Raw genomic sequence first — 226,081 nt, forward strand, 5'->3', positions numbered from 1 at the left:
TCGCCCCGCACGGCGGCATCCCGCTGGACGTGATCCAGAAGTACATCAACTTCCACTACTCGGTCAGCCTGGACCTGTTCGGCTCCGAGCAGTCGACGAACGCGGCGAACTACTTCACCGCCGGACTCAAGGGCCGCTGGCAGGAGGAGCGGCGTCGCGACGACCACGTGCTGACCGAGGACGGCTTCGGCATGGAGCAGGTCCGCGACGGCGGCGTCGTCACCGACGAGGTCCCGGCCCTGCTGGCACTGAACCTGGACCTGCGCAACGAGTACGTGAAGGACTGCCAGTCCGGGCTGAAGCGCTGGAACCGCATCCTGGAGAAGAACGGGTTCGACGACCGCGTGTACCTCCCGCACGTCGGGTTCAACCGGCAGGTCGGGCTGTTCTCCTCCCACGAGCTCACCCCGAAGGGCGACCTGATCTCCGCCGACGTGTGGGCGTCCCGCCAGGACGACTGGCTGCCGTCGGAGGCGGACCGGACGTTCGTGCAGAACCTGATGCGCCCGGTCTACGAGCCCGGGAAGATCGCGGGCTGGATCGCGCCGCCGTCGAACGGGATCAACGGCAAGCCCTTCGAGTACGAGTACGTCCACCTCGCCTGATCGTCCACACCGGACCGTTCACCGAGAGTGGTCACCGTTCGCCGACCGGGTGGCCGTTCGCCGCCCGTCGCGCTCGCGTGACCCCGGATCGGGCCCGTTGACTGACCCCGTGGTGACAGGACGGGGTGCGGCGGGCACACAACGCGACGACGACACCGGCGACACCGCCGACCGGGTCGACGACCGGGTCGGCGGCGCGGGTGTGGCCGCCCGCTTCGGCCGCGGCGCCGACGACGACGCGTCGCCCCCGGTGTTCGGCACCGCCCCGTGGGGCTACCGGCGGGCCGAGGTCGACGCCTGGGCGAGCTGGGTCGCCCGGCTCGTGGAGCAGGGCCGCCGGGAGACCGTCCGGGCGGACAGCGCGGAGGCCACCCTGCAGGCGACCCTGCAGCGCCTCGACGCGCTGGAACGACGGCACGACCCGGCCCCGGCCACGCTGGACACGGGTTCGCCGGACACGGGGTCGCCGGACCCGGGGTCGACCGCTCCGGCCACGTCGGGCACCGGCGCCCCGGCCGCGCTGCCCCGTCGTCGTCCCGGTGCGGCGGGCGCGCCCGTGCCGCCCGGCAGCGAGGAGGGGCAGCGCCTGCGGGTCGTCGAGACGACCCTCGGCGAGGTCATGGCGCTGCTGCAGCGTCTGGCGCCCTGACCCGTCCGCCCCGCCCGACCGGCCCGGACTCCCGGACGCGTCGTCAGCCGAAGTTCTCGACGTGCACGCGCCGCTCCGGCACCCCGGCGTCGAGCACGGTGCGCCGGACCATCGCGGTCCACCGGCCGGGTCCGCACACGTACACCTCGCGCACCGCGATGTCCGGGATCCGGGCCCGCAGCGCGGCGAGGTCGTCGGCCCGGCCCGCGTCGGCGCCCCACCACGACCCCGCCCCCCGGCGACGCCCGGGCGAGGCCACCACGTGCAGGTTCCGCTCCCGGGCGAGGCGGGTGAACTCCCGCGCGAACAGCGGCTCGCGGGTGAAGCGGTGCACCACCACGACGTCGGCGGACTCGTTGAGGAACTTCTCCGCCAGCGCCCGCAACGGGGTCATCCCGACGCCCGCCCCGATCAGCGCGACCCGCGGGCTGGTCCGGGTGCGCGGGGTCAGCCTGCCGTAGGGGCCCTCGATGTAGACCCGGGTGCCCTGCCGCAGGTTCGGGACGGCGGCGCTGCCGTCGCCGAGCTGCTTGACGGTGATCCGCAGCGAGCGGGCCGTCGGCGGCGCCGACAACGAGTACGGGTTGCCCGCGGGCCAGCCGCGCCCGGACCGGAACCGCCAGACGAAGAACTGCCCGGCCGAGGCGCCGAGCTCGCGCAGCCGCTCGCCGGTCATGTGCACCGACACGCTGCCGTCGCCCTCGGGCAGCACCGCGGCGACGGTGATCCGGTGCCGGCGCGACCGGAGCACCGGGACCGCGACCCGCCAGACCACGACGGCGAGCACCGCGACGATCCACAGCCCCCACCAGAACACCGTCCGCGACGGCGAGGTGGTGAACTCCCGCCCCGCCCACAGCTGGTGCGGCAGCGCGAGGAACACCCCGGCATAGCCCCACAGGTGCAGCAGGTGCCACCACTCGTAGCGCAGCCGGGTGCGGATCCACCGCGCGCTGGTCACGACGACGAGCACCACCAGGACGGTGCCGAGCGAGGCCACGACCATCCCGGGCCAGGTCCACGTCAGCTGCCAGAACCCGGCGGGGACGCGACCCGCACCGGCGGGGCCGTGCGCCCAGCTCGCGCAGCCGACGTGCGCCAGCATCCCGGCGAACGAGGCGATGCCGGTACCGCGGTGCAGCGCGATGAGGTGCCGCTGGCCGAACGCGTGCTCCAGCAGCGGGATCCGGGCGGCGAGCAGCACCTGCCCGAGCAGCAGCAGCGACGCCAGCAGCCCGCAGAGCCGTCCGGTCTCGGCGACCGCGCGGGTGCCGCCCTCCAGCAGCCCGGCGGGGCCGCCGCCGTCGACCCACCAGGCGAGGACGAGCAGCACCGCCAGGGCGGCGAGCACCCCCGTCGCACGGCGGACCCGGCGGTCGGCGCGGGCGACGTCGCGCGCGGGGACCGGTGGGTCCGGCTTGAAGCGGCCACCGGGCACCCGGACGGTGGGGGCGGAGAGGGACGACACAGTGCCGCCATCCTCCCCGACCACCGGGCGGCGCCGTCGACGGACCCGGTCCGGCGCACCGGGGCGACCGCCGACCGCCACGACCGGGTGGCCGCCCGTTCCGTCCGGGGCCGGTCCGCGGGGCGGGGAGAAGGATCGTCGTCGATGTCCGACTCGTACCTCACCCTGCTCGTGACCGTCCTCGCGGTCGTGCTGCCCGTCGTGCTCGCGGTCGTCGTCACCGTGTTCACCGTGCGGCGGATCCGGCGCGACCCCCGACGGCTGGGCAACGCCTACTGGCTGCTGGCCACCACGCTGCTCCTCGGGTGGGTGCTCGGTGTCGCCGGGTCCGGCGGGAACCCGGTGTTCGGCGCGCTCGGGCTCCTCATCGTGCTGTCGCCGCTGATCACGGTGGTGTTCGCGGTGTTCTGCGTCCTCAACGGCGCGGTGATGCTGCGCCGGGAGCGGTTCTCGCTCGGCAACTCGCTGTCGCTGCTCACCGGCCTGGCGATCATCGGCCTGCTCGTCGCGGTCTGGCCGGTGCTGGCGCTGCACTCGCTCGTGCTGCGCGCGCTGTGGCTGGCCTGCCTGCTCGCGGCGGCGTTCCTGGCGTTCCAGTTCGCCGCGTTCCTCGGCTACGCGCGGCTCTACCGGTGGCTGGTGCGCGACCGGCCCGCGGACTGGGTGGTCGTGCTCGGCTCCGGGCTGCACGGCAGCGAGGTGCCGCCGCTGCTAGCGTCGCGGATCGCGACCGGGATGGACGAGCTGACCCGGCGTGGGGCCGGACGGCTGGTGCTGTCCGGCGGGAAGGGCGACGACGAGCGGCTCGCCGAGGGCGAGGCGATGGCCCGCTGGGCCGCGGCGCACGGCGCCGACCCGGCGGTGCTGACCGCGGAGACCGCCTCGCGGACCACCGAGGAGAACCTGCGGTTCAGCTCGGCGCTGGTCGGCGACGGCCCCGGCGTCATCGTGACCAGCAACTACCACGCGTTCCGGGCCGCGCTGCTGGCCCGGCGGCTCGGCGTCGACGCCCAGGCCGTGGGGGCGCCGACCGCCGGCTACTACTGGCCCAGCGCGGTGCTGCGCGAGTTCGTCGCGGTGCTGCGCGAGTACCGGGTGGCGAACGCGGTGCTGCTGGCCCTCGTCGCCGTCCCGGTACCGCTGGTGCTCGTGCTCGTCGCCGGCTGAGGCCGGCTCAGCCGCCCACGGCCGCCGGGGACGGCGGCGGCAGCGGCGGGCACTGCTTGTCCGACCGGTCGCCGCCGGTCCGCTTCGGCAACGCGCCGGTGAGCAGGTAGTCGGCGACCGTGTCGTCGGTGCACGCGATCCCCGACAGCGACGACGAGTGGGTGTGACCGCCGACGCCTTCGACCAGCGACGAGCCGGGGAAGGTCCGCCGGGCCTGGAGTGCGCCCTCGTAGGGGGTGGCGCCGTCGTAGGTCTCGGAGATCAGCAGCGGACCGGTCTTCAGCTTCCCGGCGACCTTCGGCGCGGGCCCGGGCTTCACCGGCCAGTCCCGGCACGGCGCGTTGTACCAGGCGTTGCCCCAGGTCTCGAACGGCGCCTTCCGGTCGGTGGCGGTGTTGTCGCGCTTCCAGGTGGCCCAGTCGTGCGGGAACGGGGCGTCGGTGCACTGGGTGGCGAGGTAGACGGCGTAGTTGTTGTCGTCGGTCGGCGAGCCGGCCTGGTCGTAGGCGGCCTTGAGCTTCGCCGCGTCCTTCTTCGTGCCGGCGACGAACGCGTCGGCGACGGAGGTGTACTCCCCCACGTTGTAGCCGGCGCGCAGGAAGATGTCGGTCCACTCGGAGGACCCGATCTTCCCGCCCAGCGGGGCCTTCCGGAACTCCGCGGCGAGGTCGTAGAAGCGCTTCTCGACGGCGTCGCCGGTGTTGCCGAGGTGGTAGGTGGCGTCGTTCTTGGCGACCCAGTCGAAGAAGGTCTCGATGTTGCGCTGGAACGCGACGTCCTGGTTCAGGTTGGCCCGGTACCACCAGTCACGGGGGTCGACGACGCCGTCGAGGACCATCCGGCGGACCTTGTCCGGGAACATCGTGGCGTAGACCTGGCCGAGCATCGTGCCGTAGGAGAAGCCGTAGTAGTTGATCTGCTTCGCGCCCAGGGCCTGGCGGATCAGGTCCATGTCGCGGACGGTGTCCTCGGTGCGCAGGTGCGCGAGCAGGTCGCCGCCGGCCTTGCCGCAGGCCTGGGCATACGCCTCGACCTTCGGCAACCACGCCTTCTCGGCGCCGTTCTCCGGCCGGTAGTCGGGGCGGGCGTAGCCGCCGTAGTCGGCGTCGCAGGTCAGGGCGGGACGGCTGGTGCCCACCCCGCGCGGGTCGAAGCCGATCCAGTCGTAGGCGGCGCCGGCGTTCTTCGGGACGGCGCCGCCGAGCCGGGACAGGCCCAGCCCGGGGCCGCCCGGGCCACCGGGGTTGACCAGCACGACGCCCTGGTACCGGGCCTCGGGCACGGTGTGCCGGATCCGCGACACCGCGATCTCGATCTTCTTGCCGGCGGGCTGCGCGTGGTCCAGCGGGACCTTCAGGAAGCCGCACTCGGCCTTGGCCTGCTGCAGCGACGGGCTCGTGCACGGACCCCACGTGATGCCCTGCCCCGGCGGCGGCGCGGGCGGGGCGGGCGCGGCGAGGGCCGGACCGGCCGTCCCGAGCGTCACCCCGACGGCGACGAGCAGCGTGATGATCGTCCTGCGCACCGGCTCCACCTCTCCGGGCGCACGCGCCCGCCCCCCGACCGAGAGGCAGACGTTGCCATTAGCAACGCTGTGTCCACAATCGCCACGCCCGACGGTGCCCCGAACGGACCAGCGGGGGTCGGGACGGGCTCAGCGGCGTCCCCCGCAGCCACCGACGAGTGCGCAGGCCGCGCACAGCGCGGAGGGCGCCAGACCCTCGACGACGTCCGCGGCGGCCGCGGCCCCGCCGGCCGCCCGGGCGGTCGCCTTCTCCTCGGCGCAGCGGCGCGCGACGGTCTCCGACGACGACACCCGCAGCACCGCCTCCCGCAGCGTCTCCGGGGTCACGTCACCGGCGGGCAGGTGCTCCCCCACCCCGAGCGCGGCGATCCGGTCGGCGTTGCCGAACTGGTCCACCGCCTGCGGGACGGCCACCATCGGCACCCCGTGCCAGAGCCCCTCGGTGCAGCCGCCCATCCCGGCGTGGGTGACGAACGCCGACGCGTGCGCCAGCACGGCCAGCTGCGGCACCCACTCGCGGACGGTGACATCGTCGGGGACCGCGTCGAGGTCGTCCGCGGATACGTGCGGGCCGGTGGCGAGCACGGTCTGCCAGCCGGTGCCGGTCATCGCCTCGATGCAGGCCCGCCAGAACTCCGGCCGGTCGGTGTAGGCCGAGCCGAGCGACACCAGCAGCAGCGGGGCCTTCGGCTTCGGCCACAGCCCCTGGTGCGAGCGGTCGCCGATGACCGGGCCGACGAAGGTGTAGCGGTCGCGGTCGACCCGGTCGAGCTCGGGCTGCATCGCCTCGGGGATCAGCGCCACCGAGCGGTCGGGGTGGCCCAGGAACTCCCGGTTCCCGACGCCGGCGCCGACCTCGTCGAGCCAGGCGTCCAGCTCGGCGCGCCAGGCGAGCCCCTCGGGGGTCTCCAGGAACGCGAAGGCCTCGGCCATGTCGGTCTCGAAGCCGTCCCAGGCCACCATGTGCGGGGACAGCTCCACCCGCGGGATGCCCCGGACCCGGGAGAACGCGTGCCCGGCCCAGCCGCTGCCGTCGTAGCAGACGACGTCGGGGTGCTCGTACTGCAGCGCGTCGGCGATCTGGTCGTAGGCGGAGCGGGCCTCGGCCGAGAACAGCCGCATGGCCTCGATCCCGCCGTCGGGCCACTGCTCGCCCTTCGCCGGGTCGGGCAGGTCGGTGCGGATCCGCAGCGGCGTCGCCCCGGTCGCGGCGACGGCCTCGGCGAACCGCTCCGGGACCGGGTAGGTGACGCGGTGGCCGCGGGCGACCAGCTCGGCCATCACCGGCAGGTTCGGGTGGACGTGGCCGTGCGCGGCGGTGGTCGACATGAGGACGTGCACGACCAGAGTGTGCCTTGACCGGCCGGTCGCGCGCCGACGAGGATCACCGGAATGGCCCGGCTGCGCTGCGACGTCGTCGCCGACTCCCTCGGACTGGCCACCTCGGTCACGGTGCTGCTGCCCCAGCCGTCGCGGACCCGGATCGGCGCCGGGGTGCGCGACCTCGACGCCCCGCCGCCGGTGCTCTACCTGCTGCACGGCCTGTCCGACGACGACACCGCCTGGACCCGCTACACCGCCGTCGAGCGGTACGCCGACGAACTGGGTCTCGCCGTCGTCATGCCGCAGGTGCACCGCAGCTTCTACACCGACCAGGCCTACGGCGGCCGCTACCGCACCTGGGTGACCGAGGAGCTCCCGGCGCTGGTGGCGCGGTTCTTCCGGGTGTCGGCCGACCCGGCGGAGACGTTCGTGGCGGGCCTGTCGATGGGCGGCTACGGCGCGCTGTCCTGGGCGCTGGCCGAGCCCGGCCGGTTCGCGGCCGCGGCGTCGCTGTCCGGGGCGCTCGACCTCGCCGCGCTGGCCGCGGGCCCCCCGCGCGAGGAGGACCCCCGGATCTGGGAGCGGATCCTCGACGGCGCCCCGGTGGCCGGCACCGACGCGGACCTGTCCACCCTGCTCGCCCGGCTCGACCCGGCCACCGCGCCCGCGCTGTACGCGTGCGCCGGCACCGAGGACCCGCTGCACCCGCAGTCGGTGCGCTTCGTCGAGCTGGCCCGGGCCGCCGGGGTGTCCGTGACCACCGCGTTCGGCCCCGGCGAGCACGAGTGGGGCTACTGGGACGCCCGGATCCGCGACGTCCTGGACTGGCTGCCGCTGCCCCGCTGAGCCCTCGCGTGCCCGTTCACCAGGGCAGCGGGCCGTGCCGGTCGGAGTAGGAGCCCGACGCCGCCGCCGCGTCCCCGGTCGCGGCGGCGACGATCGCGTCGGTGCCCTCCTCCACGGTCTGGGTGCCGGAGTTCCCGTTGAGGTCGGTCCGGGTGTAGCCGGGGTCGACCACGGCGACGTGGACGTCGGGCAGCTCGGCGGCGTACCGCGCGGCGACCATGTTCAGCGCCGCCTTCGACGACTGGTAGGCGAACCCCGGCACCCGGGACTCGATCCGCTCCGGGTCGGCGGTCAGCCCGTGCGACCCCAGGCCGCTGGACACCATGACGATCCGCGGGGCCCGGGCCGCCGCGAGCAGACCGAGCATCGCGTGGGTGACCCGGACCGGGCCGAACACGTTGGTCTCGTAGGTCGTGCGGACCAGGTCGGCGGTGGTGTCCGCCGCGGCCGAGCGGCCGCCGACCACGCCGGCGTTGTTGACCAGGACGTCCAGGTGGCCGTACTCCGCCCGGATGCGGTCGGCCGCCGCGGTGACCGACGCGTCGTCGGTGACGTCGAGGTCGACGGCGACGGCGTCGATCCCCTCGGCGGCCAGCTTCCCGGCGGCCTCGGTCCCGCGGCCGTGGTCGCGGGAGCCCAGCAGGACCGTGTGGCCCAGCGCGCCGAGGCGCCGGGCGGTGGTGAGGCCGAGGCCCTTGTTGGCGCCGGTGACGAGGACGATCGTGGAGTCGGTCATGGCACGAGCCTGCGCCCGGCCGGTGGGTCCGGCCAGGCACGGCGTAGCCGGGGACCGGTCGTACCAGGCTGGGGACGGCCGGCGCGGGCATCCTGGAGCCGTGGACCGTACGGAGCTGGGACGGGTGCTGCGGACGTGGCGGGAGCGGCTGCGCCCGGCCGACGTCGGGCTGCCCGCGGGCTCCCGTCGCCGGACGCCGGGCCTGCGCCGGGAGGAGGTCGCCGCGCTCGCCGGGGTGGGCGTCGACCACCTGACGCGGATCGAGCAGGGCCGGGGCGCGCATCCGTCGGAGTCGGTGCTCGGCGCGCTGTCCCGGGCGCTGCGCCTGGACCGGGCCGAGGCCGAGCACCTGTACCGGCTGGCCGGGGCCGCCCCGCCGGGGCCGGGCCGGATCGGCCGCTCGGTGCGCCCCGCGGTGCTGCGGCTGCTGGACCGGTTCTCCGACCTGCCCGCGGTGCTGCTGAACGCCCGGATGGACGTCCTGGCCTGGAGCCCGCCCGCGACGGCGCTGCTGGGCGATCTGTCCGCGCTGCCGGAGGAGCGGCGCAACCTGTGGGTGCAGCACTTCCTCGACAGGGCCGACCGGGTCGTCGTCGCCGACGACGACGAGCGGGACCGCCGCGACCTCGCCCTGGTGTCCGACGCCCGCGCGGCGCTGGCCCGCCATCCCGGCGACCCGGAGCTGGCCGCGCTGGTGGACCGGCTGCGCCGCGGCAGCCCCCGGTTCGCGTCGCTGTGGGAGGAGCGCACGGTCGTCGAGCACCTCGACGACCGCAAGACCTTCGCCCACCCCGCGCTCGGCGCGCTCACCCTGGACTGCGTGCTGCTGCGCATCGACGACGACGACCAGCGCCTGCTCGTCTACTCCGCCACCCCCGGCTCACCCGACGCCGACGCGCTGGCCCTGCTGCGGGTGCTGGGCACCCAGGAGGTGGCCGCGCCGGTCGCCCCGCCCCGGCCCTGACCGGCCCGGTCCCGACCGCGCCGGGCCCCGGTCAGCGCACCAGCCGGACGGGGGCGCCCGCGGTTCCGTGCAGGAGCAGGTCCGGCCCGTCGGCCTCGGCGTGGACGGCCTCGGAGACCCAGCGGGCGACCGGCACGTTCTCGCAGGCGATCTCGGTGCTCGGGCCCGCCGTCGCGCGCAGCCCGCCGTCACCGTCGAGGGTCCAGTCGCCCCCCTGCCCGTTGCAGCCGTCCGAGCCGGTCCAGGTGCCGTCCGGGGCGAACTCGGCGAACGCCCGGCCCTGCGCGGCGCCGTCGGCGGGCAGCCAGCGCACGCCGGTGAGGTCGGCGGCGACGGCGGCCCGCGGCCCGGGGGCGCCGGCCCCGCCGGCCCCGGCCTGCGCACCGCAGCCGGCCAGGACCAGCGCCGCGAGCAGCGCGGGGGCCAGGAACCTACTGCTCGTCGTCACGGTGGGCGGCACCGATCTCGAAGGCGGGCAGGCAGACGGCCACGTACTCCGCGCCGTCGGGGCCGGGCGAGCTGTAGCGCACCCACTCCCCCGGCGCGGTGTGCACGGCCTGCCCGGCGGCGACGTCGAGCTCCCCGCCGTCGAACTCGACCCGCAGCGCGCCGCGCAGGACCAGGGTGTACTCGTCGAACTCCGGGGTCTGGCCGGGCTCGGCCCAGCCCGACGGGCTGCGCATGTGGGCGACCGAGACCCGGCCGTCGCCGGAGTTCACCCGCCCGACGTACTCGTCGATGGTCTTCGGCGGGGTCCCGGCGGCGGTGACCCGGCTGGCGTTCTCGATCAGCTTCGGCACGGCACCATCCTGCCGCCTCAGCGCTCGGCGGGCGGCCGGGGTGCGGGCAGCGCCGGTGCGGGGCGCCCGTCCACCGGCTCGGCGGGGAACGGTCCGCCGTGCGCGGACAGGTCGATGCACACCGACCAGGCGTGCGGCAGGACGAGCACCGTCTGGTCGGCACCGGGCCGCATCGGGTGCCGGTAGTGCGCGGCGACCCAGCTGCGGTTGCGCCAGTGCCCCTCGACCCGGACCACGCCGACCACCTCCCGTGGTGTCCCCGCGGGACGACCACGACGGTACCCCGCGCGGCCCGTCGACCGGGAATACCCTGGGGGGGTATATGCGCTGCAGCGGGCGTCCACGACGTCGGGAGGTAGACGATGCACGACGGGCCACGGGCGGCCTCCGCCCCGCAGGAGCACGGGACGCACCTCGGCGGCGCCCCCGGGACCCACGGCGGCCACGCCGGGCACGGCGGCCACACGGGACACGGGCATGCGGGCCACGCGGCGGTGTTCCGGGACCGGTTCGTCGTCGCGCTGGTGCTCGCCGTCCCCGTCGTCGGGTTCAGCGCGATGACCGGGATGCTGCTCGGGTACTCGCCCCCGGCGTGGTCGGCGTGGATCCCCCCGGTGCTCGGCACCGTGATCCTCTTCTGGCCGGGGTGGCCGTTCCTGTCCGGCGCCGTCGCCGAGATCCGGGCGCGCCGGCCCGGGATGATGCTGCTCATCGGCATGGCCGTGGGCGTGGCGTGGGTGGCGAGCATGCTGAGCTCGCTCGGCGTCGGCGGGCTGGACTTCTGGTGGGAGCTGGCGCTGCTGGTCGTGATCATGCTGCTCGGGCACTGGCTCGAGATGCGTGCGCTCGGGCAGGCGTCCGGGGCCCTCGACGCGCTGGCCGCGCTGCTGCCCGACACCGCCGAGCGGGTCGGCGCCGACGGCACGGTCGGCACGGTCGCACCGGCCGACCTGACCGTCGGCGACGTCGTGCTGGTCCGGTCGGGCGCCCGGGTGCCCGCCGACGGCACGGTCGTCGACGGTGCCACCGAGGTGGACGAGTCGATGATCACCGGCGAGTCCCGGCCGGTCCCGCGCGGTACCGGCGACCGGGTGGTGGCGGGCACCGTCGCCACCGACTCGGCGCTGCGGGTCCGGGTCGACGCCGTCGGCGAGGACACGGCGCTGTCGGGCATCCGCCGCCTGGTGAAGAGCGCGCAGGGTTCTCGCTCCCGGGCCCAGGCACTCGCCGACCGCGCGGCGGCGCTGCTGTTCTGGTTCGCCGCGGGTGCCGGGGTGGCGACCTTCGCCGCGTGGACGCTGCTCGGCGACACCGCGCAGGCGGTCACCCGCACCGTCACCGTGCTCGTCATCGCCTGCCCGCACGCGCTCGGGCTGGCGATCCCGCTGGTCATCGCGATCTCGACGGCCCGCGCGGCACGCTCCGGGGTGCTGGTCACCGACCGGCTCGCGCTGGAGCGCACCCGCACCGTCGACACCGTGCTGTTCGACAAGACCGGCACGCTCACCACCGGCAGCCCGCGGGTCGTCGGGACCGCGGGCGCTACGGACACCCTGGCCCTGGCCGCCGCCGTCGAGGCCGACAGCGAGCACCCGCTGGCCCGCGCCGTCGTCGCCGCGGCGGACGGGCGGGCCGTCCCGGCCGCACACGGGTTCCGCTCGCACACCGGACGCGGGGTGTCCGCCACCGTCGACGGGCGGCCGGTCTCCGTCGGGGGTCCGGCGCTGCTGCGCGAGCGTGATCTCGACGTGCCCGCCGAGCTGACCGGCGACGTGCGCCGGTGGAGCGACGACGGCGCCACCGTGCTGTACGTGGTGGCCGGTGCGGATCCCGGCGAGGTGGTGGGCGCGCTCGCCCTCGCCGACGCGGTCCGCCCGGAGTCCCGGGCCGCGGTGGACGCCCTGCACGCCCGCGGTGTACGGGTCGTGATGCTCACCGGTGACGCGCGCCCGGTGGCCGAGGCGGTCGCCCGCGACCTGGGCGTCGACGAGGTGGTCGCCGAGGTGCTGCCCGAGGGCAAGGACGAGGCGGTGGCCCGGCTCCAGGGCCGCGGCGCGGTCGTCGCGATGGTCGGCGACGGCGTGAACGACGCCCCGGCGCTGGCCCGGGCCGACGTCGGGATCGCGATCGGGGCCGGCACCGACGTCGCCGTCGCCTCGGCCGGGGTCGTCCTCGCCTCCTCCGACCCGCGCGGGGTGCTGTCGGTGATCGCGCTGTCCCGCGCCGGGTACCGGAAGATGCTGCAGAACCTGTGGTGGGCGGCCGGCTACAACCTGGTCTCGGTGCCGCTCGCGGCCGGGGTGCTCGCCCCGGTCGGGTTCGTGCTCCCGCCCGCGGTCGGCGCGCTGCTGATGAGCCTGTCCACGGTCGTCGTCGCGCTCAACGCGCAGCTGCTGCGCCGGGTGGAGCTGCGCCCGGACCGGCTGGTCAGCTGACCCGGGGTGGCGCCGTCGTCGCCCGGACCACCAGCCGGGTCGGGACCTCGACGTCGCCGGGGACGTCCCCGCCCAGTGCGGCGAGCAGTGCCCGGGCGGCGAGCTCGCCCTGGCGGCGGACCGGCTGGGCGACCGTGGTGAGCTCGGCGACGGCGGCCGAGTCGTGGTCGTCGAACCCGACCACCGACACCTGGCCCGGCACCGTCACGCCGGCGCGGCGCAGGGTGCGCAGCACGCCGACGGCGAGCTCGTCGGACATCGCGAACACCGCGGTCGGCATCACCGGGAGGGAGAGCAGCTCGGCGGCCGCGGCGTCGCCGTCGGTCACCCCGGCCCCCGTGGCGACGACGGGGCCGCGGGGCCGCCCGGCCTCGGCGTGCGCGTCGGCCCAGCCGTCGCGCCGGTCGGTCGTCGTGGCGCGGCCGTTGGCCTCGTCGGGGTCGAACGACACCAGCGCGACGCCGCGGTGGCCGAGCCCGAGCAGGTGCCGGACGGCGGTCCGGGCACCGGCGCGGTCGTCGATGCCGATCCGCGGCCGTCCCGGCATGTCCCCGCCGAGCACGACGACCGGGATCCCCAGCGCGTCCAGCGCCGCGGCCTCGGTGGTGTCGATCGCCGAGGCGACGACGATCAGCCCGTCGGCGCGCCCGCGCACCGGCAGCGTCGCGAAGAAGTGCGCCCGCGCGTCCGGGTCGCCGAGGTTGTGGAGCTGGGTGACGTGCCCGGCCGCGGACAGCACGCCCTCCACCCCGGCGACGGCCTCGGCGAAGAACCAGCGGGTCGGGAAGCGGGCGAGCACGGCGACGGTCAGCGGCCGGACGGGGACGGAGTAGCCGAGGGAGGCCGCCGCCCGGCGTACGCGTTCGCGGGTGTCGTGCGAGACGGGGGTGCCCTCGCGCAGGGCGCGCGACACCGTCGCCGGGGAGACCCCGGCGAGTTCGGCGACCCGCCGGACACCCACCCGGCGTACGACCTCGCGCACCGGCTCGTCCGTCACGGGGGTCATCGTGCCCGCGCCTCGACAGCGGTTGCAACCGGATGAAACACTCTGCAACACCGCCCCGCCCCACGATCCGTACCCGGGAGCATCATGTCCGTGCACGAGCAGGACTGGTGGCGCAACGCCGTCGTCTACCAGGTCTACATCCGCAGCTTCGCCGACGGGAACGGCGACGGGACCGGTGACCTCGCCGGTCTGCGCAGCAGGCTCGACCATCTCGCCCGCCTGGGCGTCGACGCGATCTGGATCAACCCCTGGTACCCGTCGCCGCTGGCCGACGGCGGCTACGACGTGGCCGACTACCGCGCGATCAACCCGATGTTCGGCGACACCGCGCAGGCCGAGGCCCTGATCGCCGAGGCGCACGCGCGCGACATCCGGGTGCTGCTCGACATCGTCCCGAACCACCACTCCGACGAGCACGTGTGGTTCCGGCAGGCGCTGGCCGCGGGCCCCGGCTCGCCCGAGCGCGAGCGCTACCTCTTCCGTGACGGCCGCGGCGAGAGCGGTGAGCTCCCGCCGAACAACTGGGAGTCGATGTTCGGCGGGCCCGCGTGGGAACGGGTCGTCTCCCCCGACGGGACGCCGGAGCAGTGGTACCTGCACCTGTTCGACATCCGGCAGCCGGACGTGAACTGGGAGCACCCGGAGGTCCGCGCCGACTTCGAGGAGACCCTGCGCTTCTGGTTCGACCGGGGCGTGGACGGGTTCCGCGTCGACGTCGCGAACTCGATGGTGAAGGAGCCCGGGCTGCCCGACATCGTGAAGGGCGTCAACGACGCCCAGGACGGCGGCCACCCCTACCTCGACCGCGACGGCGTGCACGACATCTTCCGGTCGTGGCGCCGGATCGGCGACACCTACGACCCGCCGCGGGTGTTCGTCGCCGAGGCCTGGGTGCCGGACCCGCAGCGCCTGGCCCGCTACCTGCGCCCGGACGAGCTGCAGACCGCGTTCAGCTTCAACTTCCTCACCGCGGCCTGGCTGGCCGACGACCTGCGCGCCAACATCGACGACGCGATCGCCGAGAACACCCGGGTCGGCGCGCCGGCGACCTGGGTGCTGTCCAACCACGACGTCTGCCGGCACCCGAGCCGGCTGGCCCGCAAGCCCGAGGCCGGGCGCGGCTGGAACCTCGACGACGTGCTCGCCCTGCCCGCCGACCCCGAGCTCGGCCTGCGCCGGGCTCGCGCGGCGACGCTGCTGATGCTCGCGCTGCCCGGCACCGCGTACCTGTACCAGGGCGAGGAGCTCGGGCTGCCCGAGGTCGAGGACATCCCGACCGACCGTCTCGACGACCCGACCTGGGAGCTGTCCGGGCACACGCTGCGCGGCCGCGACGGCTGCCGCGTCCCGCTGCCCTGGGCCGCGGGCGAGCCCGGCTTCGGGTTCGGCCCGTCCGGGACGCCGTGGCTGCCGCAGCCCGACGTGTTCGCCCGGCACGCGGCCGACGTGCAGGAGGCCGACCCGGACTCGGTGCTGCACCTCTACCGGGACGCCCTGGCGATCCGCCGCGCGCACCCCGCGCTCGGCGGCGGCGCGCTGACCTGGCAGGAGTCGCCGGAGGGCACGCTGGCGCTGGCCCGCACCTCGGACTCCGGCGACGGCGGCTTCACCTGCCTGGTGAACGTCTCCTCGGCGCCGGTGTCGCTGCCCGAGGACGCCGAGGTGATGCTGTCCAGCGGCCCGCTCACCGCCCGCGGCGAGGTCCCCGCCGACACCGCGGTGTGGCTGCGTCACTGACCGGCGCCACCGGCCGGTCCGCGGCGGCCGGGCCGGGCGGACGCCCGGTCCGGCCGCCGGCGGCTCAGGCCACGATCGGCAGCCCGGCGAACCAGACCTCGCGCAGCGTGCGCTCGGTCCAGCGCCAGACCCGCCGTGCCGCGACCGGGTCGAGCGCGTGCGTGGCGACCCCGCCCGCCACGCCCGGCCCGGCCGGTCCCGCCTCCGCGAGCCCGGCGAAGTAGCGCCCGCTGATCCCCCCGACCAGCGGCGACGCCGCGGCCAGCACGACCGTGGCGGCCCCCTGCTCGGGGTCGGTCCCCACCGGGCCGGGGTCGGCGGCGTTCACCGCGATCCCGTCGCCCGACCAGCGGCGCGCGGCCTCGACCGCGTGCAGCAGCGCCGCACTGCGGGACCGGGCGTGGGCGAGGTGGGCGTCGTAGCGCTCGTCGGAGAAGTGCGGGTCCTCCGGGTCGAACGCCGCGTCCCGGTGGGCGGCGGAGGTCACGGTGACCACCCGCGCGCCGTCGACCGCGGTGAGCGCCCAGTGCAGCCCCGAGGTGAGCGACGCCGGCCCGAGGTGGTTGACGGCCAGGTGCAGCTCCCATTCGTCGACGGTGCGGGTCAGCGGGGCACCGGTGACGGCCGCGGCGTGCACGAGCATGTGCAGCGGGCCGTCCCACAGGCGCACGAAGCGGGCGATGGAGCGCTGGTCGGACAGGTCGAGCTCGCCGACGGCGACGCGCTCGTTGCCGGTGTCGGCGACGATGCCGTCGCGGGCGGCGGCACCGGCCTCGGCGTCGCGCACGGCGAGGGTGACCTCGGCCCCGGCGGCGGCCAGTGCGCGGGCGGCCGCGAGGCCGACCCCGGTGGTCGCACCGGTGACGACGGCGCGCCGGCCGGTGAGGTCGACGCCGGCGAGCACGTCGGAGGCGGTGGTCCCGGCCGGTGCGGCCGGCAGGACGGCACGGGAGGTGCCGGTGGTGGACAGCGGACGGGATCGGTCGGTCGTGGAGCGGAACAGCATGGCGTGATCCCTTCTGAGCACCGGGTACGCGGTCGGTGACGTCGTCGTTGCGTCGCCGTGTCCCCGGGGACAAGTAAACGGAGGATCCTCCGTATGACTCGGGACTCTATCCGGAGCATCCTCCGGATCGCAAGACGTATCGTGGGATCGTCAGTCCCACCCGAGGAGGCACCGTCATGGGCACCAGCACACGTTCCGGCCTGCGTGCGGACGCCGCACGCAACCGTGAGCTGCTGCTGGCCGCGGCCGTGCGCGCGTTCACCGCGGAGAGCCGTGGCGGCCCCGCCACGACCCTCGACGGCATCGCGAAGGACGCCGGCGTCGGCATCGGCACGCTCTACCGGCACTTCCCGAACCGGGACTCCCTGGTCGAGGCCGTGTACCGCAACGAGCTCGACCGCCTCTGCGCCGCGGCCGAGGAGCTGCGCACCGAGCTGCCCGCGGACCGGGCGCTGCGGGCCTGGATGGACCGCTTCGTCGACTACGTGATCACCAAGAAGCACCTCGCGGACTCGCTGCACGCACTCGTCGCCTGCGGGCACAACCCGTTCGCGCAGAGCCGCGAGCGGATGGTCGAGGCGGTCCGCCTGCTCCAGAAGGCGGGCATCGCCGACGGCACCCTGCGTGACGACGTCGACGCCGCGGACGTGCTCGTCGGCACCAGCGGGATCTGCATGGCCGTCGCCGACCCGCAGGGCCGCGAGCAGGCCGGACGCCTGCTGGACCTGCTCGTCGACGGCCTGCGCCCGCGCTGAGCCCCGGCCCGGCCACCCCGGGTGATCGTCCGGACACGTAGGATCTCCCGCGGACGAGGGCCCCGGCCCGGACGAGCACGGAGGCATGATGGGTGAGCTGTTGCGGCGCGGAACAGGCGTCGCACCCGCTCCCCCGGCCGACCTCGTCGCCGCCCCCGGCTACGGCGCGCGCCGGATGTACCAGGCCTACCTCGCCGCCTGGAGCCGCCACGTCGACCCGGTGCTGACCGGCCCGCAGTTCGCCGTGCTCTCGGCGATCCGTGCCTACCCGGAGTCCGACCAGAGCTCGCTGGCCGGCGCCGTCGCCCTGGACACCTCGACGATGGCCGACGTCTGCCGCCGGATGGAGCGCCGCGGACTGATCGAGCGCACCGAGTCCCCCCGCGACGCCCGGCGCAAGATCCTCTCCCTCACCGACGACGGCGCGGCCGCCCTCGCCGAGGTCACCCGCCGGACCCGGCGCCTGGACGCGGAGCTGCTGGCCGCGGTGCCCGAGGACCGGCGCTCGGAGATCGCCGGTCTGCTGAACACCCTCGGCGCCCACTGGGAGGCGGTCGCGGAGCGGACGTCGTTGCCCGACAACGACTGAGTCCCGGCCGCCCGGGTTACGTCCCGGTTTCCCTTCCGGGTCGTTCGCACGAAAACCTTGCGTATCCGGATAGTACGTGCTCGGATTACTTCTCGTGCGGGCCACGTCACAGGCCCGGCGGACGCGAGGAGGTAGTCGTGGCACCCAGCCAGTCCCTGGAGATCACGGTCACGGGCGGCGGTCTCGGCGGGCTGACCGCCGCACTGGCCCTGCGCCGTCAGGGCTTCCGGGCCACCGTGCTGGAGGCCGCGCCGCAGCTCGGCGAGGTCGGTGCCGGCATCCAGACCGCCCCCAACGCCAGCCGGATCCTGTTCGGCCTGGGGCTGCGCCGGTCGCTGGAGCGGATCCACACCGCCCCGCAGGACCAGGTGCGCCGCCGCTGGGCCGACGGCTCGATCATCGCCCAGCTCCCGCTCGGGCAGCAGGTCGTCGACACCTACGGCGCCCCGTACTGGCACTACCACCGCGCCGACCTGCACCGGATCCTGCTCGAGGCCTGCCTCGACGCGGACGGCCCCGGCCCCGCGGTCACCGTGCACACCGACGCGAAGGTCGTCGAGCTCGACCGCACCGACCCGGAGCGCCCGGTCGCGGTCACCGCGCGCGGGCTGCGCGTCGCGGGCGACGTGCTGGTCGGCGCGGACGGAATCCGGTCCGGTGTCCGCGACCTCGCCGGGTTCGACGACACCCTCGTCTTCTCCGGCGAGATGGCCTACCGCGCCCTGATCCCCGGCGAGCTGATCGCCGCGGACCCGGCGACCCGGTTCCTGCTCGACCGCTACCACTCCACGATCTGGTACGGCCCCGGCAAGCACCTGGTGCACTACATGATCCGCCGCGGCGAGTACCTCAACGTCGTCGCGATCGTCCCCTGCACCGAGCAGGTCGAGCGCGACTGGAGCGCCCCGGCGACCGCCGAGGACCTCGTCGCCGACTTCGCCGACTGGGACGACCGCGTTCCGGCGATGCTGTCCAAGGCCAAGGACGACGTCTCGGTGTGGGCGCTCTACCGCCGCCGCCGCGACCCGGTCTGGATCGACGGCCGGGTCGCCCTGCTCGGCGACGCCTGCCACGCGATGCTCCCCTACCAGGCCCAGGGCGCCTCCCAGGCGATGGAGGACGCCGCCGTGCTGGCCGAGGAGCTCGGCGCGGTCGGCCGCGGCGGGATCGACACCGCGCTCGCCCGCTACGTGCAGCGCCGCGCCAAGCACGCGGGCGTCGTGCAGGACGCCTCGCTGCAGAACATGGACTTCTACCACCTGCCCGACGGCCCCGAGCAGCGCGAACGCGACGAGAAGCTGCGCCGCTTCCAGGGCGAGTCCGACGTGTCGTACGACTGGCTGTGGCGGGGCTCCCCGCTGAACGACCCGGACGACGAGTCCGTCACCTACCCCTTCGCCCGATAGAGGAGCACCGACATGCGTACCGGAGACCAGGTCGTCCAGGACCTGCCCTGGCGCTGGGGCGTCCAGGGGAAGATCTTCCTCATCGGCGGCCTCGGCTACATGTTCGACGCCTGGGACGTCGCCCTCAACGGCTTCCTCACCCCGCTGCTCGGCGTCGAGTTCGACCTCTCGACCGGCCAGCGCGGCCTCGTCGCGACGGCCAACCTCATCGGCATGGCCGTCGGCGCCGTCGCGTTCGGCACGATCGCCGACCGGATGGGCCGCAAGCGGGTCTTCAGCATCACCCTGCTGATCTTCGCCCTGTTCTCGGTGCTCGGCGCCTTCTCCCCCAGCTGGGAGATCTTCCTGGCGCTGCGCTTCCTGGCCGGCATCGGGCTCGGCGGCTGCATCCCGGTCGACTACGCGATCGTCAGCGAGTTCTCACCCCGGAAGTACCGGGGCAAGGTGCTCGCCGCGATGGACGGCTGGTGGCCGATCGGCACCACCCTCGCCGGGCTCTCGGCGACGCTGCTCGTGCCGGTCGAGGGCAACTGGCGCTGGATGCTCGCGCTGATGGTGCTGCCCGCGCTGCTGCTGTTCTGGATCCGCCGCGGTGTCCCGGAGTCCCCGATCTACCTGGCCCGCACCGGCCGCGAGGCCGAGGCCCGCACCGTCATCGACGACATGGTCCGCCGCACCGGCGCCCCGGTGGAGCAGTACGCGATCACCGCCGCCGCACCGGAGCCGACCACCTCGCGCCGCCGTGGTCTCGGCGCACTGGGCGAGCAGCTGAAGATGGTGTGGGCGTTCAACCCGCGCATCACCGGCGTCGCCTGGTCGCTGTTCATCACCGTCATGGTCGTCTACTACGCCGCGCTGTCCTGGATGCCGTCGATCCTGCGCGCCCAGGGCATGGGCGAGGTCGCCGCGTTCGCGTCCACCACCGTCATGAACGCGGTCGGCATCCTCGGTGTCATCACCTCGGTGCTGCTGGTCGAGGTCGTCGGCCGCAAGTGGGTCATCGGCGTCGCCGGTCCGTGCGCCGCGCTGTCGCTGGTCGTGTTCTCGCTGGTCATGGGCTCGCCGACGGCGGCGGTCGCGATGATCGCGGTGTTCGGGTTCTTCGCCCTGGTCGTCATCCCGGTCATGTACGCCTACGTCTCCGAGCTCTACCCGACCGAGCTGCGGGCCTCGGGCTTCGGCTGGGCGTCGTCGTCGAGCCGGGCGGTCACCGGGTTCGTCCCGCTGATCTTCGGCAGCCTGCTGTGGCCGGTGCTCGGCCTGCCGCTGACCTTCACGCTGATGGCGCTGCTGGTCTTCGCCGCCGTGACCTTCATGGCCCTCGGCGCCCCCGAGACGCGGGGCCGCGAGCTGGACCGCATCACCGGCGACGAACAGACGCTCGACGCGCCGGCCGTGGAGCGGGTGGAGAAGGCGTGAAGCCCGCCGCGTTCACCTACCACCGGGCGTCGTCGGTGCGCGGGGCGGTCGACCTGCTGACCGAGCTGGCCGACGACGAGCCCAAGCTGCTCGCCGGCGGGCAGAGCCTGGTCGCGATGATGAACTACCGGATGGCCCGGCCCGGGCACCTGATCGACCTCACCCACGTGCCGGGCCTGGCCGGCATCCACCACGCCGACGGGGCGCTCCGGATCGGCGCGCTCACCACCCACCGGGCCGTCGAGCGGGCCGACCTCGGGCCGGACTTCGCGGTCCTGTCGGCCGCGATGCGCTGGGTCGGGCACCTGCCGATCCGCACCCGCGGCACCGTCGGCGGGTCGATCGCGCACGGCGACGCCACCGCCGAGTGGTGCCTGCTGGCGGTGCTGCTCGACGCCGTGGTCGTCGCCGAGGGGCCGGGCGGGCGCCGTGAGGTCCGGGCCCGGGAGTTCTTCCTCGGCCCGTTCACCACCGCCCTGGACCCCGACGAGGTGATCGTGGAGATCGTCTTCCCCCGTCCCGCGCCGCGCGCGGCGCTCACCGAGTACGCCGACCGCCGTGGCGACTTCGCCGTCGTCGCGGCGGGGGCGGACCTGGACACCGGTGAGGTCGTGCTCGGCGGGGTCGGCGCCGTCCCGGTGCTGGTGCCCGACGCCGGCACGCCGGACGAGGTCGCCGACGGTCTGGAGCTGCGCGACGAGGCCGGGATCCCCGCGGGATACCGCCGCGGGCTGGTCCGCACCCTCGTCGCCCGGGCCCGGGAGGAGGCCGCCCGTGGCTGAGCCCGGATTCCGCCGCGACGGCAGCTGGGTCGGCGCGTCCGTCCCGCGCCGGGAGGACCCGCGGCTGCTCACCGGACGCGGCCGCTTCGTCGACGACATCACCCTGCCTCGGATGCTGCACGCGGCGTTCGTGCGCAGCACCGAGGCGCACGCCCGGGTGGTCGACGTCGACCTGTCCGAGGTCCGGCAGGTGCCCGGCGTCGTCGCCGCGTTCGACGCCGCCGACCTCGCCCTCGGCGACATCACCGCGCTCCTCGACCGGCCCGTCGAGGAATTCGTCCCCACCTCGATGCCCGTGCTGGCCGGCGACAAGGTCCGCTACGTCGGCGAGCCGCTCGCGATCGTGATCGCCACCGACCCCTACGCCGCCGAGGACGGAGTGGAGGCCGCCGTCGTCGAGCTCGACCCGCTCGACCCGGTGGTGACCGAGGCCGCCGCGCTGGCCGCGGCCGGTCCCCCGGTGCACGACGAGGCCCCCGGCAACGTGCTCGTCGACGTGTCGCTGTTCGCCACCGAGGGCATCGACGGCATCTTCGACGAGGCGCACACGGTGGTCACCGTGGAGGCCCGCACCGGGCGGCAGAACGCGCTGCCGCTGGAGACCCGCGGCGTCGTCGCCGACTGGGACGACCGCGACGAGCAGCTCGTGGTGCGCACCTGCACCCAGGTCCCGCACCAGGTCCGCACGGTCCTGGCCCGCTGCGCCGGGCTCGACGAGAAGCAGGTCCGGGTCGTCGTGCCGGACATGGGCGGCGGGTTCGGGCAGAAGTGCGTCGTCGGCCGGGAGGAGATCGCCGCCGCGGCCGCCGCGCGGCGCCTCCGCCGTCCGGTGAAGTGGATCGAGGACCGGCGCGAGGCGCTGACCGCGAGCTTCCTGGCCCGCGAGCAGCACTACACCGCCCGCGCCGCGTTCACCGCCGACGGGGAGATCCTCGCCCTGGAGTCCGACGTCGTCTGCGACATGGGCGCCTACTCCTGCTACCCGTTCACGGCCGGGATCGAGCCGCTGATGGCCTCGGCGGAGATGCCCGGCGTCTACCGGGTCCCCGCCTACCGGGTGCGCGGGCGCGCGGTCACCACGAACAAGGCGCCGACCGCGCCGTACCGCGGGGTGTCCCGGCCGCAGTACGTGATGGTGATGGAGCGGCTGATGGAGCGCGCCGCCCGCGAGCTCGGGCTCGACGCGCTGGAGGTCCGCCGGCGCAACCTGATCACCGAGTTCCCCTACCGCGGGGTCAACGCCATCACCTACGACCCGGGCTCCTACCGGGAGTCGCTGGACCTGTGCGAGCAGGTGCTGCGCGACGAGGGCTGGCCCGGGCGCACCCTGCCCGACGGCCGGGTGCTGGGCATCGGCTACTCCTGCTTCTCCGAGCGCACCGGCTACGGCTCCGGCGCGTTCGCGGCACGGAAGATGCAGGTCGTCCCCGGGTTCGACCTGTCCCAGATCACGATGGACCTCGACGGCACGGTCACCGTCACCACCGGCACGCTGTCGCACGGCCAGAGCCACGAGACGACCTTCGCCCAGATCGTCGCCGACCGGCTCGGCCTGCCCTACGACAAGGTCAAGATCGTCCAGGGCGACACCGACCGGATCACCTACGGCTGGGGCTCGTTCGCGTCCCGCTCGGTGACGATCGGCGGGTCCGCGGCGGCCGCGGCGGCGGTGAAGCTGGGCGACCAGCTGCGTGCGCTGGCCGCCCACCTGGCCGACGCCGACGTGGACTCGGCCGAGCTCGACGGCCGCGGCGGGGTGCGCGCCGGGGACCGCACGTTCTCCTACGCCGAGCTGGCCGACGTCGCCTACCTGCGCGCGCACCTGCTGCCCAAGGAGGTCGGGCCGGGCCTGACCGCGACGGCGAGCTTCGACGTCGGCGGCGACGGCACGTTCTCCAACGCCACCCACGGCTGCGTCGTCGCGCTCGACCCGGGCACCGGCGGCGTGGAGATCCTGCGCTACGTCTGCGTCGAGGACTGCGGCGTCGCCATCCACCCGCGCGTCGTCGAGGGGCAGGCCCGCGGCGGCATCGCCCAGGGCATCGCCGGGGCGCTGTTCGAGCAGGTCGTCTACGACGAGCTCGGCCAGCCCCTCGCGCCGAGCTTCATGGAGTACAAGGTCCCGACCGCCGCGGAGATCCCGGACGTGCGCATCGAGCACCTCGAGACGCCGTGCGCGTTCACCGCCGACGGCGCGAAGGGTGCGGGCGAGGGCGGCACCATCGGCGCGCCCGCGGCCGTGCTCAACGCCGTCAACGACGCGCTGCGCCCCACCGGCGTCGAGCTGGACTCCACCCCACTGTCGCGCGCGGACCTGTTCGCCGCGCTGAACCGGGAGGCACCGTGACCGACATCCAGCTGGTCGAGCTGACCGTCAACGGGGAGCGTCACGAGCTGGCGATCCCGCCGCGCCGCACGCTGGCCGACGTGCTCCGCCACGACCTGGGGCTGACCGGCACCCACGTCGGCTGTGAGCACGGCATCTGCGGGGCGTGCACCGTGCTCGTCGACGACGCGCCCGCCCGCGCCTGCCTGCTGTTCGCCGTGCAGGTGGAGAACTCCGCGATCCGCACGGTCGAGTCGCTGTCCGGTCCCGACGGCGAGCTGTCGGACCTGCAGCAGTGCTTCGGTGAGCACCACGGGCTGCAGTGCGGGTTCTGCACGCCCGGGTTCCTGATGCTGGCCGAGGGCTACCTCGCCGAGGAGCCCGACGCGAGCCGCGAGGAGATCCGCGAGGTCGTGGCGTCGAACCTGTGCCGGTGCACCGGCTACCAGACCATCGTCGACGCCGTGGAGGACTGCGCGGGCCGCCGCCGCGCCGCGCTGCAGTCCGCACTGGACTCCGCTCCCCTGTCCGCAGCGCAGCCCGCAGCGCAGTCCGCCCCGCAGTCCGCCCCGCAGTCCGCACTGGACGGAGCATCCGCATGAGCCCGCACCCCACCGGTCTGCACGGGGCCGGTACCGACGCGACCTACGCGACCGCCGGGTTCGGCGCCGCCGCCCGGCGCGGGACCCGGCCCGCGGTCGTCGTCGTGGACCTGACGGTCGGGTTCACCGACCCCGCGCTGCCCACCGGCAGCGAGCTGTCCGAGGTCGTCGCGGCGACCTCGACGCTGGTCGAGGCGGCCCGCACCCTCGGCGCGCCGGTGGTGTGGACGACGATCGCCTACACCCCCGCCGAGCTCGACACCCTGCCCTGGCTGGTGAAGGCGCCCGGCATGCGCTCGCTCGTCGAGGGCTCGGCCGCCGTCGGCTTCGACCCCCGGCTCGACGTCCGCGGCACCGACCACACCCTCACCAAGAAGGGCGCGTCGGCGTTCTTCGACACCGGGCTCGCGACCCTGCTGCGGTCGTCCGGTGTGGACACCGTTCTCGTGTGCGGGGCCACCACCTCGGGCTGCGTCCGCGCGACCGCCGTCGACGCCGTCCAGTCCGGGTTCGGCGTGCTGGTGCCGCGCGACTGCGTCGGCGACCGCGCGGCCGGGCCGCACGAGGCGAACCTGTTCGACATCCACGCGAAGTACGGCGACGTGGTCGGTCTCGACGACGCGCTCGCCTACCTGAAGGGACTCCTGTGACCGTCACGTCCACCCTGGTCCGGCAGGTCCGCCAGGACGCGCTCGCCGACCTCGCCGACGTCCCCGCCGTGTCCCGCTGGGTCCGGCACGGCGACCTGGCGCTGCACTCCCTCGACTACGGCGGCGACGGCGCCCCCGTCCTGGTCCTGCCCGGCATCACCAGCCCCGCGGTGACGATGGACTTCGTCGCCCGCGAGCTCGTCGACCTGTGCCGCCCGGTGGTGCTCGACGTCCGCGGCCGCGGGCTGTCCGACACCGGGGACTCGTGGACCCTCGACGACTACGCCGGCGACGCACTGGCCGTTCTCGACGCGCTGGACCTCGGCCCCGACACCATCCTGTTCGGGCACTCGATGGGCGCCCGGATCGCCGCCGTCGCCGCGACGCGACGGCCGGTCGGCGGCGCCGTGCTCGTCGACCCGCCGCTGTCCGGCCCCGGCCGCGCGCCGTATCCGACGACGCTGGAGGCGTTCCTGGGTCAGCTGCACGAGGCGCAGCGCGGCACCGACGCCGACGGGGTGGCCCGGTCCTGGCCGCGCTGGCCACGCCGCGAGCAGGAGCTGCGCGCGCGCTGGCTCTCCTCCTGCGACGAGGCCGCGATCGCCGCGACGCACGCCGGGTTCGAGTCCGAGGACTTCTTCGACGCGTGGCCGCACGTCCCGGCGCCGGTGACCCTGCTGTACGGCGCGGACTCCCCCGTCGTGCCCGCGTCCGGAGTCGCCGAGATCGCCGCCGCCCGGCCCGACGCGCGGCTCGTCGCCGTCCCGGACGCCGGGCACATGGTGTTCTGGGACAACCCGGCCGAGGCGCTGGAGCTGCTGCGCGGGGCGCTGGGCGGCCCGGCCCGGGGCTGACCCGCTCCGGGCCCGGCCGCTGCCCCGGGCTGCGATTCGGGGCACACCGGTGCCGAACCGCCGGTACCGAACCGCCGGCGGCGAACCGCCGGTGCCAGGCCACTGGTGCCGGGCCGCTGGTGCCGAACCGCCGGTGCCGGGCCGCTGGTGCCGGGCCGCTGGTGCCGAACCGCCGGTGCCGAACCGCCGGTGCCGAACCGCTGGTGCCCGTCCGGCTGCCACGGGGTCGGCCGGCGCCGTTCGACGACCCGGGCCGCCGGGCCGGAGCGGCGGGGCGGAGCGGCGGGGCGGAGCGGCGGGGCGGATCGGACGGGCCTACCGTCGCGGTGTGCAACCGTGTCCGCGCCCGACCACCTCCCTGCTGCGGGCGGCCACCCTGCTGGTGGCCGCCCTGCTCCTCGCCGGCTGCTCCGCCGACCGCCCCGCCGCCTCGTCGGCGAAGGACACCCAGCCCTGGCCGGGACAGACCGCCTCGGAGCGCGTCGGCGCCCCGGGGCTGGAGGCGCTGCGGACCAAGTTCCGCTTCTACGCCCAGGACCCCTGCTGGTCGAGCGACCCGGCGAAGGTCTTCCCGCGCTGCGGCCGGTTCACCACCGAGATCCGCAACGCCCTGCCCCAGGTCCGCCAGGACGCACCCGCCGCGGCCGCGCAGGCCGACCTCGTCGGGAAGGCGCTGGACGACTTCGCCGCGAAGGGCTGCCAGGCCGACCCGGGCACCCTCGCCGAGAGCGACGCCGCGGTCTGCGGCCCGGCCTTCCGCGCGGTCCAGGAGACCGCCCAGGGCATGGCGACGGCCGCCGGCGCCGGGACCTGAGGGCCCCTGCCCGTCCATGATCACCGGTTGTGGAGCCAGGAGTGCGCTCGACGACCTCTGCGCTCCACAACCGGTGATCATGGACCGGGTGGAGCCGCGCCGGCAGTGAACGGCGAGTGGGCCGCCGCACGCCACGGACCAGGCACCCCATCGACCCGGCACCTCGACCCGCGACCCCGTCCATGATCGCCAGGAGTGGAGCCGGGAGTGCAGTCCGCAGCCCTGTGCACTCCACACACCGCGATGATCGAGCGACGACCCCACACCCGCCCGCCCGGCCCGACGTGCCCGCGCCGGCACCCCACCCGCCCGGGAAGCATCAGACCATGATCGCCGAGTGTGGAGTTCGGAGCGCAGTCCACCGGCCGCCGCGCTCCACTTCTGCCGATCATGGAGCGACGACCCCGCGCCGACCGGCGGCCCGCACCGTGCCGACGGACGCGCCCTGCCGACGGAGCTCCCTGCCGACGAGGCGCGCCCTGTCCGACGGAGCGCAGCCAGCCCGACGGAGCGCAGCCAGCCCGACGGAGCGCAGCCAGCCCGACGGAGCGCAGCCAGCCCGACGGAGCGCAGCTCGCCCGACGGAGCGCAGCTCGCCCGTCGGAGCGCACCGTCACCCCGCGGCGGCCCCGGCGAGGAAGGCGTCGAGCTCCGCCCGGGTCGGCGCGGTGGCCGGCCCGTACCGGGTGACCGCGAGCGCCGCGGCCGCACCGGCCCGCGCGACCGCCTCGGACCACCCGGTGCCGCGCAGCAGCTCCGCGGCCAGGACCCCGCAGTGGGCGTCCCCGGCCCCGTTGGTGTCGACAGCGTCCACCACCGGCGCCGGGACGGTCTCCACCACCCCGTCGCGGACGACCACGCAGCCCGCGGCACCGTCGCGGACGACCACCGCCGCGTCGTCTTGCAGCCGCCGGGCCAGCGCCCCGGCGGCACGCGCCGCGGTCGGCTCCCCGGTGAGCAGCCGCGCCTCCCGCGCGTTGGTGCTCAGCACCCCGGTCGCGGCGAGCATCCGCTCCCACAGCGCCTCCGGCACGTCCGTGACCAGGGGCCCCGGATCGAGCAGGACCGTCGCCGAGGACTCCGCGGCCGCGGCGACCAGCGCCGCGGCCTTGTCCGGGACGAGCAGGCTGTAGCCGGAGACGTAGAGCACGTCGTCGGCGGTGGTCGCCGGGAGTCCGGCGGGCGCCGCGGTCTCGACCCCGCTGCCGGTGACGAAGGTCCGTTCCCCGGACGGGTCGACCAGGGTCACGCAGATACCGGTGTCGCCGCCGGGGTCGGGCGGCGCGGTCGCCGTGACACCCTCCGCGGCCAGCGCGGCCCGCACGAGGTCACCGTGCGGACCGGTGCCGTGCCCGCCGGCGTAGAGGACCTCGGCCCCGGCCCGGGCGGCCGCGGCGACGACGTTGAACCCGCCGCCGGGCAGCATCGTGGTGCCGGTGGCGAGCACGTCGCCGCCGGGCGGGGGCAGCGCGGGCACCCGCATGACCAGGTCGACCAGGACCTGTCCGGAGTGGACGAGCCGGCCGGTCACCGCTGCTCCCGGGCCCCGCCCAGCGCGGCGTACACCCCGGCGGCGACGACGAAGGTGATCACCCAGGCCAGCCCGTTCTCGCCGAACCAGGTGCCGGCCAGCGGCCCGGTGAACCACGGCTCGGCCGACGGCCCGACGGTGGCGAACAGGTAGCCAACGACGATCGCCAGCGCCCAGGCCGCCGTCGCCCGCGGCTCGATCCCGCCGCGGTACCAGTAGCCGCTGCTGCGCGAGGTGTCCATCAGGGCCACCGGGTCGTAGTGGCGGCGACGCAGCATGTCGACGGCGAACACCCCGACCCAGGCGGTGATCGGGACCGCGAGGGCGCTGATGAAGGCGATGAACGGCGGGTAGAACCCGTCGGCGATCAGCATGAAGTAGATCGCGCCGGCGAAGGTCACCAGCACGTCGACGACGACGGCGTACACCCGCGGCAGCCGCACGCCCAGGGTCAGGGTGGTCAGCCCGGCCGAGTAGACCGACAGGTGGTTGGACAGCAGCAGCCCGCCGAACGCGGCGACCAGGTACGGGATCGCCATCCACGCCGGCAGCAGGTCGCGGATCGCGGCGACCGGGTCGTCGGCGGTGGCCAGGGTCGGGTCCCCGGCGGCGAGCAGGCTGCCCAGCGAGATGAGCAGGACCAGCGGGATGCCCGCACCGGCCGCGGCCGAGGCGACCAGGGAACCGGCCCGCACCGACGGGGACTGGTAGCGGGACATGTCGGCCGAGGCGTTGGCCCAGCCGATCCCGGTGCCGGCCGCGATCACCCCGACCGCGGCGACGACCGCACCCGACGGCGCGGGGGCGGCCGCGGCGACCGCGGCCCAGTCGACGGTCGCGACCAGGAACCCGCCGACGACGATGTTCAGCGCACCGAACACCCAGGTCGCCCAGCGCTGCACCGCCACGAGCACCGCGTGCCCCAGCCCGGCGACGAGCACCGTGCACAGCACGAACACCGCGATGCAGACGATCGTGATCACCGGGTGGTCCTTCGCCGACGGGCTGGTGCCCGCGACGATCGTGACCAGCGACAGCAGCGCGAACGCGGCCGTGGTGGTGTTCACCGTCTCCCAGCCCAGCCGCGACAGCAGCGACACCAGGGTCGGGCCGATGTTGCCGCGGGCGCCGAACACCGCGCGCGACAGGGTCAGGCCGGGCGCCCCGCCGCGCCGACCGGCGATCGACACCGCGCCGACGATCGCGAACGACCCGACGCTGCCGAGCACCGCGGCGAGCACGGCCTGGGTGATGTTGAGCCCGGACGCGACCAGCGTCGCGCCGAGCGGGAGGCCGAGGATGGAGATGTTGGCGGCGAACCAGACCCAGAAGAGCTGGCCCGGGCGGCCGTGCCGCTCGGCGACCGGGACGGGCTCGATGCCCCGGGTCTCGAGCGTCCCGTTCCCGGCGGTGCCGGTGTCGGTCGTGCTGGTGGCCATGGCGGCCTCCTGTCAGGAGGGAAGGCGGAGGCGGAGCAGCCCCTCGACCACGTCGTCGAGGGGGTCGAGCAGGGGCGCGTTGACCCGGCGGACGGTGCCGACGAGGTCGGCGGGCAGTGCGGCGGCGCCGTGCACCGCCCCGAGGACCGCCCCGCAGATCGCGGCGACGGTGTCGGTGTCGCCGCCGAGGGACGCGGCGGTGACCAGCGCGGCCCGCGGGTCGTCGCCGAGGGCGGCGGCGAGCCCGAGGGCGGCGACGACGGACTCGGTCGCGGTGACCGAGGTGCCGACGACGTCGGTGAGGGTGTCGGCGAGCGCGGCCCGGTCGAGCCCGGGCAGGATCCGGAACGCGACGTCGAGGCGGGCGGCGACGTCGGCGCCCGCCGCCCAGCCGCCGCGTCGCGCACCGGCCCGGGCGGCGTCGAGCGCGGCGTCCAGCGCGGCAGGGAGCCCCGCGCCGGACACCCCGGCCGACACCGCGGCGGCCACCGCGGCGGCGGCCGCGATCCCGGGTGCGGTGTGGTGGGTGACGACCGCCGACTCGACGACGGCGTCGAGGAGCCGCGGGCCGGTGTGCGCGACGCCGACCGGCGCGACGCGCATCGCGGCGCCGTTGGTGACGCCGTCGCGGCCGGCGAGCTCGGGGGGCTCGCCGTCCGCGAGCCGGGTCAGGGCCCGGCGGGTGGAGGGGCCGAGCAGGTCCAGCGACCCGCGCCGGATCATGTCCTGCTCCCACGCCTCCAGGGCACCGGCGAACACCCGGGCCGGGACGTGACCGTCGTGGTCGAGCAGGATCCGGGCGAGCAGCAGCGCCTGCTCGGTGTCGTCGGTGACGGTGCCCGCCGGGAGCTTCGGGGCGATCGGCTGGTCGTCGGCGCCGTCGAGGAGCCGGTCGACGACGCCGTAGCGCTCCGCGATCGCGGCCCGGGACAGCGACTGGGTGGGCATCCCGAGCGCGTCGCCGACGGCGAGACCGAGCAGCGCGCCCAGCGCGCGGTCGTGCGGGTCGCTCACCGGTTCTCCCCGAACGCGAGGTGGAACCGGAAGCGCTGCGGGTCCAGCAGGCTGACGACGTGCTCGACGAGCCCGCCGCGGGCGTCGCGGGTGACCCGGACGGCGTGCAGGAACAGCTCGCCGGGCTCGCGTTCGAGGGTGACGGCGTCGGCCGTGTCGAGCGGGGCGACCGCGATCCACTGCTCCCCCGCGACGCCGAGCAGGCCCGCCGCGGCGAGGGTGGCGGTGATCGAGCCGTCGACGAGACCGGTCTCCGGGAGCCGCGCGAGGTCACCGGTGGCGGGCAGCGAGGCGGTCTCCAGCGAGACCGGGACGGCCCCGGCGCGCCGCAGCCGGCGCACGGTGACCAGCGGCCCCTCGTATCCGGTGGGACCGGGGTCGCCGCCCGCGGTGATGCCGAGCAGCTCGGTGCCGACGGCCGCGCCGGACGCGGCGAACGCCTGGGCCCAGCCGAGCCGCTGGTCCAGGGGCGACCCGTCGAAGGTGACGAACGAGCCGACGCCGGTCTCGGTGGTGATGAGGTCGCGCCGGGCGAGCTCGGCCAGCGCGCTACGGACCGTGCCGCGGGAGACGGCGTAGGTGCGGGCGAGCTGGTTCTCCCCCGGGAGCTGCTCGCCGTTCGGCAACCGGCCGGAGCGGATCCGCCCGGCGAGGTCCTCGACGAGGCGCGCCCTCTTGGAACGCCCACCCTGTTCAGACATGTACAAACATGTACAGCACCGAATCAGGCGCGTCCACCCCCTGCGCCGGACGGCCGGCATCCCGTGATCCTTCTCCGTGGAGCCACGAGCGCCCGCCGGGGACGCCGGCACTCCTCAGGGAAGGATCATGGCCCGCGGACACGACGAGGACCCGCGTGCCGGCGCGGCACGCGGGTCCCGGTCGTACGGCCTCAGCCGGCGAGCAGCGCCCCCGCCCCGGGCACCCGCGGCTCCAGCCCGAGCCCGGTGAGGATGCGGTGCGTGGTCGCGGTGGCGGCGGACAGCACCGGGATGCCGGCCGCGTCCTGCACCGCCTCGATCGACGGCAGCGACGGCATCTGCACGCACGCGCTGAGCACCAGCGCGTCGGCGCCGGCCAGGTCCAGCCTGCGCCAGTGCTCGCGCAGGTCGGCCGGGTCGAGCCGGGCGACGGCGAGGTTGTCGGGCACCTGCAGCGACAGCGAGTCGACGACCTCGACCCCCGCGTCGGTGAGGTAGTCCACGACCGCCTTCGTCAGCGGCTCCATGTACGGGGTGATGATCGCGACCCGCTTCGCGCCGAGCGCGGCGATCCCCGACAGCAGCGCCCCGGCGCTGGAGACGACGGGGGCGTCGGAGCCCTCGGCCCGCAGCGCGGCGGTGATGTCGTCCTCGGCGGTGCAGTGGTAGCCGGGGCCCTGCGCCATGATCGCGACCAGGCAGGCCGTCGCGACGACGTCCGGCCGGGCGTCGGCCAGCTCGGCCGCGGCCCGCTGGGCCTGGGCGTTCATCGCGCGCAGCTGCTCGGGGGTCACGTGCTGCATCCGGGCCCGCGCCGCGTGGAAGACGAACCGGTCGTCGGGCAGCACGTCCTCACGGGCGCGCAGCATCCGCGGCAGCTCGGTCTCCATCGTCAGGTTCGAGCTCGGCACGATCATGCCGATGTGGTGGTCGCGGGGGCTCACCGCCGGTTCACCGGCTTCATCTCGCGCACGGTCAGCTCGCCGGCGTCGACGATCAGCTCGTCGTCGAGGAACAGGGAGTTGCCGCGCATCGGGATGTCGAAGTGGCAGGCGGTGTCGTTCGGGCCGCCGAGCTCGTTGTTCGGGCCGATGGAGAACATGACGTTGCCGTAGAAGCTGCGCAGCTCCATGCCCATGCCGCCGCCGAACTGGGTCAGGCCGTGCCAGTGGGCGCGCTCGTCGAGGCCCCAGCCGACATGGCTCATGCCGTAGCCGCGCGGGTCGTCGAAGGACTCGATGTAGGAGCGGAGCAGGTTCGCGTCGAGACCGGAGGAGCCGGCGCCGCCGCGGATGTCGCGGATGAAGCCCTGCTCGATGGTGATCTCGACCGGGGTCTGCACGTAGGTGTTGAACGGCAGCAGCACGTCCCCGGGGGCGAGGACGATCTTCCCGTCGACGCCGTCGTCGGAGCCGCCGGTGAACACGAACGCCGCGGGCCAGTGGTCCCAGCGACCGGGGGTGTCGGTGTAGCCGTACTCGCTCAGCGTCGGGTACATGCCGAGCTGGTAGGTCACGTCGGTGCCGTGCGGGCTGGTGATCCGCATGGTCGAGGCCTTGGCCAGCAGCTCCGCGCCGGTCTCGACGCGTTCGCGCAGCTCGGTGGTCGGCATCAGCCGGGCCAGCAGCTCGGGCGGCTCGACCGCGGTGAGGATGCGGGTGCCCGCGTCCTGGATGGCGAACTGCTCCTTGCTGAACAGCAGGAAAGTGCAGTCCACGACCATGTCCGCGGCCTTGAGGGCGTCCACGGCCAGGGGGATGTTCCCCAGGCCGGAGTCGCCGACCGCCCAGGCGCCGCCCGCGCTCGCCGGCGACGGCAGCCGCATGTGGTAGCCGGTCGCGCCCAGCTTCTGGATCGCCCAGAGGAACGCGTCGGCGTACTCGGTCCGTTCCGCGCCCCGGGTGAGCACGACGACCGTCTCCCCCTCGTGCACGCCCGACAGCGTCAGCTGCTGCAGGCAGATGTCGTTGAACAGGTTCTGGTCCATCGCGCACCTCCGTGTCTCGTCCCATTAATCCGAGCACGTACTATCCGGATACGCAAGACCTTCCGACGAGCGGAAACGGCACCGTCACACGGGGCGGATCAGCCGGGGGCGCCGTCGCAGACGGACTTCAGCGACCGCCCGAGGGCGTTGCGGTGGACCTCGTCGAGCCCCTGCGCCTGCTCGACCGCGGCCTGGGCCAGGGTCGACGGGCACTCCTCGTTCGCCCGGGCCGGTCCGGCCAGCTTCAGGGCGGCCACGAGCTCGTCGCCGATCCGGTCGAGCTGCGGCCGCACCTGGGCCAGCTCGGGACGCTGCGCCGGACGCGTGTCGGGCCGGTCGGTCCACTGCCGGATCAGGTCGTTCTGCACCTGGGTGCTCGCCGCGATCTGGTCGGCGACGATCCGGGCCGTCCAGTCGGGGTCGACGCCGTCGCGGGTCGCGTCCGCCCGCGCCTCGGCGACGACGGCCGCCTCCCGCGCCGGGTCGGTGACGGCCGCCCCGGTGCCGAACTTCGCCGCCGCGACCTGGTCGGAGACCTGGGCGCGCTGCGCGGACAGCTGCACGACCCGGATGAGCCCGTCGGCCGGGGACGCGCCGGGCGGCCCCTCGGTCAGCGGGAGGGGCTGGTCGCCGCACCCGGCCAGCAGGCCCAGGACCAGGAGCGACCCGGCCAGTGCGGTACCGCGTGTGCCGATCACGGTGACGAGCCTACGACCGCAGCGGTCGCGCCCCACCGCCGCCTGCGGCGATGCTGGCGGGCGTGGACACCGCGGTCATCCTGGAAGTGGCGCTGAACGGCACGACGACGCGGGAGCGCAACCCGCACGTGCCCCGCACCCCGGCGGAGGTGGCCGAGCAGGCCGTCGACGTCCTCGACGCGGGCGCGGCGATCGTGCACCACCACAACGACGAGCCGATGTTCACCGTCGACGGGGTGCACGCCGTCGAGCCGTACCTGGCGGCCTGGGACCCGGTCCTGGCCGCGCACCCCGACGCGCTGCTCTACCCGACGATGGCGGCCGGGGCCCGCGACATCCCGGTGACCCGGCGGTGGGCGCACGTCGAGGAGCTGGGCCGGCGCGGGCACATGACACTGGTCGACCCCGGCTCGGTCAACGTCGGCCTGCTCGACGACGGCACGTGCCCGGACGCGGCGGCGCCGGAGCCGTACCAGAACTCCTTCGCCGACACCGAGTACATGTTCGCCCGCACCGCCGAGCTGGGCGCCGCCCCGAGCATCTCGATCTTCGAGCCGGGGTTCCTGCGCACCACGCTGACCCTGCACCGGCACGGGCGGGTCCCGCCGGGCGCGATCGTGAAGCTGTACTTCGCCGACCGGCTGCAGTTCGGGCTGCCGCCGACGCCCGCCGCGCTGGAGGCCTACCTGGAGCTGCTGGAGCCCTCGGGCCTGCCGTGGTCGGTGGCCGTGCTGGGCGGTGACGTCGTCGCCTCCGGGCTGGCCGAGCTGGCGGTGCGCCGCGGCGGGCACCTGCGGGTTGGCCTGGAGGACTTCGACGACGGCCGGGGCACGGCGCCGTCGAACCGGGAGCTGCTCGACGGCGCACTGCGCGTGCTGGACCGGGTGGGCACGACACCGGCCTCCCCCGCGGCCGCCCGCGACATTCTCGGAATCCGGCCGCGCGGGTGATCCTTTCGCCGTGACACACCACGGGGGTGCGTTTCCGGTCCACCCGGACACGCACCCCCGCGGAGAATTCGACGACGCCGGCCGTCACCCGGTCCGCGGATTCCCGCGGCCGGGTCCGGCCGGCCCGGTCAGAACCAGGCCTTCCGCCCGCCCACCGGCCGTCCGATCGCTCCCAGGATCAACAGGACCACACCGACGATGACCAGCAGGCCACCGAGGTAGTAGAGAATGGAGATGCTGGTGAAATACCCCACCAGCAGCAGGATCAGACCGAGAATGATCATTTCGTGTCCCCTCCCAGGAATGTGAGGGGAAAGTACTCACGTCCGGGGGATTCCGCAGCGCGGGAATCGATTCCGATGCCCGAGTCGTGACCTGCCGTGCGCCGGACGGTGCGCGGGGACCGTCACACACCGCAACGGTTCGACCTGGCTCCACAGGGGGAACACGGCCCTCGCACCCGAGCGCGAGGAGGACGACATGGGCCGCACCGTGGCCGACCAGATGATCGAGCTGCTGCACCAGGCCGGCGTCGAACGGATCTACGGCCTGGTGGGTGACAGCCTCAACCCGATCGCGGACGCGATCCGCCGCGACGGCCGCATCCGGTGGGTGCACGTGCACAACGAGGAGGCCGCCGCGCTCGCGGCCGCCGCGGAGGCCCAGCTCACCGGGCGGCTCGCGGTCTGCGCCGGCAGCTGCGGCCCCGGCAACACCCACCTGATCCAGGGCCTGATGGACGCCCACCGCACCGGTGCGCCGGTGCTGGCGATCGCCTCGCACATCCCCTCGGTCCAGATCGGCACCGGCTACTTCCAGGAGACCCACCCGGAGCGGCTGTTCACCGAGTGCTCGGCGTACTGCGAGCTGATCTCGCGGCCCGAGCAGATGCCCCGGATGCAGCGGATCGCGATGCAGACCGCGCTCGCCGAGTCCGACGTGGCGGTGCTGGTCCTGCCCGGCGACGTCAGCGCGCTCGACGCCCCGAACGACACCGGCACCTCGCACCTGTCCCCGCCCACCGGCGTCGTGGCGCCGTCGGAGGAGCAGGTGGCCGAGCTGGCCCGGCTCGTCGACGCCGCGGACACCGTGACGCTGTTCGTCGGCGCCGGGATCGAGCACGCCCGCGAGCAGGTGCTCGCCCTCGCCGACCGGGTGAAGGCGCCGATCGGCCACTCGCTGCGCGGCAAGGAGTGGATCCAGTACGACAACGCCCACGACGTCGGCATGTCCGGGCTGCTCGGCTACGGCGCCTGCTACGAGGCGACGCACGAGGCCGACCTGCTCGTCCTGATCGGCACCGACTTCCCCTACGACTCGTTCCTGCCGCAGGCGCGGACCGTGCAGATCGACACCGACCCCGCGCGCCTGGGCCGTCGCACGCTGCTGGAGCTGGGCGTGCACGGCGACGCCGCGTCCACCCTGGACGCGCTGCTGCCGCGGATCGCGGAGAAGACCGACCGCTCCTTCCTGGACCGGATGCTGCGCAGGCACGCCGAGGCGCTGGAGAAGGTGGTCGGCGCCTACACCCGCAAGGTCTCCGACCTGCGTCCCGTCCACCCCGAGCACGTCGCGGCGGTCCTCGACGAGGAGATGGCCGACGACGCGATCGCCACCGTCGACACCGGCATGTGCAACGTGTGGGCGGCGCGCTACCTGTCCCCCAACGGCCGGCGCCGGATCATCGGCTCCTATCGGCACGGGACGATGGCCAACGCCCTGCCGCACGCGATCGGCGCCCAGTTCGCGTACCCGGACCGGCAGGTGGTGTCGCTGTCCGGCGACGGCGGGCTGACGATGCTGCTCGGCGAGCTGCTGACCGCGGCCGAGCACGACCTGCCGCTCACCGTCGTCGCGTTCAACAACGGCTCGCTGGGCATGATCCGGCTGGAGATGATGGTGGCGGGCTACCCGTCGTTCCAGACCGACCACGGCCCGGCCGACCTGGCCGGGATCGCCCGCGCCGCCGGGCTGTACGCCGAGGCCGTCGACGACCCGTCCGACGTGCGCGCCGCGCTGCGCCGGGCGCTGGACCACCGCGGCCCGGCCCTGGTCGACGTGCGCACCGACCCGAACGCGCTGTCCATCCCGCCGCACATCACCGCCGCGCAGGTCCGCGGGTTCGCCCTCGCCGCGACCCGCACGGTGCTCGACGGCGGCGTCGGGAAGATGGTCGAGCTGGCGCGCAGCAACCTGCGGTCGATCCCCCGGCCCTGAGCGGGACGGGTCAGCCGGCGCGGGCGGCGAGCCCGGGGGCCGAGACCGCGTGGTCCAGCGCGATCGCGGCGGCACCCCGGAGCACGCCGTCCTCGCCGTGCGCGTCGTCGTGCACCGGCGGCGCGACGGCGCGGCGGAAGGCCATCAGCCCGGCGTCGTAGGCGACGGCGAACGCCTCCGGCGCCGCGGCCCGCAGCGCGGGCCCGAGCCCGGCCAGCACGACGACCTCCGGGTCGTGCGCGTTGACCAGCCCGGCGATCCCGCGGGCCAGCGACGCCGACGCCGAGGTCACCGCCGCCGACGGGCCGGGCTCCCCGGCGGCGGCGCGGTCGAGGACCGCGCGGGTGTAGGTGTAGGGCGCGTCCGGCTGCGGTTCGCCGAGCATCACGGCGAGCGCCCGGCCGTCGACGCCGGTCGTCCAGCAGCCGCGGGCGCCGCAGACGCAGTCCGCACCGGGGTCGCCGAACGGCAGGTGCCCCAGCTCCCCCGCGGCGCCCCGGGCGCCGGTCTGGGCGCGCCCGTCGAGCAGCAGCGCACCGCCGATGCCGACCTCGACGGTCACGAACAGCGCGGTGCGCGCACCGGCGGCGGCGCCGTCGCGGACCTCGGCGACACCGGCGAGGTTCGCGTCGTTGCCGACCAGCACCGGCAGGCCGAGCCCGGCGCCGATCCGGCGCACGTCCAGTGGGCTCCAGCCCTGGCCGCCCCCGACCTCGGCGATGTGCTCGTCGACGACGGTCGCGGCGATCCCGATCCCCACCGCCACCACCGGGCCGGCCGCGGCGGCCACCAGCTCGGCCACCACCCCGTCCAGCTCCGCGGCGACGGCGTCGGGGTCGCGACGGCGGTGCCGCCCCGAGCGCACCGCGACCGGGGTCCCGTCGAGCCCGGCGAACCCGGCCCGCCAGCCCTCGAACCGCACGTCGACGGCGACGACGCCCGGCCCGTCCGGGTTGGGCGTCAGGGTCGTGGTCGGCCGCCCGCGCCCGCCGCAGGGGGCGCGCTCCTCGGTGACCCAGCCGAGGTCGCGCAGCCGGGCCGCGATCTCGGTGGCCGAGCCGCTGGCCAGGCGCAGCCGCCGCGCGAGCTCGACGCGGGTGAGGCCGGGTTCGCGGCGGACCTCGTCCAGGACCTCGGCGGTGGCGCGCCAGCGGTCGGTCTCGGCGCGCCCGGGCGCATCCGTGCCGGAACGTGAACCGGCCGACATCGACGTCATCCGGTTTGACACCTCCGGCCTCCCGAGATTTATCCTCGTGTCGCGATGAAAAAGGCTCTCACCTCGTCCCAGTCTCCCACCACCGGGCCCGCGCTCGCCGCGATGGCCCTCGGCGGTCTGGCCATCGGCACCACCGAGTTCGCCTCGATGGGTCTGCTGCCGGCCTTCGCCGCCGACCTCGGCGCCACCGTGCCGCAGGCCGGCACGGCCATCAGCGCCTACGCGCTCGGCGTCGTCGTCGGCGCGCCGGTGCTCGCCGTGCTCGGCGCGCGGTGGCCCCGCAAGCACCTCGTCCTGGCCCTGGCGGGCGCGCTGGCGGTGACCAACGTGGCGTCGGCGTTCGCCCCGACCTTCGGCACCTTCGTCGCCACCCGGTTCCTGGCCGGCCTGCCGCACGGCGCCTACTTCGGCACCGCCTCGGTGCTCGCCGCCTCCCTGGTCCCCCGCGAGCGGCGGCCACGGGCGATCGCGACGGTGATGAGCGGGCTGATGATCGCCAACATCGTCGGCGTGCCGGGCGCGACCTGGCTCGGGCAGAACGCGGGCTGGCCCGCGGCCTACCTGACCGTCGGCGCCGTCGCGGCGCTCACGATGCTGGCCGTCTGGCGCCTGGTCCCCGACGTCCGCGACGAGCGCCGCGGCTCGGTACTGGGCGAGCTGTCGGCGCTGCGCCGCGGCCAGGTCTGGATCACGATGGCGGTCATCGCGACCGGGTTCGGCGGCTCGTTCGCCGTGTACAGCTACATCACCCCGGTGCTCACCGAGGTGTCCGGCCTGGCCGTCTCCGCGGTGCCGCTCGCACTGGCGGTGTTCGGGGTCGGCATGACCCTGGGCAACCAGGTCGGCGGCCGGCTGGCCGAGGCCGCCCCGGTGCGCACGATCGCGGCCGGGCTCGCCTCGGCCGCGGTCGCGATGGCCGTGTTCGCGGTGACGGCGTCGTCGCCGGTGCTGGCCCTGCTGGCGCTGTTCGCACTGGCGTTCACCACCACCGCGACCACCCCGGCGCTGGCGACCCGGCTGATGGACGCCGGTCGCGAGGGCCCGACCCTGGGCGCGGCGCTGCACCACGCCGCGTTCAACGTGTCCAACGCCCTCGGGGCCGCACTGGGCGCCCTGGTGCTGGCCGCCGGATGGGGCTGGACCGCGCCCGCCGCGGTCGCGACCGTCCTGCCGCTGCTGGGACTGGCCGCACTGGGGGTGGCGGTCCGGATGGAACGCGCCGAGCGGCGCGAGGAGCTCGCCCTGGCCGCCTGAGGACCGCCCTGACAGGTCACACAAGCGAGAGGTGTCGATCAGATCACCTCCGGGAAGCCTGCCCTCGAGTTGATCGTTGCGTAAGACAACGATCCCGTCGAGAGGAGCCCGGACATGTCCGCCGGTCTGGACCGCGCCACCGCGCCGCGCAACGACACCGCCACGCAGAGCGGGACCGCCCTGCACAGCGACGTCGAGGAGCTCCTCGACGCCCTCGCCGCCGACCGCGGCCGCGAGGCCCTGGTGCACCGCGACCGCAGGATCACCGCGGGCGAGCTCGTGGACTCCGTGCACCGGCTCGCCCACGCCCTCGACGACCGGGTCGAGCCGGGCCGGGTCGTGGCGCTGCTGGCCGGGAACACGCCCGAGGCGATCGTCGCGCGGCTCGCGGTGACGCTGCTCGGGGCCGGCATCGCCCAGCCGCACGAGGGCCTGTCCGCCGCCGCGCAGGCCCGCATCGTCGACGACGTCGAGGCGCCGCTCATCCTCGTCGACGCCGACGCCGCGGCGGCCGCCGAGCCCGTCCTCGCGCTGGTCCCCGGCGTCGACGTGCTCTGGCTCGGCCCGCACGGCACCGACACCGACGTGACGGCCGAGGCCGCGACGGCGTCCACCGCACCGGTCCTGGGCCGCGCCCGGCCGGACGCCGTCGAGCAGATCCGGCACACCGGCGGCACCACCGGCCACCCGAAGGGCATCACCTACACCTTCGACCACCACCGTCGCGGTGCCGCGATGCGCCGCGGGGCAGGCGGGTTCGGCAGCGGCGACACCGGCGCGCGCCTGCTCGTCGCCACGCCGGTCGCCCACGTCGGCGGGGCGCTCGCCGACCGCACCCTGGCCGACGGCGGCACCGTCGTCCTGCAGGACGACTTCGAGCCCGGCGCCTACCTCGCTGCCGTCGAGCGGGAGCGCATCACCCACGGCTTCCTGCTGCCGCCGCTGATCTACCGCCTGCTCGACCACCCCGACCTGGACCGGACCGACCTGTCGTCGCTGCGGTCGCTGGTCTACGGCGGCGCCCCCGCCAACCCGCGGCGCATCGCCGAGGCGCTGCGCCGGATCGGCCCGGTGTTCACCCAGTTCTACGGCCAGACCGAGGCCGGCGGGATCAGCGTGCTCACCGCCGAGGAGCACCGGAACCCCGACCTGCTCGGCACCGTCGGGCGGCCGATCCCCACCACCACGATCGCGATCACCGACGCCGACGGCCGCCCCGTCGCCCCGGGCGGGCGCGGTGAGCTGTGGGTGCACACCGGCATGGAGATGGACGGCTACTGGAAGCAGCCGGAGCTGACCGCCGCCACCGTCGTCGACGGGTGGGTACGGACCGGCGACGTCGCCCGCCAGGACGCCGACGGCTACCTGCACCTGCTCGACCGGGTCAAGGACATGATCGTCGTCGTGGGCGGGCACGTGTACACCTCCGAGCTGGAGGACCTGCTCATGGAGCACCCGGCCGTCCGGCACGCCGCGGTCTTCGGGGTACCCGACGACGACGGCACCGAGACCGTGCACGCCGCCGTCGTCACCGACTCCCCGGCGCCGAGCCCGGACGAGCTGACCGGCCTGGTCGCCGACCGCGCCGGCGCGATGTACGTGCCGGACACCGTGGAGTTCGTCGAGCGGATCCCGCTGACCGGGATCGGCAAGACCGACAAGAAGCGGCTGCGCGCCGAGCTCGCCGGTCAGCCGCGCTGACGGACCGCCTCGTAGAGCACCACGGCCGCGGCGATCGAGGCGTTGAGCGAGTTGACCCGCCCGCGCATCGGGATGACCACCGTGGCGTCGGCCCGGTCGAGCCACGCGTCGGTCACCCCGGTGGCCTCGGTCCCGATGACCAGCGCGGTCGGCCCGGTCAGGTCGGTGCCGGCGAGCCCGGTCGTCCCGGCCGGGGTGGTGACGAGGGTGGCGATGCCGCGCCGGTCGAGCCAGTCGAGGACCTCGGTGGTGGGCGCGGACGCGACCGGCACCGCGAACACCGTCCCCTTCGACGCCCGCACCACGTTGGGGTTGGCGAAGTCGGTGCCGCCGCGCTCCGGGGTCGCGATGACTACCGCGTCCACCCCGCACGCCTCGGCGGTGCGCAGCATCGCCCCGACGTTGCCGGGCTTCTCGACGCCCTCGGCGACGAGCACGAGCGGGTCCGGGCCGAGGTCCAGCTCGTCGAGCGGGCGGCCGGGGGCCGGGGCGACGGCGAGCCAGCCGTCCGGGGACTCGCGGTAGGCGATCCGGGCGAACACCTCGCGGGTCACCGAGAACACCCGCGCCGACGGCATCCGGGCCAGCAGCGCGTCCGACCGCACGAGGTCCGGCGCCCAGTACACCTCGGCCGGCTCCACGCCGGCGTCGAGCGCGAGCGCCAGCTCGTCGTGCCCCTCGATCACGGTGACGCCCGCGGCGTCGCGGTGGCGGCGGGTGCGCAGCCGGACCAGGTTCTTGACACGCGGGTTGGCGGTGCTGGTCAGGTCGGGCACCCGACGAGCCTAGGACGGCGGGGCGTCCGGGGACCGGCCGGGACCGCGTGCCCGGTCCGGGTCCCCGGAGCGGACCGCGAGCCACCCGGCGGTGACCGCGGCCGCGACGGCGAGCACCGCCAGCGGGGCGGCGAGCGCCGTCGTCGCGACGAACGCGGTGGCCAGCCACGGCGCGGCGAACCCGGTGTAGGCGGCGGTGTAGAACAGCCCGTTCACTGCGCCCCGCCCGGACGCCGGCGCCAGCCGGCCGACGCGGGTGAGCCCGGCGTTGAGGCAGAGCCCGCCACCCGCGCCGAACAGCACCCCGGCCACCGCGACGCCCGCGACGGCGGCCGGTCCGGGTGGCGCGAGCAGCGCGGTGAGCGTCGCGGCGGCGGCCCCGAGGGCGCCCAGCCCGGCCCCGGCGGGCCCGGTGCGGCGGCCGAGGCGGTGCGCGAACGGCTGCACCAGCGTCCCGGTGCCCAGGGTCAGCGCGGCGAGCAGCCCGGTGAACGCGACCGCACCGGAGATCCCGGGCAGCAGCAGCGGCAGCACGGTCACCGCGACCGACGGGAACGCGTACACGCACACCGCGGTCGGCACGACCACCCGCACGAACACCCGCCGCGCGGCCGGGGTCAGGCCCGGCCGGGGCAGCAGGCCGCGGGACGGCGGCCCGGCCGGGCGGGTCCCCGTCCCGACGGTGGCGAGCACCGCGGCGACCGCCACCACCAGCAGGGCCACGTGCACGAGGTAGGGCAGGGCCAGCGGCAGCGGCCCGGAGGTCGCGAGCAGCCCGGAGGTCAGCGGCCCGAGGCAGAAGCCGGCGGTCTGGGCGACCGACGCCGCCCGCGCGGCCCGCGGCGCGCCGTCCGGCCCGGCGAGGTCCTGCAGCCAGGCGCTGCCCACCGAGAACACCGCACCGGACGCCAGCCCCTGCAGGAACCGGGCCGCGAACAGCAGCCACAGTGCCGACGCCCCGCCGAGGAACAGCAGCGACGCCCCCGCGACCCCGGCGGCGACGGGCAGCAGCACCCGCACCCGACCGAACCGGTCCGACGCCGGCCCGCCCAGCAGCAGCGACGGTGCGAGCCCGAGCGCGTACACCCCGAAGATCGCGGCGAGCGTGCTCGCCGACAGGTCGAGCTCGGCCCGGTAGACCAGCAGCAGCGGGGTCGGGACGTTCGTGCCGAACGCCGTCGCGAACAGCAGCCCGCAGGCCGCGAGCCACGTCCGGTCCCCCCGGCCTCCCTGCCGCACCGCCGCATCCTGCCAGCCGGGGGTTACCTACCGGTAGCCTCCGCAGCGAGGACCGGCGACGAGGACGGAGTGACGCGACATGGGTGAACCGACGGGGATCGCGGTCGAGGTGGCGGACGGGGTCGCGCGACTGCGCCTGGACCGCCCGAAGGCGGCGAACGCGCTGCACGAGCCGATGTGGTTCGGGCTGCGCGACGCGGTGCGCGAGCTGGACGCCGACCCCGCCGTGCGGGTCGTGGTGATCAGCGGCAACGGGCGGCACTTCTGCTCGGGCATCGACGTGTCGATGCTGGGCGGGCTGCGCGAGACCGCGTCGGACGACTCGATGGGGCACGGCGCCGACGCGCTGCGCCGCACCATTCTCGACCTGCAGGACTGCCTCACCGCGATCGAGCGCTGCCGGAAGCCGGTCGTCGCCGCGATCCAGGGCGTCTGCATCGGGGCCGGCCTGGACCTGGCCGTCGCCTGCGACCTGCGCTACGCGACCGCCGACGCGTCGTTCGTGCTGAAGGAGGTCGACATGGGCCTGGCCGCCGACGTCGGCGTGCTGCAGCGGCTGCCGCGGATCGTCGGCGAGGGTGTGGCCCGCGAGATGGCCTACACCTGCCGGCCGGTGTCGGGCACCGAGGCGAAGGAGCTGCGCCTGGTCAACGGCGTGTACCCCGACGCCGACGCCCTCGAGGCGGGCGTCGCCGAGCTGGCCGCGTCGCTGGCCGCGAAGTCGCCGCTGGCGCTGCGCGGCACCAAGCACGCGATCACCTACGCCCGCGACCACTCGGTCGCCGACGGGCTCGACCAGATCGCCACCTGGAACGGCGGCCAGCTGGTCTCGGCCGACCTGACCGAGGCCGTCAGCGCGTTCATGGAGAAGCGCCAGGGCGTCTACCGGGACTGACCCGGCCTACCGTCGCGGGACGACCTCCCCGACGACCGCGTACATCCCGGCGGGCGGCTGCCCGTCCTCGGCCCGCCAGTCGCTGACGTCGACCAGGCCCGGTTCCAGCAGCTCCAGCCGGTGCCCGGGCCGGTCGACGAGCAGCCTGCGCAGCAGGGCGCGGTCCCGGGACCGCGCCGGCTGCGCGGTGTCCCGGGTGAACCGCTCGATGGTGCGCATCCGCTCGGCGGTGTGCGGGTCGTCGACGTCGGTGCTGCCGTGGGACACGACGAGCATGCTGCCGGGCCCGAACGCCGTCACGTATCGGTCGAACAGGGCGCCGAGCAGGTCGTCGTCGCGGACGAAGTGCAGCACCGACACCGCGAGCACGGCGACCGGCTCGGCCGGGTCGAGCAGGCCCGCCACACCCGGCGCGGCGAGCACGGCCTCGGCGTCGGTGAGGTCGGCGGCGGTGATCGAGACACCGTCCACACCGGTCAGGATCTGGCGGCTCATCGCGACCGAGACCGGCTCGACGTCGACATAGGCGACGCGCGCCGCCGGGTCGGCGCGGTGGGCGATCTCGTGCACCGGCTCGGCGGTGGGGATGCCGGAGCCGAGGTCGAGGAACTGGCGCAGCCCGCGGTCGAGGCAGGCCCGCACGGCCCGGCCGAGGAAGGCCCGGTTGGCGAGCGCGAGCTCCCGCGTGTCCGGGAGCACGGCGAGCACACGCTCGGCGAACTCGCGGTCGGTGGCGAAGTTGTGGGCGCCGCCGAGCATGTAGTCGTAGACGCGGGCCGGGTTGGGGAGCGACAGGTCGATCTCGTCCACCGGGTCGGGCACGGGCTCCGGGGTGGTCATGGGCGTCACCCTCTCGCCGGTGTCTCCCGGGTCGCAAGTCCCGATAGGACATCGTGCAGCTCCGCCGCCGTGCCGGGGGCCACGCCGGGGTGCCCCGCCAGCGCGAGCAGCCGCGCGACCGCGGGTGCCCAGGCCGGACCGAGCCGGGCGTCGGCGAGCAGCGCGGCATCGCCGAGGATCTCCGCGGCCGGGCCGCGCCGGACCCGCCCGCGCGCGACGACGGCGACGTCGTCGGCCCAGCGGTGGGCGAGGTCGACGTCGTGTGTGGACAGCACGACCGCGGTCCCGGCGCGCTGCAGGTCCGCCAGCACGACGACGAGCTCCTCCACCCCGGCCGGGTCCAGGCCCGCGGTCGGCTCGTCGAGCACCAGCACCCGGGGCCGGACGGCGAGGGCCCCGGCGATAGCGACCCGCTTGCGCTGCCCGAACGACAGCCGGTGCGTCGGCCGGTCGGCGAGGTCGGCGACGCCGACGGCGGACAGCGCCTCGTGCACCCGGGCGTCGACCTCGGCCTCGTCGAGACCGAGGTTCAGCGGGCCGAACGACACGTCCTGCGCGACGTCGGCGGAGAACAGCTGGTCGTCGGGGTCCTGCAGGACGAGCTGGGCGGACTCGCGCAGCCGCACCAGCCCGCGGCGGGTGCGGCGGACCGGCTCGCCGTCGAGCAGGACCTGCCCGGCCGACGGGGCGAGCAGCCCGAGCAGCAGCCGGAACAGGGTGGTCTTGCCGCCGCCGTTGGGGCCGAGCACCGCGAGCCTGCGCCCCGGGTCGACGACGAGGTCCGCCCCGTCGAGCACAACCGGCCCGTCCGGGTAGGCGAAGACCAGCCCGCGGGCCTCCAGGACCGCGGTCACGGGACGACCACCAGGGCCAGGACCGGCACGGCGACGAGCAGCACCGCGCTCGCCGCGACGAAGGCGGGCGAGACGGTGCGGGCGGGTACCCGGACGCGCAGCGAGCCGTCGTAGCCGCGGGAGGCGAGGCCGGCCTCGAGGCGGCGGGCACGATCGAAGGCGCGGACGAACACGGCCCCACCCTGCCCGGCCAGCGACCGGAAGGTGGTCCGCCGCGTCCGGAACCCCATCCGGAGGGACTGGGCCTCCCGGACCGCGGTCAGCGAGTCCAGCAGCAGGAACAGCATCCGGTACACGAGCAGGGTGATCTCCAGGACGGCCGGCGGCACCCACCGCAGCCGGGGCAGGGTGTCGGCGAGCGGCGTCGTCGCGGCGAAGAGGATCAGGCAGGACACCGCCGCCAGCGAGCGTCCGACGAGCGCGGCCGCCCGGGCCGGCCCGCCCGACGCGAGCGCGAGCCAGGGGTCCCCGCCCACGGTCACCAGCAGGGGCAGCGCCCCCACGATCACGAACCCGAGGGGCAGCGCGAGCAGCCGCAGCGCGGTCCGCCACGGCACCCGGGCCCCGGCCAGCAGCAGCGCCAGCGCCGCGGCACCGGTCAGCACGGCCCCCGGCCACGGCGGGAGCGCGACGGCGAGCAGCAGCAGCCCCAGGGCGAGGAACGCCTTCTCCCCCGGGTGCCGGGACCGCCAGCGGTTGGCGTGGGCGGTCTCGTCGATCAGCAGCATCAGGTCTGCCGGGCGGCCTTCTCCCGGCTGCGGGTGCGGGCGACGCCGATGCAGTAGCCGAGCACGCCCGCGCCGGCCGCGGCCTGCATCGCGAAGATGCCGGACTCGATCTCGCCCGACGGCGGCTCCCACACCGGGCTGAACCACGGCTCGTAGCCGGTGGCCTCGATGGCCTCGCCCGCCTGGCCGTCGGACCCGGCGTACTCGCCGGGCACGAACAGCACCGGCACCGCGAACAACGCGACGACGGCGACGACCAGCAGGATGTTCACGACGGTCGAGCGGCTCACGCCGACGCCTCCTTCTCGGTGGTGGCGGTGGGACCGGTCGCGGCGGTGGTCGCCGGGCGCAGCACGCCGAGGCGGCGCAGCTCGTCCGGGGTGATGCGCACGAGCAGCCGCACGACGAGCACCGTCAGCAGCCCCTCGGCCACGGCCAGCGGGATCTGCGTGATCGAGAAGATCGAGGCGAAGGTGACGAACGCTCCGCCGAACCCGGAGGTGGGGTCGGGGAACGCGAGCGCGAGCTGCGCGCTGGTGATCGTGTAGGTGCCGAGGTCACCGAGGAAGGCCGCGGCGAACACCGCGGGTCCCAGCGAGCCCCCGAGCCTGCGGACCACGACGTAGGCGCCGTAGGCGATCCACGGCCCGGCGATCGCCATCGAGAAGGCGTTGGCGCCGAGCGTGGTGAGCCCGCCGTGGGCGAGCAGGACGGCCTGGAAGAACAGCACCACCGTCCCGAGCAGGGCCATCACCGGTGGTCGGAACAGCACCGCGCCCAGCCCGGTCCCGGTCGGGTGCGACGACGACCCGGTCACCGACGGGATCTTCAGCGCCGAGAGGACGAAGGTGAACGCGCCCGCCGCGGCGAGCAGCAGCTTGGTGTCCGGGTCCTCCCGCACGCGGCGCACCACGGCGCGGGCGCCGTGCACGACGAACGGCGCGGCGACGACGGTCCAGGCCGCCGCGTGCAGCGGCGGCAGATAGCCCTCGGCGATGTGCACGGGCGAACGCTACGGCCACGTCATTCGATCGTGCAAGCCTGAACATCCGGTCAGGTGTGCAGGCCCTGACACACGGCGACGCCCGGACCCGGCCGGGCCCGGGCGTCACCGGTGGCTGCGGTGTGCCGTCAGAGGCGCAGGCCGTTGGTGTGGTGCACCTCGGCGGGGCGCTCGGCGGTGGCCTTGTGCTCGGCCGCGGCGGCGAGCCGGCCCGCCTCCTGCTCGGCCTCGCGACGACGGTTCTCCCGCTCGGCGGGCGTGGTCTCGGGCGTACCGACCCCGCTGCCCGGCCGGCCGGCGACGACCTGCTCCTTCGCCAGCCTGCGGGCCTTCTTCTCCGCCTTCGCGGCGGCGTCGCGCTTGGCGACCTTCTCAAGCCGCGCTGCCTTGGCCTTCTTGGCGGCCTTCTTCTCCGCGGCCGCGGCCTTCTCCTGCTCCGCACGCTCGGCCTTCGCCTGCTTGCGGGCCTTCTTCTCGGCCTTCTCGGCGGCGCGGACGGCCTTCTCCGCGTCCTTCTCCTCCGCGCGGCGGGCCTTCTTCGTGTCGGCCTTCGCGGCCTCGACGGCCTTCCGGCCGCCCTTCTTGTCCTTCTTGCCCTTCTTCGCGTCGGCCTTCTTCCCGGCCCTCGCGTCCTTCGCCGACGGGCCCGACGTCCCGGCCTCCTGGGCCGAGCCGGCGGCACCGGCCGCGATCAGCGCGGCCTGCTGCGCCTTCGCGGCGGCCCGCTCCGCCTTGGCGGCCGCCACCTCGGCGCGCCCGGCGGCCGCGGCCGACGACCGCTCCGCCTCCTTGCGGTCACGCTTGGTGGCGAACATCTTCTCCTGCACGGCCATACCCGGGTCCTCTCCTGTCGTCGCGACCGACGGCACGCCGCGGTACCGGTCGGTGGGAGCACCGACCGGCCGCGCACGTGCGGGTGACGGGTCGCGGGACGACGGTCTCGCTGAATGTCTCGGTGTGCGCGACACCGTGGCCCGGTGGACGGACGACGGCGTGCGCGGAACACGACAGGGTGCCCCGGGAGGCCGGTGGGGAAACGCGCAGGTGACGGCGAGGTGATCAGGACCGGCCCGGTTGCCCCGGTCGGACCACCACGGCCACCCGGTCGTCGTAGCGGGCGGGCGTCAGCCGGCCTCGGGGACCCCGTCGTGGTGGGTCTGCTCGTCGGCGAGGTGGCCGCGCAGGGTCACCAGGGTCCGGGCGAGCAGCCGCGACACGTGCATCTGCGACAGCCCGACCTGGGCGGCGATCTGGGTCTGGGTCTGGTTGCCGAAGAACCGCAGCATGAGGATGGTCCGCTCCCGCTCGGGGAGCTTGCGCAGGGCGGGTCGCAGCGACTCGCGGGCCTCGACCGCGTCCATCCCGGCGTCGATGCCCCCGACGATCTCGCCGAGCGGGTTGTCGGTGTCGCCGACGAGCTGGTCGAGCGAGTCCGACCGGTAGGAGTCCTGGGCCTGCAGGCCCTCGATGACCTCCTCGCGGCTGATGCCGAGGTGCTCGGCGAGCTCGGAGACCTTGGGGGCGCGGCCGTGCCGCGAGGCCAGCTCCTCCTGGGCGCGGGTCATGCGGCTCTGAATGTCCTTGAGCCGCCGCGGCACGCGCATCGACCAGGTGCGGTCGCGGAAGTACCGGCGGATCTCCCCGGTGATCGTGGGGACGGCGTAGGCCAGGAACGGGGTGCCCTGGCCCGGGTCGAACCGGTCCAGCGCGTTGATCAGCCCGATCGTGCCGACCTGCTCCAGGTCCTCGACGGGCTCGCCGCGGTGCCGGTAGCGCCCGGCGATGTGCCGGACCACCGGGTGGAAGCCCCTCGCCAGCTCGGAGCGCAGCCGCTCCCGCTCCGGGTCGTCGGGGTCGGCGGCGGCGAAGGCGTGCAGGGGCGCGAGGAGGTGGGCGTACTCGTCGGGGCGGGTGTCCGCGGCCTCGTGGGCGGGCCCGGTCGTGCCGTCGGCGGTGTCGCCGCTCGTGCCGTCCACCGGGTCCCCCACCGTGTCGTCGGCGCGCGACGCCTCGGCGTCCGTGCTCGGCTCAGCCATGCCGTCTCCGCGGCCGGCGATGATCGACTGTCATCACCGACCGACGGTAGGCCGGGTGTCGCCGGCCCGCATGTCGAACTTCGCGTGACCTGGTCGAGTTTCGATCGACGGTCACTCCGATGAGTTGCACGGCGACCTGGTGGGTACTGCTCTTCCATGTCCCCGACTCTGCGTGTCGAGCTGCCCGTCGAACCCGGGTCGGCAGGTCGCTCCCGCCGGGAGACCGGGAGGTGGCTCGCGTCGCTGTGCGGGACCGACGAACAGTGCCCGACCGTGCAGGATCTCGTCCTCGCGGTGAACGAGGCCGTCTCCAACAGCATCGAGCACGCCTACGGGGCCGCGGGCTCGGACGGGGCCGCGACGGTCCTGCTGCGCGGTGAGGCCGAGGGGTACCGGGTGCGGATGGAGGTCAGCGACCGCGGGCGCTGGCGCGACCCGCCCACCGACCCCGGCCACCGCGGACGGGGCATCGGGATGATCGAGGCGGTCGCGGAGGACGTACGGGTGGAGCCGGGTCCCGACGGGACCACCGTCTCGTTCCAGGGCCGGATCGGCCGCTGTCCGGGGCTCTGCATCCCCGCGTCCTGACCGGTCCGGGGACCCCCGCGACGACAGGGTCGCCGCACCCCACGCCCGAGGGCGGGTGACGGCGACCGGTTCTCATCGGGCCCGATCCGGCTGCGGACCAGGCGTGGTGGTGCGAGTGGTCAGTCCCGCATGGAGGTGGACGGGTCGTCGGACCGGTGTCCGCGGTGCCCGGCACGGGCGACCGGGGTGTAGCGCCCGTCGTGGCGGGCCTGCTCGCTCTCGGGGTGGGGCCAGGTCGTGTTCGCGTGCTGCGTGCTGCTCTCACTCATGGACACAGAGTGCCCACCGGACGTTCCGGGCAAGCGGAGCGCAGGAGTCGGCTCGGTAACACCTGCGCCCCGCCCGGGTGAAGTCGCCCGCCGGTCAGCCCGACTTCGCGAGGCTCTTGATCGAGGACAGGATGTCCTGCACGCGCTCCTTGGCGTCGCCGAACAGCATCTGGGTGTTGTCCCGGAAGAACAGCGGGTTCTGCACGCCCGCGTAGCCGGTGGCCATCGACCGCTTGAACACGATCACGTCCTTGGCGTCCCACACCCGCAGCACCGGCATCCCGGCGATCGGCGAGCCCGGGTCCTCCGACGCGGCCGGGTTGACCGTGTCGTTGGCGCCGATGACCAGCACGACGTCGGTCTCGGCGAGGTCGTCGTTGATCTCGTCCATCTCGAGGACGATGTCGTAGGGCACCTGGGCCTCGGCGAGCAGCACGTTCATGTGCCCGGGGAGCCGCCCCGCGACCGGGTGGACACCGAAGCGCACGTTCACGCCGGCGTCGCGCAGTGAGCGGGTCAGCTCCGCCACCGGGTACTGGGCCTGGGCGACCGCCATGCCGTAGCCGGGGGTGATGACGACGCTCTCGGCGTTCGCGAGCAGCTCGGCGACGCCGTCGGCGTCGACCTCGCGGTGCTCGCCCTCCACCGCGGCGGCCGCCGAGGAGGTGGCCCCGAAGCCACCGGCGATGACCGAGACGAACGACCGGTTCATCGCCTTGCACATGATGTAGGACAGGTAGGCACCGGAGGACCCGACGAGCGCGCCGGTGATGATCAGCAGGTCGTTGCCGAGCAGGAAGCCCGCCGCCGCGGCGGCCCAGCCGGAGTACGAGTTCAGCATCGACACCACGACCGGCATGTCACCGCCGCCGATCGAGGCGACCAGGTGCAGGCCGAGCAGCAGCGCCAGCACCGTGAGCACGGCCAGGATCCACACCTGCGGCGAGACGACGAAGAACACCGTCAGCACCGCGAACGCCACGAGCGCGCCGAGGTTGAGGACGTTCTTGCCGGGCAGCATCAGCGGCGCCGACTTGATCTTCGCCGACAGCTTCAGGTAGGCGATCACCGAGCCGGTGAAGGTCACCGCACCGATGAAGACGCCGACGGCGACCTCGGCGTGGTGGATGCCCAGCAGCGAGCCCTCGAGCTGCAGGTGACCGGACTCGACCTCCAGGAAGCCGTTCCAGCCCACCAGCACCGCGGCGAGGCCGACGAAGCTGTGCATGAGCGCGATGAGCTCGGGCATCCCCGTCATCTCGACGACGCGGGCCCGCCAGAGCCCGATCGCCCCGCCGACGACGACGGCGACCAGCAGCAGGGCGACGCCCAGCCCGGACGCCTGGCCGAGCGCGACGACGGCCGTGGCGACCAGCGCGATCGTCATGCCGGCGATGCCGAACAGCACCCCGGAGCGCGAGGTCTCGTGCCTCGACAGCCCGGCGAGGCTGATCACGAACAGGATCGCGGCGATCAGGTACGCCGCAGTGGTCCACGTCTGCACGGCTCAGCTCCTCGTGAACATCTGCAGCATGCGGCGGGTCACCGCGAAGCCACCGACGATGTTGATGGCGGCGAGCAGCACCGCGACCGCGGCGAGCCCGATGACCAGGGCGTCGCCGCCGGTGCCGATCTGCAGGATCGCGCCGACAACGATGATCCCGGAGATCGCGTTCGTGACCGACATCAGCGGCGTGTGCAGCGCGTGGTGCACGTTGCCGATGACGTAGAAGCCGATGACGATCGCCAGCACGAACACCGTGAGGTGCCCGGCGAGCTCGGCCGGGGCCAGCGCCGTGACCGCGAACAGCGCCAGCGCGCCGACGATCCCGGCGGCGAGCCCCGCGTACGGGGACCGCGGCTTCTCCGGCTCCTTCTCCTTCGGCTCCTCGGCCGGCTGGGTCGCGGGCGCCGCGCTCACCTTCACCTCGGGCGGCGGCCAGAGCGTCTCCCCCGCGTGCGCGGTGGTGATGCCGCGGACGACGGTGTCGTCGAGGTCGAGCGCGAGCCGCCCGTCCTTCTCCGGGGTCATGAGCTTGAGCAGGTTGAGCACGTTCGTGCCGTAGAGCTGCGACGCCTGCGCGGGCAGCCGGGCGGCCAGGTCGGTGTAGCCGACGACCGTCACACCGTGGTCGGTGACGACGACCTCGCCGGCCACCGAGCCCTCGACGTTGCCGCCCTGCGAGGCCGCCATGTCGACGACCACGCTGCCCGGGCGCATCGACGCGACGTCCGCGGCGGTGATCAGCTTCGGCGCGGGGCGCCCCGGGATCAGCGCGGTGGTGATGATGATGTCGCAGTCCGCGGCCTGCTCGGAGTAGATCTCGGCCGCGCGCTTGTCGTAGTCCGCCGAGGTGGCCTTGGCGTAGCCGTCGGTGGAGGCCTCCTGCTCCACCTCGACCGCCAGGTACTCGCCGCCGAGCGACCGCACCTGGTCGGCGACCTCGGAGCGCGGGTCGGTGGCCCGCACGACCGCGCCCAGGCTGTTCGCCGCGGCGATGGCGGCGAGCCCGGCGACGCCCGCCCCGGCCACGAGCACCTTCGCCGGCGGGACCTTGCCCGCCGCGGTGACCTGACCGGTGAAGAACCGGCCGAACACGTGGGCCGCCTCGATCACCGCCCGGTAGCCCGCGATGTTGGCCATCGACGACAGCACGTCCATCGACTGGGCCCGCGAGATCCGCGGCACCGCGTCCATCGACAGGGCGGTGACGCCCTGGGCGGTGAGCGCCTCGGTCCGCTCGGCCTCGAAGCGCGGCGCGAGCATGGCGATCAGTACCGAGCCCTCGCGCAGCTTGCCGATCTCCTCGGGCGCCGGCGGGTTGATCATCACGATGATGTCGCTGTCCCACACGGGACCGTCGACGACGTCGGCACCGGCCTCGGCGTAGGCCTCGTCGGTGAAGCCGGCGTGGGCACCGGCCCCGGACTCGACGGTGGCGGCGTAGCCGAGACCGACGACCTTCGCGACGGTCTCGGGGCTCATCGCCACGCGGGTCTCGGGCTCCGCCTCCGCGGCCACGCCGATCCGCATCGCCGGTCCCGACGGCTCAGGGCTGTCGCTCATGCACTCTCCTCGATCTCGCGCGCGCGTCGTCGCTCGCGCCGGTCGCGGGCCTTTCGGAAGGTAATGCCGGAACCGGGCGCGTGCAGTCACGACTGCGTCACAGGCCAGGATCCCACCCCTTCGTACGGGCAGGCGGTGCCGGGCGGGAGCGTATCGCGAAGATCGTGCGTGCGGACCCGTCGTCGGGAGGGGCCGACCGTCCCGGGCCGGGACCGGTCATCCCCCGGGATGCACGATCCGGTCGACGACGATGGTCAGGAGCAGCCGCGTCCCGGCCCCACCGCCGAAGCCCGGGTACGGCCGGCCCAGGTACTTCTGCGACAGCTGGTCGATGTGCTCGGCCGCACCGTCGGTGGTGGCCGCGACGCACCGCCCCCGCACGCTGATGTAGCGCATGGGCTGGTCCGGATCGGCGACGGCGACCGAGACCCGGGGGTCGCGGGCGAGGTTGCGGGCCTTCTGGTGGGTCTCCACGGTGTTGATCAGGATGTGCTCGCCGTCGGTGTCGCACCAGGTCTGGGCCAGCTGGGGCGAACCGTCGGGCATGGTCGTGGCGACCCAGCACGGGGACGCCCTCCGGAGGAGGTCGACCAGGTCGTCGGGCAACGGCGGGGGTGCGCTCATGGGGCAGCCTCCCGGGGATCCGGTGGACGTCGGCGGGGCCGTCGGCGCGGACGTCACGGTAGTGGCCCCGGGCGGCCGCCGCCCGGATCCGGTTCTCCCCGCCGTCGACGTGGAGGTCGGCGCCGAGCCCGACGCGGGCCGCACGGGTACTCAACGTGCCGACCCGTGCCCGGCGGACTGCTCCAGCTCGGCGCGGACCCGCTCGACAGGCGCTGCCTCCAGGACCTGCTCCGACGTCGGCTCCCGTGCCGAGCGGAGCTCGTCGATGAGGGGGCAGATCATGCCCGGACCGCAGTGCGGGCCCGGAACCGACGGCAACGAGCGCCGGTTCGGTACCGGGCGCGGCCGGGGTGCCGTGGGCATCGGTGGAGCCGGCGTGGGCGCCGGCCCCGGACCCGACGGTGGCGGCGAAGCCGGGACCGACGACCTTCGGGACAGCGGGCCCCGGTCAGGGTCTCCCCCGACGAGCCCAGGTGCGGCAGCGGCCACCGTTCCCGGCAGCTCGACCGACCAGTCCGGGCAGCACGACCGGCCGACGGTCGTCGAGCAGGATCACAGCTCTGCCGGGCTGGTCCGTCGGCCGGTGAGGACGGCGAGCGCCGCGCCCGCGGCGGCCATCACGGCGCCGACCGCCAGCCAGCCGAACGCGCCGGTCGCGAGTACGAGTGGCAGCACGAGCGCCGGTCCGACGATCCGGGCGAGCGAGGCCGCCATCCCGAACACGGCCTGGTACTGGCCCTGGGCGCCGTCCGGGACGGAGCCGAACGCGGCGAACCACGTCGCCGCCCCCGCCCCGATCTCGCCCGCGGTCAGCACCGTCACCCCCATGAGCACCAGCACCGCGGGCAGCACCACTCCGCCCGCACTGCCCGCGAATCCGATCAGGACACATGAGACGAGGAGCGCTGTCCCTGCGACCACGGCCGAGCGCCGGGCGGCCGCGGCGGTGACGATCCGCGCCGCCCAGGCGGTCTGGACGAGCAGGACGAGGACCGTGTTCAGCCCGAGCGCGACGGCAGCGATCCATTCCGGGGCGCCGGTCCGTGTGGCCACCCAGAGCGGCAGGATCACGCTGAGCACCGGCATCGTGAGCTGCAGCAGTGCGGACAGGCCGGTCACCGTGACGAACCGGCCGTCGCGCAGGGCGGTGAACCCGGGCCGTCGGCCCGCTGCGACCCCGCCCGCGGTCCCGGCCGAGGCGGGCAGCCCGGCGAACAGCACCGCGCAGGCGAGTGCCGCGACCGCCCCGCCCACGAACGTCGCCCGGTAGAGCACCGCCGAGTCGACGGCCAGCACCACTGCGCCCCACACCGTGCCGAGACCCATCCCGGCGTTGAGCAGTGTGTGCAGTACTGCCCGGGCGCGTACCCGGTCCTGCGGCGGCACCATCGCGGCGACGACGGCCTGGCGGACCGCGCCGATCCCGGCCTGCGCGACGACGAAGCAGATCGCTCCGGCGGCGTAGGAGACGAGCCCGCCGGCCAGCGCGTAGACCACGAGCGCGACGACCACCAGCCCGCTCAGCCCGACGCCCGCCCGTCGCAGACCGATGGCATCCGCGAGCACCCCGATCGGCACCGACAGTGCCAGCGCACAGGCTGCGGCCGCGGCCAGCACGATCCCGACCGTCTCCGCGGCCAGGCCGACCCGTGTGCTGAAGTACAGCACCGCCGTGGCCAGTACTGCGCCGTCCACTGTGGACCCGACGAGCTGGGTGATCCGGACCCGGCGGACGGTCCGCGTGACCTCGCTCACCGGGGAATCATCGGGCCGCGCCCGGGATCGGGGCAAGCAGGATCGCCTCGGCGCCCACGTCCGGCCCCGCCCGCAGATCACCGAGAACCGGTGGTTCGCTGCCCGTCGGGCCTCGAGCGAGGACGATCACGCAACGGCCACCGTCTACCGGATCCCCGGTGGATCGGTGTCGTCCCCGTCGGCGACGGCACCGGCGTACCGTCCCGCCAGTTTGCGCAGCTCGGCGGCCAGTTCCGGGGAGTCGTGCACGGAGAAGTCCAGGTCGAGCATGGACAGGTATCGCAGCAGCGTCGCCGGATCGTCCGCGCCGGTGTCGAGCCAGCACGATCGGGCGTCGATCGTGGTGAGTGTGCCGGCCGTGCGCGGTAGTCGCTGCGCCACGGCCTCCATCGGTGCGTGCAGCCGGATCCGCGCGAAGAACTCCCACGTCGCGCGAGCAGCGCCGTGAGCGACCAGTTCGTCCATGCCCTGCGGCGGTGGAGGGCGGGGGACGAATCGCGGCCCGTTCGGTACGCACGGGGTCAGACGGTCGACGCGGAGGACCCGCCAGTCGGCCGATCCGCGGTCGTAGGCGGCGAGGTACCAGCGGCCGAGCAGGTGCGCGATCTGGTAGGGCTCCACCACCAGCCGGGTCGTCGCGCCACTGTTGTCCACCAGGTCGACGCGTAGGCATTCGTGGTCCCGGCGGGCCGCCACCAGCGCCGTCAGCACGGCCGGGTCGACGGTCGCGCCACCGGGCAGGCCGGTCAGCGAGCCCGGCACGGTGACCGTGTGCGCGAGCAACGTGCCGATCCGGTGCCGCAGCCGGGACGGCAGCACCGTCTCCAGCTTGGCCAGCGCCCGCACCGCGGTCTCCTCGATGCCGGCCACGGTTCCGCCGGCGGCGGTCCGGAGGGCGACGGCGACCGCGACGGCCTCGTCGTCGTCGAGCAGCAGCGGAGGAAGGGACCCACCCGCACCCAGCCGGTAGCCTCCGCCGACCCCCGGTACGGCCTCCACCGGATAGCCGAGTTCACGCAGCTTCTCCACGTCGTTGCGCACGGTGCGGGCGGAGACGCCCAGTTCCCCGGCGAGGTCCGCGCCCGTCGACGGGTGGGCCTGCAGGAGCGAGAGGAGGCGGAGCAGACGCGCCGAGGTCGACATCATCGACGACGAACCTAGCCGCTCGCGGAACGAAATCTGCCGCATTGGCTCCTACCGTTCCGGACATGACGAACAACGGCATCCACCCGTTCCGGATCGACGTCGCGCAGACCGAACTCGACGACATGCGGGCGCGTATAGCGAACACCCGCTGGGCCCGCGAGCTGCCCGGGCTGGGCTGGGGCCGGGGCGTGCCGACCAGCTACCTGCGCCGGATCGCCGAGTACTGGCAACACACGTTCGACTGGCGCGTGGCCGAGACCCGGCTCAACGCGCTGCCGCAGTTCGTCACGGAGATCGACGGGCAGCCGATCCACTTCGCGCACGTGCGCTCCCCCGAGCCCGAGGCGCGACCGATGCTGATGCTGCACGGGTGGCCCAGCTCGTTCGCCGAGTTCCTCGACGTCGTCGGCCCGCTCACCGACCCGGTGACGCACGGCGGCCGTGCGGAGGATGCGGTGCACCTGGTGCTGCCCTCGTTGCCCGGATTCGGGTTCTCCGCGGTCACCGAGGCGGGCTGGGGAGACCTGTTCCGGGTCGCCGGGGCGTTCGCCGAGCTCATGACGAGGCTGGGCTACGACCGATTCCTCGCCCAGGGGACCGACGTCGGCTCGGGCGTGGTCGCGATGCTGCCGATGGCCGCGGCCGGACGGGTGATCGCCACCCACGTCAACGGTCCCACCCCGTTCCCGCTCGGCCCGGAGGTGTCCCTCGACGGGCTGGCGGGCGGCGACCTCGACCGCGCGCAGCGGTTCAACACGTTCCGCGACGACGGCACAGGCTACCTGCACATCCAGGCCACCCGGCCACAGACGATCGCCTACGGGCTCACGGACTCCCCCGTCGCGCAGCTCGCGTGGATCGTGGAGAAGTTCGCGGAGTGGACCGATCCGTCGCACGAGCTGCCCGAGGACGCCGTCGACCTCGACCTGCTCCTCACCACCGTGAGCCTGTACTGGTTCAACGAGCTGGGCTGGTCGACCGCGCACACGCTCTACGAGGGGATGCAGGCGTACAAGGCCTTCGCTCAACCGGCCGGGGACAAGGAGGTGGGCTGGGGCGACTCGGGTGGGTGGAGCGACGCGGGCGGATGGACGCCGCCGCCCGCCCCGCCGTCCGCGGTGTCCGTCTTCGCGGCGGATCTGTCGGTCCGTCGCGAGGTGGACCCGGCTGGTGCGCACGCAGCGTGGACGGAGCACGACCGCGGTGGGCACTTCCCGGCGATGGAGGTGCCGGAGCTGCTGGTGACCGACATCCAGGAGTTCTTCCGCGGACGCGATTGACGTGGATCGGGCCGCACGGGCCACCGGGCATCCGGTCCTGACCGGCCTCCCGCCCCGGGATCGGATCCTCGTCACGGCGTGGCGGACCGCCGGTGCACGATGCGGAAAGAGCTCACCACGGCCACAACGTCAGAACCCCGACCTCTGAAAGAGATCGGGGTTCTGATGATTCGTCTCGGGTGGAGCTGAGGGGATTCGAACCCCTGACCCCTTGACTGCCAGTCAAGTGCGCTACCAGCTGCGCCACAGCCCCTTGCGACATGAAGAACACTACACGGGCCGGTTTCCGGCTCGGAAAGGGGGGTGCCCCGGGCGGCACCGGCACCTACCGTCGGCCCCGTGCAGCCCTCTGACATCGGACGACTGGTCACGCTCGGCGCCCCCGCGGTGTCCCCGGACGGCACGGTCGTCGCCGTCGCGGTCCGCCGCGTCGACCTCGGCGCCAACCGGTACCGCACTGCGATCTGGCTCACCCCGACCGACGGGAGCGGTCCGCCGCGCCGGCTGACCGGCTCCGAGCACGGCGACTCCTCCCCCGCCTGGTCGCCGGACGGGACGCGGCTGGCCGTCGTCACCGGGCGGGAGGGCGGCGGCGCGCAGCTGCGGGTGCTGCCGATCGGGGTCCCGGGCGAGCCGGTGGTGGTCTGCGAGCGTCCGGAGCCGGTGTCCGAGCCGGTGTGGTCGCCGGACGGCACACGGATCGCGTTCGTGTCCCGGGAGCGGGCGGCCCGCTGGGCCACCGGCGACGACGACCGGGCCCGCGAGCCGCGCCGGATCGACCGGCTGTTCAGCCGGCTGGACGGTGAGGGGTGGATCATCGACCGGCCGTCGACGGTGTTCGTCGTCGACGCCGGGGGTGGCGACCCGGTGGCCGTCGCGGGCGGGCCGTACGAGCACTCGTCGCCCGCCTGGTCGCCGGACGGGCGGACGCTGGCCGTCGTCGCGGACCGCGAGCCGGACTGGGACCTGGACGAGACCGCGCGGATCTACTGGTCGACGCCACGGGCGGCGGGGACGGGCCGCGGCGGCTCACCCGCACCGGACGCCATCACACGCACCCGTCCTGGTCGCCGGACGGCACCCGGCTGGCCACCCCGGCCTCCGACGACCACCTGGCGACCCCGGCGCACGCGTCGCCGGCGGTGGTCGACGTCGCGACCGGGCGGGAGGACGTCCTCGCGACCGGCATCAACCGCACCTGGCGGCCCTTCCCCGGCGCGCGCCCCCCGATCTGGGACGACGGTCACCTGCTCGTGTCCTGCGAGGACCGTGGCGGGGTCCACCTGTACCGGGTCGCGGCCGACGGCGCGGGGGCGGGCACCGCGCAGGCGCTGCTGACCGGCGAGCGGGCGGTGACCGCCTACGACCGCGCGGGCGGGACCACCGTCGTCCTGGTCACCGACCACGACCATCTCGGCGAGCTGCACGTCACCGACGACGGGTCGCTGCGCCGGCTCACCTCGCTCACCGAGCCCTTCCACGACGCCGTGCCGCGCGGGCGCACCCCGGTGCGGCTGGCCGTGCCGTCCCCGGCCGGGGACGGCGACGTCGACACCTGGGTGCTGCTGCCCGACGAGCCCGCCACCGGCGACGGCGGGCGGATCCCGGTGCTGCTGTCGATCCACGGCGGCCCGATGACCCAGTACGCCGACGCCTGGTTCGACGAGTTCCGGCTGTGGGCGGGCGCCGGCTACGCGGTCGTCTGGTGCAACCCGCACGGCTCGACCGGCTACACCCAGGACCGGGTCCGGGCGATCCGCAGCCCGCTGGCGGAGACCGCACCCGGGACCGGGTGGGGCGGGATCGACGCCGACGACGTGCTCGCCGCGCTCGACGGCGCCCTCGCGGCCGTCGACCGGCTCGACCGGGACCGGGTGGGCGTCCTCGGCGGGTCCTACGGCGGCTACCTCACCTCGTGGCTGGCCGCCCACCACTCCGCCCGGTTCGCCGCCGCGTGCAGCGAGCGGGCGGTGAACAACCTGGAGTCGCTGGACTGGAGCTCCGACGCCGCCGGGTGGTTCGGCCACGAGCTGGGCCGCTCGCTGCTGGACGCGCCGGAGGAGTACCGGCGGATGTCTCCGCTGCACCACGTCCGCGGCATCGATGTGCCGATGCTGATCCTGCACTCCGAGGACGACCTGCGGTGCCCGGTCGAGCAGGCCGACGCGCTGTTCGTCGCGCTGCGGCTGCTCGGGCGGGCGGTGGAGTACTGGCGGTTCCCGGAGGAGAGCCACGGGATGTCACGCGACGGGTCGCCGCGCCACCGCGTCCAGCGGGCGCAGATCATCCTCGACTTCTTCGGCCGGCACCTGGGTGGGCGCAGGCCGGAGCAGGTGCCCGCGGGCTGAGCCCCGGGGCCGCTCAGCCGGCCCGGCTCCGGTCGTCGTCGTCCTCGTCGGTCCCGTCGGCGCCGTCGAGGTCGCCGACGGTGTCGGTCTCCGGGCCGACGGAGCGGGGCGCGCCGTCGGTGGCCCGGACCGGCTCGCCGACGGGCTCGCGGAGCCGTCGCAGGGCGGGGTCGTCGACCCAGAACTCGTCGAACCCGTGCTCGGCGAACCGGTCGGCGACGCGGTGGATCGCGATGTCGTGGCGCACGTAGAGGTGCGCGAGCAGCACCGCGGCCGGGTCGTCGGTGTAGAGGCCCCAGGTGCGGTCGGCGGTGAGCCCCCCGATCACGGCCTGGTCCCGGTCCGCGACGACGATGAGCATCCGCCGACCGAGGTTGTCCTCGACCGCCGAGGGCTCGGAGTAGCGGTGCTCGGTGTGCCAGCCGACCGGGTCGTCGTCGGGGCCGAAGACGACCGTGGCCACGTCGACGCCGTGCTCCTCGGCCCGGCGGATCGTGGGCTTGAGGGCCTCGACGTCCTCCGGCCAGCCGAGCACGTACAGCTCGGAGCGGGCCGCGGCGGCGACGTCCTCGGCCCGCTCGAGCAGCATGCGCCGCTCGGTCAGCGAGTGCACCAGCCGCACCTGCGGTGGCGCGGTCAGCCGCGGGATCTCGTTCTGCAGGATGCCCAGCGTGCGGTCGAAGTCGCGGCGCATCCGCTCCAGCAGCGTCGCGGGCGGCAGCGGGACGTAGCCGGTGCCGTCGGCGGCCCGCACCTCGAACGCCGCGCCGCGGCCGACGAGCTTGCCCAGCGTCTCGTAGACGGTGCTGCGCGGCACCCCCGACCGCTTCGCCACCTCGTAGCCGTTCACCGCCTCGCCGGCACTGACCAGGGCGACGTAGGCCTTCGCCTCGTACCCCGACATGCCCAGACGTTGCAGTTCTTCCGTCACCCGCCGTACGGACATTGCGAGATCATCTCACTCATTCGGCACCGTCCCGCGACGTGGTGCCGCGGCCCCGTCGCACACGACGGTCTCCCCTATGATCGATTGCGGACGACGGATTGATACGTCCGAATCCGCACCATCATCACAATCGGGGACCCGGAGCGCGCGCCACACCGGCCCGCATCGCCGCGTCCGCCTCACGCAGGATCTCGCGCATCGCCGCTCCGGCACCCGCCGGGTCACCGGACCGGACGGCGTCGGCGACGTCGCGGTGCAGCCGGATCGCGTCCGGCTCCGGCCGGCTGGGCATCAGGTGGTGCCGGGTGCGCCCGGCCAGCACCTCGGCGACGACGTCGCCCAGCGCGGCCACCATCTCGTTGCCCGAGGCCGCGAGCAGCGTGCGGTGGAACACGACGTCGGCCTCCAGGTAGGCCAGCAGGTCCCCGGACCGCCCGTGCACGGTCATGTCCATCACCGCGCCGACGAGCACACCGCACTGCTCGGGGGTGGCCCGGTCGGCGGCCAGCTCGGCGGCCAGCGGCTCCACCCCGCAGCGCAGCTCGGACAGCGACCGCAGCTGCTCGTCGCGGCCGGGACCGTCGAGCCGCCAGCGGATCACCCGCGGGTCGTGCACGTTCCACTGCTCCCGCGGGGCGACCGTCGTGCCGACCCGGCGCCTGCTGCGCACCAGGCCCATCGACTCCAGCACGCGCACGGCCTCCCGGACGACGGTGCGCGACACGCCGTAGCGCGCGACCAGCTCCTCGGCCCGCAGGACCTCGCCCGCCCCGATGGTCCCCGCGGCGATCGCGGTACCGAGCCGGTCCAGGACGTCCCCGTGCAGACCCTCCGTTGCGCCACCCACGAGCCGAATCGTGCCACTATATCGTCGCAGCGAGGCGATTCGACATACCTGAACCGATTCGGTATTGAAAAAGTACTACTTATGACCGACGCTGGTCCCGCAACGGGCGGGGTACCCCCGGTCCGTGTGCCGATGCCGCCACACCCGTGAGGAGCCGATGCAGTGACGCAGCAGCCACCCCGCCCCCTCGTCGTCGTGATGGGGGTGTCCGGCTCCGGGAAGTCCACCGTCGGCGCCGCCCTCGCCGACGCACTCGGTGTCCCCTTCACCGACTCCGACGGCCTGCACCCGGCCGCGAACGTCGCGAAGATGACCCAGGGGATCCCGCTCACCGACGCCGACCGCGAGCCCTGGCTCGACGCCGTCGGCGCCCGGCTGGCCGAGCACACCGGCACCGGGCTCGTCGTCGCCTGCTCGGCGCTGCGCCGCGCCTACCGCGACCGGCTGCGCTCGCACGCGCCGTCGACGGTGTTCGTGTACCTGTCCGGCGACGCCGCCGTGCTCGCCGAGCGCATGGGCGGGCGCTCCGGGCACTTCATGCCGACCGCGCTGCTCGACTCCCAGCTGGCCACCCTGGAGCCGCTGGCCGCCGACGAGGCCGGGACGACGCTGGACATCCGCCGGCCGGTCGACGAGATCGTCGCGGGCGCCGTCGCCGTGACCGGGCCGGAGGTGGCCCCGCGATGACGCTGCACCCCGCACTCGTCCTGGCCGCGGAGCAGGCCCAGCCGGTCGCCTCCGCCGGTCGCCTGGTGACCGCCGCACTGGTGGGCATCGTCGCACTGGTCCTGCTGATCACGCGGTTCTCCCTGCACCCGTTCCTCGCACTGACCATCGGCTCGCTGCTCGTCGCGGGCGTGGCGGGCATGTCGATGGGCGACGCCGTGGAGGCCTTCTCCGACGGCTTCGGCTCCACCGCCGCGAGCGTCGGCACGCTGATCGCGCTGGGCGCGATGTTCGGCAAGCTGCTCGCCGACTCCGGCGGTGCCGACCGGCTGGTCGACACGATCGTCTCCCGCTCCGGCCCGCGGACGCTGCCGTGGTCGATGGCCGCCGTCGGCGCGCTGATCGGCCTGCCGATGTTCTTCGAGATCGGCCTGGTCATCCTGATGCCGGTCATCTTCCTGGTCGCGCGCCGCGCCCAGGTCTCGCTGATCGCCGTCGGCATCCCGGCCCTGGCCGGGCTCTCCGCCATGCACGGCCTGGTCCCGCCGCACCCCGGCCCGCTCGCCGCGATCGGCATCCTCGACGCCGACCTGGGCATCACCCTGGTCCTCGGCGTGCTCGTGTCGATCCCGGTCGTCGTCCTGGCCGGGCCGCTGTTCGCCAAGGTCGCGGCCCGCTGGGTCGACGTGTCCCCGCCCGCGCTCTTCGAGTCCCGGGTCGCGGCCGGGAGCAGCACCGCGTCCGGCGGGTCGGCCGGCGCCACCACCGGCACCGACCCGGACACCGGCTCCGGCAGCGGCTCCGGCGACGACGCCGCCGTCGACCGCGACGCCCCGGACGGCGGGCCCACCCGGCGCCCCGGGTTCGCCGCCACGCTGCTCACCGTGCTGCTGCCGGTCGTGCTGATGATGGGCAAGGCCGTCGGCGACATCGCCGCGCCCGAGGGCAACCCGGTGCGCGCCGCGCTGGACTTCGTCGGCACCCCGCTGGTCGCGCTGCTGCTGTCGGTGCTGGTCGCGATGGTCACCCTCGGCACCGGATCCGGCATGAACCGCGCCGGGATCATGGGCTCGCTGGAGAGGTCGCTGCCCGCCATCGCCGGCATCGTGCTGATCGTCGCCGCGGGCGGCGGGTTCAAGCAGACCCTGGTCGACACCGGGATCGGCGCGATGATCGCCGGCTGGGCCACCGGCGCCGGCATCTCCGCGCTGCTGCTGGGCTGGCTGGTCGCGGTGGCGATCCGGCTCGCGACCGGGTCGGCGACCGTCGCGACGGTGACCGCCGCGGGCATCCTCGTCCCGCTGCTGCCGACGCTGGACCCGACCCAGACCTCGCTGCTGGTACTGGCGATCGGCGCGGGCTCGCTGTTCTTCTCCCACGTCAACGACGCCGGGTTCTGGCTGGTCAAGGAGTACTTCGGGCTCACCGTCGGCCAGAACATAAAGACCTGGTCGATCATGGAGACCGTCATCTCGGTCTCCGGCCTGGTCCTGGTGCTGCTGATCGACCTGGTGATCTGACCCCGCTCAGACGACGACGCCGGCCCGGGTCGCCGGGTCGGCGCCGGTCGTCCGGCCCGGCCCGGCGACGTCGCGGGCGGTGCGGGCCAGGCGCCGTACCGCCTCGGCCGTCACAGGCCCGGGGTGGGTGAAGGGCACCCGCAACCGGTCGGTGAACGCGTGCCCGGCCCCGAACCGCGGCCCGGGCGCCAGCACCAGACCGTGTCGCGGGGCGGCCGCGGTCAGCGCCGTCGAGACGTGCGCACCGAGGTCGCACCACAGCGCGAGCCCGCCGTCGGGGACGGTGAAGTGCCAGTCCGGCAGGGCCGCGGCGAGCTCGGCGACCAGCACGTCGCGCCGGGTGCGCAGCACCCCGACCCGTTCGGCCCGCAGCACGTCGAGCCGCTCCAGCACCTCGACGGCGACGAGCTGCTCCAGCACCGGCAGCGCCAGCTGGGCGCGGGCCAGCCGTCGTCGCATCCGGGCGGCGCGCTCGCGGCCGGCCCGGATCCAGCCGATCCGCAGCCCGCCCCAGGCGATCTTGCTCAGCCCGCCGACGGTGACGACGTCGTCGGGCCCGGCGGCGTGCGCGGCACACGGCAGCGGCCCCGTGGCGCCCTCGCGCAGGTCCAGCTCGGCGAAGGTCTCGTCGACCAGGGCGACGGTGCCCTGGCGGGCGAGGCGCTGCACGAGCCGGGCGCGGGCGTCGTCGTCGAGGAGGCGGCCGGTGGGGTTCTGGAAGTCCGCCATCAGGTACGCGACCCGCGCCGCGGTCTGCCGGGCGGCCCGCGGCAGCACGGTCTGCGGGGTCGCGTCGGCACCGTCCGCCGACACCGGGACGGCGACCGCCCCCGCGTCGGCGACGACGTCGAGCGCCGACGGGTAGGTGGGGTGCTCGACGAGCACCCGGTCGCCGGGCCCGGCCAGCTCGGCGACGACGATCCCGATCGCCTGCAGCGCCCCGCCCGTCACGACGACCTGCTCCGGCCCGGTCGGGAGCCCCCGGGCGGTGAACCGGTCGGCGATCGCGGCCCGCAGCGCGGGCAGGCCGTCCGGGCCGTAGCCGTGTCCGGCCAGCTCCGCGGCACCCCGTTCGACGGCGCGGGCGACCAGGTCGGGCAGCACCGCGGGCGCGGCGGGCGCGGCGTGGGCGAGGTCGATCGTGCCGCGGTCGACCGGCCCCGGCGCCCAGACCCCGTCGACGCCCCCGGTGCGGTCCGGGAGCCGTACCCAGGTGCCCGACCCGTGCCGGGCGTCGGCCCAGCCGTCGTCGCGCAGGTCGCGGTAGGCGCGGGCGACGGTGACCCGGCTGACGCCCAGCGCCTCGGCCAGCGCCCGCTCCGCCGGCAGCCGGGTGCCCGACGGCAGCCTGCCGTCGCCGGTCAGCACCCGCACCGCGTCGGCCAGCACCCGGTACGCCGGGCCGCGCCCGCCGTGGACGTCGCCGCACAGCGCGGCGAGGCGCTCCGCCCCGATCCCCTGCGTCATTCCCGATCCACTTTCGTTCGAGTGGCACGGTGACGACAGGCCACCGACAGAGGCAGCATGCCATCTCGTGACGATCGGCAGCTCCCGCTGGTCGCTGCGGATGCCGCGGCGCACCCGGCGGCTCACCCAGCTCGTGGCCGGCCTGGTCGCCTACGCGGTCTCGATGACGCTGATGATGCGCGCGGCCCTCGGCTCGATGCCGTGGGACGTGTTCCACCAGGGCGTCGCCGGCCGTACGGCCCTGTCGGTGGGCGCGGTGACCGTGGTCGTCGCGGTCGGGGTGCTGCTGCTGTGGATCCCGCTGCGGGAACGGCCAGGACTGGGGACGGTGGCGAACGTCGTCGTCATCGGGGCCACGGTGGACACCGCGCTCGCGGTGCTGCCCGCCCCGGAGGCGCTGTGGCTGCGGGTGGCGTACGCCGTCGCCGGGATCGTGCTGAACGCGGCGGCGACGGCGGCCTACATCGGGGTCGGGCTGGGGCCGGGCCCGCGGGACGGGCTGATGACCGGGCTCGCGGCCCGCACCGGCCTGTCGGTGCGGCTGGTGCGGACCGCGATCGAGGTGACGGTCGTGCTCGTCGGGTGGGTGCTCGGCGGTGTCTTCGGCCCGGTGACGGTCGTCTACGCGCTCGCCGTCGGGCCGCTGGTGCAGTGGTTCCTGCCGCGCTTCACCGTGGGTGCGGTCAGCCCGTCACCTTCGACAGCCAGTCCCCGTTGCTCAGATCCATCTTGACCCCGTTCACCATCACCGTCGGGGTCCCGAAGCGGCCGCCGGGCGCCACCGCCGGGTCGGCGACGGCCGCCTTGGTCGCGTCGGCGATCGCCTGGCTGTTCGCCTGGCGGGTGACGCAACCCGCGAAGTCGCCCTTGGCCCCCAGCTCGGTGCCGAGCGCGGTCAGCTCCTGCACCGTCTTCCCGGCACTGCCCTCGGTGGGCTGTTCGGTGTAGAGGCGGGAGTGGTACGCGGGGAAGATCCCGGCGTCGGCGGCGCACAGTGCGGCGTTGCCGGCGCGGGTCGAGTAGCCGGGCGGGGTCGAGCGCTCGTCGAGGATCACGATGTGGTGATAGTTGATCTTCGCCTTGCCCTCGTTCACCGCGGTGGTGAGCTGGTTCCCGACACCGCTCTCCAGCTGCTGGCAGGCGGGGCAGAGGTAGTCCTCGTAGAGGTCGACGGTCACCGGTGCCGCCTGGTTCCCGGCCTTCACGACGACGCCGTCGCGGGTCACCGGGTAGGTCGCGACGGTCGCCCTCTGGTAGTTCTGGTACAGCACGTAGACGCCCGTGGCCAGGGCGATGACCAGCACGAGCGCGCCGATCCCGAGGTTGCGACCGAGCCCGCTCGAGGTGCGTGCGGAGCTGATCCCCGCCGCCTGCAGCCGGGCCTGCGCGGCCTGTCGGCGCTCGCGCTCACTCTGTCCCATCAGTGCTCCTCCGTCGCGTCCGCCGGCGCCCGCCGGTCGTGGTCGTGTGCCGCGGCCCGGTCCCCGCGCCCGTCGAGGGAGAACAGCGTCCGCGGGCGCGCCACCAGGTACACCGCGGCCGCCGTGAAGGCGAGGTCGCGCAGCAGGGACAGGCCGTAGCCGGTGTCGTCGGGGTCGACCGGCCCGCCACCGCCGAAGCAGCCGCAGTCGATCGCCAGCCCGCGCGCCCACGCCTGCACCAGCCCCGCGACGAACGCGAGCAGCAGCACGGTGCCCACCACCGCGGCGAGCCGGGTGGCGAGGCCCGCGAGCAGCAGCAGGCCGAGTGCGATCTCCAGCGGCGGCAGCAGGGTCGCGACCGGCACGACGAGCGCGTTCGGCAGCACCCGGTAGGCGGCGACGGCGACGGCCGTGGTGAACGGCTCGGACAGCTTCACCGCCCCCGACACCAGCCAGACCGCGGCCAGCCCCAGCCGCAGCACGGTGCCCAGCACGTCGAGCGGGCGGGCTGCGGTCACGACCGGGAAGCCTAGCGAGCCCGCCGGTTCAGAACTCCTCGCGGGCGGACTCCTGCTCCAGCAGCGCGTCGAGATCGGTCAGCCGCTTCATCGTGGCGACGGCGCGGGCGGTGCGGTTGTTGCCCGCCATCATCTCCTCGTGGCGGTGCACGAACTGCCAGTAGCCCGCGGTGAACGGACAGGCCTTCTCCCCCACCCTCACCTTCGGGTCGAACGCGCAGCCCGAGCACAGGTCGGTCATCCGGTCGATGTAGGCGCCACCGGAGGCGTAGGGCTTGGTGGCCATCCGGCCGCCGTCGGCGTGCTGGCTCATCCCGATCACGTTGGCGGGCATCACCCAGGCGAACCCGTCGACGAACGCGGTCGCGAACCAGTCGTTGAGCTCCGCAGGCCGGTAGCCACGCTGCATGGCGTGGTTGCCGAGGATCATCAGGCGCGGGATGTGGTGGGTCCAGCCGCGGTCGCGGACCCCGCCCAGGGCGTGCGACAGGCAGTTCGCGGTGACGGCGTCGGCGTCCAGGTCGGTCCACCAGTCCGGCAGCGGGGTGCGGGCCCGCAGGTGGTTGCGACGCGTGTAGCCGCGCCCGAAGCGCCAGTACAGCTGCCAGACGTACTCCCGCCAGCCGAGGATCTGCCGGACGAACCCCTCGACGCTGGACAGCCGGGCGTCCCCGTCGTGGTAGGCCTGCTCGGCGGCGTGCACCGCCTCCAGCGGGTGCAGGGCGCCCAGGTTCATCGGCACCGACAGCAGCGAGTGCGCCATGGCCCAGTCCTGCTCCAGCACCGCGTCCTCGTACGGGCCGAAGGTGTCGAGGCGGTGCCGGACGAAGTGCCGCAGCGCCCGGGTGGCCTCCTCGTGGGTGACGGCGAAGCGGCGCGGCCCGTCGTTGCCGACCGTGGGGTACCCGGCCGCGTCGAGGTCGGCGCGGACCTGCTCGTCGATCCCGTCCTCGCGGGGCTTCCAGGGCGCCTTCACGTCCAGGCGCTCGGCGCCCTTCGGCGGGGACTCGCGGTTGTCGTGGTCGTAGTTCCACTTCCCGCCGACGGGCTTCTCCCCGTCCATGAGCACGGAGAACCGCTCGCGCTGGGCGCGGTAGAACTCCTCCATCCGGAAGGTCTCGCGGTCGCCGGCCCAGTCGTCGAACTCGTCCTTGCCCAGCGCGAAGGTCGGGGTGGGCCGGACCTCGGTCACGAGGCCCTCCTTCACGAAACGGCGCACCATGTCCGACGCCGGGAACGACGTCGGCTGGTGCACCACCACCGGGCGGCCGACCTGCTCCAGCGCCTCGCGGTAGGTGTCGGTGCGCAGGTAGGTGGCCCGGTCGCCGAGCTGCTCGGCGAGGTGACGCATCCCGGACAGCACCAGGTGCAGCTTCTGGCGGTGGTGGCGCCGGCGGCCCAGCGCCCGGGTGGACTCGACGATCACGACCTCGCGGTCGGCGAACTCCTCGGTGTCCCACACGTGCGGGCCGAGCTGGTCGGCGAACAGCCAGAGGGGGGCCGTGTCATCGGACGACATCGGCTCAGTGTCGGTGTGGTCGCACACCTCCGCGCGGCGAGCGCGGTCGTCCTATCGTTGCAGGCGTGAACGATCCGGAGCTGGAGGCGGAGCTCGCCGACCACAGCCACGACCACTCCCATCGGGACGTCTCGGGCGGCTGGCTGCGCGCCGCCACGTTCGGCGCGATGGACGGCCTGGTCACCACGATCGCGCTGGTCGCGGGCGTCGGCGGGGGCGGGGCGGACCGCGACCTGATCGTGCTGACCGGGCTGGCGGGCGTCGTCGCGGGGGCGTTCTCGATGGCGCTGGGCGAGTTCGCCTCGGTCGGCACCCAGAACGACGCGCTCGACGCCGAGGCCGCCGTCGAGCGCCACGAGCTCGCCCTGCACCCGCGCGCCGAGGAGCACGAGCTGGCCTCCCGGTTCCGCGAGATGGGGCTGACCGGGCAGACGGCGGACGCGGTAGCCCGCGAGGTGCACCGGGACCCGGAGCTGGCGCTGCGGATGCACGTCAGCCAGGAGCTGGGCGTCAGCCTGGACGACAAGCCCTCGCCCTGGGTGGCGGCGACGTCGTCGTTCGCCGCGTTCGCGGTCGGCGGGCTGATCCCGCTGACGACGTTCCTGCTCGGCTACGGCTCGCTCGCGCTGGGCCTCGCCGTCGGCGGCGTCGGCCTGCTCGTCGCGGGGGCGCTGACCTCGCGGTTCACCTCCCGCTCGTGGTGGTCGGCGGCGCTGCGCCAGCTGGCGTTCGGCGCCATCGCCGCCGGCGCCACGTACCTGGTCGGCATGCTGATCGGCGTCAGCGCCGCCTGAGGGTCAGTCCTCCACGCTGATCACCCGGGCCGGGCACACGTGCTCGGCCTCCTTCACCGCGTCCCGGTCCCCCTCGGCGGGCGAGTCGGTCAGCAGCTCGACGATCCCGTCGTCGTCCTGGTCGAAGACGTCCGGCGCGGTCACGACACACTGACCGGCCCCGATGCACAGTTCCTTGTCCACGATCACGCGCATGGCCATCAGAATGCCACCGGCAACGCGTGCACGCCGTAGATCGCCATGTCGTCGCGGAACGGGATCTCCGAGTCCGGCACGGTGACCCGCAGTCCCGGGAAGCGCCGCAGCAGCGCCGGGTAGGCGATCTGCAGCTCCAGGCGGGCCAGCGGCTGTCCCAGGCACTGGTGCACCCCGAACCCGAACGCGACGTGCCGGTTCGTCCCGCGGGACACGTCGATCTCGTCGGGGTGCGGCCACTGCCGGGGGTCGCGGTTGGCGGCCTCGGCGGCGAGCACCACGCCCTCCCCCGCCCGCACCGTGACCCCGCCGATCTCCAGGTCCTCGGTCGCGACCCGGCGGCGGCCGATGTGGGTCACGGTCAGGACCCGCAGCAGCTCCTCGACCGCGGCGCGGACCTGCGCGGCGTCGCCGTCGCGGACGACGGCGAGCTGGTCGGGGTGGTGCAGCAGGGTCAGCGTGCCGAGCGCGATCATGTTCGCCGTCGTCTCGTGCCCGGCGACGAGCAGCAGCAGCGCCGAGGCGCTCGCCTCGTCGACGGTGAGGTCCCCGGCCGCAACCCGGGCGGCCATCCCGCCGAGCACGTCGTCGCGCGGCTCGTCCAGCCGCGCCCGGACGAGGCCGGCGAGGTAGTCCTGCAGCGCGTCCGACGCCGCGGCCGACGCCTCCGCGCCCGAGGTCAGGTCGACCATGATCCGGCTCTGCGACTCGAAGAACGCATGGTCGGCGTAGGGGACCCCGAGCAGGTGGCAGATCACCAGCGACGGCAGCGGCAGCGCGAACGCCTGCACCAGGTCGGTCGGGTTCTCCCCCGCCTCCATGGCGTCCAGCAGCTCGGTGACGGTCTGCTCGACCAGCGGCCGGAGACGCTCGATGCGGCGCACGGTGAACTCACCGATGAGCATCCGCCGGTGCCGGGCGTGCTCGGGGCCGTCCATCATGATGAAGCTGCGCCGGCGCCCCCGGGAGCGCACGCGGCGCGACCGCGACGCGGCCGGGTAGCCGTCGCGGTCGGCGTCGGCGGACAGCCGCTCGTCGGCGAGCGCGGCGCGGACGTCGTCGTAGCGGGTGACGAGCCACGGCGTGCTGCCGTCCCAGATACGGACGCGGGCGATCCCCGGCCCGGCGGGGCACTCGTCGTCCCGGATGCGGGCGAGCTCGGCGGGCGGGTCGAAGGGGCACCCGCGCGTCATCGGGTAGGTGGGCACGGGATCGGTCACGGCGGTCATCGGCATCACTCCCACCAAGGATGTTAGCAATGCACAGTTTCATCGCGCAACGATCTTCTCCGGAAACAGGAACGGCCCCGTCCCGGGGTCGGGACGGGGCCGCTGGGCGGTGGAGGTGCCGGGAATCGAACCCGGGTCCTCCGTCGGTTCACGAGGGCTTCTCCGTGCGCAGTCCGCTAGGTCTCTACTCGGATCCACCGGTCACGCGAACAAGCCGGTGTGACGATCCCAGCCGCTGTTGGATGTCCCCTGCGGTTCCGCGGCCGGACCGCAGGGTGAGTCCCCTGAATGATGTCGGGACCCGGAGCGGGGACGCCTCCGGCCCGACAGCCCCTACCTGAAGATCAGGCAGCGAGCGCGTAAGCGCTCTGGGCAGTGCGACTGTTGTCGGCACTTATTTTTTTGCGACGCATGGTTAACGAGATCATCGTCGCCTTCCTCGGCACGCTTCACCTCGATCAACGATCGGAGTCGAAACCGTTCACCCCCTGGTCGGGTCCCGGAGGACCCGCAGTCCACCTGCACTCCGCCCGGACGTACCCGGGCGGACGCACAGCATAACGCCCCGCGCCCGCCCGATCATCCCGGTTACCGGTGGCGTGTCACCCCGCCGCGACCTCGTAGGTGTGCTCCGCGGCCCGCAGCCGGTCGACCAGCACGTCACCCAGCGCGGTGGCCGGGGTGAGACAGCCCGCGCGGTCGGGCAGCGCGGACCCGCCCAGGGCCAGCGCGAGGCCCGCCTCGCCGAACATCACCGCGGTGGCCCCGTAGCCGGGGTCGCCGGGACCGGAGACCCGCACCCGGTAGCGACGCCCGGACTCGGTCTCGGCACGCACGTCCATCCGGAACCAGCCGCGCTCGCGGGTCCGCTCCGACGGCCCGGTCCCGGGCGCGGGCAGCACCCGGTCGAGCAGCGGGCGGATCGGCGGCACCATGAACGCGCCGACCAGCGCGCCGAGCCCGCCGGTGACCACACCCGCGGTGATCGCCCCGGACACCCCGCGACCGCAGCCCTGGAGCTCGCCGTAGCGCAGGCCGCGGCCGTAGGCGTGGTCGAGCAGCGCGTTGGAGCGGCGCACGATCCGGGTGTTGTAGGACGCCATCACGAACGGCGCGGTCCAGGTGCCGTCCGGGAGCCGGGCGGGCGGTCCCGCGTCACCCGGCTGCGACGGCGTCGGCTCGGCCGAGGGGTCGGGGCTCAGCGAGTGCGGGCGGGCGGCCAGGCGCCGGGCGTCGCGGTCGGTGCGGACGGTGTCGAGCTGCCCGCGCAGCGAGTCCACCGTGCCGCCCGAGACCCCGCCGCGCATCGTCGCGACCGTGCGGACCTCGGTGAGCCCACCCGCACCGTCGGCCTGTGCGGCCCGGTGCGCGAGGAACACCCCCAGGTCGGAGGGGACGGAGTCGTAGCCGCAGGAGTGCACGATCCGCGCGCCGCTGGCGCGGGCGGTGTCGTGGAAGCGGTCGATCGCCTCGCGGACGAACAGCACCTCACCGGTGAGGTCGGCGTAGTGGGTGCCGGCCCGCGCGCACGACCCGACCAGCCCCAGGCCGTACTTCGCGTACGGGCCGACCGTGCTCAGCACGACGCGGGCGCCCGCGGCGAGCCGGTCGGTCGCGGCCGGGTCGGCGGCGTCGGCGACGATCAGCGGCCAGTCCCGCGCCGACGCGGGCAGCGCCGCCCGGGTCGCGGCGAGCCTCGCCTCGGAGCGGCCGGCCAGCGCGATGCGCACCCCGGGCGGGGCGTGCTCGGCGAGGTGACGGGCGATGAGGCCGCCGACGAAGCCGGTCGCACCGTAGAGGGCGATGTCGACCGGGGCGGCCGCGCCGTTCCCGTCGTTCTGCGGGCTGACCATGTCTAGGAGCTCCTCGGGGTCTCGGCCGCGGGGCCGGGGGTGGCGTGTCGGACGGGGTCGACGCCCAGCAGCGCGGCCGGGGCGTCGTACAGGACCGAGCGCAGGAACGCCGCGCCGAGGCGGGGCTCGGCGGCGGCCCAGCCGGCGATCGCGGCGAGCTGCTCGGCGTAGGCGTAGGGGATGTTGGGGAAGTCGGTGCCGAGCACGATCCGCCCCGGGTGCTCGGCCAGGCGTGCCGGCCAGTCCGGCGGCAGCGGCGCGATCCGCTGGGAGAACGCGGTCCCGACCATCGTCGTGTCGAGCACCAGGTTCGGGAACCGGTCCAGCAGCTCCAGCGCGCCCCGGAAGTCCGGCATGCCCGCGTGGGCCAGCACGATCCGCAGATCGGGGTGCGCCGCCAGTACCTCGGCGAAGATCCCGAGGCCGGTGTGCTCGCCGGGGATCGGGCCGTCGCCGCAGTGGACGACGGCGGGCACACCCGCGTCGGCCAGCAGGCCCCAGGCGTCGCGCAGCAGGGGGTCGCGCGGGTCGAACCCGCCGACCTGGACGTGCACCTTGACCATCCGCGCCCCGTCGGACACGGCACGGCCGAGGTAGTCCACGACGGACGGTTCCGGGTAGAGCGTCACGGTGCGCACCGCGCGCGGGTGGGCGTCGGCGAACCCGCCGGCCCAGCCGGTGAGCCACTCCCCCATGCCCGGCTTGTGCGGGTAGGTCAGGGGCGCGAACGCGAGCACCCCGAGGCGTTCGAGGATCGCGTACCGCTCCTGTTCGGGCAGCCGGTACTGCACCGGCCACGGGGTGCCGTAGTGGGTCTCAGCGGCGTCGAAGTAGGCCCAGACCTTGTCGAGCATGCGCTGGGGCAGGAAGTGCACGTGCACGTCGACCAGGCCGGGCAGGTCCAGCTCGGCGGTCCAGCGGGGCACGTCGGCGTCGTCGGAGGGTGGCACGGGGAGATCCACGGCCCCACCCTAGGCGGGCCGTGGCTCAGCCGCGCAGGTCCCGGGCCCGCCCCTTGGCCGCACGGCCGACGGCGCGCGCGATCTCCTTCTGGGCGTCCTTCTTGGCCAGGTCGCGGCGCTTGTCGTAGTCCTTCTTGCCCTTGGCGAGCGCGATCTCGCACTTGACCTTGCCGTCGTTGAAGTACAGCGACAGCGGCACCAGGGTGAGCCCGCCCTCGCGGGTCTTGCCCATCAGCCGGTCGATCTCCCCACGGTGCAGCAGCAGCTTGCGGGTGCGGCGCGGCTCGTGGTTGGTCCAGCTGCCGCGCACGTACTCCGGGATGTGCAGGTTGCGCAGGAAGATCTCGCCGTCGTCGATGGTGGCGAAGGCGTCGACCAGCGACGCCCGGCCCAGACGGAGGCTCTTCACCTCGGTCCCCTTGAGCGCGACCCCGGCCTCGAACTCCTCCAGGATCGCGTAGTCGTGCCGGGCCCGACGGTTCTGCGCGATCACCTTCCGGCCCTGTTCCTTCACACGACCAGCCTACCCGCGCACCGCCACCGGTATCCGACCGCGGCATCGCCGGAGCAGTGCTCTTGCACTTCGGCGGCGCCGAGTGCAGACTCAGTTGTGAGAGCAGTGCTCTCGTATCAGATCGGCGATCACAGGAGACGGGCATGACGACGACGGTGCTGGTGACCGGGGCGACCGGCGGGATCGGCGGGCACCTGCTGACCGCGCTGGCCGGTCGTGACGTGACGGTGCGGGCGCTGGTCCGCGACCCCGACCGCCTCGGCGACGCCGCCGGCGTCGAGGTCGTGCGGGGCGACCTGCGCGACCCGGACGCCGTCGCCACGGCGCTGCACGGGGTCGACGCGGCGTTCCTCAACTCGCCCTCGGCCCCCGACGCCGCGACCACCCAGATCGCGGTGGCCGACGCCGCCGCGACCGCCGGGGTGTCCCGGCTGGTGCTGCTGTCGCAGTTCGCGGCACGGGCGGACTCCCCGGTGCGGTTCCTGCGCTGGCACGCCGCGGTGGAGCAGCACGTCCACGACCTGGGGATCGGCCACGTGGTGCTGCGGCCGAACCTGTTCATGCAGGGCCTGCTGGCCTTCGCCCCCCTGATCGCCGCGACCGGCCGGTTCGGCGCCCCGATCGGCGACGCCGCGGTGAGCGCGGTCGACGTGCGCGACATCGCCGACGCCGCCACGGCCGTGCTCACCGGCGCCGGACCGGACGGTGCGGTGCACGACCTCACCGGGCCGCGCGCCGTCACCCACGCCGGGATCGCCGCGGCCCTGACCCGGGCCACCGGGCACCCGGTCGCGTTCGACGACCTCACCCCGGAGGCGTTCGCCGCCGTCCTGGACGGGGTGCTGCCGCCCTGGCAGGCCGCGGGACTGGTCGAGGACTACGCCCACTACGGGCGGGGCGAGGCGGCGCGGGTGGACGACGCCGTGGCCGTCCTCACCGGCCACCCGGCCCGCACCCTGGAGGAGTTCGCCCGCGACCACGCCGCGGCGTTCGCCCCCGCGGGGTGAGCGCTCAGACCTTCACATAGGCGCGCAGGGTCACGTAGCCGGTGACCCCCGCGACGAGGGCCCCGGTGGGCACGAGCAGCGCCGAGACCACCAGCACGTCGGTGATCCGGACCGGCGGGATCACGCCGGCCTGACCCATCGCGGTGAACAGGTCGTCGACGACGGCGTACTTGGCCGCGACCAGGCCGATCCCGGCGAGCGCCCCGCCGACGGCCCCGGCGATGGCGGCCTCGACCAGGAACGGCAGCTGGGTGGTCCAGCGCGTCGCCCCGACCAGGCGCATCACGCCGACCTCGGTGCGCCGCATGAACGCCGAGACCTGCACCGTGTTGGAGATCAGCAGGATCGCCGCGAGCGCCTGTACGACGGCGAGCGCGAACGCCACGTTGCGCACCCCGTTCAGGAAGTCGAACAGGGTCCCGACGACGTCGCGCTGGTCGATCACCCCGCGCACCCCCGGCCGACCCTCGACGGCGGCCCGGGCGGCCGCGGCGCCCGCCTGCTGGTCGGTCAGGGTGACCCGCAGCGTGGCGGGCAGCGACTGCGGCCGGGCGACGTCGGCGACCGACTGCCCGGCGAACAGCTCACGGAACCGGGTCCAGGCCTGCTGCTGGGACTCGAACGAGACCGAGCCGACGCCCGGGGCGGCCTCCAGCGCGCTCCGCACCGACGCGCACGTCGGCCCGCTGCAGTCCGGGTCGGTCTCCGAGACGTCCGGGGTGAGCGCCACCTGGATCTCGAGCCGGTTCGTGTAGAGCGCGGAGATGTCGTCGATGGTGCGCAGCACGAGCAGGCCCGCACCGACCGACATCAGGGTGACCGCGGTGGTCAGCACCATCGCGACGGTCATCGTGACGTTGCGGCGCAGACCGGAGGAGACCTCGCGGGTGAGCAGGGCGGGGCGCATCTACCGGCCCGCCCCGTACACCGCGCGGGCCTCGTCACGCAGCACGCCGCCGTCGGCCAACTCGATCACCCGGCGGCGCATCGCGTCCACGATGGACGAGTCGTGGGTGGCCATCAGCACCGTGGTGCCCGCGCGGTTGATGCGCTCCAGGACCTGCATGATCTCCCGCCCGGTCTCGGGGTCGAGGTTGCCGGTGGGCTCGTCGGCCAGCAGCAGCGGGGGCCGGTTGACCGACGCCCTGGCGATCGCGACGCGCTGCTGCTCACCGCCGGACAGCTCGTGCGGCAGCCGCTCGGCCTTGCCCTGCAGCCCCACCATCTCCAGCAGCTCCGGGACGGCGATCCGGATCTCCGACGGCCTGCGCCCCAGCACCTCGAGCGCGAACGCGACGTTGCCGGCGACGGTGCGCTTGGGCAGCAGCCGGAAGTCCTGGAACACGCAGCCGATCCGCTGGCGCAGCTTCGGCACCTTGCGCCGGGGCAGCCCGGCGACGTCGAGGCCGTCGATGAGGATGGATCCCGAGGTGGGGACGTCCTCGCGCAGCAGCAGCCGCAGCAGCGTCGACTTGCCCGACCCGGACGGTCCGATCAGGAACACGAACTCGCCCGCACCGACCGTCGCGGAGACCCGGTCCAGCGCCGGACGCCCGGACGCCGGGTAGCGCTTGGTGACGTCCCGCAGCTCGATCACGGAGCGGGACGGTACCGCCGCCCGGAGTACACGGGCCGTGACGACACGCCCGTCAGACCGGTCCGGCGGCGACCGGGTCCCGCGACGGGTCGAGCGCACCGGCGAGCCGGTCCAGGACGGGGGCCGCCGCACGCAGCGCGACGGCATCGGTGCCGTCCAGGTCGCCGAGCGCACGCCGGATCTGCCGTGTCCAGGCCGCGTCGAGGAGCTCGCGGTGCCGGGCGGCCCGTGCGGTGGGGTGGAGCAGGGCGCGACGGCCGTCGGCCGGGTCGGTCCGGCGCTCCACGAGGTCCCGCTCGACCAGCGACCGGACGGTGGTGCTGACGTTGCTGGCCTGCAGGCCGAGCCCGCGGGCCACCGCCGAGACGGGGTGCCCGGGGCGCGCGGAGACCCACCGCAGGACCTCGTGCTCGGACCCGGTGATCGCGTCCAGCCCGACCGCGCGCTCCCCCGCCGCCCGCAGGACGCGCGACAGGTCGTGCACCGCCTCGACCAGCGCCGCCCAGTCGTCGTCGTGCTCCTCGACCTTCGTCACAGTCGCAATACTACTCGATAATTCATATATAGTTTCATAGCTGATTGCCGTGCGAGAGGACCGTCATGACCGTGGGGACCGAGCAGGCCGCGCCGAGGACGACGCGGGGGCGCGCCGTGCCGGACGGCGTGTGGATCAGCGTTCTCGCGCTGCTGACGGCGGTGGCGCCGCTGGCCACCGACATGTACCTGCCGGTGCTGCCGACGGTGGCGACCGAGCTGGTGGCGTCGGCGTCGGCGGCGCAGCTGACCCTGACCGCGTTCCTGGTGGGGCTGGCGGCCGGGCAGCTGGTGATCGGCCCGCTCTCGGACAGCTGGGGGCGGCGACGACTGGTCCTCGCCGGCACGGTCCTGCTGTTCGTCGCGTGCCTGGCGAGCGCGGTCGCGCCGTCGGTCGCGGTGCTCGTCGTCGCCCGGTTCCTGCAGGGGTTCGGCGGGGCGGCCGGCCTGGTGCTGAGCCGCGCGATGATCTCCGACCGCACCACCGGCGCGCGGACCGCGCAGCTGTTCTCCCTGATGATGGCGATCAACGGGATCGCACCGGTGGTCGCACCGGTGATCGGCAGCTCGCTCGGCGGGGTCGTCGGCTGGCGGGGCATCTTCGTGGCGCTCGCCGGGCTGGCGCTGCTCATGCTGGTGTCGTCGCTGCTCGCGGTGCACGAGACGCTGCCGGCCCCGGCCCGTACCTCCGGCGGTGTGCGACGGACCTTCTCCGACGTCGGGGCGCTCCTGCGCCGCCGTCGCTACGTCGGCTACGTGCTGGCCTTCGCCACGTCGTTCTCGATGATGTTCGCCTACATCTCCGGGTCGCCGTTCGTGCTGCAGCAGACCCTCGGCCTCTCCACGACGCAGTACGCCCTCGCCTTCGGGGCGAACGCGGCCGGGCTGGTGCTGGGCAACATCGTCAGCAGCCGGCTCGCCGCACGGGTCGCCCCGCGCCGCCAGCTCGTCGTCGCCGTCGGGGGGCTGGTCGTGCTGTGCGCGGCGCTGCTCGTCGTGGTGCTGCTCGGCGCCGCCCGTTGGCCGGTGCTCGTGCTGCTGTTCGCGACCCTGGCCACGCTCGGGTTCGTGATGGGCAACAGCGCGGCGCTGGCGACCGGCGAGGTCCGCGACCGCGCCGGGACGGGCTCGGCCCTGCTGGGGGCCACCCAGTTCGGCCTCGGCGCCCTGGTCTCACCGCTGGTCGGGTCGAGCGCGACGGCCATGGCCGTGACCATGCTGACCGCGGCCACGCTCTCCGCCGTGTCGCTCGCCGCCCTGACCCGCGGGGCGACCACGCCCCGCTGAGCCCGCCCCGCGCACTCGTCGGCCCGGCCGCCGCGACGCCGAGATGCAGCTCAGCGGGAACTGTCGATCTCCACGGCCCGCTGAGCTGCATCTCGGTGCACCGCGCCGACCCGGGGCGAGGCGCGCGGGCGACGGGACGCGGGGCCCGTCGTCAGGGGGCGGTGATCTCCACCGGCAGCCCGGGCTCGCTGAAGGAGACGGTCACCGCGCCCGGGACCGCGGCGCCGGCGTCCTGCGTCCCGGTGGCCGGGGCCTGCGGCTCCAGGCGCAGCCGGAGCAGCCGTCCGCGGTCGGCGGGGGCGGCGTCGGGGGCACCGAGCCAGGCGGTGAACCGCGGGGTCGGCGAGACCAGCCCGGCGAGCTCGTCGAGCCGGGTCCCGACCGCGGGGTCCGGGGCGCCGGCCCGTGCGGCGGCGAGGTCCACCGACCCGGTGTACGTCGTCGCGGCGACGCCGTCGACGTCCGTGGTCCCCGGCGCGGCGACGACGTCGCGCAGCCCGGGCGCGGCGTGCAGCATCCCGCCGACCGCGCCGACCGGGAGGAGCCCCGTGGACAGCGGCTGCCAGCGGTCGCTGCCGCCGAACCGGACCCAGGCGCGGTCGTCGAGCACCCTGACCTGGGCACCACGGGTGCCGAGGGCGACGGTGAGGTCCGCGGCGAACGGGGTGAAGCGGGCGGGGCCGGAGGCGCGCACCGGGCCGGTGACCGAGTCCAGCTCGACGTCGACCCGCGCCGACCCGGCGTCGGCGAGCGCGGTGCCCGCGGCGGCCACGGTGTCCTGCGCCGACGGCGCGGCGGACGCGGGCGGCGCCCCGTCGGCGGACGGCTCCGGGGACCCCGTCGTGCATCCGGCCAGGGCGAGGACGAGGAGGGCGCCGCAGACGGCGGACGCCCGGCGACCCCGGCTCACGAGGCCGATTCGGTCTGCTTGCGCCAGCGGATGCCGGCCTCGATGAACTCGTCGATCTGGCCGTCGAGCACCTGCGAGGGGTTGCCCTCCTCGTGCTCGGTGCGCAGGTCCTTCACCAGCTGGTACGGGTGCAGCACGTAGTTGCGCATCTGGTTGCCCCAGGAGGACCCGGCCTCCTTGAACGAGTCGCGCAGCTCGCGCTCCTCCTGCCGGCGCCGCTCCAGCAGCTTCGCCTGCAGCACGGCCATCGCCGACGCCTTGTTCTGCAGCTGGGAGCGCTCGTTCTGGCAGGCGACGACGATCCCGGACGGGATGTGGGTCAGCCGGACCGCCGAGTCGGTGGTGTTGACGCCCTGGCCGCCGGGCCCGGACGCGCGGAACACGTCGACCCGCAGGTCCTTCTCGTCGATCTCGATGTGGTCGGAGGTCTCGACGACCGGGGCCACCTCGACACCGGCGAACGACGTCTGGCGCCGCCCCTGGTTGTCGAACGGCGAGATCCGCACCAGGCGGTGGGTGCCGGCCTCGACCGACAGCGTCCCGAACGCGTACGGCGCGTGGACGGCGAAGGTGGCCGACTTGATGCCGGCCTCCTCGGCGTAGGACGTCTCGTAGACGTCGGTGCCGTAGCCGTGGCGTTCGGCCCAGCGCAGGTACATGCGCAACAGCATCTCGGCGAAGTCGGCGGCGTCGATGCCCCCGGCCTCGGACCGGATGGTCACCAGGGCCTCGCGCTCGTCGTACTCGCCCGAGAGCAGGGTGCGGACCTCCAGTGAGGAGATCTCGCTGCGGAGCTTCGCGCGCTCGGCGTCGGCGTCCGCGACGGCGGACTCGTCGCCCTCGTCCTCGGCGAGCTCGTAGAGCACCGGCACGTCGTCGAGGCGGCGGCGCAGGTCGTCGAGCCGGCGCAGGTCGCCCTGGGCGTAGGCCAGCCGGCTGGTGATCTGCTGGGCGGCGTCGACGTCGTCCCAGAGGTCCGGCCGGCCCGCCTGCTCGGACAGTTCCTCGATCTCCTGGCGCAGCCGGGGCACGTCGGCGACGGCCTCGATGCTGGACAGGGTGGTGTCGAGGTCCTTCAGGTCGGCCTGGACGTCGGAGTTCACAACCGTCGAGGGTACGCGGGGTGGGCCCCGGTTCAGTCCTGGGGGATCGCGTCGATCAGCTTGATCATCGCCCGGGTGTGGGCGACGGCGAAGTCCGCGACCGGACGGCCGTAGGGGTCGTCGGTCGCACGGGCGGCGGCGCGGGCCACCGCGAGCCGCTCGGCGTAGGCCTCACGGGCGGCCGCGACGAGCTCGGTGCGCTGCTTGACCGTCAGCGTCCCCGCGTGCAGCAGCCGCAGCACCAGCGGGCTGCGGACGGCGTCGGCGTCGCCGCCGGTGGCGAGCCAGTGCTTGAACGACCGCTTGCCGGCCGCGGTGATCACGTACTGCTGGCTGGCCCGCGGGCCCTGCTTGCCCAGGCGCAGCAGCGCCTCCTCGGTCAGCGCGGGCAGCTCGCGGTAGACCTGGCTGCGGGTGACGGAGAAGAACAGGCCGAACCGCTCACCGGCCGCCGCCACCAGCTGCCCGCCGGTCATCGGCCCGCCGTGGAGCAGACCGAGGAGGGCGGCGGCGGTGGCGTTGACCGGTGTGACGGGTGCCATCGTCCGACGGTCCCACGTCCGCGCCGGGCGCGCGAGTCCACAGCGCACATCCGCCCTGAGCAGACGGGGTGCACTGTGGCCTCACGCGGCCCACGGACGGGTCAGGCCCCGATGGTCAGGGAGGCGATCCGCTCGCGGGAGACGGCGACGTCGCCGTACTGGCCGGCGAGCCGCTTGGCGCGCTTGTAGAAGAAGTGCGCCTCGTGCTCCCAGGTGTAGCCGATGCCGCCGTGGAACTGGATCATCGCCGCGGTCGCCTGGAGCGCCACGTCGCTGCTCTTGGCCTTGGCGACGGCGACGGCGAGCTCGGCACCGTCGAGCCCGGTGTCCACCGCGTGCGCGGCGTAGAGCGCCGCGTGCTCGGCCATCGTGACCCCGACGTGCAGGTCGGCCAGCGCGTGCTTGAGCGCCTGGAACGACCCGACGGGCACCCCGAACTGGGTGCGCTCGCGGTCGTAGGCGACGGTGCGGGTCAGCGCCTCGCGGGCGATGCCGACCAGGTCCGCGGCGACCAGCACGGTCGCCCGGTCGGTCAGCTGCCTCTGCAGCTCGACGGTGGTGCCGGGCAGCGCCTCGGCGGTCCCGCCGCCCAGCGACGCGAGCCGGGTGGTGCCGTCGTAGCTGCCGACCGGCGACGCCGTGGCGCCGGTGACCAGCGCCAGCCCGGGCAGGCCGTCCTCGGCCGGGGCGACGACGACGTCGGCGACGGCGCCGTACTCCACCACCGGCAGGCCGGTCGCGGCGCTGCCCCGGGTGGTGAACGCGCCGACCGCCTCGCCCGCGGCGAGCTTCGGCAGCCAGGCCGCCTTCTGCTCGTCGGAGCCGGCGAGCCGGATCGCGTCGGCGGCGAGCACGGTGCCGCGCCACGGGCCGGGGGCGACGCCCGCCCCGAGCGCGCGGGCGATCACCTGGGCCTCGACCAGGCCGAGGCCGAGGCCGTCGTGGTCCTCGTCGACGGTGACCGCGGTCCACCCCTGCTCGCCGGCGGCGCGCCACAGCGACGCCGGGTTGCCGTCGTCGGACGGGTTCTCGACGACCGTCCGCACGGCGGCGAGGTCGAAGCGCTCGGCCAGGTAGTCGCGCACCGCGGTGCCGAACTCCTGCTGGTCCTGGGTGAGTGCGAAGAACATGTGTCCGCTCCCCTTACCGCGGCAGGCCGAGCACGCGCTCGGCGGTGACGTTGCGCTGCACCTGCGACGAGCCGCCCCAGATGGTGACCGAGCGCGACCACATGGCCTGGGCGTGCAGCGGGCGCAGGTCGGTGCCGTCGGGCAGTGCGTCGAGCGTGGCGTCCTCGCCGAGGATCCGGTCGTAGACCTCCCACAGGTCCTGGAACGCCTCGGACCACTGCAGCTTGGTCATCGACGCCTCGAAGCCGAGGTCGCGGCCCTGCTCGACCTGGGTGAGCACGTGCATCGAGTGCAGCCTCAGGCACTCCAGCTCGACCAGGACGCGGGCCAGGTCGTCGCGGATCACCGGGTCGGTGTCGCGGCCGAGCCTCCGGGCGACGGCGGCGATCTCGTCGTACTGACGACGGAACTCGGTGTACTGGGAGATGCCGGACGCGCCGCGCTCGAACGAGAGCAGCAGCATCGCGGTGCGCCAGCCGTCACCGATCTCGCCGAGGCAGTCGACGGCCGGGACGCGGGCGTCGTCGAAGAAGACCTCGCCGAACTCGCTGGCCCCGCTCATCTGGCGCAGCGGGCGCGCGGTGACGCCGGGCTGGTCCATGTCGATGAGCAGCATCGAGATGCCGCGGTGCTTCTCCGACCCGGCCTCGGTGCGGACCAGGGTGAAGATCTTGTCGCCGTGCACGGCGTTGGTGGTCCAGACCTTCTGGCCGTTGACGACGAAGTCGTCACCGTCGCGGACGCCCTTGGTGGACAGCGCCGCGAGGTCGGAGCCGGCGCCGGGCTCGGAGAAGCCCTGGCACCACACGACCTCGTTGCGCAGCAGCGGGCCGATGATCTCCTTCTTCTGCGCGTCGGTGCCGATCGCCATGACCGTCGGCGCGAGGAAGGTCAGCCCGAGCGGGTTGACCGTGCGCGGCGCCTGGGCGCGGACGGTCTCCTCGTCGTAGATGGCCTTCATGCCGGGCGTACCGCCGCGGCCGCCGTACTCGACGGGCCACTGAATGCCGGCGAACCCGGCGTCGGCCTTGTCCCGCTCCCAATCGCGCCGCAGCCGGAAGCTCTCGGAGTCCTCCAGGGACTCCCAGAACCCGGGGCGGGTCCACTCCTGCGGGATGTGGGCGCCGAGCCAGGAGCGCAGTTCCGTGCGGAACTCCTCCTCGGCCGGGGTGAAGGTGAGGTCCATGGATGAGCACCCGTTCTTCGTGTGAGGTCGGCACTGTCCCGCCCCGGAGCCTTCCATACCCGCCGGTAACCTGCTGTCCGCGGCGTGTCCGTGGCCCGGGCGGTATGCAGGGAGTAGCCTTTCGGTATGCGCAGCGAGCGGGTGACGGTCACGCTGCCGGCGGAGCTGGTGGCCGAGGCGAGGGACGCGGTGTCCCGCGGATCGGCGGCGAGCCTGTCCGCCTACGTGGCGGAGGCCGTGCAGGCACGGCAGGACCGGGACCGTTCCCTGGCCACCCTGGCCGACCTCTACGGCGGTCCCCCGCCGGCCGACGAGCTGGATGCCGCGCGCCGTTCGCTGCGCCCGGTCCCGCCCGTGGCCGTCGGCTGAGCCCGCGATGATCGGCGGACGCGTACTCGACTCCTCGGCTCTGGCGGCCTTCGCGACCGGTCGCCCCGTCTACATGCGTGCCCTGGTCTGGGCCGCGGTGGAGGAGAACATCGTGCTCGCGGTGCCCAGCGCCGCCCTCGGCCGCGCCTGGTCGATGGTCGACGCCGAGCACCACGCCGCACTGCAGGTCCTGCTGGGCCTGCCGAACACCGTGATCCACGAGCTGTCCCCGGAGAGCGCCCAGGAGGCCGGGCTGCTGCTGGCCTCCCAGGGGCTCGACGACATCGTGACCGGCCAGGTCGTCACCGCCGCCCGGCGACGGGGCTGGCCCGCGGTCACCGGGGACCCGGGGTCGCTGCGCAAGCTCGACCCGATGGTGCCGATCGAGGAGCTGCCCTGAGCGTGCTCAGGCGCTCCCGTCGCGCAGCCGGGTCCGGAGGCGCGCCAGCTCGTCATCGGTGAGGCCGTTCTTGCGCAGCCAGCCGACCGGGCCGCCGTGGCGCTCGTCGAGCAGCCGCAGGAACTCGGCCATGACCTCGGCCCGCGGGCGGTGCCGGTCGATCTCCTCGGCTGGCGGCATCGGCTCACCGGAGGCGGTCGTCCACTTCCGGAACAGGGCGTCGATCCGGGTCGCGGACAGCGCGTAGTCGGCGGTGATCTCCTCCCGCGGCACCCCGACCGCGGCGCACACCAGCGCGACGAGCACCCCGGTGCGGTCCTTGCCCGCGGCGCAGTGCACGACGGTCGTGCCGGAGTCCAGGGCCGCGATCCGGCGGACCCCGTCGACGACGTACTCGCCGCGGCCCTCCAGGTAGGCGAGGTAGTGGCCGAGCATCGGATCGACCGCCGCGTGGGTGTCCTCGATCTCGGGCAGCGCGATCCCGGTCTCGGGGATGAAGCTGAGCCGGTGCACCGGCACCCCGGCGTCGGCGAGCGCACCGAGGCCGTAGGTCGTGCGTTCGTGGTCGGTGCGCAGGTCCAGCACCTGCGCGACGCCCAGCTCGTCGGTGAGGTACGCGACGGCGGCCGGGACCAGCCCCTCCAGGGACTCGGTGCGCAGCAGGACGCCGGTGCGGACGCGGCCCCCGCCGTCGAGCGGGAGGCCGCCGACGTCACGGGCGTTGGCGAGGCCGTCGACGGTCAACCAGCGGTCCGGTACGAGATCGGTCACGACCCCAGGTTAGGCAGCCCGGGGCGCCACGGCAGCGGTCGCGACGCAGGGTTCACCGGCCGTGCACCGGCGGGCGGCGCAGCGCGGCGGGCAGCACCCGGGCACCGTCGCCGTACGCGGCGGCGGCGTCGCCGGGGTTGACCAGCCGGCAGGTCGTCATCGACAGGCAGCCGCAGCCGATGCAGCCGTCGAGACCGTCGCGCAGGGCGGTCAGCGCGTCGATCTGCTCGTCGAGCCTGCCGCGCCAGGACCGCGACAGCCGCGCCCAGTCCGACCGGGTGGGCGTGCGGTCCGCGGGCAGCGCGTCGAGGGCGGCGCGGACCTCCTCCAGCCCGATCCCGATGGACCGGGCCGCCCGGACGAAGGCGAGCCTGCGCAGCACGCTGCGCCGGTAGCGGCGCTGGTTGCCCGAGGTCCGGGTCGCGGAGATCAGCCCCTCGCGCTCGTAGAAGCGCAACGCCGAGTGCGGGAACCCGCTGCGCTCGACGATCTCCCCGATGGTCAGCAGGTCGCCCGTGTCCATCCCCGTCCCCCGTCCCGTTACCCCGCCGAGGCCGCCCCCACACGCCGTTCCGCGCATCGGGACGGCCCGTACAAACCTCGAGCCGACTCCAGTATTGCGCCGTTCGTCGTGAGCCCGCCACCTGCGGGGACCGCCGTCCGTCGGCCGAGGCGCACCGTCCACCGGGTTGCGTCCCACACGCCCTCAAGATCACGAAACCGGTGAACGGTGTCTGTCGCGCGGCGACCGACGACCCCGGGGCTGGACCCCCGCGGCGGGGCCCTCTACGGTCATCCCCAGTCATCACGGCCCGATCACGAGCGGGCTGGAGCCGGACTCCCCGACCGGCTCACCCGGGACCCCCGACCCGGCCGTTCGTGCGCGGCGCCGTCCGTGATCTGAAAGGCGTTTCCTTGCCCGGACACCGCTCCCCCGGTGGCCACCACGGGTTCCCCCGACCCGTGGCGACCACACCCGCAGCGACGGCCGCTGCACCGTCCCTCCGTTCCCCGCGGCACGGCGGCCCCGCGCACGCCGCGCGTCGTGCGGGCACCCGCACGGCCGCCACCGGCGCCGCGTTCGGCGTGCTCGCCTCCGGCGCGTTCGCCGCGATCGTCCCGACCACTCTGGACGGGACCTCGACGCAGGCCGACGCCGAGGAGGGCGGCACCACCGCCGCCACGACGCTGGCCGCGTACTCCGCGAACATCCCCTCGGCCACGAAGGCCACGGACGGCTCGACCTCCGGCTTCTTCAGCCCGGTCTCCTTCGCCCAGCCGTCCGCCGCGTCGGGCGCGCTGCAGGCCGCCGCCCCCGCCCAGGACGCCGACCTCGCGTCCATGGGCAAGGCGCACGAGATCGCGACGAAGATCGCCGCCGAGCACGCCAAGGCCGCCGCGGCCGAGCAGGCGCGCCAGGCCGAGAAGGCCCGGATCGACGCGATCGTCGCCCAGGGCGGGCTGGACGGCTGGATCGCCGAGGCCCTGGACCACATGGGGCTGTCCCAGTCCTACGCGACCGGGCTCAAGCGGATCATCCTCAAGGAGTCCAACGGGAACCCGCACGCCATCAACAACTGGGACTCCAACGCCGCGGCCGGCAACCCGTCCGAGGGCCTCATGCAGGTCATCCCCTCGACGTTCGCGGCCTACGTGCACCCGGACTTCGCGGACCGGGCGATCACCGACCCGATCGCGAACATCACCGCGGGCGTCCGCTACATGATCGACCGCTACGGCATCGACACCCTCGACGCGGGTGGCCGGGTCGGCAGCCACGGCGGATACATCGGATACTGAGCGAGACCCTGACCCCACGAGCGGCGGTCACCGGGGGAACCCGGTGGCCGCCGTCGTCGTTGTAGGGGTCGAATCGTAAACTTCCCTTTACCCAACCGTGCCCGAACGAGGAGCTGCCACTCGTGACGTCCCCCGGTGGAGCACCCGCCACCCGCACCGGAACGACGGTCGGGGGCGCCACGCGTTCCCGGTTCCGCCCGGAGCTGCAGGGCCTGCGCGCCCTGGCGGTGCTGCTGGTGGTCGTCTACCACGTCTGGGTCGGCCGGGTCTCCGGCGGCGTCGACGTGTTCTTCCTGATCACCGGCTTCCTCATCACCGGTGGCCTGTACCGGGCGGCGGCGCGGGGCGGGGTCGACGTGCTCGCCACCTGGCGGCGCCAGTTCTCCCGGCTGCTGCCGGCGATCACGGTCGTCCTCACGGCCGGGGTGGTGGCCGGGTTCTGGCTGCTGCCGGAGAACCGGTGGATGCCGACCGTCCGGGAGACGGTCGCGTCGCTGCTGTTCCTGCAGAACTGGGAGCTGGCACACAACTCGGTCGACTACGCGGCCCGTGACAACGCGGCGAGTATCGTCCAGCACTTCTGGTCGCTGTCCATCCAGGGCCAGTTCTACCTGCTCGCGCCGCTGGTCGTGGCCGGTGTCGCGATCGCGACCCGGCGGGACGGGGCCGACCTGCACCGACGGCTCACCGGCACGCTGCTCGCCGTCGGCGGGGCCTCGTTCGCGTACTCGGTGTACCTGACGCTGGTGAACCAGCCGCTCGCCTACTTCCACTCCGCGACGCGGGTCTGGGAGTTCGCGCTCGGCGGGCTGCTGGCGCTGTGGATCTCCCGGATCGAGGACCGGCCGGAGCTGACCCCCGGCACCCGCGCGGTGCTCGGCTGGGGCGGCGTGGCCGCGCTGGTCTCCTGCGGGATCCTGCTCCAGGTCGACCGCGCGTTCCCCGGCTGGGCGGCGCTCTGGCCGACGCTGGCAGCGGCGATGGTGCTGGTCGCCGGGCGGTCCGGGCACCGGTTCGGCGTCGACCGCCTGCTGTCGGGACGGGTGCTGCGCACGATCGGCGACATCTCGTTCCCGCTGTACCTGTGGCACTGGCCGATCCTGACGCTCACGCTGGTGCGCACCGGGCAGGACCGGCTGGACCTCGAGCAGGGTGCCGCCGTGATCGCGGTGTCGTTCGTGCTGGCCTGGCTGACCCACCGGTTCGTCGAGCAGCGGGTCGCCGCACTCGACGTGCGCCGCGCGCTGCGCACCGGCGGGGTGCTCGCGCTGACCGTGCTCGTCGCGGCGGGCTCCTGGTACGGGCTGGCCGCCGCGCGGGCGTCGACGCCGGTGCTGGCGGGCTCGCCGTCGCACCCGGGCGCGGTGGCGCTGTCCCCGCAGTTCGACCTCGCCTCGCTCGACCCGGCCGACGCCGAGCTGACCCCGTCGCTGGTGCAAGCGCCCGACGACTGGAGCTACCACGGCACCAGCTGGGACTGCGGGCCCTCCGAGCACGGCGCGGAGCTCGAGGTCTGCACCGTACCCGCGCCGGACCCGGAGACCTCGGAGCGGACGGTCGCCGTGGTCGGCGACTCGCACGCCCAGCAGTACGCCGCCTCGCTCGCGGTGATCGCCGAGCAGCGCAACTGGTCGATGGTGGGCATGTTCCGCGGGGCCTGCCCGATGTCGGTGCGCTCGGAGACCGTCGCCGACGACCAGGGCTGCACCGACTGGAACGCCGCGGTGCACGACCAGCTGGTCGAGATGCACCCCGACGCGGTCCTGACCCTGGCCAGCCGCGACGTGCGGCCCGGGCTGCACGAGCAGACCCCCGAGGGGTTCGTGCAGGCCTGGCAGCGGCTCGACGCGGCCGGGATCCCGGTCGTCGCGGTCCGCGACAACCCGCGGTTCGACTTCAACGTGGTCGACTGCGTCGCCACGCAGGGCCGGGGCGCACCGGACTGCGAGGTCGACCGGCACACGCTGTACCAGCCGTACCCGCCGTGGTCGGCGGTCCCGGGCGTCCCGCCGAACGTGGTGTTCGCCGACGTGGCCGACGGCATCTGCGACCCGGCGGTCTGCCGCAGCGAGGTGGGCAACGTGCTCGTCTACATGGACGACAACCACCTGACCGCGACCTACGCCGAGACCCTCGCCCCGACGCTCGCGACGGCGTTCGACCACCTCGGCTGGTGAGCCTCAGGCCGGGCGGACGCTCCGCCCGGCCACGGAGACGACGTCGCCGCGCCGGATCTGGGCGCCCCGGCGGTGCTCCGGTGCCCCGTTGACCGTGACCTCGCCCGCCTCCAGGATCTCGCGGGCGTGCACGCCGTCCTCGGCGAGCCCGGCGAGCTTCAGGAACTGGCCGATCCGGATCGGCTCCTCACGGATGGGCACGTCCTGCGGGGGCTGTGGCGTCCTCATGTCCCCAGTGTCCCCGCCGTAGCATCACCCGGCGTGGGTGACCACTACTTCAGCGCCACGCCGTCCGTCGCGAGCCACCGCGGGTCGGTCCGCCTGCACACGTCCGACGTGGACCTGTCGCTGGTGACCGACACCGGGGTCTTCTCGCACAGCCGTCTCGACCGCGGGACGAAGGTGCTGCTCGACACCGCACCGATGCCGCCGGTCCGCGGCCCGCTGCTCGACGTCGGCTGCGGCTACGGCCCGATCGCGCTCACCCTGGCCAGCCGGCGCCGCCGGCTGCCGGTGTGGGCGGTGGACCTCAACGAGCGCGCGCTCGGCCTCACCCGGGAGAACGCCGACGCGGCCGGGCTGGGCAACGTGACCGCCTGCCGGCCCGAGGAGGTCCCCGACGACGTCACCTTCGCCGGGATCTACTCCAACCCGCCGATCCGCTCCGGCAAGGCCGCGCTGCACGAGCTGCTGCTGCGCTGGCTCCCGCGGCTCCTCCCGAACGGGCGGGCGTACCTGGTGGTGGCCAAGAACCTGGGCTCGGACTCGCTGCAACGGTGGCTGAGCGACGAGCAGGGCTTCCCGACGACCCGCCTGGCCTCCGAGCGCGGCTACCGGGTGCTGGAGGTCGCACCGGCGCCCTGAGCGGGCGGGAGCAGCCCGTCGACGAGTGCGTCGACGACGGTGTCGGTCGGGGTGTCCGGGTCGATGGACAGGGTCAGCCGGTCCAGGAGCAGGCCGTCGACCGCGTAGTGGAACAGCGCGATCTCCGCGGGCCCGCCGGGCAGCCCCGCGGCCCGGTTGTAGGCGACGTCGGCGGCGAACCCGGTGCGCAGCCACTCCCCCATGACCTCGGCGACCTCCGGGCGCCGGGCGGCCTCCAGGCGGAGCTCGAACAGCGCCAGCGTCACGTCCCGCTCGGCACCGAGCCGGCGCACGATGTCGCGGATGTGGTCGGCGAACATCGCGGGCCCCGCCTCCCCCGCACGCAGCCCGGCGACGGTGTCCGGGTCCGGCGCCAGCCGCTGCCCGATCCGGTCGGCCAGCGCGCGGACGAGCTCGGCGCGGGTCCGGAAGTAGTTCGACGCCGTGCCGGTCGGGACGCCGGCCTCCCGGTCCAGCGCGCGGTGGGTCAGTCCCCGGGCGCCCTCGCGGGCCAGGACGGCCAGCCCCGCGTCGGCCAGCCGCTGCCTGCGGTCGTCGTTGCGTGCCATGCGGGCACCCTAGACGAACCACGACGTCTGTTGTACTTTCGATGACCACGACACCCGTCGTGGTTCTTTCGACCCGGAGGTCCGCGCATGCGCGAGCTCGTCTACTACGTCGCGGTCTCGCTCGACGGCCGCATCGCGGCCCCCGACGACACCTTCGACGCCTTCCCGCAGACCGGCGACCACATCGACATGATCCTGCGGGAGTGGACCGACACGGTCCCCGCCGTCGGACTGGAGATGCTCGGGCTGACCGCGGACAACAGCCGGTTCGACACCGTGCTGATGGGCTGGAACACCTACGCCGCGGGCCTGGCGGTCACCGCCGACCCGTACCCGCACCTGGAGCAGTACGTCTTCTCCCGCAGCCGTCCCGCCGACGCGGTACCCGCCGGGATCACCCTGACCGGGCGCGACCCGGTGGAGCTCGCCCGCGAGCTGAAGCAGCGCGACGGCGCCGGCATCTGGCTCTGCGGGGGCGGGCGCCTCGCCGCCGCGCTGGCCGGTGAGATCGACCGGCTGGTGCTCAAGGTGAACCCGGTCGTGCTCGGGTCGGGCAAACCCCTGTTCGACGACGGCGGCGGGTACCACCCGCGGTCGTGGGAGCCGGTGCGGTCGACCCCGTACCGCTCCGGCGTGGTCGTCGCCGAGTACGCGCGGACCCCCTGACAGGACGAAGGCCCCCGGGGTGTCCCCGGGGGCCTTCGTGAGTGGTAGCGGGGGCAGGATTCGAACCTGCGACCTCTGGGTTATGAGCCCAGCGAGCTACCGAGCTGCTCCACCCCGCGCCGTCCGGGACCGCGTGCGATCCCGTCTGTGTTGTGTCACCACCGTACACCGGACGTTCACCGACCCTCCCAGGGGGGTCGCTCCCGGCGACCGGGCCGGAACCGGCGAAAGACGAAGGCCCCCAGGAGATCCTGGGGGCCTTCGTGGATGGTAGCGGGGGCAGGATTCGAACCTGCGACCTCTGGGTTATGAGCCCAGCGAGCTACCGAGCTGCTCCACCCCGCGCCGAACGGAACCGCGTGCATTCCGTCTGTGTTGTAGGCACAACCTTACACACCGGGCCGGACCCCACCCGCAGGGGGGTCCGGCCCGACGATGATCAGCCGCCGGCGCCCTGGAACGCCGCGACCGCGCGGTCCAGCGCGGCCAGCGCCTCGCCCTGCTTGGCGAAGTCACCGGACTGCTGGGCCGCCTTGAGCTCGTTCAGCGCCGCACGGATCTGCTGCGCCGCGGTCGCCTGCGCCGCGTTGGGCGCCGCCGGGGTCTGGGCGCCCTGGCCGTTCGGCGTGGTCGGCGTCGTGGGCGTCGTCGGCTGGGCGGGCTGCCCGGTGGTCGGGGCGGCACCGCCCGCGGCGGCACCGGCTCCGGCGCCGAACACCTCGTCGAGGGCCCGGGACAGGCTCGCGTCGTAGCCGAGCCGGTCGCCGTAGAACACCAGGACGCGGGCCAGCTGCGGGTAGGTCGAGTTGTCCTGACCGCCCGCCCGCTCGATGTAGACCGGCTCGACGTAGAGCAGACCACCGGCCACCGGCAGCGTCAGCAGGTTGCCGTAGTCGATCGTGGTCTGGTTCTGCCGCAGCAGGTTCAGCTCGGAGGACACCTCGGGCGAGCCGAGGAACCGGGCCTGGACCTGCTGCGGGCCGAGCGTCTGGGTCTCGTTCGGCAGCTGCAGCACGGTCAGCTTCCCGTAGGTGTCCGGGTCCGAGCTGGCCGAGACGTACGAGGCGAGGAACTGCCGCCGCAGGCTCACCAGCGCGCTGGTGAGCTGGAACGACGCGCCCTCCTGCCCCGGCAGACCCGCGTAGATGTAGTACGGCGGCTGCGCGTCCTGGCTGCCGCCGTTGCCGCCCTGCACGGTCGGGTCGGACGGGACGTCCCAGAACGACACGGTGGAGAAGAACTCGTTCGGGTCGTCGACGTGGTAGCGGGTCAGCAGCTCACGCTGGACCTTGAACTGGTCCTCCGGGTAGCGCAGGTGGGCCTGCAGGTCCGGGGTGATCGCCGAGCGCGGCTCGACCGTGCCCGGGAACGCCTTCTCCCAGGTCTGGAGCACCGGGTCGGACTCGTCGAAGGCGAAGAGCTTCACGGTGCCGTCGTAGGCGTCGACCGTGGCCTTCACCGAGTTGCGCAGGTAGCTGATCGTGTCGTTCGGCAGCTGCTGACCGTTGGGCCCGAGCCGGGAGTCCGACGTGGCGTCACCCAGCTGCACGCGCTCGGCGTAGGGGAAGTTCTGCAGCGTGGTGTAGCCGTCGACGATCCACTGCACACGCCCGTCGACGACGGCCGGGTACGGGTCGTTGTCCAGCGTCAGCCACGGGGCCACCGCCTGCACGCGGTCCCGCGGGTTCCGGACGTACATGATCTTCGAGTCGGGGTTGATCGAGTTGTTGAACAGGATGTTCCGCTCGCCGTAGGCCAGCGCGAACACCGAGCGGTTGAACAGCCCGCCGATCGGGACGCCGCCGGCACCGGTATAGGTGTACTGCGCCTCGTCGGAGTCGTACTCCCGCGGCGCGGTACCCGGCTCGGCACCGACGATCGAGTACTGGTTGTCGAGCAGCTCGCCGTAGTAGATGCGGGGCTGCTGGACGGGCACGAAGCCCTGCTGCTGGGTGTCGGAGACCTGGAAGTTCGGCAGGCCGCCGGAGCCGCCCGCGTCCTCCAGCGCCTCGTTCACCTGGTTCGCCGGCGCGGCCACGATCCCGTTGCCGTGGGTGTAGACCAGGTGCCGGTTGATCCAGTCCTGCTGGTTGTTGACCAGGCCGTTGGCGTTCATCTCGCGCGCCGCGACGACGTAGTCGCGGGTCTGCCCGTCGACGGTGTAGCGGTCGATGTCCAGGTTGGGCGAGAACCCGTAGAAGTTCCGTCGCTGCTGGAGCTGGGTGAACGTGCGGTTGAGCTTGCCCGGGTCGAGCAGCCGGATGTTGGGGATGGTGTCGGTGTCGGCGCGGACCTGGGCCGGCGTCGCCTCGGACGTGCCCGCGTAGGGCTTGATGTCGACCTTGTCCGGCCCGATGCCGAAGGCGTCCCGGGTCGCCGCGATGTTGCGTTCGATCGACGGGGCCTCGTTGACGTTCGCGTTGGGCGCGACGACGAACTGCTGCAGCACCAGCGGGAACGCCGTGCCGACCAGGATCGAGGAGACCACCAGCATGACCACGGCGACGGCCGGGATCTGCAGGTTCTGGCGGAACGCGGCGACGAAGAACGCCAGCGCGCAGATCACCGCGATGACCAGCAGGATCAGCTTGGCCGGCAGGACCGCGTTGAGGTCGGTGTAGGTGGCGCCGTAGAACGTCTGCGCGTTGCGGTTGGACCACAGCAGGTCGTACCGGTCGAACCAGTAGGCGACGGCCTTGAGCAGCACGAACACCCCGGCGAGCACGGCGAGCTGGGCGCGCGCGGCGGTGGAGACGAAGCCGGAGCGGCCGGACAGCCGGATGCCGCCGAAGATGTAGTGGGTCACCAGCGCGAGCACGAAGCAGATCGCGACGGCGACGAACAGCCAGTTCAGGCTCATCCGCAGGAACGGCAGGGTGAAGGCGTAGAACCCGATGTCGTTGCCGAACTCGGGATCGGCGCGGCCGAACGGGGTGCCGTGCAGGAACATCTGCACGGTCTGCCACTGCGTCGGCGCCGCGAGCCCGGCGATCAGCCCGATCACGACCGGCACGCCGACGGCGAACAGGCGCAGCCGCTGGATGATCGTGGTCCGGTAGCGCGCGACCGGGTCCTCGGGGCCGGACACCGGCACGAAGACCGGGCGGTACCGGTAGGCCAGCCACAGCGTCAGCGCGACCAGGCCGCCCACCACCAGGGCCACGACCCCGAAGAGCACGATCTGGGTGAACAGCCGGGTGAGCTGGACGCTCCGGAAACCGACCTCGCCGAACCACAGGTAGTCGACGTAGAAGTTCAACAGCCGTGAGCCACCGAGCAGAAGCACTACGAGGACGCCCGCGGCGACCAGCAGGATCCGGGTTCGGCGGGTCAGCGACGGCGCTCCCACAGGGGGCCGCATGGACGACACGGGCACACTCCACAGTTCGGGTACGACACGTGGAGAGCGCGGCCGGCTGGGGGGACGGCACGGTTCTCCGAGGGCAACTGTACGGAGGTTCGGTGAAGTCGCGGTCGGGTCCCGGCGTGTCGGGACGAAAACGACACATCGGGCGGCTCTCCATCGGCGCCCCGGCCCGCATCGTCGCAGGACGGACCGGGGTCGGGCGCGCCGTCGTCGTCGCACGATCGTAGGGTTCCGTCCCGTGGGCGTTCGATCTTCGACGTGGGTGACCGCGGTCCTCGTACTGCTGGCCCTCACGGCGGTCGGGACCGTGGTCCCCGCGCCGGTCGTCGCCCTCGGGCCGGGGCCGACCTTCGACACCCTCGGCGAGGTCGAGGGCACGCCCGTCGTCTCCGCGGAGGGCCTGCCGACCTACCCGACGACCGGGCACCTGAACATGACCACCGTCGGCGTCACCGACGGGATCTCGACGCTGCGGGCGCTGGGCATGTGGGCCTCGGGCACCTACCGGCTCGCGCCGCGCTGGTCGCTGTACCCGCCCGGCGAGTCCACCGAGCAGGTCACGCAGGCCAACCAGCAGGAGTTCGACGGCTCGATCGCGAACGCCGAGGCCGCGGCGCTGAACCACCTGCACCTGCCGACCCGGGTCACGGTCGGCGCGCTGACCGACGGCTCGCCGTCGGCGGGGGTGCTGGAGCCCGGCGACGAGATCCGCGCCGTCGGCACCACCCCGGTGACCTCGGTCCAGGGCCTGCTCGACGCCATGGGGACCGCGCGCCCCGGGCAGCCGGTCACCCTCACCATCCGCCGCGGGGACGCCGCACCGCGCCAGGTCACCGTCACCCCGGCCGCCCACCCGGACGACCCGGCGCGGGCCTTCCTGGGCATCACCCCGGCCACCTCCCCCGCCGAGGGGCAGAAGCTGACCATCACCCTGGGCGACGTCGGCGGCCCCTCGGCCGGTCTGATGTTCAGCCTGGCGCTGGTCGACAAGCTGACCCCGGGCCCGCTGACCGGCGGCCGGTTCGTCGCCGGCACCGGCACCATCGACGCCGAGGGCCGGGTCGGGCCGATCAGCGGCATCCGGTTCAAGATGCTGAAGGCCCGCGAGGTCGGTGCGCAGACGTTCCTGGTGCCCGCCGCGAACTGCACCGAGGCCGCCGAGGACGCGCCCGACGGGCTCCAGCTCGTGCGGGTCGGGACCCTCGACGAGGCGGTCGGCGCGCTGACCACCCTCGACACCGGCGGTACGCCCGCCGGCTGCTCGTAGTTCCCCGGTCCGCTCGCAGCGAACACCGCCCCACCAGGCCCGATCCACCGGCTGTCGGGGCGGCGACCACCCCCCGGGCCCGCGTACGGTGGACGCCATGAGCGACGTCCCCTTCGGCTTCGGCCCCGCCGACCGTGACCGCGACCGCGAGCCCGGCGACCAGCCCGACTCGGGTTCCGGCGACGCCTCCGGCAAGGACGGGGGCACGTCGGGCAAGGACGGGAAGGGCGAGCCCGAGGGCCCGAAGGACCCGTTCGGCTTCGGGTCGCACCCCCAGTCCGACGACCCGTCGGGCGCCTCCGGCGGCGCGGGCCAGAACCCGTTCGCGGCGTTCGGCATGGGCGGGATCCCCGGCATGCCGGGCATGCCCGGCGGGGGCCAGTTCGACATGAGCCAGCTCGGGCAGATGCTGTCCCAGCTCGGCCAGATGCTCTCCAGCAGCGGCTCCTCCGACGGCGGCCCCGTCGACTACGACCTCGCCGCCCGGATCGCCACCCAGCAGCTCGCGCAGTCGACGTCGTCGCTCACCGACGCCCAGCGCACCGGGGTCGCCGAGGCCGTGAAGCTCGCGGAGCTGTGGCTCGACCCGGCGACGTCGTTCCCCTCCTCCGGCGGCGAGGTGAAGGCCTGGACGCCGTCGGACTGGGTGCGGGCCGGCATGCCGACCTGGAAGCGGCTCTGCGACCCGGTGGCGACGCGGCTGTCCTCGGCCTGGGTCGAGGGCCTGCCCGAGGAGGTCCGCGGCGCGGCGGGCCCGATGCTGGGGATGCTCGGCAAGATGGGCGGGATGGCGTTCGGCAGCCAGCTCGGCCAGGGCCTGGCCCAGCTCGGCAAGGAGGTGCTGACCTCCACCGAGCTCGGCATCCCGGTCGGCCCGGAGCGCACCTCCGCACTGCTGCCCGAGGCCGTCGCCCGGTTCACGGAGGGCCTGGACCGCCCGGCCGGTGAGGTCACGCTGTTCCTCGCCGCGCGCGAGGCCGCCCACCAGCGGCTGTTCACCCACGTGCACTGGCTGCGCGAGCGGCTGCTCGGCGCCGTCGAGGAGTACGCCCGCGGCATCACCGTGGACACCTCGCGGATCGAGGAGCTCGCCCGCGGGATCGACCCGTCGAACCCGGAGTCGATCCAGGAGGCCATGCAGTCCGGCATGTTCGAGCCGGAGGACACCCCGCAGCAGAAAGCGGCGCTGGCCCGGCTGGAGACCCTGCTCGCCCTGATCGAGGGCTGGGTGGACACCGTCGTCGCCGAGGCGCTGACCGAGCGGCTGCCCGGGGCCGAGGCGATGCGCGAGACGATGCGCCGCCGCCGTGCCTCGGGCGGGCCCGCGGAGCAGGCGTTCGCGACGATCGTCGGGCTGGAGCTGCGGCCGCGGAAGCTGCGGGCCGCGGCGGACCTGTGGAAGCTGCTGGGCGCCGAGCGCGGCGTCGAGGGCCGCGACGCGGTCTGGGCGCACCCGGACCTGATCCCCTCGGCCGACGACCTGGACGACCCGGCCGCCTTCGTGCGCGGCGGAGCGACCGGCGGGGCCGTCCCGGACGACCCGATCGCCGAGCTGGAGCGCCAGATGGCGGCCGACGCCGAGAAGCGGAAGGCCGAGTCGTCCGGGGCCCCGGAGGAGCCCGGGGCCTCGGAGAAGCCCTCCGCGGAGGACACCGACGGCGAGGACGGGACGGACCGGAAGGACTCCTGAGCCCGGCTCAGGTCCCGGTCGCGCGGACCGGCTCCATCCCGGGGCCGGTCCCGCCGAACCCGCCGACCTCACCGTCGGCGTCGGCGACCCCGTCGGTCTCGTCGGCGGTGGCCGGGTCGCCGTCGACACCGGTGATGCCGAGCTCCGCGGCGGCGTTGAGGCCCTCCAGGTAGCCGATGGCCCGCTCGGTGCGCGGGTAGCGGCGCACCCAGGACCAGAAGACGTCGTCGTGCGCGGCGGACAGCAGGTGGGCCAGCTCGTGCACCAGCACGTAGTCGACGACCCAGCCCGGCGCGTCCCGCAGGCGCTCGCTGATCCGGATCGTGGCGTCGTCGGGGGTGCAGGACGCCCAGCGCGTGCGCATCGTCGGCACCCACCGGATCGACGACGGCCGCGCCCGCCCCTCGAGCCAGCGCTTCGACAGCTCCTGGCCGCGGCGCATCAGGGCCTCGTCGTTGTTGCGGCCCGGTGAGCGGCGGCGGGCCTCGCTCGCCTCGACCCGCTTCACCATCTCCGCGACCCAGTCGCGTTCCTGTTCGGCGGACATCCAGCCCGGGATGAACACGACGAGCCGTTCCCCCTCCCGCCGGGCACTGACCATGCGCTTCCGGCGGGCGCTGCGTCGGACCTCTACCGGGGGACTCGCCATGGCCCCAGGGTAGGCCGCCCCGGTTCGCGGATGCGAACGGCGCGGACGCGTTCCGGCCCCGTCGCCGCACGGACCGGGCACCGTGGCGCCGGTGACCGGACTGCCCGCACGGCTCGCGCTCGCCGCCCACCTCGCCGTCCTCCCGGCTGGGCCCCGCGCCCGCCGGATCGGGTCCGGCCCACCACGGGCCCGACTGCTGGAGGAGCTGTCCCCCGCCGCCGTCGCCGCACTGGACCGGCTCGCCGACGGTCCGTGCCCGACCGGTGCGCTCACCCGGGGCGACGACGAGGTCGCGGTGCTGCTCGCCGTCCTGTGGCGGGCCGGGCTGCTCGCCGACCCGGACGTCGAGGACCGGGTCCGGCGGCGCCGGGAGGGCACGCTCGTCGAGGTCCGCGGCGACGGCGCGCTCGCCGTGGCGGTCGTCGCCGGGCTGGCCCGGGCCGGGATCGGACAGCTGTATCCGCAGGTCGGCGGGGTGACGGGCGCAGACGACGTGCTGGCCGGGCTGCCGGTGGGGCCGGGCCGGGACCGCGGGGACGAGCTGCGCGCGTTCCTGCGCGACGCCGGTGCCGACACCGATCCGCCCCGGCGGGTGCCCGCGGACCTGGTGGTGCTCACCGGCGACGGGCCGGTGCCGCCGGAGGCTCCGTCGGAGCACCTGTTCGTGGCCCTGCGCGACGGCCGCGGCGTGGTGGGGCCGCTCGTCCTGCCGGGCCGGGGGCCGTGTCCCGGCTGTGCGGGGGCGCCCGGGGCGGCCGGCGGGCCGTCGTCGGCGGCACCGCACGTGCTGGTCGCGACGGCGGCGGTGGCGGTCGGCCAGGTGCTCGCCGCCGTCGACGGGCCGGTACGCGGCGGCCGGCCGCCCGCGTCGTGGGGAGCGGTGCTGGAGGTCGACGCGGACGCGGCGACGGTCGTCACCCGTCCGGGGTTCCGACGACCCGGTTGTTCCTGCGGCACAGCGGCTGCGGCGGTACCGGACAGCGCACCGGGGCCCACCGCGGCGTGCGGGACTCCCCCGGCCGGGTGGACAATCACCGTGTGAGCGACATTCCCCGAAGAACCGCCTCGCGCACCGCCAAGCTCGCCGGCCTCCCGCTCGGCGTCGCCGGACGTGCCGCAGCAGGGTTCGGGCGCCGTCTCACGGGTGGTGACCGCGACGAGATCGCGGCCCAGCTCGCGGCCAAGAGCGCCGAGCAGCTGTTCGAGGTGCTCGGTGAGCTCAAGGGCGGCGCGATGAAGTTCGGGCAGGCGCTGAGCGTGTTCGAGGCGGCCGTGCCCGACGAGTACGCCGAGCCCTACCGCGAGGCGCTCACCAAGCTGCAGTCCGCGGCGCCACCGATGCCCATGGCCGACGTCGACTACATGCTCACCCAGCAGTTCGGGCGGTCCTGGCGGTCCCGGTTCGCCGACTTCGACGAGACACCCGCCGCCTCGGCCAGCATCGGCCAGGTGCACCGCGCGGTCTGGAAGCGCGACGGCCGCGAGGTCGCGGTCAAGGTGCAGTACCCCGGCGCCGAGGAGGCGCTGCGCTCGGACCTGCGTCAGCTCGGGCGGATGAGCCGCATCCTGCAGCCGCTGGTCCCCGGCATGGAGATCAGGCCGCTGGTCGCGGAGCTCAAGGACCGCATGGAGGAGGAGCTCGACTACCGCGACGAGGCCGCGTACCAGCGCGAGTTCGCCGCGTTCTACGAGGACGACCCGGACGTGAAGATCCCCCGCGTGGTCGGGTCCGCACCCAAGGCCGTCATCACCGAGTGGGTGCAGGGCCGCCCGCTGGCCTCGATCATCCGCGACGGCACCCGCGAGGAGCGCGACCACGCGGGCAACCAGCTGGCCCGTTTCCACTACTCGGCGCCGGACCGCGCGCACCTGCTGCACGCCGACCCGCACCCCGGCAACTTCGGGATCCTCGACGACGGCCGCCTGCTCGTCCTCGACTTCGGTGCCGTCGCCCGGATGCCCGACGGCATGCCCCCCGAGCTGGTCACGATGACCAAGTACGCGCTCGAGGGGCGCAGCGGCGACCTGATGGCCCTGATGCGCTCGGCCGGGTTCGTCCGCGACGGCGCCCGGATCGAGTCCGAGCAGATCCTCGGCTACCTCGCACCCTTCACCGAGCCGCTGGGGTCCGAGGAGTTCCACTTCAGCCGCCGGTGGATCCAGAAGCAGGCCGAGCGGGTCGGTGACCTCCGCAGCCCGGAGGCGGCGATCGGCCGGTCGCTGAACCTGCCCCCACGGTTCCTGCTGGTGCACCGGGTGACGATGGGGACCGTCGGCATCCTGTGCCAGCTCGACTCCCACGTGCGGCTGCGGGAGATCGTCGCCGAGTGGCAGCCGGAGATGTTCGAGCCGGACGCCCCGACCGGCTGACCCCTCCCCTCCGGTACTCCGGTCCTGCGGGACGGGGGTGTCCTGTCGTCGCTTTGCTCTGCTCACCGATACGCAGCAGCGCAGGTCGGCGCCGCGTGCGGGGCTTTCGGGGGCGTCGTGGGGTCAGGGGCGGACGCGGAGCCCGTCGAGCACCCGGTCGAGCGCGGCCCGCGCCGCGGCCCGGTCGTCCTCGCGCTCCCCGGTCCGGTCGTCGTCCCGCCACCCCGTCGTGGGTCCGGTCCGCCGGTCGGTGGTTCCGCGCCGGTCCCGGCCGGTGACACCGGGCCGCTCCCGGTCGGCGCCGGCGCCGGGTCGCTCCCCTGGGCCGTGCCGGGCTCGGCGAGCCACATGGCGAGCTCGTTCATGGCTCCCCGACAGCAGTCGGGCCAGCGGCTCGACCGGCTGCGCCGCCAGCTCCCCGCGCTCGACGAGATCGGCCAGCGCCTCGACGAGGTGCCGCCCCGACGACTCGGCGTCCAGCTCGCGCCAACGCGCCCAGCCCAGCACGGCGGGCCCGTCGACGAGCATGATCCGCGCCGCCGACGGCTCCGTGCTGGCGTCGAGGAACGCCCGGCACCCGGCGACGAGCCGTCCCCACGGGTCGGGCACCGCCTCCGCCGCGTCGACCACCCGGCCCGCGACGCGGCCCGCCACCCGCTCCAGGACCGCGGCGAACAGCGCCGCCTTGCCGTCGACCTGGTGGTAGAGAGCGCCCTTGGTCACCCCGGCCCCGGCGACGACGGCCGGCAGCCCGACCGCGCCGTACCCGTCGCGGGCGAACAGGCGCTCCGCCTCGTCCAGCAGCGCCTCCCGGGTCCGCTCGCGCTGTTCGGACCGAACTCCCATGCCACCTTCCCGATTGACGTACCGATGGTACGTCGATAGCTTTCACATACCGCTGGTATGCGAAACAGGAGGGTGCCGTGCTCCACAGCTGCTACCCGGTCCTCGCGACGGCCGACGTCCCGGCCGCCCGCGCGTTCTGGACCGGGCCGATGGGATTCGAGATCGTCTTCGACACCGACTGGTACGTCAGCCTCCGTCGCGGGCGCTTCGAGCTCGCCGTCCTCGACCGGGACCATCCGACGATCCCGGCGGCGTACCGCGGCCGGTCCGCCGACGGGATGCTGGTGAACCTCGAGGTCGACGACGTCGACGCCGAGTGGGACCGTCTCGTCGTCCGCGGTGGGCTAGAGGCGCTGCTCCCGGTACGCGACGAGGACTTCGGGCAGCGGCACTTCGTCGTCGCCGGGCCGGACGGGGTGCTGGTCGACGTGATCACCGAGATCGCCCCGTCGGCGGAGTTCGCCGACGCCTTCACCGGGTCGTCGGCGCCCTGACCTGGGGTGCTGCGTATCGGTGAGCAGAGCAAAGCGACGAGCAGCCACCCTCTCCCACCGACGGACCGGCAGGTCCCGGACACGACGGTGCCCCGCCCGGACGCGGGGTCCGGACGGGGCACCGATCGCATCGGTCGGCGGCGGGATCAGCCGGCGCGCAGCCGCGCCCGCTCGGCGCGGGAGGCGGCCCAGGCCGCGATCCGGGACCAGCCGCGGCCCGCGGTGAGCCGGCGTGCGAGCCGGTGCTCGGCCGCCGCCCGTTGTGCCTCCTGCTGATGGGATCTCGCCAGCGCTTCCTGGATGAGCGTCATCACGTTCTCCTGGTTCACGAGGTGGGACGAACGGTCGGTGCGGGAAATCGGTCGCACGGCCGGTGCCGGCTTCAGGTCGTTCATGTCTCGGTCTCCTCGGGTCTGGTGGGTCGGCGGCGCCGCGGTGCGCGTCGCGCCGGTACGGCTGTGGTCAGCGGCTCGCGGCCAGGGCCAGGGCCCGGTCGCGCTCCAGGTCGGCCTTGCGGGGACGCCCCCTCGGGCGCTTGCGCGGGATCACCCGACCGTGGTCGAAGATCTCGCCTCCCCACACGCCCCACGGCTCGGCGCGCTCCAGCGCGCCGTCCAGGCAGGCCTGCCGGAGCGGGCAGCCGCCGCAGCGGGACTTCGCCTCCTCCAGCTCGGCCGGGGCCTCGGCGAACCACAGGTCGGCGTCGCCGTTGCGGCAGGGCAGGGCCGAGCCCACGCTCGGCACGGACCGCAGCCGCACCTCGTCGGGTCCGGCGCCGCCGCCGGACTGGTCGGTGATCATTCCGCCGTCACACGGAACGGATCGCACGTACACGATCGACCTCCTCGATCGAACTTCTCTGCATCTGGTCAGACCGGTCTGGTCGGGATCTGTCATCTCTCGGGACGGAATCGGGGACAAAAAAATCGAGGCCGCGGAACCCGTGTGCGTGGGTTCCGCGGCCCCGATGGGACTCGCTGGGTGCTGAGGGTCAGGTACCCCCTCGGCGCCCGGGAACGAACGCAGCTGTGCACTTGTCATCGAAGATCGGGCCGGCGACCGCGACCGGCATGCCGCCCAGCGGGTACACCTCACCCGTGGCGCGGAGCGTCGACGGCGCGAGCAGCGCCACCCCCTGCCGGCGACGACGGACGCCGGACTCCGCGGTGACCGCGATGCCCGCGTGAGCGACGTCGTGCGCGACGACGGTCTGCTCCGGGACGCGCACCGGGGCCGGGACGGACAGGGTGGTGCCGATCAGGTCGCTCGTGTCGATCGTGCCCATCTCGTCACCTCCTCCGGTTCCGTCCGCGGTCTCCCGCGCGACGCGTCTGTGTCGGGAGCATGGCGCTCCACCTGGTGCCGACGACATTAGAAGTGCTGCGCACGGCGCTGCAACCGATTATTCGAAGTCTCGCCGGAAGTTCACGCCGATCCCTACCGAAGAGGGGGTCGCGAACCCTCCGCCGCGTGCTCGGCGAGCACCCGCAGCACGTCGTCGCCGTAGCGGTCCAGCTTGGCCGCGCCGATCCCCGGGATGCCCACCAGGGCCGACGGTCCGGCGGGCCGCTGCTCCGCGATCGCGGTGAGCGTGGCGTCGGTGAGCACGACGAAGCCGGGCACGTCCTGCGCCTTCGCCGCCGCCGACCGCCACTGCTTGAGGCGGTCCAGCAGCTCCAGGTCCACATCGGACGGGCAGTCGTCGCAGCGCAGGAGCTTGGTGGCGGTGGTCCCGAACAGCGGGGTCCCGCAGACGCGGCACTTGGGCCGGGCCCCCCCGGGCCGGCGCTCGCCGGCCACCCGGGACGCCGGGTGCGAGTCCGGGATCAGTCCGTACAGGAACCGCGAGCGGCGTCGCTTCGGCCCGCGCCCGGAGGCCCGGGACAGCGACCACGACATCGACAGCACCCGCCGGGCGCGGGTGACGCCGACGTAGAACAGCCGGCGTTCCTCCTCGACGGCCGCCTCGTCGTCGCCGGCGTGGCCGATGGGGAGGGTGCCGTCGGCGAGTCCGACGAGGAACACCGCGTCCCACTCCAGGCCCTTCGCGGCGTGCAGCGACGCCAGCGTGACGCCGTTGACGACGGGCGCCTGCGCGTGGTCGGCGCGGGTCTCCAGCTCCCCGCACAACCGGCGCAGGTCGGCCTGCGGCTCGACCGCGGCCAGCTCCTCGGCGACGCCGACCAGCGCCAGCAGCGACTCCCACTGCGCGCGCAGCGTCGCACCCTTCGGCGGCTCGTCGGTCAGCCCGGCGCGGGCGGTGAGCACCGCGCGGGTGACGTCGACGAGGTCGGTGCCCGGCCGCTGGTCCGGCGCCGCGGTGCGCAGCGCGAGCATCGCCCGGCGGATCTCGGGCCGGTTGAAGAACCGCTCGCCGCCGCGGATCTGGTAGGGCACGCCGGCGTCGGACAGGGCCTGCTCGAACGCCTCGGACTGGGCGTTGATCCGGAACAGCACCGCGATCTCCGACGGCTCGGTGCCGTCGTTGATCAGGGTCAGGATCCGGCCCGCGACGGCGGCGGCCTCCCCGGCCTCGTCGTCGTGCTCGGAGAAGTCCGGGTCGGGGCCGGGCGGGAGCTGCCCGATGAGCTGCAGCCGGGACCCGGCGGGCCGGTTGCGGGCGGCGCCGATCAGCTGGTTGGCGCAGCCGACGATCTGCGGGGTGGAGCGGTAGTCGCGCTGCAGGCGCACGACCGCGGCGTCGGGGAAGCGGCGCGGGAACTCCAGCAGGTACCGGGGGGAGGCGCCGGCGAAGGTGTAGATCGTCTGGTTGGCGTCGCCGACGACGGTGAGGTCGTCGCGGTCGCCGAGCCAGGCGTCGAGCAGGCGCTGCTGCAGCGGGGTGACGTCCTGGTACTCGTCGACGACGAAGCACCGGTAGCGGGACCGGAACTCCTCGGCGACGCCGCCGTGCTCCTCCAGCGCGATCGCGGTGTGCAGGAGCAGGTCGTCGAAGTCGAGCTGCTCGCTCGCGTTCTTCAGCTCCTCGTACGCGGCGTAGACGGCGGCCACCTGCTCGGCCGGGCCGGGGGTGTCGCGACGACGGCGGGCGACCTCGGCCGCGTAGTCCGACGGGGCGACCAGGGTCGACTTCGCCCACTCGATCTCGGAGGCGAGGTCGCGCAGCGCGTCGGAGTCGGTGCCGGCCCGGGCGCGGGCGGCGGCCTGGCCGACGAGCCGCAGCTTGCCGTCGAGCAACGGCCACGGGCTGCCACCGACCATCTGCGGCCAGAAGTAGCGCAGCTGACGCAGCGCCGCGGCGTGGAAGGTGCGGGCCTGCACCCCGGAGGCGTCGAGCGCGCGCAGCCGGGTGCGCAGTTCCCCCGCGGCGCGGGCGGTGAAGGTGACGGCGAGGACCTGGGTGGCGGCGACGTGGCCCGAGGTCACCAGGTGGGCGATCCGCCGGGTGATCGTGCGGGTCTTACCGGTACCCGCCCCCGCGAGGACGCAGACCGGGCCGCGCGGCGCGTGCACCGCGGCCCGCTGCTCGGGGTCCAGACCGTCCGCGCCGATCGGGGCCGCCGGATCCGGCACGGCGCGGGTCGCACGGGCGGGGCGGGCGGTGGATCGGGACGGCACCCACCCATCCTGACACCCACCCCCGACGGTCACGGGTCGCCCGTCCCGCCCGTCCGGGTGCCGGGCAGGTCACAGCGGGGCGGGAAGAATCCCGCGGGCGGGCCCGTTGCACCCGGTATGGCGGACCTGACGATGTACACGACCAGCTGGTGCGGCTTCTGCCGTCGTCTCAAGCTGCAGCTCGACCAGGCCGGCATCGGCTACCGCGAGATCGACATCGAGCGCGAGCCGGACGCCGTGGCGTTCGTCGAGAAGGCCAACGGCGGCAACCGCACGGTGCCGACCGTCGTCTTCCCGGACGAGTCGGTCGCGACGAACCCCAGCTTCTCCGAGGTGAAGACCCGGCTCGGGGTCTGACACCTCCCCTGATCTCCCACCACGGAGCGCGGCGGCCCGCCACCGGTACCTCACCGGGGGCGGGCCGCCGCTTCGTCTGCGGGATCAGTCCCCGGCGGCCGCCCAGGACTCCAGCATGGTGCGCGCGATCGAGACCTTCCCCGGCAGCATGACCACCGGTCCGTCGGTGGGGTCGGGCTCGTCCCGGGTGCCCCAGTCGCCGCGGGCCAGTGCCGCCCGCAGCGTGTCCCGGGTGATCCACAGGGCGTCGGCGATCTCGCCGTCCTGCGGGGTCAGCGGGACCTCCGGGTCCCCGATCGCGTGGAAGCCGACCATCAGCGACCGCGGGAACGGCCACGCCTGGCTGCCGAGGTACCGCACGTCGGACACGGCGATGCCGACCTCCTCGGAGATCTCGCGGTGCACGCACGCCTCCAGCGACTCGCCGGACTCGACGAACCCGGCGAGCACCGAGTAGCGCCCGGCCGGCCACACAGGCTGGCGGGCGAGCAGGACGCGGTCCGCGCCGTCGTGCACCAGGCAGATGATCGCCGGGTCGGTGCGCGGGTACTCCTCGTGGCCGTTGTCGCAGACCCGGGCCCAGCCCGCGTGGTGCGGGCGGGTGCGGGTGCCGTCGATCGCGCAGAACCGGGCCCGGTCGTGCCAGTTCAGCGTGGCGACCGCGCCGGTGAGCAGCCCGGACCCGAGCGGGTCGAGGAACGCGCCCGCGGCGCGCAGGTCCGCCCACTCCCCCTCGCCGGTGAAGATGTCGCTGTCGGCGGTGCGTTCGGTCCCGACGCGCACCGCCCAGTACGGGACGCCCTCGCGCTCGCCGAGCAGCACGGCCTCGGCCGGCGGCTCCGCGGCGACGTCGGTGCCCGCGCGGGTCCGGACGTGCCCGCCACGGCCCGCCGCGTCGTCCCAGGCGGCGGCGTCGACCTCGCGGAACTCGCGGCCCGGCTCGACCTCCCAGTCCACCGGGGTGCGTCCGGACTCGTCGACGACGACCACGCGCGCCTTCGCCCACGTGTCGCGCACGTAGCCCGGGTCCAGGCGCCGGTTCTCGTCGCGGGACAGCGCGTTGCGCGACAGCACCGGCTCCTCGGTCAGCGAGAAGTCCCCGGGGCTCATCGCCCGCCTCCGCGGACCACGCCGCCGAGCGCGGCGAGCGGTGGCCCGACCACGTCGGCGTCACCGACGACCACCCCGGTGAACCGGGTCGGCGCGAACAGCGCGGTGGCGGCCGCGGCGACCTCGTCGACGGTGACCTCCTCCAGCCGGCGCGGCCGGTCCCGGAGCCAGTCGACGTCGAGCCCGGCGGCGTGCAGCGCGGACAGGGTGCCGGCCAGCGCGGACTGGCTGTCCAGCGAGATCAGCAGCGAGCCGATCGCGTAGCGACGGGCCGAGGTGACCTCCTGCTCGGTCGGCGGGACCGCCACCATGCGGCCGAGCTCGTAGCGGGTCTCGAGCAGGGCGGCGGCGGTGACGTCGGAGGCGACGTCGGCGTCGAGGCCGAGCACCGCGCCCCCGGGGACGAACTCCTGCCCGGAGTGCGCGCCGTAGGTGTAGCCCTTGTCCTCCCGGATGTTCTCCATCCAGCGCGAGGAGAAGTAGCCGCCGAACACGAGGTTCGCGAGCTGGAACGCGGTGTAGCGCTCGTCTGTGCGGTCCAGGCCGGGCGCGGTGAGGCGCAGCTGGGACTGCACGGAGCCGGGCCGGTGGACCAGCTCCAGGTCGCCCGCCTGCGGCACCGGCGGGGCGGACAGCCACCGGGCGGGGTGGTCGCCGGTCCACCCCCCGAGCCGGCGAGCGACCTCGGCGATCGCGGCCTCGGGGTCGATGTCGCCGACGAGGACCAGGCTCGCCCCGTCCGGGACGACGACGTCGGCGTGCAGCTCCCGCACGCGCTCCGGGGTGACCGCGGCGACGGCCTCGGCGGTCGGCATCTCCGAGACGATGGGGTGGTCGCCGAAGCGGCGGCGCATCAGCGCCTCGCGGGCGACCGTGCGCGGCTGCGCGCGGGCCACGGCGATCCGCTCGGCCAGCCGGGACCGCTCGCGGGCGACCTCGGCGTCGGAGTGGCTGGCGGCGGTGAGGACGTCGGCGAGGACGTCGAGGACCGTCGGCAGACCAGTGGCCAGCGCGGAGCCGCCCGCCTGCAGGTACTCCGGGTCGACGGCGACGCCGAGCTCCCCGCCGACCGAGGCCAGCGCGTCGTCGATGCCGATCCGGTCGCGGCCCGCGGTGCCGGTCAGGATGGTCTCGGCGAGCACCTCGGTGCCCGCGGTGCGGGCGGCGTCGGCGACCGGCTCCGGCGAGGCGGCCGGGATGCGCAGGACGGTCTCGACCAGCGGGACCCCGGGGCGGCGCGCGGCCAGGACGGTCAGCCCGTTCGGCAGGGTCTCGGTGAGCACGTCCGGCAGCGGCACCTCCTTGGTGCGGCCGAGCGCGGGCAGCGGGCGCGGGCCGCGCTCGGTGCGGCCGATCTCCTCCGCGCTGCGGTGTGTGCGGGCGGCGCTCACGCGGAGCCCCCTTCGGTGTGGTTCACGGTGCCGGGACGGGTCGGGGCGCTCACGCGTCGCCGTCCCCGGTCGGTTCGGCGGCCGGCTCGACCAGCAGGACGGCCCGCCCGGCCGAACGCAGCCGGGCGGCCGCGGCGGCGACGTCGGCACCGGTCAGGGCGGCCAGCCTGCCGGGGAGCTCCACGGCGAGCTCGGCGCGGCCGTAGAGCAGCTCGCGGGCGCCGAGCCCGAGCATCCGGTACATGACGCGGTCGTCCTCGCGGTGCAGCGCGGCGACCCAGCGGGCGGTCTGGCGCTCCAGCTCCTCGGTGCCGGGGCCCTGCTCGGCGAGGCGGTCCAGCTCCTCGTCGACCGCGGCGGTGACCCGGTCCGCGGACACCTCGGCCGGGTGCACCGCGGTGATCGTGAAGGTGTCGGGGTCGCGGGCGTCGAACGGGCCGCCCATCAGGCCGTTGGACGCCGAGACGTCGGTGACCAGGCCGGCTCCGTCGGCGCCGCCGTGGACCAGGCGGCGCTGCAGCCGCGAGGCCTCGCCGTCGGCCAGGACGGTGGCGAGCATGGCGTGGGCCAGGTAGGCGTCGGGCTCGGCGGCCGGGTCGGGGACGCGGTAGCCGAGCGCGAGGGCGGGCAGCGGGGCGTGGGCGTCGGCCACGGTCTGCCGCCGCTCCGCTCCGGGAGCGGGCTCGGCGAACGACGGCCGCTGCGGGACGGGCCGGGCCGGGATGTCCCCGAAGTGGCGCTCGACCAGGGCGAGGGTGCCGTCGACGCCGTGCTCGGACAGGTCACCGTGCACGGTGACCAGCGCGTTGCCCGGCGCGTAGAAGGTGTCGAAGAACGCGGCCGCGTCGTCCAGGCTCGCCTGCTCCAGCTCGGAGAAGTCGCCGTAGCCGTTGTGCGCGTTCGGGAAGGTGTCGTAGAGGACCGGCGGCAGCAGGATCCACGGGAACCCGCCGTAGGGGCGGTTGTGGACGTTGAGCCGGATCTCCTCCTTCACGACGTCGACCTGGTTGCGCAGGTTCTCGACGGTGAGCTTCGGGGCGCGCAGCCGGTCGGACTCCAGGAACAGCGCCCGCTCCAGCGCCGCACCGGGCAGCACCTGGAAGTAGTCGGTGTAGTCCTGGTGGGTCGAGCCGTTGAAGATCCCGCCCGCGGACTGGACCTGCCGGAAGTGCTCCAGCTTCTCCAGGCTCTCGCTGCCCTGGAACATCAGGTGCTCGAACAGGTGCGCGAAGCCGGTGCGGCCCTCCGGCTCGGAACGGAAGCCCACGTCGACGTGCACCGAGACCCCGACCACCGGGGTGGCCGGGTCCGGGACGACGAGCACGCGCAGCCCGTTGGCCAGCGTGGCCCGGTGCAGCTCGAGAGCGGATTTGTCGGCGATCACGGACACGGGAGCGAGGCTATCCCCCACCCCCGACAACCTGCCCGGTCAGGCGTGCTCGGGCGGCAGGATCACGAACTGGCGCAGCCCGAGGTCGCGGTAGGTGACCGGGCCCCGCGGGCCGGGGGTGTGGTCGACGTTGATGCCGGTCTCGGGCAGCCCGAGCAGCTTGTAGCCGTCGAGCAGCCGGGACGGCGCGTTCCAGAACACCCCGGTGCCGGTGTAGCGGTCGATGAAGCGCCGGGCGACCTGCTCGTCGGCGGCGCAGATCGTCGCGGCCAGGCCGGAGGTCTCCCGGGCGGCGGTGTCGGCGGCGTCGTCCGGCCCGTCGACGACGGCGACGGTCACGTGCGCCTCCGCGCCGGAGTCCAGGGCCCACTCGTGGCCGAGCGGGTGGTCGTGCGGGGGCAGCGACAGCGCGACGCCGCGGGCGTCGAGGGCGGCCTTCGCGACCGACAGCAGGGTGTCGTAGACGGGCCGGTCGATGAGCAGCAGGTTCAGCCGGTTGCAGACGCCGAGCCGGTCGGTCGAGTCGGTGACCAGGCGGGTGACGTCGGCCTCGGTGGCGCTGGCGTCGAGGTAGAGGACACCGCCGCCGTCGGCGTGGGCGAGCACCCGGGTGCCCGCGGTCGCGCCGAGCACGGACAGCTTGCGGGTGACGTCCCCCGACCCGCGGACGACGACCAGCGGCACCAGGTCGGGCAGCCCGACGAGGGCCTCGGCGCCGGCGTGGCCGGGCAGCGGGACGAGCTGCACGGCGGCCTCGGGGAGCCCGGCGTCGGCCACGGCGGGGCGCAGCACCTGCTCGACGAGCGCGGTGGCGCTGCCGAGCGCGGCGGACCCGGTGCGCAGGACGGCGGCGCTGCGGGCCTTGAGGACCTGCGAGGCGACGTCGACGGTCACGTTCGGCCGGGCCTCGAACACCGCGCCGATGACGCCGACCGGGATGCGCCGCTCGAACACCCGCTCGCCGGTCTCCAGCGTGCGGACCGGCCACTCGGTGGGCGGCTCGGGGGTCGCGGCGAGCACCTCGAGCTGGGTGGCGATGCCGGCGAGCCGCTCGGGGTCCAGACGCAGCCGGTCGAGCAGGCCCGCGGCCATGCCGTTCCGCTCGGCGGCGGCGACGTCGGCGGCGTTGACGTCGAGCAGCTCGTGCGCCCGGTCCCGGATCAGCGAGGCGGCGGCGCGCAGGGCGTCGTCGATCCGGCCCTCGCCCGCGGCGCGGACGGCCGGGGCGGCGGCCCGGGCGCGCTGCGCGGCCTCACGGACGGCGGCGAACTCCGGCGCCTCGGTCGTCTCCTGCGGGGTGGTCACGGTGCTGCTCACGCAGGTCAGGGTAGGCGGTCGCCGTCGCGGGCCCGAGTGGGTATCCGGGAGGCTCTGCTCTGCTCACCGATACGCAGCAGCGGCCGCCCGCTCGTCCCGGACGCCGGACCGTGCCCGCGCGTCGAGATGCAGCCCAGGGCCGCCGCCGGGCCCGGTGGGGAACCCTGAGCCGCATCTCGACGAGTGCGTGCGGCCCCGGCAGTCGCCGAGATGCAGCTCAGCGGGATTTGTGGATCTCCACCGCCCGCTGGGCTGCATCTCGGCGCTGCGCACCGCGTGGCCCGGCAGCGGGGTGAGGCGGGATGGCTCAGGGCGCAGCGGTCGGCACGGCGTAGACGACAATGTTCGACTCGTAGCTCCCCGCGGCCGGGTCGAACACCCCGCCGCAGGTGATGAGGACGAGCTGCGGGTCGCCGTCCCGGCGGAACACCTCGCGGGGCAGGTCGTGCTTGCCGTACTCACGACGCGCGACGACCCGGTAGGCCGCGGTGCGACCGTCGGCGCCACGGACGACGACCGGCTCACCCGCGACGAGCTGCGGCAGCACCGACAGGAACCCGATGCCCTGGGTGCGCGAGTCGACGTGGCCGGCGATCACGGCGCTCCCGGACGCGCCGCCCGGGAGGACACCGGGGGCCCACCAGCCGACCGTGCGCACCTGGTCGGGGACGACCATCCCGCCGTTGGGGGCGGTGCCGACCGCGTCGACGGGGGCGGACAGGCCGCGGGCGGGGAGCTCCAGGACGGCCGGGACGACCGGCGGCGACGCGGCGCCGGGCTCGGTTGCGGGCAGCGGGTAGACCGCCGAGACGGTCCACGGCTCGCGCGGCGCGATCGGCGCCGGGCCGGTGGAGCGGGGCGGGGGGCCGGTGCGGTCACCGGGACCAGGGAGCGGGTCAGAGGCGGGCGGGGCGGCAGACGCACCCGGGAGCGGGGCGGGCGCGGGCGGAGCACCGGGCGCGGGCAGGGCGGCAGTCACGCCGGAGGGACCCGGAGCAACCTCCCCCGGCAGCGCCGCGGCGTCGGGCGCCCCGGTCACCGGAGCCGGGTCGGGCGGCGCCAGGACCGGCAGCGCCCGGGCCACCGGCACCGCACGCGTCGCGGCGGGGACGGGTCCCGCGGGCACGGCGCCGAGGTCGCTCGCCTCGACGCGGGCGTCGTCACCGAGTGCGAGACCGGCACCGGCGCCCAGCAGGGCCGCGCCGAGGAGCAACAGCGCGGCCGCTCCCCGTACGCCCCCGGCCGGGCGCCGGCGCCGCGGGGTCACGCGCGGGCGCGACGCAGCCGGACGGCACCGGCGAGGAGCAGCAGCAGCCCGGCACCGCCGAGCGCGACGGGCAGCGCGGCGTCGGACGCCGACGCGGCCTGACCGCCGGTGCCGGCGTCGACGGCGGGCGCGCCGGAGCCGCCCTGGCCCGCGGCGTCACCGGAACCGGAGGCCGAGCCGGTGCCGGTGCCGTTGCCGGCACCGGGCGCGGTCCCGTCGCCGGACCCGGCGGCGTTCCCGTCGGTGCCGTTCTCGGCGGGGTTGTCCGAGCCGGAGCCCGGGGTCGTGGCGCCGGCCTCAGCCGCGGCCTGGTCCAGCTTGGTCTTCAGCTCACCCAGGTTCGTGAGCTGCGCCCGGGCCTGGTCGAGCTGCTCCGGCGGCAGGCCGGGCACGTTCAGCAGCTGCTGGGCCTGGTCGCTGAGCTGTCCGACCTGCTCCTGAGCGGCCTGCAGCCAGCCCTGGTCGAACTGCTCGCCGGTGCGAGCCTTGAGGTCGTCGACCTGGGACTGGATCTCCGGGGAGACCTGGTCGGGCAGCGAGACGCCGACCGAGGACGCCAGCCCCCGCAGCTTGTCGTCGATCTGCTGGCCCTCGCCCTGCACCTGCGGCGCGAGCTCCTTGACCTTGTCGCCGACGCCCTGCTCCAGGCCGATGCCGCCGAGCGCGGCGAGGCCGAGGGCCTTCTGGTGCGCGTCGCCGAACGCCTGGCGCGGGTCGCCGACGCCCGGGACCTGCGGGAGGTTGTCGGGCAGGTTCGGCACCTGCGGCGTCTCGCCACCGCAGGCGGTCAGCCCGACGAGCGCGGCCGCGGCGACGGCGGCACCGACGGTGCGGCTGATCCGGCGCGGGTGGTTCGTGGTCGTACGCATCATGCGAGTCATCCCCCGGAGAGAGCGGTGTACGCCTGATGGGCTATCGGCTTGCTCCGAAGGTTGCAACTCGAACCACACGACGGGTCCCCACGCGGGCGGCGAGTGGCTATCGCCGACGGCTGAGCGGCGCCGGGGCCGACGGCGGCGGGACGACCGGGCCGACGTCGCCGTCGGGGGCCTCGTCGAGGTCCAGGACGACCGGGGCGTGGTCGCTGGGCGACTTCCCCTTGCGCGCCTTGCGGTCCACCCACACCGCCGCGCGACGGTCGGCCGGGCCCGACCCGGCCAGCACCAGGTCGATCCGCATCCCCTGGTCCTGGTGGAACCGGCCGGCCCGGTAGTCCCAGTAGCTGAACACGCGCTCGTCGGGCCAGCGCTCGCGCAGGACGTCGCGCAGCCCGGTCCCGAGCAGCGCGGCGAGCGCGGCCCGCTCGTCGGGGGTGACGTGGGTGGCGCCGTCGAACAGGGAACGGTCCCAGACGTCGTCGTCGGTGGGGGCGATGTTGACGTCCCCGGCGACCACCGTCGAGTCCGGGTCGCCCGCCGCGACCTGCTCACGCAGCGCGGCGAGCCAGCGCAGCTTGTAGGCGTAGTGCGGGTCCTCCGGGCTGCGGCCGTTCGGCACGTAGACCGAGGTGACCCGCAGCCCGCCGCAGGTGGCGGTGACGGCGCGCGCGTCCGGCTCCGCCAGCCCGCCCTCGGTGAAGACGGGCTCGTCGGGCAGGCCGCGCACGACGTCGTCGAGCCCGACCCGCGACAGCAGGGCGACGCCGTTCCAGCGGCCCTGGCCGTGGTGCGCGCTCGCGTAGCCGCGCTCGGCCAGGGCCTCGTCGAAGCTCGCGGCGAAGTCGTCGTCGGAGAGCTTGGTCTCCTGCAGGCAGACGACGTCGGGTGCCCGTTCGTCGAGCCACGGCAGCAGCCGCGGCAGCCGGGACTTCGCGGAGTTCACGTTCCAGGTGGCCAGACGCACGGCCCCGACCCTACGAGAGGAACCGCGTCACCGATCGCCGGATGCCCGCGACGTCCAGGCCGTGCGCGGCGTCGTGGTCCTCCGGGCTGCCGTAGCGGCGCAGCTCGGCGGCGCCGACCCCGAGCCCGAGCACCCGGTGCCGCACGTCGTGCAGCGCCTCGGCCACCGGCCGCACCGAGGTCCCGGCCAGGTAGGGCTCGACGAGCACGACGTCCGGCTCGGACAGCGTGGCGCGCAGCGTGGCCGCGTCGAACGGGCGCACGGTCGGCGCGTAGAGCACGGTGACGTCGAGCCCCTCGACGGCGGCCAGCGTCCGGTCCGCCAGCGGCCCGACGGCGACGACCGTCCCCCGGCCCCCGCGGCGCAGCACCGTCATCGACGGCCCGGTGCCGTACGGCCGCGCGTTGGACGCACCCGACAGCCGGACGTAGACCCGGTCGTCGCCGGGCAGGGCGGCGCGCAGCTGCGCCTCGGCCTCGTCGGCGTGCCCGGGCACGTGCACGGTCCAGCCCTCGAGGGTGTCGAGCAGCGGCACGTCGCGCGGGCCGAAGTGGGTCTCCCCCGCGCCCGCCATGTCGTAGGACCCGCCGGCCGACACCAGCAGCGCCCCGACGCCCTGGTGGCCGAGGTCGAGCTTGAGCTGCTCGTAGGGCCGTTCGACGAGGAACGGCGCGAACGTGTGCACGACCGGGCGCATCCCGGTCAGCGCGAGCCCACCGGCGGCGGAGACGAGCAGCTGCTCGCGGATGCCGACGTTGATCACGCGGTCGGCGAGGTCGGGCGGGACGTCGACGTAGCCGGCGCCGATGTCGGCCAGCAGCGCGACGGCCCGCGGGTCGGAGGCGACCAGCTCGGGCAGCAGGCCGTAGAAGCGTTCCCGCTGGTCGGGCGGGGTCACGGGCTCGGAGGTGGTGGCGTGCTGCGTATCGGTGAGCAGAGCAAAGGCACTCATCGCGGGCTCCCCTTCGGTTCGACGTGGGCGACGACCGCGAGCGGCCGGTCGGGGTGTGCGGTGCGGAAGGCGCGTTCGAGGTCGTCGTGGTCGCGGCCGTCGGCGTCGACGGCGGCCCAGCCCTCCGCGGCGAAGCGGCCGGCGATCCCGCCGGGCCAGCCGTGCGAGGCCGAGCTGTTGTCGACGACGACGGCGCTGAGCCCGGACAGCCCGGCGCGGCCCGCGTACTGGATCGCCTCGAAGTTGGAGCCCTCGTCGAGCTCGGCGTCGCCGACGAGGACGACGGTGCGCGCGTCGCGGCCCTGCAGCCGCAGCCCCGACGCGGTGCCGACGGCCAGTCCGAGCCCGTGGCCGAGCGAGCCGGAGGAGATCTCCACCCCGGGCACGAGCGTGCGGTCGGGGTGGTGCCCGAGGGTCGAGTCGTACCCGGCGAACCGGTCGAGCAGGTGGTCGTCGAGGAACCCGCGGGCGACGAGGACGGCGTAGAGCGCCATCGGACCGTGCCCCTTGGAGACCAGGAAGCGGTCGCGGTCGGGGTCGTCGGGATGCTGCGGGTCGACGCGCAGGATGCGGTCGTAGAGCACCCACAGGACGTCGAGGGTGGAGGTCGCGGCGGGTTCGTGCTTCTCGTCGCCGGTCATCCGGGTCATCAGCCCGGCGAGGTCGGCGTAGCCGGTCGGTGATCGCATGTGACCACCCTGTGACCTGAAGTCGACTTCAGGTCAAGGGGCCGAGCTACTCCTCGTCCGGCGGGGTCGCCTTGCGGACGTAGAGCAGCTGGTCGCCCCGCTCCAGCGCGTCGACGGCGGCCGAGTCCACCCGGTAGAGCTGCTCGCCGCGCACCACGCCGAGCACGATGTCGGGCAGGTGCCGCGGGGAGCCGCCGACCTCGGTCGGCTCGACCTGGCGCTGGGAGATCGCGAAGCCGGCGTCCGGGGTGAGCAGGTCCTCCACCACCTCGACGACGGCGGGCGAGCGGGTCGCGACGCCGAGCAGCCGCCCGGCCGTCTCGTCGGACACGATCACCGAGCTGGCGCCGGACTGACGGAGCAGGTGCACGTTCTCCGCCTCGCGCACCGCGGCGACGATCGAGATCGACTTGGACAGCTCGCGGGCGGTCAGGGTGACCAGCACCGCGGTGTCGTCGCGGTCCAGGGCGACGACCAGCGTCGTCGCCAGCTGCACCCCGGCGATGCGCAGCACCGCGGAGCGGGTCGCGTTGCCGGACACGGTGACCAGGCCCAGCCCGGAGGCCACGTCCAGCCGCGCCCGGTCGGTGTCGACGACGACGATCTTCCCGGGGTCCACGTCGTCGCCCAGCAGCGTCTCCACCGCCGCGCGCCCCTTGGTGCCGTAGCCGACGACGACGATGTGCTCGCGCACGCGCGACCTCCAGCGCTGGATCCGGAACGACTGCCGCGAGCGCTCGGTGAGCAGCTCGACGGTCGTACCGACGAGGACGATGAGGAACAGCACCCGCAGCGGGGTGATCACCGCGATGTTGATGGAGCGGGCCATCGGGCTGACCGGCACGATGTCGCCGTAGCCGGTCGTCGACAGCGACACCGTCGCGTAGTAGAGGGCGTCGAGCAGCGAGATCTCGCCCGCGCCGTTGTTGTCGAGGTAGCCGTCGCGCCCGAAGAAGACGATCAAGGTCGTCGCGCCGAGCGCGAACACCGCGATCGCCAGGCGGGTCACCAGCGAGCGCACCGGGCCCGACCGCGGGTCCGGCATCCGCAGCGCACCCTCGACCTGGGGATCGAGTTCGCTGAGCCGGGTGGAGCCGATCACGTGCGAAGGCTAGCGCCCAGGTCGCGCCGCACCGACCGCACGGGCCCTATCCTCACTCAGGTGTCGGCCGAGGGGGACCACGAACGTGCGACGCCGGCTGCGCGCACGTCGCTGCGGCCGCGGCTGAGCGCGCGCCGGTTCCGCGGCGCCGCCGCGCCCGGGCCGGACCCGACGGAGGCCCTCGAGACGGGCGTCGCCGTCGCCGCGGGCCTGCGCGAACCGGCCGGGTCCGCCGCCGCGACCGAGGCGCTGCGCCGGCTCGCCGGGCTCTGCGGTGCCGAGGCGGCGGGGCTGGTCCGGCCCGGCCTGCCCGACTCGTGGTGGGGCCCCGGCCGCGCCGACGGCGTCGCGCTCGCCGGGCGGGCCCGCGGGCGACGGCTCACCGAGGCCGGCCGCACCGCGCTGCCGGTCGGCGACGGGCCGGTGCTCGTCCTGGCCGGTGGGGTCGGGTCGGCCGCCGCCCGCCGGGCCGCCGCCTTCGTCGCCGACGCCCTCGAACGCGCCCGGCTGGCCGACGGCGAGACCGAGGCCGAGGCCGCCCGGCTGCGCGCGCTGCGGGCCCAGATCTCGCCGCACTTCGTCTACAACGCGCTCACCACGATCGCCTCGTTCGTCCGCTCGGATCCGGCGCGCGCCCGCGACCTGCTGGAGACCTTCGCCGAGTTCATCCGGCACTCGCTCGCCGCGCGCGGCGACTACGTTCCGCTGGCCGGGGAGTTCCGCTCGGTCGAGGCCTACCTGACCCTCGCCCGCGCCGTACTGGGCGAGCGGCTGCGGGTGCAGGTGCGGGTGGCGCCGGAGGTGCTGCCGGTGCCGGTCCCGGTGCTGGCCCTGCAGCCGCTGGTGGAGAACGCGGTGCAGCACGGCGTCGAGCGCTCCCCCGACGGCGGGCTGGTGCAGGTCAGCGGCGAGGCCGAGGGGGACGTCTGCGTGATCACCGTCGACGACGACGGGCCGGGCATGAGCCCCGAGCACGCCCGCGCCGTGCTGGCCGGCACCGCCGAGGGCGCCGGGCTGGCGCTGGTGAACGTCGACCGCAGGCTGCGCGCGGTCTACGGCCCCGACCACGGCCTGGTCATCGAGACCGCGCCCGGCGCGGGCACCCGGATCGTGCTGCGGATCCCGCGGTTCCAGCCCGGGGTGGTGATCTGAGGTGACCGCCTCCGCCGAGCCGCTGCGCGTGCTGGCCGTCGACGACGTCGCCCCCGCCCTCGACGAGATCTGCGCGCTGCTGGCCGACGCGCCCGACGTCGGCGAGGTCGCCCGGGCCGGCGGCGCGGTCGAGGCGCTGCGCGCGATCCCCACCGGCCGGTTCGACGCCGTCTTCCTCGACATCACCATGCCCGGGATGGACGGCCTGGAGCTCGGCGGTGTGCTGGCCGCGATGGCCACGCCGCCGGAGATCGTCTTCGTGACGGCGTTCGAGGAGCACGCCGTCGCGGCGTACGGCCTCGGCGCCGTCGACTACCTGCTCAAACCGGTCGGCGCGGACCGGCTCGCCGACGCGCTCGGCCGGGTGCACCGGGCCCGGGCGGGCCGCTCGGCCGCCGGGCCGGGCACCCCGGGCACGACCGCACCGGAACCGTCCGGGCCCGCGCTGCCCCGCGTCGACGAGCTCGCCGTGCTGCCGGTCGAGGCCGCCGGGCGCACCCGCTACGTCCGCCGCGAGGACGTCCGCTTCGTCGAGGCCCACGGCGACTACGTGCGGCTGCACCTGCCCGGGGGCTCGCACCTGGTGCGGATCCCGCTGTCCCGGCTGGAGGAGCACTGGGACCCGCACCGCTTCGTCCGGGTGCACCGCAGCTTCCTGCTGCACCTGCCCGCGGTCCGCGAGCTGCGCAGCGACGCCGGCGGCGGCCTGCTCGCCCACACCGACGCCGGGGACGTGCCGGTCAGCCGTCGTCACGCCCGGGACCTGCGCGACCAGCTGCTCGCCGCGGCCACCGCCGGGGCGCTCGACGGCCACCGCGCCCCCGACGGCGACGGCCCGGGAAGCGGCCGGGGGCGGCCGTGACCGCCCGCCCGCGCCGGGTCGCGGTCAGCGCACCGCCCGAGCGGGGGACCGCCGTACCGCGCCCGCAGCCGGCCGCGTCGCTCGACCCGGGGCTGGCCGAGCGGGCCCGCGGGCTGCGCCGGGCCCAGCTGCGGCGTGCCGTGGTCACCCTGGCCTGCGCCGCGGTGCTGCTGTTCGGGCTGCCGGTACTGCTGCGGCTCGCGCCGGACCTGGCCCAGTGGCGGGTCGGGGGACTCCCGCTGGGCTGGATCGCGGTCGCCTGGCTGCCGTACCCGCTGCTCGGCGTGCTGGCGTGGTGGCACCTGCGCCGGGCCGAACGCGCGGAACGCCCGTGACGGCCGCCGCGGTCGTCGCCCTGCTGCTGGTCACGGTGCTGATCGGGGCACGTGGCGTCGCGGCGATGCGCACCACCTCGGACTTCCTCGTCGCGTCCCGGCGGACCTCGCCGATGCTCAACGCGGCCGCGGTCTCCGGGGAGTACCTGTCGGCCGCGTCGTTCCTCGGCGTCGCCGGGCTGGTGATCAAGGAGGGCACCGGGGCGCTCTGGTACCCGGTCGGGTTCGCCGCGGGCTACCTGCTGATGCTCGCGCTGGTCGCCGCGCCGATGCGCCGTTCCGGGGCGCTGACCGTGCCCGGGTTCGCCGAGGCCCGCCTCGGGTCGCGGTCGCTGCGCCGGTTCTGCGCGGTGGTCGTCGTGGTGATCGCGGTGCTCTACCTGGTGCCGCAGATCGTCGCGGCCGGGCAGCTGCTCACGCTGGTGTCGGGTGTCGACTACTGGGTCGGGGTCGTGGTGTCCGGGCTCGCCGTCGGGCTGACCCTGGCGCTGGGCGGGATGCGCGCCGCCACCTACGTGCAGGCGTTCCAGTTCGCGCTCAAGCTCCTGCTGTTCGCCGGGCCCGCGATCTGGCTGCTGCTGCTCGCCGGGCCGCAGCTGCGCGCCGACATGGCCGCACCGCCGGAGTTCACCCGGTTCACCGCCGAGACCCCGGTCGACTTCCGGCTCGACACCGAGCTCGTGCTGACCGAGCCGACCGTCGTGGTCGTCGACGGGGTGCCGGTCCCGCTCGCCCCCGGCCCGCACCACGCCGCCGCCGACGCCGTCTGGGTCTTCCCCGACGGTGCCGCCGTGCCCGAGCTGGGCGGCGACCGGGCGTCGCTGCCCGTCCCCGGCAGCGCCGACTGGGCGCTGCCGCTGCTCGGCACCGCCGACACCTCGCCGCTGCTGACGACCTGGTCGGTGCTGGTCGCGACGGCACTGGGGACGATGGGGCTGCCGCACATCATCGTGCGGTTCCACACCAGCCCGGACGGGCGCGGCGCCCGGCGCACCGCGGCGATCACCGTCGCGATGCTCGGCGCGTTCTACCTGTTCCCGATCGTCTACGGGCTGCTCGGGACGGTGCTCACCCCCGAGCTGTACCTCTCGCAGGGCACCGACACAGCGATCGTCACGCTGCCCGGCCGCGTCACCGGCGGCGGCACCGCGGCGGCGCTGACCGCGATGCTCACCGCGGGGGCGTTCGCCGCGTTCCTGGCCACCTCGCTCGGGCTGCTGCTCGCGCTGTCCGGCGCGCTCGCCCACGACCTCATGCCCTCGGGGCTGCGCCGGCTGCGGCTGACCGCGCTGGCCGCGTCGGCGGCCGTCGTACCGGCGGCGCTGCTGATGGTGCGCGTCGACGTCAGCGCGGCGGTGACGTCGGCGTTCACCGTCGCGGCGTCGACGTTCTGCCCGCTGCTGGTGCTCGGCCTGTGGTGGAAGGGGCTGACCGCACGCGGCGCGTACGCCGGGATGGTCACCGGGCTGCTCGCGACGGTCGGGTCGATGGCGCTGGGCGCCACGCTCGGGCTCGGCGGGACGGCGGGCATGCTGCTCGCCCAGCCCGCGCTGTGGTCGGTGCCCTGCGCGTTCCTCGTCATGATCGCCGTGTCACTGGGCGATCACGTTCCGTCGGACGCGGAAGTTACGATGCTGCGGCTCCATCTGGCCGATCGGGAGTGAGCGCTTTAGCGTAGCGGCGACATCGGCGTCAAGACCGCTCGTCGTTCGGTGCCGCGCTCGATCGTCCGGTCGTCGGCCGCTCGCATCTTGGGCCGCCCGGAGCGTGCGTGTGGGGTTCCGCACACGGCCCGAAGGCCCTTTCCTGGGTCCGGTCCCGTGGCCGTGCGTGGCTTGTGCAAGGAGGCATACGTGAGTACGACCGAGTCCGACGAGCAGCCCGGTGGTCCGACGCCGGACACTCCCGACTGGGCCGCCGTGCAGGCGAGCCCCGACTTCCAGGAGCTGCGCAAGCGGCTGCGCGGGTTCGTGTTCCCGGTGACCGCCGGGTTCCTGGCCTGGTACCTGCTGTACGTGCTGCTCGCGACCTTCGCGACGGACTTCATGGCCACCCCGGTGCTCGGCAACATCAACCTGGGGCTGATCCTCGGGCTGCTGCAGTTCGTGTCGACCTTCGCGATCACCGTGGTCTACATCCGCTACGCCGACCGCGTGCTCGACCCGCTGTCGTCGAAGCTCCGCGGCGAGATCGAGGGGACCCGATGAGCCCGACAGTCCTGGCGGCGACGGCGGACAGCAACCCCGCGCTCAACATCTCGATCTTCCTGGCGTTCGTCATCGTGACGCTGGGGATCGTGTTCTACGTCAACAGCCGGCACGCGAAGAAGACCGCGGCCGACTTCTACACCGCAGGCGGCGGCTTCTCCGGCACCCAGAACGGGTTCGCGATCGCCGGTGACTACCTCTCGGCGGCGTCGTTCCTGGGGATCGCCGGCGCCATCGCGATCAACGGCTACGACGGCTTCCTCTACTCGATCGGGTTCCTGGTCGCGTGGCTGGTCGCGCTGCTGCTGGTCGCGGAGCTGCTGCGCAACACCGGCCGCTTCACCATGGGCGACGTCCTGGCGTTCCGGATGAAGCAGCGCCCGATCCGCGCCGCGGCGGCCACCTCGACGCTCGCGGTGTCGTTCTTCTACCTGCTCGCGCAGATGGCCGGTGCCGGTGCGCTGGTCTCGCTGCTGCTCGGCATCTCGGGCGGCTTCGCCCAGGGCGTCGTGATCGCGGTCGTCGGCGTCGTGATGATCGCCTACGTCCTCATCGGCGGCATGCGCGGTACGACCTGGGTCCAGATGATCAAGGCGGTGCTGCTCATCGCGGGCGCGCTGGTCATGACGATCTGGGCGCTGGCGCTGTTCGGCTTCAACTTCTCGTCGATCATGCAGGCCGCCGCGGACGGCTCGCCGAAGGGCGAGGGCCTGTTCGCCCCCGGCCAGCAGTACGGCGCGTCGCTGACCTCGCAGATCGACTTCATCTCCCTCGGGATCGCGCTGGTCCTCGGCACCGCGGGGCTGCCGCACGTGCTGATGCGCTTCTACACGGTGCCGACGGCGAAGGAGGCCCGGAAGTCGGTCGAGGTCGCGATCTGGCTGATCGGCCTGTTCTACCTGTTCACGCTGGTCATCGGCTTCGCCGCCGGTGCGATCGTCGGGCCGGAGGCCATCCAGGCCGCGCCGGGCAAGGTGAACTCCGCAGCGCCGCTGCTCGCCGCCGCCCTCGGCGGACCGGTGCTGCTCGGCATCATCGCCGCGATCGCGTTCGCGACGATCCTGGCGGTCGTCGCCGGGCTCACGATCACCGCGTCGGCCTCGTTCGCGCACGACGTCTACATCAACGTGATCAAGCGGGGCGAGGTCAAGGACACCGAGGCCACCCAGGTCCGGGTCGCCCGGCGGACCGCGATCGTGATCGGCGTGGTCGCGATCGTCGGCGGCATCCTCGCGAAGGACCAGAACGTCGCGTTCCTCGTGGCGCTGGCCTTCGCGGTGGCGGCGTCGGCGAACCTGCCGACGATCCTGTACTCGCTGTTCTGGAAGCGGTTCAACACCACCGGCGGCCTGTTCTCGATCTACGGCGGCCTGATCAGCACCCTGGTGCTGATCGTCTTCTCGCCGGTGGTCTCCGGGAAGGAGACCTCGATCTTCCCGACCGTGGACTTCGCCTGGTTCCCGCTGGCCAACCCCGGCCTGGTCTCGATCCCGCTGTCGTTCCTGCTCGGCGTGGTCGGTACCTACATCGGGCAGAAGCGCCACGACGGCAGCAAGTACGCCGAGATGGAGGTCCGGTCCCTGACCGGTGCCGGCATCGCCAAGGCCGAGTCGCACTGACCCGAGCCACCCCACGCGGAGAGCCCGCGTCCCCGTCGACGGGGGCGCGGGCTCTCCGCGTTCCGGGGTGCCGGGGCGGGGTTCAGCCGCGCACGATCCCGGCCTGCTGCAGGAACGTCAGGTTGTCCTCCAGGTGCCAGTCCTCGACGATCCGCCCCGACCGGCCGATGTGCTGGACGTCGATCGCGCCGAAGTCGATCACCTGCCCGTGGCCCCGCACCCCCTCGTACCCGCCGGTGAACCGGCCACGGAACACCAGCCGAGCGGTGACCGTGTCGCCGGTGACGTACAGGTCGGCGAGCTCGCAGTGCAGGTCGGGCACCGCGGCCCGGAACCCGGCCGAAGCGGCCACCGGGCCGTCCGGCCCCTGGGGGCGTCCGGCGGGCAGCGTCCGGTCGACGAACGACGGGTCGACGGCCCGGTCCAGGTGGGTCCGGTCGCCGGTGTCCCAGAACGTGTAGAGCTCCTGCGCGACGCCGACGGCGTGCCGGGCCGCCTCGGTGTCGAGCGATCCGTCCACATGGACCGTGCCGGGCTCGACCAGCCCGTGCGTGCGGTCGACCAGGTCGGCGTCGTCGGCCGGGCGGGGTGCCGCGCCCACCGGCGCGGCCGTCGTCCCGGCGCCGGAGTCCGCCGGGCCGGTCGTCCCGGTCGCCGCCGCTCCGCCACAGCCCGCGAGGACGGCCACCGCCACTCCCGCGGCCGCCACGGTCCCGATCGTCCTGCGCGCCCGCATCGCCGTACTCCTTCCGGGCCCGGTACCTCCGTGCCCGTCCGGTACAGCGCGCCCCGGCCGCGGAGCCATCCCGTCGCGCCGTCGATGCTCCGACGGTTCGCGATAGACGATGTCTATACCTCGGCCGAGGCCGTCGGCACCCCCGCGACGAGGTCGTGCAGCGCGCGGGCGTCGAGCAGGTCGGCCGGGCGGAGGGTGACGCCGTCGCGAACGTAGTGGAACGCCGCCCGCACCCGGTCCGGCTCGACGTCCTGCAGTGCCGCCCACGCCAGCCGGTACGCGGCCAGCTGCACCCCGACCGCCTGCCTGCGGTCCTCGGCGGGCAGGCCACCGGTCTTCCAGTCCACGACCGTCCAGCCGCCGTCGGGGTCGGCGAACACCGCGTCCATCCGGCCGCGCACGGCGACCCCGGCCAGCACCGTCTCGAACGACACCTCGACGTCGACGGGCAGCCGGTCCGCCCACTCCGACGCCTCGAACGCGGCCTGCAGCTCGGCGAGCTCGGTCGCGTCGGCCTCCGAGGAGACCGACTCGTCGGCGGCGCCGGGCAGCTCGTCGATGTCCAGCAGGCGTTCCGCGCCGAAGCGCTGCTCCAGCCAGGCGTGGAACGCGGTGCCGCGGCGGGCGTGCTGGTTGGGCGGCATCGGCACCGGACGGCGCAGCCGCACGGCGAGCGCGTCCGGGTCGTCGGCGAGCTCGACGAGCCGGCTCACCGACAGCCGCCCGGGCAGCGACACCGTGGGCCGCTGCGCGGCGGCGGCCCGCTCCGCGAGCAGGACGTCGACGTCGGCGGCCCAGCCCTCGGGGTCCCCCTCGGCGTCGACCACGCCGGCCCTGGGCTCCGCGTCGGGAGCCGAGGGCAGCTCCAGCGCGAGCTGGTCGGCGGGCGCGGCGCGGCGCGGCCGCTTCGGGCGCCGGGCCCGCAGCGCGGCGCGGACCAGGTCGGCCCCGGAGCGCACGTCGTCGGCGCGGTCGCCGAACGGGTCCGGCGGCCACTGCGCGGTCCGTTCGACACCCAGCGCCGGGTTGCCGGTGCCCAGCTCGGGCGGCGGTGCCCACTGCTCCAGCACACCGACCTCGGAGCCGCCGGGACCCTCCAGGATCTCGGCGAGCTCGGTCAGGAACACCGAGGGCTCCTTCGGCTTCTCCCCCGTCGCGGGCCAGCGGTGCCCGGACACCAGCAGCACCCGTTCGGACCGGGTGAGCGCGACGTAGAACAGCCGGCGCTCCTCACCGAGGCGGCGCTCGTCGAGGGCGTCGTCGTGGTCGTCGAGGGCGGTCTCGACCTGCTTGCGGTCGGCGCCGGGCGGGGGCAGTGCCAGGCCGGGCAGGTCGTCGGCGTCGCCGCGCAGCGGCACCGGCAGCGCGGCCGGGTCCTTGAGCCAGGAGCCGGACATCTTGCGGCCGGGGAAGACCTGGGCGACCAGGTGCGGGACGGCGACGACCTCCCATTCGAGCCCCTTGGCCGCGTGCACGGTCAGGATCTGCACCCGGTCCGGGGCGACCTCCACCTCGCCGGGGGTCAGCCCCTCCTCGGCCTGCTCGGCGGTCTCCAGGTAGTCGAGCAGACCCGGCAGCGACGGCACGTCCGCACCGGCGGCGAAGTCGGCGACGACGTCGGCGAACGCGTCGAGGTGCGCCCGGCCGGTGGGGCCGGGGCGGGCCATCGTCTCGACGTCGAGGAGCAGGGTCCGCTCGACGTCGGCGACCAGGTCGGTCAGCGGGGCCGCGGTGCGGGCGCGCAGCTGGGCGAGCTCACGGCCGATGCGCCGGATCCGGTCGAACCCGGCCGGGGAGTAGCGCTCCGGGCCGCCCGGGTCGTCGAGGGCGTCGACGAGACCGGCCTGCTCGGCCTGCTCACCGGGAAGTGCGCCGAGCGCCAGGTCGGCGGCCGACAGCGGCCCGGGGCGGGCCGGGCGGTGCGGGACGAGCTCGCGGGCGCGCTGCCACAGCGCGGCCAGGTCGGCGATCCCGAGCCGCCAGCGCGGCCCGGTCAGCAGCCGGACGGCGGCCGGTCCGGCGAGCGGGTCGGACACCACCCGCAGCGCGGAGACGAGGTCACGGACCTCGGGGGTGGACAGCAGCCCGCCGAGCCCGACGACCTCCACCGGGACCCGCCGGTCGCGCAGCGCGGCGGCGAGCGCGTCCATGTCGGAGCGGCGCCGGACCAGCACGGCCGCGGTGGGCGGGGTGCCCTCGTCGTGGCCGGCGTGCCAGCGCTCGGCGATGCCGTCGGCGGTCCAGGCCACCTCGGCCGCGACGTCGGGCAGCAGGGCGGCCCGGACGTCGCCGGGGCCGGCGCCGTCGAGCGGGCGCAGCTCCCCCACCCGCACGGTGCCGGGCGCGGTCCGCAGCGGCTCGGAGACCCGGTTGGCCAGGACGAGCACCTCGGCCGGGTTCCGGAAGCTGGTGAGCAGCCCGTGCACGGGCGCGGGGTCGCCGCCCGCGGCGGGGAAGTCGGTGCGGAAGCGCGCGAGGTTCCCGGCGCTCGCGCCCCGCCAGCCGTAGATCGACTGGCAGGGGTCGCCCACCGCGGTGACCGAGCGGTGGTCCGGGCCGTCCTCCGGCTCCGGGGCGAGCCCGGGCGGCACGCCGAACAGGGCGCGGAGCAGCACCCGCTGGGCGTGCCCGGTGTCCTGGTATTCGTCGAGCAGCACGGCCCGGTACTGGGAACGCTCGATCCGCCCGACCTCCGGGTCGGCCTCGGCGATCCGGGCCGCGAGGGCCATCTGGTCGGCGAAGTCCATGGCCTGCTCGGCCTGCTTGCGCCGGGCGAACTCCTCGACCAGCGGCAGCAGCTCGCAGCGCATCCGCTGCCCGGCGATGCGGGCCTTGTACCCGGCCGAGGGCTCGGCGCGCTGCCGCTTGCCGGGCGGGGCGTGCTCCAGCACCGGCAGCATCCGCTCGGCGAGGCGCCGCACCTGGTCCGGCTCGACGAGGTGCTCCCCCAGCTCCCCGGCCAGCGAGAGCAGGTAGCCGGTGACCGTCGCGGGGACCCGGTCGATCTCCAGGTCCGCGGCCCAGGTGGAGACGACCCGGTGGGCCAGCTGCCAGGCCGCGGTCGGGCCGAGCAGCCGGGCGGCGGGCTCGGCGGGCAGCCGCAGCGCGTGCTCGCCGACCAGGCGCCCGGCGTAGGCGTGGTAGGTCGCGACGGTGGGCTCACCCGCCAGCAGCGCGGCGCGCCGGGCACCGGACGGGTCCAGGTCGTCGAGCAGCCGGGCCCCGGCGAGGCGGCGCAGCCGGGACCGGACGCGGGTGCCCAGCTGCTGGGCGGCCTTGCGGGTGAAGGTGAGCCCGAGGACCTGCTCGGGCAGCACCCGGCCGGTCGCGACCAGCCAGACGACGCGGGCCGCCATCGTCTCGGTCTTGCCGGCCCCCGCCCCGGCGACGACGAGCGCCGGCCCGGCGGGGGCGGCGATGACCGCGGCCTGCTCCTCGGTCGGCGGGTGCAGACCGAGCGCGTGTGCCAGCTCGGCGGGGGTGGGGTCCACGCGGACCGTTCTACCCGGCGTCACCGACAGGTTCGCCACCCGGCGCCGTCCCGGCCCGGCCCCGGCGGCGGCGGGTCAGCGTCCGGCGTCGTCGACCGGTGCGAAGACGCGGGCCCAGTCGACCTGCAGGCGTACCTCGTCGGGGGTGGTCGCGTCCGGGCCGGGGATCCACTTCGCCGCCGGGCCCTGGTCGAGCTGGATGGCCAGGTGCATCGGGGTGGTGGGGATCGCGCGGCGGTCGGTGACCTCCCACTTCTTCACCCCGTCGACGTACCAGGTGATCCGGTCCGGCAGCCAGTCCAGGGCGAAGGTGTGCCACTGGGTGAAGTCGCCGGGGGTGTCGGTGGACAGGATGTGGTTCTGCGCGCCGTAGTGGACGAAGGCGGTGGCCGCGTGCCGGTCGCCGAACGGGATCTCCATCATGTCGAGCTCCCCGTCGTCGGGGAACCGCTCGGAGTCCGGCCAGAGCAGGATCGCGGGGCTGTAGCCGTTGCCGACGTCGGTGCGGGCGCGGAACTCCCAGCGGCCGTAGAGCTGACCGTCGTGCATCGCGACGCCGCCGGAGACGCCCCCGCCCGCGGCCCGGGGGCGCGCGGTCACGGTGAGCAGGCCGTCGCCGACGCCGACCGCGGACGGGCGGCGCAGTCCGTTGCCGAACCCGCCGGGCGAGTTGTAGACGCTCCAGATGGAGCGGTCGACGCGGGAGCCGTCGAACTCGTCGCCACCGACCTGGCGCCACTGCTGCGGCGGGGGTGGGGGCGGCGGGGGCGGCAGCTGGTTGTCCAGCGCGGAGGTCGCCGGGTCGGCGGCGACGGCCGTGCCGTCCGGCGGGACGAGCACGGTCCAGGTCAGCCCGGCGACGGCGACGAGCACCAGCGCCATCGCGCCGGCGCCGTGCGCGATGCGGCGGCGCAGGCCGGTGACGGCGCGGTCCGGGCGCTCGCGGCGTCCGGCACGGCCCGCCCGTCCGGCACGGCCCGGCCGTCCGGCGCTGTCCGCCCGTTCGGCACGGTCCGCGCGCTCGGCGCGGACGACCGTCGCCCGGGCTCTGTGTTCGGTGGGGCGGATGCGGGAGGTCGTGGCGACCGGCTCCGGCGTCGCGGGGACATACGCCGCCGGGGTCGTCGCTGCGGGGGTCCTCGCTGCGAGGGTCCGGACCGCGGAGACCGGTGCCGCGGCGGCCGGAGGCCCGGGCGCTCGGCGTGGGCCCGGGACGGTGTCCGGGGAGCCCGTCCCCGGGGCGGGGCGCGACGGCGCGGGCACCACGCGACCGGGGCGGCGGGACTCCGGGACACGGTCGACGGGGGTGCGGTCCGCGGCGGGCAGGGCGACGGTCGACGCCACGATGTCCTCGGGGCGGGCGACGGGTCCGCGGGCGGTGGGCCGGGCGGGCTCGGGGCCGGCTGCCGACGACGTCCGGCGGACCGGCGGCACCGGCCCACGGCGACCGGCGGTCGGCCACGCGGCGTCCACCGGGCCTGCCGCCGCGGGCGCCGGGGCCACCGCCCGGTGGGCGACCGGCCGCGGCACGGGCGGGACCGCGGGTGCCGTCGTCCGGGGCGTGGACGACGCGGCCCGCCGCCCGGTCGGCCACGGTGCGGCGGCACGACGTCCGTCGACGGCCGGCTCGGGCGAGCGGTGCCGACCGGAGTCCGCGGTGTCCGGCCGGTCCTCGGAACGGTGGGAACCGGGACGGCGGGCGTCGGCCCCGGCGGGGGCGGCGTGGCGCGACGTGTCCGGGCGTTCCCCGCCCCGCGACACACCACTCCCCGATTTCTCCACGCAAGCAGGACGCGCGGGCCCCCGTTCGGTTGCCCCGTCAGGAGGTCGCGCGCGTCACCCCGCCTGCGAACCGGGATCAGGCCGGCGGGGTCCCGACGGTCGCGGGGGCGCCGTAGGACCGCAGCACCTCCGGCACCGTGACCGTCCCGTTCGCGTCCTGGAAGTTCTCCATGATCGCGAGCATGGCGCGGGCGGTGGCGCCGGTCCCGTTGAGCGTGTGCACGTTCTCGGTCGGCGCTCCGGCCTCGCGGCGGAACCGGACGTTCAGGCGTCGTGCCTGGTAGTCGGTGGTGTTGGAGCACGAGGTGATCTCGCGGTAGCGCTCCTGGACGGGGAACCAGGCCTCGATGTCGTACTTCTTCGCGGCCGGGTTGCCGAGATCGCCGACGGAGATGTTCTGCACCCGGTAGGGCAGCCCCAGCTCCTGCACGATCGACTCCTCGTGGGCGAGCAGCTCCTCGTGCACCTCCTGGGAGTTCTCCGGCAGGCAGTAGACGAACATCTCGACCTTGTCGAACTGGTGCACCCGGAACATGCCCTTGGTGTCCTTGCCGGCCGCGCCCGCCTCGCGGCGGAAGTTCGTCGAGAACGCGACGTAGCGCGCGGGCAGCGTGTCGAGCTCGACGATCTCGTCCATGTGGATCCCGGCGAGCGCGACCTCGGAGGTGCCGGTGAGGTAGAGGCCGTCCTTCTCCAGCTCGTAGAGGTTCGACGCCTCGGTCGGCAGGAAGCCGGTGCCGTACATCGCCCGCTCGTTCGCCAGGACCGGGCCGAGCACCGGGACGAAGCCCTCGCCGGCCAGCTTGTCCATGACGTAGCGGAACAGGGCCATCTCGAGCCGCGCGACATCGCCGAAGCGGTAGGCGAACCGCGACCCGGACAGCCGCGCGCCGCGGGCCATGTCGACCCGGCCCGTCGACGACGCCAGGTCCAGGTGGTCGCGCGGGGTGAAGTCGAAGACCGGCGGCTCGCCCCAGGTGCGGACGGTGACCGCGTCCTCCTCGGCCATGCCGTCGGCGGCCGTCGGGTCGGGCAGGTTCGGGATGCGGGCGAGGAGCTCGGAGCGCTCGACGTCGGCGGCGGCGAGGGCGTCCTCGGCGGCGCGCAGCTCCTCCTTCTCCTGCTTGAACTGCTCGACCTGCTCGGGGGTGGGTTTGCCCTTGGGCCGCTGCTTGGCCGCGGCGCGCAGGCTGCCGACGCGGTCGGTGGCCTCCCGCCAGCGGGCGTCGACCTCCAGCAGGGCGTCGAAGTCCGCGGACGCACCGCGACGGGACAGCGCCGTGCGGAAGGTGTCCGGGTCCTGTCGGGCCGCCTTGAGGTCGATCACTGCTGTTCCAGCCTCTCGCGTAGTGGAGGGGCCCATCGTAGGACCGGGAATGATCGGGCCCGCGCGGTGGTACTCACCACCATGAGTGTTTCCCTCGGCCGGTACGGCGTCTGGCGGCACGAGACCGGGTTGTCCCCCGATCTCGCCGCGGAGATCGAGAAGCTCGGGTTCGGTGCGGTGTGGGTCGGCGGCTCCCCGCCCGGGGACCTCGCACTGACCGAGTCGCTGCTCGACGCGACGACGTCGCTGGCCGTGGCCACCGGCATCGTGAACATCTGGGCCACCCCCGCCGACGAGGTCGCGGAGTCCTTCCACCGCATCGAGGCGCGGCACTCGGGCCGGTTCCTGCTGGGGATCGGCGTCGGGCACCCGGAGGCCACCAGCGACTACACCCGCCCGTACGCGGCGCTCGTCGCCTACGTGAACCGGCTCGACGAGCTCGGCGTCCCCGCCGAGGGGCGTGCCCTCGCGGCGCTGGGCCCGAAGATGCTCGACCTGGCCCGTGAGCGGTCCGCCGGGACGCACCCGTACCTGACCACACCCGAGCACACCCGTTCGACCCGCGAGCGCTACGGCACCGGACCGCTGATCGCGCCGGAGCACAAGGTCGTGCTCGACGACGACCCCGCCGCCGCCCGCGCCCTGGGCCGCCCGGCCGTCGAGAAGCCCTACCTGGGCCTGGTCAACTACCGGAACAACCTGAAGCGGCTCGGCTGGGCCGAGTCCGATCTCGACGACGGCGGCAGCGACGCCCTGATCGACGCGCTCGTCGCGCACGGCACCCCCGAGCAGGTCGCGGCCCGGCTCGACGAGCACCTCGACGCCGGCGCCGACCACGTCTGCGCCCAGATCATCACGCGCGGGATGGCCGAGCCGGAGGGCGACCTGCGGCGGCTGGCGAGCGCGCTGGGGCTCGGCAGCGCGGGCTAGCCTGGGCCGGGTGCGCCCCACCCCCGACGCCCCGTCCCTGCTGGGACCGTTGCGACGGCCGGCGCCACTGATCGTGGCGGCGGCCGTCGCCGTCTTCGCGGTCCTGGCCTGGGCCTACCGCGGCGATGCGACCGCCGGGCGGATCGACCGGGGCGCCGACACCGCGGTGGACGCGCTGGGGCACCGCTCGGGCTCCCTGCTCGCCGATGCGGTGACCTTCGGGTCCCCGCCGACGGTCGTGCTGTGCGCGCTGCTGGTCGCCGGGCTGGCCCTGTACCTGCGACGACGGCGCCTGGCCGTGCTGGCCGTCGTCGGCCCCGGCCTGACCGGCGTCGCGACGACGGTGCTCAAGCCGCTGATCGGCCGGACCATCGGCACCGCCACCGCGGACGGCTACGCCTTCCCCTCCGGCCACACCGGCGGCGCGGTGTCGATCGGGCTCCTCGTCGCACTGCTGCTGGTGGGGCTGCTGCCGGTGGCCCGCACCGGGCCCGCCGTCGCCACCCTGGCCGCGACGGCGCTGCTGGCCGGCGGCACCGTTGGCGCCGGCATGGTGCGGATCGGGGCGCACTACGCCACCGACACCGTCGGCGGGTTCTGCGCCGCCGTCGCGCTCGGGCTGGGCGCGGCGCTGGTCATCGACCGGGTCGCCGACCGCCGGGTCCGGCCCGTCCGCACGACCTGACCGGGGTCCGGCCCCACAGGTGTGGAGCCCGGGCCGGCTGCACGACCCGACCGCGGGCCCGGCAAGGCCGGGTGCGTGGCCCGTGCCGGTACGCGGCCGGACCCGCTCACCCGTCCACCACCGTCCGGCCGGTCTCGACCGCGGGGCAGCTGGTGCGGACCGGGCACCGGTCGCAGTCCGGCCCGGCGCGTGCGACGAACACCGCCCCCGCCGAGTCCTCGGCGCAGGTCATCAGCACGTCGCGCCAGTGCCCCATCTCCTCCGGGCGCAGCGCCGCCTGCTGCGGCTCCTTCGCCTCCCCGTTGGCCTTGCGGTCGGCCAGGAACAGCAGCCGCGCCCCGCCCGGCTCCACCCCACCCCCGACGAGCTGGTCGAACGCGCCGAGCGAGGCCGCGAGCTGGTAGACGGCCAGCTGGTGGTGCTCGGCGGTGGCCCGGGCCGAGGTGGCCGTCTTCCCGGTCTTGACGTCGACGACGACCGGGCGCCCCTGGTCGTCGCGTTCGAGCCGGTCGACCCGGCCGCGGAGCCGGACCCGCCGGGCCGCCCGCGCGGCCCCGCCGCCGCGCCCCCCGGCGCCGTCGCCGTCGGTGTCGACCGGCAGGAGCGCGGCCCCCGCCGGGTCGTCGTCGCCCGCACCGATGCCGCCGGGAGGCAGGCCCGGGTCGTCGCCCTCGCTGTCGTCCTCGCCGTCCAGGTCCAGCTGCACCGGCTGCTCGACGGCCACCAGCTCCAGCCCCTCGGTACGGCTGCGGCGGACCCAGTCGTCGAAGGCGGCGAGCATCTCGCGCACCCGGACCAGCTCGCGGCGCCCGAACCACGGCGCCCCGGAGTCCAGCCGCCGCCACGCCGAGCGCAGCGCCTCCTCCAGCTCCACCGGGTCGGCCCCGGCGGCGCGGGCCTGGACCAGCGCGTGCACCAGGGACCCGGTGACCGCCGCCAGCGCGCCGGTCTCGTCGCCGCCGTGCCGGGACAGCACCCAGCGCAGCGGGCAGCCGGCGATCGTCTCGACGTCGGAGGGCGAGATCGGGACGAGCTCGCCCTCGGCGCGCAGCGGGGCGCCGTCGGACAGGTCCGCGACGCCGTACCAGTCGTCGGGGTGGGCACCGGGGACGCCGTCCGCGGCGAGCCGGGCCAGCTGGGTCGCCGCCCGGTGACGACGTGCGGCGCGTGCCGGGTCGCCGTGGTCGGGCTCGGTGACGGCGCGCCGCAGCTCCCCGACCAGCTCGGCCATCACCAGGGAGCGCTCGGGCCGGTGCATCGGGCGGGCCTCGGCGGCGTCGGCGGGGCGGGGGTCGAGCTCGTCGAGGAACCGGGAGGGCTGCTCGTCCTCCCCCTGCACGGCGCTGACCAGCAGCGTCGTCCGGGCTCGGGTGCAGGCGACGTAGAACAGCCGCCGCTCCTCGGCGAGCAGTGGCGCCGTGCGGGAGACCGCGTCGTCGGGGGCGGCGACCCCGCCGACGAGGTCGACGAGCCGTTCGTGGCCGAGCAGGCTGCCGCGCAGCCGTACGTCGGGCCACAGCCCCTCCTGCACCCCGGGCACCGCGACGACCGTCCACTCCCGGCCGCGGGCGCCGTGTGCGGTGAGCAGCTCGACCGCGCCGCCCCGGGGCGCCTGCGGGGCCAGGGTCTCCCCCGGCAGCTGCTGGTCGAGCAGGTACTCCAGGAACCCGCCGACGTCGGCGCCGGGCAGCCGGTCGGTGTAGCGGGCGGCCGCGTCGAACAGGGCCAGGACCGCGTCGAGGTCCCGGTCGGCGGCCGCGCCGCCGGGGCCGCCGCGGGCGCTGGCCTCGCTCCAGCGCTTCGCCAGGCCGGTGCGCCGCCACACCTTCCACAACGTCTCCTCGACCTGCTCACCCGCGCCGATCGAGCGGGCGGCGGTGTCGAGGAGGCGGCCCACGTCGCGCATCGGGGCGGCCTCGGCGGGCGAGAGCATCGGCAGCGGGTCGGGCCGGCCCGCGACGGCGTCGCGCAGCATCCCGACCAGCAACGGGTCGCTGCTCGCCGCGGCCGGGTCGACCTCGCCCGCCTCGACGCGCTCGTCGTCGGCGAAGGTCCGCACGTCGTGCCCCGCGGCGGCGTGCATCCGCAGCAGGCCGCGACGCAGCCGACGCATCCGCATCGGGTCGCCACCGCCCAGCGGTGAGGTGAGCAGGGAGGTCGCGAGGTCGGCGTCGACCGCGGACGGCCGCCACGCCGCGCGCAGCACCAGCAGCAGCGGCACGACGGCGGGCTGGCGCGGCAGCGGCACCTCGTCCGGTGGTGCGGCCAGCGGGACCCCGGCGGCGGCCAGCGCCCGGCGCAGCGCGGGCAGGGTGCGCCGCGCGGACCGGGACAGCACCGCCATGTCCGACCACGGCACCCCGTCGACGAGGTGTGCGCGCCGCAGCCGGTCGGCGATCCAGCCGGCCTCCGCGGACGGCGACCCGAACACCCGGACCTGCAGCGCCTCGCCCACCCCGGCCCCCTCCGGGACCTCGGGGGCCGGGTCGTCCTGCTCCGGGCCGCGCCGGGTCCGGGTCACCCCGGAGCCGGGCAGCTTCTCCGCCACCCGCAGGCCCGCCGCCCGCACCCCGGGCCGCTGGCGGTGGTCGACGGTGAGGACCTCGGTGGGCGCGTCGAGCACGGTCAGGCCCTGCGGGTCCGCGCCACGGAAGGTCAGGACCGCCTGGTCGGGGTCGCCCGCGAGCAGCGTGGACCCGGCGTGCTCGGCCAGCGCCGCGACCAGCTCCATCTGCTGCGGGTCGAGGTCCTGCGCGTCGTCCACCAGGAGGTGCCGGACCCGGCGCCGCTCCTGCTCCCGCAGGTCCGGGTCCGCGGCCAGGGTGTCCAGCGCGGCGGCGACGAGCTCGGCCGAGTCCAGCGCCGGGGCCGTCGCCTGTGGCGCACCCCGCCCCGCTGCCCCGCGGAGCAGCGTGACCTCCTCGTAGGTGCGGAAGAACCGGGCCGCCGCGACCCACTCCTCGCGCCCGTGCTCGCGCCCCAGCTCGGCCAGCTCGCGTGGCCCCAGCCCGCGCTCGGCCGCCCGCAGCAGCAGCTCCCGCAGCTCCGCGGCGAACCCGGGCAGCCCGAGGGCCGGGTCGAGCCGTTCCGGCCAGCCCGAGCCGGGGACGGTGCCGCCCCAGCCGTCGATCTCCCCGGCGAGCAGCTCGCGGACCACCACGTCCTGCTCGGCCGAGGCCAGCAGCCGCGGCGGCGGGTCCTCGTAGCGCGCCGCGTGCAGCCGCAGCACCCCGAACGCGTAGGAGTGCACCGTCCGCACCAGCAGCTCGCGGGTGGTGCGGACACCGAAGTCCCCGGCGAGCTCACCCCCGCCCGCGGTCAGCAGCGACGTGAGCCGGCCGCGCAGCTCCTCCGCGGCCCGGCGGCTGCCCACCAGCAGCAGCGCCGACCCCGGCGGCTCCCCGGCCCGGATCCGGCGGACCACCGCGTCGAGCAGCAGGCTCGTCTTGCCCGTGCCCGGCCCGCCCAGCACCCGCAGCGCACCGCGCTCGTGCGCGAGCACCCGCGCGGCGGCACCGGACCACTCCCGCACGGGAGCGGGCCGGGGGTCCGCACGCACCAGGCGCGGCGACGCCTGCTCGGTGGCTGTTCGGCTCATGGGGCGATGAGACCACGGGGCACCGACAACGTCAGACTGCAGGCGTGGACGAGGAGACCCTGGAGCGGGTGCGTGAGGTCGTCCGGTCGATCCCGCCCGGGCAGACCCTCAGCTACGGCGAGGTGGCCGAGCTGGCCGGGATCCGCTCGGCGCGCCTGGTCGGCCGGATCCTCGCCGAGGACGGCCACGACCTGCCGTGGCACCGGGTGCTGCGCGCGGACGGGCGCTCGGCCCCGCACATCGCCGCCGAGCAGGCGGCCCGGCTGCGGGCCGAGGGGATCCTGATGGTCGACGGCCGGCTGCCCCGCGAGCACCGCAGGCGCTGAGCCGGTTCAGGCCCGCCGGCGCGCCCCGATCCCGGCGACGATCGCCTCCACCCCCCAGGTGAAGGTCTCGACCGGCAGCGCGGCGACCTCGTCGCTCAGCGCGTGGGTCAGCGGCTGGGCGTCGGGGTCGAGCCGGGCCCGGCGCCGTTCGGCGGTGTAGGCCGCACCCCGGACCGGGTCGTGTCGCTGCTGCTCCTCGATGACGTGCCCGACGACGAACGCGTTCACCGTCGTCAGCGCCCGTTGCGCGTCGAGCGGGGTGAACCCCTGTGCGACGAGAGCGGCCAGCGGCACCTCCAGCGAGCGCAGGGCCGCGTCGTCGAGCAGGTAGGTGCCGGCCACGAGCAGGGCGCCGTCCCGGTGGCCGAGGAGCGTGTCCCGGCTCGTGGTCGCCGCCGACCGCAGCAGGTCCACCCAGCCCAGTCCGGCGGCCTCGCCCACCCGTTCCAGCATCCGCCGCACGATGCGCGTCGCCATCTCGTCGCGCAGGGCCGCCATGTCCGGCAGGTGGTAGTAGAGCGCCCCGGCACGCACGCCGAGCCGGGTCGCGAGCGCGCGGGCGGTGATCGCGTCGAGGCCTCCCTCGGCGAGCAGGTCGAACGCGGCGTCGACGATCGCGTCGCGGTCCAGAGCCACGCCGCCCCCTTGACGTTGAACAGTGTTCAGAGGAGTGTAGGCGACATCGGATTTGAACACTGTTCAACGGAGGTGTCCTCATGAAGGCAGCCGTCGTCTCGACCTTCGGCGCGCCGCCTGCCTGCGCCGACTTCCCCGATCCCGTGGCCGGTGACGGCACCGTCGAGGTCCGGATGCTCGCCGCCGGGGTGCACCAGCTCGTGCGGTCCGTCGCCGCGGGCACCCACTACTCCGCCGGGGACACGCTGCCGTTCGTCGCGGGGGTGGACGGGATCGCCGAGCTCGACGGCCGCCGGATCTACACCGGCGGCTGCCCCACCCCCTACGGGACGATCGCCGAGCGCACCGTGGTCCCGGCGGGGTGGGCGGTGCCGGTGCCGGACGCGCTGCCGACCGAGCTGGCCGCGGCGGTGGTGAACCCGGCGATGTCGTCGTGGATGCCGCTGGTCGACCGGGGCGTCCCGCCGGGTGGCACGGTCCTCGTCCTCGGCGCGACGGGCGCCTCCGGCGGGCTCGCCGTGCGGATCGCGCTGCACCACGGCGCGGGCCGGGTGATCGCCGCGGGGCGCAACCCCGCCGCGCTGGAGCAGGTCGCCGACGACGACCGGGTCGTCCCCGTCCGACTCTCCGACGACCCCGCCGCGACGACCGCCGCCCTCGCGGCCGTGCTCGACGGCGGTCCCGACGTCGTCCTCGACTACCTGTGGGGACCGGTCGCCGGGGCGACCTTCGAGGCGCTGCGGTCGGGCAGCCTCCGGCACGGCGGCCGACCGGTGCACTACGTGCAGATCGGGGCGCTCGCGGGCCGGACCGTCGCCCTCGACGCGGCGATCCTGCGTGCCCGCCGGATCGACGTGTCCGGCAGCGGCGGGGGCAGCATCGACCCCGCGCTGCTGTTTGCGGAGCTGCCGCGCCTGCTCGACGCCGTCGCGGCCGAGGGGCTCCGGATCCCACTGCGGGTGGCGGAGCTGGGCGACGTGGAGCGGGCCTGGACCGCGGACGCTCCCGGACGCCTGGTGGTGACCACAGGCTGAGCGCTCTGCTCACCATGACGCAGCAGTCGCCCGCCGCCCGATCGAGGCGCACGTTCTCGCCCTCGCCGGGGCGGAAACGTGCGTCTCGATGCGCCGGGCGGTGATCGACGGGGCGGCTGGGCGGGCTGCTGCGTATCGGTGAGCAGAGCAAAGCGGGAGACGAAGCCCCCGGTCAGACCGTGACGCGGCCCTGCACCCAGGTCGCGTCGCGGTCCTGGTCGTGCCCGATGCGCGCGACGAGGCCGTGCCCGCCGAACACCTGCGCCAGCACCGGAGCCTGGGCCGTGCCCGTCTCGATCAGCAGCGCCCCGCCCGGCGCGAGCCACTCCCCCGCCCCCGCGGCCACCCGGCGGGCCGGGTCGAGGCCGTCGCGGCCGCCGTCGAGCGCGGTGCGGGGCTCGTGGTCGCGGGCCTCCGGGGGCATCGAGCCGATCGCGCCGCTGGGCACGTAGGGGGTGTTCGCGACGAGCACGTCGACGCGTCCCCGCAGCCCGGTGGGCAGCGCGGCGAACAGGTCCCCGGTGTGCACCGTCCCCACCCCGGCCAGGTTCTGCGCGGCACAGGCGGTGGCGACCGGGTCGGCGTCGGCGGCGTGGAGCTCGACGGCGGCCCGTCGCGCGACGGCGAGCCCGAGCGCCCCGCAGCCGCAGCAGAGGTCGACCACGAGCGGGCGCCCGGGATGCGCGGAACCCGGCAGCGCGGCGACGGCCGCCTGCACCAGCGCCTCGCTGCGACGGCGCGGCACGAACACCCCCGGGGTGACCCGCACGGTCAGCCCGTCGAAGTCCACCCGGCCGAGGACGTGCTCGAGCGGCTCCCCGGCGACGCGGCGCCGGACCAGCGTCTCCAGCTCCGGCCCGTCGGCCGCGGCCGCGAGCAGCGCGGCCTCGTCCTCGGCGAACACGCAGCCCGCCGCCCGCAGCCGGGCGACCAGGTCCGGGTCGGGCCGCGGCACGGTCAGGCGGCGAGCACTGCGGCGGCCCCGGCGGCGTAGCGCTTGAGGACGGCGGTCACCACGTCGTCGTGCACGCCCAGCGGGTCGGCGACGACGTCGGCCCCCGACCCGAGCAGCCGCGTCTGGAAGACGCCGGGGGCCAGCAGCCAGGACGCGACCGCGACCCGCTGCTCCCCGGCGTCGTGCAGCCGGGCGACCAGCTCGGTCACCGACGGGCTGCCGGTGGCGGCGAACCCGACCGGGACCGGACGGCCGACCCGGCGGGCGAGCATCCCGGCGCTCGCGTGCACCTGGGCGACCGCGGACGGGTCCGACGAGCCGGCGGCGGCGAGGACGACGGCGTCGCCGTCGCGGTAGCCGGCCGTGCGCAGCCGGTCCAGGGCCGCGGCGGCGAGCAGCGGGTCGGGACCCATGGAGCGGGTGACCGGGAACCGGGCCGGGTCGGCGCCGACCTCGGCGAGCTGGGCGGGCAGGTCGGTGCGCACGTGGTAGCCGGCGGCGAGGAACGCGGGGACGACGACGGCGCCGTCGTGGCCGCGGTCCTGCAGCCCGATCACGGCGTCGACGACCTTGGGGCCGCGGACGTCGACGTAGCAGACCTCGACCTGCGGGCCGCGTGCGGCGACGGCCGCGGCCAGCGACCGGATCACCGCGTCGGCGGCGTCGGAGCGCGACCCGTGCGCGACGAGGAGCAGCGGGAGCCCGGTCACCGGGTCACCTCCGGGTCCTCGGCGCAGTGCGCGCCGTGCTCGGGTTCGAGTGCGAGCCGGTAGCCGCGGCGCACCACGGTCTGCACCAGGCCGGGGACGCCGAGTGCCGCGCGGAGCCGGCCGATCGCGTTCTCGACGGCGTGCTCGTCGCCCGCCCCACCGGGCTGCGCGGCGAGCAGCTCGGCGCGGGACACGACCCGGCCGGGGCGCTTGGCGAGCAGCCGCAGCAGCGCCATGGGCGTCGGCGGGAGCGGGCACAGCGTGCCGTCGACGAGCACCGCGTGTCCGCGCAGCTCCAGCTGGTGGCCGCCGACCGGGAGCCTGCGGGCCCGGGCCGGGGCGACGGACTCGCAGGTCCGCACCATCGCGCCGAGCCGGGAGCGCTGCGGCTGCACGGTCGGCACGTCGAGCGCCTCCAGCGGTGCCGCGGTGACCGGGCCGACGCACAGCGCCAGCACGGGGCCGCGCAGCGCGGTGAGCAGGTCCTCGCGCAGACCGCGTTCCCCGGCGCGGGCGAGGATCCCGGCCGCGGCGGGGGCGCTGGTGAACGCCAGGACGTCGATCCCGCCGGCCAGGGTGGTGTCGATCAGCCGGTCCAGCGGGCCGAGGTCCAGCGGCGGCGCCCACCGGTAGACCGGCACCGTGACGACCTCGGCGCCCGCCATCTCCAGGGCGTCGACGACGTCGGGCAGCGGCTCGCCGTGCAGCTGCACCGCGATCCGGGTGCCCTCGACGCCGCGGTCGAGCAGGTGCTCCAGCACCTCGGCGGTGGACTCCGACTCCGGGGACCAGGCGTCGACCAGGCCCGACGCGCGGATCGCGCCACGCGCCTTGGGGCCGCGGGCGAGCATCTCCGAGCGGCCGAGCGCGGCGAGCAGGTCCTCGCCCAGCCCCCAGCCGTCGGCGGCCTCGATCCAGCCGCGGTAGCCGATCCCGGTGGTCGCGACGGTGATGTCCGGTGGTGCGGCGACGAGCTCGCGGGTGCGGTTCTCGAGGTCGGCGTCGTCGGCGAGGGCCACGATGCGCAATGCGGGCCCGTGCTGGATGCTGGCGCCGCGGCGCTCCAGCATCGTGGCGAGCTCCTCGGCGCGCCGGGCGGCGGTGATGCCGACGGTGAACCCGGCCAGCGGTGGCACCGCGGCCGCGTCGGGCGCGGCGGCGGTGTCTCGTGCGGCGGATCGGGTCACCGGTTCTCCGTTCCTCCGATACCCCGGCCGGCCGGCGCGGAGGACGCGCGGAGGTCGCCGGGAGCGTCGCGGGTGGTGGTGGGCACGACGGTGCGGGAAGGCCCGTTCACCGTAGCCCGACCTGCAGCGCGTCGCCCATGGACCGCACCGCGAACGCGGGCAGGCTCACAGCCTCGCCGTCGGCGCCGTCGAGGCAGCGGCCGTCACGCAGGGCGAAGACCTGCTTGTACAGCGGCGAGGCGACGGTCGGTTCGCCGCCGCGGTCGCCGACGATGCCGCGCGAGACGACCGCGGCCCCGGTGAACGGGTCGATGTTGCCCAGGGCGTACACCGAGCCGTCGGCGAGACGGAACAACGCGACCTGGGTGTCGCCGACGAGTGCGGCGGCCCCCCGGCCGGGCAGCAGCCGGTCCAGCGGGCAGACCGTGAGCCAGCCGGTGGGCTCGGTCCCGGCCGGGGCGGGGACGGCGGCCGTGGTGGTCGTGGTCGTGGTGGTCATCGCGAGGACACCTCCGGAAGGCCGATCAGGACGGGCTCGTCGGGACGGCCGGGGGCCGGGACGTTCTGTCCCCGCTCCTCGACGAACCGGACGGTGGGGTCGGGGGTGTCGGGCGCGTTGACGAAGGAGACGAACCGCTCCAGCTTCTGCGGGTCGGCCAGGACGCCGGCCCACTCGTCGGCGTAGGAGTCGACGTGGCGGGCCATCGCGGCGTCGAGCTCGCCGCAGATGCCGAGGGAGTCGTCGACGATCACGTCGCGCAGGTGGTCCAGCCCGCCCTCCATCGCCTCGATCCACGGCGCGGTGCGCTGCAGCCGCTCGGCGGTGCGGACGTAGAACATCAGGAACCGGTCGATCGTCCGGACCAGCGTCGCGGTGTCCACGTCGGACACGAGCAGCTCGGCGTGGCGCGGGGTGAAGCCGCCGTTGCCGCCGACGTAGAGGTTCCAGCCGTGCTCGGTGGCGATCACGCCGAAGTCCTTGGAGCGGGCCTCGGCGCACTCGCGTGCGCAGCCGGAGACGCCGGACTTGAGCTTGTGCGGGCTGCGCAGCCCGCGGTAGCGCAGCTCCAGCTCGACGGCGAGGCCGACCGAGTCCTGCACGCCGTAGCGGCACCAGGTCGTGCCGACGCAGGACTTCACGGTGCGCAGCGACTTGCCGTAGGCGTGCCCGGACTCGAACCCGGCGTCGACCAGGCGTCGCCAGATCGCCGGCAGGTCCTCGACGCGGGCGCCGAACATGTCGATCCGCTGCCCGCCGGTGATCTTGGTGTAGAGCCCGTAGTCGCGGGCGACCTCGCCGATGACGATCAGGCCCTCGGGGGTCACCTCGCCACCGGCGATCCGCGGCACCACCGAGTAGGTGCCGTTGCGCTGCATGTTCGCGAGGAAGTGGTCGTTGGTGTCCTGCAGGGTCGCGCGCTCGCCGTCGAGGACGTGCTCGTTGTAGAGCGTCGCGAGGATCGACCCGACGACCGGCTTGCAGATGTCGCAGCCCGACCCGCGGCCGTGCCGGGAGATCAGCGCGGAGAACGAGGTGATGCCCGCCCCGGCGACGATCTCGAAGAGCTCGGCGCGGGAGTGGTCGAAGTGCTCGCACAGGGCCTTCGAGACCTCGACGCCCTGCTGGGCCAGGATCCGGGCGAGCGCCGGGACGCACGAGCCGCAGGTCGTCCCGGCGCGGGTGCAGGCCTTCAGCTCCGGCACGGTGTGCGCGCCGTCGGCGACGGCCGCGCACAACGCACCCTTGGTGACGGCGTTGCACGAGCAGATCTGCGCGGAGTCCGGCAGCGCGGACGCGTCCGGTTCGGCCCCGCCCTTCGAGATCAGGGTGACCGGGTCGGCGGGCAGCCGGGCCCCGACCAGCGGGCGGAGCGAGCCGTAGCGCGAGGCGTCGCCGACCAGGACCCCGCCGAGCAGCGTCGACGCGTCGTCGGAGACGACCAGCTTGGAGTAGGTGCCCTCCACCGGGTCGTTGACGACGATCTCCAGCGCGCCCTCGGTGGTCGCGTGGGCATCGCCGAAGCTGGCCACGTCGACGCCCAGCAGCTTGAGCCGGGTGGACATGTCCAGCTCCTCGGGCGTCATCCGGGCCTGCCCGCCGAGCAGCCGGTCCGCGACGACCTCGGCCATCGCGTAGCCCGGCGCGACCAGGCCGTAGGTGCGGCCCTCCAGGGCGGCGCACTCGCCGATCGCCCAGACGGCGTCGTCGGAGGTGCGGCAGCGGTCGTCGACCCACACCCCGCCGCGCTCGCCGACGGGCAGGCCGCAGTCGCGGGCGAGCCGGTCGGAGGCACGGATGCCGGCGGAGAACACGACGAGGTCGGCGTCGAGCTCGACGCCGTCGGACAGCGTCCCGACCAGCCGGCCGCGGTCGGTGGACACGCCGGACAGCGACACCCCCGTGCGGACGGCGATGCCCTGGCCGGTGACGAGACGTTCGAGCAGTGCGCCGCCGCCCTCGTCGACCTGGACCGGCATGAGCCGCGGTGCGATCTCGACGACCTGCGGGGACAGCCCGAGCAGCCGCATCGCCCGGGCTGCCTCCAGGCCGAGCAGCCCGCCGCCGACGACGATCGCCGACGGCCGTCCCTTGCGCGCCGGGTCGTCCGCGGCGGCCGCGGCGGCGGCCTTGATCGCGTCCAGGTCGTCGAGGGTGCGGTAGACGAAGCAGCCGGGCAGGTCCTTGCCGGGGACCGGCGGGACGAACGGGTACGAGCCGGTGGCGAGCACCAGCGCGTCGTAGGTCAGGGTGCGGCCGGACGCGGTGGTGACGCGGCGGGCGTCGCGGTCGATCGACGCCACGGCGTCGCCGAGGTGGTAGGTGACGAGCGGGTCGCCGCGCAGGTCGTCGTCGTCGAGGCGCAGCTCCTCCTCCGACGTGCCGTCCACATAGGAGGACAGGGCGACCCGGTCGTAGGCGCGGCGGGACTCCTCGCCGAGGACGGTGATCTCCCAGTCCCCCGCCGTGTCCCGGTCCCGCACGGCGGCGACCAGGCGGTGGCCCACCATGCCGTTCCCGACGACGACCAGACGGCTCATGCTCTGCTCCTTCATGCCGCGCTCTCCTGCGGCGGGTCGATGTCGGCCAGCCAGTCCCGGATCCCGCAGACGACGTCGCGGCAGCTCCCGCAGCCGGTGGCGGCCCGGGTGCGCCGCGACAGCGCGTCGACGTCGTGGGCACCCGCGCGCCACGCGGTGACCAGCGCGTTCTTGGTGACGCTGTTGCAGCGGCAGACCACGGCAGCGCCCGGCATCCGGCCCGGGTCGGTGGCGGGCGACGTCTCGCCGGGCAGGGCCCGGCCGAGCAGCAGCGCGAGCCGGTCCTCGGGAGCGGGGGCGCCGGAGTCGTAGAGCCCGGTGATCATGGCGGCGGCGTCGGGCAGTCCCATGAGGACGGCCCCGACGACGCGGTCGTCGCGCAGCGCGAGCACGCCGTAGCGGCCGCGCCGGGGGTCGGAGACACTCAGCTCCTCGTCGCCCGCAGTGGGGTCGCCGAGGGCGGCGAGGTCGATGCCGCGGGCCTTGAGCCGGGTGACCGGGCGGGTGCCGCGGTAGCGCGCGGCCGGGTCGGTGCCGGTCAGCAGGTCGGCGAGGACGGCGGCCTGCTCCCAGCCGGACTGCACGAGCCCGCCCGGGGCGCCGGAGTGCTGCGCGCAGTCGCCGAGGGCGTGCACCCGGCCGTCGTCGGTGGCGAGGCGGTCGTCGACGAGGATCCCCCGGTCGACCGCGAGCCCGGCGTCGGCGGCCAGCCCGGTGTTCGCACGCACCCCGGCGGCGACGACGACGTGGTCCGCGGCGATCCGGGAGCCGTCGTCGCAGTCCAGGCCGGTCTCGGGGTCCCAGGCCTTGGCGCCGACACCGCAGCGGACGTCGACCCCGAGCCCGCGCAGCGCGGTCGCGAGCACGTCGCCGGCGCCCGCGTCGAGCTGGCGCTCCATCAGGTGGGTGCGCGGGTGCACGAGGGTGACGGCGACGCCGCGTCCGGCGAGCCCGCGGGCGGCCTCGACCCCGAGCAGCCCGCCCCCGACGACGGCGATCCGCGCGCCCGGCACGGCCGCGTCGAGGATGCGCTCGCAGTCGTCGAGGTCGCGGAACAGGCTCACGCCGCGGGCCGGGACCTCCGGGGCGCCGGGGTCGGCGAGACCGTCGACCGGCGGGAGCCAGGCGCGGCAGCCGGTGGCGAGGACCAGCTCGTCGTAGGGGTGGACGGTGCCGTCGTCGGCGTGGACGACGCGCGCGGTCCGGTCGAGCGCCGTCGCCGCGACGCCGGTGTGCAGGACGATGCCGTCGACGACGGGCAGCGCGACCATGGCGGGCCGCAGCCCGCCGGCGAGCACGGTGGACAGCAGCACCCGGTTGTACGCGGGGCGGGGCTCCGCGCCGAGGACGGTGAGCGTCACCCGCTCGCCGTCCGGGTCGCGCCGGCGGGCCTCCTCCACGAAACGGGCACCGACCATGCCGTGCCCGATCACCACCACGCGCCTGCTCATGACACCGACGGTAGGAACGGGGGGTTACGGGCAGAACGCCGGCCATTGCACGGGCGTTACGAGGTCCTCATTCTCGGCGGGCGCCGTCCGTGAGCCGGGACCTCGCAGCGGTTCCGCCCACCTCGCAGCCTCTGCAGGGCATGCGAGGTGCGCCTTCGCGGTGCGCGGGGTGCTGCGCTCAGCGGTCGAGGACGGCGGCGACCCGGGCCGACCACCGCTCGTGCGCGGACTGGCGGGTGATCCCGGCGGCGCGGCCGACCGTCTCCCAGCTGACCCCGATGCGGCGGAGCCCGACCAGCTGCGGCAGCGGGTCGAGCCCGGCGGCCAGGGCGATCCGGAACGCGGCCAGCTGCCAGGCGGTCTCACGACGGGCCGGGCCGTCGGTGCCCTGCTCGGCCTCCCACTCCGGCGTGCCGGGCAGCGGCGGGACACCGGCGACGGCGTCGGCGCGGCGGTCCAGCTCGGCGACCGCCGCCGCGGTGACGGCCCGGGCCGCCTCGGTGACGTCGACGACGAGGGCGTGGTCGACGAGGGTGCGGTGCTCGGATGCGGACATGTCTGTCAGGGTATCCCTGACAACGCACGACAGCTACGCGATTTCCGGTGCACGCCCGGGCGGCTCCCCCCGGCAGCGGGCGCGGCGCCCACCGCCCGCGTCATGATCCGCCGAGCGCGCGGTGATCCGCAGAGCGCGCGGTGATCCGCGGCTCGCGCGTGTCCGGACGCGCGCGGGCAGCGGATCAGCGCGCGGACCGGCCCGCGCCGGTGGGACTCAGCTCGGCGGCGGTGCCGGTCCCGGCTCCGGGGCCGGCGGATGTGCCCCGTTCCGTCGAGGCGGGTTCCAGCCGCACCGCGGCCACCTTGAACTCCGGCATCCGGCTCACCGGGTCCAGGGCCGGGTTGGTGACGTTGTTCGCCGCCCCCGCCCCGCCGAAGTGGAAGGGCAGGAACACCGTGTCCGGCCGCAGCGAGGCGACGCAGCGGACGCGCGCCGTCGTCGTCCCGCGCCGGGACACGACGTCGGCCAGGTCGCCGTCGGCGAGACCGTGCCGGGCGGCGGTGTCCGGGTGCACCTCGACGAACACCTCGGGCGCGACCTCCGCCAGCTCGGCGACCCGCCGGGTCTGCGCGCCGGACTGGTAGTGCACCAGCACCCGCCCGGTCGTCACGGTCAGAGGGAAGTCGCCGCCCGTGCCCTCGTCCGGCTCGACGTGGTCGACCGGCAGCATCCGGGCGCGTCCGTCGGGGTGGCCGAAGCGCTCGGTGAACAGCCGCGGGGTCCCGGGGTGGTCGTCGGCGGGGACCGGCCAGTGCAGCGCCTCGCCCGCGTCGAGCCGGGCGTAGGACACGCCGGCGTAGTCGGCGATGCCGCCGGCCGAGGCGCGGCGCAGCTCGTCGAACACGGTCCGCGGGTCGCCGGGGAACTCCCCCGGCGCGTCGAGGGCGGCGGCCAGCCCGGCGATCACCTCGAGGTCGGTGCGCACCCCGGGCGGCGGGGCGAGCGCGCGGCGGCGGCGCAGCACCCGTCCCTCCAGGTTGGTCATGGTCCCCTCCTCCTCGGCCCACTGGGCGACGGGGAGCAGGACGTCGGCGCGCAGCGCGGTCTCGCCGGGCAGCACGTCGGCGACGACGAGCAGGTCCAGCGCGTCCAGCCGCTCGGCGACGGCGCGGGCGTCGGGCGCGGAGACGAGCACGTTCGAGCCGAACACCAGCAGCGCCTTCGGTCCGCCGGGGCGGCCGAGGGCGTCGAGGAGCTCGACGGCGCTGCGGCCGGGCCCGGGGATCGAGGGCTCCGGCACCCCCCACACCCGTGCGACGTGTGCGCGGGCGGCCGGGTCGCTGATGTGCCGGTAGCCGGGGAGCTGGTCGGACTTCTGTCCGTGCTCGCGCCCGCCCTGGCCGTTGCCCTGCCCGGTGATCGTCCCGAACCCGGAGCCGGGGCGGCCGGGCAGGCCGAGCGCCAGCGACAGGTTGATCCACGCGGCGACGGTGTCGACGCCGTGCGCGTGCTGCTCGGCGCCGCGCGCGGTGAGGACGTAGCGCCGCGCGGACTCCGCGAGCCACCGCACGACGGTGCGCATGTCGGTGGCGGCGACCCCGCAGACCCGCTCCGCGCGCTCGGGCCACCACTGCGAGGCGATCGCCCAGACGTCGTCGAAACCGGTCGTCCGGTCGTCCACGTAGGACAGGTCGAGGTGCCCGTCGACGACGGCGGCGTGCAGCATCCCCAGCGCCAGGACCAGGTCGGTGCCCGGGCGCGGCGCCAGGTGCAGCCCGCCGGAGGCGAGCGCGCGCTCCGCGGTCGGGGTGCGCCGCGGGTCGACGACGACCAGGCGCGCCCCGCTCAGGTGCGACATCAGGGGCGGCATGGTCTCGGCGACGTTCGCGCCGGCGAGCACGACCAGCTCGGCGTCGTCGAGGTCGGTGACGGGGAACGGCAGCCCGCGGTCGACCCCGAAGGCCCGGTTGCCCGCGGCGGCGGCCGAGGACATGCAGAACCGTCCGTTGTAGTCGATCTGGCTGGTGCCCAGCGCGACCCGGGCGAACTTGCCGAGCAGGTAGGCCTTCTCGTTGGTCAGCCCGCCCGCGCCGAACACCGCGACCGAGTCCGGGCCGTGCTCGGCGCGCAGCGCGGCGAGCCGAGCGGCGACGCCGGTGAGCGCGTCGTCCCAGCCGGTCTCGACGAAACCGGCCGTCCGCGAGGTCCTGACCAGCGGCGACGTCAGCCGTTGCGGATGGGTGAGCAGAGCGCCCGAGGTCCAGCCCTTCTGGCACATGCCCCCGGCGTTGGTCGGGAAGTCACGGGCGTCGACCTCGCCGGACGGGCCGACCCACTGCCCGCACTGCAGGGCGCAGTACGGGCAGTGGGTGGCGGTCCGGTCGTCCGGACCCACGGCTCAGACCCGGGCCATCGCGGCGGCCTCGGTGCTCCCGACCAGTGCCGGGCGCGGCCGCAGGTACACGGCCCAGGTGACACCGATGCAGAGGACGTAGAAGGCCAGGAAGCTCCAGAACGCGGGCGTGCCGGACTGCACCGTCATGAACGACTGGCGGAAGGCGAGGTTGATGAACAGCCCGCCCAGCGCGCCGACCGCACCGGCGATGCCGATGACGGCACCGGACAGCCGTCGCGCGGTGTCGAACGAGGTCCCGCGGTCCGCGCCCCCGGCGATCGCGACGCGCGCCCGCCCGGTGAAGATCGCCGGGATCATCTTGTAGGTCGACCCGTTGCCGACGCCGGACAGCGTGAACAGGGCGATGAAACCGATCGTGAACAGCGTCAGCGACCCGATCCCCGAGGCGAAGATGATCACCAGCGTGGCGACCGCCATGCCGACGAAGTTCCACAGGGTGACCACCGCGCCGCCGAACCGGTCGGCGAGCTTGCCGCCGTAGGGGCGGATCAGCGACCCGATGAGCGGGCCGATGAAGGTGACCGCGGCGGCCTGCAGCGGGGTCCGCTCGAACTGGTTCTGCAGGACCAGGCCGAAGGCGAACGAGTAGCCGATGAACGACCCGAACGTCCCGATGTAGAGGAACGACATGATCCAGGTCTGGCGGTCGCGGCAGGCCTCGGTGAAGGCGCCGGTGTCGTTGGACATCGCGGCGATGTTGTCCATCCGCTTCCAGGCCAGGAACGCCGAGATCACGATGAACGGCAGGTAGACCGCCAGCAGCACCCGCGGGGAGCCCGCGCCGAGGGTGGCGATGACGAGCAGGCCGAGCAGCTGCGCGACCGGCACGCCGAGGTTGCCGCCGCCGGCGTTGAGCCCCAGCGCCCAGCCCTTCTCCTTCTCCGGGAAGAACGCGTTGATGTTCGCCATCGACGACGCGAAGTTGCCGCCGCCGACGCCGGCGACCGCGGCGACGACCAGCAGCGTCGTGTACGACACCCCCGGCTCCAGCACGACCATCGCCAGGATCGTGGGCACGATCAGCAGCGACGCCGCGAAGATCGTCCAGTTGCGGCCGCCGAAACGGGCGACGGCGAAGGTGTAGGGCAGCCGCAGGATCGACCCGACCAGCGTGGGTACCGCGACCAGGAAGAACTTCTGCGCCGCGGTGAACCCGTACTCGGGCCCCATGAACAGCACCAGGACCGACCAGATGGTCCAGATCGAGAAGCCGATGTGCTCGGAGAAGATCGACTGCCACAGGTTGCGACGGGCGATCGCCGAGCCGGTGCGCTGCCAGAACCCCTCGTCCTCGGGGTCCCAGTGGTCGATCCAGCGGCCGCCGATGCGGCGCCCCGGGGCAGAGGTGGTGGTCACGGATCGGTCTCCTGATCGCCGGCGGTCACGTCGTCGACGACGCTAGGGAGCCCCAGTTTCCGACGGGTGGCCCCGTGTGACACCCCCGCAACGCTTATCTCACACGGGTGTCGCGACGGCTGTGAGCCGCCTCAGCGCATCGGGACGCCGAGCGGGGCGTCGCAGAACGCGCCGCCCACCCGGTGGTGCACCGGGTCGGCCGGGTCCGGCTCGGTGCCGCCGAGGAGCTCCCCGGCGAAGACCTCGGCGTCGTCGCGCGGGTGGTAGCCGATCGCGGCGCCCTCCTCCAGCGACCACCAGCGACGGGTGTTGGCCGACACGCCCCACACGACGTGGTGGCCGCGGGTGCCCGGGTCGACGGCCGCCTCGACCAGGCGGGCGGCGTCGTCCGGGGACAGCCAGGTCGCGAGCATCCGGGGGTTCGACGGCCGGGGGAAGCAGCTGCCGATCCGCGCGGAGACCACGGTCAGGCCGAACCGCTCGTGGTAGAGCCGGCCCAGTCCCTCCATCGCGTGCTTGGACCAGCCGTAGAAGGTGTCCGGGGCGTGGCCCACGTCCGCGGGCAGCGGGACGCCGTCGTCGCGGGTCCGGAAGCCGACGGCGTGGTTGCTGGACGCGAGCACGACGGTCCGCACCCCGGCGGCGACCGCCGCGTCGAGCACGGTGCGGGTCCCCTCGACGTTGACGGCGAGGATGTCGTCCCAGCCCGCCTCACCGCTGATCCCGGCGAGGTGGACGACGGCGTCGGCACCGGTCGTCGCGGCGGCGACCGCGTCCGGGTCGGTCACCGAGCCGGTGCGGACCTGCTCGCCGGGACCGGCCTGCAGCTCCGCGGTGTCGAGCAGGCGCAGGGTCCGGCCGTCGCGGGCCAGCCGACCCCGCAGCAGCGTCCCCATGTTCCCCGCGGCGCCGGTGAGCAGCAGCGTGCTGGGAGCGGCCACGTCAGAGCCGGCGGCTGACCAGGCTCGCGACCCGCTCGATCCCGGCGAGCGACTCGGTCGTCGCGTCCGGGTGCTGGGCGTGCAGGGCCAGCCGGTAGAGGACCGCGCGCAGCAGCGACTGCGGCCACTCGGGCAGCTCCGACCAGCGCTCGATCAGCTCCTCGTCGGCACCGCCCCAGGCGACCGCGTCGACGACGACGACCGCCGCCGCCCACTCCGCGGGCCGCCAGAACGGCACGAGGTCGAGCACGGCGGGCCGCCCCGTCGGGTCGAACAGCATGGCGCCGAACAGCTCGCCGTGCACGACCTGCGGGGTGAGCCGGATCGTGCGGCGGTGCGCGGCGAGCTCGGCGAACAACCGGCCGCCGGTCTCGGGGTGCAGGTCCAGGCGGCGCTCGCCGAACGCGGCGGCCGCGGACCGGGACAGCAGGTCGTCGCGGTCGTCGAGCAGGCGCGGGCGCAGCACGGTCGCGGTCGCGGCGTGCAGCCGCAGCGACGCGGCGACGACCTCGTCGTGCCGCGGCTCCGGGACGCCGGGCACGTGCCGGGACGCGGCCCAGCCGCCCACGACCCACCGGCCGTCCGAGCTGCGGACGGGGCGGGCGAGGCGGACGCCGTCGACCTCGAGGTTCTCCAGGACCGTCGCCGACCAGGCGGCGACGACGTGGTCGGACACCGGCCGCAGCAGCACGTCGCCGCACTGCCAGGCCCGCTGGCCCGCCCACACGACGGGACGGGGGGACGTCTCACGCACGCCGAAGGCGGTGCGGACGTGCTCGGGCAGGACGCTCGCGGCCGGCGCGGTGGCGAGCGTGCGGGCAGCGGTCACAGCGGGGACGGTACCCGCGCCACCGGCCCACGATCGTCGCGCCACGCCCGAACCGCGCGACGCGCCACGACCGATCGGGTGAACGGTGGACCGATCGGGGCCGGTGGGGCGGGGCGGGCGGGGCCGTCGGCCGGGCGAGGCGGTCGGTCCCGTGACGCGGTCGGTCCCGTGACGCGGCCGGTCCCGTGACGCGGCCGGCCCGGTGAGGCGGCCGGCCCGGTGGCGCGGCCGGCCAGGTGGCGCGGCCGGCCCGGGTGGCCGGCTGTGTGGGAGCCGGCCACCGCGGGCGACACCGTCAGTACCAGGAGCTGCCGCCGCCCGAGTCCGACCCCGAGTCCGACCCGGACGACCGTGAGCCGGAGTCCGAGGACGAGGAGCGGGAGTCGTCCGAGCTGCTGCTCCGCGAGGACTCCCCCCGCGACGACCCCGAGCCCGAGTCCGAGGACCGCGACTCCGAAGAGGACGAGGAGCCCGAGCCGGACGACCGGGAGGACGACGAGCCCGGGTCCGACGACCGGGAGGACGACGAGCCCGGGTCCGACGACCGGGAGGACGACGAGCCCGAGTCCGACGACCGGGATGCCGACGAACCGGAGTCCGAGGACCGGGACGACCGTGACTCCGAGGACCCGGAGTCGGAGTCCGATCCGGAGGAGCGGGACCCGGAGGACCGCGAGTCCGATCCCGAGCCGTCGGAGGAACCGGACGAGCCGCCGGACCGGGACCCGGAGGACCCGCTGCGCTCGGCCATCTGCTCGGCCGCCTGCCGGTCGGCCTCCGCCAGCACCGGCGCCGCCGCCTCCCGCCCCATGGCGGACTCGACGTAGGACCCGGCCACGGCGCTGACGATGCCGCCGGAGCCGCGGCTCCCGCCGGAACCCTGCGACCCCGAGCCGGAGCGCTCCGTGCCGGAGCCCTCCGACGGGGCGGGCGAGATCGGCGCGGGCGCGGCCGCCCGCGGCGCAGACTCCTCCCGCGGCGCGGGCTCCTCCCGCGGCGCGGGGGCGGACGGGGCCGGAGCCTCGTCGGACGAGCCGGAGGACCCGGCGTCCGAGCCGCCGGAACCCGAGCCGGACCTCTTCCCGGTCAACCCGCCCGCGACGTCGTCGACACCCCTGCCCAGCGACTCGGCGGTGTCCCCGACGCCCTGCGCGGCCTCGCCGACGCCGTCGCCGACCTTCTTCACCGGACCCTCGGACGACGCCGGTGCGACCTCGGCCCGGTCGGCCTTCTTCGCCCCGCCCGGACCCGCACCGGAGCCCGCGCCGTCCCCGGGGCCCGGCTCGCCGCCGGTCAGGCCGGCGACGCCGTCGGCGGCACCGGAGACGGCACCGCCCAGCTTCTCCCCCGGGCCCGCGTCCCGACCGGGTGTGCTGCCCGCACCGCGGGCCGAGGCGCCCTCCGGTCCCTCCGCCCGCGGCCGGGTCTCGTCCAACGGGCCCCGCGGGTCGGGCGGGCCGCTGGTGCCGACGTCGTCGCGCTCGCGGTCCCCGCCGGTCTCCCGGCCCCCGGCCAGGACCTCGGGGTTGCGGCGCACCCCGGACGGCTCGGGGGTGGCGGGGTCCTCGCCGCGGGCGAGGGCCAGCACGTCGTCGGAGACCTTCTCGGTCTCGTCGCCGTCGCCGGGCAGCGGGGCGGTTCGGGCCCTGTCGATGCCGTCGTCGATGGCGGCCAGCCGCTCCGCGCAGGCGTCGCGGTTGCGGGCGCGCAGGTCGCGCTGCTCCTCCAGCGACGCGGCCGCGGCCATCTGGTCGGGAGTCCGGCGGGTGGCCGGCGGGAGGTCGGCGACGATCCGGTCCATCTCGGCGAGCTGCTGCTCGGCGGCGGCCAGCGCGTCCACGGCGTCCTGCCGGGAGGTGTAGACCTGCAGCTGCGACTGCAGGGCGGCGCGCTGCTGGAGCAGGGTGTCGCGCTGCTGCTGCAGCTTCGCGACCGCGGCCGGGGTGCGGTCCGGCTCGTGCGCGGACGCCTGCCAGGTCCGTTCGCTCGCGTTGAGCGTCCCGAGCTTGTCGTCGAGCGCCGCCAGCGCGATCCGGGCCTGCCCGGCCCACTGGTCGGCGGTGCGGTCCTGCGGCGCCGGGACCCCGGTCACCGCCGGGGAGGTCGTCAGCGCGTACCCGCCGAGGAGCACGGCCGTCGCCCCGATCAGGGCCAGCGTGCGCCGGTGCCGCAGCGGGCTGCGCGGGGCACGCAGCGGTCCGGGGCGGTCCGGGCCCGCCGACGCGGCCGGGCGCGCCACGACGGGACGGCGGGTCGCCGTCCCCCGCCGGGCGGTCGCCACGCGCTCGTCGGCCTCGACGGCCTCGGGCTCACGCAGCCACGGCAGCGTGTCGGCGAGCCGCTGGTCCCCCGCCGCCTGCGCCGCGGCGCGGCGGACCTGCCGGGCTGCCAGCCGGTGGGCGGCGGAGCAGTAGCGCCGCTGTGGACGGTCGCCGGACACGTCCCCCGTGGGCTCCAACGGTGCGTCGCACCCCTGCAGGGCGCATGTGCGCAGCGAGTCCTCCACCGAGCGTCCTCCCGACCTAGTGATCGCGTGCATCCCCATGTCGCGGCGATCGGTCGACATGTTTCGCCCAACGGGCGAATTACAGGGCTGAACGGACGATGTTCACTCGGACGGTCGTGTGCGATCGACGAGCGGTCACGCTGTGCCACACCAGGAACGGCGACGGCCGCCGTCCCGGGTGTACCGGTGACGGCGGCCGTCGGTGTAGGGCGGAGCGGGTCGGCCCCGGTCAGTAGGTGGGCTGCGACGGGTCGATCTGCTTGACCCAGGACAGCACCCCGCCGCCGACGTGGACGGCGTCGCGGAACCCGGCCTTGTGCAGCGCGGCGAGGGCCTCGGCGGACCGGCCGCCGGACTTGCAGTGCAGCACGACCGGCTTGTCCTGGGCGATCTCCGACAGCGCGGCACCGGACAGGATCCGGTCCTTCGGGATCAGGACCGAGCCCGGGATCTTCACGATCTCGTACTCGTGCGGCTCGCGGACGTCGATGAGCTGGAAGTCCTTGCCCGCGTCGATCATCTGCTTGAGCTCGCCGACTGTGATCGTGCTGCCGGCGGCCGCGTCCTGGGCCTCCTGCGTCACGGTGCCGCAGAACGCCTCGTAGTCGATCAGCTCGGTGATCTTCGGCGTCTCCGGGTCCTTGCGGATCTTCACCTGGCGCCAGGTGGTCTCGAGCGCGTCGTAGATCACCAGGCGGCCGAGCAGCGGCTCACCGATGCCGGTGAGCAGCTTGATGGCCTCGTTGACCATGATCGAGCCGATCGACGCGCAGAGCACGCCCAGCACGCCGCCCTCGGCGCAGGACGGGACCATCCCGGGCGGCGGCGGCTCGGGGTAGAGGTCGCGGTAGTTGAGGCCCTGCCCGTTCGGGGCGTCCTCCCAGAAGACCGACGCCTGACCCTCGAACCGGAAGATCGAGCCCCAGACGTAGGGCTTGCCGAGCAGCACCGCCGCGTCGTTCACCAGGTAGCGGGTGGCGAAGTTGTCGGTGCCGTCCAGGATCAGGTCGTAGTCCCGGAAGACGTCCAGCACGTTCTCGCTGGTGAGGCGCTCGTTGTGCAGGCGGACGTCGACGAAGGGGTTGACCTCGCGGATCGAGTCGCGGGCCGACTCGGCCTTCGGGCGGCCCACGTCGGACTGCCCGTGGATGACCTGACGCTGCAGGTTCGACTCGTCGACGACGTCGAACTCGACGATGCCGAGGGTGCCGACGCCCGCGGCGGCCAGGTACAGCAGGGCGGGCGAGCCGAGGCCGCCCGCGCCGACGACGAGCACCTTCGCGTTCTTCAGGCGCTTCTGCCCGTCCATCCCGACGTCGGGGATGATGAGGTGGCGGCTGTACCGCTCCACCTCGTCCTTGGTGAGCTCGGCTGCCGGCTCCACCAGTGGCGGTAGCGCCATCTCGTCCACTCCTCGCGGGTTGCGTGCGGGTCTCAGGGCGTCTCAACGCGCCACGTGCGCGTCATCTTCCCGCACCCGCTCCGACCGGCACCGCGTCCCACAGCGCGGCGACGGCGTCGGCCACCGCCGCGGGCCGCTCGATCTGCGCGACGTGCCCGGCACGGGGCAGCACCAGCAGCCGTGCCCCGGGCAGCGTGGCCGCGGTCCGCGCGGCCAGCCGCGGGGACACGATGCGGTCCTGCTCGCCCCACACCACCAGCGACGGCACCCGCACCCGGGCCATCCGGCGCCAGATCTCGCGCCCGGCCCACAGCCCGAGCAGACCGCGGGTGGCGCCGTCGGTGGCCGCGCCGGCCCACGGCAGCGTCGCGCGGTGCTCGTGCTCGGAGATCAGCTCCTCGAGCCGGCGGGCGGAGCCGCGCTGCGGGTCGGCGAAGCAGACCTTCACGATCCGCTCGGCGCGGGCCCGCAGCGGCTCCTCGGCCAGCGCCCGCCGCGCGCCGCGCCCGAGCAGCGGCACCATGGCCAGCGCCATCCGCGGGTCCGACAGGCGTCGCGGGTCGGGGCGCCGGTCCGGCACCGCGGGCGAGACCAGGGTGAGGCTGCGGACGAGCTCGGGACGGCGGGCCGCCACCGTCGTCGCGATCACGCCGCCGAGGGAGTTGCCGACCAGGTGCACCGGGCGGTCCCGCCCGGCCAGCCAGCACAGCAGCGCGTCCGCCATGCCGTCCGGGCCGAAGTCGGCGACGGCGGTCGGCTCGGACAGCCCGAACCCGGGCAGGTCGACGGACAGGCCGGCGGCCCGCGGCGCGAGGAGCCCGGCGAGGTCGGTCCAGTTCGTGGCCGACCCGGCGAGCCCGTGGACGTAGACGGCGTCGGCGTCGCCGGAGCCGGGGGTCTCGCGCACGTGCAGGGTGACCCCGCCGGAGGTGACCGCGCGGCCCGGCCACGGCGGGCGCTCCGCCGGAGCCCGGTCCGCGTCCGCCGCTCCCGCCGCACCCGGGGACGTCGCGGCACCCGGCGCCGTCACCGGCGCGGGCACGGTGACGGGCGGGTGAACGGACATCGACGGGGCGGCGACCATCCGACCAGCATGACGTGTCGTGCGCGTCACCCGCCGCGCCGGGTGATCCCCGTCTCGCTGTGATCACCGTCCGCATCCGGCGCTCCACGGAGCGCAACGAGATCGCCCCCCGGACGTTGTACCCCGTGGACGACGCGACGGAGGAGGTGGGCATGGGGCGGATCGCGGGATCGGCCGCGGCCCGGCTTGCCGGTTTCGGCGCCGCGTCGGTGCTGGTGTTCACCGCGGCCTGGACGGCGGGCGGTGCGGTGGGCACCCTCTCGGCGACCCCGGCCGCCGACGCGCGGGCCGGCGGCGACCCCGGCGACGAGCGCGGCGACGACGGCGTCCTCGCGGCCGGCCTGGCCACCGGCGACGCGACGACCGGCGCGGGCGGCGTGCTCACCACCGCGGCCGGCTACACCCTGACCCCGGTCGGGATCGTCTACCCCTGGCGCGAGCCCACCGAGGTCGCGTTCACCGTGACCGGCTCCGACGGCGCCCCGGTGACCCGCTTCGACGCCTCCTCCGACGGCTCCGGGGTCATGGACGTCGCCGTGCTGCGCCGCGACGTCGCCGGCTACATGCGGCTGCGCGCCACCCAGGGCCCCGACGGCGTGTGGCGGGCACCGGTCCGGTTCCCCGGCCAGGGCGTGTGGCGGCTCTACGCCGGGTTCACCCCGACCGGCGGCCCGCACCTGGACCTCGGGACCGACCTGCACGTCCCCGGCACCTACGGCGCCTTCACCTTCCCGACCGAGAACCGGGCGGGGCTCTGCGGGGGCAGTGACCAGCAGGTCCGTCTCGACGGCGCCCTGGTACCCGGCGGAGAGTCCCGGCTGTTCGCGACGGTCGGGCGCGACGGCACCCCGGTCACCGACCTCGAGCCCGTCGACGGCGGCGCGTTCGGCCGGATGACCGCGGTCCGCCAGGGCGACCTGGCCCGGTTCCCGGTCCGTCCCGAGATCACCGGCGCGGCCCCGACCGACCGGTCCGGCCCCGGGGTGGCGTTCGCGGTGTCGGTCCCCGCCCCGGGCAGCTACCGGCTGTTCCTCGACTACCGCTCCGGCGGTGTGCTGCGGTCGTGCGAGTTCACGCTCCCGACCGCCCCGGGGAGCTGACGGCGGTTGCGTCCGGTCCTGCGGGCCGTCGCCCCGCCGGTGGCGGCCCTGCTCGCCCTGCTGCTGCCGGTCGCCGGCCCGGCACTCGCCGGCGCGGCCTGGGCCCCGCCCTGCGCGGCGGCGGCCCTGCTGGTCGCCCTCGCCGTCGTCGCGACGACGGGGCGCCCGGGTCTGCGCGTCGCCGGGCGTGGCCTGCGGGAGGGCACGGTGACCGCCGAGACCGGCGTCGCGGCGGCCGTGCTCGCCGCGCTGGGGTGGTCGGCCGCGGTGCTGGCCGTCGCGGCGGTCTCGCCCGCGGGTCCGGACGCGGTGCCGGCCGACCCGCTCGCCGGGCCCGTCCTGCTGCCCGGCGCCGCCGCGGTGCTGACCGTCGTCGCGGCCGCGGTGCAGCGCACCGGCCGCCCGGCCGACGGGGACGCCGACGAGGTCCGCGCGGGCCTGCGCACCGTCGCGGACCGGTGGAGCGCCCTGCTCACCCCGCCCGCGGCGCTGGCCGCGGTCGCCGTGACCGCGTTCGCGGCGGGCACCGGCACCCCGTGGCCCGTCGCGGTCCCGGCCGGGATCGCGGTGCTGGTCGGGGCCTGCCCGTTGCCGCTGCTGGCCGCGTTGCCCGCGGCGCTGCGGGCCGCGGACCGGGCGGGCGGCGACGCGGTGCGGCTGCCGTCGCCGCTGCCCGGGCGTCGCGAGCCGGTGGGCTGGACCGGTCCCGCGGGCGGCCCGGGACTCGTGGGCCGGGTGGACACCGTCGCGCTGGCCGGGCCGGACGTGCTGACCGGCACCGGCCCCGGGACGGTCACCGTGCACGCGGGCCGGGGCGAGGACCCGGCGCTGGTGCTGCGGCTGGCCGCGTCGGTCGCGGCGGGTGCGCGGCCCGGGTCGGACCTGCGCGTCGCGGCGCGGGCGCTGGCCGACGCCGTCGAAGGCCCGGTGCCCGACGTCGCCGAGGCCGACGAGCAGCCCGGCCTCGGGGTGTCCGGCCTGGTGGCCGAGCTGCGGGAGCCCGGCCCGGGCGACGGCGGCGCCACGGTGACCGTGGTCGCGCACGCCGTGCTGCTCGGCGGCCCGGACTGGCTGGCCGAGCACGGGATCCGGGTGCCCCCGCCGCTGTCGGTGGAGCGGGAGCGGGCGGTGGCCGAGGGCCGTGCCGTCCTCGTCGTCGCCTGGGACGGGTGCGCCCGCGCCGTGCTCGCGCTGCCGCGGGCGCCGCACCCCGCGGCCCGCCCGGGGGTGGCGGAGCTGGCCGCGGCCGGGGTCGCGCCGGTCCTGCTCACCCCCGACGACGACGGCGCCGCCCGTGCCCTCGCCGCGGCGACCGGTCTCGACCCGGCCGACCCCGACGCCGTCCGCCCGGGGCTGGACGCGGCGGCGCGGGCGGCGGCCGTCGCCGGGCTGCGGGTGCGCGGCCGCACGGTCGCGGTGGCGGCCGACCCGGCCACCGACGAGGCCGCCCTGGCCGCCGCCGACCTGGCCGTGGAGCTGGTCCCCTGGCCCGCCGCCGACGGGGCAGGCCCCGGGTCCGCGGACGACCCGGACGACGCTCCGGACGCGCGGCCGGACCCGGTCGTGGTGCCCGCACCCGGATCGGAGAGGATCTGCGCCCGTGGCGGCCCCGCGGAGGTGGCCGCCGCCCTGCTGATCGCCCGCCGTGCGCGGGCTCAGGTCCGCTCGTACGTCCGTGCGGCCGTGGTGCTCGCCGTCGCCGGCGTGGTCCTCGCCGTGCTGGGGACGCCCGCGGTCGTGGTGGCCGCCGTGCCGGTCCTGGGTGCGCTCGGGCTCGCCGCCCGGGGCCCGCACCGCCGATCGTGAGAGGTTGTCACCCTTCTGCGGAGAAGCCCGTTCACGGATCGTTCGTCAACGCGGTTACCTGCTAGTAGGGTATTCCCACGACGGGTGAGAGGTAGGGGGCCCATGACCGGAACCGCCACGCCACGGGGCGCACGACTGTCCCGCGGTGCGCGGCGCGCCCAGCTGCTGCTGGCCGCCCGCGACGTGTTCGCCGACCAGGGCTACCACGCCGCCGCGATGGACGACATCGCCGAGCGGGCAGGCGTCTCCAAGCCCGTGCTGTACCAGCACTTCCCCGGGAAGCTGGAGCTGTACCAGGCGCTGCTCACGACCTACGCCGAGGAGCTCGTCGAGCGGGTCTCCAACGCCATCGAGCGGACCGAGCACAACAAGGAGCGCGTGCAGGCCGCCGTCGCGGCGTACTTCGACTTCGTCGCCGGCGAGGGCAAGGCCTACCGCCTGGTGTTCGAGTCCGACCTGCGGGGCGACCCGGAGGCCGCGGCGCTGGTGGAGAGCGCGCTGGACCGCTGCATCGACGCGGTCGCCGGCGCGGTCACCACCGACGCCGGGCTGGACCAGGACCGTGCGCGGCTGCTCGCCGTCGGGCTCGTCGGGCTGAGCCAGGTCGGTGCCCAGTTCTGGCTGGACTCCGACCAGCGGGTCCCGCGCGACGAGGCGGTGGCGCTGATGGCCTCGCTGGCCTGGCGCGGCATCGCCGGGTTCCCGAAGCAGGGCCTCGACCAGATCTGACGACCCGGCCCCGGCGGCGGGGCGGGCGGCTCAGGCCGCCTGCTCCGCCCCGGCCCGGCGCACCAGCGCGGCGATCCGGCCGGTGACCCCGCCGACCCGCTCCACCGGGAGCATGTGCCCGGCGCCGGGGAACACGGTCAGCTCGGCGCGCGGCAGGCTGCGGTGGATCCGCCGGGCGAACCGCGGCGGCGTGAGCCGGTCCCGGGTCCCGACGAGGATCTCCACCGGCAGCGACGAGAACGCCGCCAGCGCCTCGTCGCGCTCGTGGGTGGTGAGGGTCGGGGTGAACCCGGAGACCGTCGTCGGGCGGCAGTCGGCGATCGCCTCGCAGGTCGCGCGGACGGCGAGCCGGTCCGGCCGGGTGCCGAGCAGCAGCGGCTGCAGCCCGGCCCGCAGCAGGGTCGGGTGGGTCGACAGCGACCGGCGCCCGGTCCACAGCGGGCTGACGGTCACCTTGTCCTTGCCGGCCAGGAACATCTTCGCGGGCCGCCCGGTCATCCCGAGCGTCGCCGCCGCACCGAGGCCACCGCTGGCCGTCGCGACGAGCGCGACGCCGGTGACCCGGGACGCGACGAGCTCGGGGTGGCGCTGGGCCAGCGCCATCGCCGTCATCCCGCCCATCGAGTGCCCGGCGATCACCAGCGGCCCGGTCGGGGCGAGCCGGGTGATCACCTCGGCCATGTCGTCGGCGAGGACCTCGAGGGTCTTCAGCTCGTCGGGGGTGTCGTCGGAGCGGCCGTGCGCGCGGTGGTCGTAGCGGATCACCCGCGGCGCGGGGCCGCCGCCGGGCGCGCCGACGGCGAGGGCGTCGGCGACCGGGGCCCAGCAGCGCTCGTCGAGGGTCCAGCCGTGCGCCAGCAGCACCGTGACCGGCGCCGACTCCGGGCCCGAGACCCGGGCGAACAGGCCGGTCCCGTCGCGGGTGACGATCCGTGTGCTCATCGCGGGGTGCCTCCTCAGATCAGGTGGGCGCGCTTCCACAGGGTCTCCGTCGGGCCGCCGACGATCCCCTGCTCGCGCAGGAACGGCACGAGCTTGCGCGAGGACCAGCGCAGCATCTCGTGGTGGTGCGGGTTGGCCAGCGCCGCCTTCCGCCCGACCGCCGGGGCGATCCCGACGCTGCGGTAGACCTCGGGGTGGATGAGGTTGCGGGCGACGACGAACGCGATCCGCGCGGTGAGGTAGCGGGCCCAGGCGCGCTCGGCGCGGTTGGTCCTCGGCATGATCCGCTGCAGCTCCTCCCGGGCGTAGCGGACGTGCCGCGCCTCCTCGGTGACGTGGATCTTGTTGATCATGCGGGACAGCGGCTGGACGCGCTCGTCGCGCATGCCCTCCCGCTGGAGCTGGTCGAGGATCTCCTCGACGTAGAGGGTGCCGGCGAACATCGCCGGACCGGTGCCGATGGTCTTCATCAGCCGGCCCTGCTCGTGGGTGAGCCGGCGCGGGGCGTAGTCCGGCACGCCGTAGCGCTCGGTGGCCTTGGCGAACATCATCGAGTGCCGGCACTCGTCGGCGATCTCGACCAGCGCGTACTGGATGTGCGCGCGGCGCGGGTCCCGGTCGTAGGCGTAGCGCAGCAGCATCTGCATGAGGATCATCTCGAACCACAGCCCGATCCGGGCGACGCTGCAGAACTCGTGCACCGACAGCGTGATCCGCTGCTCCTCGGTGAGACCGTCCCACAGCGGCGTGCCGTAGAGCGACACGCGCTCGGGGACGATGCCGTACCTGCCCTCGACCAGCGGGGCGTCCCAGTCGATGTCGATCGACGGGTCGTAGGAGGTCGTGACCGAGCTCTTGAGCAGCCGTCGGGCGGTGTCCTCGCGGTCGGCGAGATTGGTCTTGCTGCCGGTGCGGGCGGGAGCGCTCATCGGTCGCGCCTTCCTGCTGGGAGGGTCCTGTGGTGGCGGGTTCCACACCCGGAACCCTTGCTGTTACCGCCGGTAACGGTTACCACTGGTAACGTGCCCCAGGACACGAGGGATGTCAAGCCGGACGCGCGCAGCCGCCGACGGGAGGAACGGCGGACCGAGATGGTCTCCGCCGCCGTCGAGGCGATCCGCGAGCACGGTCCGGGGGTCTCGGTCGCCCAGATCGCGGCCGCGGCCGGCATCACCAAGCCGGTGCTCTACCGGCACTTCGCCGACCGCGCCGACCTGCAGCGGGCCGTCAGCGAGCACGCCGCGGACATGCTGCTGCAGCGGATCTACCCGGTGCTGGCGATCGAGGCCGAGCCGATCGAGCACGTCGCCGCCGTCATCGACGCCTACCTCGGGATGATCGAGGACGAGCCCCAGCTGTACCGGTTCGTCGTCGCGAACCCGGCCGAGCCGGTGCCGGGCGCGGAGATCGCCCAGGACGTCCGCGGCCAGATCGGCGCCCTGCTCACTACCCTGTTCGGGGAGCGGCTGCGCGCCGAGGGCCGCGACTCCGGCGGCGCCGAGGCGTGGGCGCACGGGATCATCGGGATGGTCCAGACCGCGGGCGAGTGGTGGCTGGAACGCCGGACGATGAGCCGCGACGCGCTCACCAACTACCTGTCCGCGCTGATCTGGGGCGGGATCGCCGGCGTCGCCGGGATCGACTCCCCCACCGCGAACGCCGACATCCTGCGGCTGGTCCCCGAGCCGCAGGTGCCCGACGCCTCCGGGGGCGACCGGTGAGCGGCGACCACGATCACGACGAGGGCTACCGCGGCCCCGCCACCCTGGTGCTCGACGGGGAGACCGTCGACGTCGAGGTGCTGCTCGACGCCCGGCACGAGCCCTTCGACGGCAGGCTGCACTGGTCCGGCCGGGTCGCCGCACACCCCCGGCTCACCGCGCTGCTCGGCAGCCGCGGCGGCACCGCCGAGGTCCGGACGCCCGGGCACGCGGCCGTCGGCACGCTGTCCGAGCCGGACGTGTGGGACCGGTTCCGGATCACCGGCACCGGCAGGCCGCCGTTCGCGCTGGACGGGCCGCCCCCGCCGGAGACCGACTGACCCGCGCCCACCGGCCCCGGACACGCGTCGGGCCCGGTCCCGCGGACGGGTACCGGGCCCGGACGACTCCGTGTGCGCTCAGCCGCTGAGGCCGAACCCGACCCGGCGCTCCTCGGACGGGCCGATCTCCACGTAGGAGATGCGCGCGACCGGGACGACGTAGCGACGGCCCTCGTCGTCGGTGAGGTCCAGCAGCCCGTCGTCGGACTTCATCGCCCCGCTCACGAGCTGGGCCACCTCGTCCGGCGTGCGGTCGCTGGACACCACGAGCTCCCGCGGGGTCTCCGCGATGCCGATCTTGACCTTCACCGGTGGTCCTCCCGATCCGTCACTTCTGATCACCTTGCCCGCGCCAGGCTAGTCCAGATCGGGCCGGAGCATCGGCGAGCCGGGAGCGGACCGCCGGGCCGGGGCTCAGGAGAGTCCGAGCCTGCCCATCCGGCGGCCGTGCGCGGTCTGCACCGTCCGGATGAGCCCGGCCACGCCGCCCTTCTCCCCCGAGCCGAGCACGATGAACTCGGCCAGCTCGTCGCGCTCGGCGACGACCCGCTGGGCGTGGGTGACCGCCTCGCCGAGCAGCCGCCTCCCCCACAGGGCCAGCCGGTCGCGCTGCGCCGGGTTCGCGGCGCAGGCGGCCTGCACCTCGCGCTCGGCGAAGGCGGAGTGCCCGGTGTCGGCGAGCACGCGCTGCACCAGGTCACCGGTGGCGGGGTCCACCCAGCCGGCGACCTCGCGGTAGAAGTCGGCGCCCAGGCCGTCACCGAGGTAGGCCTTGACCAGCGACTCCAGCCAGCTCCGCGGCGCGGTCGAGGCGTGGTAGCTGTCGATCAGCGCGACGAACGGCGCCATCGCGTCGGCGACGGCGATCCCGCTGCCGCCCAGGTGGTCCTCGATGAGACGGAAGTGGCCGATCTCGGCGGCCGCCATCGTCGACAGCTGCGCGCGGCCGGCCAGCGTCGGCGCGGCCCGGGCGTCCTCGGCGAGCCGGTCGAACGCCGACAGCTCGCCGTAGGCCAGCACGCCGAGCAGCTCCACGGTCGCGGCCGTCGGCGCGTCGCCTCCAGTGGTCATGACCATCACCCTAACCGGGCCGTACGGGCCCGCCGGGCGGCCCGCGACGGCCGCCCCGGCCACGGGGCGAGACAACTCACCACACCCGGCGACGCCCGCGCCGTCGTGTTCGGGCGCCGCGGCGGGTACCATGCGGGCAGCGCGTCACCGGATTTCGGGCTCATGGGACTCCATGCGGACGCGCCTACCGCGCGGGGACCGGGTAACGGGACGAGCGGCCGACACGGCCGAGCACGTCTCACCGGGACCCGCACCCGAACTGGTGCGCGCAGCGCCTCGGCGGCTCTCCCGCCCGGACCGTCCCCGACGGCCCGGGGCCGGTCGACGAGCCACGCCACGGCTCCTGTGCGCGGAGAGAGGCGATCACACTGTCCCGAGTCGACAGCACCGACACCCCCGAGGCCGACCCGGGCTTCCTGCCCACCGGCATCACCCCCAGCGAGACCCCGCTCGGCGTGACCAACCCCGGCGGCGAGAAGCTCCCCCCGACCTTCGCCGAGCTCGGCGTCCGGCCCGAGATCGTCTCCGCGCTCGCGGAGAACGACATCGTGCGCACGTTCGCGATCCAGGAGCTCACCCTCCCGCTGGCGCTCGCCGGCGAGGACGTCATCGGCCAGGCCCGCACCGGCACCGGCAAGACGCTGGGCTTCGGTGTCCCGCTGCTGCAGCGGATCACCCCGCCCGGTGAGCGCGCCGCCGCCACCGCCGAGGGCGAGGCCGCCGACCGCACGAAGGACGTCCCGCAGGCGCTCGTCGTCGTCCCGACCCGCGAGCTGTGCGTGCAGGTCGCCCGGGACATCGCCGCCGCGGGCAAGAACCTCGGCGTGCGCGTCGTCGCCATCTACGGCGGCCGTGCCTACGAGCCGCAGCTGGAGGCCCTGCGCAAGGGCGTCGACGTCATCGTCGGCACCCCGGGCCGGCTGCTCGACCTCGCCGAGCAGCGCCACCTGGTCCTCGGCCGGGTCAAGGCGCTCGTCCTCGACGAGGCCGACGAGATGCTGGACCTGGGCTTCCTGCCCGACGTCGAGCGGATCCTGCGCATGCTCCCCGAGGAGCGGCACACGATGCTGTTCTCGGCGACCATGCCGGGCCCGATCGTGCAGCTGTCCCGGGCGTTCCTGACCCGCCCGACGCACATCCGCGCGGAGGAGGCCGACCAGGGCTCCATCCACGAGCGGACCAAGCAGCTCGTCTACCGCGCGCACGCGATGGACAAGGTCGAGCTGGTCACCCGGGCCCTGCAGGCCAAGGACCGCGGCCTGACGATGATCTTCACCCGGACCAAGCGGACCGCCCAGCGGGTCGCCGACGACCTCGCCGAGCGCGGCTTCGCCGCCGCCGCGGTGCACGGTGACCTCGGCCAGGGCGCCCGTGAGCAGGCGCTGCGCGCGTTCCGCGCGGAGAAGGTCGACGTGCTGGTCGCGACCGACGTCGCGGCCCGCGGCATCGACGTCACCGGCGTCACGCACGTCATCAACTACCAGTGCCCCGAGGACGCGAAGACCTACGTGCACCGGATCGGCCGCACCGGCCGCGCCGGGCGCGAGGGCGTCGCGGTCACGCTGGTGGACTGGGACGAGACCCCGCGCTGGAAGATGATCTCCGACGACCTGTCGCTGGGCATCGACGAGCCGGTCGAGACCTACTCGACCTCGGACCACCTGTTCACCGACCTCGACATCCCGACGACGGCGTCCGGGCGGCTCCCGCTGTCCGCGCGCACCCGCGCCGGGCTCGACGCCGAGTACATCGACTCCGAGGGCGACCACCAGGGCGCCCGCAAGCCGCGCGGCAGCCGTCGTGACGGCGCCGGGCGCGACGGCGGCGGCCGCGAGGGCAGCCGCGACGGCGACGGCGACGAGGGCGGTCGCCGCCCGCGGCGCAACCGCTCCCGGTCCCGGACCCGCGGCGGGGTCGCGGTCGAGGCGGGCGCCTCGGCCCCCGCCGAGGGTGCCGCCTCCGCGGGCTCCGCCGAGGGCGCCCCGCAGAACGGGCCGGACGCCGGCGCGTCGGCCGAGGGCGGGGCGGCCAAGCCGCGCCGCCGTCGTCGCCGCGGCGGGTCGCGGCGCGGACCCGGCGGCGGCGAGTCCGCCGACGGGGCCGACGCGGCCGCCAGCTGACACCACGCGTGCTGCGCGGCCGACCTCTGCGGGACCGGCTCCCGCTCCCGGGCGTCCCCGCCGAACGACGACACCGCGGCGACCGACTGGTCGCCGCGGTGCTCGTGCTGCTGGTCGCCGGGGTCGCGGTGCTCTACGCCGTGCAGAGCCCGGCCGCGCACACCGAGTCGGTGACGGCCGCGACCGCGCCCACCCCGCCGCCGCCGGTCGGCCCGGTCCCGGCCGGGTTCACCGAGCTGTGGCGGGCGGCCAGCCCGGACACGCCGGTGCCGCTGGCGGTCGGGGACGGCGTCGTCGTCGCCGAGGGGTCGCGGGTATCCGGGCACGACGCCCGCACGGGCGCCGAGCGCTGGAGCTACGAGCGTGACCTGCCGCTGTGCACCACCGGGTTCGCCGACGGCCGCGTGCTCGCGCTCTACCGCAACGACGAGTACTGCTCCGAGCTGTCCACGCTCCAGCCCGACTCCGGGGCCCGTGGACCGGCCCGGACCCTCGACGCCCGGCCCGGCACCCGGCTGATCGGCCAGGACCCGGTGCTCGCGACCGGCCAGGACTACGTCGAGACCTTCCGCTCCGACCTGGTCCGCACCGCCGAGTACGGCACGGTGCGCGCGCTGGAGGAGCCCGGCTCGCAGCCGCGGTCGGGGTGCACGTTCCGCTCCTTCGCCGCCGCCGAGGACCGCGCCGCGATCCTGGAGCGCTGCCCCGGTGAGCCGTCCGAGCGGCTGACGGTGCTGCGTCCCAGCGGGACCGAGGGTGACCGGCCCGCGTTCGACTCGTCGTCGGTCACCGGGACCGACGGCGCCCAGGTGGTCGCCGCGTCGTCCGAGCGCGTCGCCGTCCTGCTCCCGGGTGCACCCCGCCTGGCCCTCTACGACCGGTCCGGGCGCAGCATCGGCGAGTTCCCGGTCGACGCGGGCGCGACGGTCGCCACCCCCGCCGACGGCGTCGCCCGCACCACCGCCGACGACCAGCGCCGCTACTGGTGGACCGGCGGCGCGACCGTCGCGCTGGACACCCGCAGCCTCCAGCCGCGCTGGAGCCTGCCCGGCACCCTCGGCCCCGGGACCCGCTACGGCGACCGGCTGCTCGTGCCCGTCCCCGGCGGGATCGCCGACGTCGACCCGGCCACCGGCGTCGTCGCCCGGACCCTGCCGGTGGACCGCGGCCCGGTCACCGCGCCGATCCTGCTCGCCGCCCAGGGCGCCCTGCTGGTCGAGCTGCGCGGCGACGAGCTCGTCGTGCTGGGGCCCGCCGGCTGAGACGCACCATTGCCATAGTGTCTTCGACACTAGTATCGTCGACACCATGACGCAGCGGTCCGGCCTGGCCCTCGCCGTGCTGTCCCTGCTCACCGAGGAACCCATGCACCCCTACCGGGTGCAGCAGCTCGTCCGGGAGCGGGGCAAGGACGACGTGGTCAACGTCGGGCAGCGGTCACAGCTCTACAAGACGATCGACCGTCTCGCGCGCGACGGCCTGATCGTCGAGCACACCACCGAGCGGGAGACCGCCCGCCCGGAACGCACCCTGTACGCGGTCACCGACGCGGGCCGCGAGACCGCCGAGGAGTGGACCCGGGAGATGCTGGCCGTGCCGCGGCCGGAGTTCCCCGAGTTCGTCGTCGGCCTCGCGCACCTGCCCCAGCTCACCCCGGCCGACGCCGCCGCGGCCGTGGAGATCCGCCTCGGCACCCTGCGCCGACGGCTGGCCGGCGCCCGGGCGAGCCACGACGCGGTCGCGGGCCTGCTGCCGCGGGTCGTGCTCGTCGAGCTCGAGTACACCATCGCGATGCTGGAGGCCGAGACCTCCTGGGTCGCCGCGCTCGTCGACGACGTCCGCTCCGGCCGCCTCACCTGGAACCGCGAGGAGCTGCTGCGCCTGGCCGCCGAGCGCAGCGGCACGGCACCGCCCGACCGCCCCTGACCGGGCGCCGGGCGCGTCCCGGCCGCACCGCACACCGCACGCACGGCCGTCGCGTCCGCGACCGGCCGCGATCCGCCCTGCTCCGACACGGAGGTCCACCATGTCCGTCCGAGTGATCGTCGCCGGTGCCGGTACCGGCGGCCTGTGCCTGGCCCAGCGGCTGCACCGGGCCGGGGCGCAGGTCGTCGTCCTGGAACGCGACACCGACCCGCGGCCGGCCGGGCTGCGCGGCTACCGGGTCGGGATCTCCCCCGACGGCTCCCGCGCCCTGCGGGCCTGCCTGCCCGCGGAGCTGTACGCGGTGTTCGAGGCGACCACGGCCGCGTCGTACGACCGGCTGCTGATGTGCACCGAGCAGTACCGCGAGCTGCTGTCGCTGCCGTTCGCCGAGATGCCCGGCGGCGGGGCCGAGGAGTTCAACGTCAGCCGCACCACGCTGCGCCGGGTGCTGCTGACCGGCATCGGGGACACGGTGCGCTGGGGCAGCCCGTACGTCGGCCACGAGGTACGCGACGACGGCACCGTCCTCGTCCGCACCGGGGACGGGGACACGGTCACCGGCGACCTGCTCGTGGGCGCCGACGGCGCGCACTCCCGGGTCCGCGGACGGTTCCTGCCCGGTGCGGGCCACACCTCCACCGGGCTCGTCGCGATCGGCGGCCGCGCCCCGCTCGACGCCGCCACGACCGCGCTGCTGCCCGGCGCCGACGGCATGGCACTGGTGTTCGGCCGCACCGGGACGATGGGGATCACCCACGTCATGCGGATGCCCTGGGACGCCGACCGCGTCCCGCGCCCCGGGACCGACCCGGCCCGCGCCGCGGCGCTGCGCGCCTGGCCCGGGCTGGCCGGGGACCCGACGGACGACTTCGTCTCGTGGGGCGTCACCGTCTCGCACACCGTGCTGCCGGGCGGGCGGCCGGTGTCCGCGGACGGCTCCGCTCTGCTCACCCTGGCGCAGCAGGTCACCGCGGACTGGGACCCGCGCTGGCGCGCGCTGCTCGGCCGGTCGGACCCGGCGTCGGCGTTGTGGATCGACATCCGCACCTCCGACCCGCTGCCGCACTGGGAGCCCGGGCCGGTCACGCTGCTCGGCGACGCCGCGCACACCATGACCCCCGGCCGCGGCGCCGGCGCCAACACCGCCCTGCGCGATGCCCGTGAGCTGGGCGAACGCCTGGTCCGGGTGCACGACGGCGGCCTCGACCTGCGCACCGCCGTCGGCGGCTACGAGGCGGAGATGCGCCGCTACTCGGCCGTCGCGGTGCGCGAGTCGCTGCAGCAGATGCACGACGACTCCGATCGCGGCCCGGTCTCGCGGGCGCTGGGGACCGCCGCGCAGCGGACCGGGCTGCGCCTGGTGAACCGGGTCCCCGCGCTGCGACGGCGGCTGGCCCGCGGCATGCAGCGCGTCCGGGACTCCGAGCGCGCCTGAGCGGCTACAGGAACCAGCCGAACCCGAGCACCAGCGACGCCGTCACGACCACCCCGAGCGCGGCGAGCAGCCCGGTGCGGTCCCGCCGCCGGTCCGCGACGACCTGGCCGACGACGGCGACGACCGCCGCCCCGACGTGCGCGACGATCGCGCCGGAGCCGGGCCCGGGGACCCCGCTGTTCCCGGCCACCCACTCCACGACGACCAGCCCGAGCGCGAGCACGACCAGCCCGCCGGCGAGCACCCCGGCCAGGCCGCGCAGCAGCCGGGCCCCGGCGCCGTCGACGTCGGGTCCGGGGGTGCGGCGCCGTGCCCGCCGCTCGCCCTCCTCGGCGCGGCGGCGGTCGGCCCGCCGGCCGGGCGCGCGGGCGGCGGGGTGCTCGTCGGCGCGCGGCGGCTCGCCCGCGCCGGAGGACAGCCCGCGGCGCGACCCGGCGTCGCCGCGGCGCGGTGCGCGGCGGGACTCGGGCAGGGCCTCGGTGGGCCGCGGACCCGCCGGGGGCCCGACGCCGCCGCGGCGCCCGGGCGGGCCGGACGGCGGGACCGGCGGGCGGGGGCCGTAGCCGTCGGGGCCGGGGTGCGGGCGGCCGTGCGACGGCCCGGCGCGGTACGGGGCGGGCGCGCCCGGCGGGCGGGGCGGGAGCGGGGGGCGGCCGCGGGGCGGCGGGCCGGGGAACTGCGGGTCGGCGGTCACGGGGCGAGCAGGTCCCACGGTCGCGGCTCCGGGACGGCGGCGCGGCCCGGAGCGCAGTTCCGGCGGACCGCGCAGGTCCCGCAAAGCGCACCGGTGCGGGCCGGGAAGAGCGTGTCGGCGTCGCCGCCGTCGGCCAGCGCGGTCGTCGCCCCGGCGGCGGCGTCGGCGGACTCCGCGGCCGCGGCGACGTGCCGGTCGAGGGAGGCCTGGTCGTGGGTGTGCGCGGCGACGGTCCCGGTCGGCACGTGGTGCAGCTCGACCGTGCGGCAGGGGCGGCGGAACACCGATGCGGTGGCGACGGCGTAGAGCGCGAGCTGCCGGGAGTCCGCGGCGTCGGCCGCGGTCGGCACCCGGCGCCCGGTCTTGAAGTCGACGACGACGGCCTCGCCGTCGCGCGCGTCGATCCGGTCGACCCGGCCCTCGACCAGCAGCGGCCCGGCGGGGGCCCGCACCCACCGTTCGACGGCGAGCGGCTCGTCCCGCCCGGCCGGGCCGTCGACGGCGGCGGCCAGCCAGTCCCGGGCGCGCTCGCGGTACCGGGCGGCCTGGGCGTCGTCGGCGAACCCCTCGCCGGTCCAGTGCCGGTCCACCAGGGACGCGGCCTGCTCCGGGGTGCGCCGCTCGGCGGGCAGGGCCGCCAGCGACCGCAGCGCCAGGTGCACCACCGCTCCGAGCGTGGTGTGGGCGAACCCGCCGCCCCGCGGCGGGGCCGGCCGGTCGACGTGCAGCATCCGGTAGCGGCGCGGGCAGGCGTCCCAGGTGTCGAGCCGGGCCGGGGTGACCCGGTGCAGCGCGGTCGCACCGAAGCCGGGGTCGAGCAGGTCCAGGCCGAGCTGACCGTCCGGGGTCCCGGTGGCGGGAGCGGTGGTCCGGGCCATGGGCGCCACGGTACTCTCGGACGGTCACCGACCGTCGATCACTCCCGGCGACGCACCGTCACGCGGTGCCGCCGGATCCGCCGTGCAGCACGGGGACGCCGGTGGCCCGTTCGGTCAGTGCCGCGTAGACCTCCGGGTCGGTCGTCTCCTCGGCGAGCGGGGTCGTCTTGTTCGTTCCGTGGTAGTCGCTGGAGCCGGTCGCGAGCAGGCCGTGCTCGGCGGTGATCCCGCGCAGCAGCTCGCGGTCGGCCGGGGCGTGGTTCGGGTGGTCGACCTCGATCCCGCCCAGCCCCCAGCCGACGAGGTCCACGAGCACCGACGGCTCCACGACCACACCGCGCCTGCGGGCCAGCGGGTGCGCGAACACCGCGACCCCGCCCGCCGCGACGATCATCTCGACGGCCGTCTCGACCCGGGTGTCGGCCCGCGGCACGTAGTAGGGGCTGTCGTTGTGCAGCAACTCGGCGAAGGCCTCGTCGACCGACCCGACGACGCCGGCCGCGACGAGCGCGCGGGCCAGGTGCGGCCGGCCCGCGCTGCCGCCCTCGGGCAGGTGCGCGAACACGGTGTCGACGTCGACCGGGTACCCGTCGGCGGCCATCCGCCCGATCATCGTCTCCAGCCGCTGCACGCGCTCGGACCGGAGCCGCTCCTGCTCCGCGACGATCGCGGCGTGCTCCGGGTCGAACAGGTAGCCGAGCAGGTGCACCGAGCAGCGCGGCTCGCCCGTGCGGCCGGTCGGGCTCAGGCAGGAGAACTCCGCGCCGCGCACCAGCGCGAGACCGGCCGGCAGCGCGGCCCCCGCCTCGGCCCACCCGGCGGTGGTGTCGTGGTCGGTGATCGCGACGACGTCGAGCCCCGCGGCCCCGGCCGCCCGGACCAGCCCGGCCGGGGAGTCGGTGCCGTCGGACGCGGTGGAGTGGGCGTGCAGGTCGATGACGGACACGCGCCCGACCCTAGCCCCGCGCACCGCCGACGCACCCCGGACGGGGCGTCTACTCCCCCGTCGGGCGGGACGACCCGGTCCAGTCGGCCAGCGCGGTCCGGACGTGCGCGACCGCCTGCTCCGACGACATCGGGGGCACCCCGCGCAGCCGTTGCAGGGCCAGCCCGTCGACCAGCGCGACGAGCCGGGCCGCGGTGCCGTCGGGGTCCGCGCAGCGCAGCGAGCCGTCGGCGACCCCGGCGAGGACCAGGTCCCGCAGGACGGTGTGCCAGCCGGTGTAGCGCTCGTGCTGGGACCGTTCGTCGTCCCACACGCCGTCCTGCCAGCACTCGAACCACAGCCGCCAGTGCGGCCGGGTCTCCTCGTCGAGCGAGGCGGCGAGCAGCAGGTCCAGGCCGTCGCGCGGGGCCAGCGCCGCGGCCCGCTCCCGCAGCGGGTCGTAGTAGGCGGCGAGCTGCACGGTGAGGGACTCGGCGAGGATCTCCCGGACCCCGGAGAAGTGGTAGGTCAGCGTCCCGACCGACACCCCGGCCGCGGCGGCGATGTCCCGGATGCCGGTGCCGCGCACGCCGCGTTCGGCGACCAGGGCCGGGACCGCCTCGAGCACCATCGCGCGCCGGACCTCGGTGGGCTGGCGGCGCCGCGCGGGCCGGGCGCTCATGCGCCCCGCCGCGGGATGGTGCGGTGCCAGCGTCGCTCGGCGACGACCTCGTCGCCGTGCCGGGCGACCAGCGAGCTGTCGGCGACGAAGTCGGTGGCGGTCGCGGTGAGCACCGAGCGGGTCTCGACGTCGGTCCGCCAGTCGCCGCGGCCGATCGCGATCGTCCAGGCCGACTCGGCGCGTGCCGAGAGCGGGTCGCCGTCGGTGATCCGGTAGGTCTCGCGGGTGTCCTCGGCGTAGGACAGGCCGTCGGGGAAGGTGCGCGAGCCGCCGTAGCGGGGGTCGACGCGCAGCTCCCAGGTGCCGGTGCCGACGTCGTGGAGGACCTCGCGTTCGGGACGGTCCGGCGGCGGGGTGGTCGTCACCGGCAGCGGCGGCGCCTGCTCGGGCGGGCCGAACGTCGTCGCCGGGAGGTCGGTGCCGGTGTTCAGCGGCAGGGTCAGCGAGCTCCTGTCGGGCACGACCGTCAGGCGTACCGGCTCGGGGTGCGGCCACACCCACGGCCAGTACGTCTGCGAGACCGCGACCCGCAGCCGCCCGCCGGCGGGGACGGCCGAGCCGGTCGCCATCAGCGGCACCTCGACCGTCTCGGGGACGCCCGGGGTCCACGGCACGGTGCGGTCGCGGCCGTGGCGGCGGGTCAGGTTCAGCACGCCCCGGGTGACCAGTGTGGACGCGCCGTCGTCGTCCACGGTGCACAGCCGGACGACGACGGCGGCCGCGGGCCGGTCGGCGTCCAGGTGCAGCCGCACCACCGGCCTGCCGAGGATCTCGACGCGCTCGGGCAGCGGGCCGAGGTCGAAGCAGACCGAGCGGCCGTCCTCGGCGCGCTGGTCGGGCGGCAGGTCGGTGGGGTTGCCGAAGGGGAAGTAGCGCCCGGCGTCGATCCCGGTGTGGTCCGGCGCGGCGACGACGACCGGCTCGCTCCCGCTGCCCAGCACCAGCTCACGGACGGTCTCCCCGACGGCCGGGGCGCCGACCCACCGCCCGGGGCGCTCGGGGTAGGTGGTGGCGGGCCGGACCGGTTCCTGGATCCACGCCCGCAGCGGCGGGTCGTCCTCGACGCCGGTGGGCTCGTCCTTGAGCCAGCGGTCCCACCAGCGCAGCGTCTCCTGCAGGAACCCGATCGCGGGGCCGGGCGGCAGCTCGATGTCGGGGTAGCGGTGCGCCCACGGGCCGACGATCCCGCGCACCGGTGCGTCCAGTGTGGACAGCAGGCGGAGCACGGTGTCGCGGTACGGGTCGTTCCATCCGCCGACGGCGAGCACCGCGGCCCGGATCGCCGAGGGGTCCTCGCAGACCGAGCCGTGCCGCCAGTAGTCGTCGCGCTCGGGGTGGGCCAGCCAGTGGTGCAGGAACGGTTCGGCCGCCTCCAGGCGCTCGCGCCACATCGGCAGCCACCGCTCCCCGACGACGGCCGGGTCCGGCGGCCGGGCGGTGAACGCCAGCATCGTGCCCGACCAGCCCGCCATGTCGATGCCGAGCACGGCGCCGCCGGTGTAGTGCACGTCGTTGTCGTAGCGGTCGTCGGTGGAGCAGACGGTGACGACCGCCTGGAGCGCGTCGGGGGCGAGCGCGGCGACCTGCAGGGCGTTGAACCCGCCCCAGGAGATCCCGAACATCCCGACCCGGCCGGTGCACCAGGGCTGTGCGGCCAGCCACTCCACGACGTCGACGCCGTCGGCCAGCTCGGCCGGGGTGTACTCGTCGAGCAGCAGCCCCTCGGAGTCGCCGGTGCCCCGGACGTCGACGCGCACCGAGGCGTAGCCGTGCCCGGCGTACCAGGGGTGGCGGGCGGCGTCGCGGGGCGCGGTCCAGTCGTCCTTGCGGTAGGGCAGGTACTCCAGCAGGGCGGGCACCGGGTCGTCGAGGGCGTCGACCGGGAGCTGGATGCGGGCGTGCAGCCGGGTGCCGTCGCGGGTGGGGATCCAGGCGTCGACGGTCTCGGTGCGGCGCGGGAACGCGTCGCGGTACCTCATGGTGCGGGGGTCTCCTCAGGACTGCCGAGATCGGTGTAGCGGGCGGCGGTGAGCAGCTCGCGGGTGTAGGGGTGCTGCGGGTCGGCGAAGACCTCGGCGGTCGGCCCGTGCTCGACGACCCGGCCGTGCCTCAGCACCAGCACCCGGTCGGCGAGGCCGCGCACCACGGCGAGGTCGTGGCTGATCAGCAGCACGGCGAGGTCGCGCTCGCGGCGCAGGTCGTCGAGCAGCGCCAGCACCGAGGCCTGCACCGACACGTCGAGCGCGGTGGTCACCTCGTCCGCGACGACGACGGCCGGGTCCCCGGCCAGCGCGCGGGCGATCCCCACCCGCTGGCGCTGCCCGCCCGAGAGCTGCGCCGGGAGCCGCCCGGCGAACGACGCGTCGAGCCGCACGTCGGCGACCAGCTCGGCGACCCGGCGGGCGACGCCCGCGCGCCCGGTCGCCGTGCCGAACAGCCGGACCGGCCGGGCCAGTGACGAGCCGACGGTGCGGCGCGGGTTCAGCGCGGTGTCGGCGCTCTGGAAGGCCATCTGCAGGGCCCGGCGGACCTCGACCGGCCGCCGTCCGGCGGGGCGGGACAGGTCGCCGGCCGGGGCGCCGTCCGGGGTGCACAGCCGCAGCGTCCCGCCGGCCGGGGTGACGAGGCCGGCCAGCGCCCGGGCCAGGGTGGACTTGCCGCTGCCCGACTCCCCGACGATCGCCAGGACCTCGCCGCGGCGCACGGTGAACGACACGTCCTCCACGGCGACGGTGCCGCCGTAGGTGATCCGGGCGCCGTCGACCTGCACCGCGACCGGGCGGTCGCCCGCCGGCGCGCCGGCGGCCCGGTCGCGGACGGTGCGGGTGCCGTCCTCGCCGACCTCGGCGAGCCCGGTGTCGGTCAGCCGCGGCACCGAGGCGAGCAGCCGACGGGTGTAGGCGGTGCGCGGGTCGGCGAACAGCTCCGGCGCCGGGCGCTGCTCGACGGGCTCCCCGTCGCGCAGGACCAGCACCTCGTCGGCCATCCGCCGCACGACGCCGAGGTCGTGGCTGACCAGCACGCTCGCCAGGCCGTCGGCCTCGGCGAGCTCGGCCAGCAGCCGCAGCACCTCCTCCTGGGTGAGCACGTCCAGCCCGGTCGTCGGCTCGTCGAGCACGAGCAGGTCCGGCCGGGCCGCGACGGCCATGGCGATCGAGACCCGCTGCTGCTGCCCACCGGAGAGCTGGTGCGGGTACCGCGGCGCCAGGGCGGGGTCGAGCCGGACGCGGTCGAGCAGCTCCGCGACCCGGGTGTCCCGGTCGCCGGTCCCCTCGGGCAGCGCCTCGGCGAGCTGGACGCCGATCCGCATCGACGGCGTCAGCACCGCCCCGGAGTTCTGCGCGACCATCGCGACGGTCCCGCGGCGCAGCGCGCGCACCCGTCGCGGGCCCGCGGCGAACACGTCCTCGCCGTGCAGCGCGACGGTGCCCGCGGTGATCCGGGACCCGCGGCGCAGGTGGCCGAGCAGCGCCGCGGCGACGGTGGACTTGCCGCTCCCGGACTCCCCGACCAGGCCGAGGGTGCACCCCGGCTCGACGGCGAAGGACACCCCGCGCACGACGGGCACATCGGCCCGGCCCGCCCGGTAGGCGATCCCGAGACCGGAGACCCGGGCGACCGGGGCGCTCACCGGCGGGCCCCCGCGGTCATCCGGTCGACGCCCCACCGGTTCGCCAGCCCGTCCGCGGCCAGGTTCAGCCCGATGACCAGCGTGGCCAGCGCGAGGATCGGGGCGAGCACGCTCCACGGCACGACGGTGACGGCGGTGCGGTTCTCGGCGACCATGAGCCCCCAGTCCGGCGTCGGGGGCGCGGCCCCGAACCCGAGGAACGACAACGAGCTGATCAGCAGCACCACCCAGGACGCGCGCAGCGCGAACTCCACCGCGACGACCCCGACGACGTTCGGCAGGACCTCGCGGACCAGCACCGACCCGGTGCGCTCGCCGCGCATCCGGGCCGCGGCGACGAAGTCGAGCCGGACCACCGACATCGCGGCGGCGCGCACGACGCGGACCACCGCCGGGGCGTAGGTGACGGTCACCGCGAGCACGACGACCGCCGGGCCGGCGCCGAGGACGGACACGACCACGAGCAGCGCCAGCACCGGCGGGACCGCCAGCACCGCGTCCAGGACGCGCATGACGGCGTCGTCGAGCCAGCCGCCGCGCAGGGCGACCAGGCAGCCGAGCAGGGTCCCCAGCCCGACCGCGGCGACGGTGGCGGCGACCGACACGGCGAGCGCGTACCGGCCGCCGTACAGGACCCGGGCCAGTACGTCGCGGCCGTAGGCGTCGGTGCCCGCCCAGTGCGCCCAGGACTGGTCCTGCAGCGCCGCCGCCGGGTCGCTGACAACCGGCGAGTACGGCGACAGCAGCGGCGCGGCCAGGGCGAGCACCAGGTGCAGCCCGACCAGCGCGGCCCCGACGAGCAGCGGCGCCCGGCTCACCGGATGCTCCGCAGCCGCGGGTCCAGCGCCATCGCCGCGAGGTCGGCGGCCAGGTTGACCACGACGTAGACGACCGCGCCGAGCACGGCGACCGCCTGCAGGGTCGGGACGTCGCGGTTCTGCACCGCGCGCAGCATCAGCGTCCCGACGCCCGGGTAGTTGAACACCGCCTCGACCACGACGGCTCCTCCGATCAGCCAGGCCAGGTTCACCGCGATGACGTTGAGCGTCGGCAGCAGCGCCGAGGGCAGGACGTGGGCGAGGACGATCCGGACGCGCGGCACGCCCTTGAGCGTCGCGGTCGTGACGAACTCCGAGCCCATCGTGTCGATCACCCCGGCCCGGGCCATCCGCACGATGTAGGCGGCCATGACCGTGGTGAGCGCGATCGCGGGCAGCCAGATCGCCCCGGCCAGGTCGGCGACGGGTGCGGTCGGCCCGTCCAGCACGACGGCGGGCGCGAGCGGGACCGTGATCGCGAGCAGCAGCACCAGCACGGTCGCGACGACGAACTCCGGCACGCTCATCCCGACCAGGCAGATCGTGGAGATCACCAGGTCCGGCGCGCGGTCGCGGTACAGCCCCGCGACGACGCCGAGCGCCACCGCGAGCGGGATGCCGACGAGCACCGCGGGCCCGGCGACGAGCAGGGTGTTGCGCAGGTGCACGGCCAGGTCGGCCGTGACCGGATCCCCGCTGACCAGCGACGTCCCGAGGTCACCGGTGAGCGCGGCGCCCAGCCAGCCGAGGTAGCGCTCCCAGGCGGGCCGGTCGAGGCCGAGCTGCTCGCGCAGCGCCGCGACCGCGTCGGGCGTCGCGTCGCGGCCGAGCAGCTGGGTGGCGAGGTCCCCGGGCAGGGCCTGGAGCGCGACGAAGACCAGGACCGAGGCCAGCAGCAGGGTCAGCACCGAGACGCCGAGCCGGCGCAGCACGTAGGCGGTCATGCGAACCCCAGCCCGCGGTAGTCGAACTCGAACCCGTGCTCGCGGTAGCCGCGGACGTCGCGGGACATGCCGACCAGGCGGTCGGCGAACATCGGGGTGAGCGCGGAGCCGTGGGTGGCGACGTAGCGCTGGGCGTCCTGGTAGAGCGTGCGACGGCGGGCGGCGTCGGTCTCGGCCCGGGCGGCGTCGAGCATCGCGTCGAACCGGGGGTCGGCCCAGGCGGACTCGTTGTACGACGACCCGGACCGGAAGATCTGGTTGAGCAGCTGGTCGATCGGGCGGCCGGTGAACCAGTACGACACGCACAGCGGGCGGGTCATCCACACCTGGGTGTAGTAGGAGTCGGCCGGGGCGGTGACCAGCCGGGCGCGGATCCCGGCGTCGGCGAGGGAGTCGGCGAAGGCGACCGCGACCGGGGTGAACAGCGGGTCGTAGGCCGAGGTGTAGACGTCGAGCTCCAGTCCCTCGGCACCGGCGCGGCGCAGCAGCGACCGGGCCCGGTCGGGGTCGCGCGGGCGCAGCGTCGAGACCCAGTCCCGCTGTTCGGGCGGGACCGGGTTGTCCCCGCCGACGACGCCGGCGTCGCGCGCCGCGGTGTCCAGCACGGCCTGCGGGTCGTAGGCCAGCCGGACGGCGTCGCGGACCGCGGGGTCGGTGAACGGCGCGGCCGTCGCGAGCATCGGGACCGTGTACCACTGGGCGTTGCGCGAGCGCGCCACCGTGGTGCGCGGTGAGGACGCCACCACCCGGGCGGTGGCGGTGTCGAGGTTGGTCTGCATGAGCAGGTGCACCTGCCCGGCCAGCAGCGCGTTGGTGCGGGCCTGGGCGTCGGCGACGGAGGCGAACGCGATCTCGTCGAGGTGCGGGCGGCCCGCCCAGTGGTCCTCGTGGGCGGTGACGCTGCCGCGCCCGGCCGGGGTGAACCCGCCGAGCACGAACGGGCCGGTGCCGACCCCGATCTCCCCCGACGCCGGCAGCACCCCGCACTGGTAGCCCGACAGCAGCGACGGGAGCTCGGCCGCGGGCTTGGCCAGCGCGACCTGCAGCGTGTACCGGTCCGGGGCCGACAGCCCGGCCGGCTCCAGCAGCCCGGCGAACACCCCGGCCATCGGCGACGACGTCGCCGGGTCCAGGATCCGCCGCAGCGTGTGGACGGCGTCGGCGGCGGTGAGCTCGCGCCCGTGGTGGAAGGTGACGCCGCGGCGCAGCCGGAACCGCCAGGTGCGCGCGTCCGGGGTCGACTCCCAGGACTCGGCGAGCCCCGGGACGGCGGCTCCGGTGTCGTCGAGCACGACGAGCCGGTCGTAGAGCGCGCCGAGGTACTCGTAGGCCGACAGCGAGCTCGCGGGGTCCAGTGTCTCGGCCCCGGACGCGGGCGGCCGGGCGATGACCATCCGCCCGCCGCGACGGGCCGGTCCGGCCGGTCCCGCCTCCGGGATCGCCGTCGTCGCGGGGGCGCCGCCGCAGCCGGTGAGCCCCGCGGCACCGAGCCCGGCCAGTCCCAGCCCGGCCAGTCCGCCGCGCAGGGCGGCCCGGCGGGTCAGTGTCACCGGCACGCGCCCACCCCTTCTCGTTCACTGAACGATTGATTCGTTCCGTGAACGATAAGGCGCTGCCGGCGTACGTCAAGTGCCCCGGGCCCGCGACCGCACCCCGGACGCCGGGCGCGCACACGACGACGCGGGGCCGCGCACGGTGCGCGGCCCCGCGTCGGGACGGCCGTTCCGGGCGCCGGTGCGGCGCTCCCGGGGGAGGTGGCGGCGGGTCAGCGCCGCCAGCGCGGTTTGGCGAGCATGCCGGTCGCGCGGGTCTTGCCCTTCTCCCCGAAGACCAGCTCGGAGAGCGCCTCGTAGATCTCCTCGGGGCGCGGCATGTAGTCGATGCGGTTCAGCGCCTGGATCTGGCCCGCGGACTCGACGACCATCGTCCCGTAGCCGAGCATGCGCCCGGACAGCGAACGCTGGAACGTCAGGTCGGTGACCTTGCCCAGGGGCATCATGCCGACGTTGTGCACGATGATCCCCTGGGCGATCATCACCCGCTTGTCGGTGATCACGATCCGCTCGATCCACCACAGGATCGACAGCGCCGTGTAGCGCAGGACCGCGACGACGACCAGGTAGAACGCCAGGTTGTCGATCACGACGTCCAGCACCGGGTCGATCCCGGGCCGGTCGAGCAGCTGCTCGACACCGATCACCACGATGATGAACAGCGCCGTCTGCCAGATGTGCTTGACCATCACCGCCCAGTGCTGGCGCACACGGATGACGCGCCGCTCCGTGGGGAGCAGATACTCGTCGATCTCCCGGGGCGCGAGCACGGGCTCAGATCAGGTTGGTGACGAAGGTCGAGACGGACTGCGCCGCGTCGTAGAGGATGTTGCCCACGTTCGAGACCGAACCGGCTGCACCATTGGGATTGGTGATCACCAGGAAGATCCCCAGCGCCACCGCTACCAGGATCAGGATCTTCTTCACGTTCCCTGCCCACCCGTTTCTCGGTGTGTCGGACACACAGACATGTCATTGGTACCGGAGGGCCGACTGGCCCCGGTACCGGCACCCGAGCAGCGTACCGTCGTTCCGGATGACCGACAGTAGCCGACACGTCGCCTGCGTGGGTGGAATCGTGTTCGACCCGGACGGACGATTGCTGCTCGTCCGCAGGGCGAACGAGCCTGGTCGGGGGCTCTGGTCGGTCCCCGGCGGCCGGGTCGAGGCGGGCGAGAGCGAGCACGAGGCCGTGGTCCGCGAGCTCGCCGAGGAGACCGGTCTGACGGTCGTCCCCGGGCGCCTGGCCGGGGTCGTCCTCCGCGGCCCGTACCGGATCGCCGACTACGTCTGCACCCTCGCGACCGGCGACCGCACCCCGCGGGCCGGCGACGACGCCACCGACGCCCGGTTCGTCGACCGTGCGGACTACGCGGCGCTGGCCGTCGTCGAGGGCCTCACCGAGACCCTCGACGGCTGGGACTGCCTGCCCCGGACCTGACCGCCACGGCGGGTGCCCGTCCGGCCCCGCGGTATGCGTGTGGGTGACACACGACGGCCCCCGCTCCGGGACGGAGTCGGGGGCCGGTGCCGGCGTGGTGTGCCGCGGGTCAGACCTGCGGCGTGGGGCGGCCGGGCTGCTCCCCGCCGCGGCTGTCGCCGTAGGACCGCTTGGGCACCATGACCTTGCGGCGGAAGGTGCACACGACGGTGCCGTCCTGCTTGTAGCCGATCGTCTCGACGTGGACGACTCCGCGGTCGTCCTTCGACTTCGACTCGGTCTTGTCGAGGACCGTGGTCTCGCCGTAGATCGTGTCGCCGTGGAAGGTCGGCTTCGTGTGCTTGAGCGACTCGACCTCGAGGTTGGCGATCGCCTTGCCGGAGACGTCGGCGACGGACATCCCCAGCAGCAGCGAGTAGATGTAGTTGCCGACCACGACGTTCTTGCCGAAGTCGGTCGTCTCCTCCGCGTAGTGCGCATCCATGTGCAGCGGGTGGTGGTTCATGGTGAGGAGGCAGAACAGGTGGTCGTCGTACTCGGTGACCGTCTTGCCGGGCCAGTGCTTGTAGACGGCACCGACCTCGAACTCCTCGTAGTAGCGCCCGAACTGCACCGTTCACGCTCCCATCACGCTGTCGATTCGTTGCGGGAGTAATCTATCCGGTGGCCCGCGCGAGGAAGGGCGGTCCGGCTCACACGTGCGCGGTCGGGGATGTCACATCACAGTGACGTCCACGGGCGCACGGACGAGACACAGGACGTCCGCCGAACAGCAGGGAGGTGAGTGCGGTGTCCGAGTCCCAGACACCGGCGAGCAGTAGGTGCCGCCTCCCGCTGCACACGGCCCCGGAGTACGTCACGGGCTGATCCCGGCGGGAGGCGAGTTCCGGCCCGGCGGCCGCCCTGCGCGGTCGCACCGTTCCCCGGTGCCGCTCGCCCCCGAGCCGCACCGGCACGCCCGGAGGTGGTCCTCGTGATGCCCTCGCTCTCCCAGCTCCGCCCCACCATCCGCCCGTCCCGCCGCGCCGAGCGCGCCGCGGCGCGGGCCGCCGCGAGCCCGCCCGTCCGGCTGCGCGTCCCGCTGTCCGCCTACGTCGTCGACTGCGCCGTCTACGTCGACGGCCGGCGGCTCCCCGGCCGCTGGACCCACGACGAGGCGATCGCCGAGGTCCGCGAGCGCGGTGAGGGCTTCGTCTGGATCGGGCTGCACGAGCCGGACGAGGAGCAGATCTCCGGCGTCGCCGAGACCTACGGGCTGCACGAGCTCGCCGTCGAGGACGCGGTGCACGCGCACAACCGCCCCAAGCTCGAGCGCTACGACGACACGCTGTTCATGGTGCTCAAGACCGTCCGCTACGTCGGGCACGCCGACCCGACGACGTCGAACGAGATCGTCGAGACCGGTGAGGTCATGGCCTTCCTCGGGCGCGACTTCGTCGTGACCGTCCGGCACGGCCGCCACACCGGCCTGCGGGAGGTCCGGCGACGGCTCGAGGACGACCCGGAGCAGCTGTCCCTCGGCCCGGCCGCGGTGCTGCACGCGATCGCCGACCACGTCGTCGACTCCTACATCGAGGTCTGCGGGCAGATCGAGGACGACATCGACGCCGTCGAGGCCGAGGTGTTCTCGCCGCGCTCGACGATGAACCCCGAGCAGATCTACGTCATGAAGCGCGAGATCCTCGACCTGCGCCGTGCGGTGATGCCGCTGGTCGGACCGATGCGCAAGCTCGCCGAGGGCTACAGCGCGCTGGTCCCGCACGACGTGCGGTCGTACTTCCGCGACGTCGACGACCACCTCGGTGGCGTCGCCGAGCAGGTGGCCGGCTTCAACGAGCTGCTGACCACCCTGGTCGACGCGGTCCTCGCGAAGATCAGCATGCGGCAGAACAACGACATGCGGAAGATCACCGCCTACGCGGGCCTGATCTCGGTGCCGACGATGATCGCCGGCGTCTACGGCATGAACTTCGACTCGATGCCCGAGCTGCACTGGGACTTCGGCTACCCGATGGTCCTGATCGTCATCGCGACGCTGTGCGGGCTGCTGTACCGCAACTTCCGCCGCAACGGCTGGCTGTAGGCCCGGGACGCCCGCCGGTCGGACCCGACGGGTGCCCGTCGACGGGGTCGGTCCCGCCGGTCAGACCCGGCGGGTGCCCGTCGGCGGGGTCGGCGGCTCGTCGTCGTCCCCGGCGGGCGGGGGCGCGTCCCCGGGTCGCGGCCGCGGAGGGCCGGGGCGCCGGAGCCCGACCGGGCGACGCGGGCGGGGGCCGGGTGTGGGGCGCCGGGGGCCCGTGGCGCCGGGTCCGGCGGGTCCGGGCTCGGCAGCGCCGCGGTCGGGTCCGACGGCACCGGGGTCGGCTTCGGCGGCGCCGGGGTCGGATTCGGCGGCGCCGGGGTCGGAGGGGTCGGGACGGGAGCCCGGCAGCCCGTACCGCAGCGCCCGGGCGACGGCGTGGCCGCGCGGGCGCGTGTCCGGGTCGTCGTCCTCGGCGGGGGCGGGGTCGTCCACCGCACCGGGCACACCCCGGTCGGGGTCGATCGCGGCGGGGACACCGGCATCGCGGTCACCCGGCGCACCGTCGGCGCCGGACCGCTCGCCCGGCGTGCGGTCGGCGCCGTCACGGTCGGCGGGGCCGTCGGGGCCCGTGGGCGCCGCACCGGACGGGTCCGGGTCCGCGGCGACGTCGGCGTCGCCCTCCCCCACCTCGACCCCGTCGCCCTCGAGCACCTGCTCCGGGAGCGTCTCGGCGTAGCCGGGGTCCTCGGGGCCGCCCTCGTCGACGGGCTCGGTCGTGTCCTCGGGAGCCGGGGCGGGCTCGTCCCGGAGGGGCCGCCACCCCGCGGCGGCGATGGCCGAGCGGCGGGCGCGGCGTTCCTGGCGCTCCCCCACCACGTCGGGCTCGTCGGGGCGCCGTCCCAGGAACGTGTGCACGAGGTGCTGCTGGACCCCGCCGACGGTCTGGACGCGGACGTCGTCGAACCCGGCCCGTTCCATCCGGTGCACCATCTGCTCGGGCCCACCGGCCGTCGCGATCCGCCTGGCCCGGTACCGGGCGAGGTCCGCGGCCCCCCAGCGCAGCGAGGCCATCGGGAGCATCCAGGTCCAGTTCGCCGTCGTCCAGCGCATCCGGCTCCGGCCGCCGACGGCGTAGTCGTGCACCGCCAGCGGGGCGCCGGGCGCGAGCAGGCTCAGCAGCCGGCGCAGGCCGTGCTCGGCGTCGGGCAGGTTGGACACCAGGAAGGACGCGAGGATCCCGTCGAACGGGCCCTCGATGCCGGCCTCGGCGAGGGTCTCCAGCCGGGAGTGCACGAACGTCACCCGGGGCGACCAGTTCTTCTTCCGGGCGACGGCGAGCATCTCCGCGGACGCGTCGACCGCGACCACCTCGGCACCCCCGACGCTGGTCAGCAGCGCCTCGGTGGACACCCCGGTCCCACAGCCGGCGTCGAGCAGACGCAGACCGTGGCCGTCGCCCAGGCCCATCCGCGACGCCGACACCCGCAGGTGGGTGCGGTAGCCCGGCAGGGTCGCGACGAAGGCGTCGAAGCCCGCGGCACCCCGCCCGTAGGCACGGTGCACCGTGGCCGGGCGGATCTGGTCGCTCTCCTGCCACGCCTCGCCGCTCACGGGGCCTGATCCTGCCCGCAGCGGCCCGTGTCCGGAACCCGACGCGCCCTCCCCGGTGGGGTGTGACACCCACCCGGGAGGGCGCGCTGGGCCGAACGTGGAGCCCCGGCCACCCGTGCGGCGCAGCGGGTCCGGCCGGAGGCGGGGTGCCGCCTCAGCAGCAGCGGCCCTGCGGGTTGCTCTCCTGGTACGCGGTGCGGGCCCGCCAGTACTCCCGCTCGGTCATCGGCGGGTGGTCGTGCCCGCTGCGACGGTGGTGGTCGAGGTAGCGGTCGTACAGGTCCGCCCCGATCACCCCGCGCCACCAGCCGTGCAGCGCCCGCAGCCGGGCCAGCGTCGTGGCCGCCACGGTCGGTGCCGCCACGGTCAGTGCCCCGACCGGGCCGGGGTGCCGACCGTCTCGGTCCACTGCTTCTCCAGCTCCTTCTCCGCCGGGGTCGCGACCAGGCCGGCCGGGGCGTAGAGCCGCGAGGGCACCGGCTCCTCCTCGTTGTCCGGGCGGCCGCCCATCGAGATCGACCTCCAGGCGGCCAGGACCGCGGCGACGATCACGACGATCGCGAGCGTCACGAACAGGATCGACAGCGTGCCCTGGACGAAGGTGTTGCGGACGACGGCCGCCATCGCCTGCGGGGTGCCCGCGGTGCCGAAGCTCGTCTCCCCGGACGCGATGGCCTCCCGGAAGGCGAAGTGCTGCGCCCAGTACCCGATCTTCGGGTTCGAGGAGAAGATCTTGTACATCGACGCCGTGACCGTCACGACGGCGGCGAACGCCAGCGGCACGACGATGATCCACAGGTAGCGCACGTGCCCGCGCCGGGCCGCGATCGCCAGGCAGACCGCGAGCGCGATCGCCGCCAGCAGCTGGTTCGCGATGCCGAACAGCGGGAAGAGCGTGTTGATCCCGCCCAGCGGGTCGGTCACGCCCATCAGCAGGATCGCGCCCCAGGCACCGACCATCAGCCCGGTGCAGATCCAGGCGGCCGGCCGCCACGAGGTGTCCTTGAACTTCGGGGCGACGGTGCCGATCGCGTCCTGCAGCATGAAGCGCGCCACCCGGGTGCCGGCGTCGACGGCGGTGAGGATGAACAGCGCCTCGAACATGATCGCGAAGTGGTACCAGAAGCTCATCATCCCGGGCCCGCCGATGAACTGCTGCATGATGTTCGCCAGGCCGACCGCCAGCGTCGGCGCACCCCCGGTGCGGGAGACGATCGACTCCTCGCCGACCAGCGCCGCGGTCGTCGCGAGCTGGTCGGGGGTGACGTTGACGTTCATCAGGCCGAGCGAGTTCACGAATGCGGCCGCGCCCTCGACGGTGCCCTCGGTCAGCGACGCGGGGACGTTCATCGCGAAGTAGAGCCCGCGGTCGATCGACAGCGCCGCGACCAGCGCCATGATCGCCACGAAGGACTCCATGAGCATGCCGCCGTAGCCGATGAAGCGGGTCTGGCGCTCCTTCTCGACCAGCTTGGGCGTGGTGCCCGAGGAGATCAGGGCGTGGAAGCCGGACAGCGCGCCGCAGGCGATCGTCACGAACAGGAACGGGAACAGCGACCCGGCGACGACGGGGCCGTCGTCCCGGCCGGCGAACTCGCTGAACGCGGGCGCCGCGAGCTCGGGGCGGACGACGATGATCGCCACCGCGAGCAGCACGATCGTGCCGATCTTCATGAACGTCGACAGGTAGTCGCGCGGGGCGAGCAGCAGCCAGACCGGGAGCACTGCGGCCACGAAGCCGTAGACGATCACGCCCCAGGCGATGGTGGTCCGGTCCAGGGTGAACAGCGCCTGGCCCCAGCCGGTCTCGGAGACCCAGCCGCCGGCGACGATCGCGCCGATCAGCAGCACGAAGCCGATCCAGGAGACCTCGGAGACCTTCCCGGGCCGCAGGTACCGCAGGTAGACGCCCATGAACAGGGCGATCGGGATGGTCAGCGCCACCGAGAAGACGCCCCACGGGCTCTCCCCGAGCGCGTTCACCACGACCAGCGTGAGCACCGCGATCAGGATGATCATGATGGCGAGGGTCGCGATGATCGCCGCGATCCCGCCGACCCGGCCGAGCTCCTCGCGGGCCATCTGGCCCAGCGAGCGGCCGCCGCGGCGCATCGAGAAGAACAGCACCAGGTAGTCCTGGACCGCGCCGGCGACGATGACGCCGACGATGATCCAGATCGTGCCGGGCAGGTACCCCATCTGCGCGGCCAGGACCGGTCCGACCAGCGGACCGGCACCGGCGATCGCGGCGAAGTGGTGGCCGTAGAGGACCCGCCGGTCGGTCGGCAGGAAGTCCTGGCCGTTCTCCTTGTACTCGGCCGGGGTGGCGCGCCGGTCGTCCGGGCGCAGCAGCTTGTTCTCGATGTAGCGGGAGTAGAACCGGTACGCGATCGCGTAGGTGCTCACCGCGGCGAACACGAACCAGATCGCGTTGACCGTCTCCCCGCGCACCAGCGCGAGCATCACCCACGCCAGACCGCCCAGCAGGGCGATGCCCGCCCACACCGCGATCTTCAACGGTGTCCACGTCCGCTGTTCGGCGAGGAGCACCTCCTCGTCCACCGCCGCCGGCGGGAGCTCACGCTCCGCCGGTCCGCCCGACACCTGTGTCATCGCGCCCCTCCGATATGTCCGACGCGCGAACTATAGGAGGCGGTGTGCCGTGTGGGAACAGATGTCCGCTTGCCGACGCACGACGGCCGCCGCCACCCGGTCGGGTGACGACGGCCACGGGGTCGTGCGGGCGGGCCGGGAGCCGGTCAGAAGCCCCCGCCGGGGCCGCCCATCGCCAGCTTGGCCAGCATCTCGCGGGCCCGCTCGGCGTTGCGCGGCTCGCACAGGACGTCGTAGCGCCCCGCCACCATCTGGCTGGCGGACTGGAAGTCCCGGCGGCCCTTGCTCGCGCTGTAGCTGACCGCGGCGAAGGCCATGAAGAACACCGCGCCGGACACCAGACCGACGACGATGGGCAGGAAGTTGCCGTCCGGGGAGAACACGAACAGCAGGACACCGACGAACAGACCCAGCCAGGCGCCCTGCGCCGCACCGGAGGCGAGCACCCGGCCCCAGGTCAGGCGGGCGATGACCCGCTCGACGAGCATCAGGTCGACGCCGACGATCGTCACGTCGGCGACCGGGAAGTCGGAGTCGGCGAGGTGGTCGACGGCCCGCTGCGCCTCCTCGTAGGTGGCGTAGGAGCCCACCGGCCACCCGGTCGGCGGAGTGGGCAGCTGCGGCAGGCCCGGAGCCGGACGAGTCTGGCCGCCGAAGGGGTTGGTCATGGCGTGCTCCTCGTAGAAGATGTCCTGTCTCGTCGTCGGTGCAACGTTCGACCGGACCGCGACGTGCCCCGAACACTAGTCGCGGAGCCGCAGGTCACACCCCACCGACCGGACGACACGGCCCCGCACCCCGGGACGGGGTACGGGGCCGTGGCCGCGGGTGCGGTCAGCGCAGCTTGTAGTCGCGCAGCAGACCCCGGGAGATGATCGTCTTCTGGATCTCCGAGGTGCCCTCGCCGATGAGCAGGAACGGCGCCTCGCGCATGAGGCGCTCGATCTCGTACTCCTTGGAGTAGCCGTAGCCGCCGTGGATGCGGAACGCCTCCTCGGTGACCTCCTTGCAGTACTCCGAGGCGAGCATCTTGGCCATGCCGGCCTCGACGTCGTTGCGCTCGCCGCGGTCCTTCAGCCGTGCGGCGTTGACCATCATCAGGTGCGCGGCCTCGACCTTGGTCGCCATCTCGGCGATCTTGAACGCGATCGCCTGGTGCTGGACGATCGGCTTGCCGAAGGTCGAGCGCTGCTGGGCGTACTCGACGCCCAGCTCGAAGGCCCGGATCGCGATGCCGCAGGCACGGGCGGCGACGTTCACGCGGCCGACCTCGACGCCGTCCATCATGTGCGCGAAGCCCTTGCCGCGCTCCCCGCCGAGGATCTGCTCACCGGAGATCCGGTGGCCCTTGAACACCAGCTCGGTGGTGTCGACCCCCTTGTAACCCATCTTGTCGATCTTGCCCGGGACGACGAGGCCGGGAGCGACCTCGCCGTAGCCGGTGGGCTTCTCGACGAGGAAGGTCGTCAGGTTCTGGTGCGGGCGCTCGGCGCCCTCGTCGGTCTTCACCAGCACCGCGGTCAGGTTCGACGTGCCACCGTTGGTCAGCCACATCTTGGCGCCGTCGATGACGTAGTCGTCGCCGTCCTGCTTCGCGCGGGTCTTGATCGCCGCCACGTCGGAGCCGAGGTCCGGCTCGGACATCGAGAACGAGCCGCGGGTCTCGCCCGTGGCCATCCGCGGCAGGTACTTCTCCTTCTGCGCCTGCGTGCCGTGCTGGCGGAGCATGTACGCCACGATGAAGTGGGTGTTGATCACGCCGGAGACGCTCATCCAGCCGCGGGCGATCTCCTCCACGACCAGGGCGTAGGTGAGCAGCGACTCGCCGAGGCCGCCGTACTCCTCCGGGATCATGAGGCCGAACAGCCCCATCTCCTTCATCCCGTCGACGATGTCCTGCGGGTAGGTGTCCGCGTGCTCCAGGGCCGTCGCGTGCGGGATGATCTCCTTGTCCACGAAGCTGCGGACGGTGGACAGGATCTCGGTCTGGATGTCGGTCAGACCGGCGGTCTGGGCGAGCCGGGCCATGCTGGTTACTCCTCGGTGAGCGTCGTCGGTGGCGGGCGGTCGGGGCTCAGGCCTCCGGCGGGGTCCACTTGTCGGTGCGGGTCATGCCCGCGGCCCGGCCCTTGCCCGAGATCACCAGCGCCATCTTGCGGCTGGCCTCGTCGATCATCTCGTCGCCGATCATCGCCGCGCCGCGCTTCCCGCCGGCCTCGGAGGTGAAGTACTCGTAGGCGTCGAGGATGTTCTCGGCGTGGTCGTAGTCGCTCTGCGCCGGGGAGAAGGTCTCGTTGGCGGCGTCGATCTGGCCGGGGTGCAGGACCCACTTGCCGTCGAAGCCCAGGGCCGCGGAGCGGCCGGCGACCCGGCGGAACCCGTCGACGTCCTTGATCTGCAGGTACGGCCCGTCGATGGCCTGCTTGTCGTGCGCGCGGGCCGCCATCAGGATCGACATGAGGATGTGGTGGTAGGCGTCGCCCACGTCGTAGCCGGGGGGCTGCTCGCCGACGACCAGGGACTTCATGTTGATCGAGGCCATGAAGTCGGCCGGGCCGAAGATGATCGTCTCGACCCGCGGCGACGCGGTGGCGATGGCGTTGACGTTGGTCAGGCCCAGCGCGTTCTCGATCTGCGCCTCGATGCCGATCTTCCCCACCTCGAGACCGTTGGTCTTCTCGATCTGGGTCAGCAGCAGGTCCAGCGCGACGACCTGCTCGGGGGTCTGCACCTTCGGCAGCATGATCGCGTCGAGGTTGGCGCCGGCGCCCTCGACGACCTCGACGACGTCGCGGTAGGTCCACTCGGTGGTCCAGTCGTTCACCCGGACGACGCGGATCTTCTCGCCCCAGCCGCCCTCGTTCAGCGCCTCGACGATGGTCGTCCGGGCACCCGGCTTGGCCAGCGGGGCGCAGGCGTCCTCCAGGTCCAGGAAGACCTGGTCGGAGTTCAGCGTGCGAGCCTTGTCGATGAACTTCTGGCTCGATCCGGGCACGGCCAGACAGGACCGGCGGGCGCGGAGGGTGGTGCTCACAGGCGGGCTCCTCGTCGAGATCGTCCTCGCCCGCGTCGCGGCGACGACGTCGTCACGACACGGGCGCTCGGGCTGGGGACTGATGCTGGCACGACGACGGCCGCGGCGCCCCGTCCAGGTGATTGGTTTCTCACCCGCCGGTGGTCAGGTGGGGTTACCCGTCGGTCACCCCTGTTCGGGAGGTGGGGTCAGGGAGCCCCTGGCCACCGCGACGACGGTCCCGCCGACCCAGCTCCCGACGGCCCGGCCGCCCTCGGTGCGCACGCCGGCGTAGAGCGTGGACGGACGGCCCATCTCCACCCCCTGGGTCACGACGAAGGAGTGCTCGCCGTCGTCGGTGACCAGACCGCGGTCGGCGAGGAAGATCCCGAGCGCGACGGCGGCCGAGCCCGTCGCCGGGTCCTCGGGCACCCCGATCCCGATGCCGAACATGCGGGCGTGGACCCGCTCGGCGGTGGCGTCGACGGTGGCGACGAGCAGCCCGGTCGCGCCGCTGTCGGCGACCGCGGCGGCCAGTGCCGCGGGGTCGGGCACCGCGCGGGCGACCGCGCCGGCGACGACGAGCAGGATCGCGAAGTCGGTCCCGGCACCGGCCACACCCGGCACGGCGGCGCCGTCGACGTCGTCGGGGCCGAGGCCGAGCGCGGCGGCGAGGCGGACGGCGTTCAGCTCGGCGCCGACCGACGGCGTGCCGCCCCACACCCGGGCGCCGGTGTCGTCGACCCGCACGGGCAGCAGCCCGGCGCCGCACTCCTGCACGCGGTCGCCCTCGCCGATGACGCCGTCGCGGGCCAGCACCCAGGCCGTGCCGACACTGGGGTGCCCGGCGAAGGCGAGCTCGGAGAGCGGGGTGAAGATCCGCACCCGGTAGTCCGCACCGCCCTCGCCGTCGCCGGTCGGGGCCAGCGGGAAGGTCGTCTCCGACAGGTTGAACTCCCGCGCGATCGCCTGCATCCGGGCCGTGGACAGCGCCTCGGCGCCGTGCACGACGGCCAGCGGGTTACCGGCGTAGGGACGGTCGGTGAACACGTCGACGATGTCGTAGCGGAGGGGTTCGGGGTCCTGGCCGGGATCGTGCTGCGGCTCGTTCACGGCGGGCGAGCCTAGTCACACGGCCGGGGCGGCCGCGGTACCGCCGGGGGTTCTAGTCTCGGCGCCATGGCCTCGGTACGGGTGTTCGTCGCGCGGATGGCCGGCCTGGCCGTCTACGGCCCGGACGGCGAGCGGATCGGCAAGGTCCGCGACGTCGTGGTGTCGCTGCGCGTGGACAGTCATCCACCGCGGGTGCTGGGCCTGGTCGTGGACCTGTCCGCACGCCGCAGCATCTTCGTGCCGATGCTGCGGGTCGCCGACATCGCGCCGACCGCGGTGACGCTGGCCAGCGGCTCGGTGAACCTGCGCTCGTTCGACCAGCGTCCCAACGAGACCCTCGTGCTCGGGCAGCTGCTCAACTCCCCCGCGACCGTGCGCGAGGGCGGGACCGAGGGCTCGGTCGTCGACGTCGCGGTCGAGCCGAGCCGGACCCGGGACTGGGTGATCACCAAGGTGGCGCTGCGGTTCCGGCGGACCCGGCTGGCGCGCAGGCCGCGGGTCGAGGTGTACGGCTGGGAGGCCGTGTCCGGGCTCGACGTCGCCGCCGCGCAGGGTGCGGACCGGCTGCTCGCGGTGTTCGACTCGATGCGCCCGGCCGACGTCGCCGCGGCGCTGTCGCGGCTGCCCGACGACCGGCAGCGCCACGTCGTCGACGCCCTGGACGACGAGCGGCTCGCCGACGTGTTCGAGGAGCTGTCCGAGTCCGACCAGCGCGAGCTGCTCGGCTACCTCGACGACGACCGTGCCGCCGACGTCCTGGAGGCGATGAGCCCGGACGACGCGGCGGACCTGCTCGGCGAGCTCGACGACGACGAGGCCGGGCGGCTGCTGGAGCTCATGGAGCCCGACGAGTCCGAGCCCGTGCGCCGCCTGCTGCGCTACGAGTGGGACACCGCGGGCGGCCTGATGACCCCGGAGCCGATCACGCTGGGGCCGGACGTGACCGTCGCCGAGGCGCTCGCCCGGGTGCGCAACCCGGAGGTGCCCCCGGCGCTGGCGTCGATGGTGTTCGTCGTCCGCCCGCCGACCGCGACCCCGACCGGGCGCTACCTGGGCTGCGTGCACGCCCAGCAGCTGCTGCGGGCGGCGCCGTTCGAGCTGGTCGCGGGCATGGTCGACGCCGACCTGCCGCAGCTGGGGCCCGAGGCGGGGCTCGGCGAGGTGACCCGCTACTTCGCCAGCTACAACCTGGTGGCGGGCCCGGTCGTCGACGCCGAGGACCACCTGCTGGGCGCGGTCACCGTCGACGACGTGCTGGACCACCTGCTGCCGCAGGGCTGGCGCGACCGCGACCTCGCCCCGGGCGAGGTGCACGGCGGCGCGGTGCGGGCCGCGAACGGCGCCGGCGACCGTACGCACGACGGGGAGGTGCACGGTGCCTGAGCCCGGGATCGGACGGCGGCTGGACCAGCCGCGCGTCGGGCGTCGGCGGTTCGAGGTGGACCCGGACGGCTTCGCCCGCTTCTCCGAGCGGATCGCCCGGTTCCTCGGGACGGGCCGCTTCCTCGCGATCCAGACGGTGATCGTCGTCGTGTGGATCGCGCTGAACCTGGTCGCCTGGTCGATCCAGTGGGACCCGTACCCGTTCATCCTGCTCAACCTGGCGTTCTCCACCCAGGCCGCGTACGCCGCACCGCTGATCCTGCTGGCCCAGAACCGGCAGGACGACCGGGACCGGATCGCGCTGGACGAGGACCGGCGCCGCGCCGAGCGGACGAAGGCCGACACCGAGTTCCTCGCCCGGGAGCTGGCGGCGCTGCGCCTGGCCGTCGGGGAGACCGCGAGCCGGGACTACCTGCGCGGCGAGCTGGAGAAGCTGGGTGACCGGCTCGACGACGCCGTGGCCCGCAGCCGTGGTGAGGAGCTCCCCCTCGATCCGGGTGCCCGGAAGAAGATGCGCAAGAAGGAACGCTGAGCGCTCGGGGGCGTTCAGGGGACCAGGCGGCCCATGATGCGCTCGAGCGCCGCGAGGTCGTCGGCGTCGAGCCGCTCGACGAAGTGCGCGCGGACCCCGCGCAGGTGGGTGACCGCGGCGGTGCGCAGGCGGTCGTAGCCGGTGTCGGTGAGCCGGGCGGTGACCCCGCGGCCGTCGTCGGCGACCTTGGCCCGGGCGACCAGCCCGACCCGTTCCAGCCGGTCGACGAGCCGGGTGACCCCGGAGCGCGAGAGCAGCACGGCGTCGGCCAGCTCGGTCATCCGCAGCCGGTGGTCGGGCGCCTCGGACAGCTGGACCAGCACGTCGTAGGCGGCCAGGGACAGCTGCTGCTCGCCCTCCAGCTCGGTCTCGAGCTGTTTGGTGATGCCCGCGTGCGCGCGCAGGAAGCTGCGCCAGGACGCGAGCTCGGCCGGGGTCGGGACCACGCGGCGGCGCGCCGGGTGCTCGCGCGTCGGGGTGCCGCTCGTCTCGTCCATCGCAGGGATGCTAGAGAAACCCGCACCACCTCGTCAGCGCGGACGTGCCGGGCGACACCGCCGGTGACCCGGAGCCCCCGGAACCACCCACGTAGCATGGGGTGACGCGAGAGGAAAGAGGTCGTAGGAGCCCATGTCCGTCACCGGCAGCACCAGCACCGTCGTCGAGGCCGTGCGCGCAGCCCTCGGCACCGTCGAGGACCCGGAGATCCACAAGCCGATCACCGAGCTGGGGATGGTCAAGAGCGTCGACGTCTCCGCCGACGGCCTCGCCCACGTCGGGGTCTACCTGACCGTCGCGGGCTGCCCGATGCGCGAGACGATCACCTCCCGCGTCACCGAGGCGGTCTCGAAGGTCCCCGGCGTCGAGCGGGTCGAGGTCGAGCTCGACGTGATGAGCGACGAGCAGCGCACCGAGCTGCGCCGTTCGCTGCGCGGCGACGCCGACGAGCCCGTCATCCCCTTCGCCCAGCCCGGCTCGCTGACCCGCGTGTTCTGCGTGGCGTCCGGCAAGGGCGGCGTCGGCAAGTCCTCGGTCACCGTCAACCTGGCCGCGGCCATGGCCCGGCGCGGGATGAAGGTCGGCGTGGTCGACGCCGACATCTACGGCCACTCGGTCCCGCGCATGATCGGTGCCGCGGACCGGCCCACCAAGATCGAGAACATGATCATGCCGCCGCAGTCGCACGGCGTGAAGGTCATCTCGATCGGCATGTTCACCGACGGCAACACCCCGGTCGTCTGGCGTGGCCCGATGCTGCACCGCGCGCTGCAGCAGTTCCTCGCCGACGTGTTCTGGGGCGACCTGGACGTGCTGCTGCTCGACCTGCCCCCGGGCACCGGCGACGTGGCTATCTCCACCGCCCAGCTCGTGCCGAACGCCGAGCTGCTGGTCGTCACCACCCCGCAGCAGGCCGCCGCCGAGGTCGCCGAGCGGGCCGGGTCGATCTCCACCCAGACCCGCCAGCGCCTGGCCGGGGTCGTGGAGAACATGTCCTGGATGGAGATGCCCGACGGCTCGCGCAACGAGATCTTCGGCTCCGGCGGCGGGCAGATCGTCGCGGACTCGCTGAGCCGCACGGTCGGCACCACGGTGCCGCTGCTGGGCCAGATCCCGCTCGACGTCGCGCTGCGCGAGGGCGGCGACGCCGGCACCCCGATCGTGCTCGGCAAGCCCGAGTCGGCCGCGGCGCAGGCCCTCGACGCCATCGCGGAGAAGCTGACCGTGAAGGCCCGCGGTCTGGCCGGGATGAGCCTGAACATCTCCCCCGTCGGGCGCTGACCCGCACCTCCGACGACGAGGCCCCGCACACCGGCCGGTGTGCGGGGCCTCGTCCGTTCCCCCGGGGCGGATCTCAGGACAGCGCGTCGTTCAGCGCCTTGGTCCAGAGCGCCAGGCCCTCGTCGACCTGCTCGGCGGTCACGACGAGCGCCGGGATCATCCGGACGACGTTGCCGTACACGCCGCAGGTCAGCAGGAGCAGGCCCTGCGCGGCGGCCGCGGCGTGCACCTTCGCGGCGGTGGCGCCGTCGGGCTTGCCGTCGGCGTCGACGAACTCGATGCCGACCATCAGGCCCCGGCCGCGGACGTCGCCGATGGCGGCGATGCCCTGCGCGGCGTCCCGGACGCCGGCGAGGAGCTTCTCGCCCTGCACGCGGGCGTTCTCGACCAGACCCTCGCCCTGCACGACCTCGAGCGTGGCGAGCGCGGCGGCGCAGGCGACGGCGTTGCCGCCGTAGGTGCCGCCCTGCGAGCCGGGCCACGCCTTCTCCATGAGGGCCTTCGGCGCGGCGATGGCCGAGAGCGGGAAGCCGGACGCGAGCCCCTTGGCGGTGACGATGATGTCCGGGGTGAGGCCCTCGGCGTGCTGGTGGCCCCAGAACTTCCCGGTACGGCCGTAGCCGGTCTGGACCTCGTCGGCGATCAGCAGGATGCCGTGCCGGTCGGCGCGCTCGCGCAGCCCGTGCAGGAACGCGGGCGGGGTCGGGACGTAGCCGCCCTCGCCGAGCACCGGCTCGACGATGAACGCGGCGACGTCGGACGCCGGCGCGGTGCTCGCCAGCTGCCGGTCGAGCTCGGACAGGGCGAACGCGACGGCCTGCTCCTCGGACCAGCCGTAGCGGTAGGCGTAGGGGAAGGGCGCGAACGCGACCCCGCCCATCATCGGGGCGATCCCGGCCCGGATCTTCGCCCCGGAGGTGGTGAGCGCCGCGGCACCCATGGTGCGGCCGTGGAAGCCGCCGTCGAACGCGACGATCAGCTGCCGGCCGGTGGCCTGGCGGGCCAGCCGCACCGACGCCTCGACGGCCTCGGAACCGGAGTTGGTGAAGAACACCGAGTCGATGCCCTCGGGCAGCACGTCGCCCATCCGCTCGACCAGCGTCAGCAGCGGCTGGTGCATGACGGTCGTGTACTGGCCGTGGATCAGCGTGGCCACCTGCTCCTGCGCCGCCGCGACGACCGTCGGGTGGCAGTGCCCGGTGGAGGTGACGCCGATGCCGGCGGTGAAGTCGAGGTGGCGGCGCCCGTCGGTGTCGTACAGGTAGACGCCCTCACCGCGGGCGGCCTGGACCGGGGTGGCCTGCTTGAGCAGCGGGGACAGCTGTGCCATGGGTTCGCAGCTCCTGATGCGTCGAGGGTGGTGCGTCTCGGGTTGTCGAGTTGTCGACAATCCTAGGGAAACACGGGCGAGTGGGTCCGGGCAAGGGTCGGTCGGGCCCGCCTTTGCTCTGCTCACCGATACGCAGCACGCGCCCGGACCGCCCCGGCGCCGGGGCCCCGGACGGGCCCGCGCGGCCGGCCGGACAGCCGTCGGCGGCGTCGAGATGCAGCTCAGCGGGAGTTGTCGATCTCCACCGCCCGGTGGGCTGCATCTCGGCGCAGGCGCGACGCGGGTGGCCGGCGCGCCGTGGAGCCTCCCGGCGCCGACGCGGGGCCGGTGTGGGGCCGGCGCTGCGTATCGGTGAGCAGAGCAAAGGGACGAGCGGAGGACCCCCTCGTGCCGGACGTCGCGACGAGGAAGGCGCTGGTCAGGTCAGCAGGGCGGCGATCACCAGCAGCACCGGGACGGCGACGACGGTCGAGGCCAGCGCCACGTCGCGGGCCAGCGGGACGGCGCGGTCGTAGCGCACGGCGTAGCCGAACACGTTCTGCGCGGTGGGCAGGGCGGCCAGCACCACCGCGGCGAGCAGCGCCGGGCCGGTCAGGCCGAGCACCCCCGCGGCGAAGGCCCAGGCGATCAGCGGGTGCAGCACGTTCTTGATCAGCACGGCGGTCCACACCGAGCCCGCGGTCTCCCCCGTCCCGGGGCGGCGGGCGCCGTGCAGGGAGATGCCGAACGCGAGCAGCATGGCGGGCACCGCGAGGTCGGCGAGCAGCTCGACCGGGGCGGTCACCGGCTCCGGCAGCACGACGCCCGTCGCGGAGACGGTCAGCCCGGCGGCGGTGGCGATCGCGATCGGGTTGCGCAGCGGGGCGAGTGCGACCCGGACCCACCCGGGGCGCTCGCCGCGGCCGTCGCCGGGGAGGACGTCCATCAGGGTCGTGAACAGCGGGGTCAGGATCGCGAGCTGGAACAGCAGCACCGGGGCGACGGCGGCGGAGTCGCCGAGCACGTAGGCCGCGATCGGGATGCCGAGGTTGCCCGCGTTGACGTAGCCGGACGCCATCGACCCGACGACGACCTCGCCGGCCGGGCGGCGGCGCAGCAGCGCGACCGGCACGAACAGCAGGCAGGCCAGGGTGCTGGTGAGCGCGGTGACGACCAGCCCCGAGGACAGGACGGCGCCGACGTCCGAACGGCTGAGCGTGGTGAACAGCAGCGCGGGCGTCGCGACGAAGAAGGCGGTGCGTGCGAGGACCTTCGAGCCCTGGTCACCGAGCAGGCCTCCGCGGCCGAGGACGTACCCGACGACCACGACGACGCCGATGACCAGGAAACCTTCGAGGACGCCCACCACGTGCCGTCATGTTACGTATGCGAACTAGTCCCCGGGGTGTCCGGCGGTGCGGTTCACAGGCGCTCAGGCCGCCCCGGGCATCGCGGCGAGGATGCGGGTGACTGCATCGTCCATGTGGGCGGCCAGCCGGTCGAGCAGCAGCTCCGTGCGGCCGTCGCGCAGGGCGTCGCGCAGCCGTTCGTGCTCGGCGAGCAGCGCCCGGGCGGGCGGGGCGGTCTGCTGGAACGCGGCGAGACACATCCGGGTCTCGACGAGCAGACCCTCGGTCATCCGGCGCAGCCGCGGGCTCCCCGACGCGGCGACGAGCGCGGCGTGGAAGTCGTGGTCGGCGTCGGCGAGGGCCACGGCGTCGCCCGCCTCGGCCGCGGCGGCCATCACCCCGAGCGGGATCTCCAGCGCGACGACGGCGGCCGCCCGGTCACCCTCCAGCACCTTGAGCGCCGCGGCCCGCTCGACGGCGGTGCGGGCCAGGTAGACGTCACGGACGTCGTCGGGCCCGAGCTCGCGCACGAACAGGCCGCGGTGGCGTTCGCTGCGCAGCAGCCCCTCGGCGACGAGGCGCTGCATCGCCTCGCGCAGCGGGCCGCGGCTCACCCCCAGCCGGTTCGCGAGGTCCACCTCGCCGAGCTGGGTGCCCGGTGCGAACGTGCCGCGCATGATCGCCGCACGGATCCGGTCGGCGACGATCTCCGCGGTGGAGCGCCGGCTCACCGGCTCGAGCTCCGAGACGTCCAGGCCCACGACTCACCCTCTCCGGAACAGTGTCCCCAGGCCGGGACGGTCGACGTCGGCCCCGGCCAGACGCAGGCCCTGCCAGATGCTCACCTGGTTCGCGGTCAGCACCGGCCTGCCCACACGTGCGTCCAGCGCGTCGAGCACGTCCACGGTGTGCAGCGCGGTGTCGGGCAGCAGCACCGCGTCGGCGCCGGGCGCGTCCGAGGCCACCGCGGCGGCGAACTCCAGCACGGTCTCCGGCGGCAACGTCCCGACCTCGGCGGCGGTGATGATGTCGCGGGCGGACAGCGTGTGCACGGAGATGTCGTGGTGGGTCAGGAAGTGCACGAAGGCGCCAGCGACGTCCGGCGGGTAGGTCGCCCCGACCGCCACCGAGCGGATCCCGAGCCGCCGGCAGGCGTCGACGAAGGCGAACGACGTGCTCGACGTCGGCACCCCCGACACCCGTTCCAGCGCCGCGACCTGCCGGGCGGCGCCCTCGGGGCCGAAGATGAACGACCCCGAGGTGCAGGCCCAGACGACCGCGTCCAGCGGGCCCGCCTCCGCGGCGACCCGGCGCGCGCCGTCGGCGAGGACCTCGTCGCCGCCGATGGCGAGCAGCGCGTCCTCGCGGTGGGCGTCCTCGGGCATCTCGGTGTGGACGAGGGCGAGCCGGCTGCCGTCGGTCAGCAGCTTCTCGGCGCGCGGGTAGTCGTCCTCGGCAGAGAAGCCCGGGTAGAGGAATCCGACCGTGCTCATGTTGTCGACAATCCTACAGAGACCCGGGTCACCGCAAGGGTCACGACGCCCGCGAGTAGACGAGCCGCTCCCCCACGCTGCCCGCGCGCCACACGTCGTGGCAGGCGGTCGCCATCGCGTCGAGCCCGTCGACGATGGTGGCGAACACGTTGCCCGGCACCCAGCCGACGTCGCCGTTGAGCAGCAGGTTGTTGCGCCCGTAGAAGATCGCGAGGTCGATCCCGCCCTCGGCGGCGTCGATGCCCTGGTCGTCCTTGAACGCGCTGTCGAGCATCCCGCCGTGGAAGTCGAAGTAGCAGACGTCGCCCGGGATGGGCGTGACCGTCGGGTTCTCCTGCCCGATCCGCGGGCCGAACCGCGGGACGATCGTGTAGACCTCGTTCCGGGCGTACTTGGCGTGCTGCGCGTCGCCACCCTGCGGGCCGTCCGCCAGCGCCTCCCAGACCGCCGCGGCGGTGCGCGGCGCCTCGGCCTCCAGCAGCCTCGCGGTGCACGCGACGCCGCGCTTCGCGAGCTCGATCCTGATCAGCTTCGTCATCCGATCCCCCTGTCCGATACGCGGATTGTTGACAATCGTAGGTGCGCTTCCTAGCGTGTCAACGCCGCCCGACCTCCCTACCGACAGGATCTCCCGTTGCCGGTTTTCGCTGGTCAGGACCCCATCACCGTCGCCGTGCTGCACGGCGGGGATACCCCGCCCGGCCTCGAGCGGCACGCCGGTGACGCACGTCTCCGCTTCGCCGCCGACGCCGGCGAGCTCGCCGCCGTACTGCCCGGCAGCGACGTGCTGCTCACCTGGGACTTCACCTCCGACGCCGTCAAGGACGTCTGGGACGCCACCGACACCGCCGCGCTGCGCTGGGTGCACACCGCCAGCGCCGGCGTCGACCGGGTCGCCTTCCCCGCCCTGCTCGCCTCGGGTGCGACGCTGACGAACTCGCGCGGGGTCTTCGACCGCCCGATCGCCGAGTTCGTGCTCGGCGCGGTGATCGCGTTCGCCAAGGACACCGCCCGCTCGCTCGCGTTGCAGCGGGAGCGGACCTGGCGCCACCGCGAGACCGAGACCGTCGCCGGGAAGGTCGCGACGGTCGTCGGGAGCGGGCCAATCGGGCGCGCCGTCGCCGACCTGCTGGGCGCGGTCGGGATGCGGGTGCGGCTGGTCGGCCGGCGCGCCGCGGACGGCGTGCACGCCTTCGACGAGCTGCCCGGCCTGCTGCCCGACACCGACCACCTGGTGCTCGCCGCCCCGCTGACCGACGCGACCCGCGGGATGCTGCACGCCGGGACGATCGCCCTGCTGCCCGAGCGGGCGCGGGTCGTCAACGTCGGCCGGGGCGCGCTCGTCGTGCAGGACGACCTGACCGACGCGCTCGCGACCGGGCGGCTCGCCGGCGCCGCGCTGGACGTGTTCGAGGTCGAGCCGCTGCCCGCGACCTCGCCGCTGTGGGCGATGGAGCACGTGCTCCTCTCCCCGCACATGTCCGGTGACGTCGTCGGCTGGAAGGACATGCTCGTCGAGCTGTTCGCCGACAACCTCGCGCGCTTCCGGGACGGCCGGGAGCTGCGCAACGTGGTGGACCCCGAACGCGGGTACGTGAGCTCATCCGCAGGAAAGGTGTGACTGCTGTGACGACTGCAGACCTCAGCGCGACCGAGCTGCTGGTGGGCTACCGCAGCGGCGAGATCTCGCCGGTGCAGGCCACCCGGGACGCGCTGGACCGGATCGAGGCGCACGACGGCGCGGTGAACGCGTTCTGCCTGGTCGACGCCGACTCGGCGCTGTCGCAGGCGAAGGACTCCGAGGCGCGCTGGCAGGCCGGGGAGCCGGTCGGGCCGCTCGACGGCGTCCCCACCTCGATCAAGGACATGCTCCTGACGATCGGGTGGCCCACCCGCCGCGGCTCGACGACGACCTCACCGGACGGGCCGTTCGAGGTCGACGGCCCGCCGGTGGCCAGGGTCCGCGCCGCGGGTGCGGTGCTGATCGGGAAGAACACCACGCCCGAGCTGGCGTGGAAGGGCGTGACCGACTCGCCGCTGACCGGCGTCACCACCAACCCGTGGGACCCGACGAGGACGGCCGGCGGCTCGTCCGGTGGCTCGGCGTCGGCGGTCGGGCTGGGGATGGGCCCGCTGTCGCTGGGCACCGACGCGGGCGGCTCGGTCCGCATCCCGGCCGCGTTCACCGGCACCGTCGCGCACAAGCCGACCTACGGCCGCATCGCGCACTACCCGGGCTCGGCGTTCGGGACGCTGGCCCACGTCGGCCCGATGACCCGCACCGTCGACGACGCCGCGCTGCTCCACGACGTCGTCGCCCAGCCCGACACCCGCGACCCGTGGGTGTTCGACGTGCCCCGCGAGTCCGCCGTCGAGCGGCTCGCCGGGGGCGCGCAGGGCCTGCGGATCGCGTTCTCCCCCACCCTCGGGTTCGTCGACGTCGACCCGGAGGTGGCGGCGCTGGTCGCCGAGGCGGTCGCGGTGTTCGCCCGTGAGCTCGGCGCGACCGTCGAGAACGCCGACCCCGGCTTCGCCGACCCGATCGAGCCGTTCCACACGCTCTGGTTCGCCGCGGCCGCGAAGTCCCTGGAGCCGATCGGCGCCGAGGCCAGGAAGGCCATGGACCCGGCGCTGGTGGAGATCGCCGAGCAGGGCGCCGGGGTGTCGGCGCTGGACTACCTGGGCGCGATGGCCGTGCGCAACGAGCTGGGGACGCTGATGGGCGCCTTCCACTCCGAGTACGACCTGCTGCTCACCCCGACGCTGCCGATCACCGCGTTCGAGGGCGGCCGGGAGGTCCCCGAGGGCTGGCACGACCCGCGCTGGACGTCGTGGACGCCGTTCACCTACCCGTTCAACATGACCCAGCAGCCCGCGACGTCGGTGCCGTGCGGCTTCACCTCCGCCGGGCTGCCGGTGGGGCTGCAGGTCGTCGGGCCGCGGCACGCCGACGCCACGGTGCTGGCCGCCGCGCACGCCTACCAGCGCGCGACCACGCACCACCTGCGCCGCCCGCCGCTGCTGGGCTGACCCGGCCCCGCCCACGACGACGGCGCCGCACCCGAGCCGGGTGCGGCACCGTCGTCGTACGGAGGAGGAGCCGGGTCAGGTCGCGTCCGGGTCCACCGGGGGACGTTCGTCCGCGGCCAGCGGCGGCTGCGGCGCACGGACCGGGGGCGGGGTGCTCGCCGCGGCCCCGCCCAGGGCGGCGGCGCCGGCCGTGGCCGCGCTGCCGGCCGGGCCCGGGGCGAACCCGTTGGGCTTGACCGGCGGGGTGGAGACGTCGTCGGAGAACAGGCTCCGGGTGATCGCGGTCCGCGGGTTGAGCGAGCGCAGGCTGCGCAGGTCGTTGAGCGGCTGCTGGATCTGGTCGAACTCGGGGCCCAGCTCCTTCTTCAGGTGGTTCTGGGCGCCGCTCGCGAACTCCTTGATCTGGCGGACCGCGCGACCGACCCAGGCCGCGGCCTCGGGCAGCCGTTCCGGGCCCAGGATGAAGAGCCCCGCCACGACCAGGACGAGGATCTCCGGCATGCCGATGTTCTCGAACACGACGCCAGCGTACGGGTCTCAGCGCTGCCCGAGTGTGACGGTCACGGTGAGCGGTCGTCCCTGACGGACGAGACCGACCGGGACCTGCTCGCCGGGGGCGTGTTCGCGGACGGCGACGACGAGCTCGTCGGCGCTGGCGATGGGGCGCCCGGCGACGTCGACGACGACGTCGCCGTCGGCGATCCCGGCCGCGGCCGCCGGTCCCCCGGCGACGACGTTCTGCACCTGGGCGCCGTCGGTGGCGCCGTCGGTGACCGAGCGGGCGTTGACACCGAGGTCGGCGTGCGCCACGCGGCCGGTGCGGATGAGCTCCTCGGCGATGGCGCGGGCGTCGTCGATCGGGATGGCGAAGCCCAGGCCGATCGAGCCGCCCTGCGCCCCGGACTCGGCGCTGCCCGCGCTGCGGATCGCGGTGTTGATGCCGACGACGGCGCCGGTCGCGTCCACCAGCGGGCCGCCGGAGTTGCCGGGGTTGATCGCGGCGTCGGTCTGCACGGCGTCGATCACCGCGTCGCCCGCACTGCCCTCGGGGTCGAGCCGCACCGGGCGGTCGACGGCCGACACGATCCCCGTCGTCACCGTGCCCGCCAGGCCGAACGGCGACCCGATCGCGATCACCGCGTCGCCGACGGCGAGCTCGCCGGAGCGGCCGATCGCGGCGACCGTCGGGTTCGCGACGGGCACCTTGACCACCGCGAGGTCGGTCATCGGGTCCGCGCCGACCACGGTGGCCGGGACGCGGGAGCCGTCGGAGAACAGGGCCTCGATGGTGCCCTGGCCGGGTCCGGTCGCCGGCGCGACGACGTGGTCGTTGGTGAGCACGTAGCCCGCGGGGTCGATCACGACGCCGGAGCCGTTGCCCGCCTGGTTGCCGACGGTCACCTCCAGCGAGACGACCGCGGGCAGCACCCGCGAGGCGACCTCCGACACTGAGCCGGGCGGCCGTTCCCGGGCGGGCTCGGTCGCGCTCAGCACGGCTCCGGGGCTGGTCAGGGCGCCCGCCGCGGCGGCGGTCCAGTGCCCGACCAGGCCGCCCGCGGCACCGACGACGAGGGCGAGCACGCCGAGCAGCGCCAGCGCGCGCGGCTGCACCCGCTTGCCGAACAGGACCTCGCGGACGCTGAGCCGGGGCCCGTCGGGCCGGGGACCCTCACCGGGGTCGTCGCCGTCGCCGGGGGGTGGGGCGGCGACGACCGGCGTTCCCGGGTCGCGCCACGGATCGCCGGTCGAGCCGCCGGGCCAGAACGGGTCCTGCTCGGCGCTCTGCTCACCCCCGCGCAGCGCGTCGCCCGAGGCACCGGGCGGACGCTGCAGACCACCGGCGGGGTCGCCGTCCGGTACACGGTCCGGGCGGCCGAACGCGCGGGCGACCGCGGCGGTCGGCGGGGGCACCGTCGGCAGCGACCCGTTCGACCCGAGGTGCGACGACGGCGGCGCGAACGAGCTGCCGACGCCGTCCGGGCGGCCGAACGCGGCCTGCTCGCCGGGGTCGGTCTCGGGACGGTCCAGCGGGCGGGGGCGCAGCCGCGGCGGGGCGGAGCCGGGGGCCTCCGGGTCGGCCGCGCCGTCCGGGCGGGCGCCGCGGTCGTCGCTCACCGGGTCACCCCGGAGCCCGGGGAGACTGCTCCCGACGATCGATCAGCCGGCACGGCGTCCACCCAGTACACCCGCACAGCCTGCCCGGCGGGCGGTGAAGTCGGTGTATCGGTGACGCGTCAGGGCGTCGGGGAGATGTCGGCGTCACCGGTCGGCGTGGCCGAGGTCGTCGGCGACAGCGGCGCCCCGGTCGAGCCCACCGTGGTGGCGGCCGGGAGGGCCGTCCGCCGCGACGAGGCGGGCACCGGGGTGGCCGCGAACCGGGCGACGGCCGCGGCACCCGGGCCGGGCACGGTCGGCCCGGTCGGGGTGCCGGTCGTGGCGGCGGGCAGACCGAACGCGAGCGCGCCGAGCGCCAGCCCGGACACGGCGGCGCCGGTGCCCAGACGCACCCGTCGCGACCGGCCGGCGCGACGGCCGTGGTCGCCCTCGACCGGCGCCGGGCGCAGCACCGACACGAGCTGGCCGTCCGGGGTGAGCGACAGGCCCGCCGGCGGCGGGGGCAGCTCGGTGTCCTGCGGGATCGCGCGCAGCGTCGACATCAGCGACGGCGGCAGCGTGGGGGCGTCGGCACCGCGCAGTGCGGTGCGGGCCCGCCGCTGCTCGGCGACCTCCACCGCGCAGTCGGGGCAACGCTCGAGGTGGCGGGTGGCGCGGTCGTGCGGACCGGCGGCCAGCTCGTCGTCCACGAAGGCGACGACCGCCTCGAGCGTCAGGTGGGTCGTCCCCCAGTCCGGGGGGACGACCTGGAAACGCCGTCGCTCGGTCACGGAACCAACTCTGCCACCGGACCGCGGTCGGATGCCACCGCCTGCTCCTCCGCCGCGGCCGCCCGGTGCCGCTCCAGCGACGCCCGCAGCGCGGTCCGGCCCCGGTGGATGCGGCTGCGGACGGTGCCGAGCTTCACCCCGAGGGTGGCGCCGATCTCCTCGTAGGACAGGCCCTCGACGTCGCACAGGACGACGGCGACCCGGAAGTCCGGGGGCAGCTCGTCCAGCGCGGCCTGCAGGTGCGGGTCGAGGTGGTTGATCGCGAACACGGTCTCGGGCTCGGGACCACCGCCCGGGAGACGGTCGGTGTCCTCGGGCAGGCCCTCCATCCGCAGCCGGGCGCGGCGGCGGACCATGTCGAGGAACAGGTTCGTGGTGATGCGGTGCAGCCAGCCCTCGAAGGTGCCCGGCTTGTAGGACGCCAGGGACCGGAACACCCGGATGAAGGTCTCCTGGGTGAGGTCCTCGGCGTCGTGCTGGTTGCCGGACAGGCGGTAGGCGAGGCGGTAGACGCGGTCGGCGTGCTCCCGGACGACCTCGTCCCAGGTGGGCGGGGTCCAGTCGGCACCCTCACCGGGGCGGGTACCGGCGGCGGCGTCCCGGAACGGGGCGTCGTCGGTTGCGCGAGGGGCGGACATCGGGGCGGGCACCTCCGTGGGTCGCGACCGTGTCGTGGTGTCGATCGGCCGCGAGACTTCGTTCGTTGCAGCACAGACTGCCCGCCACCCATGAGGAGGATGTGAAACCCGTCTGAGAGAAGTCTGTGAAATCGTCCCGCGGGGCTCCGGCGATAATCTTGTTCCATGAGCACACCCGCGGGGGCGGCCGCGTACGCCGAGGGCTACCTCGCCGAGGACGACGCGTGCGGCGAGGCCCGCGCACTGGGCACGGCGGCGGGCGCGCACCCCATCTCCGCGGCGGGCGGGGCGGCGCTGTCGGTGCTGGCCGCGACGATCTCCGCGCGGGCCGTCGTCGAGATCGGGACCGGGGCCGGGGTGAGCGGGCTGTACCTGCTGCGCGGCATGGCCGGCGACGGGACGCTGACCACCATCGACGTCGACCCGGAGCTGCAGCGCTCGGCCCGGCGCACCTTCCTCGCCGCCGGGTACGGGCCCGGGCGCGCGCGGCTGATCAACGGGATGGCGCTGGAGGTGCTGCCGCGGCTGACCGACGGCGGCTACGACCTCGTCGTCGCCGACGCCGTCCCCGCCGAGTACCCCGGCTACCTGGCCGAGGCGATCCGGCTGCTGCGCCCCGGCGGGGTGCTGGTGCTGGAGGGTGTGCTCGACGGCGGCCGGGTCGCCGAGCCCGGTGCCGCGCACGGCCCGGGCACGGCCGCGCTGCGCGAGACCGCCGCCCTGGTCCGCGACGACGAGCGCCTGCTGTCGGCGCTGCTGCCGGTCGCGGACGGGATGCTCTGCGCCGTCCGCAGGTGACCTCGGCACCCCGGGTGAGCGCTACTGCGCGGTGACGCCCTTGCCCAGGACGACGACGCCGCCGTTGGAGACGGTGTAGCGGCTGCGGTCCAGGTTCAGGTCGACGCCGATCAGTGCGCCGTCGGGGACGACGACGTTCTTGTCGAGGATCGCCCGCCGCACCACCGCGCCCCGGCCGATCCGGGCACCCGGCAGCACGACCGAGTCCGAAACCTCCGCGCCGCCCGACACCGACACGTTCGGGCTGATCACCGACCGGCGCACGATCGCCCCGGAGATGATCGTGCCCGCGCCGACGATCGAGTCCTGCGCGATGCCGCCCTCGACGAACTTCGCCGGCGGCAGCGCGGGCACCGCGGTGCGGATCGGCCAGCGCTGGTTGTAGAGGTTGAAGATCGGGTGCACCGAGACGAGGTCGGTGTGCGCGTCGTAGTAGGCGTCGATGGTCCCGACGTCGCGCCAGTAGCCGGCGTCGCGCTCGGTGGCGCCGGGGACGACGTTGTCGGCGAAGTCGTAGACGTGCGCGTCACCCTTGGCGACCAGCGCCGGGATGATGTCCCCGCCCATGTCGTGGTCGGAGTCGGCGTTCGCCGCGTCGGCCTTCAGCGCGTCGAGCAGGGCCTCGGTGGTGAACACGTAGTTGCCCATCGAGGCGAAGGTCACCTCGGGGTCGTCCGGCACGTGCGGCGGGTCGGACGGCTTCTCGAGGAACTCGGTGATGCGGCCGGTCTCGTCGGAGGCGATGCAGCCGAACGCCTTCGCCTCGGCCCGCGGCACCCGGATCCCCGCGACGGTGACGCCCGCGCCGGACTCGGCGTGCTGGGCGATCATCTGCGCCGGGTCCATCCGGTAGACGTGGTCGGCGCCGAACACGGCGATGTACTCGGGCTGGTCGTCGTAGACCAGGTTGAGGCTCTGGAAGATCGCGTCCGCCGAGCCGGTGTACCAGCGCCTGCCGAGCCGCTGCTGGGCCGGGACGGTGGTGATGTACTGGTCGAGCACCGACGACAGCCGCCACGTCGTCGAGATGTGCCGGTCCAGCGAGTGCGACTTGTACTGGGTCAGCACGCACAGCCGGTCCATCCCGCAGTTCACGAGGTTGGACAGCACGAAGTCGATGAGCCGGTAGTTGCCACCGAACGGGACGGCGGGCTTGGCACGGTCCGCGGTGAGCGGCCAGAGCCGCTTCCCCTCGCCACCGGCCAGCACGATGCCGAGAACCCTTCCGGGAAGACGTCCGGACGCGGTCGGTCGCATGGCGTGAACACTAGTGGGCGCCCGGTGGCGGGGCCATACGTCCGGCCCCGCCGGGCAGGGTCGGACGCAGCGACCGCCCGGCGGACTCCTCGCGCCGCGTCCGCCCGCCCCGGTAGCGTCCCGGCCCGTGCGCGTCGGCCTTCTCACCCGTGAATACCCGCCCGCCGTCTACGGCGGCGCCGGAGTCCACGTGGGACATCTCGTCCCCGCCCTACGGGAGCTCGTCGACGTCGACGTGCACTGCTTCGCCGAACCGGGCAGCGACACACCGGCCGACGCCCGCGCGCACTCCGCGCCGCCGCTGCCGGACGGGGCGAACGCCGCGCTGACCACGCTCGGGGTGGACCTGTCGATGGCCGCCGAGCTGGAGCGCTGTGACGTGCTGCACTCCCACACCTGGTACGCCAACATGGCGGGCCACATCGGCGGCCTGCTGCACGGACGCCCGCACGTGGTGACCGCGCACTCGCTGGAGCCGCTGCGGCCGTGGAAGGCCGAGCAGCTCGGCGGCGGGTACCGGCTGTCGTCGTGGGTGGAGCGGACCGCCTACGAGGCGGCGGACGCCGTCATCGCGGTCTCCCACGGCATGCGCCGCGACGTGCTGAACGCCTACCCGGCGATCGACCCGGACCTGGTGCACGTGGTGCACAACGGCATCGACACGCAGTTCTACGCGCCCGACCCGGCGCGCGACGCGCTGCTCGCCCACGGCGTCGACCCGGACCGGCCGCTCGTGGTGTTCGTCGGCCGGATCACCCGGCAGAAGGGCCTCGGGCACCTGGTCGCGGCGGCGCACCGGTTCGACCCGTCGGCGCAGGTCGTGCTGTGTGCGGGCGCCCCGGACACGAAGGAGATCGCGGCCGAGACCGAGCGGGCGGTGGCGGAGCTGTCCGCCTCGCGCGACGGCGTCGTGTGGATCCAGCGGATGCTCGCCACCGCCGAGGTCCGCCAGCTGCTGTCGGCGGCGACGGTGTTCGTGTGTCCGTCGGTCTACGAGCCGCTGGGCATCGTGAACCTGGAGGCGATGGCCTGCGGCACGGCCGTGGTCGCCTCCGACGTCGGCGGGATCCCGGAGGTCGTCGACGACGGCGTGACCGGCCTGCTCGCGCACTACGACCCGGCCGACACCGCCGCGTTCGAGGCGGCGCTGGCGGAGGGGGTCAACGCACTGGTCGCGGACCCGCGGCGGGCCGCGACGATGGGCGAGCGGGGCCGGGAGCGCGCGGTCGCCGAGTTCGCCTGGGCCGAGATGGCCCGGCGGACGCTGGAGATCTACGAGTCGGTGACCTGAGGCCCGTCGCCGGGCCCCCCGGGTACGACGACGGCGGGACCGGTTCCCCGGCCCCGCCGTGTCGTGTCCGTTCGGTCGGCCGTCAGCCGACGGTCGACTTCAGCGCCTCACTGAGGTCGGTGGCCTCGTCCGGGGTCATCTCGACGACGAGACGCCCGCCACCCTCGAGCGGGACGCGCATCACGATGCCCCGGCCCTCCTTGGTGACTTCCATGGGCCCGTCGCCGGTGCGGGGCTTCATCGCGGCCATTCGTCCGTCCTCCGTCAACATCCACAACTGTCGTTCCCCGGTGCGCGCTCGGGGCACGCGCCGACCGTGGGACCACATTGTCCCCCATCACCGGCGTCGAGGTGCAACCGAGGCGATCACGGCTCGGCAGCGATACCCGCGGCGTTCACGCAGCGCAACGGCCCGGCGACGCTACGGCGACCCCGGTCCGGTCCCCCGCGGGTCCTCCGGGGCGGCCCCGGCACGCCAGCAGTACGCGACGTGGTCGTCGACCAGACCGGTCGCCTGCATGAGCGCATAGCAGGTGGTGGGACCGACGAACCGGAAGCCGCGCTTCTTGAGCGCCTTCGACAGCGCCGTCGACGCGGGCGTGGAGCCGGGGACGTCGGACAGCCGTGCCGGGCGCGGGTGGTCGGCCGGGTCGGGCGCGTAGGAGGCGAGGAACGCACCGAGGTCGTCGCCGGCGTCGAGGAGGTCGAGCACGGCGCGGGCGTTGGAGATCGTGGCCTCGATCTTCATCCGGTTGCGCACGATCCGGGCGTCGCCGAGGAGGCGGGTCACGTCGTCGTCGCCGAAGCGGGCGACCGTGTCCGGGTCGAAGCCGGCGAAGACCTCGCGGAACGCCGGACGCTTGCGCAGCACGACGATCCAGGACAGGCCGGACTGGAACCCCTCCAGGCTCATGCGCTCGAACCAGGCCGCGGTGCCGTGGACGGGGCGGCCCCACTCGTCGTCGTGGTAGGCGACGTAGTCCGGTGCCGAGAGCGCCCAGTCGCAGCGGGGGCGGTCGTCGTGGGCCGCGGGGTCGGGCGATGTCACCGGCCGGCCCGGTACCGGTCCTCGGTCCGCTCGGCCATGCCGCGCAGCGAGTGCGCGACCCCGGCCCGGAACGCGGGGCGCACCAGCGGCCAGCCGAACCGGCCGAGCGCACCGAGCGGCAGGTCGAGCAGCTCGGTCCACAGGAACCGCGACCGCGCCGGGCCCAGCCCGACGACGGCGAACACGCCGTCGCCGCGGATCACGGTGCCGGTGTGGGTGACGACGATCCGCCGCTCCCCCGTCGCACCGGCGGGCGGTTCGGTCCACTCGGTGACCCGCATCGTGTCGGCGACGCCGAGCGGCCCGACCCCGGTGACCGCGCGCAGCTCGGTGCCGACCGAGCGGCCGTCGCCCGCGGTGATCTCGACGGTCGTGCCGAGCATCCAGTCCGACTGGCCCTCGAGGTCGGAGACGACCTCCCACAGGACGTCGGCGGGCACGTTGACGTCGACCGGGACCGTCAGCTCCACCCGGCCGCCACCGGCCGGCCGCACGCCCGGGGTGCGGTCGCCGACCCCGCCGTCGCGGCCGTCCCCGCTCCTGCCTGCGGTACCGCCGTCACCACCGCCGTCGTTGCTCGTCACCCGGGTCCTCCTCGGCGCGCATCCGCGCGATCGTCGCCTCCAACCGGGCCACCCGGTCGGCCAGCTCGTGCCGGTCGGTCCGGACCCGGTCCAGCTCGCCGGCCAGCCGGTCGAGTGCCCAGTCCACCTCAGCCATCCGGTATCCGCGCAGCACCTGCTGGAAACGCAGGTCACGGACGTCGGTTCCGGAGACCTCGCGGGCGGGCAGCCGGGTGGGTGTCGCGTCCGGGGCGAGCGGGGCGAGTTCCTCCCCGCGGCCGAAGACCGCGGCCGCCAACACGAAGACCAGCGCGGCGACGCCGGCCAGGACGAGCACGTACGCGAGGGCGGTCCCCATGCCGCCATCTCATCACGCCGGTCCGACGGCGGGTCTCACCCCACGCGGGCGGCGGGTGCGGCCACCGGCTCGGCGGACCCTCCGTCGCGCACCCGGCCTGGTGGGGGCCGGTCCACCTGGCGCAACGGACGGGTCTCGGTGCGCCATCCCGTCTCCGCGCCGTGCCCGGTGCGGACGTGGCCGGGGAGGACGTCGTCGGGGAGGAACGCGGTGAGCCCGGCGCCGGAGTCCTCGACCCCGCAGCGGGCCAGGGCCGTGGCGAGGACCTCGCGGGAGGTGCGGCCGAGCTCGTGCAGCGGGCGGTTGCGGTGCCGGCGCACGCCGAGGTCGGCCTGCGCGATGGCCGCGGTCCCGCCGACGACGGTGTCGGCGTCGGTGTCGAGCAGCAGGCCGATGTCGACGCCGTAGCCGGTCGCGAACGGGAGCCGGTCGAGCAGCTCGCGGGTGGCGGCGTACTCACCCCCGATGGGCTGGCGGACGTGCCGCAGCCCGGGGCGGAGCGCGGCGAGCAGGGGGCGGGCGAGCAGCTCGGTGACGCGGCCGCCCTCGTGCCCGCTCGCGTCGTCGGGGCCGCCGGCACCACCGGGGCCGGTGAGCGGGCGCCGGTGGTAGCCCTTGACCAGCGCGGTCCCGGGCCGGGTGAGCAGCGGCGCGAGGAGCCGTTCGACGAGCTCGGGGTGCGGGTCGACGAGGTCGGCGTCGACGAAGCAGACCAGGTCGGCCGGGCGCGGCCCGTTCCCCAGGGCGACGACGGCGCGCCACATCGCCTCGCCCTTGCCCGGCAGCACCGGGACGCCGGGCACCGCCCGCTCGCGGCCGAGCACCCGTGCCCCGGCCGCGGCGGCGTACTCCGCGGTGCGGTCGGTGCTCCCGGAGTCGAGGACGACGAGGTCGTCGACCAGCGGGGACGGGCCCTCGCACAGCCGGGTCAGCCCCGCGACGAGCGGACCGACCGTCGCCTCCTCGTCCAGGGCGGGCAGGACGACGGCGATGCGACGGCCGTCCTTGCGGGCGGCGAGCCGGGCGGAGAGGGTCACGGGCTCAGGTGAGCGGACGGGCGCACTCGTCGAGCGCCGCGCCGGCCAGCCCGGCGGGGTCGGCCGGAGCGGAGTCGTCGCCGCGGACCTGGCGCAGCCGCTCGATCGGGGCCCGCGAGGCGAACCCGCGGTCGGCGAGGCCGGCGACCCAGTCGACGAGGCCGTCCCAGTGGCCGTCGGGGTCGAGCAGCACGACCGGCTTGCCGTGCAGGCCGAGCGACCCGGCCGTCCAGACCTCGAACAGCTCCTCGCAGGTCCCGATGCCGCCGGGCAGCGCGAGGAACGCGTCGGCGCGGTCCTCCATCTGCTGCTTGCGCTCGCGCATGCTCTCGACGACGAGCAGCTCGTCGCTGTCGTGGTCGGCCCACTCGCGCTCGACCATGGACCGCGGGATGACCCCGACGGTGCGGCCGCCGGCGTCCCGGGCGCCGGCCGCGACCGCACCCATCATCGACTTGCGGCCCCCGCCGGACACCAGCGTCCAGCCGCGGGCGGCGACCGCACGGCCGACCTCCCGGGCGAGGTCGAGGTAGTGCGGGGCGACGCCGTCGGAGCTGGCGCAGTAGACGCAGACGGCGAACCCGGGCTCCGGACCGGCCATCAGTGCGTCTCCTCCCAGGCGTGGTAGGCCTCGTTGACCACGTCGACGGCGTCGTCGATGTCGTCGGTGACGTGCAGCAGGTCGAGGTCCTTCTCGCCGATCTTGCCGTCGGCGAGGACGGTCTTGGCGATCCAGTCGTAGAGGCCGCCCCAGTAGTCGCTGCCGAGCAGGACGACCGGGAACTTGGTGACCTTCTTGGTCTGCACCAGGACGAGCGCCTCGAACAGCTCGTCGAGCGTGCCGAACCCGCCGGGCAGGCAGACGAACGCCTGCGAGTACTTCACGAACATCGTCTTGCGGGCGAAGAAGTAGCGGAAGTTGATCCCGAGGTCGACCCACGGGTTCAGGCCCTGCTCGAACGGCAGCTCGATGCCGAGCCCGACCGAGAGCCCGCCCGCCTCGGAGGCACCGCGGTTCGCGGCCTCCATCGCGCCCGGGCCGCCCCCGGTGATCACGGCGAACCCGGCTCCGGCGAGCCGCGCCCCGAGCTCGCGGCCCAGCTCGTACTCCGGGGAGCCGCCCTGCGTGCGGGCCGAGCCGAACACGGTCGCCGCGCGCGGGAGCTCGGCGAGCATCCCGAACCCCTCGACGAACTCGGCCTGGATCCGCAGCACCCGCCACGGGTCGGTGTGCACCCAGTCGGCCGGGCCACGCGAGTCGAGCAGCCGCTGGTCGGTGGTGGTCGGCTCGATGCTGCGTTCGCCGCGCAGCACCACCGGGCCACGCTGCTTCTCGGGCTGCTTCTCGTGCAGCGTCCGGGGATCGGCGTTCTCGTCGGCCATGGCGATCACGGTATTCGGGCGGCGACGACCCGGCCCCGCCGGTGGGGTCGTCGCCGCTGTCGTCGGCGCTGTCGTCGGCGCGGGCCCGGCCGGCCGGCTCCGGTCAGGCGGGGTGGCCCGCGAGGTAGCGGCGCAGCACCGCGGTACAGGCGGTGATCGCGTCCTCGGCGACGTGCTCCTCGCGGGTGTGGGCGAGGTTCGGGTCGCCGGGCCCGTAGTTGACCGCCGGGATACCCAGCGCGGCGAAGCGGGAGACGTCGGTCCAGCCGTACTTCGCCCGCGGCACGGCCCCGGTCGCGGCGACGAACTCCGCGGCCGCCGGCGCGGACAGGCCCGGCAGCGCACCCGGCGAGAGGTCGGTGACGACGAGCGGGAACCCGTCGAACACCTCCCGGACGTGCTCGACGGCCTGCTCGGCGGACCGGTCCGGGGCGAACCGGAAGTTCACGGTGACGACGCACTCGTCGGGGACGACGTTGCCCGCGACCCCGCCGCCGATCCGCACGGCCTGCAGACCCTCGCGGTACTCGCAGCCGTCGATGTCCACCCACCGCGGCCGGTACGCCGCCAGCCGCGACAGGATCTCCCCGGCCCGGTGGATCGCGTTGTCCCCCAGCCACGACCGCGCCGAGTGCGAGCGTCGTCCCGAGGTCCGCAGCTCGACGCGGAGGGTGCCCTGGCAGCCGGCCTCGAGGGTGCCGTCGGTGGGCTCGCCGAGGATCGCGAGGTCGGCGTCGAGCCAATCCCGGTGCTCGCGCTCGATGCGGCCGAGCCCGTTGCGCTCCGCCTCGATCTCCTCGCAGTCGTAGAAGACCAGGGTGAGGTCGTGGCGCGGCTCGGCCAGCGTGGCCGCGAGGTGCGCGAAGACGGCGTCGCCGGACTTCATGTCCGAGGTGCCGCAGCCGTGCACGATCCCGTCGGCGCGGCGCGACGGCACGTTGTCCGCGATCGGCACGGTGTCGATGTGCCCGGCCAGCAGCACGCGGTGCGGACGCCCCAGATCGGTGCGCGCGAGCACCGCGTCACCGGACCGCAGCACCTCCAGGTGCGGTGCCTGGGTCCGCAGCGCGGCCTCGAGCGCGTCGGCGAGGCGCCGCTCGTCCCCGGACACACTGGCGATGTCGACCATCGCGGCGGTCAGGGTCACCGGGTCGGACGTGAGGTCCAGCGCGGGCAGCGTCATCGTCACCGGCCCGACGCTACCGACCCGCCCGGGCGCTCCTCCCCCGCGACCCGGCCGTTCCCGGGCACCCCGGACCGCCCCCGTGGCGCCGGATCGACGTCCCGGCCCGGTGCCGCGGCGCCGGGGGTGGCTCCCTTGTCGTCGCTTTGCTCTGCTCACCGATACGCAGCACGGGCCCACAGGCGCCTCTCACGCCCCTCCCGTCGGCCCCGGAACCGGGCAGGGTCGGGGGTCTGAACGGGCTCCGTTCGCCTCCTGGGGGCGTCCTCGGGCCTGCCCGCTGCGTATCGGTGAGCAGAGCAAAGCGACGCACGGACGGCCACCTCCCGGACGGCCGCTCCGGGCCGCGGGCCCGCCGCCTCGATCATCACCGGCACCGGCGTCGGCCCGGTTGTCCACAAGTGCACGAGTTGTCCACAGATTCGCAGGTCACCGGTGCATCCCGCGCTCGCGGACGCAGGGTCGGTGCATGGACATCATCGAGGGCGACCGGTTGCCCGCGGAGCCGCCGCCGGCGCCGGTCGACGTCGTCGTCCCGGATCTGTCCGGCCTGGTCCGGCGGGTGCGGCGCAGCGCGGACCTGTCGCAGCGGGAGCTCGCGGAGCGGACGGGGCTGGCGCCGTCGACGATCGCCCGGATCGAGAGCCGGTCGCTCGCGCCGGCGCTGGACACGCTGGCCGCGATCCTGTCGGTCGCGGGGCTGCGGCTGGTCGTCGTCGACGCGGAGAACCGGCGGGTGCCGCCGATGGAGGACCCGCCGGGTGACCTGCGGGACGGGGCGGGGCGCAGGTTCCCGTCGCATCTGGACGTGATCCTCGACCCGCTGCCCGGCGAGTGGTGGGGCGACCGGTACGGCTGCGCCCGACCGCCGGAGACGTTCCACCGGGACCGGCCGCTGCGCGACGCGATGCGTCGGCGCAGCGTGTGGGAGGTGCGGGTCGCGCAGTTCCGCACCGTGCCGCCACCGCCGACCATCGAGCACTGGATGCTGATGCAGGCCCGGTGCCGGGCGTGCGGTCGGCTGCCCGACCCACTACCGCCGCCGTTCGCGCCGACCGCGGTGCTCCGCTACCTGAAGGCCGCGGCGTTGCTGCTCTCGGTACGGGCAGCCGATCATGAGGACGTGTCCCGGCGCACCCACCGCGGCGCGCCGTGGGCGACGGCGGGACGGTAAGTTCGGGGCCCGTGAGCACCGAGTACCGCCGCGAAGGCGCTTCCGGAACCGGCCTGGCCACGGTCACGACCGACGGCACCGTCCTCGACGTCTGGTACCCGGCGCCGGTGCTGGCCGGGGGCACGTCCGACGACGCCGTCGACCTGGCGCCCCTCGTCGGGACCGACGAGCTGCGTGGGGTCCGCACCGAGGTCGTGCGCACCGAGATCGCCTCGCTGGCCGACGCGCCCGCCGACGCCGCCGACGTCTACCTGAGGCTGCACCTGCTCAGCCACCGCCTCGTCCAGCCGCACCAGGTGAACCTCGAGGGCCAGTTCGGGCTGCTCACCAACGTCGTCTGGACCAACCACGGCCCGTGCCCGGTGCCCGGGTTCGAGCTCACCCGGGCGAAGCTGCGCGGCCGCGGCCCGGTGACCGTCACCCACGTCGACAAGTTCCCGCGGATGGTCGACTACGTGATCCCCGCCGGCGTCCGCGTCGGTGACGCCGACCGCGTCCGGCTCGGCGCGCACCTCGCCGAGGGCACGACCGTCATGCACGAGGGCTTCGTCAACTTCAACGCCGGCACCCTCGGCGCGTCGATGGTCGAGGGCCGGATCTCCGCCGGTGTCGTCGTCGGGGACGGCTCGGACGTCGGCGGCGGTGCCTCGATCATGGGGACGCTGTCCGGTGGCGGCAAGGAGGTCATCTCGATCGGCCGCCGCTGCCTGCTCGGCGCGAACGCGGGCCTGGGCATCTCCCTCGGCGACGACTGCGTGGTCGAGGCCGGTCTCTACCTCACCGCGGGCACCAAGGTCACGCTGCCCGACGGCAGCACCACCGCGGCGCGCGAGCTGTCCGGCCAGAACGGGCTGCTGCTGCGCCGCAACTCGGTGTCCGGCGCGGTCGAGGTGCTGGCCCGCACCGGCGACGGCATCGCCCTCAACGCCGCGCTGCACGCCAACTGACGGCCCGGCAGCGGTTCGCGGCGGAACGACCCACAGAAGCAGGACGGCAGGGACATGGTGGGTATGGACGGGGCTGCGCAGCTTCCGGGGAACCTCTACGGCGCCGCGGACCTCGGTGAGCCGCTGACCGCGGGACCGCAGGACCCGGCGGTGGCGCACGTCCGCGCGCTGCTGGACAAGCGGCTGCGCGCGATGCTGCGGCACGAGCCCGGTGTGCGCGACGGGTCCGAGATCGAGGACCTGCACCAGATGCGGGTCTCCGTGCGGCGGATGCGGGCGGCGCTCAAGGCCGCCCGCCCCTTGCTCGACCACACCTGGGCGGACCTGCTGCGGGCCGAGCTCGGCCGGCTCGGCCGGGCGCTCGGCCCCGTGCGCGACCTCGACGTGATGATCGCCCGCCTCCGCGGTGAGGTGGCCACCCTGCCGTCGGCCGAGCTGGCCGCCGGTGAGCGTCTGGTCGCGGTGCTGGAGGCCGAGCGGGTCGGTGCGCGGGCCGAGATGCTCGACGAGCTCGACTCCGACCGGCACGCGGCACTGCGTCGCTCGCTGGTCGAGGCCGTCTCCGCTCCGCTGCCGGAGCCGCCGGAGGAGGTCGCCCGCCCCGAGCTGATCGAGCTGGTCCGGGCCGAGACCCGCAAGCTCGTCAAGGCGGTGCGCCGGGCCGGGCCGAACCCGCCGGACATGACCCTGCACGACCTGCGGATCCGCACCAAGCGGCTGCGCTACACCGGTGAGCTCGTCGAACCGGCGATGCGCGACGCGGACGGGTCCCGCACCGACGACGCCCGCCAGGTCCGCCGGATGCTCAAGGCCGCCGCCGGGCTGCAGGAGGTCCTCGGCGACCACCAGGACGCCTGCGTCGCCGAGCACCGCATCCGCGCCCTGCTCGACGAGCTGGGCCCCGGCCCCGACGCCCATGAGGTCTTCGTCGGCGGCCGGCTGGTCGAGCGCGAGCGGGCCCGCGCCGAGGCGCTGCGCGACCGGTGGTGGGCCGCGTGGGAGCACCTGGCCGAGCAGGCCGAGGCACTCTGAGACGGCGCCCGCTCAGCGCGGGCGGTCCCCGATCCGGACCACCGCGACGCCCTGCAGCACGGCGCCGATCAGGAGCAGCCCGATCGCGGGCGGGAACCCGGCGGAGTCGATGACCACGCCCATCACCAGCGGCCCGATCCCGGCCGAGAAGTAGCCGATCCCGAGTCCGAAGCCGCTCACGGCGGCGCTGCGGGCCGGGGTCGGCGTCCGCCACGCGATCACCGTCAGCCCCAGCGGGAACCCGGCGCCGACGCCGATGCCGATCAGGACCGCCCACAGCCACGGCAGCGGCGTCCCCGGTGCGGGGGCCAGCAGCACCCCGAGCGTCCCGGCGGCCGAGCTGACCACGGTCAGCGCCGCCCAGAACCGCCACCGGCGTCGGCGCTCGGCCGCGGCCGGGAACAGCAGGGCCGCGGGGATCTGGGCGATGCTCCACGCCGCGAGGAGCAGCCCGGCCGCCTGCGGTGACCAGCCCTGCGACTCGTAGAACGGGGACAGCCAGGTCAGCCAGCCGTAGAAGATCGTCGACGAGCCCGCCAGGTAGCAGGCGATGCGGCGGGCGAACGGGTCGTGACGGACCCGGACCTCCTCGGCGACCGACGGGCCGTCGTCGGCCGCTCCCGGGGCGCCCGCGGAGGGACGGGCGTGACCGATGCGGCTCGCGACCGGCGCCCACACCGCGACGGCGAGCACCGCGGGCACGGCCCACACCGCGAGCGAGAAGGACCAACCGCCCAGGGCGACGGCCAGGGGCACCGCGACGGCGGAGGCGACCGTCGCGCCGATCATCATCGAGACGACGTAGGCGCCGGTCACCGCGCCCGCCCGCTCGGCCAGGTGCTCCTTCACCACCCCGGTGAGCAGCACCCCGGACACCCCGATGCCGAGCCCGACCAGCACCGAGCCGCCGACGAGCGCGGGCAGCGCCACGACCGACCGCAGCAGGCTGCCCACCCCGATCGTCGCGACGGCGACACCGAGCAGCCGCTCACGACCGACCCGGGCGGCGACGGCGGCGGCGCCGAACGAGCCCGCCGACATCATTAGCACCGCACCGGCCTGCACCAGCCCGGCCGCGCCCGCCCCGATCCCGAGGTCGGCCCGCGCGGTCTCCAGCAGCGGCGGGTACCCGGCGAGCCCGGCCCGCAGGTTGACCGCGAGCGCGAGCACCCCGAGCAGGACGAGCGCGGGCCGGACGACCGGCCGGGACCGGGCCGCGGGGGCCTCGGGCCCGGCGTCACGGGGCGCACCCGGACCGCCGGGACGCGGTGCCTGCATTCGACGGCTCCTTCGCCTGCCGGGTCCACCGGATCGCTGCGCCGGCGTCGTCGCTACCGGGCCGATCCTCTCCCGGGGTCCTTGCTCATCGCAACGACCGTGGGGTTCAGGCCGCGTCGAGCCGCTCGACCGCGGCGTCGATCCGCTCGTCCGGCGCGGTCAGCCCGACCCGGACGTGCCGGGCGCCCGCGGGACCGTAGAACTCGCCGGGAGCGACGAGGATCCCCAGGCCGGCGAGCCGGTCCACGGTCTCGCGGCACGGCTCGTCCGCGCTCGCCCACAGGTAGAGCCCGGCCTGCGAGTGCTCGATCGTCAGCCCGGCCTTCTCCAGCCCGGCCCGCAGACGGGTACGACGGGCGTCGTAGCGGGCGGCCTGCTCGGCGACGTGGGCGTCGTCGGAGACGGCCGCCTCCAGCGCGGCCTGCACCGGGCGCGGCACGATCATGCCGGCGTGCTTGCGGACCTCCAGCAGCCCCGACACCAGCGCCGGGTCCCCCGCGACGAACCCGGCGCGGTACCCGGCCAGGTTCGACACCTTCGACAGCGAGTGGACCGCCAGCAGCCCGGTGGTGTCGCCGTCGCAGACGTCGGGGTGCAGCACCGACCGCGGCGCCGGGTCGGCGTCGCCGGGCAGGCCGAGGTAGCACTCGTCGGAGGCGACGACGGCGCCCCGCTCCCGTGCCCAGGTCACGACCTTGCGCAGGTGCTCGACCGGCAGGACCTGGCCGGTCGGGTTCGACGGCGAGTTCAGCCACACCAGCCGGACCCGGGCCGGGCCCGCGGCGGTGAGGCCGTCGGAACGGACGTGCCCGGCCCCCGCCAGCCGCGCCCCGACCTCGTAGGTCGGGTACGCGAGCTCCGGGATGACGACGGTGTCGCCCGCGCCGAGGCCCAGCAGCGTCGGCAGCCACGCGACCAGCTCCTTGGAGCCGATCGTGGGCACCACCGCGGCCGGGTCGACCCCGGACACGCCGAAGCGCCGCTGCAGCGAGGCGACGACCGCCTCGCGCAGCGACGCCGGGCCGTGCGTCGTCGGGTAGCCGGGCTCGGCGGCGGCCGGCCCGGCCAACGCGTCGCGCAGCACCCCGGGGACCGGGTCCACCGGGGTGCCGACCGACAGGTCGACGATGCCGTCCGGGTGCGCCGCCGCGCGCTCACGCGCACCGGTCAGCGAGTCCCAGGGGAAATCGGGGAGGTCGAGCCTGCTCACTCGTCGTGTTCCTGCGGGGGCAGGCTCTTCGCCGGCTCCACGTCACGGTCGACCTTGCCCAGCTTCGAGGCGCCGCCGGGCGAGCCCAGCTCGTCGAAGAAGTCCACATTGGCCTTGGTGTAGGCGGCCCACTGGTCGGGGACGTCGTCCTCGTAGTAGATGGCCTCGACGGGGCAGACCGGCTCGCACGCACCGCAGTCGACGCACTCGTCGGGGTGGATGTAGAGCATCCGTCCACCCTCGTAGATGCAGTCCACCGGGCATTCCTCGATACACGCCTTGTCGAGCAGGTCGACGCAGGGTTCGGCGATCACGTAGGTCACTTCGGTGGTCCTCCACTCGGAGCAGCGGGCACCCGGAGATCATGTGGTGGCGGGGCGCCCGGTCAAACTGGGACGCCCGCAGGTTAACCCGCGCCCCCCGGCGGGGCAGGAGTGAGGTGGTCGGCTTCATGCTCGACGAGCTGGCAGGACGGCGGGTGGCCCTGCGCCACCGCATCGCGCCGGAGGGCGCACCGGGCCCCGGACTGACCGACGCGGTCGGTGAGCTGGAGCCCGACGGGCCCGACGCCGTCGTCGTCCACACCCGGTCGGGGCCGGTCCGGGTGCGGCGCGACGCCGTCGTCGCCGTCCGGGAGGTGCCGCCCGCCCCGGCCCGGCGGGCGTCCCGCGCGGCGGTGGACCGGCTGGAACGCGTACGGGCGGCGGCCTGGCCGGCACCGGTCGTCGAGGAGCTGGGCGGGTGGCTGCTGCGCGCGGCCGGCGGCTGGACGCGGCGGGCGAACTCCGCGCTCGCCCTCGGGGACCCGGGGATGCCGGTCGACCACGCCCTGGAACGCGTGCGGGAGTTCGCCCGGCGGCACGGCATCGCCCCGGCGGTGCAGGCCCCGGTGGACGCGCCCTGGTCGAACCGGGTGGCCGAGGCGGGCTGGGTGCGGGCCGACAGCCCGGGGACCTGCACCGTGCTCGTCACCCGCGCCGCGTCCGACGGCCCGGCGCCGCGGTGGCCCGCGACGCCCGGACCGGACTGGTGGGCCGCCCAGGGCGAGCCGGAGCCCGGGCCCGGCGCGCCCGCGTGGGCGGTGCTGACCGGGGTGCTGCGTCCCGGTGAGCAGAGCACAGCGACGCAGACGGACCCCGTCGAGATCGGGTTCGGCACGCTCCGGGACGCCGACGGGACGCCGGTCGCGTCGGTGCGCGCCGCCGTCGTCGACTCCCACGTCTACGTGTCACGGCTGTGGGTCGTCCCGGCCGCGCGGCGCGGCGGGCTCGCGGCCCGGCTCACCGGACAGGCGCTGTCCTGGGGCGCGGCGCACGGGGCGCGGCACGGGATGCTCGACGTCGCCGACGACAACACCGCCGCGCTCGCCCTCTACCGCCGCACCGGCTGGACCGACCACCACCGCTACCACTACCTGGTTCCCCCGGATCCGGCCTGACCGGAGGGTCAGGGGCTCAGGCGAACCCGCGGCGGAGCAGCCAGGCGCGGGCCTGCTTGGCGGCGCGCTTGAGCCCCGACCACTCCCCCAGGTACTTCCCGACGACGCCGACGACCGGCAGCAGCCCGAGCCACTGGTGGTAGAAGCGGCCGTGCGGACGCTTGTCGAGCTCGTCCTCGACGCCCCACAGGGCCCGTCCGAGACGCCACACGGCGCTGCCGACGCGCTTGAGCGTGGCCCGCTTGCCGTCGCCGGCGAGGTCACCGGTGAGCTCCTCGGCGCGGGCGTCGGCGTCGGCGTCCTCGGCCGCGGTGAGCTCCCGGGCGGCGAGGTCGAGCTCCCGCTGGAACAGCACCGACGCCAGCAGCTCGACGAGCCGGTCCTCCGAGCGGACGCCGTGCTCGCCCGCGATCGCGACGAGCAGCAGCCCCTCGCCCGCCGCGCCGACGGCGTCGGACACCGGCAGGGTGCGGGCCAGTGCCCCGCCCAGGCCGGGGGTCGCGGCGATCAGCGTGGTGAACCGGCCGACCCGGTAGACCCACCAGTCGGTGCGGGCGGGGACGTCCATCGCCGCCCAGGCCGAGGTGCCGGGGACCTTCACCGACGCCAGCGCGTCGAGGATCTTGTCGGCGAGCGAGCGTTCCTCGTCGGTCGCGTCCTCCGGACGGTCCGAGCCGGGCGTCACCCGGGCCCGCAGGCCGAACGGGTCGGACTCGCGCAGACCCTCGAGCACCGGCCGGGTGGCCCGTACGAACGGGCGCAGGACCCGCACCAGGTCGTCGTCGGAGATCGTCATCGGGTCACCCTCCGGTCGTCGCGGCTGTCCGCCAGCCGGTCGAGCGCCCTGCGGAACGACACGACGCCGGTCACGGCACCGGCGACGAGCAGCAGCAGCGACTCCCAGTTCACCGGGAGCAGGAGGTCCCCGCCCGGGCCGAAGAAGCCGAGCACGAGCACCGCCGCGAACCACACGACCAGCGGGGCGGCCGCACCCGCCGGGGTCGGGAGGATCTCGGTGGCCGTGGTGTGGATCAGCCACGGCAGCGAGACGACCACGATCACCGTGCCCAGCGGCACCGGGACCGGCCCGATGTAGAGCATCTGGAACATCAGCTCGAAGGCCACCAGCAGCAGCGAGATCACCAGCAGCACCAGCGCGAGCGGGAGCCTCGTCACGTCGCTCACCCGTCGACCCCCTCGAACAGATCCGACTCCGTCGTGCCGGGCGGCGCGCCGGCGAGCACGTACTCCTCGACGCCCAGCAGCGGCTGGACGATGCCGTTGCTCATCGCGAACGCGACCCAGCCGTCGCCGCCGCGGACGTCGATCTGGGTGGCGTGCGCCCGCATCGCCGCGACCCGCTCGTCGTCGTGGGCGTCGACGTCGACCCGGGTGGTGACGGCGGCGGCGTCGTGGCCGGGGTGCTCGTCGGGCTCCGGCCAGCGCAGCCCGGTGCGGTCCGGGTCCCCGCCGAGCGCGGAGAGCAGCTCGGTGAGCCCGTCGTCGAGCAGCGCGCTCGACCGCACCGCGAAGTACAGCTTGGCGACGACGTCCGGGCGCGCCCCCGCCGCGGCGACGACCAGCTCGTGCGCGCGGACGTGGTCGGGATGGCCGTAGCTGCCGTCGGAGGCGTAGGAGACCAGCACCTGCGGGCGGACCTCGTCGATGATCTCCAGCAGCTGGGCGAGCTGGGTGCCGAACGGCTCCGGGGCGGCGAATGCCCGCGGGTGCAGCTCCGGCGGGAGCGCGGCGCGGGTGCCGTGCCCGGCCAGCACCATGCCGGAGTCGCGCCAGCGCCCGGGGCCGCCGAGCCAGCGGTGCCGGGGCCCACCGAGGGCGGCCAGCGCGGCGTCGAGCTCGCGGATGCGGTAGCCGCCGAGCTGGTCACCGCGGTCCGGGGCGAGCTCGGCCAGCTCCGGACCGATCACCTCGCCCTCCTCACCGAGGGTGCAGGTCACCACGGTGACCTCGCAGTCGGGGTCGGCCGTGTAGCGGGCGATGGTCCCGCCGGTGGTCAGGGTCTCGTCGTCCGGGTGGGCGTGGACGAGCAGGAGGCGACGAGCAGGCACGCCGGGAGCCTACGGTGCGATGATCGACCCCGCCGCGGCGTGGGGGACGACGGGCAGCGGGAACTCCGCCGCCTCCCCCGTCGCCGGGGGGAACGTGATCGTCGCGCCGGTCAGCGGGACGGTCGGGACGGCGGTCCCGGCCAGCCCCGCGGGTTCGACGCCGTCGCGGACCAGCAGGTCGCCCAGGGCCGCGATCATCGCGCCGTTGTCGGTGCACAGCCGGGGCACGGGCACCCGTAGGGTGATCCCGGCACCCGCGCAGGCGCGCTCCATCTCGGTGCGCAGCACCCGGTTCGCCGCGACCCCGCCGACCATGAGCAGGGTGTCCGCGCCGCGCTCGGCGCACGCCCGCAGCGCCTTGCGGACCAGGACGTCGACGACGGCCATCTGGAACGACGCGGCGACGTCCGGGACCGGGACGGCGCGGCCCGCGTCCTGGGCGGCCTCGACGTGCCGGGCCACGGCGGTCTTGAGCCCGGAGAAGGAGAAGCCGAACGCGGCGTCGCGCGGGCCGGTCATCGGGCGCGGGAACGCGATCGCGGCCGGGTCGCCGTCGAGTGAGGCCCTCGAGACCGACGGACCGCCCGGGTAGGGCAGGCCCAGCAGCCGGGCGACCTTGTCGAAGGCCTCCCCCGCCGCGTCGTCGACGGTGTCGCCGAGGTGCTCGACGGGGTCGCGGGCCAGGTCGCCCAGCGCCAGCAGCGAGGTGTGCCCGCCGGAGACGATCAGGCAGACGCAGCGGTCGGGCAGCGGCCCGTGCTCCAGGACGTCGACGGCGGCGTGCCCGGCCAGGTGGTGCACCCCGTAGAGCGGCACGTCCAGCGCCGCCGCGTACGCCTTGGCCGCCGCGACGCCGACGTGCAGCGCGGGCGACAGCCCCGGCCCCGCGGTGACGGCGACGGCGTCGACGTCGGACAGCGACACCCCGGCCGCCTCGACGGCGGCGCGCACCATCGGCGTCACCGCGCTCACGTGGGCGCGGGCCGCGACCTCCGGGACCACACCGCCGAAGCGGGCGTGCTCGTCCGCCGACGACGCCAGCCCCTCGCCGAGCAGCACCCCGTCCCGGACGAGACCGGCACCGGTCTCGTCGCACGACGTCTCGATCCCCAGAACCAGCGACACGCCACCCAGTTTCGCACCGGGTGGCGTGTCGCGGCCGTGGGGTCCTGCTCGGACGGGTCGTGCGCGGTCAGGTCCGCAGCAGCGCGCGCTCCTCGGCGAAGTGGCAGGCCACCCGGTGCCCCGGGCCGGACGCGATCTCCAGGACCGGCTTCTCGTCGATGCAGCGCGCCTTGTCGGCGTCGGACAGCTCCAGGTGCTTCCAGCACCGGGTGCGGAACCGGCAGCCCGACGGCGGATCGGCCGGGTTGGGCACGTCCCCGGTCAGCACGATCCGCTCCCGCACCCGCTCGACCTCCGGGTCCGGGACGGGCACCGCCGAGATCAGCGCCTGGGTGTAGGGGTGCTGCGGCCGGTCGAACAGGTCGTCGCGGTCGGCGACCTCGACGACGTTGCCCAGGTACATCACCGCGACGCGGTCGGAGATGTGGCGCACCACCGACAGGTCGTGGGCGATGAACAGGTAGGTCAGGCCGAAGTCGCGCTGCAGCTGCTCGAGCAGGTTGAGCACCTGGGCCTGGATGGACACGTCCAGGGCCGAGACGGGCTCGTCGAGCACCACGAACTTCGGGTTGAGCGCGATCGCCCTGGCGATGCCGACGCGCTGGCGCTGCCCGCCGGAGAACTCG

220 protein-coding genes, 3 tRNA genes and 1 other RNA gene (2 of these 224 running past the window's edge) are annotated in these 226,081 nt (G+C 75.0%); 76 read left to right on the forward strand and 148 right to left on the reverse strand.

The window, feature by feature from the left end:
- Both boxB and DMP17_RS20830 read left to right on the forward strand, forming a co-directional pair.
- Positions 1-605, forward strand: partial view of a benzoyl-CoA 2,3-epoxidase subunit BoxB gene (gene boxB, locus DMP17_RS20825; RefSeq protein ID WP_337830360.1) — the 3' end only. Its footprint begins 808 nt before the window's first position; only the last 605 of its 1,413 coding nucleotides appear in the window; the start codon falls outside the window, past its left edge; its stop codon occupies positions 603-605.
- Positions 606-702: 97 nt separating this feature from the next.
- Entirely contained in the window at positions 703-1,254 is a 552-nt protein-coding gene (locus DMP17_RS20830) for a hypothetical protein (protein ID WP_337830361.1), read from the forward strand.
- A gap of 43 nt (positions 1,255-1,297) precedes the next feature.
- Here the strand turns inward: DMP17_RS20830 and DMP17_RS20835 are convergent, their stop codons facing one another.
- The gene (locus DMP17_RS20835; protein WP_226355472.1) at positions 1,298-2,722 is read right to left on the reverse strand and encodes a ferredoxin reductase family protein; all 1,425 of its coding nucleotides are present in this window, start codon (positions 2,720-2,722) and stop codon (positions 1,298-1,300) included.
- A 144-nt stretch (positions 2,723-2,866) separates the two neighbouring features.
- Between DMP17_RS20835 and DMP17_RS20840 the strand changes: the two genes are divergently transcribed.
- Entirely contained in the window at positions 2,867-3,889 is a 1,023-nt protein-coding gene (locus tag DMP17_RS20840) for a YdcF family protein (protein ID WP_226355471.1), read from the forward strand.
- Positions 3,890-3,896: 7 nt separating this feature from the next.
- Here the strand turns inward: DMP17_RS20840 and DMP17_RS20845 are convergent, their stop codons facing one another.
- Complete coding sequence (locus DMP17_RS20845; RefSeq protein ID WP_226366870.1) at positions 3,897-5,414, reverse strand: alpha/beta hydrolase; 1,518 nt, start codon at positions 5,412-5,414, stop codon at positions 3,897-3,899.
- Positions 5,415-5,543: 129 nt separating this feature from the next.
- Positions 5,544-6,755 (reverse strand): macrolide family glycosyltransferase, encoded by a 1,212-nt coding sequence (locus tag DMP17_RS20850; RefSeq protein ID WP_337830362.1) that lies wholly within the window; start codon positions 6,753-6,755, stop codon positions 5,544-5,546.
- Between the two features lie 51 nt (positions 6,756-6,806).
- On the opposite strand from DMP17_RS20850, the gene DMP17_RS20855 reads away from it, so the two are divergent.
- Positions 6,807-7,583, forward strand: a complete 777-nt coding sequence (locus DMP17_RS20855) for an alpha/beta hydrolase (RefSeq protein ID WP_226366872.1) — start codon at positions 6,807-6,809, stop codon at positions 7,581-7,583.
- Positions 7,584-7,599: 16 nt separating this feature from the next.
- On the opposite strand, the gene DMP17_RS20860 is transcribed toward DMP17_RS20855, so the two are convergent.
- On the reverse strand, positions 7,600-8,319 hold the full coding sequence (locus DMP17_RS20860) for an SDR family NAD(P)-dependent oxidoreductase (RefSeq protein ID WP_226366873.1): 720 nt from the start codon (positions 8,317-8,319) through the stop codon (positions 7,600-7,602).
- A 100-nt stretch (positions 8,320-8,419) separates the two neighbouring features.
- Between DMP17_RS20860 and DMP17_RS20865 the strand changes: the two genes are divergently transcribed.
- Complete coding sequence (locus DMP17_RS20865; RefSeq protein WP_337830363.1) at positions 8,420-9,283, forward strand: helix-turn-helix transcriptional regulator; 864 nt, start codon at positions 8,420-8,422, stop codon at positions 9,281-9,283.
- Positions 9,284-9,314: 31 nt separating this feature from the next.
- On the opposite strand, the gene DMP17_RS20870 is transcribed toward DMP17_RS20865, so the two are convergent.
- The 3 genes from DMP17_RS20870 to DMP17_RS20880 are packed head-to-tail and all read right to left on the reverse strand — an operon-like array spanning position 9,315 to position 10,319.
- Entirely contained in the window at positions 9,315-9,731 is a 417-nt protein-coding gene (locus tag DMP17_RS20870) for an META domain-containing protein (protein WP_226366875.1), read from the reverse strand.
- Positions 9,715-10,083 (reverse strand): cupin domain-containing protein, encoded by a 369-nt coding sequence (locus DMP17_RS20875; RefSeq protein ID WP_226366876.1) that lies wholly within the window; start codon positions 10,081-10,083, stop codon positions 9,715-9,717. The genes DMP17_RS20870 and DMP17_RS20875 overlap by 17 nt, the downstream gene beginning before the upstream one ends.
- A 17-nt stretch (positions 10,084-10,100) precedes the next feature.
- Positions 10,101-10,319: a hypothetical protein gene (locus DMP17_RS20880; protein WP_337830364.1), complete on the reverse strand. Its 219-nt coding sequence runs from the start codon at positions 10,317-10,319 to the stop codon at positions 10,101-10,103.
- A gap of 126 nt (positions 10,320-10,445) precedes the next feature.
- Between DMP17_RS20880 and DMP17_RS20885 the strand changes: the two genes are divergently transcribed.
- Positions 10,446-12,518, forward strand: coding sequence for a copper-translocating P-type ATPase (locus DMP17_RS20885; RefSeq protein ID WP_337830365.1), 2,073 nt, complete (start codon positions 10,446-10,448; stop codon positions 12,516-12,518).
- On the opposite strand, the gene DMP17_RS20890 is transcribed toward DMP17_RS20885, so the two are convergent.
- Positions 12,511-13,524 (reverse strand): LacI family DNA-binding transcriptional regulator, encoded by a 1,014-nt coding sequence (locus tag DMP17_RS20890; protein WP_255656204.1) that lies wholly within the window; start codon positions 13,522-13,524, stop codon positions 12,511-12,513. The genes DMP17_RS20885 and DMP17_RS20890 overlap by 8 nt on opposite strands.
- Positions 13,525-13,608: 84 nt before the next feature.
- Between DMP17_RS20890 and DMP17_RS20895 the strand changes: the two genes are divergently transcribed.
- Positions 13,609-15,261, forward strand: a complete 1,653-nt coding sequence (locus tag DMP17_RS20895; protein ID WP_337830366.1) for a glycoside hydrolase family 13 protein — start codon at positions 13,609-13,611, stop codon at positions 15,259-15,261.
- A gap of 64 nt (positions 15,262-15,325) precedes the next feature.
- Here DMP17_RS20895 and DMP17_RS20900 read toward each other — a convergent pair whose 3' ends face one another.
- Complete coding sequence (locus DMP17_RS20900; RefSeq protein ID WP_337830367.1) at positions 15,326-16,267, reverse strand: SDR family NAD(P)-dependent oxidoreductase; 942 nt, start codon at positions 16,265-16,267, stop codon at positions 15,326-15,328.
- Between the two features lie 176 nt (positions 16,268-16,443).
- On the opposite strand from DMP17_RS20900, the gene DMP17_RS20905 reads away from it, so the two are divergent.
- From DMP17_RS20905 to DMP17_RS20950, 10 genes are all read left to right on the forward strand, one after another.
- A complete protein-coding gene (locus DMP17_RS20905) occupies positions 16,444-17,022 on the forward strand; it encodes a TetR/AcrR family transcriptional regulator (RefSeq protein WP_226355458.1) in 579 nt (192 codons plus the stop codon).
- An 88-nt stretch (positions 17,023-17,110) separates the two neighbouring features.
- Positions 17,111-17,611 carry a MarR family winged helix-turn-helix transcriptional regulator gene (locus DMP17_RS20910; protein WP_226366879.1) on the forward strand — a complete coding sequence of 167 codons (501 nt, stop codon included), beginning with the start codon at positions 17,111-17,113 and terminating at the stop codon, positions 17,609-17,611.
- 137 nt (positions 17,612-17,748) lie between these two features.
- On the forward strand, positions 17,749-19,017 hold the full coding sequence (locus DMP17_RS20915; protein ID WP_226366880.1) for an FAD-dependent monooxygenase: 1,269 nt from the start codon (positions 17,749-17,751) through the stop codon (positions 19,015-19,017).
- Positions 19,018-19,029: 12 nt separating this feature from the next.
- Positions 19,030-20,436, forward strand: a complete 1,407-nt coding sequence (locus tag DMP17_RS20920) for an MFS transporter (RefSeq protein ID WP_226355455.1) — start codon at positions 19,030-19,032, stop codon at positions 20,434-20,436.
- On the forward strand, positions 20,433-21,218 hold the full coding sequence (locus DMP17_RS20925; protein ID WP_226355454.1) for an FAD binding domain-containing protein: 786 nt from the start codon (positions 20,433-20,435) through the stop codon (positions 21,216-21,218). The genes DMP17_RS20920 and DMP17_RS20925 overlap by 4 nt, the downstream gene beginning before the upstream one ends.
- Entirely contained in the window at positions 21,211-23,565 is a 2,355-nt protein-coding gene (locus DMP17_RS20930; protein ID WP_337830368.1) for a xanthine dehydrogenase family protein molybdopterin-binding subunit, read from the forward strand. The genes DMP17_RS20925 and DMP17_RS20930 overlap by 8 nt, the downstream gene beginning before the upstream one ends.
- The gene (locus tag DMP17_RS20935; RefSeq protein WP_337830369.1) at positions 23,562-24,146 is read left to right on the forward strand and encodes a (2Fe-2S)-binding protein; all 585 of its coding nucleotides are present in this window, start codon (positions 23,562-23,564) and stop codon (positions 24,144-24,146) included. Before DMP17_RS20930 ends, DMP17_RS20935 begins: the two co-directional genes overlap by 4 nt.
- Positions 24,143-24,796: an isochorismatase family protein gene (locus DMP17_RS20940; RefSeq protein WP_337830370.1), complete on the forward strand. Its 654-nt coding sequence runs from the start codon at positions 24,143-24,145 to the stop codon at positions 24,794-24,796. Before DMP17_RS20935 ends, DMP17_RS20940 begins: the two co-directional genes overlap by 4 nt.
- Positions 24,793-25,650, forward strand: a complete 858-nt coding sequence (locus DMP17_RS20945) for an alpha/beta fold hydrolase (protein WP_337830371.1) — start codon at positions 24,793-24,795, stop codon at positions 25,648-25,650. Before DMP17_RS20940 ends, DMP17_RS20945 begins: the two co-directional genes overlap by 4 nt.
- Positions 25,651-25,978: 328 nt before the next feature.
- The gene (locus tag DMP17_RS20950) at positions 25,979-26,464 is read left to right on the forward strand and encodes a hypothetical protein (RefSeq protein ID WP_337830372.1); all 486 of its coding nucleotides are present in this window, start codon (positions 25,979-25,981) and stop codon (positions 26,462-26,464) included.
- A 613-nt stretch (positions 26,465-27,077) separates the two neighbouring features.
- On the opposite strand, the gene DMP17_RS20955 is transcribed toward DMP17_RS20950, so the two are convergent.
- The 7 genes from DMP17_RS20955 to aroQ all read right to left on the reverse strand — a co-directional run bounded on the left by DMP17_RS20955 (position 27,078) and on the right by aroQ (position 33,834).
- The gene (locus DMP17_RS20955; RefSeq protein WP_337830373.1) at positions 27,078-27,995 is read right to left on the reverse strand and encodes a PfkB family carbohydrate kinase; all 918 of its coding nucleotides are present in this window, start codon (positions 27,993-27,995) and stop codon (positions 27,078-27,080) included.
- The gene (locus DMP17_RS20960; protein ID WP_226366887.1) at positions 27,992-29,434 is read right to left on the reverse strand and encodes a purine-cytosine permease family protein; all 1,443 of its coding nucleotides are present in this window, start codon (positions 29,432-29,434) and stop codon (positions 27,992-27,994) included. Before DMP17_RS20960 ends, DMP17_RS20955 begins: the two co-directional genes overlap by 4 nt.
- 12 nt (positions 29,435-29,446) lie before the next feature.
- Positions 29,447-30,448 (reverse strand): ADP-ribosylglycohydrolase family protein, encoded by a 1,002-nt coding sequence (locus DMP17_RS20965; RefSeq protein ID WP_226366888.1) that lies wholly within the window; start codon positions 30,446-30,448, stop codon positions 29,447-29,449.
- On the reverse strand, positions 30,445-31,149 hold the full coding sequence (locus tag DMP17_RS20970; RefSeq protein ID WP_226355445.1) for a GntR family transcriptional regulator: 705 nt from the start codon (positions 31,147-31,149) through the stop codon (positions 30,445-30,447). The genes DMP17_RS20965 and DMP17_RS20970 overlap by 4 nt, the downstream gene beginning before the upstream one ends.
- Positions 31,150-31,340: 191 nt before the next feature.
- Positions 31,341-32,066: a maleate cis-trans isomerase family protein gene (locus DMP17_RS20975; protein ID WP_226356656.1), complete on the reverse strand. Its 726-nt coding sequence runs from the start codon at positions 32,064-32,066 to the stop codon at positions 31,341-31,343.
- 23 nt (positions 32,067-32,089) lie between these two features.
- Positions 32,090-33,136 carry a leucyl aminopeptidase gene (locus tag DMP17_RS20980; protein WP_337830374.1) on the reverse strand — a complete coding sequence of 349 codons (1,047 nt, stop codon included), beginning with the start codon at positions 33,134-33,136 and terminating at the stop codon, positions 32,090-32,092.
- Positions 33,137-33,234: 98 nt separating this feature from the next.
- A complete protein-coding gene (aroQ, locus tag DMP17_RS20985) occupies positions 33,235-33,834 on the reverse strand; it encodes a gamma subclass chorismate mutase AroQ (RefSeq protein ID WP_226355443.1) in 600 nt (199 codons plus the stop codon).
- A gap of 62 nt (positions 33,835-33,896) precedes the next feature.
- On the opposite strand from aroQ, the gene DMP17_RS20990 reads away from it, so the two are divergent.
- Positions 33,897-34,784 (forward strand): 3-keto-5-aminohexanoate cleavage protein, encoded by an 888-nt coding sequence (locus DMP17_RS20990; RefSeq protein WP_226366891.1) that lies wholly within the window; start codon positions 33,897-33,899, stop codon positions 34,782-34,784.
- 128 nt (positions 34,785-34,912) lie between these two features.
- Here the strand turns inward: DMP17_RS20990 and DMP17_RS20995 are convergent, their stop codons facing one another.
- Positions 34,913-35,068, reverse strand: coding sequence for a hypothetical protein (locus DMP17_RS20995; protein ID WP_178374212.1), 156 nt, complete (start codon positions 35,066-35,068; stop codon positions 34,913-34,915).
- A 196-nt stretch (positions 35,069-35,264) separates the two neighbouring features.
- Between DMP17_RS20995 and DMP17_RS21000 the strand changes: the two genes are divergently transcribed.
- Positions 35,265-37,001 carry a pyruvate dehydrogenase gene (locus DMP17_RS21000; RefSeq protein ID WP_226366892.1) on the forward strand — a complete coding sequence of 579 codons (1,737 nt, stop codon included), beginning with the start codon at positions 35,265-35,267 and terminating at the stop codon, positions 36,999-37,001.
- A 10-nt stretch (positions 37,002-37,011) separates the two neighbouring features.
- On the opposite strand, the gene DMP17_RS21005 is transcribed toward DMP17_RS21000, so the two are convergent.
- Entirely contained in the window at positions 37,012-38,217 is a 1,206-nt protein-coding gene (locus DMP17_RS21005; protein WP_337830375.1) for an ROK family transcriptional regulator, read from the reverse strand.
- A gap of 45 nt (positions 38,218-38,262) precedes the next feature.
- Between DMP17_RS21005 and DMP17_RS21010 the strand changes: the two genes are divergently transcribed.
- Positions 38,263-39,471 (forward strand): MFS transporter, encoded by a 1,209-nt coding sequence (locus tag DMP17_RS21010; RefSeq protein ID WP_226355439.1) that lies wholly within the window; start codon positions 38,263-38,265, stop codon positions 39,469-39,471.
- 114 nt (positions 39,472-39,585) lie between these two features.
- Positions 39,586-41,172, forward strand: a complete 1,587-nt coding sequence (locus DMP17_RS21015; protein ID WP_337830376.1) for an AMP-binding protein — start codon at positions 39,586-39,588, stop codon at positions 41,170-41,172.
- On the opposite strand, the gene DMP17_RS21020 is transcribed toward DMP17_RS21015, so the two are convergent.
- Together DMP17_RS21020 and DMP17_RS21025 are read right to left on the reverse strand one after the other, a co-directional pair.
- Complete coding sequence (locus DMP17_RS21020; protein WP_337830377.1) at positions 41,160-41,948, reverse strand: TrmH family RNA methyltransferase; 789 nt, start codon at positions 41,946-41,948, stop codon at positions 41,160-41,162. The two genes, DMP17_RS21015 and DMP17_RS21020, sit on opposite strands and share 13 nt — an antisense overlap.
- Before the next feature lie 9 nt (positions 41,949-41,957).
- Entirely contained in the window at positions 41,958-43,187 is a 1,230-nt protein-coding gene (locus DMP17_RS21025) for an MFS transporter (protein WP_337830378.1), read from the reverse strand.
- A 79-nt stretch (positions 43,188-43,266) separates the two neighbouring features.
- On the opposite strand from DMP17_RS21025, the gene DMP17_RS21030 reads away from it, so the two are divergent.
- Positions 43,267-44,082 (forward strand): crotonase/enoyl-CoA hydratase family protein, encoded by an 816-nt coding sequence (locus DMP17_RS21030; RefSeq protein WP_226355435.1) that lies wholly within the window; start codon positions 43,267-43,269, stop codon positions 44,080-44,082.
- A 6-nt stretch (positions 44,083-44,088) separates the two neighbouring features.
- Here the strand turns inward: DMP17_RS21030 and DMP17_RS21035 are convergent, their stop codons facing one another.
- The 7 genes from DMP17_RS21035 to DMP17_RS21065 form a co-directional block, all read right to left on the reverse strand.
- Positions 44,089-44,922 (reverse strand): SAM-dependent methyltransferase, encoded by an 834-nt coding sequence (locus tag DMP17_RS21035; RefSeq protein WP_337830379.1) that lies wholly within the window; start codon positions 44,920-44,922, stop codon positions 44,089-44,091.
- Positions 44,923-44,927: 5 nt separating this feature from the next.
- Positions 44,928-45,776 carry an energy-coupling factor ABC transporter ATP-binding protein gene (locus tag DMP17_RS21040; RefSeq protein WP_226355433.1) on the reverse strand — a complete coding sequence of 283 codons (849 nt, stop codon included), beginning with the start codon at positions 45,774-45,776 and terminating at the stop codon, positions 44,928-44,930.
- Entirely contained in the window at positions 45,773-46,504 is a 732-nt protein-coding gene (cbiQ, locus tag DMP17_RS21045; protein ID WP_226355432.1) for a cobalt ECF transporter T component CbiQ, read from the reverse strand. The genes DMP17_RS21040 and cbiQ overlap by 4 nt, the downstream gene beginning before the upstream one ends.
- Entirely contained in the window at positions 46,504-46,794 is a 291-nt protein-coding gene (locus DMP17_RS21050) for an energy-coupling factor ABC transporter substrate-binding protein (RefSeq protein WP_226355431.1), read from the reverse strand. Before DMP17_RS21050 ends, cbiQ begins: the two co-directional genes overlap by 1 nt.
- Complete coding sequence (locus DMP17_RS21055; protein ID WP_226355430.1) at positions 46,791-47,507, reverse strand: energy-coupling factor ABC transporter permease; 717 nt, start codon at positions 47,505-47,507, stop codon at positions 46,791-46,793. Before DMP17_RS21055 ends, DMP17_RS21050 begins: the two co-directional genes overlap by 4 nt.
- A 128-nt stretch (positions 47,508-47,635) precedes the next feature.
- Positions 47,636-48,340 carry a hypothetical protein gene (locus tag DMP17_RS21060; RefSeq protein ID WP_337830380.1) on the reverse strand — a complete coding sequence of 235 codons (705 nt, stop codon included), beginning with the start codon at positions 48,338-48,340 and terminating at the stop codon, positions 47,636-47,638.
- 291 nt (positions 48,341-48,631) lie between these two features.
- A complete protein-coding gene (locus DMP17_RS21065; protein WP_337830381.1) occupies positions 48,632-49,543 on the reverse strand; it encodes an RNA polymerase sigma factor SigF in 912 nt (303 codons plus the stop codon).
- A 156-nt stretch (positions 49,544-49,699) separates the two neighbouring features.
- Between DMP17_RS21065 and DMP17_RS21070 the strand changes: the two genes are divergently transcribed.
- Positions 49,700-50,131, forward strand: a complete 432-nt coding sequence (locus DMP17_RS21070) for an ATP-binding protein (protein ID WP_226355427.1) — start codon at positions 49,700-49,702, stop codon at positions 50,129-50,131.
- A gap of 119 nt (positions 50,132-50,250) precedes the next feature.
- On the opposite strand, the gene DMP17_RS21075 is transcribed toward DMP17_RS21070, so the two are convergent.
- From DMP17_RS21075 to DMP17_RS21105, 7 genes are all read right to left on the reverse strand, one after another.
- Positions 50,251-50,400, reverse strand: a complete 150-nt coding sequence (locus tag DMP17_RS21075) for a hypothetical protein (RefSeq protein WP_157818481.1) — start codon at positions 50,398-50,400, stop codon at positions 50,251-50,253.
- Positions 50,401-50,494: 94 nt separating this feature from the next.
- Positions 50,495-51,904 (reverse strand): Re/Si-specific NAD(P)(+) transhydrogenase subunit beta, encoded by a 1,410-nt coding sequence (gene pntB / locus DMP17_RS21080; RefSeq protein ID WP_226355426.1) that lies wholly within the window; start codon positions 51,902-51,904, stop codon positions 50,495-50,497.
- A 3-nt stretch (positions 51,905-51,907) separates the two neighbouring features.
- Entirely contained in the window at positions 51,908-53,467 is a 1,560-nt protein-coding gene (locus tag DMP17_RS21085; protein ID WP_255656389.1) for a Re/Si-specific NAD(P)(+) transhydrogenase subunit alpha, read from the reverse strand.
- A gap of 216 nt (positions 53,468-53,683) precedes the next feature.
- Positions 53,684-54,091 carry a PPOX class F420-dependent oxidoreductase gene (locus tag DMP17_RS21090; protein WP_337830382.1) on the reverse strand — a complete coding sequence of 136 codons (408 nt, stop codon included), beginning with the start codon at positions 54,089-54,091 and terminating at the stop codon, positions 53,684-53,686.
- Positions 54,092-54,241: 150 nt separating this feature from the next.
- The gene (locus tag DMP17_RS21095) at positions 54,242-54,373 is read right to left on the reverse strand and encodes a hypothetical protein (RefSeq protein ID WP_255656391.1); all 132 of its coding nucleotides are present in this window, start codon (positions 54,371-54,373) and stop codon (positions 54,242-54,244) included.
- Positions 54,374-54,643: 270 nt separating this feature from the next.
- Entirely contained in the window at positions 54,644-55,846 is a 1,203-nt protein-coding gene (locus DMP17_RS21100; protein ID WP_337830383.1) for an MFS transporter, read from the reverse strand.
- 144 nt (positions 55,847-55,990) lie between these two features.
- Positions 55,991-56,992, reverse strand: a complete 1,002-nt coding sequence (locus tag DMP17_RS21105) for a helix-turn-helix transcriptional regulator (protein ID WP_226367094.1) — start codon at positions 56,990-56,992, stop codon at positions 55,991-55,993.
- 62 nt (positions 56,993-57,054) lie between these two features.
- Between DMP17_RS21105 and DMP17_RS21110 the strand changes: the two genes are divergently transcribed.
- Positions 57,055-58,272, forward strand: a complete 1,218-nt coding sequence (locus tag DMP17_RS21110; protein ID WP_337830384.1) for an epoxide hydrolase family protein — start codon at positions 57,055-57,057, stop codon at positions 58,270-58,272.
- Between the two features lie 180 nt (positions 58,273-58,452).
- Here the strand turns inward: DMP17_RS21110 and DMP17_RS21115 are convergent.
- A tRNA-Ala gene (locus DMP17_RS21115) sits at positions 58,453-58,525 on the reverse strand.
- Positions 58,526-58,611: 86 nt separating this feature from the next.
- Here DMP17_RS21115 and DMP17_RS21120 point away from each other — a divergent pair.
- Both DMP17_RS21120 and DMP17_RS21125 read left to right on the forward strand, forming a co-directional pair.
- On the forward strand, positions 58,612-59,610 hold the full coding sequence (locus DMP17_RS21120; RefSeq protein ID WP_337830385.1) for a TolB family protein: 999 nt from the start codon (positions 58,612-58,614) through the stop codon (positions 59,608-59,610).
- 296 nt (positions 59,611-59,906) lie between these two features.
- On the forward strand, positions 59,907-60,620 hold the full coding sequence (locus DMP17_RS21125) for an alpha/beta hydrolase family protein (protein ID WP_337832706.1): 714 nt from the start codon (positions 59,907-59,909) through the stop codon (positions 60,618-60,620).
- 13 nt (positions 60,621-60,633) lie between these two features.
- On the opposite strand, the gene DMP17_RS21130 is transcribed toward DMP17_RS21125, so the two are convergent.
- Complete coding sequence (locus tag DMP17_RS21130) at positions 60,634-61,524, reverse strand: TrmB family transcriptional regulator (RefSeq protein WP_374228736.1); 891 nt, start codon at positions 61,522-61,524, stop codon at positions 60,634-60,636.
- Positions 61,525-61,690: 166 nt separating this feature from the next.
- Complete coding sequence (locus DMP17_RS21135; protein WP_226355419.1) at positions 61,691-62,413, reverse strand: FadR/GntR family transcriptional regulator; 723 nt, start codon at positions 62,411-62,413, stop codon at positions 61,691-61,693.
- A 198-nt stretch (positions 62,414-62,611) separates the two neighbouring features.
- Here DMP17_RS21135 and DMP17_RS21140 point away from each other — a divergent pair, with 198 nt between their 5' ends.
- Both DMP17_RS21140 and DMP17_RS21145 read left to right on the forward strand, forming a co-directional pair.
- Complete coding sequence (locus tag DMP17_RS21140) at positions 62,612-63,100, forward strand: gluconokinase (RefSeq protein ID WP_443217966.1); 489 nt, start codon at positions 62,612-62,614, stop codon at positions 63,098-63,100.
- On the forward strand, positions 63,097-64,599 hold the full coding sequence (locus DMP17_RS21145; protein ID WP_337830387.1) for a GntT/GntP/DsdX family permease: 1,503 nt from the start codon (positions 63,097-63,099) through the stop codon (positions 64,597-64,599). The genes DMP17_RS21140 and DMP17_RS21145 overlap by 4 nt, the downstream gene beginning before the upstream one ends.
- 6 nt (positions 64,600-64,605) lie before the next feature.
- Here DMP17_RS21145 and yczR read toward each other — a convergent pair whose 3' ends face one another.
- A complete protein-coding gene (gene yczR, locus DMP17_RS21150; RefSeq protein WP_337830388.1) occupies positions 64,606-66,066 on the reverse strand; it encodes a MocR-like transcription factor YczR in 1,461 nt (486 codons plus the stop codon).
- 100 nt (positions 66,067-66,166) lie between these two features.
- Here yczR and yczE point away from each other — a divergent pair, with 100 nt between their 5' ends.
- Positions 66,167-66,799: a membrane protein YczE gene (gene yczE, locus DMP17_RS21155; RefSeq protein ID WP_337832707.1), complete on the forward strand. Its 633-nt coding sequence runs from the start codon at positions 66,167-66,169 to the stop codon at positions 66,797-66,799.
- Here yczE and DMP17_RS21160 read toward each other — a convergent pair.
- From DMP17_RS21160 to DMP17_RS21170, 3 genes are read right to left on the reverse strand one after another with little or no spacing between them, the layout of a single operon-like run.
- The gene (locus tag DMP17_RS21160) at positions 66,750-67,487 is read right to left on the reverse strand and encodes a DsbA family protein (RefSeq protein WP_337830389.1); all 738 of its coding nucleotides are present in this window, start codon (positions 67,485-67,487) and stop codon (positions 66,750-66,752) included. The two genes, yczE and DMP17_RS21160, sit on opposite strands and share 50 nt — an antisense overlap.
- The gene (locus DMP17_RS21165) at positions 67,487-68,005 is read right to left on the reverse strand and encodes a MauE/DoxX family redox-associated membrane protein (RefSeq protein WP_226367101.1); all 519 of its coding nucleotides are present in this window, start codon (positions 68,003-68,005) and stop codon (positions 67,487-67,489) included. Before DMP17_RS21165 ends, DMP17_RS21160 begins: the two co-directional genes overlap by 1 nt.
- Before the next feature lie 28 nt (positions 68,006-68,033).
- On the reverse strand, positions 68,034-69,524 hold the full coding sequence (locus DMP17_RS21170; RefSeq protein WP_337830390.1) for a cryptochrome/photolyase family protein: 1,491 nt from the start codon (positions 69,522-69,524) through the stop codon (positions 68,034-68,036).
- A gap of 65 nt (positions 69,525-69,589) precedes the next feature.
- Between DMP17_RS21170 and DMP17_RS21175 the strand changes: the two genes are divergently transcribed.
- On the forward strand, positions 69,590-70,318 hold the full coding sequence (locus DMP17_RS21175) for a VIT1/CCC1 transporter family protein (protein ID WP_226355412.1): 729 nt from the start codon (positions 69,590-69,592) through the stop codon (positions 70,316-70,318).
- A gap of 3 nt (positions 70,319-70,321) precedes the next feature.
- Here DMP17_RS21175 and DMP17_RS21180 read toward each other — a convergent pair whose 3' ends face one another.
- From DMP17_RS21180 to smpB, 6 genes are all read right to left on the reverse strand, one after another.
- Positions 70,322-70,513, reverse strand: coding sequence for a ferredoxin (locus DMP17_RS21180; RefSeq protein WP_073578396.1), 192 nt, complete (start codon positions 70,511-70,513; stop codon positions 70,322-70,324).
- Positions 70,514-70,518: 5 nt separating this feature from the next.
- The gene (locus DMP17_RS21185) at positions 70,519-71,742 is read right to left on the reverse strand and encodes a cytochrome P450 (protein ID WP_226355411.1); all 1,224 of its coding nucleotides are present in this window, start codon (positions 71,740-71,742) and stop codon (positions 70,519-70,521) included.
- Positions 71,743-71,849: 107 nt separating this feature from the next.
- Positions 71,850-72,231, reverse strand: a transfer-messenger RNA (tmRNA) gene (ssrA, locus tag DMP17_RS21190).
- Positions 72,232-72,344: 113 nt separating this feature from the next.
- Entirely contained in the window at positions 72,345-73,595 is a 1,251-nt protein-coding gene (locus DMP17_RS21195) for a saccharopine dehydrogenase family protein (RefSeq protein ID WP_337830391.1), read from the reverse strand.
- A gap of 2 nt (positions 73,596-73,597) precedes the next feature.
- Positions 73,598-74,557, reverse strand: a complete 960-nt coding sequence (locus tag DMP17_RS21200) for an amidohydrolase family protein (RefSeq protein WP_337830392.1) — start codon at positions 74,555-74,557, stop codon at positions 73,598-73,600.
- A 25-nt stretch (positions 74,558-74,582) separates the two neighbouring features.
- A complete protein-coding gene (gene smpB / locus DMP17_RS21205) occupies positions 74,583-75,071 on the reverse strand; it encodes an SsrA-binding protein SmpB (protein WP_060713108.1) in 489 nt (162 codons plus the stop codon).
- Between the two features lie 143 nt (positions 75,072-75,214).
- Between smpB and DMP17_RS21210 the strand changes: the two genes are divergently transcribed.
- On the forward strand, positions 75,215-76,078 hold the full coding sequence (locus DMP17_RS21210; protein ID WP_337830393.1) for an NmrA family NAD(P)-binding protein: 864 nt from the start codon (positions 75,215-75,217) through the stop codon (positions 76,076-76,078).
- 4 nt (positions 76,079-76,082) lie between these two features.
- Here the strand turns inward: DMP17_RS21210 and ftsX are convergent, their stop codons facing one another.
- Genes ftsX through DMP17_RS21225 form a run of 3 tightly spaced genes read right to left on the reverse strand, consistent with a single transcriptional unit; the run spans position 76,083 to position 78,210 of the window.
- Positions 76,083-76,985, reverse strand: a complete 903-nt coding sequence (ftsX, locus tag DMP17_RS21215; RefSeq protein ID WP_337830394.1) for a permease-like cell division protein FtsX — start codon at positions 76,983-76,985, stop codon at positions 76,083-76,085.
- A complete protein-coding gene (gene ftsE, locus DMP17_RS21220) occupies positions 76,986-77,675 on the reverse strand; it encodes a cell division ATP-binding protein FtsE (RefSeq protein WP_226355406.1) in 690 nt (229 codons plus the stop codon).
- Positions 77,676-77,727: 52 nt separating this feature from the next.
- A complete protein-coding gene (locus DMP17_RS21225) occupies positions 77,728-78,210 on the reverse strand; it encodes a MarR family winged helix-turn-helix transcriptional regulator (RefSeq protein WP_226355405.1) in 483 nt (160 codons plus the stop codon).
- Positions 78,211-78,275: 65 nt separating this feature from the next.
- Between DMP17_RS21225 and DMP17_RS21230 the strand changes: the two genes are divergently transcribed.
- Entirely contained in the window at positions 78,276-79,496 is a 1,221-nt protein-coding gene (locus DMP17_RS21230; protein WP_337830395.1) for a multidrug effflux MFS transporter, read from the forward strand.
- Positions 79,497-79,647: 151 nt separating this feature from the next.
- Here the strand turns inward: DMP17_RS21230 and DMP17_RS21235 are convergent, their stop codons facing one another.
- The 5 genes from DMP17_RS21235 to DMP17_RS21255 all read right to left on the reverse strand — a co-directional run bounded on the left by DMP17_RS21235 (position 79,648) and on the right by DMP17_RS21255 (position 84,367).
- The gene (locus DMP17_RS21235) at positions 79,648-80,406 is read right to left on the reverse strand and encodes a hypothetical protein (protein WP_337830396.1); all 759 of its coding nucleotides are present in this window, start codon (positions 80,404-80,406) and stop codon (positions 79,648-79,650) included.
- Positions 80,403-81,509 (reverse strand): peptide chain release factor 2, encoded by a 1,107-nt coding sequence (gene prfB / locus DMP17_RS21240; protein ID WP_073578362.1) that lies wholly within the window; start codon positions 81,507-81,509, stop codon positions 80,403-80,405. The genes DMP17_RS21235 and prfB overlap by 4 nt, the downstream gene beginning before the upstream one ends.
- A gap of 32 nt (positions 81,510-81,541) precedes the next feature.
- Positions 81,542-82,051 (reverse strand): helix-turn-helix transcriptional regulator, encoded by a 510-nt coding sequence (locus DMP17_RS21245; protein ID WP_020621783.1) that lies wholly within the window; start codon positions 82,049-82,051, stop codon positions 81,542-81,544.
- 101 nt (positions 82,052-82,152) lie between these two features.
- A complete protein-coding gene (locus DMP17_RS21250; RefSeq protein WP_337830397.1) occupies positions 82,153-83,181 on the reverse strand; it encodes an acyl-CoA dehydrogenase family protein in 1,029 nt (342 codons plus the stop codon).
- A gap of 13 nt (positions 83,182-83,194) precedes the next feature.
- Positions 83,195-84,367 (reverse strand): acyl-CoA dehydrogenase family protein, encoded by a 1,173-nt coding sequence (locus DMP17_RS21255; RefSeq protein WP_226355401.1) that lies wholly within the window; start codon positions 84,365-84,367, stop codon positions 83,195-83,197.
- 126 nt (positions 84,368-84,493) lie between these two features.
- Between DMP17_RS21255 and DMP17_RS21260 the strand changes: the two genes are divergently transcribed.
- Positions 84,494-84,736 (forward strand): hypothetical protein, encoded by a 243-nt coding sequence (locus DMP17_RS21260; protein WP_020621780.1) that lies wholly within the window; start codon positions 84,494-84,496, stop codon positions 84,734-84,736.
- Positions 84,737-84,743: 7 nt separating this feature from the next.
- The gene (locus DMP17_RS21265) at positions 84,744-85,136 is read left to right on the forward strand and encodes a hypothetical protein (RefSeq protein WP_062400607.1); all 393 of its coding nucleotides are present in this window, start codon (positions 84,744-84,746) and stop codon (positions 85,134-85,136) included.
- Positions 85,137-85,142: 6 nt separating this feature from the next.
- On the opposite strand, the gene DMP17_RS21270 is transcribed toward DMP17_RS21265, so the two are convergent.
- Positions 85,143-85,907 (reverse strand): tyrosine-protein phosphatase, encoded by a 765-nt coding sequence (locus DMP17_RS21270; RefSeq protein ID WP_337830398.1) that lies wholly within the window; start codon positions 85,905-85,907, stop codon positions 85,143-85,145.
- Between the two features lie 52 nt (positions 85,908-85,959).
- Positions 85,960-86,430, reverse strand: a complete 471-nt coding sequence (soxR, locus tag DMP17_RS21275) for a redox-sensitive transcriptional activator SoxR (protein ID WP_337830399.1) — start codon at positions 86,428-86,430, stop codon at positions 85,960-85,962.
- 440 nt (positions 86,431-86,870) lie between these two features.
- Here soxR and DMP17_RS21280 point away from each other — a divergent pair, with 440 nt between their 5' ends.
- Positions 86,871-87,707 carry a transglycosylase SLT domain-containing protein gene (locus DMP17_RS21280; protein WP_226367110.1) on the forward strand — a complete coding sequence of 279 codons (837 nt, stop codon included), beginning with the start codon at positions 86,871-86,873 and terminating at the stop codon, positions 87,705-87,707.
- A gap of 122 nt (positions 87,708-87,829) precedes the next feature.
- Entirely contained in the window at positions 87,830-89,884 is a 2,055-nt protein-coding gene (locus DMP17_RS21285; RefSeq protein ID WP_226355398.1) for an acyltransferase family protein, read from the forward strand.
- Between the two features lie 3 nt (positions 89,885-89,887).
- Here DMP17_RS21285 and DMP17_RS21290 read toward each other — a convergent pair whose 3' ends face one another.
- A complete protein-coding gene (locus DMP17_RS21290) occupies positions 89,888-90,112 on the reverse strand; it encodes an RNA-binding S4 domain-containing protein (RefSeq protein WP_178374284.1) in 225 nt (74 codons plus the stop codon).
- Positions 90,113-90,145: 33 nt separating this feature from the next.
- On the opposite strand from DMP17_RS21290, the gene DMP17_RS21295 reads away from it, so the two are divergent.
- Entirely contained in the window at positions 90,146-90,748 is a 603-nt protein-coding gene (locus DMP17_RS21295) for a class I SAM-dependent methyltransferase (protein ID WP_337830400.1), read from the forward strand.
- On the opposite strand, the gene DMP17_RS21300 is transcribed toward DMP17_RS21295, so the two are convergent.
- Positions 90,715-91,317, reverse strand: a complete 603-nt coding sequence (locus DMP17_RS21300) for a TetR/AcrR family transcriptional regulator (protein ID WP_337830401.1) — start codon at positions 91,315-91,317, stop codon at positions 90,715-90,717. The genes DMP17_RS21295 and DMP17_RS21300 overlap by 34 nt on opposite strands.
- Before the next feature lie 87 nt (positions 91,318-91,404).
- On the opposite strand from DMP17_RS21300, the gene DMP17_RS21305 reads away from it, so the two are divergent.
- Positions 91,405-91,983, forward strand: a complete 579-nt coding sequence (locus DMP17_RS21305) for a dihydrofolate reductase family protein (RefSeq protein ID WP_337830402.1) — start codon at positions 91,405-91,407, stop codon at positions 91,981-91,983.
- 42 nt (positions 91,984-92,025) lie between these two features.
- Here DMP17_RS21305 and DMP17_RS21310 read toward each other — a convergent pair.
- From DMP17_RS21310 to DMP17_RS21320, 3 genes are all read right to left on the reverse strand, one after another.
- A tRNA-Met gene (locus DMP17_RS21310) sits at positions 92,026-92,102 on the reverse strand.
- Between the two features lie 149 nt (positions 92,103-92,251).
- Positions 92,252-92,328, reverse strand: a tRNA-Met gene (locus DMP17_RS21315).
- Positions 92,329-92,422: 94 nt separating this feature from the next.
- A complete protein-coding gene (locus DMP17_RS21320; RefSeq protein WP_226355394.1) occupies positions 92,423-95,344 on the reverse strand; it encodes a UPF0182 family protein in 2,922 nt (973 codons plus the stop codon).
- A 268-nt stretch (positions 95,345-95,612) separates the two neighbouring features.
- Between DMP17_RS21320 and DMP17_RS21325 the strand changes: the two genes are divergently transcribed.
- Both DMP17_RS21325 and DMP17_RS21330 read left to right on the forward strand, forming a co-directional pair.
- Positions 95,613-96,617 (forward strand): YlbL family protein, encoded by a 1,005-nt coding sequence (locus tag DMP17_RS21325; protein WP_226367114.1) that lies wholly within the window; start codon positions 95,613-95,615, stop codon positions 96,615-96,617.
- Positions 96,618-96,714: 97 nt separating this feature from the next.
- Positions 96,715-98,307 (forward strand): zinc-dependent metalloprotease, encoded by a 1,593-nt coding sequence (locus DMP17_RS21330; RefSeq protein WP_337830403.1) that lies wholly within the window; start codon positions 96,715-96,717, stop codon positions 98,305-98,307.
- Between the two features lie 7 nt (positions 98,308-98,314).
- On the opposite strand, the gene DMP17_RS21335 is transcribed toward DMP17_RS21330, so the two are convergent.
- Positions 98,315-98,956 (reverse strand): M48 metallopeptidase family protein, encoded by a 642-nt coding sequence (locus DMP17_RS21335; protein WP_226355391.1) that lies wholly within the window; start codon positions 98,954-98,956, stop codon positions 98,315-98,317.
- A gap of 91 nt (positions 98,957-99,047) precedes the next feature.
- On the opposite strand from DMP17_RS21335, the gene DMP17_RS21340 reads away from it, so the two are divergent.
- Entirely contained in the window at positions 99,048-99,998 is a 951-nt protein-coding gene (locus tag DMP17_RS21340; protein WP_226355390.1) for a hypothetical protein, read from the forward strand.
- Complete coding sequence (locus DMP17_RS21345; protein ID WP_337830404.1) at positions 99,995-101,326, forward strand: ABC1 kinase family protein; 1,332 nt, start codon at positions 99,995-99,997, stop codon at positions 101,324-101,326. Before DMP17_RS21340 ends, DMP17_RS21345 begins: the two co-directional genes overlap by 4 nt.
- A gap of 123 nt (positions 101,327-101,449) precedes the next feature.
- Here DMP17_RS21345 and DMP17_RS21350 read toward each other — a convergent pair whose 3' ends face one another.
- Complete coding sequence (locus tag DMP17_RS21350; protein WP_337830405.1) at positions 101,450-102,172, reverse strand: TetR/AcrR family transcriptional regulator; 723 nt, start codon at positions 102,170-102,172, stop codon at positions 101,450-101,452.
- Positions 102,173-102,249: 77 nt separating this feature from the next.
- Between DMP17_RS21350 and DMP17_RS21355 the strand changes: the two genes are divergently transcribed.
- Positions 102,250-102,666: a VOC family protein gene (locus DMP17_RS21355; RefSeq protein ID WP_337830406.1), complete on the forward strand. Its 417-nt coding sequence runs from the start codon at positions 102,250-102,252 to the stop codon at positions 102,664-102,666.
- A gap of 146 nt (positions 102,667-102,812) precedes the next feature.
- Here DMP17_RS21355 and DMP17_RS21360 read toward each other — a convergent pair whose 3' ends face one another.
- The 4 genes from DMP17_RS21360 to DMP17_RS21375 all read right to left on the reverse strand — a co-directional run bounded on the left by DMP17_RS21360 (position 102,813) and on the right by DMP17_RS21375 (position 106,200).
- Complete coding sequence (locus DMP17_RS21360) at positions 102,813-103,061, reverse strand: hypothetical protein (protein WP_226355387.1); 249 nt, start codon at positions 103,059-103,061, stop codon at positions 102,813-102,815.
- 67 nt (positions 103,062-103,128) lie between these two features.
- Positions 103,129-103,467: a WhiB family transcriptional regulator gene (locus tag DMP17_RS21365; RefSeq protein WP_337832708.1), complete on the reverse strand. Its 339-nt coding sequence runs from the start codon at positions 103,465-103,467 to the stop codon at positions 103,129-103,131.
- Between the two features lie 190 nt (positions 103,468-103,657).
- Positions 103,658-103,951, reverse strand: a complete 294-nt coding sequence (locus DMP17_RS21370; protein WP_337830407.1) for a hypothetical protein — start codon at positions 103,949-103,951, stop codon at positions 103,658-103,660.
- Positions 103,952-104,103: 152 nt separating this feature from the next.
- On the reverse strand, positions 104,104-106,200 hold the full coding sequence (locus DMP17_RS21375) for an ATP-dependent DNA helicase UvrD2 (RefSeq protein ID WP_308215867.1): 2,097 nt from the start codon (positions 106,198-106,200) through the stop codon (positions 104,104-104,106).
- A gap of 177 nt (positions 106,201-106,377) precedes the next feature.
- On the opposite strand from DMP17_RS21375, the gene DMP17_RS21380 reads away from it, so the two are divergent.
- Positions 106,378-106,602 carry a glutaredoxin domain-containing protein gene (locus tag DMP17_RS21380; RefSeq protein ID WP_280118320.1) on the forward strand — a complete coding sequence of 75 codons (225 nt, stop codon included), beginning with the start codon at positions 106,378-106,380 and terminating at the stop codon, positions 106,600-106,602.
- A gap of 84 nt (positions 106,603-106,686) precedes the next feature.
- Here DMP17_RS21380 and nudC read toward each other — a convergent pair whose 3' ends face one another.
- The 10 genes from nudC to DMP17_RS21430 all read right to left on the reverse strand — a co-directional run bounded on the left by nudC (position 106,687) and on the right by DMP17_RS21430 (position 117,605).
- Positions 106,687-107,712, reverse strand: coding sequence for an NAD(+) diphosphatase (gene nudC, locus DMP17_RS21385; protein WP_337830408.1), 1,026 nt, complete (start codon positions 107,710-107,712; stop codon positions 106,687-106,689).
- Entirely contained in the window at positions 107,709-109,103 is a 1,395-nt protein-coding gene (locus DMP17_RS21390) for a M16 family metallopeptidase (protein WP_226355383.1), read from the reverse strand. The genes nudC and DMP17_RS21390 overlap by 4 nt, the downstream gene beginning before the upstream one ends.
- Positions 109,104-109,152: 49 nt before the next feature.
- A complete protein-coding gene (locus DMP17_RS21395; protein WP_226355382.1) occupies positions 109,153-110,493 on the reverse strand; it encodes a M16 family metallopeptidase in 1,341 nt (446 codons plus the stop codon).
- Positions 110,494-110,532: 39 nt separating this feature from the next.
- Complete coding sequence (locus DMP17_RS21400) at positions 110,533-111,810, reverse strand: aldehyde dehydrogenase family protein (RefSeq protein ID WP_337830409.1); 1,278 nt, start codon at positions 111,808-111,810, stop codon at positions 110,533-110,535.
- Between the two features lie 307 nt (positions 111,811-112,117).
- On the reverse strand, positions 112,118-113,077 hold the full coding sequence (locus DMP17_RS21405; protein ID WP_337830410.1) for a class F sortase: 960 nt from the start codon (positions 113,075-113,077) through the stop codon (positions 112,118-112,120).
- Positions 113,074-113,949, reverse strand: a complete 876-nt coding sequence (locus tag DMP17_RS21410; RefSeq protein ID WP_226355379.1) for a DUF4142 domain-containing protein — start codon at positions 113,947-113,949, stop codon at positions 113,074-113,076. The genes DMP17_RS21405 and DMP17_RS21410 overlap by 4 nt, the downstream gene beginning before the upstream one ends.
- 106 nt (positions 113,950-114,055) lie before the next feature.
- Positions 114,056-114,919, reverse strand: coding sequence for an exodeoxyribonuclease III (locus tag DMP17_RS21415; RefSeq protein WP_337830411.1), 864 nt, complete (start codon positions 114,917-114,919; stop codon positions 114,056-114,058).
- A gap of 10 nt (positions 114,920-114,929) precedes the next feature.
- Entirely contained in the window at positions 114,930-115,871 is a 942-nt protein-coding gene (locus DMP17_RS21420) for a transketolase family protein (protein ID WP_226355377.1), read from the reverse strand.
- On the reverse strand, positions 115,868-116,560 hold the full coding sequence (locus DMP17_RS21425) for a transketolase (protein WP_226355376.1): 693 nt from the start codon (positions 116,558-116,560) through the stop codon (positions 115,868-115,870). The genes DMP17_RS21420 and DMP17_RS21425 overlap by 4 nt, the downstream gene beginning before the upstream one ends.
- A 46-nt stretch (positions 116,561-116,606) precedes the next feature.
- Positions 116,607-117,605 (reverse strand): potassium channel family protein, encoded by a 999-nt coding sequence (locus DMP17_RS21430; protein ID WP_226356653.1) that lies wholly within the window; start codon positions 117,603-117,605, stop codon positions 116,607-116,609.
- 117 nt (positions 117,606-117,722) lie between these two features.
- On the opposite strand from DMP17_RS21430, the gene DMP17_RS21435 reads away from it, so the two are divergent.
- The 6 genes from DMP17_RS21435 (at position 117,723) to DMP17_RS21460 (ending at position 123,837) form a co-directional block, all read left to right on the forward strand.
- A complete protein-coding gene (locus DMP17_RS21435; RefSeq protein ID WP_226355375.1) occupies positions 117,723-118,814 on the forward strand; it encodes a sensor histidine kinase in 1,092 nt (363 codons plus the stop codon).
- 1 nt (position 118,815) lies between these two features.
- Positions 118,816-119,676 carry a LytR/AlgR family response regulator transcription factor gene (locus DMP17_RS21440; RefSeq protein WP_226367128.1) on the forward strand — a complete coding sequence of 287 codons (861 nt, stop codon included), beginning with the start codon at positions 118,816-118,818 and terminating at the stop codon, positions 119,674-119,676.
- Positions 119,673-120,011, forward strand: a complete 339-nt coding sequence (locus tag DMP17_RS21445; RefSeq protein WP_226367129.1) for a hypothetical protein — start codon at positions 119,673-119,675, stop codon at positions 120,009-120,011. Before DMP17_RS21440 ends, DMP17_RS21445 begins: the two co-directional genes overlap by 4 nt.
- Complete coding sequence (locus DMP17_RS21450; RefSeq protein ID WP_337830412.1) at positions 120,008-121,675, forward strand: sodium/solute symporter; 1,668 nt, start codon at positions 120,008-120,010, stop codon at positions 121,673-121,675. Before DMP17_RS21445 ends, DMP17_RS21450 begins: the two co-directional genes overlap by 4 nt.
- 189 nt (positions 121,676-121,864) lie before the next feature.
- On the forward strand, positions 121,865-122,218 hold the full coding sequence (locus tag DMP17_RS21455) for a DUF485 domain-containing protein (protein WP_226367131.1): 354 nt from the start codon (positions 121,865-121,867) through the stop codon (positions 122,216-122,218).
- On the forward strand, positions 122,215-123,837 hold the full coding sequence (locus DMP17_RS21460) for a solute symporter family protein (RefSeq protein WP_226367132.1): 1,623 nt from the start codon (positions 122,215-122,217) through the stop codon (positions 123,835-123,837). The genes DMP17_RS21455 and DMP17_RS21460 overlap by 4 nt, the downstream gene beginning before the upstream one ends.
- A gap of 82 nt (positions 123,838-123,919) precedes the next feature.
- On the opposite strand, the gene DMP17_RS21465 is transcribed toward DMP17_RS21460, so the two are convergent.
- The 4 genes from DMP17_RS21465 to serS form a co-directional block, all read right to left on the reverse strand.
- A complete protein-coding gene (locus DMP17_RS21465; RefSeq protein ID WP_226355369.1) occupies positions 123,920-124,573 on the reverse strand; it encodes an ester cyclase in 654 nt (217 codons plus the stop codon).
- Between the two features lie 113 nt (positions 124,574-124,686).
- The gene (locus tag DMP17_RS21470) at positions 124,687-128,064 is read right to left on the reverse strand and encodes an ATP-dependent helicase (protein ID WP_337830413.1); all 3,378 of its coding nucleotides are present in this window, start codon (positions 128,062-128,064) and stop codon (positions 124,687-124,689) included.
- A 75-nt stretch (positions 128,065-128,139) separates the two neighbouring features.
- Positions 128,140-129,825 carry a family 16 glycosylhydrolase gene (locus DMP17_RS21475; protein ID WP_337830414.1) on the reverse strand — a complete coding sequence of 562 codons (1,686 nt, stop codon included), beginning with the start codon at positions 129,823-129,825 and terminating at the stop codon, positions 128,140-128,142.
- 97 nt (positions 129,826-129,922) lie between these two features.
- Complete coding sequence (serS, locus tag DMP17_RS21480) at positions 129,923-131,173, reverse strand: serine--tRNA ligase (RefSeq protein WP_337830415.1); 1,251 nt, start codon at positions 131,171-131,173, stop codon at positions 129,923-129,925.
- An 81-nt stretch (positions 131,174-131,254) separates the two neighbouring features.
- Between serS and DMP17_RS21485 the strand changes: the two genes are divergently transcribed.
- Positions 131,255-132,103, forward strand: a complete 849-nt coding sequence (locus DMP17_RS21485) for an LLM class F420-dependent oxidoreductase (RefSeq protein WP_337830416.1) — start codon at positions 131,255-131,257, stop codon at positions 132,101-132,103.
- A 10-nt stretch (positions 132,104-132,113) separates the two neighbouring features.
- Positions 132,114-132,788 (forward strand): phosphatase PAP2 family protein, encoded by a 675-nt coding sequence (locus DMP17_RS21490; RefSeq protein WP_337830417.1) that lies wholly within the window; start codon positions 132,114-132,116, stop codon positions 132,786-132,788.
- A gap of 106 nt (positions 132,789-132,894) precedes the next feature.
- On the opposite strand, the gene DMP17_RS21495 is transcribed toward DMP17_RS21490, so the two are convergent.
- Complete coding sequence (locus DMP17_RS21495; RefSeq protein ID WP_226355363.1) at positions 132,895-136,386, reverse strand: ATP-dependent helicase; 3,492 nt, start codon at positions 136,384-136,386, stop codon at positions 132,895-132,897.
- Positions 136,387-136,430: 44 nt separating this feature from the next.
- On the opposite strand from DMP17_RS21495, the gene DMP17_RS21500 reads away from it, so the two are divergent.
- On the forward strand, positions 136,431-136,712 hold the full coding sequence (locus DMP17_RS21500; RefSeq protein WP_226355362.1) for an MGMT family protein: 282 nt from the start codon (positions 136,431-136,433) through the stop codon (positions 136,710-136,712).
- Between the two features lie 6 nt (positions 136,713-136,718).
- On the opposite strand, the gene DMP17_RS21505 is transcribed toward DMP17_RS21500, so the two are convergent.
- Positions 136,719-137,348: a TetR/AcrR family transcriptional regulator C-terminal domain-containing protein gene (locus tag DMP17_RS21505; protein ID WP_226355361.1), complete on the reverse strand. Its 630-nt coding sequence runs from the start codon at positions 137,346-137,348 to the stop codon at positions 136,719-136,721.
- Positions 137,349-137,428: 80 nt separating this feature from the next.
- Between DMP17_RS21505 and DMP17_RS21510 the strand changes: the two genes are divergently transcribed.
- Positions 137,429-138,382 carry a quinone oxidoreductase family protein gene (locus DMP17_RS21510; protein WP_337830418.1) on the forward strand — a complete coding sequence of 318 codons (954 nt, stop codon included), beginning with the start codon at positions 137,429-137,431 and terminating at the stop codon, positions 138,380-138,382.
- 172 nt (positions 138,383-138,554) lie between these two features.
- Here DMP17_RS21510 and DMP17_RS21515 read toward each other — a convergent pair whose 3' ends face one another.
- The 14 genes from DMP17_RS21515 to DMP17_RS21580 all read right to left on the reverse strand — a co-directional run bounded on the left by DMP17_RS21515 (position 138,555) and on the right by DMP17_RS21580 (position 156,757).
- Entirely contained in the window at positions 138,555-139,337 is a 783-nt protein-coding gene (locus tag DMP17_RS21515; protein WP_337830419.1) for a putative protein N(5)-glutamine methyltransferase, read from the reverse strand.
- Positions 139,338-139,339: 2 nt separating this feature from the next.
- Positions 139,340-140,047 carry a sirohydrochlorin chelatase gene (locus DMP17_RS21520; protein WP_226355357.1) on the reverse strand — a complete coding sequence of 236 codons (708 nt, stop codon included), beginning with the start codon at positions 140,045-140,047 and terminating at the stop codon, positions 139,340-139,342.
- The gene (locus tag DMP17_RS21525; protein WP_226367138.1) at positions 140,044-141,234 is read right to left on the reverse strand and encodes a uroporphyrinogen-III synthase; all 1,191 of its coding nucleotides are present in this window, start codon (positions 141,232-141,234) and stop codon (positions 140,044-140,046) included. Before DMP17_RS21525 ends, DMP17_RS21520 begins: the two co-directional genes overlap by 4 nt.
- Before the next feature lie 106 nt (positions 141,235-141,340).
- Positions 141,341-141,733 carry a nitrite reductase small subunit NirD gene (gene nirD / locus DMP17_RS21530; protein ID WP_337830420.1) on the reverse strand — a complete coding sequence of 131 codons (393 nt, stop codon included), beginning with the start codon at positions 141,731-141,733 and terminating at the stop codon, positions 141,341-141,343.
- On the reverse strand, positions 141,730-144,273 hold the full coding sequence (gene nirB / locus DMP17_RS21535) for a nitrite reductase large subunit NirB (protein ID WP_337832709.1): 2,544 nt from the start codon (positions 144,271-144,273) through the stop codon (positions 141,730-141,732). The genes nirD and nirB overlap by 4 nt, the downstream gene beginning before the upstream one ends.
- 11 nt (positions 144,274-144,284) lie before the next feature.
- Complete coding sequence (locus DMP17_RS21540; protein ID WP_226355354.1) at positions 144,285-145,724, reverse strand: FAD-dependent oxidoreductase; 1,440 nt, start codon at positions 145,722-145,724, stop codon at positions 144,285-144,287.
- Positions 145,725-145,902: 178 nt separating this feature from the next.
- Positions 145,903-146,280 carry a hypothetical protein gene (locus DMP17_RS21545; RefSeq protein WP_226355353.1) on the reverse strand — a complete coding sequence of 126 codons (378 nt, stop codon included), beginning with the start codon at positions 146,278-146,280 and terminating at the stop codon, positions 145,903-145,905.
- Between the two features lie 184 nt (positions 146,281-146,464).
- Positions 146,465-148,618 carry a molybdopterin oxidoreductase family protein gene (locus tag DMP17_RS21550; RefSeq protein ID WP_337830421.1) on the reverse strand — a complete coding sequence of 718 codons (2,154 nt, stop codon included), beginning with the start codon at positions 148,616-148,618 and terminating at the stop codon, positions 146,465-146,467.
- 3 nt (positions 148,619-148,621) lie between these two features.
- The gene (locus DMP17_RS21555) at positions 148,622-149,995 is read right to left on the reverse strand and encodes a nitrate/nitrite transporter (RefSeq protein ID WP_226355351.1); all 1,374 of its coding nucleotides are present in this window, start codon (positions 149,993-149,995) and stop codon (positions 148,622-148,624) included.
- Positions 149,996-150,126: 131 nt separating this feature from the next.
- A complete protein-coding gene (locus tag DMP17_RS21560; RefSeq protein ID WP_226355350.1) occupies positions 150,127-150,936 on the reverse strand; it encodes an NAD-dependent epimerase/dehydratase family protein in 810 nt (269 codons plus the stop codon).
- Between the two features lies 1 nt (position 150,937).
- Positions 150,938-151,765: a TIGR02569 family protein gene (locus tag DMP17_RS21565; protein WP_226355349.1), complete on the reverse strand. Its 828-nt coding sequence runs from the start codon at positions 151,763-151,765 to the stop codon at positions 150,938-150,940.
- Between the two features lie 295 nt (positions 151,766-152,060).
- Positions 152,061-154,271 carry a hypothetical protein gene (locus DMP17_RS21570; protein ID WP_337830422.1) on the reverse strand — a complete coding sequence of 737 codons (2,211 nt, stop codon included), beginning with the start codon at positions 154,269-154,271 and terminating at the stop codon, positions 152,061-152,063.
- 229 nt (positions 154,272-154,500) lie between these two features.
- Positions 154,501-155,673, reverse strand: a complete 1,173-nt coding sequence (gene moeZ, locus DMP17_RS21575) for an adenylyltransferase/sulfurtransferase MoeZ (protein ID WP_178374315.1) — start codon at positions 155,671-155,673, stop codon at positions 154,501-154,503.
- Between the two features lie 61 nt (positions 155,674-155,734).
- Positions 155,735-156,757, reverse strand: a complete 1,023-nt coding sequence (locus DMP17_RS21580) for an alpha/beta fold hydrolase (protein ID WP_226355347.1) — start codon at positions 156,755-156,757, stop codon at positions 155,735-155,737.
- A gap of 125 nt (positions 156,758-156,882) precedes the next feature.
- Here DMP17_RS21580 and DMP17_RS21585 point away from each other — a divergent pair, with 125 nt between their 5' ends.
- The 3 genes from DMP17_RS21585 (at position 156,883) to DMP17_RS21595 (ending at position 160,392) form a co-directional block, all read left to right on the forward strand.
- Positions 156,883-157,857, forward strand: a complete 975-nt coding sequence (locus tag DMP17_RS21585; RefSeq protein WP_226355346.1) for a hypothetical protein — start codon at positions 156,883-156,885, stop codon at positions 157,855-157,857.
- A 6-nt stretch (positions 157,858-157,863) separates the two neighbouring features.
- Positions 157,864-159,663 (forward strand): HAD family hydrolase, encoded by a 1,800-nt coding sequence (locus DMP17_RS21590; RefSeq protein ID WP_337830423.1) that lies wholly within the window; start codon positions 157,864-157,866, stop codon positions 159,661-159,663.
- A gap of 102 nt (positions 159,664-159,765) precedes the next feature.
- Entirely contained in the window at positions 159,766-160,392 is a 627-nt protein-coding gene (locus DMP17_RS21595; RefSeq protein ID WP_062400521.1) for a TetR/AcrR family transcriptional regulator, read from the forward strand.
- 30 nt (positions 160,393-160,422) lie between these two features.
- On the opposite strand, the gene DMP17_RS21600 is transcribed toward DMP17_RS21595, so the two are convergent.
- Positions 160,423-161,334 carry an alpha/beta fold hydrolase gene (locus DMP17_RS21600; protein ID WP_226355344.1) on the reverse strand — a complete coding sequence of 304 codons (912 nt, stop codon included), beginning with the start codon at positions 161,332-161,334 and terminating at the stop codon, positions 160,423-160,425.
- Positions 161,335-161,348: 14 nt separating this feature from the next.
- The gene (locus DMP17_RS21605) at positions 161,349-162,263 is read right to left on the reverse strand and encodes an AurF N-oxygenase family protein (protein ID WP_337830424.1); all 915 of its coding nucleotides are present in this window, start codon (positions 162,261-162,263) and stop codon (positions 161,349-161,351) included.
- Between the two features lie 93 nt (positions 162,264-162,356).
- On the opposite strand from DMP17_RS21605, the gene DMP17_RS21610 reads away from it, so the two are divergent.
- Positions 162,357-163,055: a TetR family transcriptional regulator gene (locus DMP17_RS21610; RefSeq protein ID WP_226355342.1), complete on the forward strand. Its 699-nt coding sequence runs from the start codon at positions 162,357-162,359 to the stop codon at positions 163,053-163,055.
- Complete coding sequence (locus tag DMP17_RS21615; RefSeq protein WP_062400515.1) at positions 163,052-163,375, forward strand: DUF4873 domain-containing protein; 324 nt, start codon at positions 163,052-163,054, stop codon at positions 163,373-163,375. The genes DMP17_RS21610 and DMP17_RS21615 overlap by 4 nt, the downstream gene beginning before the upstream one ends.
- 78 nt (positions 163,376-163,453) lie before the next feature.
- Here the strand turns inward: DMP17_RS21615 and DMP17_RS21620 are convergent, their stop codons facing one another.
- Positions 163,454-163,684: a DUF3107 domain-containing protein gene (locus tag DMP17_RS21620; RefSeq protein ID WP_020625913.1), complete on the reverse strand. Its 231-nt coding sequence runs from the start codon at positions 163,682-163,684 to the stop codon at positions 163,454-163,456.
- A gap of 105 nt (positions 163,685-163,789) precedes the next feature.
- Positions 163,790-164,446: a ferritin-like fold-containing protein gene (locus DMP17_RS21625; protein WP_337830425.1), complete on the reverse strand. Its 657-nt coding sequence runs from the start codon at positions 164,444-164,446 to the stop codon at positions 163,790-163,792.
- A 455-nt stretch (positions 164,447-164,901) separates the two neighbouring features.
- Between DMP17_RS21625 and DMP17_RS21630 the strand changes: the two genes are divergently transcribed.
- From DMP17_RS21630 to DMP17_RS21645, 4 genes are all read left to right on the forward strand, one after another.
- Complete coding sequence (locus DMP17_RS21630) at positions 164,902-166,566, forward strand: DEAD/DEAH box helicase (protein ID WP_374228739.1); 1,665 nt, start codon at positions 164,902-164,904, stop codon at positions 166,564-166,566.
- Between the two features lie 8 nt (positions 166,567-166,574).
- Positions 166,575-167,828: an Rv3212 family protein gene (locus DMP17_RS21635; RefSeq protein WP_337830426.1), complete on the forward strand. Its 1,254-nt coding sequence runs from the start codon at positions 166,575-166,577 to the stop codon at positions 167,826-167,828.
- 46 nt (positions 167,829-167,874) lie between these two features.
- The gene (locus tag DMP17_RS21640) at positions 167,875-168,492 is read left to right on the forward strand and encodes a PadR family transcriptional regulator (protein WP_337830427.1); all 618 of its coding nucleotides are present in this window, start codon (positions 167,875-167,877) and stop codon (positions 168,490-168,492) included.
- 100 nt (positions 168,493-168,592) lie between these two features.
- The gene (locus DMP17_RS21645) at positions 168,593-169,927 is read left to right on the forward strand and encodes an FAD-dependent oxidoreductase (RefSeq protein WP_337830428.1); all 1,335 of its coding nucleotides are present in this window, start codon (positions 168,593-168,595) and stop codon (positions 169,925-169,927) included.
- Positions 169,928-169,931: 4 nt separating this feature from the next.
- Here DMP17_RS21645 and DMP17_RS21650 read toward each other — a convergent pair whose 3' ends face one another.
- The 11 genes from DMP17_RS21650 to DMP17_RS21700 all read right to left on the reverse strand — a co-directional run bounded on the left by DMP17_RS21650 (position 169,932) and on the right by DMP17_RS21700 (position 180,979).
- Positions 169,932-170,621, reverse strand: coding sequence for a hypothetical protein (locus DMP17_RS21650; RefSeq protein WP_226367148.1), 690 nt, complete (start codon positions 170,619-170,621; stop codon positions 169,932-169,934).
- On the reverse strand, positions 170,618-171,499 hold the full coding sequence (locus DMP17_RS21655; RefSeq protein WP_337830429.1) for a RecB family exonuclease: 882 nt from the start codon (positions 171,497-171,499) through the stop codon (positions 170,618-170,620). The genes DMP17_RS21650 and DMP17_RS21655 overlap by 4 nt, the downstream gene beginning before the upstream one ends.
- 58 nt (positions 171,500-171,557) lie before the next feature.
- A complete protein-coding gene (locus DMP17_RS21660; protein WP_226355337.1) occupies positions 171,558-172,445 on the reverse strand; it encodes a PHP domain-containing protein in 888 nt (295 codons plus the stop codon).
- A 49-nt stretch (positions 172,446-172,494) separates the two neighbouring features.
- A complete protein-coding gene (locus tag DMP17_RS21665; RefSeq protein WP_226355336.1) occupies positions 172,495-173,106 on the reverse strand; it encodes a TetR/AcrR family transcriptional regulator in 612 nt (203 codons plus the stop codon).
- Positions 173,103-175,085: a CocE/NonD family hydrolase gene (locus DMP17_RS21670; RefSeq protein ID WP_337830430.1), complete on the reverse strand. Its 1,983-nt coding sequence runs from the start codon at positions 175,083-175,085 to the stop codon at positions 173,103-173,105. The genes DMP17_RS21665 and DMP17_RS21670 overlap by 4 nt, the downstream gene beginning before the upstream one ends.
- Positions 175,082-176,737 carry an ABC transporter ATP-binding protein gene (locus DMP17_RS21675; RefSeq protein WP_337830431.1) on the reverse strand — a complete coding sequence of 552 codons (1,656 nt, stop codon included), beginning with the start codon at positions 176,735-176,737 and terminating at the stop codon, positions 175,082-175,084. Before DMP17_RS21675 ends, DMP17_RS21670 begins: the two co-directional genes overlap by 4 nt.
- Positions 176,734-177,555, reverse strand: a complete 822-nt coding sequence (locus DMP17_RS21680; RefSeq protein ID WP_337830432.1) for an ABC transporter permease — start codon at positions 177,553-177,555, stop codon at positions 176,734-176,736. Before DMP17_RS21680 ends, DMP17_RS21675 begins: the two co-directional genes overlap by 4 nt.
- A complete protein-coding gene (locus DMP17_RS21685; protein ID WP_337830433.1) occupies positions 177,552-178,499 on the reverse strand; it encodes an ABC transporter permease in 948 nt (315 codons plus the stop codon). The genes DMP17_RS21680 and DMP17_RS21685 overlap by 4 nt, the downstream gene beginning before the upstream one ends.
- On the reverse strand, positions 178,496-180,055 hold the full coding sequence (locus DMP17_RS21690) for an ABC transporter substrate-binding protein (protein ID WP_337830434.1): 1,560 nt from the start codon (positions 180,053-180,055) through the stop codon (positions 178,496-178,498). The genes DMP17_RS21685 and DMP17_RS21690 overlap by 4 nt, the downstream gene beginning before the upstream one ends.
- 209 nt (positions 180,056-180,264) lie before the next feature.
- Positions 180,265-180,822 carry a PH domain-containing protein gene (locus tag DMP17_RS21695; RefSeq protein ID WP_226355330.1) on the reverse strand — a complete coding sequence of 186 codons (558 nt, stop codon included), beginning with the start codon at positions 180,820-180,822 and terminating at the stop codon, positions 180,265-180,267.
- Between the two features lie 4 nt (positions 180,823-180,826).
- Positions 180,827-180,979: a hypothetical protein gene (locus DMP17_RS21700; protein WP_167379107.1), complete on the reverse strand. Its 153-nt coding sequence runs from the start codon at positions 180,977-180,979 to the stop codon at positions 180,827-180,829.
- Positions 180,980-181,088: 109 nt separating this feature from the next.
- Here DMP17_RS21700 and DMP17_RS21705 point away from each other — a divergent pair, with 109 nt between their 5' ends.
- Positions 181,089-181,493 carry an NUDIX hydrolase gene (locus DMP17_RS21705; RefSeq protein ID WP_337830435.1) on the forward strand — a complete coding sequence of 135 codons (405 nt, stop codon included), beginning with the start codon at positions 181,089-181,091 and terminating at the stop codon, positions 181,491-181,493.
- Between the two features lie 109 nt (positions 181,494-181,602).
- Here DMP17_RS21705 and DMP17_RS21710 read toward each other — a convergent pair whose 3' ends face one another.
- Complete coding sequence (locus DMP17_RS21710) at positions 181,603-182,106, reverse strand: MaoC family dehydratase (protein ID WP_337830436.1); 504 nt, start codon at positions 182,104-182,106, stop codon at positions 181,603-181,605.
- A 363-nt stretch (positions 182,107-182,469) separates the two neighbouring features.
- On the opposite strand from DMP17_RS21710, the gene corA reads away from it, so the two are divergent.
- Positions 182,470-183,576 carry a magnesium/cobalt transporter CorA gene (gene corA, locus DMP17_RS21715; RefSeq protein ID WP_337832710.1) on the forward strand — a complete coding sequence of 369 codons (1,107 nt, stop codon included), beginning with the start codon at positions 182,470-182,472 and terminating at the stop codon, positions 183,574-183,576.
- A 60-nt stretch (positions 183,577-183,636) separates the two neighbouring features.
- Here corA and DMP17_RS21720 read toward each other — a convergent pair whose 3' ends face one another.
- The 7 genes from DMP17_RS21720 to DMP17_RS21750 all read right to left on the reverse strand — a co-directional run bounded on the left by DMP17_RS21720 (position 183,637) and on the right by DMP17_RS21750 (position 191,866).
- Positions 183,637-185,127 carry a methyltransferase domain-containing protein gene (locus tag DMP17_RS21720; RefSeq protein WP_337830437.1) on the reverse strand — a complete coding sequence of 497 codons (1,491 nt, stop codon included), beginning with the start codon at positions 185,125-185,127 and terminating at the stop codon, positions 183,637-183,639.
- A gap of 154 nt (positions 185,128-185,281) precedes the next feature.
- Complete coding sequence (locus DMP17_RS21725) at positions 185,282-185,536, reverse strand: YbdD/YjiX family protein (protein ID WP_226367158.1); 255 nt, start codon at positions 185,534-185,536, stop codon at positions 185,282-185,284.
- A complete protein-coding gene (locus DMP17_RS21730; protein ID WP_337830438.1) occupies positions 185,494-187,740 on the reverse strand; it encodes a carbon starvation CstA family protein in 2,247 nt (748 codons plus the stop codon). The genes DMP17_RS21725 and DMP17_RS21730 overlap by 43 nt, the downstream gene beginning before the upstream one ends.
- A 146-nt stretch (positions 187,741-187,886) precedes the next feature.
- Positions 187,887-188,408: a general stress protein gene (locus DMP17_RS21735; RefSeq protein ID WP_062400497.1), complete on the reverse strand. Its 522-nt coding sequence runs from the start codon at positions 188,406-188,408 to the stop codon at positions 187,887-187,889.
- Between the two features lie 166 nt (positions 188,409-188,574).
- Complete coding sequence (locus tag DMP17_RS21740; RefSeq protein ID WP_226355324.1) at positions 188,575-189,768, reverse strand: acyl-CoA dehydrogenase family protein; 1,194 nt, start codon at positions 189,766-189,768, stop codon at positions 188,575-188,577.
- 46 nt (positions 189,769-189,814) lie between these two features.
- Complete coding sequence (locus tag DMP17_RS21745; protein WP_226355323.1) at positions 189,815-190,774, reverse strand: HpcH/HpaI aldolase/citrate lyase family protein; 960 nt, start codon at positions 190,772-190,774, stop codon at positions 189,815-189,817.
- A 165-nt stretch (positions 190,775-190,939) separates the two neighbouring features.
- Positions 190,940-191,866, reverse strand: a complete 927-nt coding sequence (locus DMP17_RS21750) for a PhzF family phenazine biosynthesis protein (protein WP_226355322.1) — start codon at positions 191,864-191,866, stop codon at positions 190,940-190,942.
- A gap of 66 nt (positions 191,867-191,932) precedes the next feature.
- On the opposite strand from DMP17_RS21750, the gene DMP17_RS21755 reads away from it, so the two are divergent.
- Together DMP17_RS21755 and DMP17_RS21760 are read left to right on the forward strand one after the other, a co-directional pair.
- A complete protein-coding gene (locus DMP17_RS21755; RefSeq protein WP_226355321.1) occupies positions 191,933-193,249 on the forward strand; it encodes a magnesium transporter MgtE N-terminal domain-containing protein in 1,317 nt (438 codons plus the stop codon).
- The gene (locus DMP17_RS21760) at positions 193,242-193,781 is read left to right on the forward strand and encodes a DUF1003 domain-containing protein (protein WP_337830439.1); all 540 of its coding nucleotides are present in this window, start codon (positions 193,242-193,244) and stop codon (positions 193,779-193,781) included. The genes DMP17_RS21755 and DMP17_RS21760 overlap by 8 nt, the downstream gene beginning before the upstream one ends.
- Before the next feature lie 14 nt (positions 193,782-193,795).
- Here the strand turns inward: DMP17_RS21760 and DMP17_RS21765 are convergent, their stop codons facing one another.
- Positions 193,796-194,278: a MarR family winged helix-turn-helix transcriptional regulator gene (locus DMP17_RS21765; RefSeq protein ID WP_226367164.1), complete on the reverse strand. Its 483-nt coding sequence runs from the start codon at positions 194,276-194,278 to the stop codon at positions 193,796-193,798.
- A 133-nt stretch (positions 194,279-194,411) separates the two neighbouring features.
- Between DMP17_RS21765 and DMP17_RS21770 the strand changes: the two genes are divergently transcribed.
- The gene (locus DMP17_RS21770) at positions 194,412-195,560 is read left to right on the forward strand and encodes an Mrp/NBP35 family ATP-binding protein (protein WP_062400483.1); all 1,149 of its coding nucleotides are present in this window, start codon (positions 194,412-194,414) and stop codon (positions 195,558-195,560) included.
- Between the two features lie 73 nt (positions 195,561-195,633).
- Here the strand turns inward: DMP17_RS21770 and DMP17_RS21775 are convergent, their stop codons facing one another.
- From DMP17_RS21775 to DMP17_RS21795, 5 genes are all read right to left on the reverse strand, one after another.
- Positions 195,634-196,890: an aspartate aminotransferase family protein gene (locus DMP17_RS21775; protein ID WP_208819275.1), complete on the reverse strand. Its 1,257-nt coding sequence runs from the start codon at positions 196,888-196,890 to the stop codon at positions 195,634-195,636.
- Positions 196,891-197,308: 418 nt separating this feature from the next.
- Entirely contained in the window at positions 197,309-198,238 is a 930-nt protein-coding gene (locus DMP17_RS21780; RefSeq protein ID WP_226367165.1) for an AEC family transporter, read from the reverse strand.
- Positions 198,239-198,301: 63 nt separating this feature from the next.
- Positions 198,302-198,973, reverse strand: coding sequence for a GntR family transcriptional regulator (locus DMP17_RS21785; protein WP_202416334.1), 672 nt, complete (start codon positions 198,971-198,973; stop codon positions 198,302-198,304).
- Positions 198,974-198,982: 9 nt separating this feature from the next.
- The gene (locus DMP17_RS21790) at positions 198,983-199,711 is read right to left on the reverse strand and encodes a maleate cis-trans isomerase family protein (protein ID WP_337830440.1); all 729 of its coding nucleotides are present in this window, start codon (positions 199,709-199,711) and stop codon (positions 198,983-198,985) included.
- Positions 199,712-199,751: 40 nt separating this feature from the next.
- Entirely contained in the window at positions 199,752-200,249 is a 498-nt protein-coding gene (locus DMP17_RS21795) for a DUF3830 family protein (RefSeq protein WP_337830441.1), read from the reverse strand.
- A 96-nt stretch (positions 200,250-200,345) separates the two neighbouring features.
- On the opposite strand from DMP17_RS21795, the gene DMP17_RS21800 reads away from it, so the two are divergent.
- Both DMP17_RS21800 and DMP17_RS21805 read left to right on the forward strand, forming a co-directional pair.
- Positions 200,346-201,332 (forward strand): D-2-hydroxyacid dehydrogenase, encoded by a 987-nt coding sequence (locus DMP17_RS21800; protein ID WP_337830442.1) that lies wholly within the window; start codon positions 200,346-200,348, stop codon positions 201,330-201,332.
- A gap of 5 nt (positions 201,333-201,337) precedes the next feature.
- Positions 201,338-202,741, forward strand: a complete 1,404-nt coding sequence (locus tag DMP17_RS21805; protein ID WP_337830443.1) for an amidase — start codon at positions 201,338-201,340, stop codon at positions 202,739-202,741.
- A gap of 75 nt (positions 202,742-202,816) precedes the next feature.
- Here DMP17_RS21805 and tatB read toward each other — a convergent pair whose 3' ends face one another.
- From tatB to sigE, 4 genes are all read right to left on the reverse strand, one after another.
- Positions 202,817-203,260 carry a Sec-independent protein translocase protein TatB gene (gene tatB / locus DMP17_RS21810; protein WP_337830444.1) on the reverse strand — a complete coding sequence of 148 codons (444 nt, stop codon included), beginning with the start codon at positions 203,258-203,260 and terminating at the stop codon, positions 202,817-202,819.
- A gap of 18 nt (positions 203,261-203,278) precedes the next feature.
- Positions 203,279-204,856, reverse strand: coding sequence for a S1C family serine protease (locus tag DMP17_RS21815; protein ID WP_337830445.1), 1,578 nt, complete (start codon positions 204,854-204,856; stop codon positions 203,279-203,281).
- 119 nt (positions 204,857-204,975) lie between these two features.
- Complete coding sequence (locus tag DMP17_RS21820; RefSeq protein WP_337830446.1) at positions 204,976-205,626, reverse strand: anti-sigma factor family protein; 651 nt, start codon at positions 205,624-205,626, stop codon at positions 204,976-204,978.
- Positions 205,623-206,264 (reverse strand): RNA polymerase sigma factor SigE, encoded by a 642-nt coding sequence (gene sigE / locus DMP17_RS21825; protein ID WP_062400471.1) that lies wholly within the window; start codon positions 206,262-206,264, stop codon positions 205,623-205,625. Before sigE ends, DMP17_RS21820 begins: the two co-directional genes overlap by 4 nt.
- A 165-nt stretch (positions 206,265-206,429) precedes the next feature.
- Here sigE and DMP17_RS21830 point away from each other — a divergent pair, with 165 nt between their 5' ends.
- The gene (locus tag DMP17_RS21830) at positions 206,430-207,062 is read left to right on the forward strand and encodes an O-methyltransferase (RefSeq protein WP_226355308.1); all 633 of its coding nucleotides are present in this window, start codon (positions 206,430-206,432) and stop codon (positions 207,060-207,062) included.
- Positions 207,063-207,083: 21 nt separating this feature from the next.
- Here the strand turns inward: DMP17_RS21830 and glgC are convergent, their stop codons facing one another.
- Positions 207,084-208,319 carry a glucose-1-phosphate adenylyltransferase gene (glgC, locus tag DMP17_RS21835; RefSeq protein ID WP_208819300.1) on the reverse strand — a complete coding sequence of 412 codons (1,236 nt, stop codon included), beginning with the start codon at positions 208,317-208,319 and terminating at the stop codon, positions 207,084-207,086.
- 127 nt (positions 208,320-208,446) lie between these two features.
- Here glgC and glgA point away from each other — a divergent pair, with 127 nt between their 5' ends.
- Positions 208,447-209,610 (forward strand): glycogen synthase, encoded by a 1,164-nt coding sequence (gene glgA, locus DMP17_RS21840; protein WP_226355307.1) that lies wholly within the window; start codon positions 208,447-208,449, stop codon positions 209,608-209,610.
- A gap of 82 nt (positions 209,611-209,692) precedes the next feature.
- Here glgA and DMP17_RS21845 read toward each other — a convergent pair whose 3' ends face one another.
- The 8 genes from DMP17_RS21845 to dapE form a co-directional block, all read right to left on the reverse strand.
- Positions 209,693-209,860, reverse strand: a complete 168-nt coding sequence (locus tag DMP17_RS21845) for a DUF3117 domain-containing protein (RefSeq protein ID WP_010241564.1) — start codon at positions 209,858-209,860, stop codon at positions 209,693-209,695.
- Between the two features lie 171 nt (positions 209,861-210,031).
- Positions 210,032-210,658: a DNA-3-methyladenine glycosylase I gene (locus DMP17_RS21850; protein WP_337830447.1), complete on the reverse strand. Its 627-nt coding sequence runs from the start codon at positions 210,656-210,658 to the stop codon at positions 210,032-210,034.
- Complete coding sequence (locus DMP17_RS21855) at positions 210,655-211,242, reverse strand: SRPBCC family protein (protein WP_337830448.1); 588 nt, start codon at positions 211,240-211,242, stop codon at positions 210,655-210,657. Before DMP17_RS21855 ends, DMP17_RS21850 begins: the two co-directional genes overlap by 4 nt.
- Positions 211,217-211,579 carry a DivIVA domain-containing protein gene (locus DMP17_RS21860; protein WP_337830449.1) on the reverse strand — a complete coding sequence of 121 codons (363 nt, stop codon included), beginning with the start codon at positions 211,577-211,579 and terminating at the stop codon, positions 211,217-211,219. The genes DMP17_RS21855 and DMP17_RS21860 overlap by 26 nt, the downstream gene beginning before the upstream one ends.
- 35 nt (positions 211,580-211,614) lie before the next feature.
- Entirely contained in the window at positions 211,615-212,616 is a 1,002-nt protein-coding gene (locus tag DMP17_RS21865) for a glucosyl-3-phosphoglycerate synthase (RefSeq protein ID WP_337830450.1), read from the reverse strand.
- A gap of 4 nt (positions 212,617-212,620) precedes the next feature.
- Positions 212,621-213,217, reverse strand: a complete 597-nt coding sequence (locus DMP17_RS21870) for a TIGR00730 family Rossman fold protein (protein ID WP_226355303.1) — start codon at positions 213,215-213,217, stop codon at positions 212,621-212,623.
- Positions 213,217-213,999, reverse strand: a complete 783-nt coding sequence (locus DMP17_RS21875; protein WP_226355302.1) for a TIGR00730 family Rossman fold protein — start codon at positions 213,997-213,999, stop codon at positions 213,217-213,219. Before DMP17_RS21875 ends, DMP17_RS21870 begins: the two co-directional genes overlap by 1 nt.
- A 103-nt stretch (positions 214,000-214,102) precedes the next feature.
- Positions 214,103-215,176 carry a succinyl-diaminopimelate desuccinylase gene (dapE, locus tag DMP17_RS21880; RefSeq protein WP_226356649.1) on the reverse strand — a complete coding sequence of 358 codons (1,074 nt, stop codon included), beginning with the start codon at positions 215,174-215,176 and terminating at the stop codon, positions 214,103-214,105.
- A gap of 475 nt (positions 215,177-215,651) precedes the next feature.
- On the opposite strand from dapE, the gene DMP17_RS21885 reads away from it, so the two are divergent.
- Genes DMP17_RS21885 through DMP17_RS21895 form a run of 3 tightly spaced genes read left to right on the forward strand, consistent with a single transcriptional unit; the run spans position 215,652 to position 218,335 of the window.
- Complete coding sequence (locus DMP17_RS21885) at positions 215,652-216,356, forward strand: helix-turn-helix domain-containing protein (protein ID WP_337830451.1); 705 nt, start codon at positions 215,652-215,654, stop codon at positions 216,354-216,356.
- Positions 216,357-216,367: 11 nt separating this feature from the next.
- Positions 216,368-217,303 carry a 2,3,4,5-tetrahydropyridine-2,6-dicarboxylate N-succinyltransferase gene (gene dapD / locus DMP17_RS21890; protein ID WP_337830452.1) on the forward strand — a complete coding sequence of 312 codons (936 nt, stop codon included), beginning with the start codon at positions 216,368-216,370 and terminating at the stop codon, positions 217,301-217,303.
- Between the two features lie 54 nt (positions 217,304-217,357).
- Positions 217,358-218,335 (forward strand): CHAD domain-containing protein, encoded by a 978-nt coding sequence (locus tag DMP17_RS21895; RefSeq protein ID WP_337830453.1) that lies wholly within the window; start codon positions 217,358-217,360, stop codon positions 218,333-218,335.
- Positions 218,336-218,347: 12 nt separating this feature from the next.
- Here DMP17_RS21895 and DMP17_RS21900 read toward each other — a convergent pair whose 3' ends face one another.
- The 3 genes from DMP17_RS21900 to fdxA all read right to left on the reverse strand — a co-directional run bounded on the left by DMP17_RS21900 (position 218,348) and on the right by fdxA (position 221,146).
- Positions 218,348-219,613, reverse strand: a complete 1,266-nt coding sequence (locus DMP17_RS21900) for an MFS transporter (RefSeq protein WP_226367178.1) — start codon at positions 219,611-219,613, stop codon at positions 218,348-218,350.
- 106 nt (positions 219,614-219,719) lie between these two features.
- Positions 219,720-220,823 (reverse strand): succinyldiaminopimelate transaminase, encoded by a 1,104-nt coding sequence (gene dapC / locus DMP17_RS21905; RefSeq protein ID WP_337830454.1) that lies wholly within the window; start codon positions 220,821-220,823, stop codon positions 219,720-219,722.
- A complete protein-coding gene (fdxA, locus tag DMP17_RS21910) occupies positions 220,820-221,146 on the reverse strand; it encodes a ferredoxin (RefSeq protein ID WP_020626080.1) in 327 nt (108 codons plus the stop codon). Before fdxA ends, dapC begins: the two co-directional genes overlap by 4 nt.
- Positions 221,147-221,262: 116 nt before the next feature.
- On the opposite strand from fdxA, the gene DMP17_RS21915 reads away from it, so the two are divergent.
- Positions 221,263-222,261 (forward strand): GNAT family N-acetyltransferase, encoded by a 999-nt coding sequence (locus DMP17_RS21915; RefSeq protein ID WP_337830455.1) that lies wholly within the window; start codon positions 221,263-221,265, stop codon positions 222,259-222,261.
- A gap of 16 nt (positions 222,262-222,277) precedes the next feature.
- Here DMP17_RS21915 and DMP17_RS21920 read toward each other — a convergent pair whose 3' ends face one another.
- The 5 genes from DMP17_RS21920 to DMP17_RS21940 form a co-directional block, all read right to left on the reverse strand.
- The gene (locus DMP17_RS21920; protein WP_337830456.1) at positions 222,278-223,057 is read right to left on the reverse strand and encodes a hypothetical protein; all 780 of its coding nucleotides are present in this window, start codon (positions 223,055-223,057) and stop codon (positions 222,278-222,280) included.
- Positions 223,054-223,446: a hypothetical protein gene (locus DMP17_RS21925; protein ID WP_226355294.1), complete on the reverse strand. Its 393-nt coding sequence runs from the start codon at positions 223,444-223,446 to the stop codon at positions 223,054-223,056. The genes DMP17_RS21920 and DMP17_RS21925 overlap by 4 nt, the downstream gene beginning before the upstream one ends.
- Positions 223,443-224,330: an N-acetyl-1-D-myo-inositol-2-amino-2-deoxy-alpha-D-glucopyranoside deacetylase gene (mshB, locus tag DMP17_RS21930; RefSeq protein ID WP_226367183.1), complete on the reverse strand. Its 888-nt coding sequence runs from the start codon at positions 224,328-224,330 to the stop codon at positions 223,443-223,445. The genes DMP17_RS21925 and mshB overlap by 4 nt, the downstream gene beginning before the upstream one ends.
- 9 nt (positions 224,331-224,339) lie before the next feature.
- On the reverse strand, positions 224,340-225,455 hold the full coding sequence (tsaD, locus tag DMP17_RS21935; RefSeq protein WP_337830457.1) for a tRNA (adenosine(37)-N6)-threonylcarbamoyltransferase complex transferase subunit TsaD: 1,116 nt from the start codon (positions 225,453-225,455) through the stop codon (positions 224,340-224,342).
- A gap of 67 nt (positions 225,456-225,522) precedes the next feature.
- Positions 225,523-226,081: the end of an ABC transporter ATP-binding protein gene (locus DMP17_RS21940; RefSeq protein ID WP_308016815.1), read on the reverse strand. Its footprint extends 1,520 nt past the window's final position; the window shows 559 of its 2,079 coding nt (coding positions 1,521-2,079); its start codon lies off the right edge, out of view — the gene reads right to left on this strand; its stop codon occupies positions 225,523-225,525.

It is taken from the genome of Pseudonocardia sp. TMWB2A, from assembly GCF_017312135.1.

Bases quoted from the DNA above. Each gene is read 5' to 3' on its own strand.
- soxR (WP_337830399.1), bottom strand. From the start codon at position 86,430: ATGGACACGGGCGACCTGCTGACCATCGGGGAGATCGTCGAGCGCAGC.
- DMP17_RS21730 (WP_337830438.1), bottom strand. From the start codon at position 187,740: ATGACACAGGTGTCGGGCGGACCGGCGGAGCGTGAGCTCCCGCCGGCG.
- DMP17_RS21105 (WP_226367094.1), bottom strand. From the start codon at position 56,992: ATGATGTCGACCTCGGCGCGTCTGCTCCGCCTCCTCTCGCTCCTGCAG.
- DMP17_RS21350 (WP_337830405.1), bottom strand. From the start codon at position 102,172: ATGGGAGTTCGGTCCGAACAGCGCGAGCGGACCCGGGAGGCGCTGCTG.
- moeZ (WP_178374315.1), bottom strand. From the start codon at position 155,673: ATGGCGCTACCGCCACTGGTGGAGCCGGCAGCCGAGCTCACCAAGGAC.
- cbiQ (WP_226355432.1), bottom strand. From the start codon at position 46,504: ATGCTGCTGATCGACGAGACCGCCCACGCCAACCGCTGGCGGTCCCGG.
- DMP17_RS21260 (WP_020621780.1), top strand. From the start codon at position 84,494: ATGCGCAGCGAGCGGGTGACGGTCACGCTGCCGGCGGAGCTGGTGGCC.
- DMP17_RS21085 (WP_255656389.1), bottom strand. From the start codon at position 53,467: ATGAGCGACAGCCCTGAGCCGTCGGGACCGGCGATGCGGATCGGCGTG.
- DMP17_RS21300 (WP_337830401.1), bottom strand. From the start codon at position 91,317: ATGGCACGCAACGACGACCGCAGGCAGCGGCTGGCCGACGCGGGGCTG.
- DMP17_RS21060 (WP_337830380.1), bottom strand. From the start codon at position 48,340: ATGGCCGTGCAGGAGAAGATGTTCGCCACCAAGCGTGACCGCAAGGAG.
- DMP17_RS21540 (WP_226355354.1), bottom strand. From the start codon at position 145,724: ATGAGCAGGCGCGTGGTGGTGATCGGGCACGGCATGGTCGGTGCCCGT.
- DMP17_RS21370 (WP_337830407.1), bottom strand. From the start codon at position 103,951: ATGGGCACGATCGACACGAGCGACCTGATCGGCACCACCCTGTCCGTC.
- glgC (WP_208819300.1), bottom strand. From the start codon at position 208,319: ATGCGACCGACCGCGTCCGGACGTCTTCCCGGAAGGGTTCTCGGCATC.
- nirD (WP_337830420.1), bottom strand. From the start codon at position 141,733: ATGACCACCACGACCACGACCACCACGGCCGCCGTCCCCGCCCCGGCC.
- DMP17_RS20885 (WP_337830365.1), top strand. From the start codon at position 10,446: ATGCACGACGGGCCACGGGCGGCCTCCGCCCCGCAGGAGCACGGGACG.
- DMP17_RS21465 (WP_226355369.1), bottom strand. From the start codon at position 124,573: ATGCGGGCGCGCAGGACGATCGGGACCGTGGCGGCCGCGGGAGTGGCG.
- DMP17_RS21015 (WP_337830376.1), top strand. From the start codon at position 39,586: ATGTCCGCCGGTCTGGACCGCGCCACCGCGCCGCGCAACGACACCGCC.
- DMP17_RS21125 (WP_337832706.1), top strand. From the start codon at position 59,907: ATGACCCAGTACGCCGACGCCTGGTTCGACGAGTTCCGGCTGTGGGCG.
- DMP17_RS21900 (WP_226367178.1), bottom strand. From the start codon at position 219,613: ATGCAGGCACCGCGTCCCGGCGGTCCGGGTGCGCCCCGTGACGCCGGG.
- DMP17_RS21665 (WP_226355336.1), bottom strand. From the start codon at position 173,106: ATGAGCGCCCGGCCCGCGCGGCGCCGCCAGCCCACCGAGGTCCGGCGC.
- DMP17_RS20910 (WP_226366879.1), top strand. From the start codon at position 17,111: ATGGGTGAGCTGTTGCGGCGCGGAACAGGCGTCGCACCCGCTCCCCCG.
- DMP17_RS20890 (WP_255656204.1), bottom strand. From the start codon at position 13,524: ATGACCCCCGTGACGGACGAGCCGGTGCGCGAGGTCGTACGCCGGGTG.
- DMP17_RS21645 (WP_337830428.1), top strand. From the start codon at position 168,593: ATGTCCGTCCGAGTGATCGTCGCCGGTGCCGGTACCGGCGGCCTGTGC.
- DMP17_RS21425 (WP_226355376.1), bottom strand. From the start codon at position 116,560: ATGCGATCACCGACCGGCTACGCCGACCTCGCCGGGCTGATGACCCGG.
- DMP17_RS21035 (WP_337830379.1), bottom strand. From the start codon at position 44,922: ATGACCACCCCGGAGCCCGTGCCCGACCCGGTGGACGAGATCGACCTG.
- DMP17_RS21870 (WP_226355303.1), bottom strand. From the start codon at position 213,217: ATGGCCGGTCCGGAGCCCGGGTTCGCCGTCTGCGTCTACTGCGCCAGC.
- DMP17_RS21875 (WP_226355302.1), bottom strand. From the start codon at position 213,999: ATGGCCGACGAGAACGCCGATCCCCGGACGCTGCACGAGAAGCAGCCC.
- yczR (WP_337830388.1), bottom strand. From the start codon at position 66,066: ATGACGCAGGGGATCGGGGCGGAGCGCCTCGCCGCGCTGTGCGGCGAC.
- DMP17_RS20940 (WP_337830370.1), top strand. From the start codon at position 24,143: ATGAGCCCGCACCCCACCGGTCTGCACGGGGCCGGTACCGACGCGACC.
- DMP17_RS21755 (WP_226355321.1), top strand. From the start codon at position 191,933: ATGGCCTCGGTACGGGTGTTCGTCGCGCGGATGGCCGGCCTGGCCGTC.
- DMP17_RS21005 (WP_337830375.1), bottom strand. From the start codon at position 38,217: ATGACGTCGATGTCGGCCGGTTCACGTTCCGGCACGGATGCGCCCGGG.
- DMP17_RS20920 (WP_226355455.1), top strand. From the start codon at position 19,030: ATGCGTACCGGAGACCAGGTCGTCCAGGACCTGCCCTGGCGCTGGGGC.
- DMP17_RS21170 (WP_337830390.1), bottom strand. From the start codon at position 69,524: ATGTCGTCCGATGACACGGCCCCCCTCTGGCTGTTCGCCGACCAGCTC.
- DMP17_RS21485 (WP_337830416.1), top strand. From the start codon at position 131,255: ATGAGTGTTTCCCTCGGCCGGTACGGCGTCTGGCGGCACGAGACCGGG.
- DMP17_RS21795 (WP_337830441.1), bottom strand. From the start codon at position 200,249: ATGACGAAGCTGATCAGGATCGAGCTCGCGAAGCGCGGCGTCGCGTGC.
- DMP17_RS21145 (WP_337830387.1), top strand. From the start codon at position 63,097: ATGACGCTGCACCCCGCACTCGTCCTGGCCGCGGAGCAGGCCCAGCCG.
- DMP17_RS21670 (WP_337830430.1), bottom strand. From the start codon at position 175,085: ATGAGGTACCGCGACGCGTTCCCGCGCCGCACCGAGACCGTCGACGCC.
- DMP17_RS21765 (WP_226367164.1), bottom strand. From the start codon at position 194,278: ATGGACGAGACGAGCGGCACCCCGACGCGCGAGCACCCGGCGCGCCGC.
- DMP17_RS21090 (WP_337830382.1), bottom strand. From the start codon at position 54,091: ATGAGCGCACCCCCGCCGTTGCCCGACGACCTGGTCGACCTCCTCCGG.
- DMP17_RS21920 (WP_337830456.1), bottom strand. From the start codon at position 223,057: ATGACGATCTCCGACGACGACCTGGTGCGGGTCCTGCGCCCGTTCGTA.
- DMP17_RS21255 (WP_226355401.1), bottom strand. From the start codon at position 84,367: ATGGACCTCACCTTCACCCCGGCCGAGGAGGAGTTCCGCACGGAACTG.
- DMP17_RS21010 (WP_226355439.1), top strand. From the start codon at position 38,263: ATGAAAAAGGCTCTCACCTCGTCCCAGTCTCCCACCACCGGGCCCGCG.
- DMP17_RS20855 (WP_226366872.1), top strand. From the start codon at position 6,807: ATGGCCCGGCTGCGCTGCGACGTCGTCGCCGACTCCCTCGGACTGGCC.
- yczE (WP_337832707.1), top strand. From the start codon at position 66,167: ATGCCGCGGCGCACCCGGCGGCTCACCCAGCTCGTGGCCGGCCTGGTC.
- DMP17_RS21545 (WP_226355353.1), bottom strand. From the start codon at position 146,280: ATGTCCGCATCCGAGCACCGCACCCTCGTCGACCACGCCCTCGTCGTC.
- DMP17_RS21640 (WP_337830427.1), top strand. From the start codon at position 167,875: ATGACGCAGCGGTCCGGCCTGGCCCTCGCCGTGCTGTCCCTGCTCACC.
- DMP17_RS21735 (WP_062400497.1), bottom strand. From the start codon at position 188,408: ATGACCAACCCCTTCGGCGGCCAGACTCGTCCGGCTCCGGGCCTGCCG.
- DMP17_RS21830 (WP_226355308.1), top strand. From the start codon at position 206,430: ATGAGCACACCCGCGGGGGCGGCCGCGTACGCCGAGGGCTACCTCGCC.
- DMP17_RS21365 (WP_337832708.1), bottom strand. From the start codon at position 103,467: ATGATCACCGACCAGTCCGGCGGCGGCGCCGGACCCGACGAGGTGCGG.
- DMP17_RS21460 (WP_226367132.1), top strand. From the start codon at position 122,215: ATGAGCCCGACAGTCCTGGCGGCGACGGCGGACAGCAACCCCGCGCTC.
- DMP17_RS21420 (WP_226355377.1), bottom strand. From the start codon at position 115,871: ATGAGTGCCTTTGCTCTGCTCACCGATACGCAGCACGCCACCACCTCC.
- DMP17_RS20900 (WP_337830367.1), bottom strand. From the start codon at position 16,267: ATGCTGTTCCGCTCCACGACCGACCGATCCCGTCCGCTGTCCACCACC.
- DMP17_RS21625 (WP_337830425.1), bottom strand. From the start codon at position 164,446: ATGACCACTGGAGGCGACGCGCCGACGGCCGCGACCGTGGAGCTGCTC.
- DMP17_RS21000 (WP_226366892.1), top strand. From the start codon at position 35,265: ATGGGCCGCACCGTGGCCGACCAGATGATCGAGCTGCTGCACCAGGCC.
- DMP17_RS21230 (WP_337830395.1), top strand. From the start codon at position 78,276: ATGACCGTGGGGACCGAGCAGGCCGCGCCGAGGACGACGCGGGGGCGC.
- DMP17_RS21210 (WP_337830393.1), top strand. From the start codon at position 75,215: ATGACGACGACGGTGCTGGTGACCGGGGCGACCGGCGGGATCGGCGGG.
- DMP17_RS21595 (WP_062400521.1), top strand. From the start codon at position 159,766: ATGACCGGAACCGCCACGCCACGGGGCGCACGACTGTCCCGCGGTGCG.
- nirB (WP_337832709.1), bottom strand. From the start codon at position 144,273: ATGAGCCGTCTGGTCGTCGTCGGGAACGGCATGGTGGGCCACCGCCTG.
- DMP17_RS21195 (WP_337830391.1), bottom strand. From the start codon at position 73,595: ATGGTCAGCCCGCAGAACGACGGGAACGGCGCGGCCGCCCCGGTCGAC.
- DMP17_RS21380 (WP_280118320.1), top strand. From the start codon at position 106,378: ATGTACACGACCAGCTGGTGCGGCTTCTGCCGTCGTCTCAAGCTGCAG.
- DMP17_RS21160 (WP_337830389.1), bottom strand. From the start codon at position 67,487: ATGGGACAGAGTGAGCGCGAGCGCCGACAGGCCGCGCAGGCCCGGCTG.
- DMP17_RS21075 (WP_157818481.1), bottom strand. From the start codon at position 50,400: ATGAGTGAGAGCAGCACGCAGCACGCGAACACGACCTGGCCCCACCCC.
- DMP17_RS21095 (WP_255656391.1), bottom strand. From the start codon at position 54,373: ATGATCTGCCCCCTCATCGACGAGCTCCGCTCGGCACGGGAGCCGACG.
- sigE (WP_062400471.1), bottom strand. From the start codon at position 206,264: ATGTCCGCCCCTCGCGCAACCGACGACGCCCCGTTCCGGGACGCCGCC.
- DMP17_RS20960 (WP_226366887.1), bottom strand. From the start codon at position 29,434: ATGGCCACCAGCACGACCGACACCGGCACCGCCGGGAACGGGACGCTC.
- DMP17_RS21705 (WP_337830435.1), top strand. From the start codon at position 181,089: ATGACCGACAGTAGCCGACACGTCGCCTGCGTGGGTGGAATCGTGTTC.
- DMP17_RS21770 (WP_062400483.1), top strand. From the start codon at position 194,412: ATGTCCGTCACCGGCAGCACCAGCACCGTCGTCGAGGCCGTGCGCGCA.
- DMP17_RS21860 (WP_337830449.1), bottom strand. From the start codon at position 211,579: ATGGGGACCGCCCTCGCGTACGTGCTCGTCCTGGCCGGCGTCGCCGCG.
- DMP17_RS21360 (WP_226355387.1), bottom strand. From the start codon at position 103,061: ATGAACGACCTGAAGCCGGCACCGGCCGTGCGACCGATTTCCCGCACC.
- DMP17_RS20995 (WP_178374212.1), bottom strand. From the start codon at position 35,068: ATGATCATTCTCGGTCTGATCCTGCTGCTGGTGGGGTATTTCACCAGC.
- DMP17_RS21110 (WP_337830384.1), top strand. From the start codon at position 57,055: ATGACGAACAACGGCATCCACCCGTTCCGGATCGACGTCGCGCAGACC.
- DMP17_RS20975 (WP_226356656.1), bottom strand. From the start codon at position 32,066: ATGATCGTGCCGAGCTCGAACCTGACGATGGAGACCGAGCTGCCGCGG.
- DMP17_RS21495 (WP_226355363.1), bottom strand. From the start codon at position 136,386: ATGAGCCGAACAGCCACCGAGCAGGCGTCGCCGCGCCTGGTGCGTGCG.
- DMP17_RS20980 (WP_337830374.1), bottom strand. From the start codon at position 33,136: ATGGACCAGAACCTGTTCAACGACATCTGCCTGCAGCAGCTGACGCTG.
- DMP17_RS21790 (WP_337830440.1), bottom strand. From the start codon at position 199,711: ATGAGCACGGTCGGATTCCTCTACCCGGGCTTCTCTGCCGAGGACGAC.
- DMP17_RS21180 (WP_073578396.1), bottom strand. From the start codon at position 70,513: ATGCGCGTGATCGTGGACAAGGAACTGTGCATCGGGGCCGGTCAGTGT.
- DMP17_RS21895 (WP_337830453.1), top strand. From the start codon at position 217,358: ATGGTGGGTATGGACGGGGCTGCGCAGCTTCCGGGGAACCTCTACGGC.
- DMP17_RS21265 (WP_062400607.1), top strand. From the start codon at position 84,744: ATGATCGGCGGACGCGTACTCGACTCCTCGGCTCTGGCGGCCTTCGCG.
- DMP17_RS21305 (WP_337830402.1), top strand. From the start codon at position 91,405: ATGCGCGAGCTCGTCTACTACGTCGCGGTCTCGCTCGACGGCCGCATC.
- DMP17_RS21775 (WP_208819275.1), bottom strand. From the start codon at position 196,890: ATGGCACAGCTGTCCCCGCTGCTCAAGCAGGCCACCCCGGTCCAGGCC.
- DMP17_RS21130 (WP_374228736.1), bottom strand. From the start codon at position 61,524: ATGTCGGGGTACGAGGCGAAGGCCTACGTCGCCCTGGTCAGTGCCGGC.
- DMP17_RS21845 (WP_010241564.1), bottom strand. From the start codon at position 209,860: ATGGCCGCGATGAAGCCCCGCACCGGCGACGGGCCCATGGAAGTCACC.
- ftsX (WP_337830394.1), bottom strand. From the start codon at position 76,985: ATGCGCCCCGCCCTGCTCACCCGCGAGGTCTCCTCCGGTCTGCGCCGC.
- DMP17_RS21070 (WP_226355427.1), top strand. From the start codon at position 49,700: ATGTCCCCGACTCTGCGTGTCGAGCTGCCCGTCGAACCCGGGTCGGCA.
- DMP17_RS21580 (WP_226355347.1), bottom strand. From the start codon at position 156,757: ATGGTCGCCGCCCCGTCGATGTCCGTTCACCCGCCCGTCACCGTGCCC.
- DMP17_RS21140 (WP_443217966.1), top strand. From the start codon at position 62,612: ATGGGGGTGTCCGGCTCCGGGAAGTCCACCGTCGGCGCCGCCCTCGCC.
- DMP17_RS20860 (WP_226366873.1), bottom strand. From the start codon at position 8,319: ATGACCGACTCCACGATCGTCCTCGTCACCGGCGCCAACAAGGGCCTC.
- DMP17_RS21030 (WP_226355435.1), top strand. From the start codon at position 43,267: ATGGGTGAACCGACGGGGATCGCGGTCGAGGTGGCGGACGGGGTCGCG.
- DMP17_RS21740 (WP_226355324.1), bottom strand. From the start codon at position 189,768: ATGGCCCGGCTCGCCCAGACCGCCGGTCTGACCGACATCCAGACCGAG.
- DMP17_RS21605 (WP_337830424.1), bottom strand. From the start codon at position 162,263: ATGAGCGCTCCCGCCCGCACCGGCAGCAAGACCAATCTCGCCGACCGC.
- DMP17_RS20840 (WP_226355471.1), top strand. From the start codon at position 2,867: ATGTCCGACTCGTACCTCACCCTGCTCGTGACCGTCCTCGCGGTCGTG.
- DMP17_RS21250 (WP_337830397.1), bottom strand. From the start codon at position 83,181: ATGTTCTTCGCACTCACCCAGGACCAGCAGGAGTTCGGCACCGCGGTG.
- DMP17_RS21885 (WP_337830451.1), top strand. From the start codon at position 215,652: ATGGACATCATCGAGGGCGACCGGTTGCCCGCGGAGCCGCCGCCGGCG.
- DMP17_RS21335 (WP_226355391.1), bottom strand. From the start codon at position 98,956: ATGGCGAGTCCCCCGGTAGAGGTCCGACGCAGCGCCCGCCGGAAGCGC.
- DMP17_RS21320 (WP_226355394.1), bottom strand. From the start codon at position 95,344: ATGCGGCCCCCTGTGGGAGCGCCGTCGCTGACCCGCCGAACCCGGATC.
- DMP17_RS21510 (WP_337830418.1), top strand. From the start codon at position 137,429: ATGAAGGCAGCCGTCGTCTCGACCTTCGGCGCGCCGCCTGCCTGCGCC.
- corA (WP_337832710.1), top strand. From the start codon at position 182,470: ATGCCCTCGCTCTCCCAGCTCCGCCCCACCATCCGCCCGTCCCGCCGC.
- DMP17_RS21290 (WP_178374284.1), bottom strand. From the start codon at position 90,112: ATGAGGACGCCACAGCCCCCGCAGGACGTGCCCATCCGTGAGGAGCCG.
- DMP17_RS21410 (WP_226355379.1), bottom strand. From the start codon at position 113,949: ATGATGCGTACGACCACGAACCACCCGCGCCGGATCAGCCGCACCGTC.
- DMP17_RS21185 (WP_226355411.1), bottom strand. From the start codon at position 71,742: ATGACCGCCGTGACCGATCCCGTGCCCACCTACCCGATGACGCGCGGG.
- DMP17_RS21430 (WP_226356653.1), bottom strand. From the start codon at position 117,605: ATGCCGGACCCGCGGTCGGGCCCGGTGCGCTCGCTGGTGACCCGCCTG.
- DMP17_RS20970 (WP_226355445.1), bottom strand. From the start codon at position 31,149: ATGTCTGAACAGGGTGGGCGTTCCAAGAGGGCGCGCCTCGTCGAGGAC.
- nudC (WP_337830408.1), bottom strand. From the start codon at position 107,712: ATGAGCCCCGGGGACTTCTCGCTGACCGAGGAGCCGGTGCTGTCGCGC.
- DMP17_RS20895 (WP_337830366.1), top strand. From the start codon at position 13,609: ATGTCCGTGCACGAGCAGGACTGGTGGCGCAACGCCGTCGTCTACCAG.
- DMP17_RS20905 (WP_226355458.1), top strand. From the start codon at position 16,444: ATGGGCACCAGCACACGTTCCGGCCTGCGTGCGGACGCCGCACGCAAC.
- DMP17_RS21600 (WP_226355344.1), bottom strand. From the start codon at position 161,334: ATGAGCACACGGATCGTCACCCGCGACGGGACCGGCCTGTTCGCCCGG.
- DMP17_RS21330 (WP_337830403.1), top strand. From the start codon at position 96,715: ATGAGCGACGTCCCCTTCGGCTTCGGCCCCGCCGACCGTGACCGCGAC.
- DMP17_RS21685 (WP_337830433.1), bottom strand. From the start codon at position 178,499: ATGACCGCCTACGTGCTGCGCCGGCTCGGCGTCTCGGTGCTGACCCTG.
- DMP17_RS21655 (WP_337830429.1), bottom strand. From the start codon at position 171,499: ATGGCCCGGACCACCGCTCCCGCCACCGGGACCCCGGACGGTCAGCTC.
- DMP17_RS21065 (WP_337830381.1), bottom strand. From the start codon at position 49,543: ATGGCTGAGCCGAGCACGGACGCCGAGGCGTCGCGCGCCGACGACACG.
- DMP17_RS21245 (WP_020621783.1), bottom strand. From the start codon at position 82,051: ATGGCACCCGTCACACCGGTCAACGCCACCGCCGCCGCCCTCCTCGGT.